The 224,233-nt window shown below is 72.0% G+C and carries 201 protein-coding genes, 1 tRNA gene and 8 pseudogenes; 126 read left to right on the forward strand and 84 right to left on the reverse strand.

The annotated features are described in order from the left end of the window. Window positions 1-522 precede the first annotated feature (522 nt). The 7 genes from ACIQVL_RS29590 to ACIQVL_RS29620 all read left to right on the forward strand — a co-directional run bounded on the left by ACIQVL_RS29590 (window position 523) and on the right by ACIQVL_RS29620 (window position 7,535). Entirely contained in the window at window positions 523-672 is a 150-nt protein-coding gene (locus tag ACIQVL_RS29590) for a hypothetical protein (RefSeq protein ID WP_403476836.1), read from the forward strand. A gap of 71 nt (window positions 673-743) precedes the next feature. Then, complete coding sequence (locus ACIQVL_RS29595) at window positions 744-1,010, forward strand: hypothetical protein (RefSeq protein WP_403476837.1); 267 nt, start codon at window positions 744-746, stop codon at window positions 1,008-1,010. Window positions 1,011-1,124: 114 nt separating this feature from the next. After that, window positions 1,125-2,681: a hypothetical protein gene (locus tag ACIQVL_RS29600; RefSeq protein ID WP_403476838.1), complete on the forward strand. Its 1,557-nt coding sequence runs from the start codon at window positions 1,125-1,127 to the stop codon at window positions 2,679-2,681. A 65-nt stretch (window positions 2,682-2,746) separates the two neighbouring features. Next, entirely contained in the window at window positions 2,747-5,014 is a 2,268-nt protein-coding gene (locus ACIQVL_RS29605) for a hypothetical protein (protein ID WP_403476839.1), read from the forward strand. 561 nt (window positions 5,015-5,575) lie between these two features. Beyond that, complete coding sequence (locus tag ACIQVL_RS29610; RefSeq protein ID WP_403476840.1) at window positions 5,576-6,100, forward strand: DUF6879 family protein; 525 nt, start codon at window positions 5,576-5,578, stop codon at window positions 6,098-6,100. Between the two features lie 13 nt (window positions 6,101-6,113). Then, window positions 6,114-6,965, forward strand: coding sequence for a helix-turn-helix domain-containing protein (locus tag ACIQVL_RS29615; protein WP_403476841.1), 852 nt, complete (start codon window positions 6,114-6,116; stop codon window positions 6,963-6,965). A gap of 306 nt (window positions 6,966-7,271) precedes the next feature. After that, the gene (locus ACIQVL_RS29620) at window positions 7,272-7,535 is read left to right on the forward strand and encodes a hypothetical protein (RefSeq protein ID WP_403476842.1); all 264 of its coding nucleotides are present in this window, start codon (window positions 7,272-7,274) and stop codon (window positions 7,533-7,535) included. Between the two features lie 473 nt (window positions 7,536-8,008). Here ACIQVL_RS29620 and ACIQVL_RS29625 read toward each other — a convergent pair whose 3' ends face one another. Both ACIQVL_RS29625 and ACIQVL_RS29630 read right to left on the reverse strand, forming a co-directional pair. Further along, complete coding sequence (locus ACIQVL_RS29625; RefSeq protein WP_403476843.1) at window positions 8,009-8,398, reverse strand: cupin domain-containing protein; 390 nt, start codon at window positions 8,396-8,398, stop codon at window positions 8,009-8,011. 5 nt (window positions 8,399-8,403) lie between these two features. Then, window positions 8,404-8,973, reverse strand: coding sequence for a TetR/AcrR family transcriptional regulator (locus ACIQVL_RS29630; protein WP_403476844.1), 570 nt, complete (start codon window positions 8,971-8,973; stop codon window positions 8,404-8,406). Window positions 8,974-9,132: 159 nt separating this feature from the next. Here ACIQVL_RS29630 and ACIQVL_RS29635 point away from each other — a divergent pair, with 159 nt between their 5' ends. Beyond that, the gene (locus tag ACIQVL_RS29635; RefSeq protein WP_403477054.1) at window positions 9,133-9,423 is read left to right on the forward strand and encodes an SHOCT domain-containing protein; all 291 of its coding nucleotides are present in this window, start codon (window positions 9,133-9,135) and stop codon (window positions 9,421-9,423) included. Window positions 9,424-9,472: 49 nt separating this feature from the next. On the opposite strand, the gene ACIQVL_RS29640 is transcribed toward ACIQVL_RS29635, so the two are convergent. Further along, window positions 9,473-10,078, reverse strand: a complete 606-nt coding sequence (locus ACIQVL_RS29640; RefSeq protein ID WP_403476845.1) for an ATP-binding protein — start codon at window positions 10,076-10,078, stop codon at window positions 9,473-9,475. A gap of 214 nt (window positions 10,079-10,292) precedes the next feature. Next, a complete protein-coding gene (locus ACIQVL_RS29645; RefSeq protein WP_301649398.1) occupies window positions 10,293-10,616 on the reverse strand; it encodes a hypothetical protein in 324 nt (107 codons plus the stop codon). 378 nt (window positions 10,617-10,994) lie between these two features. Between ACIQVL_RS29645 and ACIQVL_RS29650 the strand changes: the two genes are divergently transcribed. Next, window positions 10,995-12,119: a PLP-dependent cysteine synthase family protein gene (locus ACIQVL_RS29650; protein WP_403436394.1), complete on the forward strand. Its 1,125-nt coding sequence runs from the start codon at window positions 10,995-10,997 to the stop codon at window positions 12,117-12,119. A gap of 4 nt (window positions 12,120-12,123) precedes the next feature. On the opposite strand, the gene ACIQVL_RS29655 is transcribed toward ACIQVL_RS29650, so the two are convergent. Both ACIQVL_RS29655 and ACIQVL_RS29660 read right to left on the reverse strand, forming a co-directional pair. Further along, entirely contained in the window at window positions 12,124-12,594 is a 471-nt protein-coding gene (locus tag ACIQVL_RS29655; protein WP_403436397.1) for an SRPBCC family protein, read from the reverse strand. A gap of 88 nt (window positions 12,595-12,682) precedes the next feature. Then, window positions 12,683-13,501 carry a DeoR/GlpR family DNA-binding transcription regulator gene (locus ACIQVL_RS29660; protein ID WP_403436399.1) on the reverse strand — a complete coding sequence of 273 codons (819 nt, stop codon included), beginning with the start codon at window positions 13,499-13,501 and terminating at the stop codon, window positions 12,683-12,685. Between the two features lie 389 nt (window positions 13,502-13,890). On the opposite strand from ACIQVL_RS29660, the gene ACIQVL_RS29665 reads away from it, so the two are divergent. Continuing rightward, a complete protein-coding gene (locus ACIQVL_RS29665) occupies window positions 13,891-16,140 on the forward strand; it encodes a hypothetical protein (RefSeq protein ID WP_403477055.1) in 2,250 nt (749 codons plus the stop codon). Here ACIQVL_RS29665 and ACIQVL_RS29670 read toward each other — a convergent pair whose 3' ends face one another. The 4 genes from ACIQVL_RS29670 to ACIQVL_RS29685 all read right to left on the reverse strand — a co-directional run bounded on the left by ACIQVL_RS29670 (window position 16,141) and on the right by ACIQVL_RS29685 (window position 21,064). Continuing rightward, window positions 16,141-18,579, reverse strand: coding sequence for a right-handed parallel beta-helix repeat-containing protein (locus tag ACIQVL_RS29670; RefSeq protein ID WP_403476846.1), 2,439 nt, complete (start codon window positions 18,577-18,579; stop codon window positions 16,141-16,143). A gap of 175 nt (window positions 18,580-18,754) precedes the next feature. Further along, on the reverse strand, window positions 18,755-19,360 hold the full coding sequence (locus tag ACIQVL_RS29675; protein WP_403476847.1) for a hypothetical protein: 606 nt from the start codon (window positions 19,358-19,360) through the stop codon (window positions 18,755-18,757). 378 nt (window positions 19,361-19,738) lie between these two features. Further along, window positions 19,739-20,563 carry an MOSC domain-containing protein gene (locus ACIQVL_RS29680; protein ID WP_403436406.1) on the reverse strand — a complete coding sequence of 275 codons (825 nt, stop codon included), beginning with the start codon at window positions 20,561-20,563 and terminating at the stop codon, window positions 19,739-19,741. A 42-nt stretch (window positions 20,564-20,605) separates the two neighbouring features. Further along, window positions 20,606-21,064, reverse strand: a complete 459-nt coding sequence (locus tag ACIQVL_RS29685) for a DUF6643 family protein (RefSeq protein WP_352362959.1) — start codon at window positions 21,062-21,064, stop codon at window positions 20,606-20,608. A gap of 297 nt (window positions 21,065-21,361) precedes the next feature. Here ACIQVL_RS29685 and ACIQVL_RS29690 point away from each other — a divergent pair, with 297 nt between their 5' ends. Continuing rightward, entirely contained in the window at window positions 21,362-22,648 is a 1,287-nt protein-coding gene (locus tag ACIQVL_RS29690; RefSeq protein WP_403476848.1) for a TerD family protein, read from the forward strand. Between the two features lie 13 nt (window positions 22,649-22,661). On the opposite strand, the gene ACIQVL_RS29695 is transcribed toward ACIQVL_RS29690, so the two are convergent. Next, window positions 22,662-23,855, reverse strand: a complete 1,194-nt coding sequence (locus tag ACIQVL_RS29695) for a glycosyltransferase (protein ID WP_403476849.1) — start codon at window positions 23,853-23,855, stop codon at window positions 22,662-22,664. A 39-nt stretch (window positions 23,856-23,894) separates the two neighbouring features. Here ACIQVL_RS29695 and ACIQVL_RS29700 point away from each other — a divergent pair, with 39 nt between their 5' ends. Next, window positions 23,895-24,686 carry a glutamate racemase gene (locus ACIQVL_RS29700; protein ID WP_403436414.1) on the forward strand — a complete coding sequence of 264 codons (792 nt, stop codon included), beginning with the start codon at window positions 23,895-23,897 and terminating at the stop codon, window positions 24,684-24,686. Between the two features lie 89 nt (window positions 24,687-24,775). Then, window positions 24,776-25,333 carry a hypothetical protein gene (locus tag ACIQVL_RS29705; protein ID WP_403436417.1) on the forward strand — a complete coding sequence of 186 codons (558 nt, stop codon included), beginning with the start codon at window positions 24,776-24,778 and terminating at the stop codon, window positions 25,331-25,333. Between the two features lie 231 nt (window positions 25,334-25,564). Here ACIQVL_RS29705 and ACIQVL_RS29710 read toward each other — a convergent pair whose 3' ends face one another. After that, entirely contained in the window at window positions 25,565-26,575 is a 1,011-nt protein-coding gene (locus ACIQVL_RS29710; RefSeq protein WP_403436419.1) for an O-antigen ligase family protein, read from the reverse strand. A gap of 206 nt (window positions 26,576-26,781) precedes the next feature. Between ACIQVL_RS29710 and lnt the strand changes: the two genes are divergently transcribed. The 4 genes from lnt to ACIQVL_RS29730 all read left to right on the forward strand — a co-directional run bounded on the left by lnt (window position 26,782) and on the right by ACIQVL_RS29730 (window position 31,871). Then, a complete protein-coding gene (gene lnt / locus ACIQVL_RS29715) occupies window positions 26,782-28,395 on the forward strand; it encodes an apolipoprotein N-acyltransferase (protein WP_403476850.1) in 1,614 nt (537 codons plus the stop codon). Between the two features lie 67 nt (window positions 28,396-28,462). Continuing rightward, entirely contained in the window at window positions 28,463-28,942 is a 480-nt protein-coding gene (locus ACIQVL_RS29720; protein ID WP_403476851.1) for an NUDIX hydrolase, read from the forward strand. Between the two features lie 54 nt (window positions 28,943-28,996). Further along, window positions 28,997-29,821, forward strand: coding sequence for a 3-hydroxybutyrate dehydrogenase (locus ACIQVL_RS29725; protein WP_403476852.1), 825 nt, complete (start codon window positions 28,997-28,999; stop codon window positions 29,819-29,821). A gap of 76 nt (window positions 29,822-29,897) precedes the next feature. Further along, on the forward strand, window positions 29,898-31,871 hold the full coding sequence (locus tag ACIQVL_RS29730; protein ID WP_403476853.1) for a helix-turn-helix domain-containing protein: 1,974 nt from the start codon (window positions 29,898-29,900) through the stop codon (window positions 31,869-31,871). A 10-nt stretch (window positions 31,872-31,881) separates the two neighbouring features. On the opposite strand, the gene ACIQVL_RS29735 is transcribed toward ACIQVL_RS29730, so the two are convergent. The 5 genes from ACIQVL_RS29735 to ACIQVL_RS29755 are packed head-to-tail and all read right to left on the reverse strand — an operon-like array spanning window position 31,882 to window position 36,731. Further along, entirely contained in the window at window positions 31,882-32,889 is a 1,008-nt protein-coding gene (locus ACIQVL_RS29735) for a sugar phosphate isomerase/epimerase family protein (RefSeq protein ID WP_403436428.1), read from the reverse strand. 39 nt (window positions 32,890-32,928) lie between these two features. Further along, on the reverse strand, window positions 32,929-34,071 hold the full coding sequence (locus tag ACIQVL_RS29740) for a Gfo/Idh/MocA family protein (protein ID WP_403476854.1): 1,143 nt from the start codon (window positions 34,069-34,071) through the stop codon (window positions 32,929-32,931). A gap of 4 nt (window positions 34,072-34,075) precedes the next feature. Continuing rightward, entirely contained in the window at window positions 34,076-35,197 is a 1,122-nt protein-coding gene (locus ACIQVL_RS29745; RefSeq protein ID WP_403476855.1) for a Gfo/Idh/MocA family protein, read from the reverse strand. Next, the gene (locus ACIQVL_RS29750; RefSeq protein ID WP_403436434.1) at window positions 35,182-35,859 is read right to left on the reverse strand and encodes a ThuA domain-containing protein; all 678 of its coding nucleotides are present in this window, start codon (window positions 35,857-35,859) and stop codon (window positions 35,182-35,184) included. The genes ACIQVL_RS29745 and ACIQVL_RS29750 overlap by 16 nt, the downstream gene beginning before the upstream one ends. After that, window positions 35,856-36,731 (reverse strand): NAD-dependent epimerase/dehydratase family protein, encoded by an 876-nt coding sequence (locus ACIQVL_RS29755; RefSeq protein WP_403436435.1) that lies wholly within the window; start codon window positions 36,729-36,731, stop codon window positions 35,856-35,858. The genes ACIQVL_RS29750 and ACIQVL_RS29755 overlap by 4 nt, the downstream gene beginning before the upstream one ends. Before the next feature lie 199 nt (window positions 36,732-36,930). On the opposite strand from ACIQVL_RS29755, the gene ACIQVL_RS29760 reads away from it, so the two are divergent. Further along, a complete protein-coding gene (locus ACIQVL_RS29760) occupies window positions 36,931-38,106 on the forward strand; it encodes a LacI family DNA-binding transcriptional regulator (RefSeq protein WP_403476856.1) in 1,176 nt (391 codons plus the stop codon). A 57-nt stretch (window positions 38,107-38,163) separates the two neighbouring features. Beyond that, complete coding sequence (locus ACIQVL_RS29765) at window positions 38,164-39,579, forward strand: enolase C-terminal domain-like protein (protein ID WP_403476857.1); 1,416 nt, start codon at window positions 38,164-38,166, stop codon at window positions 39,577-39,579. Between the two features lie 93 nt (window positions 39,580-39,672). Here the strand turns inward: ACIQVL_RS29765 and ACIQVL_RS29770 are convergent, their stop codons facing one another. The 3 genes from ACIQVL_RS29770 to ACIQVL_RS29780 are packed head-to-tail and all read right to left on the reverse strand — an operon-like array spanning window position 39,673 to window position 42,896. Continuing rightward, window positions 39,673-40,620: a carbohydrate ABC transporter permease gene (locus tag ACIQVL_RS29770; RefSeq protein WP_403436441.1), complete on the reverse strand. Its 948-nt coding sequence runs from the start codon at window positions 40,618-40,620 to the stop codon at window positions 39,673-39,675. Beyond that, complete coding sequence (locus ACIQVL_RS29775; RefSeq protein WP_403436442.1) at window positions 40,617-41,516, reverse strand: carbohydrate ABC transporter permease; 900 nt, start codon at window positions 41,514-41,516, stop codon at window positions 40,617-40,619. The genes ACIQVL_RS29770 and ACIQVL_RS29775 overlap by 4 nt, the downstream gene beginning before the upstream one ends. A 9-nt stretch (window positions 41,517-41,525) precedes the next feature. Beyond that, on the reverse strand, window positions 41,526-42,896 hold the full coding sequence (locus ACIQVL_RS29780; protein WP_403476858.1) for an ABC transporter substrate-binding protein: 1,371 nt from the start codon (window positions 42,894-42,896) through the stop codon (window positions 41,526-41,528). A gap of 348 nt (window positions 42,897-43,244) precedes the next feature. Between ACIQVL_RS29780 and ACIQVL_RS29785 the strand changes: the two genes are divergently transcribed. Together ACIQVL_RS29785 and ACIQVL_RS29790 are read left to right on the forward strand one after the other, a co-directional pair. Continuing rightward, window positions 43,245-45,536 carry a beta-galactosidase gene (locus ACIQVL_RS29785; protein ID WP_403476859.1) on the forward strand — a complete coding sequence of 764 codons (2,292 nt, stop codon included), beginning with the start codon at window positions 43,245-43,247 and terminating at the stop codon, window positions 45,534-45,536. A 307-nt stretch (window positions 45,537-45,843) separates the two neighbouring features. Beyond that, the gene (locus tag ACIQVL_RS29790) at window positions 45,844-48,042 is read left to right on the forward strand and encodes an ROK family protein (RefSeq protein ID WP_403476860.1); all 2,199 of its coding nucleotides are present in this window, start codon (window positions 45,844-45,846) and stop codon (window positions 48,040-48,042) included. Window positions 48,043-48,075: 33 nt separating this feature from the next. On the opposite strand, the gene ACIQVL_RS29795 is transcribed toward ACIQVL_RS29790, so the two are convergent. Next, complete coding sequence (locus ACIQVL_RS29795) at window positions 48,076-51,741, reverse strand: glycoside hydrolase family 3 C-terminal domain-containing protein (protein ID WP_403476861.1); 3,666 nt, start codon at window positions 51,739-51,741, stop codon at window positions 48,076-48,078. A 270-nt stretch (window positions 51,742-52,011) separates the two neighbouring features. Between ACIQVL_RS29795 and ACIQVL_RS29800 the strand changes: the two genes are divergently transcribed. The 3 genes from ACIQVL_RS29800 to ACIQVL_RS29810 all read left to right on the forward strand — a co-directional run bounded on the left by ACIQVL_RS29800 (window position 52,012) and on the right by ACIQVL_RS29810 (window position 55,491). Continuing rightward, a complete protein-coding gene (locus tag ACIQVL_RS29800) occupies window positions 52,012-53,277 on the forward strand; it encodes an ROK family protein (RefSeq protein ID WP_403436450.1) in 1,266 nt (421 codons plus the stop codon). 52 nt (window positions 53,278-53,329) lie between these two features. Further along, window positions 53,330-54,085 (forward strand): IclR family transcriptional regulator, encoded by a 756-nt coding sequence (locus ACIQVL_RS29805; RefSeq protein WP_403436452.1) that lies wholly within the window; start codon window positions 53,330-53,332, stop codon window positions 54,083-54,085. A 98-nt stretch (window positions 54,086-54,183) separates the two neighbouring features. Beyond that, window positions 54,184-55,491 (forward strand): PP2C family protein-serine/threonine phosphatase, encoded by a 1,308-nt coding sequence (locus tag ACIQVL_RS29810; RefSeq protein WP_403436455.1) that lies wholly within the window; start codon window positions 54,184-54,186, stop codon window positions 55,489-55,491. Between the two features lie 126 nt (window positions 55,492-55,617). On the opposite strand, the gene ACIQVL_RS29815 is transcribed toward ACIQVL_RS29810, so the two are convergent. Beyond that, window positions 55,618-56,043, reverse strand: coding sequence for an ATP-binding protein (locus ACIQVL_RS29815; protein ID WP_403436458.1), 426 nt, complete (start codon window positions 56,041-56,043; stop codon window positions 55,618-55,620). A 200-nt stretch (window positions 56,044-56,243) separates the two neighbouring features. On the opposite strand from ACIQVL_RS29815, the gene ACIQVL_RS29820 reads away from it, so the two are divergent. From ACIQVL_RS29820 to ACIQVL_RS29855, 8 genes are all read left to right on the forward strand, one after another. Continuing rightward, the gene (locus ACIQVL_RS29820) at window positions 56,244-57,011 is read left to right on the forward strand and encodes an IclR family transcriptional regulator (protein WP_403436461.1); all 768 of its coding nucleotides are present in this window, start codon (window positions 56,244-56,246) and stop codon (window positions 57,009-57,011) included. Between the two features lie 54 nt (window positions 57,012-57,065). After that, the gene (gene glpK / locus ACIQVL_RS29825; protein WP_403436464.1) at window positions 57,066-58,586 is read left to right on the forward strand and encodes a glycerol kinase GlpK; all 1,521 of its coding nucleotides are present in this window, start codon (window positions 57,066-57,068) and stop codon (window positions 58,584-58,586) included. A 176-nt stretch (window positions 58,587-58,762) separates the two neighbouring features. Further along, window positions 58,763-59,158 carry a hypothetical protein gene (locus ACIQVL_RS29830; RefSeq protein WP_403436465.1) on the forward strand — a complete coding sequence of 132 codons (396 nt, stop codon included), beginning with the start codon at window positions 58,763-58,765 and terminating at the stop codon, window positions 59,156-59,158. A 59-nt stretch (window positions 59,159-59,217) separates the two neighbouring features. Beyond that, window positions 59,218-60,447, forward strand: a complete 1,230-nt coding sequence (locus ACIQVL_RS29835; RefSeq protein WP_403436467.1) for an acyl-CoA dehydrogenase family protein — start codon at window positions 59,218-59,220, stop codon at window positions 60,445-60,447. After that, window positions 60,444-61,436 (forward strand): hypothetical protein, encoded by a 993-nt coding sequence (locus ACIQVL_RS29840; protein WP_403476862.1) that lies wholly within the window; start codon window positions 60,444-60,446, stop codon window positions 61,434-61,436. Before ACIQVL_RS29835 ends, ACIQVL_RS29840 begins: the two co-directional genes overlap by 4 nt. Then, the gene (locus ACIQVL_RS29845; protein WP_403436470.1) at window positions 61,433-62,398 is read left to right on the forward strand and encodes a HesA/MoeB/ThiF family protein; all 966 of its coding nucleotides are present in this window, start codon (window positions 61,433-61,435) and stop codon (window positions 62,396-62,398) included. The genes ACIQVL_RS29840 and ACIQVL_RS29845 overlap by 4 nt, the downstream gene beginning before the upstream one ends. A gap of 136 nt (window positions 62,399-62,534) precedes the next feature. After that, the gene (locus ACIQVL_RS29850) at window positions 62,535-63,962 is read left to right on the forward strand and encodes an MFS transporter (RefSeq protein ID WP_403476863.1); all 1,428 of its coding nucleotides are present in this window, start codon (window positions 62,535-62,537) and stop codon (window positions 63,960-63,962) included. Window positions 63,963-64,011: 49 nt separating this feature from the next. Beyond that, window positions 64,012-64,749 carry a LuxR C-terminal-related transcriptional regulator gene (locus ACIQVL_RS29855; protein WP_403436474.1) on the forward strand — a complete coding sequence of 246 codons (738 nt, stop codon included), beginning with the start codon at window positions 64,012-64,014 and terminating at the stop codon, window positions 64,747-64,749. 75 nt (window positions 64,750-64,824) lie between these two features. Here ACIQVL_RS29855 and ACIQVL_RS29860 read toward each other — a convergent pair whose 3' ends face one another. After that, window positions 64,825-65,349 carry a helix-turn-helix domain-containing protein gene (locus tag ACIQVL_RS29860; RefSeq protein WP_403476864.1) on the reverse strand — a complete coding sequence of 175 codons (525 nt, stop codon included), beginning with the start codon at window positions 65,347-65,349 and terminating at the stop codon, window positions 64,825-64,827. A 476-nt stretch (window positions 65,350-65,825) separates the two neighbouring features. Between ACIQVL_RS29860 and ACIQVL_RS29865 the strand changes: the two genes are divergently transcribed. After that, complete coding sequence (locus ACIQVL_RS29865) at window positions 65,826-67,088, forward strand: beta-ketoacyl-[acyl-carrier-protein] synthase family protein (protein ID WP_403476865.1); 1,263 nt, start codon at window positions 65,826-65,828, stop codon at window positions 67,086-67,088. A 29-nt stretch (window positions 67,089-67,117) separates the two neighbouring features. Here ACIQVL_RS29865 and ACIQVL_RS29870 read toward each other — a convergent pair whose 3' ends face one another. The 3 genes from ACIQVL_RS29870 to ACIQVL_RS29880 all read right to left on the reverse strand — a co-directional run bounded on the left by ACIQVL_RS29870 (window position 67,118) and on the right by ACIQVL_RS29880 (window position 70,808). Next, entirely contained in the window at window positions 67,118-68,851 is a 1,734-nt protein-coding gene (locus tag ACIQVL_RS29870; protein ID WP_403436480.1) for an alpha/beta fold hydrolase, read from the reverse strand. Between the two features lie 189 nt (window positions 68,852-69,040). Further along, window positions 69,041-69,772: an NADPH-dependent F420 reductase gene (locus ACIQVL_RS29875; protein WP_403476866.1), complete on the reverse strand. Its 732-nt coding sequence runs from the start codon at window positions 69,770-69,772 to the stop codon at window positions 69,041-69,043. Between the two features lie 4 nt (window positions 69,773-69,776). Then, window positions 69,777-70,808 carry an LLM class flavin-dependent oxidoreductase gene (locus tag ACIQVL_RS29880; protein WP_403477056.1) on the reverse strand — a complete coding sequence of 344 codons (1,032 nt, stop codon included), beginning with the start codon at window positions 70,806-70,808 and terminating at the stop codon, window positions 69,777-69,779. 98 nt (window positions 70,809-70,906) lie between these two features. Between ACIQVL_RS29880 and ACIQVL_RS29885 the strand changes: the two genes are divergently transcribed. Then, window positions 70,907-71,377: a MarR family winged helix-turn-helix transcriptional regulator gene (locus ACIQVL_RS29885; RefSeq protein ID WP_403436485.1), complete on the forward strand. Its 471-nt coding sequence runs from the start codon at window positions 70,907-70,909 to the stop codon at window positions 71,375-71,377. Between the two features lie 148 nt (window positions 71,378-71,525). Here ACIQVL_RS29885 and ACIQVL_RS29890 read toward each other — a convergent pair whose 3' ends face one another. Then, complete coding sequence (locus ACIQVL_RS29890; RefSeq protein WP_403477057.1) at window positions 71,526-72,437, reverse strand: LysR family transcriptional regulator; 912 nt, start codon at window positions 72,435-72,437, stop codon at window positions 71,526-71,528. 143 nt (window positions 72,438-72,580) lie between these two features. Here ACIQVL_RS29890 and ACIQVL_RS29895 point away from each other — a divergent pair, with 143 nt between their 5' ends. The 10 genes and pseudogenes from ACIQVL_RS29895 to ACIQVL_RS29940 all read left to right on the forward strand — a co-directional run bounded on the left by ACIQVL_RS29895 (window position 72,581) and on the right by ACIQVL_RS29940 (window position 80,978). Beyond that, window positions 72,581-72,658, forward strand: coding sequence for a putative leader peptide (locus ACIQVL_RS29895; RefSeq protein ID WP_350786652.1), 78 nt, complete (start codon window positions 72,581-72,583; stop codon window positions 72,656-72,658). A gap of 151 nt (window positions 72,659-72,809) precedes the next feature. Further along, window positions 72,810-73,969: pseudogene (gene sfnG / locus ACIQVL_RS29900) on the forward strand (dimethylsulfone monooxygenase SfnG). A 57-nt stretch (window positions 73,970-74,026) separates the two neighbouring features. Then, a complete protein-coding gene (gene ssuE, locus ACIQVL_RS29905; protein ID WP_403476867.1) occupies window positions 74,027-74,584 on the forward strand; it encodes an NADPH-dependent FMN reductase in 558 nt (185 codons plus the stop codon). A gap of 4 nt (window positions 74,585-74,588) precedes the next feature. Then, window positions 74,589-75,773 (forward strand): SfnB family sulfur acquisition oxidoreductase, encoded by a 1,185-nt coding sequence (locus ACIQVL_RS29910; protein ID WP_403476868.1) that lies wholly within the window; start codon window positions 74,589-74,591, stop codon window positions 75,771-75,773. 29 nt (window positions 75,774-75,802) lie between these two features. After that, window positions 75,803-76,946: pseudogene (locus ACIQVL_RS29915) on the forward strand (LLM class flavin-dependent oxidoreductase). Between the two features lie 175 nt (window positions 76,947-77,121). Continuing rightward, window positions 77,122-77,745 carry a DUF6230 family protein gene (locus ACIQVL_RS29920; RefSeq protein WP_403436499.1) on the forward strand — a complete coding sequence of 208 codons (624 nt, stop codon included), beginning with the start codon at window positions 77,122-77,124 and terminating at the stop codon, window positions 77,743-77,745. 72 nt (window positions 77,746-77,817) lie between these two features. Continuing rightward, on the forward strand, window positions 77,818-78,309 hold the full coding sequence (locus ACIQVL_RS29925) for a DUF6114 domain-containing protein (RefSeq protein WP_403476869.1): 492 nt from the start codon (window positions 77,818-77,820) through the stop codon (window positions 78,307-78,309). Window positions 78,310-78,334: 25 nt separating this feature from the next. Continuing rightward, entirely contained in the window at window positions 78,335-78,952 is a 618-nt protein-coding gene (locus ACIQVL_RS29930) for a hypothetical protein (protein ID WP_403476870.1), read from the forward strand. A 247-nt stretch (window positions 78,953-79,199) separates the two neighbouring features. Beyond that, window positions 79,200-79,637, forward strand: a complete 438-nt coding sequence (locus ACIQVL_RS29935) for a hypothetical protein (RefSeq protein ID WP_403476871.1) — start codon at window positions 79,200-79,202, stop codon at window positions 79,635-79,637. 105 nt (window positions 79,638-79,742) lie between these two features. Further along, on the forward strand, window positions 79,743-80,978 hold the full coding sequence (locus tag ACIQVL_RS29940) for an IS701 family transposase (RefSeq protein ID WP_403477058.1): 1,236 nt from the start codon (window positions 79,743-79,745) through the stop codon (window positions 80,976-80,978). Window positions 80,979-81,076: 98 nt separating this feature from the next. Here the strand turns inward: ACIQVL_RS29940 and ACIQVL_RS29945 are convergent, their stop codons facing one another. Continuing rightward, a complete protein-coding gene (locus ACIQVL_RS29945; protein ID WP_403476872.1) occupies window positions 81,077-81,637 on the reverse strand; it encodes a TetR/AcrR family transcriptional regulator in 561 nt (186 codons plus the stop codon). Window positions 81,638-81,740: 103 nt separating this feature from the next. Here ACIQVL_RS29945 and ACIQVL_RS29950 point away from each other — a divergent pair, with 103 nt between their 5' ends. Together ACIQVL_RS29950 and ACIQVL_RS29955 are read left to right on the forward strand one after the other, a co-directional pair. Continuing rightward, window positions 81,741-82,025 carry a hypothetical protein gene (locus ACIQVL_RS29950; protein WP_403436509.1) on the forward strand — a complete coding sequence of 95 codons (285 nt, stop codon included), beginning with the start codon at window positions 81,741-81,743 and terminating at the stop codon, window positions 82,023-82,025. Window positions 82,026-82,122: 97 nt separating this feature from the next. Further along, window positions 82,123-82,554, forward strand: a pseudogene (locus tag ACIQVL_RS29955) (transposase family protein); the annotation flags it as partial. Between the two features lie 4 nt (window positions 82,555-82,558). On the opposite strand, the pseudogene ACIQVL_RS29960 reads toward ACIQVL_RS29955, so the two are convergent. Further along, window positions 82,559-82,645, reverse strand: a pseudogene (locus ACIQVL_RS29960) (IS5/IS1182 family transposase); the annotation flags it as partial. 77 nt (window positions 82,646-82,722) lie between these two features. Between ACIQVL_RS29960 and ACIQVL_RS29965 the strand changes: the two are divergent. The 3 genes and pseudogenes from ACIQVL_RS29965 (at window position 82,723) to ACIQVL_RS29975 (ending at window position 84,633) form a co-directional block, all read left to right on the forward strand. Next, entirely contained in the window at window positions 82,723-83,580 is an 858-nt protein-coding gene (locus ACIQVL_RS29965; RefSeq protein WP_403476873.1) for an inositol monophosphatase family protein, read from the forward strand. Further along, a pseudogene (locus ACIQVL_RS29970) lies at window positions 83,574-83,780 on the forward strand (IS5/IS1182 family transposase); the annotation flags it as partial. The gene ACIQVL_RS29965 and the pseudogene ACIQVL_RS29970, both read left to right, overlap by 7 nt. Before the next feature lie 145 nt (window positions 83,781-83,925). Further along, window positions 83,926-84,633: pseudogene (locus ACIQVL_RS29975) on the forward strand (transposase). Window positions 84,634-84,721: 88 nt separating this feature from the next. On the opposite strand, the gene ACIQVL_RS29980 reads toward ACIQVL_RS29975, so the two are convergent. Both ACIQVL_RS29980 and ACIQVL_RS29985 read right to left on the reverse strand, forming a co-directional pair. Continuing rightward, window positions 84,722-85,615, reverse strand: coding sequence for a YncE family protein (locus ACIQVL_RS29980; protein WP_403476874.1), 894 nt, complete (start codon window positions 85,613-85,615; stop codon window positions 84,722-84,724). Further along, a complete protein-coding gene (locus ACIQVL_RS29985; protein ID WP_403476875.1) occupies window positions 85,615-86,601 on the reverse strand; it encodes a 3-hydroxyacyl-CoA dehydrogenase NAD-binding domain-containing protein in 987 nt (328 codons plus the stop codon). The genes ACIQVL_RS29980 and ACIQVL_RS29985 overlap by 1 nt, the downstream gene beginning before the upstream one ends. Before the next feature lie 342 nt (window positions 86,602-86,943). Here ACIQVL_RS29985 and ACIQVL_RS29990 point away from each other — a divergent pair, with 342 nt between their 5' ends. The 3 genes from ACIQVL_RS29990 (at window position 86,944) to ACIQVL_RS30000 (ending at window position 90,366) form a co-directional block, all read left to right on the forward strand. Then, complete coding sequence (locus ACIQVL_RS29990) at window positions 86,944-88,221, forward strand: acyl-CoA dehydrogenase family protein (protein WP_403476876.1); 1,278 nt, start codon at window positions 86,944-86,946, stop codon at window positions 88,219-88,221. 57 nt (window positions 88,222-88,278) lie between these two features. Next, window positions 88,279-89,496, forward strand: a complete 1,218-nt coding sequence (locus ACIQVL_RS29995) for a CaiB/BaiF CoA transferase family protein (protein ID WP_403436521.1) — start codon at window positions 88,279-88,281, stop codon at window positions 89,494-89,496. A 90-nt stretch (window positions 89,497-89,586) separates the two neighbouring features. After that, entirely contained in the window at window positions 89,587-90,366 is a 780-nt protein-coding gene (locus ACIQVL_RS30000; RefSeq protein ID WP_403436523.1) for a crotonase/enoyl-CoA hydratase family protein, read from the forward strand. A gap of 15 nt (window positions 90,367-90,381) precedes the next feature. On the opposite strand, the gene ACIQVL_RS30005 is transcribed toward ACIQVL_RS30000, so the two are convergent. Further along, a complete protein-coding gene (locus ACIQVL_RS30005; protein ID WP_403476877.1) occupies window positions 90,382-91,644 on the reverse strand; it encodes a PucR family transcriptional regulator in 1,263 nt (420 codons plus the stop codon). A 153-nt stretch (window positions 91,645-91,797) separates the two neighbouring features. On the opposite strand from ACIQVL_RS30005, the gene ACIQVL_RS30010 reads away from it, so the two are divergent. From ACIQVL_RS30010 to ACIQVL_RS30020, 3 genes are all read left to right on the forward strand, one after another. Further along, complete coding sequence (locus ACIQVL_RS30010; RefSeq protein WP_403476878.1) at window positions 91,798-93,288, forward strand: long-chain fatty acid--CoA ligase; 1,491 nt, start codon at window positions 91,798-91,800, stop codon at window positions 93,286-93,288. A 142-nt stretch (window positions 93,289-93,430) separates the two neighbouring features. Then, window positions 93,431-93,928, forward strand: a complete 498-nt coding sequence (locus ACIQVL_RS30015; protein WP_403436531.1) for a MarR family winged helix-turn-helix transcriptional regulator — start codon at window positions 93,431-93,433, stop codon at window positions 93,926-93,928. A 131-nt stretch (window positions 93,929-94,059) separates the two neighbouring features. Beyond that, window positions 94,060-94,581: a hypothetical protein gene (locus ACIQVL_RS30020; RefSeq protein ID WP_403436707.1), complete on the forward strand. Its 522-nt coding sequence runs from the start codon at window positions 94,060-94,062 to the stop codon at window positions 94,579-94,581. A 4-nt stretch (window positions 94,582-94,585) separates the two neighbouring features. On the opposite strand, the gene ACIQVL_RS30025 is transcribed toward ACIQVL_RS30020, so the two are convergent. The 5 genes from ACIQVL_RS30025 to ACIQVL_RS30045 form a co-directional block, all read right to left on the reverse strand. Beyond that, window positions 94,586-95,560, reverse strand: a complete 975-nt coding sequence (locus ACIQVL_RS30025) for an RNA polymerase sigma factor (protein ID WP_403476879.1) — start codon at window positions 95,558-95,560, stop codon at window positions 94,586-94,588. A 35-nt stretch (window positions 95,561-95,595) separates the two neighbouring features. Beyond that, window positions 95,596-96,960 (reverse strand): carotenoid oxygenase family protein, encoded by a 1,365-nt coding sequence (locus ACIQVL_RS30030; protein WP_403476880.1) that lies wholly within the window; start codon window positions 96,958-96,960, stop codon window positions 95,596-95,598. 71 nt (window positions 96,961-97,031) lie between these two features. Next, window positions 97,032-97,619, reverse strand: coding sequence for a hypothetical protein (locus ACIQVL_RS30035; RefSeq protein WP_403436538.1), 588 nt, complete (start codon window positions 97,617-97,619; stop codon window positions 97,032-97,034). A 250-nt stretch (window positions 97,620-97,869) separates the two neighbouring features. Next, window positions 97,870-98,400 (reverse strand): DUF3291 domain-containing protein, encoded by a 531-nt coding sequence (locus ACIQVL_RS30040; RefSeq protein WP_403476881.1) that lies wholly within the window; start codon window positions 98,398-98,400, stop codon window positions 97,870-97,872. 172 nt (window positions 98,401-98,572) lie between these two features. After that, window positions 98,573-98,962, reverse strand: a complete 390-nt coding sequence (locus tag ACIQVL_RS30045; RefSeq protein ID WP_366360021.1) for a cold shock domain-containing protein — start codon at window positions 98,960-98,962, stop codon at window positions 98,573-98,575. Between the two features lie 206 nt (window positions 98,963-99,168). Between ACIQVL_RS30045 and ACIQVL_RS30050 the strand changes: the two genes are divergently transcribed. After that, window positions 99,169-99,966, forward strand: coding sequence for an SAM-dependent methyltransferase (locus ACIQVL_RS30050; protein ID WP_403476882.1), 798 nt, complete (start codon window positions 99,169-99,171; stop codon window positions 99,964-99,966). A gap of 7 nt (window positions 99,967-99,973) precedes the next feature. Here the strand turns inward: ACIQVL_RS30050 and ACIQVL_RS30055 are convergent, their stop codons facing one another. The 4 genes from ACIQVL_RS30055 to ACIQVL_RS30070 form a co-directional block, all read right to left on the reverse strand. After that, complete coding sequence (locus ACIQVL_RS30055; RefSeq protein WP_403436545.1) at window positions 99,974-101,230, reverse strand: hypothetical protein; 1,257 nt, start codon at window positions 101,228-101,230, stop codon at window positions 99,974-99,976. Continuing rightward, complete coding sequence (locus ACIQVL_RS30060) at window positions 101,227-102,369, reverse strand: dolichyl-phosphate beta-glucosyltransferase (protein WP_403476883.1); 1,143 nt, start codon at window positions 102,367-102,369, stop codon at window positions 101,227-101,229. The genes ACIQVL_RS30055 and ACIQVL_RS30060 overlap by 4 nt, the downstream gene beginning before the upstream one ends. A gap of 84 nt (window positions 102,370-102,453) precedes the next feature. Then, complete coding sequence (locus tag ACIQVL_RS30065) at window positions 102,454-102,993, reverse strand: hypothetical protein (protein WP_403476884.1); 540 nt, start codon at window positions 102,991-102,993, stop codon at window positions 102,454-102,456. A gap of 10 nt (window positions 102,994-103,003) precedes the next feature. Continuing rightward, the gene (locus ACIQVL_RS30070) at window positions 103,004-103,510 is read right to left on the reverse strand and encodes a SigE family RNA polymerase sigma factor (protein ID WP_093497479.1); all 507 of its coding nucleotides are present in this window, start codon (window positions 103,508-103,510) and stop codon (window positions 103,004-103,006) included. A gap of 210 nt (window positions 103,511-103,720) precedes the next feature. Between ACIQVL_RS30070 and ACIQVL_RS30075 the strand changes: the two genes are divergently transcribed. From ACIQVL_RS30075 to ACIQVL_RS30085, 3 genes are read left to right on the forward strand one after another with little or no spacing between them, the layout of a single operon-like run. Next, complete coding sequence (locus ACIQVL_RS30075) at window positions 103,721-105,097, forward strand: hypothetical protein (protein ID WP_403476885.1); 1,377 nt, start codon at window positions 103,721-103,723, stop codon at window positions 105,095-105,097. Window positions 105,098-105,139: 42 nt separating this feature from the next. Continuing rightward, window positions 105,140-106,357, forward strand: coding sequence for an AAA family ATPase (locus tag ACIQVL_RS30080; RefSeq protein WP_403436554.1), 1,218 nt, complete (start codon window positions 105,140-105,142; stop codon window positions 106,355-106,357). Then, on the forward strand, window positions 106,354-107,607 hold the full coding sequence (locus tag ACIQVL_RS30085; protein ID WP_403476886.1) for a VWA-like domain-containing protein: 1,254 nt from the start codon (window positions 106,354-106,356) through the stop codon (window positions 107,605-107,607). The genes ACIQVL_RS30080 and ACIQVL_RS30085 overlap by 4 nt, the downstream gene beginning before the upstream one ends. Before the next feature lie 83 nt (window positions 107,608-107,690). Here ACIQVL_RS30085 and ACIQVL_RS30090 read toward each other — a convergent pair whose 3' ends face one another. Then, window positions 107,691-108,371 carry a transcriptional regulator gene (locus ACIQVL_RS30090; RefSeq protein WP_403436557.1) on the reverse strand — a complete coding sequence of 227 codons (681 nt, stop codon included), beginning with the start codon at window positions 108,369-108,371 and terminating at the stop codon, window positions 107,691-107,693. A 110-nt stretch (window positions 108,372-108,481) separates the two neighbouring features. Between ACIQVL_RS30090 and ACIQVL_RS30095 the strand changes: the two genes are divergently transcribed. Next, window positions 108,482-109,450, forward strand: coding sequence for a threo-3-hydroxy-L-aspartate ammonia-lyase (locus ACIQVL_RS30095; protein WP_403476887.1), 969 nt, complete (start codon window positions 108,482-108,484; stop codon window positions 109,448-109,450). A 179-nt stretch (window positions 109,451-109,629) separates the two neighbouring features. Here the strand turns inward: ACIQVL_RS30095 and ACIQVL_RS30100 are convergent, their stop codons facing one another. Then, on the reverse strand, window positions 109,630-110,031 hold the full coding sequence (locus tag ACIQVL_RS30100) for a DUF3291 domain-containing protein (RefSeq protein ID WP_403476888.1): 402 nt from the start codon (window positions 110,029-110,031) through the stop codon (window positions 109,630-109,632). Window positions 110,032-110,168: 137 nt separating this feature from the next. Here ACIQVL_RS30100 and ACIQVL_RS30105 point away from each other — a divergent pair, with 137 nt between their 5' ends. Next, window positions 110,169-110,786: a MerR family transcriptional regulator gene (locus ACIQVL_RS30105; protein WP_403476889.1), complete on the forward strand. Its 618-nt coding sequence runs from the start codon at window positions 110,169-110,171 to the stop codon at window positions 110,784-110,786. A gap of 26 nt (window positions 110,787-110,812) precedes the next feature. On the opposite strand, the gene ACIQVL_RS30110 is transcribed toward ACIQVL_RS30105, so the two are convergent. From ACIQVL_RS30110 to ACIQVL_RS30120, 3 genes are all read right to left on the reverse strand, one after another. After that, complete coding sequence (locus tag ACIQVL_RS30110; protein WP_403476890.1) at window positions 110,813-111,205, reverse strand: SCO5389 family protein; 393 nt, start codon at window positions 111,203-111,205, stop codon at window positions 110,813-110,815. A gap of 84 nt (window positions 111,206-111,289) precedes the next feature. Further along, entirely contained in the window at window positions 111,290-112,249 is a 960-nt protein-coding gene (locus tag ACIQVL_RS30115) for an ATP-binding protein (protein ID WP_403436567.1), read from the reverse strand. A 311-nt stretch (window positions 112,250-112,560) separates the two neighbouring features. Beyond that, on the reverse strand, window positions 112,561-113,976 hold the full coding sequence (locus ACIQVL_RS30120; RefSeq protein ID WP_403476891.1) for a family 2B encapsulin nanocompartment shell protein: 1,416 nt from the start codon (window positions 113,974-113,976) through the stop codon (window positions 112,561-112,563). A gap of 324 nt (window positions 113,977-114,300) precedes the next feature. On the opposite strand from ACIQVL_RS30120, the gene ACIQVL_RS30125 reads away from it, so the two are divergent. The 4 genes from ACIQVL_RS30125 (at window position 114,301) to ACIQVL_RS30140 (ending at window position 117,047) form a co-directional block, all read left to right on the forward strand. Next, complete coding sequence (locus tag ACIQVL_RS30125) at window positions 114,301-114,702, forward strand: SseB family protein (RefSeq protein WP_351492943.1); 402 nt, start codon at window positions 114,301-114,303, stop codon at window positions 114,700-114,702. A gap of 50 nt (window positions 114,703-114,752) precedes the next feature. Next, complete coding sequence (locus ACIQVL_RS30130; protein WP_403436575.1) at window positions 114,753-115,865, forward strand: hypothetical protein; 1,113 nt, start codon at window positions 114,753-114,755, stop codon at window positions 115,863-115,865. 62 nt (window positions 115,866-115,927) lie between these two features. Further along, the gene (gene pqqB / locus ACIQVL_RS30135) at window positions 115,928-116,818 is read left to right on the forward strand and encodes a pyrroloquinoline quinone biosynthesis protein PqqB (RefSeq protein WP_403436577.1); all 891 of its coding nucleotides are present in this window, start codon (window positions 115,928-115,930) and stop codon (window positions 116,816-116,818) included. A 143-nt stretch (window positions 116,819-116,961) separates the two neighbouring features. Next, a tRNA-Arg gene (locus ACIQVL_RS30140) sits at window positions 116,962-117,047 on the forward strand. Between the two features lie 9 nt (window positions 117,048-117,056). Here the strand turns inward: ACIQVL_RS30140 and ACIQVL_RS30145 are convergent. From ACIQVL_RS30145 to ACIQVL_RS30170, 6 genes are all read right to left on the reverse strand, one after another. Then, window positions 117,057-117,467 (reverse strand): MarR family winged helix-turn-helix transcriptional regulator, encoded by a 411-nt coding sequence (locus tag ACIQVL_RS30145; protein ID WP_403436578.1) that lies wholly within the window; start codon window positions 117,465-117,467, stop codon window positions 117,057-117,059. Between the two features lie 70 nt (window positions 117,468-117,537). Then, window positions 117,538-117,888, reverse strand: a complete 351-nt coding sequence (locus tag ACIQVL_RS30150; RefSeq protein WP_351492934.1) for a VOC family protein — start codon at window positions 117,886-117,888, stop codon at window positions 117,538-117,540. 213 nt (window positions 117,889-118,101) lie between these two features. After that, window positions 118,102-119,136 (reverse strand): LacI family DNA-binding transcriptional regulator, encoded by a 1,035-nt coding sequence (locus ACIQVL_RS30155; protein ID WP_403476892.1) that lies wholly within the window; start codon window positions 119,134-119,136, stop codon window positions 118,102-118,104. Continuing rightward, complete coding sequence (locus ACIQVL_RS30160; RefSeq protein WP_403436583.1) at window positions 119,133-120,038, reverse strand: carbohydrate ABC transporter permease; 906 nt, start codon at window positions 120,036-120,038, stop codon at window positions 119,133-119,135. Before ACIQVL_RS30160 ends, ACIQVL_RS30155 begins: the two co-directional genes overlap by 4 nt. Further along, window positions 120,035-120,961 (reverse strand): carbohydrate ABC transporter permease, encoded by a 927-nt coding sequence (locus tag ACIQVL_RS30165; RefSeq protein WP_403436585.1) that lies wholly within the window; start codon window positions 120,959-120,961, stop codon window positions 120,035-120,037. Before ACIQVL_RS30165 ends, ACIQVL_RS30160 begins: the two co-directional genes overlap by 4 nt. After that, complete coding sequence (locus ACIQVL_RS30170; RefSeq protein WP_403436589.1) at window positions 120,958-122,274, reverse strand: ABC transporter substrate-binding protein; 1,317 nt, start codon at window positions 122,272-122,274, stop codon at window positions 120,958-120,960. Before ACIQVL_RS30170 ends, ACIQVL_RS30165 begins: the two co-directional genes overlap by 4 nt. 236 nt (window positions 122,275-122,510) lie before the next feature. Between ACIQVL_RS30170 and ACIQVL_RS30175 the strand changes: the two genes are divergently transcribed. From ACIQVL_RS30175 to ACIQVL_RS30245, 15 genes are all read left to right on the forward strand, one after another. Continuing rightward, the gene (locus ACIQVL_RS30175) at window positions 122,511-124,532 is read left to right on the forward strand and encodes a beta-galactosidase (protein WP_403476893.1); all 2,022 of its coding nucleotides are present in this window, start codon (window positions 122,511-122,513) and stop codon (window positions 124,530-124,532) included. A gap of 184 nt (window positions 124,533-124,716) precedes the next feature. Further along, a complete protein-coding gene (locus ACIQVL_RS30180; RefSeq protein WP_403477059.1) occupies window positions 124,717-126,276 on the forward strand; it encodes a glycosyl hydrolase 53 family protein in 1,560 nt (519 codons plus the stop codon). Window positions 126,277-126,481: 205 nt separating this feature from the next. After that, entirely contained in the window at window positions 126,482-126,769 is a 288-nt protein-coding gene (locus ACIQVL_RS30185) for an ArsR family transcriptional regulator (RefSeq protein ID WP_403436593.1), read from the forward strand. 29 nt (window positions 126,770-126,798) lie between these two features. Continuing rightward, a complete protein-coding gene (locus tag ACIQVL_RS30190) occupies window positions 126,799-127,752 on the forward strand; it encodes an SMP-30/gluconolactonase/LRE family protein (protein WP_403436595.1) in 954 nt (317 codons plus the stop codon). Between the two features lie 69 nt (window positions 127,753-127,821). After that, the gene (gene crcB / locus ACIQVL_RS30195) at window positions 127,822-128,271 is read left to right on the forward strand and encodes a fluoride efflux transporter CrcB (RefSeq protein ID WP_403436596.1); all 450 of its coding nucleotides are present in this window, start codon (window positions 127,822-127,824) and stop codon (window positions 128,269-128,271) included. Continuing rightward, window positions 128,268-128,648: a DUF190 domain-containing protein gene (locus ACIQVL_RS30200; RefSeq protein ID WP_403436598.1), complete on the forward strand. Its 381-nt coding sequence runs from the start codon at window positions 128,268-128,270 to the stop codon at window positions 128,646-128,648. The genes crcB (ACIQVL_RS30195) and ACIQVL_RS30200 overlap by 4 nt, the downstream gene beginning before the upstream one ends. Further along, window positions 128,645-129,019: a fluoride efflux transporter CrcB gene (gene crcB, locus ACIQVL_RS30205; RefSeq protein ID WP_403476894.1), complete on the forward strand. Its 375-nt coding sequence runs from the start codon at window positions 128,645-128,647 to the stop codon at window positions 129,017-129,019. Before ACIQVL_RS30200 ends, crcB (ACIQVL_RS30205) begins: the two co-directional genes overlap by 4 nt. A gap of 71 nt (window positions 129,020-129,090) precedes the next feature. Continuing rightward, entirely contained in the window at window positions 129,091-129,927 is an 837-nt protein-coding gene (locus ACIQVL_RS30210) for an undecaprenyl-diphosphate phosphatase (RefSeq protein WP_403436602.1), read from the forward strand. Between the two features lie 183 nt (window positions 129,928-130,110). Then, entirely contained in the window at window positions 130,111-130,788 is a 678-nt protein-coding gene (locus ACIQVL_RS30215; protein ID WP_403436709.1) for a FadR/GntR family transcriptional regulator, read from the forward strand. Then, window positions 130,785-132,224 (forward strand): amino acid permease, encoded by a 1,440-nt coding sequence (locus tag ACIQVL_RS30220; protein WP_403436604.1) that lies wholly within the window; start codon window positions 130,785-130,787, stop codon window positions 132,222-132,224. The genes ACIQVL_RS30215 and ACIQVL_RS30220 overlap by 4 nt, the downstream gene beginning before the upstream one ends. Window positions 132,225-132,267: 43 nt before the next feature. After that, window positions 132,268-133,284, forward strand: coding sequence for an asparaginase (locus tag ACIQVL_RS30225; RefSeq protein WP_403436606.1), 1,017 nt, complete (start codon window positions 132,268-132,270; stop codon window positions 133,282-133,284). Between the two features lie 135 nt (window positions 133,285-133,419). After that, on the forward strand, window positions 133,420-134,823 hold the full coding sequence (aspA, locus tag ACIQVL_RS30230) for an aspartate ammonia-lyase (RefSeq protein WP_403476895.1): 1,404 nt from the start codon (window positions 133,420-133,422) through the stop codon (window positions 134,821-134,823). 45 nt (window positions 134,824-134,868) lie between these two features. Then, complete coding sequence (locus ACIQVL_RS30235) at window positions 134,869-135,798, forward strand: glutaminase (RefSeq protein ID WP_403436614.1); 930 nt, start codon at window positions 134,869-134,871, stop codon at window positions 135,796-135,798. A gap of 196 nt (window positions 135,799-135,994) precedes the next feature. Further along, window positions 135,995-137,389 carry a polyprenol phosphomannose-dependent alpha 1,6 mannosyltransferase MptB gene (gene mptB, locus ACIQVL_RS30240; protein WP_403436616.1) on the forward strand — a complete coding sequence of 465 codons (1,395 nt, stop codon included), beginning with the start codon at window positions 135,995-135,997 and terminating at the stop codon, window positions 137,387-137,389. After that, window positions 137,386-138,738 (forward strand): glycosyltransferase 87 family protein, encoded by a 1,353-nt coding sequence (locus ACIQVL_RS30245; protein WP_403436618.1) that lies wholly within the window; start codon window positions 137,386-137,388, stop codon window positions 138,736-138,738. The genes mptB and ACIQVL_RS30245 overlap by 4 nt, the downstream gene beginning before the upstream one ends. An 89-nt stretch (window positions 138,739-138,827) precedes the next feature. Here ACIQVL_RS30245 and ACIQVL_RS30250 read toward each other — a convergent pair. Together ACIQVL_RS30250 and rho are read right to left on the reverse strand one after the other, a co-directional pair. Further along, window positions 138,828-139,673: pseudogene (locus ACIQVL_RS30250) on the reverse strand (D-alanyl-D-alanine carboxypeptidase family protein); the annotation flags it as partial. Between the two features lie 122 nt (window positions 139,674-139,795). Next, on the reverse strand, window positions 139,796-140,944 hold the full coding sequence (rho, locus tag ACIQVL_RS30255) for a transcription termination factor Rho (protein WP_403436621.1): 1,149 nt from the start codon (window positions 140,942-140,944) through the stop codon (window positions 139,796-139,798). Window positions 140,945-141,455: 511 nt separating this feature from the next. Between rho and ACIQVL_RS30260 the strand changes: the two genes are divergently transcribed. The 5 genes from ACIQVL_RS30260 (at window position 141,456) to ACIQVL_RS30280 (ending at window position 146,707) form a co-directional block, all read left to right on the forward strand. After that, window positions 141,456-142,712 carry a cytochrome P450 gene (locus ACIQVL_RS30260; RefSeq protein ID WP_403476896.1) on the forward strand — a complete coding sequence of 419 codons (1,257 nt, stop codon included), beginning with the start codon at window positions 141,456-141,458 and terminating at the stop codon, window positions 142,710-142,712. A gap of 123 nt (window positions 142,713-142,835) precedes the next feature. Beyond that, window positions 142,836-143,606, forward strand: coding sequence for an SDR family NAD(P)-dependent oxidoreductase (locus tag ACIQVL_RS30265; protein ID WP_403436626.1), 771 nt, complete (start codon window positions 142,836-142,838; stop codon window positions 143,604-143,606). A 7-nt stretch (window positions 143,607-143,613) separates the two neighbouring features. Next, on the forward strand, window positions 143,614-144,081 hold the full coding sequence (locus ACIQVL_RS30270; protein WP_403476897.1) for a VOC family protein: 468 nt from the start codon (window positions 143,614-143,616) through the stop codon (window positions 144,079-144,081). A 13-nt stretch (window positions 144,082-144,094) separates the two neighbouring features. Beyond that, the gene (locus ACIQVL_RS30275; protein WP_403436631.1) at window positions 144,095-145,612 is read left to right on the forward strand and encodes an MFS transporter; all 1,518 of its coding nucleotides are present in this window, start codon (window positions 144,095-144,097) and stop codon (window positions 145,610-145,612) included. A 165-nt stretch (window positions 145,613-145,777) separates the two neighbouring features. Then, window positions 145,778-146,707: a hypothetical protein gene (locus ACIQVL_RS30280; protein ID WP_403436634.1), complete on the forward strand. Its 930-nt coding sequence runs from the start codon at window positions 145,778-145,780 to the stop codon at window positions 146,705-146,707. A gap of 3 nt (window positions 146,708-146,710) precedes the next feature. Here ACIQVL_RS30280 and ACIQVL_RS30285 read toward each other — a convergent pair whose 3' ends face one another. From ACIQVL_RS30285 to ACIQVL_RS30320, 8 genes are all read right to left on the reverse strand, one after another. Next, window positions 146,711-147,481 (reverse strand): SDR family NAD(P)-dependent oxidoreductase, encoded by a 771-nt coding sequence (locus ACIQVL_RS30285; protein WP_403436635.1) that lies wholly within the window; start codon window positions 147,479-147,481, stop codon window positions 146,711-146,713. A gap of 54 nt (window positions 147,482-147,535) precedes the next feature. Beyond that, the gene (locus tag ACIQVL_RS30290) at window positions 147,536-148,486 is read right to left on the reverse strand and encodes a LysR family transcriptional regulator (RefSeq protein ID WP_403476898.1); all 951 of its coding nucleotides are present in this window, start codon (window positions 148,484-148,486) and stop codon (window positions 147,536-147,538) included. Between the two features lie 217 nt (window positions 148,487-148,703). After that, window positions 148,704-149,660: a fumarylacetoacetate hydrolase family protein gene (locus ACIQVL_RS30295; RefSeq protein WP_403476899.1), complete on the reverse strand. Its 957-nt coding sequence runs from the start codon at window positions 149,658-149,660 to the stop codon at window positions 148,704-148,706. 6 nt (window positions 149,661-149,666) lie between these two features. Next, on the reverse strand, window positions 149,667-151,037 hold the full coding sequence (locus ACIQVL_RS30300) for an FAD-binding oxidoreductase (RefSeq protein ID WP_403476900.1): 1,371 nt from the start codon (window positions 151,035-151,037) through the stop codon (window positions 149,667-149,669). Window positions 151,038-151,044: 7 nt separating this feature from the next. After that, a complete protein-coding gene (locus ACIQVL_RS30305; protein ID WP_403476901.1) occupies window positions 151,045-151,821 on the reverse strand; it encodes a cyclase family protein in 777 nt (258 codons plus the stop codon). Beyond that, a complete protein-coding gene (locus ACIQVL_RS30310; RefSeq protein WP_403476902.1) occupies window positions 151,818-152,822 on the reverse strand; it encodes an amidohydrolase family protein in 1,005 nt (334 codons plus the stop codon). Before ACIQVL_RS30310 ends, ACIQVL_RS30305 begins: the two co-directional genes overlap by 4 nt. Further along, on the reverse strand, window positions 152,819-153,943 hold the full coding sequence (locus tag ACIQVL_RS30315; RefSeq protein ID WP_403476903.1) for an FAD-dependent monooxygenase: 1,125 nt from the start codon (window positions 153,941-153,943) through the stop codon (window positions 152,819-152,821). Before ACIQVL_RS30315 ends, ACIQVL_RS30310 begins: the two co-directional genes overlap by 4 nt. Before the next feature lie 49 nt (window positions 153,944-153,992). Beyond that, entirely contained in the window at window positions 153,993-154,298 is a 306-nt protein-coding gene (locus ACIQVL_RS30320) for an antibiotic biosynthesis monooxygenase family protein (protein WP_403476904.1), read from the reverse strand. Between the two features lie 277 nt (window positions 154,299-154,575). Between ACIQVL_RS30320 and ACIQVL_RS30325 the strand changes: the two genes are divergently transcribed. The 6 genes from ACIQVL_RS30325 to ACIQVL_RS30350 all read left to right on the forward strand — a co-directional run bounded on the left by ACIQVL_RS30325 (window position 154,576) and on the right by ACIQVL_RS30350 (window position 161,613). Then, entirely contained in the window at window positions 154,576-155,541 is a 966-nt protein-coding gene (locus ACIQVL_RS30325; protein WP_403476905.1) for a fumarylacetoacetate hydrolase family protein, read from the forward strand. Next, the gene (locus tag ACIQVL_RS30330) at window positions 155,538-156,473 is read left to right on the forward strand and encodes a VOC family protein (RefSeq protein WP_403436647.1); all 936 of its coding nucleotides are present in this window, start codon (window positions 155,538-155,540) and stop codon (window positions 156,471-156,473) included. The genes ACIQVL_RS30325 and ACIQVL_RS30330 overlap by 4 nt, the downstream gene beginning before the upstream one ends. Window positions 156,474-156,502: 29 nt before the next feature. After that, entirely contained in the window at window positions 156,503-157,855 is a 1,353-nt protein-coding gene (gene hisD / locus ACIQVL_RS30335) for a histidinol dehydrogenase (RefSeq protein ID WP_403476906.1), read from the forward strand. Then, window positions 157,852-158,613, forward strand: a complete 762-nt coding sequence (locus ACIQVL_RS30340; protein ID WP_403436649.1) for an SDR family NAD(P)-dependent oxidoreductase — start codon at window positions 157,852-157,854, stop codon at window positions 158,611-158,613. Before hisD ends, ACIQVL_RS30340 begins: the two co-directional genes overlap by 4 nt. Window positions 158,614-158,894: 281 nt before the next feature. Next, window positions 158,895-160,796 (forward strand): hypothetical protein, encoded by a 1,902-nt coding sequence (locus ACIQVL_RS30345; RefSeq protein ID WP_403476907.1) that lies wholly within the window; start codon window positions 158,895-158,897, stop codon window positions 160,794-160,796. Window positions 160,797-160,863: 67 nt separating this feature from the next. Then, window positions 160,864-161,613, forward strand: a complete 750-nt coding sequence (locus tag ACIQVL_RS30350; protein WP_403476908.1) for a class I SAM-dependent methyltransferase — start codon at window positions 160,864-160,866, stop codon at window positions 161,611-161,613. On the opposite strand, the gene ACIQVL_RS30355 is transcribed toward ACIQVL_RS30350, so the two are convergent. From ACIQVL_RS30355 to ACIQVL_RS30385, 7 genes are all read right to left on the reverse strand, one after another. Then, window positions 161,583-162,326 carry a GntR family transcriptional regulator gene (locus ACIQVL_RS30355; protein WP_403436653.1) on the reverse strand — a complete coding sequence of 248 codons (744 nt, stop codon included), beginning with the start codon at window positions 162,324-162,326 and terminating at the stop codon, window positions 161,583-161,585. The genes ACIQVL_RS30350 and ACIQVL_RS30355 overlap by 31 nt on opposite strands. Before the next feature lie 182 nt (window positions 162,327-162,508). Beyond that, window positions 162,509-163,705 carry a serine hydrolase domain-containing protein gene (locus ACIQVL_RS30360; protein WP_403476909.1) on the reverse strand — a complete coding sequence of 399 codons (1,197 nt, stop codon included), beginning with the start codon at window positions 163,703-163,705 and terminating at the stop codon, window positions 162,509-162,511. An 88-nt stretch (window positions 163,706-163,793) separates the two neighbouring features. After that, window positions 163,794-164,198 (reverse strand): nuclear transport factor 2 family protein, encoded by a 405-nt coding sequence (locus tag ACIQVL_RS30365; protein ID WP_403436656.1) that lies wholly within the window; start codon window positions 164,196-164,198, stop codon window positions 163,794-163,796. Window positions 164,199-164,211: 13 nt separating this feature from the next. After that, window positions 164,212-165,180, reverse strand: a complete 969-nt coding sequence (locus ACIQVL_RS30370; RefSeq protein ID WP_403436658.1) for an acetylxylan esterase — start codon at window positions 165,178-165,180, stop codon at window positions 164,212-164,214. Window positions 165,181-165,514: 334 nt separating this feature from the next. Next, window positions 165,515-166,102 carry a hypothetical protein gene (locus tag ACIQVL_RS30375; RefSeq protein ID WP_403476910.1) on the reverse strand — a complete coding sequence of 196 codons (588 nt, stop codon included), beginning with the start codon at window positions 166,100-166,102 and terminating at the stop codon, window positions 165,515-165,517. 279 nt (window positions 166,103-166,381) lie between these two features. After that, entirely contained in the window at window positions 166,382-167,158 is a 777-nt protein-coding gene (locus ACIQVL_RS30380) for a ferredoxin reductase (RefSeq protein WP_403476911.1), read from the reverse strand. Next, complete coding sequence (locus ACIQVL_RS30385; protein ID WP_403476912.1) at window positions 167,151-167,756, reverse strand: sulfite oxidase-like oxidoreductase; 606 nt, start codon at window positions 167,754-167,756, stop codon at window positions 167,151-167,153. The genes ACIQVL_RS30380 and ACIQVL_RS30385 overlap by 8 nt, the downstream gene beginning before the upstream one ends. A gap of 169 nt (window positions 167,757-167,925) precedes the next feature. Between ACIQVL_RS30385 and ACIQVL_RS30390 the strand changes: the two genes are divergently transcribed. Then, a complete protein-coding gene (locus ACIQVL_RS30390) occupies window positions 167,926-168,849 on the forward strand; it encodes an NADP-dependent oxidoreductase (RefSeq protein WP_403476913.1) in 924 nt (307 codons plus the stop codon). Then, the gene (locus tag ACIQVL_RS30395) at window positions 168,846-169,595 is read left to right on the forward strand and encodes a GNAT family N-acetyltransferase (protein WP_403476914.1); all 750 of its coding nucleotides are present in this window, start codon (window positions 168,846-168,848) and stop codon (window positions 169,593-169,595) included. Before ACIQVL_RS30390 ends, ACIQVL_RS30395 begins: the two co-directional genes overlap by 4 nt. On the opposite strand, the gene ACIQVL_RS30400 is transcribed toward ACIQVL_RS30395, so the two are convergent. Next, window positions 169,556-169,999, reverse strand: a complete 444-nt coding sequence (locus ACIQVL_RS30400) for a MarR family winged helix-turn-helix transcriptional regulator (RefSeq protein ID WP_403436668.1) — start codon at window positions 169,997-169,999, stop codon at window positions 169,556-169,558. The genes ACIQVL_RS30395 and ACIQVL_RS30400 overlap by 40 nt on opposite strands. A 98-nt stretch (window positions 170,000-170,097) precedes the next feature. On the opposite strand from ACIQVL_RS30400, the gene ACIQVL_RS30405 reads away from it, so the two are divergent. Together ACIQVL_RS30405 and ACIQVL_RS30410 are read left to right on the forward strand one after the other, a co-directional pair. After that, window positions 170,098-171,147, forward strand: a complete 1,050-nt coding sequence (locus ACIQVL_RS30405; RefSeq protein WP_403436670.1) for a hypothetical protein — start codon at window positions 170,098-170,100, stop codon at window positions 171,145-171,147. 137 nt (window positions 171,148-171,284) lie between these two features. After that, window positions 171,285-172,073: a putative protein N(5)-glutamine methyltransferase gene (locus tag ACIQVL_RS30410; protein ID WP_403476915.1), complete on the forward strand. Its 789-nt coding sequence runs from the start codon at window positions 171,285-171,287 to the stop codon at window positions 172,071-172,073. A gap of 134 nt (window positions 172,074-172,207) precedes the next feature. Here ACIQVL_RS30410 and ACIQVL_RS30415 read toward each other — a convergent pair whose 3' ends face one another. Beyond that, a complete protein-coding gene (locus ACIQVL_RS30415; RefSeq protein ID WP_403436673.1) occupies window positions 172,208-172,951 on the reverse strand; it encodes a hypothetical protein in 744 nt (247 codons plus the stop codon). 163 nt (window positions 172,952-173,114) lie between these two features. After that, window positions 173,115-175,193 carry a SpoIIE family protein phosphatase gene (locus ACIQVL_RS30420; protein WP_403476916.1) on the reverse strand — a complete coding sequence of 693 codons (2,079 nt, stop codon included), beginning with the start codon at window positions 175,191-175,193 and terminating at the stop codon, window positions 173,115-173,117. Between the two features lie 275 nt (window positions 175,194-175,468). Between ACIQVL_RS30420 and ACIQVL_RS30425 the strand changes: the two genes are divergently transcribed. From ACIQVL_RS30425 to ACIQVL_RS30440, 4 genes are all read left to right on the forward strand, one after another. Further along, window positions 175,469-176,341: a hypothetical protein gene (locus ACIQVL_RS30425; protein ID WP_403476917.1), complete on the forward strand. Its 873-nt coding sequence runs from the start codon at window positions 175,469-175,471 to the stop codon at window positions 176,339-176,341. 120 nt (window positions 176,342-176,461) lie between these two features. Further along, complete coding sequence (locus ACIQVL_RS30430) at window positions 176,462-176,830, forward strand: hypothetical protein (protein ID WP_403436677.1); 369 nt, start codon at window positions 176,462-176,464, stop codon at window positions 176,828-176,830. 105 nt (window positions 176,831-176,935) lie between these two features. Further along, window positions 176,936-178,951 (forward strand): FAD-dependent oxidoreductase, encoded by a 2,016-nt coding sequence (locus ACIQVL_RS30435; RefSeq protein WP_403436679.1) that lies wholly within the window; start codon window positions 176,936-176,938, stop codon window positions 178,949-178,951. 21 nt (window positions 178,952-178,972) lie between these two features. After that, on the forward strand, window positions 178,973-179,524 hold the full coding sequence (locus ACIQVL_RS30440) for a PadR family transcriptional regulator (RefSeq protein ID WP_403436680.1): 552 nt from the start codon (window positions 178,973-178,975) through the stop codon (window positions 179,522-179,524). On the opposite strand, the gene ACIQVL_RS30445 is transcribed toward ACIQVL_RS30440, so the two are convergent. Beyond that, a complete protein-coding gene (locus tag ACIQVL_RS30445; RefSeq protein ID WP_403436681.1) occupies window positions 179,521-180,075 on the reverse strand; it encodes a hypothetical protein in 555 nt (184 codons plus the stop codon). The two genes, ACIQVL_RS30440 and ACIQVL_RS30445, sit on opposite strands and share 4 nt — an antisense overlap. A gap of 179 nt (window positions 180,076-180,254) precedes the next feature. Beyond that, window positions 180,255-181,217 (reverse strand): fibronectin type III domain-containing protein, encoded by a 963-nt coding sequence (locus ACIQVL_RS30450; RefSeq protein WP_403476918.1) that lies wholly within the window; start codon window positions 181,215-181,217, stop codon window positions 180,255-180,257. Window positions 181,218-181,600: 383 nt separating this feature from the next. Between ACIQVL_RS30450 and ACIQVL_RS30455 the strand changes: the two genes are divergently transcribed. Further along, the gene (locus tag ACIQVL_RS30455; RefSeq protein WP_403436684.1) at window positions 181,601-182,287 is read left to right on the forward strand and encodes a glycoside hydrolase family 75 protein; all 687 of its coding nucleotides are present in this window, start codon (window positions 181,601-181,603) and stop codon (window positions 182,285-182,287) included. 31 nt (window positions 182,288-182,318) lie between these two features. On the opposite strand, the gene ACIQVL_RS30460 is transcribed toward ACIQVL_RS30455, so the two are convergent. After that, complete coding sequence (locus ACIQVL_RS30460) at window positions 182,319-183,080, reverse strand: SDR family NAD(P)-dependent oxidoreductase (RefSeq protein WP_403436686.1); 762 nt, start codon at window positions 183,078-183,080, stop codon at window positions 182,319-182,321. 163 nt (window positions 183,081-183,243) lie between these two features. Here ACIQVL_RS30460 and ACIQVL_RS30465 point away from each other — a divergent pair, with 163 nt between their 5' ends. After that, window positions 183,244-183,879: a TetR family transcriptional regulator gene (locus ACIQVL_RS30465; RefSeq protein ID WP_403436688.1), complete on the forward strand. Its 636-nt coding sequence runs from the start codon at window positions 183,244-183,246 to the stop codon at window positions 183,877-183,879. On the opposite strand, the gene ACIQVL_RS30470 is transcribed toward ACIQVL_RS30465, so the two are convergent. The 4 genes from ACIQVL_RS30470 to dhaK form a co-directional block, all read right to left on the reverse strand. Continuing rightward, window positions 183,876-187,940 (reverse strand): discoidin domain-containing protein, encoded by a 4,065-nt coding sequence (locus ACIQVL_RS30470; RefSeq protein ID WP_403476919.1) that lies wholly within the window; start codon window positions 187,938-187,940, stop codon window positions 183,876-183,878. The genes ACIQVL_RS30465 and ACIQVL_RS30470 overlap by 4 nt on opposite strands. A 582-nt stretch (window positions 187,941-188,522) precedes the next feature. After that, window positions 188,523-188,933 (reverse strand): PTS-dependent dihydroxyacetone kinase phosphotransferase subunit DhaM, encoded by a 411-nt coding sequence (locus tag ACIQVL_RS30475; RefSeq protein ID WP_403436691.1) that lies wholly within the window; start codon window positions 188,931-188,933, stop codon window positions 188,523-188,525. Next, window positions 188,926-189,525 (reverse strand): dihydroxyacetone kinase subunit DhaL, encoded by a 600-nt coding sequence (dhaL, locus tag ACIQVL_RS30480; RefSeq protein ID WP_403436692.1) that lies wholly within the window; start codon window positions 189,523-189,525, stop codon window positions 188,926-188,928. The genes ACIQVL_RS30475 and dhaL overlap by 8 nt, the downstream gene beginning before the upstream one ends. Window positions 189,526-189,584: 59 nt before the next feature. Then, window positions 189,585-190,577: a dihydroxyacetone kinase subunit DhaK gene (gene dhaK / locus ACIQVL_RS30485; protein WP_403436694.1), complete on the reverse strand. Its 993-nt coding sequence runs from the start codon at window positions 190,575-190,577 to the stop codon at window positions 189,585-189,587. Between the two features lie 1,369 nt (window positions 190,578-191,946). Here dhaK and ACIQVL_RS30490 point away from each other — a divergent pair. The 12 genes from ACIQVL_RS30490 (at window position 191,947) to ACIQVL_RS30545 (ending at window position 200,920) form a co-directional block, all read left to right on the forward strand. Then, window positions 191,947-192,444, forward strand: a complete 498-nt coding sequence (locus tag ACIQVL_RS30490; RefSeq protein WP_403445371.1) for a hypothetical protein — start codon at window positions 191,947-191,949, stop codon at window positions 192,442-192,444. Next, window positions 192,441-192,734: an MrpF/PhaF family protein gene (locus tag ACIQVL_RS30495; RefSeq protein ID WP_403445368.1), complete on the forward strand. Its 294-nt coding sequence runs from the start codon at window positions 192,441-192,443 to the stop codon at window positions 192,732-192,734. The genes ACIQVL_RS30490 and ACIQVL_RS30495 overlap by 4 nt, the downstream gene beginning before the upstream one ends. 1 nt (window position 192,735) lies before the next feature. Continuing rightward, window positions 192,736-193,044 (forward strand): cation:proton antiporter, encoded by a 309-nt coding sequence (locus ACIQVL_RS30500; RefSeq protein ID WP_403445366.1) that lies wholly within the window; start codon window positions 192,736-192,738, stop codon window positions 193,042-193,044. Continuing rightward, window positions 193,041-193,346: a Na(+)/H(+) antiporter subunit B gene (locus ACIQVL_RS30505; protein ID WP_403445363.1), complete on the forward strand. Its 306-nt coding sequence runs from the start codon at window positions 193,041-193,043 to the stop codon at window positions 193,344-193,346. The genes ACIQVL_RS30500 and ACIQVL_RS30505 overlap by 4 nt, the downstream gene beginning before the upstream one ends. After that, entirely contained in the window at window positions 193,336-194,091 is a 756-nt protein-coding gene (locus ACIQVL_RS30510; protein WP_403445360.1) for an MnhB domain-containing protein, read from the forward strand. Before ACIQVL_RS30505 ends, ACIQVL_RS30510 begins: the two co-directional genes overlap by 11 nt. Then, the gene (locus tag ACIQVL_RS30515; RefSeq protein ID WP_403445358.1) at window positions 194,088-194,432 is read left to right on the forward strand and encodes a sodium:proton antiporter; all 345 of its coding nucleotides are present in this window, start codon (window positions 194,088-194,090) and stop codon (window positions 194,430-194,432) included. Before ACIQVL_RS30510 ends, ACIQVL_RS30515 begins: the two co-directional genes overlap by 4 nt. A gap of 10 nt (window positions 194,433-194,442) precedes the next feature. Beyond that, window positions 194,443-196,293, forward strand: coding sequence for a complex I subunit 5 family protein (locus ACIQVL_RS30520; protein ID WP_403476920.1), 1,851 nt, complete (start codon window positions 194,443-194,445; stop codon window positions 196,291-196,293). Window positions 196,294-197,096: 803 nt separating this feature from the next. Next, entirely contained in the window at window positions 197,097-197,654 is a 558-nt protein-coding gene (locus tag ACIQVL_RS30525) for a hypothetical protein (protein WP_403445352.1), read from the forward strand. A 32-nt stretch (window positions 197,655-197,686) separates the two neighbouring features. Beyond that, on the forward strand, window positions 197,687-198,166 hold the full coding sequence (locus ACIQVL_RS30530) for a hypothetical protein (RefSeq protein ID WP_403476921.1): 480 nt from the start codon (window positions 197,687-197,689) through the stop codon (window positions 198,164-198,166). Between the two features lie 125 nt (window positions 198,167-198,291). Then, window positions 198,292-198,447: a DUF6131 family protein gene (locus tag ACIQVL_RS30535; RefSeq protein ID WP_403476922.1), complete on the forward strand. Its 156-nt coding sequence runs from the start codon at window positions 198,292-198,294 to the stop codon at window positions 198,445-198,447. A gap of 240 nt (window positions 198,448-198,687) precedes the next feature. Further along, a complete protein-coding gene (locus ACIQVL_RS30540) occupies window positions 198,688-200,226 on the forward strand; it encodes a CHAD domain-containing protein (protein ID WP_403476923.1) in 1,539 nt (512 codons plus the stop codon). 325 nt (window positions 200,227-200,551) lie between these two features. Then, on the forward strand, window positions 200,552-200,920 hold the full coding sequence (locus ACIQVL_RS30545) for a DUF6479 family protein (RefSeq protein WP_403445341.1): 369 nt from the start codon (window positions 200,552-200,554) through the stop codon (window positions 200,918-200,920). 712 nt (window positions 200,921-201,632) lie between these two features. Here the strand turns inward: ACIQVL_RS30545 and ACIQVL_RS30550 are convergent. The 3 genes and pseudogenes from ACIQVL_RS30550 to ACIQVL_RS30560 form a co-directional block, all read right to left on the reverse strand. Beyond that, window positions 201,633-202,060 (reverse strand): annotated as a pseudogene (locus ACIQVL_RS30550) (mandelate racemase); the annotation flags it as partial. After that, window positions 202,057-203,889, reverse strand: coding sequence for a thiamine pyrophosphate-requiring protein (locus ACIQVL_RS30555; RefSeq protein WP_403476924.1), 1,833 nt, complete (start codon window positions 203,887-203,889; stop codon window positions 202,057-202,059). The gene ACIQVL_RS30555 and the pseudogene ACIQVL_RS30550, both read right to left, overlap by 4 nt. A 39-nt stretch (window positions 203,890-203,928) precedes the next feature. Then, window positions 203,929-207,006: an FAD-binding and (Fe-S)-binding domain-containing protein gene (locus ACIQVL_RS30560; protein ID WP_403476925.1), complete on the reverse strand. Its 3,078-nt coding sequence runs from the start codon at window positions 207,004-207,006 to the stop codon at window positions 203,929-203,931. 322 nt (window positions 207,007-207,328) lie between these two features. Here ACIQVL_RS30560 and ACIQVL_RS30565 point away from each other — a divergent pair, with 322 nt between their 5' ends. Further along, complete coding sequence (locus tag ACIQVL_RS30565) at window positions 207,329-207,487, forward strand: hypothetical protein (protein ID WP_403476926.1); 159 nt, start codon at window positions 207,329-207,331, stop codon at window positions 207,485-207,487. 42 nt (window positions 207,488-207,529) lie between these two features. Here ACIQVL_RS30565 and ACIQVL_RS30570 read toward each other — a convergent pair whose 3' ends face one another. Next, the gene (locus ACIQVL_RS30570; RefSeq protein ID WP_403445332.1) at window positions 207,530-207,775 is read right to left on the reverse strand and encodes a hypothetical protein; all 246 of its coding nucleotides are present in this window, start codon (window positions 207,773-207,775) and stop codon (window positions 207,530-207,532) included. A gap of 256 nt (window positions 207,776-208,031) precedes the next feature. Between ACIQVL_RS30570 and ACIQVL_RS30575 the strand changes: the two genes are divergently transcribed. The 11 genes from ACIQVL_RS30575 to ACIQVL_RS30625 all read left to right on the forward strand — a co-directional run bounded on the left by ACIQVL_RS30575 (window position 208,032) and on the right by ACIQVL_RS30625 (window position 221,562). Then, on the forward strand, window positions 208,032-208,289 hold the full coding sequence (locus tag ACIQVL_RS30575; protein ID WP_403445329.1) for an ANTAR domain-containing protein: 258 nt from the start codon (window positions 208,032-208,034) through the stop codon (window positions 208,287-208,289). A gap of 279 nt (window positions 208,290-208,568) precedes the next feature. Beyond that, on the forward strand, window positions 208,569-209,429 hold the full coding sequence (locus ACIQVL_RS30580) for a PaaX family transcriptional regulator C-terminal domain-containing protein (RefSeq protein WP_403445379.1): 861 nt from the start codon (window positions 208,569-208,571) through the stop codon (window positions 209,427-209,429). A 150-nt stretch (window positions 209,430-209,579) separates the two neighbouring features. Continuing rightward, window positions 209,580-210,932: an alpha/beta hydrolase gene (locus ACIQVL_RS30585; protein WP_403476927.1), complete on the forward strand. Its 1,353-nt coding sequence runs from the start codon at window positions 209,580-209,582 to the stop codon at window positions 210,930-210,932. A 55-nt stretch (window positions 210,933-210,987) separates the two neighbouring features. Further along, window positions 210,988-212,556, forward strand: coding sequence for an MFS transporter (locus ACIQVL_RS30590; RefSeq protein ID WP_403445325.1), 1,569 nt, complete (start codon window positions 210,988-210,990; stop codon window positions 212,554-212,556). A 438-nt stretch (window positions 212,557-212,994) separates the two neighbouring features. After that, a complete protein-coding gene (fdh, locus tag ACIQVL_RS30595) occupies window positions 212,995-216,240 on the forward strand; it encodes a formate dehydrogenase (protein WP_403445322.1) in 3,246 nt (1,081 codons plus the stop codon). After that, window positions 216,237-217,148 carry a 4Fe-4S dicluster domain-containing protein gene (locus ACIQVL_RS30600; protein ID WP_403445319.1) on the forward strand — a complete coding sequence of 304 codons (912 nt, stop codon included), beginning with the start codon at window positions 216,237-216,239 and terminating at the stop codon, window positions 217,146-217,148. The genes fdh and ACIQVL_RS30600 overlap by 4 nt, the downstream gene beginning before the upstream one ends. A 68-nt stretch (window positions 217,149-217,216) precedes the next feature. Next, window positions 217,217-218,125: an NrfD/PsrC family molybdoenzyme membrane anchor subunit gene (nrfD, locus tag ACIQVL_RS30605; protein WP_403476928.1), complete on the forward strand. Its 909-nt coding sequence runs from the start codon at window positions 217,217-217,219 to the stop codon at window positions 218,123-218,125. 52 nt (window positions 218,126-218,177) lie between these two features. Beyond that, window positions 218,178-219,293 carry an AI-2E family transporter gene (locus ACIQVL_RS30610; RefSeq protein WP_403476929.1) on the forward strand — a complete coding sequence of 372 codons (1,116 nt, stop codon included), beginning with the start codon at window positions 218,178-218,180 and terminating at the stop codon, window positions 219,291-219,293. A 209-nt stretch (window positions 219,294-219,502) separates the two neighbouring features. Continuing rightward, window positions 219,503-219,847: a hypothetical protein gene (locus tag ACIQVL_RS30615; protein ID WP_403445311.1), complete on the forward strand. Its 345-nt coding sequence runs from the start codon at window positions 219,503-219,505 to the stop codon at window positions 219,845-219,847. 49 nt (window positions 219,848-219,896) lie between these two features. Then, on the forward strand, window positions 219,897-220,862 hold the full coding sequence (locus tag ACIQVL_RS30620; RefSeq protein ID WP_403476930.1) for an LLM class F420-dependent oxidoreductase: 966 nt from the start codon (window positions 219,897-219,899) through the stop codon (window positions 220,860-220,862). 19 nt (window positions 220,863-220,881) lie between these two features. Further along, on the forward strand, window positions 220,882-221,562 hold the full coding sequence (locus tag ACIQVL_RS30625; RefSeq protein WP_403476931.1) for an HAD family hydrolase: 681 nt from the start codon (window positions 220,882-220,884) through the stop codon (window positions 221,560-221,562). Between the two features lie 577 nt (window positions 221,563-222,139). On the opposite strand, the gene ACIQVL_RS30630 is transcribed toward ACIQVL_RS30625, so the two are convergent. Continuing rightward, window positions 222,140-222,370, reverse strand: a complete 231-nt coding sequence (locus tag ACIQVL_RS30630) for a DUF5133 domain-containing protein (RefSeq protein WP_403445303.1) — start codon at window positions 222,368-222,370, stop codon at window positions 222,140-222,142. A 1,142-nt stretch (window positions 222,371-223,512) separates the two neighbouring features. Here ACIQVL_RS30630 and ACIQVL_RS30635 point away from each other — a divergent pair. Beyond that, on the forward strand, window positions 223,513-224,073 hold the full coding sequence (locus ACIQVL_RS30635) for a hemerythrin domain-containing protein (protein WP_403445291.1): 561 nt from the start codon (window positions 223,513-223,515) through the stop codon (window positions 224,071-224,073). Window positions 224,074-224,233: the final 160 nt, after the last annotated feature.

Genomic DNA, 224,233 nt, shown 5'->3' on the forward strand with positions numbered 1-224,233 from the left:
GCACACGGCAGGGCAGACAAGAAGCACCTCGGCGCACGCCACGACATTTACCACGCCCCCGGCGCGCACCGAAGGTGCGCTGGGTCGCTGACCTGCGGAGACGTAGGGGGGTGACTCTCCCCGGCACGCCACGCTGCCCGTACAGGTGCTGATAACCGCTGGGTGTACGGGTCTGGGGATCTGAGATGTAACGCCTACAGGGGTCCCTGAAACGGCCCCTGACGGCCTCTGGCGGCCCCTGAGGGACTCCTCGCGGTGCGCCTACGCGATGGATCGCGCCGACGGAACGATCAAGCCGCACGCACAAGATCCAATCCGTCAACAAGAAGTCGCTGATCAGCGCACATGTAACCGTAACGTTGTCAATAAGGGCCCCGGGGCCCTGCTGCGTTCCCTGGAGGAGCTATGCACAACATCCCGCCACCCCCTTGTAAGCGACCCGGCTGCAACTTCCCGCGTGCGGTAACCCTCGGCCAGGACGGCCGGTATCGACGTCGGCAGCACTGTTCGACGGAATGCCGGGTGTGGCTGGCCCGTGCCAAGCGGGCCGACGACGAGGCGGACGGGAGCGCAGCCGAGGAACTGCTTCTCCTGTACGCGCGCCTCAACGCCCGACGGTCGCCGTCGAGCACGGTGGAGGAGGTGTTCAGCACCCCGGCACCGAAGCGCTGAGCGCCACATGCCCCGTAGACCAACCATCAGCCCCGACGCGTCGGGGCTCTCATATTTCCAGGGAGATAAATATGACCACTGAAGAGGCCGTTTGCTTCCGCCCCGGATGTCGTTTCTCGCCAAAGCTGCGAATGACGACATCCGGCACTCTAGAAATCGATTCATGGTGCAGCGAAGTGTGCCGAGAACACGCCGGCATGTCGGCCGCAATCGCCCGTTGTGAAGCGACGCCCGACGTCGAACGCCAGGCGCGCCGACTCTATCTCATAGGCCAACTCCTCGACCTCCGTGACAACGCCGACGATGTGGTGTTCTCCGTGACCGTTGTGGAGACGTGATGGCTGGAGATCTCGATATTGTGGGCAGTGCCGGGGTAAACGCCTACGACGTCACGTTCTCCGCGTCGACAACACCCGTTGTGACCCCACCAACGCAGGAAACGGGGGCGTTTGATGAGCGACCTTGACATAGTCGGTGGGGCAGCGGTCGACGTTGTCCCCATCGTCCCCAACTTCCACACGAAGCTGAAGGCACTCGTCCTCCCCATTGCCGACCGGGTGGGGGAGGACGCCGGCCGACGCATGGGCGAGGCGATCTCCAAGAACATCGTCATCGCCATCCCAGACGCCGTAACCCAAGGTGGGGCGCGTGCCCGGGTCCTTGCGACCCGTGAGGGTGGGAAGATCGGTGGTGCCTTCGGGCGCTCGATAAAGGCGAAGTTGGAGGAGGCATTCCGAAGCCTCCCGCGGGCTGACGTCAGGCTCGGCGAAACCGGAATCAACGCAGACATCGACCGTTTGCGTGCCCGGATCCAGACGTTGAGCGGCAAAACGATCGGCCTCGATATTGACGCCGGCGCAGCGCTCGCGGAAATCACGGACATCAATGCGCGGCTGGAGCGTTTGGGAGCGCAACACCCGAGCGTTCAGGTGAGAACGGACACCGCAGCAGCGCGCGCAGCGTTGGCGGAAGTGCAACGCCAGATAAACGACGTTGACCGGGACGACGTCAATATCAAGGTACGCGCCGATACTTCCAGCGCGATAAGCGAACTCAAGTTCCTCGGTATCGCCCTTGCTGCCGTCGCGGCGCTCCCCGTAGTTCCCGTCGCTGCTGCCGGTATCGGCTCCATTGCCGCTACAGCACTTGCAGCCGGCGCAGGAGTCGGAGCACTCGCCCTCGTAGCCGTCCCCGCGATCAAGTCCGTGACAAGCGCAATGCAGGCTCGTACGGCCGCGGAGAACGAGTCGAGCCGTGCGACGGACAACGGCGCCGCGTCAAATGTGCGAGCCGCGCAGAACGCGCTACAGATGGCGTCTGCGGAAGCCTCCCTGACGAGCGCGCACCGTCAGGCCGCAAGCGCCGTGGCGCAGGCCAACGCGCAGGTTGCCACGGCGGAGCGCTCCCTTGCCGACGCGCAGAAGTCGGCACGTCAGGCAGAGGAAGACCTGACGCAGGCCCGCAAGGACGCCACGGCGCAGCTCAAAGCGCAGAATGACGAACTCCTCGACGGCATCCTGAGTCAGCGTGACGCGGAGCTCCGGGTCAAGGAAGCCAAGGCCGATCTAGACAAGACGCTTGCCGACCCGACAGCCGACGACCTCCAGCGTCAGCGCGCGCAGCTCACGTACGACCAGGCCGCGCAGGCTCTGAAGGAGCAGCAGGAGAAGAACGCTGACCTGAAGAAGTCGACGGAGGCAGCGTCGAAGGCCGGCGTCGAGGGCTCCGATCAGGTCAAGGCCGCGAAGGATCGTGTGGCGGAGGCCAACGCCAAAGTCGAGGATCAGGAGCGCGCCCTTGCCGACGCCCGCACGAAGGTGCGCGAGGCGGAAGTGAGCGGGGCGGAGCAGTCGCCTCCGCGGAACGCGCGCTTCAGGCCGCACAGCTCTCGTCGGTCGACGCCACGTCGAAGACGACGACGGCCGCGGATACGTACCGCGAGGCACTCGCCAAGCTCACCCCGGAACAGCGTGACTTGTACGACTCCATTGCCGGGTCTCACGGGTTGAAGAGCGCATTCACCGACTGGTCGACGTCGCTTCAGCCGGAGGTGCTTCCGCTATTCACTCGCGGAGTGAACGCAGCGAAGAACGCGCTGCCCGGTCTGACGCCGCTTGTACACGGCGCTGCCGACGCCGTGGGCGTTCTGTGGAACAAGGCCAGTCGTGAGCTGAAAACGCCGTTCTGGCGTGGCTTCAAGCGCGATCTCGACGGAGCCGTCAAGCCTGCAATCATCGGTCTCGGTACGGCTTTCGGGAATGTTTTCAAGGGTATCGCCGGCGTCCTCGACGGTTTCCTTCCCCACACTGACAAGATCTCCGATCGGCTCATCAAAACGACGGGCCGATTCTCGAAGTGGGGGCAGAACCTCAAAGCCAACCCGGAGTTCGAGAAGTTCCTGAAGTTCTCTTCCGACCGTGGCGCAGTTCTGGCCGACGTGTTCGGCAAGGTGGCCACGGCATTTCTCAACGTCGGCGAGAGCCTCACCCCAATCAGTGGACCTCTTCTGAAGGTGCTGGGCGGGGTGGCGGAGGCTATCGGCATCATCGCCGGCAATGCGCCATGGCTGCTCCAGGGCATATACGCAGCGATCGTCGCGACGAAGCTGTGGACGCTTTCTATGATCGCGTTCAACTTCGTGGTCGCTGCAAACCCGCTCGTGCTGATCGGTATCGCAATCGTCGCGGTCGTTGCCGCCGTGGTCTACGCATACAAGAAGTTCTCGTGGTTCCGCGACGGAGTGCAGGCAGCTTGGGCCGGCATCAAAACGGCGACGGTATGGCTCTGGGACAACTACCTGAAGCCGTCGTTCACTCAGCTGTGGCAGATCCTGGAATGGGTCGGCAAGAAGGTGGTGTGGCTCAACGACCACGCCTTCGCCCCGGTCGTCAGCGCAATCGGTGTTGCCGTGAAGTGGCTCTATCTGCATGGAGTAAAGCCGCACCTTGACGACCTCTGGAACGCAATTGCCTGGGTCGGAAAGAAGGCTAAGTGGCTGTGGGACAGTGCATTCTCTCCGGCCATCGACGACATTGCCGACGGTGCGTCGTGGTTGTACTCGAAGGGCGTGAAGCCTGCTTTCGACAACCTCAAGACCGCCATCGGCCTCGTCGGCGAAGCCTTCGGTGACGCGAAGGACGCGATCAAGAAGCATTGGGACGGGATCGCCTCCATCACGGCCAGACCCGTGAACTTCGTGATCTCCGCCGTGTACACCCACGGCATCAAGGCCGTGTGGGACTCGGTGGCGAAGTACGTGGGGCTGAAGTCCCTCCCGAAGGCTCCGAAGCTCCTCGACGAGACGCCGAAGTTCGCGCAGGGCGGGCGGACGAGCGGAGGGACTCCGGGCGTCGACAGCATCCCGATTCTGGCGATGGCCGACGAGTTCATCATCAAGCGCAGCAGTGCCCGGAAGATCGGGTTCGACAAGCTCGCGTACATGAACCGGACCGGAGAGCTCCCGCGGTTCGCTGACGGAGGCATCGTCGGTGCACTCGGCGGAGCCTTCGACTGGGCCAAGGGCGCCGTGTCGAAGGGAATCGACTGGGCTAAGACAGCCGCGGATCTCCTCGCGCACCCCTCGAAGGTGTGGGGCCGGCTCGTCAAGCCCGTGCTCGACTCTGTGTCCAAGGGCGTCGGCAGCACCCCCATGGGCGACGCTCTCGCCAAGCTCCCGGTGCGCATGGTCGACGGCCTGAAGGACGCCATCGTCGACGCCGTGAGCGGCGGGGGTTCGGCCGACGTCAGCGGTCTCGGTGACCTGGGCGCGCACGGCGCCTCCGCCCGCCAGGCGCAGAGCATCGCTCGCGCCATGCTGCCGGCGTTCGGGTGGGATCCGGCAACGCAGATGCCGCCGCTCATCAAGCTCTGGAACGGTGAGTCAGGGTGGCGCTGGAACGCCCTGAACGCATCCTCCGGGGCTTACGGGATCCCCCAGGCCCTCCCGGCGGGGAAGATGGCCAGTGCGGGCTCAGACTGGCGTACGAACGCCGCGACACAGATCAAGTGGGGTCTCGGCTACATCAAGGGCCGTGCCGACTACGGGTCTCCCGCGGCAGCATGGTCGAAGTGGCTCAGTCGTTCCCCGCACTGGTACGACCAGGGCGGCTACCTTCCCACGGGTCTGTCTCTTGTGGCCAATGGAACGGGCTCCCCTGAACCGGTGTTCACCGGCTCCCAGTGGTCCGACATCAGGGCGGCGAAGTCGACGGGCTCGACGACGGTTCAGGCGGACGTGCGGGTCTTCGTGGGTGACCGGGAGATCACGGACATCGTCCGGACCGAGATCACCACGTATGACGCGCAGTCCGCTGCCGCACTCAACAACGGTCGGAAGATCTGACGCACACCACACGCACACACCGGGCCGGTTCCGCCATGGGACCGGCCTTTCTCATGCCCGCGGATCCGTCATGGGTCCGCGGGCTCACTGACTTTAGGAGGAGCAAGAGATGGACTGCACGAAGACGATCAAGGCTCAGAGCGACAACGGGTGCCTTCACTGCGGAGCCCCGCTGACGCAGGCGGAGGGAGCGGGGCGGGTGCGCCGGTACTGCACAGCCGACCACGGCCGGCTGTGGCGACGTCGGATGCGGCACGCGGGTTGGCTGTAGGCACCCTTGACGCTGCCTCCCCGTGGGCGTGATGGTCGTAGAACATTGCGCAATCCGCGTGACAACGGAGGTCATCATGACGCTACGGTGCTTCGGTAAGGACCCTGAGACCAACGGCGACAACTGCCCCACGGTGTGGCTCGACGAGGGGAAGCAAGAGCTCGTCGTTCAGGGCTGGAAGGCTGATGAGGCACTTCGGGCAGAATGCCTTGTCGCGGGACCGATTCCCGAGACGGAGGCAGTCGTCAGGCTGCCTCTCCGTATGGCGCAGCAGATCAGGGAGGCGCTCGATGCCGCAGAACGTTCCCCCGTTCGCTGAGCTCCTCGCAGGGTGTCGCGCCTCCGCCGTCCACCTGGAGACCCGAGACGTCTACGGGGTCGTCGAGGAGGACGAGGATTTCGCGGCGTGGCGTGCGGGGCACCGATACGTCCTCGACGACCGGTCGACGTGGTGGAACTCCTTCCATGACGTCGTGTCGGACGCTGTGGGGCGCGGGGTTGTCGTACGCCGTGCGCGTGTCGTGTCGGAGCCGGTGAGCGAGTACATCCGGTACGAGCACTCATGCACGCCGCAGAACCTTGCGGCGGGCGAAGACGTCCGGTGGCTGCCGCGACGCCTGGCATGCGACTTGCTCCTACCCGGGGCCGACCTCTGGATCTTCGACGGCCGGCTGATCCGGTATGGCCTGTTCGCCGGCGATGGCGCGTTCGTTGGTCACGTCCTGGAGGACGCGCCCGACGTCGTAAAGCGCCACGCTGAAGCGTTCGAGACAGTGTGGGACCGGGCCATCCCTCACACGGACTTCAGGATCTGAGCGCCACCCGACCATGCAGTCTCCCTACCCGTCTGCCGCCCTCGACGAGGCGCGCCGTGCCATCGCGGAGAAGCTCCGTGAGATCCGGCGTGACGCTGGTCTGACGGGTAGGGAGGTTGCCGTCCTGGCGGGGTGGCAACCCTCGAAGGTTTCGCGGCTACAGAGTGCGACAACGCCCCCGTCGGACGACGACATCAGGGCGTGGTGCGCCGCCTGCGGAGCCGATGACAGGATCCCGGATCTCCTCGCGGCCAACCGCACGGCCGACTCGATGTACGTCGAGTGGAAGCGCGTCCAGCGGAGCGGCCTGCGTCGGCTCCAGGAGTCCCGGATCCCGCTGTACGAGCAGACGCGCACGTTCCGCGTCTACAGCTCCAGCGTCATCCCTGGCTTCGTCCAGACCTACGAGTACGCCGCCGCACTCCTCGGGAACATCGCGCGCGTCCACGGGACGCCGGAGGACGTCGACGAGGCTGCCGCCGCACGGGTCGACCGGTCCCACATCATCCGCGACGGACACAAGCGGTTCGCGCTCTTGCTGGAGGAGTCCGTACTCCGCCACGTCATCGGGGACTCCGTGGTCATGGCGGGGCAGTTGGGCTATCTCCTCTCCGTCATGGCTTTGCCGGCCGTCTCCATCGGCATCATTCCCGCGGGACGGGAGCGGCCCATGTGGACGCTGGAGACGTTCACGCTGTTCGACGACGAGCGCGTATCGGTCGAACTCCTGACGGCCGGAATCACCGTCACCGCCCCCGGAGAAGTCGCGATGTACGCACGCGCCTTCGAGGAGATGACGGCGCTCGCGGTTTATGGGGCTGCCGCCCGAGGGCTCATCTCGACCGCGATTGACTCGCTCGACTGAAGTTGCATAGAACTCCGTAGAACTCTGTGGAATCGCGCCCCCTTGCGCGCCTACCGTCGAACTAACGAAGTCCGGTGACGGAGGTGCAGGCGTGGCGATGGAAACGGTGTTGAGAAGCACCCCGATTCAGCTATCAGACCCGACGGTGTACCGACCTCCGGAACCGGATCAAGGATGCGAGCGGTGCGCCTGGATTCAGGAACGCATCGACATCGTCAGTAACCCGCACTCGGAGTCCTACGACCCGTCGAAGGCGGCCGATCTTCGCGTTGCCATGGCACGTCACAAGACGGGCAGGGGGACGGCGTGCTGATACGAACTGACGCGTTTCCGGTCGTCGGATCACAGAAGGAACTGACCGACCTCAAGCCGCGCAGGTGGGGCGACTGCGTGAGCTGCGTGGAGCTGAAACAGGAGCCCGGGGGAGAGGCCGAGAACCCCGTGGACTACGTCGCGTGGGCGAAGGAGCACCAGCGGCTGTACCCGACGCACACGCGGTTCCGCTTCAACACCGCCACCAACTTCCAGATCCTCCCGGCACGGGTGGAGCCCATCCCGCCCATCCCGTAGACCCGTGGCCGGCGCCTGTGCGTCGACCACGGAGGGCGCGGCGGGGGTCGGTGGGTCAATGAGGTTGGCAGTCACTGACCCCCGCTAGCGTCCGACCCTTGTCCGCGGTGCGCCGAGATCTACAAAAAGCCGCGGACGAGGTGCCGCGCAGTTGCTTGGTCATCGCACCTGCGCGACGTCCGGAGAGCCCTCCCCGCGTCGTCCCCCGTCGAGGCGGGGAGGGTGCCCGCAGATCTTCTCGTCCTCCCGTGTCGCCCGACGCCCCAGGGAGGACGAGGCGCCACCCGTCGTGAGGAGTCCACCCCCAGTGGACTGCCCGGGGTGGTAAGGCCCCGCTGTTCCTTGTCTGGAGGCAGGAACGGCGGGGCTTCTTTCGTTTCCGCAGCTCAGCGGCTCAGGTATGCTCTATTGCGGGGTGTCCATGCAGCTAGGGTGAACTCGTACTGCATGGCGTGCACGGAGCTGGTCCCTCCTCAGGCCGGGTAGTCGGTCACGTGCTCGTGCCACTCGGTGGTCGTGCCGTCCTCGGCGGCCTCCACGACCGCGAGATGCGTCATGAAGGTGCGCGGCCCGGCGCCGTGCCAGTGCCATTCGCCCGGCTCGATCCACACCGTGTCGCCCGCGCGGATCGCCTCCGGCTCGCCGCCCCTGCGCTGCACCAGCCCCTCGCCCTCCAGCACGTGCAGCACCTGGCCGTGCGGATGCCGGTGCCAGGCGGTGTGGGCGCCGGGCGCGAAGTGGACGCTGAACAGGCGCAGCCGGGACGGGGCGGCGGCCGCCGCGATCTCGTCCAGCCACACCGTGCCGGTGAAGTTCTCAGCCGGACCCCGTCGGGTGTCCGGGCGTTCTCTGGTGATGTGCACGTACGTCAACTCCTCAGCAGGGACAGCAGTCCGCCCACCCCGGCGTCGAAAGCGGCGGGGGAACCGGACGCCCGGGCGAGCACATAGCCGCCCTGTACGGTCGCGAGCACGGTCGCGGCGATCTCCTCACCGTCCACCCGGGGTCCGAACTGCCCTTGTTCCCTGCCCTCTTCGACGATCCCGGCGATCAGCTCCCGGATCCGGTCGAGCGTCTCGTCGACCGGCGCGCGCAGTTCGTCGCGCGCGATGATGTCCGGGTCCATGGTCAGCCGGCCGATCGGGCAGCCGCGCAGCACGTCGCGCTCGCGCCGCAGATACGCCTCGATCCGCTCGTACGGGGTGCCCGGTCCGGTGAGCACGGCCTCGGCGGTGGCCAGCAGTTCCTGGGCGGTCCGCCGGATCGCGGCCAGCGCCAGGTCCGGCTTGCCCTTGAAGTGGTGGTACATGCTGCCCTGGCCGGCGCCCGCACGCTCCAGGATCGCCTTGGGACTCGTGCCGACGTAGCCGCGCTCCCACAGCAGCTCGCGGGTGGACTCGATCAACCGCTCCGACGTGCTCACACGAGGACTGTACATACTAGTAGTTACAGAATGCCAGTCCTTTCGGGAGCAGGCGTCGCGCCGCCGCGTACTCCCCGGGAGGTATGGGCGGTGCCGTCGGCCGCACGACGACGCGGCCCCCTCCCGGCGGCCAGTCTCGGTACATCACACCGAAACCCTGGGGAGTTGACCGACATGGAGACCCTGGCGAACTGGAACGGCGGGCCCGGCCCGTGGATCCTGTTCTTCCCGCTGATCTGGGCGGCCGTCGCGATCGGCGTCGGCACGTTCCTGCGCCGCGCCGGGTGGCGTGGCCGCGGCGGACCCTGGCGCCCGATGGACGCCGGCCGTCCGGCGGGCGACTCGCCGCTCGCGGTCCTCGGCCGCCGCTTCGCCACCGGCGAGATCGACGAGGACGAGTACTGGCGCCGGCTGTCCGTCCTGGAGGAGCAGTTCGGCCGCGTCGGCAAGGGTGGCGCGGTATGACGAAGCGGTAATGCCGGGGTGAGACTCGGCGAGGAGACTCACCGCCCGCTCAACTGGCGACAGCCGAGCGGGCGGGAGCGTGTGCGGCGCCGGGGACCGCGGCGGTCGCGTGGGCGTGCGCGGGGGCCGGGGTGCCGGCCGGCGCGGGCTCGGCGGCGGGTGCGGCGGCGGTCGCGGGTTCCGGCTCGACGATCCGCCGGGGTGCCGGTTCGGCGGCGCGGCGCTGCGGGCGGGCGGCCGTCTTCGGGGTGGCCGTCGGTGCCGGCAGGGTGAACCACACGACCTTGCCGTCGTCGTGCGGCCGTACCCCCCAGCTCTCGCTGACCGCGGCCACCATCGCAAGGCCTCGGCCGCAGGTGGCCATCGGCGCGATCTCCGTGCCGTCCTCGACCACCGGGAGGCGTGGATCGTGGTCGCGGACCGACACCGTGAGGCGGTCGAGCTGGAGCTCGATCTCCACGGTGCAGTTCTTGTCGGTCCGGGCGTGCCGGTGGACGTTGGTGAGCAACTCCGTCACACCGAGCGCTGCCCGGTCGATCAACGGGTCGAGATGCCAGTAGCGCAACTGCGCAGATACGATTCTGCGGACCTGGCCGATCCGCGACGGCAAGGCTTGGAGCTCCACCGAGCAGTGTCTGCTTGGGTGTTTGATCACGACTGCGACTCCCCGACGTGAGGTCCGGAAGAACACGGAGAACGGATCCAGCAGGGCGCCGCCGTCCATGGGGCCGCCTGCTGTCGTGGCCGGCGGGCTGGTTCGCAGCGTTGTCGCCGGTAAACCCAGAGTGACGTGAGACAAGCGTGACCCAGTGTGTACGGTCCCGCAACTCGCCGTGGTCCGGCGGTCACGCCCCGCAGGTCCGCAGGGTTCAGCGGTCCCGCCCCGCGGCCCGTCGTACCGCCTCGATGAAGCGGCGCGCCGCGGGCGGACCGGGCTCGCCCGGCGCCGGGTCGTGGTCACCCAGGGTGAGTGAGTAGCGCTGGCCGTTGAGGTCGGCCAGGGCCCGGTCCTCCGACGCGAACCACGGCTTCGAGGCCCGTACCGCCTGGACGGGTGCGCTGTCGATCTCGCTGCCGTAGCTCGTGAGCAACTGCAGCCTGCCGTCCCTTATCCGGACCTGCCCGGCCCGGGTGAGCGAACGCAGCCGCTTGTCGATCCGCACGCCCGTCGCCGTGAACTCCGGCTCCGCCATCCTGCCCCGCCCCTTTTCGAGTACGTCGGCCGCCGTCCGGAAGCTTGTGGCCCCGGCCCGGCGCGCTCCGGCTCGTGTCGTGGTCCAGTGTGCGCCCCCGTTCGGGACGTTCGTCCCGTCCGGTGGCAGTCTGCCCGCCCCCGGCGTGGAGCACCAGTGCGCACGGGCCGCCGGGCGGGGAGCGCTCGGAGCACTCGCCGCCGTGCGCCCCCGAAGGGTTCGCGCCACTGCCCGGCGCTGTTCCCCAGGGGTGCCTTTGAGGCGCTCAAAGATGCGTTTATGCAGGTGAGGAGCGTGCGGAAGGTGTCTATGATCGGTGCGTCGGCCGCGTTCGGCCGCGTTCGGGCGCTGTCGGCGCGAAGCGTGAGGAGTCCTGTCGTGAGCACCACCCCGCAGATCCGGACCAGCGCCACCCTCGACGTCGACCGCAGTGACGCCGTCTACCGCGACTGGCTCAAAGAGGCCGTTCGCAAGGTCCAGGCGGACGCGAACCGCTCGGCGGACACGCACCTGCTGCGCTTCCCGCTGCCCGAGGCCTGGGGCATCGACCTCTACCTCAAGGACGAGTCGACGCACCCGACAGGAAGCCTCAAGCACCGGCTGGCCCGCTCGCTCTTCCTCTACGGCCTGTGCAATGGCTGGATCCGGCCGGACCGGCCGGTGATCGAGGCGTCCAGCGGCTCGACGGCCGTCTCCGAGGCGTACTTCGCCAAGCTCATCGGCGTGCCCTTCATCGCCGTCATGCCGCGCACCACCAGCGCCGAGAAGTGCCGGCTCATCGAATTCCACGCCGGGCAGTGCCACTTCGTGGACGACTCCCGGAAGATGTACGAGGAGTCCGCGCGCCTCGCGGTGGAGACCGGCGGCCACTACATGGACCAGTTCACCTACGCCGAACGGGCCACGGACTGGCGCGGCAACAACAACATCGCCGAATCCATCTTCCGGCAGCTGGAGTTGGAGCGGTTCCCGGAGCCGGCCTGGATCGTCGCCACGGCGGGGACCGGTGGCACCTCCGCGACGCTCGCGCGCTATGTCCACTACACCCAGCGCGATACCCGGATCTGTGTCGCCGACCCCGAGAACTCCTGCTTCTTCGAGGGCTGGACCACCGGCGATCCGGGCGTCACCTGCGACTGCGGGTCCCGCATCGAGGGCATCGGGCGGCCGCGGATGGAACCGAGCTTCGTACCGGGAGCCGTCGACCGCATGATGAAGGTGCCGGACGCGGCGAGCGTGGCGGCGGTGCGGGCGCTGGAGCGCGCGATCGGGCGGAAGGCCGGCGGATCGACCGGGACCGGGCTGTGGAGTGCGCTGAAGATCGTCGCCGAGATGGTGGCCGAGGGACGGCAGGGGAGCGTGGTGACCCTGCTGTGCGACCCGGGGGACCGGTACCTCGACAAGTACTACTCGGACACCTGGCTCGCCCAGCAGGGCCTGGACATCGCGCCGTACACGGCGGCGATCGAGTCGCTGCTGGAGACGGGGGTCTGGCCCGGCTGAGGCACTACCGTGACAGACGCCGGTCCAGTTCGACGACCGCGCCCCGGAAGGCCCGGCCGAGCCCGGCGCGTGCCGCCCTGACCACGAGACGGAACGGTGCCGTGCCGTCCACGGCGAAGGTCCACTGCACGCGGGTGCCGCCGCCGGACGGGACGAGCCGCCACTCCTCCGCGATGGCGTGCGCGCCGGGCGCGTTGGTCAGGTCCACCCGGTAGGCGTACACCTCGGCCTCCTTGGCCGCGATGATCGTCTCCCGGAACCGCCCGCCGCCCTTGAGCCGGATGTCGCGCCCGGCACCGTCGTCGACCGACTCGGCGCGGGTCACCGCGTCGAACCACTCCGCCCAGCCCGGTACGTCGTCGTTGAGCGCGTGGAAGACCCGCTCGGGCGGTGCGGACATCTCCTGCGCGAAGACCAGGCGTACGGGCGCGGTCTCGACGAAGTCGAGCCCCACGGGGCGCAGACGGCGTGCCATGGACGAGAACCCCCTTGGCCGGAACGGCGGTTGACCGGCTCCGCCAATCTAACTGGCGGCCCGTCAGATGTCTGCACCGCCGACGCGATCAGGCCTCCGTCTCGCCCGCCACCACCAGCCGGCGCAGATGCTCCGCAATCTCCGCACGCGCGTCCGAGGGCAGTCCCGCGTCCGTGACCAGGGTGTCGACCTGCTCCAGCTTGGCGAACGAACTCAGGCCCACCGTGCCCCACTTGGTGTGGTCGGCGACCACCACGACCCGCCGGGCCGACTGCACCAGACGGCGGTTGGTCTCCGCCTCCGCGAGGTTCGGTGTGGAGAGACCGGCCTCGGTCGATATGCCGTGCACGCCGAGGAAGAGCAGGTCGAAGTGGAGCGCCGCGATCGCCTGGTCGGCCACCGGCCCCACGAGGGAGTCGGACGGGGTACGCACCCCGCCGGTCAGGACCACCGTCGCCGCACCCTGGCGCTGCCCGGCGACGCGCTGGGCCGCGTGGAAGACATCCGCGACCCGCACCGAGTTCGTCACCACGGTCAGGTCGGGCACCTCCAGGAGGTGGTGCGCCAGCGCGTACGTCGTCGTACCGCCGGACAGGGCGATCGCCGTACCCGGCACCACCAGTTCGGCGGCGGTCCTGGCGATGTCCTCCTTGGCGGTCAGCTCCAGCCCCGACTTGGCCTCGAAGCCCGGCTCGTGCGTGCTCGCCTCGACCACCGGCACCGCACCGCCGTGCACCTTCTCCAGCACACCCTGCCGGGCCAGCGCGTCCAGGTCCCGGCGCACCGTCATGTCCGACACACCGAGCTTGCGGGTCAGTTCGTTGACCCGAACGCCGCCCCGGCGCCGGACCTCGTCCAGGATCAGGGCGCGGCGCTGCTCCGCGAGGAGGTTCTGGTTCTCACTCACGTACGCTCCGGTCCTCTCGCCTCAAGCCGTCCGACACGCCCCGCGTACCAGCTCCGACCAGGACATTCCGTCCGGCTCCGGTGCGCGGGCGCCCCATCCTTTCACGGCACCGTGCAGGTTGCGCCACTCCCTGTGTCGGCGCACACATGTCATTCGGTCACCACCTGTTGCACTGGGCGTCACACACAACGGGGAGATTCCGTGACGAGTGGTGTGCGTCACACCGGAATCGGCGATCCTGAGACCCGCACGGACACAGACCATCGGCGCGGCACGGGGGAAGTGCGAGAAGAGTGGAACGCGCGCAGGAAATCGCCGCCGGCGGCGACCCCGCCGAGCGGCCCACGACCGCGAAGCCCGGCCCGGCCCACCGGCCCGCCGCACCGGAGATCGACCTGGAGCTCCTGGTCCACGGAGTCGGCGGCACCACGCCCGGGAAGATGCTCGACGACCCGCGCACGGTGCGGATCACCGGCGACGACACCGCCGCCGTCTTCCGGCGCGCCGAGGACGTCGACGCCGAGTCCCGGCCCGGCGACTACCGCGGCCGCACGGTCCCCGAGGCGTACGTCTGGTGCAACCTCACCTCGGGCAACGCCTCCCGCGCACTGTGGCTGCTGCTTCTGCCGTTCATGGTGGTCAACCTCGCGCACTGGATGCGCCCCGCCGCCGAGGACCGGCCGCGCACCGTGCGCTGCTACGGCCTGGTGGTCCGGCTCGCCGGGCTCACCCTGACCGTGCTGCTGGTCGCCGCCGCCTGCGAGGTCGCCCTGGACCTCGCCGCCTGGCAGTGCGCGGGCGTCACGGCCTGCGCCCGCCGGCACACCTGGCTCGGTTTCCTGTCACCGGCCGGCGCCGGCAGCGGCTGGTGGAGCGCCCCCGGACGCCGGCTCGCCCTGGCCGCCCTGGTCCCCACCGCCCTGACCGGCCTGCTCTGGTACCTCTCGCACCGCACCTGGAGCGCCTACGAGTCCACCCGGCCGCCGGCCAACGACCCCGAGCCCGGCCACACCTCGCTCGGCAGCCCCGGCTTCTGGTACGGGCGCCGGCTGGTCGCCCGGCTGCGCGCCGCGCACACCGCGGCCGGCCTGCTCACCGTCGCCGCCGCGGTCCTCGCACCGACGGCCGCCTTCGACCGCAGGCCGGGCGGGGCCGCCGTACTGGACACCACCGGACGGCTGCTGACCGGTGCGCTGCTCGCCGGTGCCCTCGCCGTGGTGTGGGTGGTCTGCCGCCGGGGCCGCAGCGAGAACCTCCTCGACCAGGAGCTCGACCGGCACCTCGTACGACGCCTGCCGCTCGGCGCGCTCGCCCTGCTGGTGCTCGCGGCGCTGTACGCCTGCTGGTCCCGGCCGGGCTGGCACTCCGCGGGGCGGCTCGCCGGGGACACCGCCTTCGGCGGTCTGGCCCTCGCCCAGGGCGCGCTGGTGATCGTCCTCGCGGCCGTCGCCCACGACCTGCACCGCCGGCTGCCCGATCCGCGCGCCGCGATGCGCGGCCTCGGCGGGCCCGCGGTCGCGCTGCTCGCCTGCGCGCTCGGCGGGGTGATCTCGGGCGGGGTCGCCCAGCGGGTCTCCGACTGGCTGGACGGCACCGGCACCTCCATCGCCGGGCCTCCGGTCCTGCTGACCTGGCAGGCCTCGGTGATCCCGCCGGTGCTCGTGGTGCTGCTCGCCGCGGTCGCCTGGCTCTCCTGGCGCACCTCGCGGCTCGGCCGTACGGAACGCGCCGCCGCCGGCCCCGGCCACCACGGGGAGCCGGAGGACACGGCCCGCAGCCGCCGTATCGCCAGGGTGCGGGCCGTGGCCGCGCTCACCGACCGGACGCCGTTCGTGGTCACCGTGCTGTGCGCCGCCACCCTGGTACTGGGCGCCGGGGCGCTGGCGGGCGCGCTGGCCACCGGAAAGACCCCGGAAGCGGCGGCCGACCGGACGTACGCCCTGGTGCACGGCGCGGCCCAGACCTCGCAGGCGCTCGGCTCCTGGCTGGTCGGGCTCGGCTTCATACTCTTCGTCACCTGGGGCCGGCGCGCCTACAAGGACGCCTCCGCGCGGCGCACCATCGGCATCCTCTGGGACGTCGGCACCTTCTGGCCGCGCGCCGCCCACCCCTTCGCCCCGCCCTGCTACGCCGAGCGCGCCGTCCCCGACCTGACCTGGCGGATGGCCACCTGGACCCGCCGCACCGGCGGCCGGCTGGTCATCTCCGGCCACTCACAGGGCAGCGTCCTCGCCGCCGCGGCCGCCTGGCAGCTGACCCCGTCGGTCCGCAGCCGGGTCGCCCTGCTGACCTACGGCTCGCCGCTGGAGCGGCTCTACGGCCGCTGGTTCCCCGCCCACTTCGGCCCCGCCGAACTCGGCTCCCTGCACCGCGAGGTCGCCTGCTGGCGCAACCTCTACCGCCTCACCGACCCGATCGGCGGCCCCGTGCGGATCCCCGACGGCGACGGCCCCGAGGTCGACCGCGCGCCCCTGAAGGACCCGCTCGCCCACGGCCGCACCCTCGGCCACCCGCTCCCGGCGCCGATCCTGGGCCACTCCGACTACCAGGCGGACCCGGCCTTCGCCGAGGAACGGCAGCGGCTGCTGGCCCGGCTGCGCCCGGAACTGCCCGGACAGCGGCCGCAACCGGGCGGCTGATCAGCCCAGTTCGGGGAGGTCCTCCGGGTACAGCAGGGTGAGGTCGTCGGTGGTCGGGTCGGCGAGCTGGGCGACCCGGCTCGCGTGCCGCTCCACCATGGCCTCGAAGGTCTGCCGGGCGGTACGGCCGTTGCCGAACGCGGGGCCCTTCGGCAGCACCGTGAAGTACTGCAGCAGCGCGTCGGAGGCACCCGGCGCCAGCCGGTACTCGTGCTCGTCGGCCTGCTGCTCCACGATCCGCAGCAGTTCCTCCGGGCCGTAGTCGCTGAAGGTGATGGTCCGGGAGAAACGCGACGCCACACCGGGGTTGACCGAAAGGAAGCGCTCCATCTCCTCGGTGTAGCCCGCGACGATCACCACCACGGCGTCCCGCTGGTCCTCCATCAGCTTCACCAGCGTGTCGATGGCCTCCTTGCCGAAGTCCCGCCCGGCGTCCTCCGGAGACAGCGCGTACGCCTCGTCGATGAACAGCACCCCGCCGTGCGCCCGCTGGAACGCCTCCTGGGTGCGGATCGCCGTGGAACCGATGTGCTCGCCGACCAGGTCGACCCGGGACACCTCGACCAGATGGCCCTTCTCCAGCACCCCGAGGGAGGCGAGGATCTCGCCGTAGAGCCTGGCGACGGTCGTCTTGCCGGTGCCGGGGGAGCCCGTGAACACCAGGTGCCGCTTCACCGAGGCGGCCTTCAGCCCCGCCTGCTGGCGGCGCCGACCCACCTCGATCATGTCGGTCAGCGCACGGACCTCGCGCTTGACGCTGTCCAGGCCCACCAGCGCGTCGAGTTCACCGAGCACGGCCTTCGAGGTCCGGGCCGGCTCCTCGGGCGCCGCCGGGGCCAGAAGCGGCTCCTGCTCGGTGCTGCGCTGGCCGGGGATCGCGCCCAGCAGACCGGCGGACTGCTGCGAGGTCTGTACGACCGTCTCGCGCGCCGCGGGCGGGCGCAGGCTGCCGCTCTCGTCGCTGGTGCAGTCCTCCACCACCGGGCCGGTGCCCGACCCCGCGTCCGGACCGCCGTCCGCGAACTCGTAGCCCCCGCGCGCGCACCGCTCCGTGCGGCACTTGCGCAGCGTCGTACGGCAGCCGTCGATCACGTGGAAGCCGTAGCCGCCGCTGCCGGTGACCCGGCAGTTCTGGAAGGTGCCGCGGCCGCCCGCCGACACGTAGAACCCCGCCTCTGCCGGGGAGTCGACCGTGCAGCGCTCGATGGTGGGGTCGGCGCCCTTGGTGACGATCACGCCCGTCTGGGTGCCGTCCACCGTGCAGTTGCTGAGGGTGCCGCCGCTGCCGTGGTCGCGGAACCAGGCGCCGGTGGCCGCGTCCCGGATCCGGCAGTCGTCGAGCTGCGCGGTGGCGCCGTCGCTCACCGACACCGCCGTGTTGCGCACCTGGGAGAGGTCGCTGTCGACGACGTCCGCGCGGGAGCCGCGGTCCAGCACGAACAGCGCGTCCGGCACGTCGTGCACCCGGCAGGAGTCCAGGACCACGGTGGCGCCGTCGCTGACCCACACCGCCGGATAGTCGCCCGTGCTGTCGAAGATCTCGCACTGGTTCGCGTCCACGCGGGTGCCCGGGTCCCACACCGACAGCCCGTTGCGCCCGAACTGACGCACGGTCGTCCGGGTCAGTGTCAGCACCGACCGCGAACGCAGGTCGACCGCGTTCTCCGGGATGTCGTGGATACGGCAGTCGGCGAGGGTGAGCACCGCGTCGGTGTCGAGGGTGACCCCGTCGGCGGTGGTGCGGTGCACATCGCAGTCGGTGAGGTGCGCCGTCGCCCGCGCGGTGACCTGCACACCGGAGCCGCGCACCTCGTAGATCTCGCAACCCACCGCTTCCAGCGCGGAGTTCTCCCCGGTCGCCGTCATGCCCGTGCCCGAGGCGTGGTGCACCCGGCAGCGCTCCAGGCGGGGGCGGCCGCCGCCGCGCACCGCCACGCCCGCCTGGCCGGCCGCCACCACCTCGCACTCCTCGAACACCCCGCCGCCGCCGTCGAGTACGGCGATGCCGATGCCCGCCGGGTTGTCCACGGTGCAGCGCCGCACGGTTGGCCGGGCTCCGCCGCGCACCTCGATCCCGGCGGCGGACCGGGTGACGATCCGCACGTCCAGCAGCTCGGGGGTGCCCTCCTCGACCAGCAGCGCGGGGGCGGCGGCGTCCTGCCCCTCGACATGCAGGTCCTGTACGACCGCCGAGGCGCGCACGGTCAGCGGGACCCCGTCCGCGGGGGCGATGCGCACCGAGCCCGGCGAGCCTTCGGGCCCGCGCAGCGTCACCGCGCGCTGGACGACGAGGTTCTCCCGGTAGGTGCCGGGCGCGACCGTGAGGACGTCGCCGTCGGCGGCGGCCTCCAGGGCGGCGGCGAGCGAGGCGTACTCACCTGTGCGGCGCCGCCACCTCGATGTGCCGGTGTGCGTCACCTGGACCGTGCCCTGTGCCATGGCGTTGCCGTGCCCCCACCTCGTCGTACAGATCGCTCGCTCGCCTTGCGGGCGGCACCGCGGACGGTGCCCGGCCGCTGCGGTTCGCTCGCGCGCGGGTCGATGTCGAATGCCCTTCGGCCGGTCCACCGTAGCGTGCGCCGGGGTGGTGGGTTGACCAGAGACGGAAAGGCCGTCAGCTGCCCGTCCCGGCCTTGCCCCAGTCCGGGCCCGCCCGGTCCCAGGCCTGGTCCCACCGTGCGTACCTGCGCCGGACCATACGCCAGACGATCATCCGTCTGACGCCGTCGACCAGCCCCGCCGTCAGCAGGGCCGCGCCGAACCCGGCCAGCACGGCGTGCGTCGTCGCCGTCGCGGCGTCCAGCGGGCGGGCGGTGATGACCCCCTGCCGGTCGGTCCAGACGTCGAAGCGGTCGCCCTTGTGCGGGGATTTGAGGGTGGTCAGGACCGGGCCGTGCTGCCGGGTGCCGTCCGGTGCGGTCCAGTCGGCGAGGACGCGGCTGCGGGGGTCGTGGACGCTGGTGGCGTCGGGGTCGGGTTCCACCGGGGCGCCGCCCAGCTTGCGTACCACCGTGGCCGGGACGAGATGCCGGTCGTGCTGCTGCTCCCGGACCGACCGCTGGAGGCTGTCCTCGGCGGCTGCCCCGACGAACGAGCCGAGCACCGGCGCGGCCACCACGATCAGCACCAGTGCCGCCAGGGCCACCCATGCCTCGGCCAGGTCGGTCGCGCGGCGCAGCGGATTGCGCCGCCAGCGCCACAGCCCGCGGATCGCTCGCACCGACCACCACCCCCTTCCCGCTCCGTGATAACCCCCGCCCGGTCCGTTCACCCGGGCCCCTGGCCGAAGAGAGAGCGAAATCACCCCCGGCAGGGACTCTCATGAACTTCTCACGACCCCAACGACCGGGCCGCGGGCCCGGGTTCCCGCACGGGGGTGGAGATCACCCGGAGGACCGGACCCGGACGGCGCTCGGTCCGGGACGGACGGACGGCCGGTGCGCGGGCGGCGTGCGGCGGGCGGGCGGCGCGGGCCGGGGACGTGCGCCCGCCGGACCGCTCGGCTGCGGGACCGCTCGGTCGCGGGACCGCTCGGTCGCGGGACCGCTCGGCCGCGGGACCGCCGGGCCACCGGCACCGCTCGGGCAGCAGCGGAGGCTCAGCCGAGGATCCGGACCGGGTCACCCACCCGGATCGTGCCGGGGGAGCGTGGTACCAGGTTCTGGCCGAAGACCAGCCGGCTGCCGAACCGGCGGTGCCGCGCCAGGGTCCGCAGCGGCTCCCGGCCGCGCTCGGCGGTGACCTGGTCGGTGGTGGTCACGACGCACCGCCCGCACATCTTGGCGACCCGGAACTCGACCTCGCCGATGGCGATGCGTTCCCAGTCGTCCTCCGCCCAGGCCGGGGTGGACCGCACGACCACGTTCGGCCGGAACCGGTTCATGGGCAGCGGACCCTCGTCGGGGTGCCCGCCCCGCGCGATCAGGGAGTTGAGGGCGTCCAGCGAGGACTGCGTGGTGACGAGCAGGGGATAGCCGTCCGCGAAGCTCACGGTCTCGCCCGGCAGCGCGTGGTCCGGGTCGATCGGGCGGCGGCTCGCGGGGTCGTCCATGTGGGCGAGGCGGACGTCGGCCTCCAGATATGCGCCGCACCACGTGTGGGCTGCCTCCGCCGCGAGGACCGCCTCCACCTTGGTGCCGAAGATGTCCACCGGTACGGTGCTCCCCGGATCGGGGACCGGCACCGTCAGGGGTGGGAGTCCGGGCGCGGACAGGCGTACGCCGCCGCCGGGCAGCGGCTCGGCAGCGGCGAGCGCGAGGCGCGGCTGCACGCGCTGGGTGACGACCTTTCCCCCGTCGTCGATCAGAACCCAGCGTCGGTCACCGGCCAGCCCCCAGGGCTCCACGACGGCCTCCCGGGGCGAGAAGCCCCGGAGCGACTTGACCGGGTGAACGTGGATCGACTGCAGTTCGGCCATCCCCATGACGCCATCGTGCCAGGTGGCACCGACATCGGGGGCTGCCGGTCAGTAGCCGCGGTACTGCTGCTGTTGCTGGTTGTTGTACGGGTCCTGGTACGGAGCCGCCTGCGCGGGGCGCGGAGCCGCTGGGCGCATCGCCTCGTAACCCGTGCCGCCCATCATCGGACGGGGCGGCTGCGGCTGCTGCGCGGGGTAGCCGCGCGGTCCCGTCGCCTGCTGGGGGATGTACGCCGTGGGCGCCTGCTGCAGCGGAGCGGGCTGCTGCATCTGCTGCGGGTAGCCGTAGCCCGGGGCCGGCTGGGAGGGACCGGCCGGGAGGGCGGGCAGTGCCGACGGCAGCGCGGGCAGGTTGCTGAAGCTGCTGGGCGCGTCGTAGGCGGGAGGAACCCGGATCGGGGCGATCTGAGGGGTGCCCCGTTCGGCCACGAGCGAGTCGTAGATCGGAGTGTCCGGGAAGGAGGCGGAGTAGTAGCCGCCGCCATAGGTGGAGCGGGGGGAGGTCATGGCACATAAGTTAAGCCCACGATGTGCTGGTTGGGGAGACCGATAAGAGGGTTGTTTTCCGTGTCGGCAGTGACGCTGGATCCCCAATCCGAGCGAACTCGGCAAAAAAGGACGGCAATCAACGTTTGGATCGCGTAAAGGCCGAGTTCCGAGCCGGTTACCGGCAGTTGGCCAGGGATCTTCCTGTGCCGCTCATGGGAGATCCCTGTCCCCGGGAATAGGTTGTGAGGGTAGGGATGACCTGGGGCGGCCGGGGTGTGTCCGGCGTGCCGACACATGATGGGGGCGGACATGTCAATGCCGAAAGGATCGAATACGCCGGTGCCGACCACGGCGCTGCGTGTCGAATTGGGCTGGCGCTCCGGCCCGGGTGCCCCCGACGCGGACGCCTCGGCGCTGCTGCTGGTCGCCGGGAAAGTGCGCTCCGACGGTGACTTCGTCTTCTACAACCAGCCCGTGCACGCCTCGGGCGCGGTCCGGCACGAGGGCAAGCGGCGCTCCGGCGACCTGGTCACCGACACTCTTTTCGTCGACCTCGCGCGGGTGGAGGCGCCGATCGAGCGGATCGTCCTCGCGGCCTCGGCCGACGGCGGAACGTTCGGGCAGGTCCAGGACCTCTACGTCGAGGTCCGGAACGCCGCCGACGGAGGCGTGGCCGCCCGGTTCGACAGCACGGGCGCCACGGTGGAAACCGCCTTCGTGCTCGGTGAGCTGTACCGCCGCCAGGGCGGCTGGAAGTTCCGCGCGGTGGGGCAGGGGTACGGCAGCGGGCTGGAAGGGCTCGCCACCGACTTCGGGATCACGGTGGACGAACCACAGCACCCGGCACAGCCGCCCATGCCGCAGGGAGCCCCGCCGTCCTCGTATCCGCTCGCCCCGTCAGTCCCTGCGCCGGCCCCGGCCCCTGCTCCGTCCCCGGTTCCAGCCCCTGCTCCGGTCGCCCCGCCGACCGCACCGGTGCGGCTGTCCAAGGTGACGCTCACCAAGGCGGCCCCCTCCGTCTCGCTGGCCAAACAGGGCGGCACCTCGGGCGCGCTGCGGGTCAACCTCAACTGGCAGATCCGTAAACAGCTCCCGGGCTGGGGCGGCCGGCACGGCGGGGCGGGCGACCTCGACCTCGACCTGTGCGCCCTGTACGAGCTCGCCGACGGCCGCAAGGGCGTCGTCCAGGCGCTGGGCAACGCCTTCGGCTCCGTGAACCGGCCCCCGTACATCCACCTCGACGGGGACGACCGCACCGGCGCCGTGTCCAGCGGCGAGAACCTCACCGTCAACCTCGATCACAAACAGGACTTCCGCCGCATCCTGGTCTTCGTCACGATCTACCAGGGCGCCACGTCCTTCGCCGACCTGCACGCCACGGTCACCCTCCAGCCCCAGCACGGCGCCCCGGTCGACTTCTCCCTGGACGAGTGCACGGTGCCCTCGACCGTGTGCGCGCTGGCGCTGCTCACCAACACCGGCGGCGACATCGTCGTACAGCGCGAGGCCCGCTACCTGGTCCCGGAGCGCGGGGTGAGCCCGCAGCGGACCGTCGACCGCGCCTACGGCTGGGGCATGAACTGGACGCCCGGCCGCAAGTGACCGGCGCGGCCGGTCAGCCCTCGTCGGTGACGGCGTCGGGGCGCGCGTACGTGCGGCCCTTCCAGGCCGCCCCGCGCCCCCGGTAGTGCTGCACCGCCGAGTCGACCGTCATGAGGAGGTAGAGGAACGCGGTGAACGGCAGCAGCGGGGCGAGCCACGGCGGCTGCCGGTAGTAGCGGAGCATCGGCAGGTACGTCGCGGCCATCACCAGCCAGGCCGCGGCGCCGGCGAGCAACGTAGGCGTGCTGCCGGTGACCGCCCCCGCCAGTACCGCCGCCGGCGGCACCAGGTAGACCAGCGCGAGACCGGCGACCGTACCGAGGAGCAGCAGCGGGTTGTGCCGCAGCTGCGCGTACGCGCTGCGGGAGACCATCCGCCACAGGTCGTGCAGGCGCGGATAGGGGCGCACGCTGTCCACCCGGTCGGCGAGCCCCAGCCAGACGTGCCCTCCGGTGCCCTTCACCGCGCGGGCGAGCGCCACGTCGTCGATCACGGCGTGCCGGATGGCGTCCGGGATGCGCGCCCGCTCCGCCGTGTCGGCACGCAGCAGGACGCAGCCGCCCGCCGCGGCCGCCGTGCGCGACCCCTTCCGGCCGATCCGGCGGAACGGGTAGAGCTGCGCGAAGAAGTAGACGAAGGCGGGCACCACGAGCCGTTCCCACACACTCGCCACCCGCAGCCGGGCCATCTGCGAGACGACGGCGAAGCCGCCGGTGCGGGCGGCCGCCACCAGCAGCCGCAGGCTGTCCTGCTCGTGCGCGATGTCGGCGTCCGTCAGCAGCAGGTACTCGGGGCCACGCGCGCGTGCCAGCGCGATGCCGTGCCGTACCGCCCACAGCTTGCCGGTCCAGCCCGTCGGCGGCTCACCCGGTGAGGTCACGGTCAGCGGCAGCCCACCGTGGCGCGCGGCCAGCTCCCGGGCCAGCTCACCGGTGCCGTCCGTACTGCCGTCGTCGACCAGGAACACCTCCGCCCGCCCCGGATAGTCCTGCGCCAGCAACGACGGCAGACTCAGGGGCAGTACGGCGGCCTCGTCCCGGGCCGGGACGACCACGCACACGTCCGGCCACTCGGCGGGCTCCCGCCGGGGCGGCAGCCGGACGTCGGTGCGCCAGAAGAAGCCCTGGCAGAGCAGCAGCCACAGCCAGGCGGCGAGGGACACGGCGGCGGTCCACGTGAAGACGCTCACGCGCGCAGTCTGCCCCATCGGGCCTGCTCCCAACGGCCCATCGTCTATCGTGGCCGGGTGAAGATCGCGCTCATCGACTCCGGAATCGGCCTGCTGGCGGCCACCGCAGCGGTACGGCGGCTGCGCCCCGACGCCGATCTCGTCCTCTCCTTCGACCCCGAGGGCATGCCCTGGGGGCCGCGCACCCCCGAAGGTGTCACCGAGCGCGCCCTGGCCGTCGCCGAGGCCGCCGCCGCCCGCAGGCCCGACGCGCTGATCATCGGCTGCAACACCGCGACCGTGCACTCCCTGCCCGCGCTGCGCGCGCGTCTGGAACCCGGCATCCCGGTCATCGGCACGGTCCCGGCGATCAAGCCGGCCGCCGCCGGCGGTGGTCACGTCGCGATCTGGGCGACCCCCGCGACCACGGGCAGCGCGTACCAGCGGGGCCTGATCGAGGACTTCGCCGGTGGCGTACCGGTCACGGAGGTGCCCTGCTGGGGACTGGCCGAGGCCGTCGAGCACGCCGACCAGGCCGCCATCGACGCCGCGGTGACCGCGGCGGCCCGGCTCACCCCCGGTGACGTGACGACCGTCGTCCTGGGCTGCACCCATTACGAACTCCTGGCGGAACGTATCCGCGCCGCCGTCCAGCGCCCCGGCGCCGCCCCCCTCGTCCTGCACGGCTCCGCCGGGGCCGTGGCCGCCCAGGCGCTGCGCCGGATCGGTGCGCAGCCCGCCCCCGACGCACCGGCCACCGGCACGGTGACGGTGCTGCTCAACGGCCGGGAGGGCGACCTGCCCGAGGCCGCGCTCGGCTATGCCGAGGCCCGCCTGCTGCGCACCGCCAGTCCTGCCGCGTCCCAGTGAACCGTCCGGGGCCGGCCGTACCCCCGATGTGAGCAGTCACCCTCCGCAACGCGGTACCCGCGCAGCGAAACCTGAGTAATCTCGTAGACATGAGGGACCACCCCCGCGACCACTCCCCGGACGAGGACGCCCCGCATCCGGATGTCTGGACCGGGCGCGCCACGAACCGGGTCCAGTGGCTGCTGGCGCTGGTCGGCGCGGCCTGCATGGCGCTCGGTATCGAACTGGCCGTGGACTCCGCCTGGAACTCGGGCGTCACCGCGCTCGTGATGGCCGTCGTGGGCTGTATCGCCGCCGGACTGCTGGTCCTCTTCGGCACCCTCGCCTTCGTCCACGTCGACCTGAGGCTCGACAGGGAGTGTCTCGAAGTCCGCTGCGGTCATATAGGAGTACCGCGCCGTCGCATTCCACTCTCCCATGTGGCCGGCGCCGACTTCTCCCCGCAGATCAACCCGCGCCACTGGGGCGGCTGGGGCTACCGCTGGCGCCCCGAGAAGGGCACGGCCGTGGTCGTCCGCCGTGGCGAGGGCATCGTGCTGCGTCTGTGGGACGGCCACACCTTCACGATCACCGTGGACAACGCCGAGTCCGCGGTGCGTGTCATCAGGGAGCGGCTGCGGACGATCACCCCGGGCACGGCGCACTGAGGCAGCAGGCCGTCCACAGGGCCGGACCACATGTGGCTGGGCCATGTGTGGTTGGACCATGTGTGGCGTGGCCGCATGCGGCTGGGTCGCACACCCCTACGGTCGCACCTGGTGCCGGGCGACACCGCAGGCCGGCGCAGTCGCACGGCTCCTCCCCGGTCGCACGGCTCACCCGCACGGTCGTACGGCTCACCCGCACGGTCGTACGGCTCACCCGCGCAGTCGTACGGCTCAACTTCCCTGCGCACCCGCCACCCAGGGCCGTGCCGTCGCCAGACCCGCCAGCAGGCCCGCGCCCACCGACACCGTGGTGAAGCTCAGCGCGTTGCCGACCGCGGCGATCACGGCCAGCGCGGTGAGTGCCGCGCCCGCCGTGAGGGCGACCGGGGTCGAGCGGGGGGACCGCCACAGGGCGTAGAGGATCCAGCAGAACGCGGTGGCCAGCAGCAGGACGCCGACCAGGCCCTGCTCGGCGGCCAACTGCAGCGGCGCGGAGTGCGGCTTGCCGTCCGGCGGCAGGGACCCGCCCGCGGTGCCGCTCAGCTCACCGAAACGCCCGGGGCCGACGCCCATGGCGCTGTTCCGGTGCGCGAGCCCCAGGGCGTCCCGCCAGAGCTGCACGCGGTGCTCCGTGAGCGGACCCTCCAGAGCGGAGGCGAGGCCCGTCGGCAGGACGTCCGCGGCGAGCGCCCAGACCATGCCCGTCACCAGCGCGGCCGCCAGTGCCAGCCCGGCGACGGCCGGACCCCGTCGCCGCATCCGGCCGGCGGCGAGGGAGCACAGCAGGACGACGGCACTGGCCGCGCAGCCGGCCGCCGAGCCCACGGCCGCCCCGGTCACCGCGATCCCGGCGGCCAGCGCCCGCAGCCCGAACCGCAGGGCCGGAACCGGCGTCGCCCACGCGGCGCAGCACGCGCCGCCGGACGCGAGTGCCAGCAGCGCCGCGACGGCGCCGGCCTGGCCGAGCGGGGCCGTGAGCTGGGGCCCCTGCGCCATCCGGGGCATCGCCACCGCGAACGCCAGCCCGGCCAGCGCGCCCGCACCCGGCGCGGCCACCGGCAGCAGCGCCCCGGACATCCGGCCCGCGGCATAACCGGCGGCCACCGCGAGCACCGCCAGCAGTACGCCCTCGGGCCGTCCGTCCCGGCCGGCCGCCGAGATCAGCGGCCATGCGGCGCACGCCCCGAGCACCACGACGCCCACCGCGTCAGAAACGTTTCGTCTGTCGTTGTCCGCATCCATGCCGACAGCGGACGTCGTCCCGGTCGACCCCACCGTCGCCCCCCCCCGTACCCCGGTCCCCCGACCTGCGGCGGGCCCCGCCGCCCGCCTCGGCACACCGTAACCGGTGATGCCCGCTTTGTGGATGACTTGCGCGGGAACGGTGTGATTCCTGCCCGCCAGGACCGTGCTGTCGACCGCAAGGTCAACCGCCGTACACTCCCGGAGTGACCGTCACCGCAACTTCCGTGGACCAGTCGGACCAGCTCACGCCGCGTCCCGCGCCCCGCGCCCGCGCGCTCCGGCTGCTCCGCCGCCTGGCCCCGGCCGCCGCCTCCGCGCTCAGCGGAGTGCTGCTGTACGTCAGCTTCCCGCCGCGCACCCTGTGGTGGCTGGCCCTGCCCGCGTTCGCCGGATTCGCGTGGGTGCTGCGCGGCCGCTCCTGGAAGGCGGCTCTCGGCCTCGGCTATGTCTTCGGGCTCGGCTTCCTGCTGCCCCTGCTGGTGTGGACCGGTGTCGAGGTCGGCCCCGGGCCGTGGCTCGCGCTGGTGGCCATCGAGGCGATCTTCATCGCGCTGGTGGGGGTGGGGGTGGCCGCGGTCTCCAAGCTGCCGGCCTGGCCCGTGTGGGCGGCCGCCATATGGATCGCGGGCGAGGCGGCACGCGCGCGTGTCCCCTTCCGCGGCTTCCCCTGGGGCAAGATCGCCTTCGGTCAGGCGGACGGGGTCTTCCTGCCGCTGGCCGCGGTGGGAGGCACCCCGGTGCTGGGTTTCGCGGTCGTCCTGTGCGGGTTCGGTCTGTACGAGGCGGGGCGGCTGGCCGTCGAGGGCCGGCGCACCCGTGAGGTCCGGCGCGGGGCGGCGGCCGTGGCCCTGCTGAGCGTGGCCGTGCCCGTGGTGGGCGCGGTCGCGGCGCGGGGCCTGGTGAGCGACAAGGCCGAGGACGGTTCGGTCACCGTTGCCGTCATCCAGGGCAACGTGCCGCGGGCCGGCCTGGACTTCGCGTCGCAGCGGCAGGCCGTGCTGGACTACCACGTGAAGGAGACGCTCAAGCTGGCCGCCGACGTCAAGGCTGGCAAGGCCGCCAAGCCGGACTTCGTGCTGTGGCCGGAGAACTCCTCCGACGTCGACCCGTTCTCCGACGCCGACGCGGCCGCCGTGATCGACGGGGCCGCCAAGGCGATGGGCGTGCCCATCTCGGTCGGCGGGGTCGTCGAGCGGGGCGGCAAACTGCTCAACGAGCAGATCCTGTGGGACCCGGTCAAGGGCCCGACCTCGACGTACGACAAGCGGCAGATCCAGCCCTTCGGCGAGTACCTCCCGCTGCGCGGACTGGTCGGCGCGATCAACAAGGACTGGACCAGCATGGTCCGCCAGGACTTCAGCCGGGGCACCAAGCCCGGTGTGTTCGACATCGACGGCACCAAGGTCGGCCTCGCCACCTGCTACGAGGCCGCCTTCGACTGGGACGTGCGGGACACCGTCACGCACGGCGCGGAGATGATCTCCGTGCCCAGCAACAACGCCACCTTCGACCGCAGCGAGATGACCTACCAGCAGCTCGCCATGTCCCGGATCCGCGCGGTCGAGCACAGCCGGACCGTCACCGTGCCGGTGACCAGCGGCGTCAGCGCGGTCATCATGCCGGACGGGAAGATCACCCAGAAGACCGGCATGTTCGTGCCCGCCTACCTGGTGCAGAAGGTGCCGCTGCGCACCTCCGAGACGCCCGCGACCAGGCTGGGCATCCTCCCCGAGATCGCGTTGGTGCTGGTCGCGGCGGGCGGAGTCGGCTGGGCGATCGGGGCCGGGATGCGCGGCCGGCGCGCCGGTGACGCGTAGCCGTACACCCGCTGTACGCCCCGTGGCTTCGGCCGGGTGCGCGGAACCGGGCCGTTAGGGTCGGCTCATGGCTACTCCTGACTTCATCCGCACGATCCGGGCCGCCGCCGGGCAGCAGCTCCTCTGGCTGCCCGGGATCACCGCCATCGTCTTCGACGACGCGGGCAGAGTGCTGCTCGGCCGCCGTACCGACACCCGCAAGTGGTCGGTCATCGGCGGTATTCCGGAGCCGGGGGAGCAGCCTGCGGCCTGTGCCGTGCGGGAGGTCTTCGAGGAGACGGCGGTGCGCTGTGTCGCCGAGCGGGTGGTCCTCGTCCAGGCGCTGAACCCCGTCACCTACCCGAACGGCGACGTCTGCCAGTACATGGACATCACCTTCCGCTGCCGGGCCGTCGGCGGCGAGGTGCGCGTGAACGACGACGAGTCGCTGGAGGTGGCCTGGTTCGACGTGGACGCCCTGCCGGAGCTGAACGAGTTCGGGGTGTTCCGGATCAAGCAGGCCATGTCGGATGCACCGACATGGTTCGACGCTACGGCTTTCAGCTGAAGTATGTGTGTTGACGCCATGTGGGAGCGGGGGGCCGCCACCTAGGGTCGACCCATGAGTTCGCCCACCCCCCGCTCCACCGCCGTCCCCGGCCCCGTACCCGTCCCGGACCTGCGCGGTCGCACCGCTCTCGTCACGGGTGCCGCCGGGGGCATCGGCCGCGCCTGCGCCCTGCGTCTCGCGGCCGCCGGCGCCCGGGTCAGAGCCGTCGACCGGGACGAGCCGGGACTGGCCGCGCTGGCGGACTCGGCCGGGCGCGACCTGGACCCGGCGGGCGGCGGGGCCGTCGAACCGTACGTCCTCGACCTCACCGACCTGGATGCGGCCGAACGCGCGGCGGCCGGCACCGACGTCCTCGTCAACAACGCGGGCATCCAGCTGGTCCGCCCCATCGAGGAGTTCCCGCCGGACGTCTTCCACACCGTACTGACCGTGATGCTGGAGGCGCCGTTCCGGCTCATCAGGGGCGCGCTGCCGCACATGTACGGGCAGGGCTGGGGGCGGATCGTGAACGTGTCCTCCGTCCACGGGCTGCGCGCCTCCCCCTACAAGTCCGCCTATGTGGCCGCCAAACACGGTCTGGAGGGTCTGTCGAAGACGGCCGCCCTGGAGGGCGGGCCCCATGGGGTGACCTCCAACTGTGTGAACCCGGGCTATGTGCGCACCCCGCTGGTCGAGAAGCAGCTCGCCGACCAGGCACGGGCGCACGGCATCCCCGAGGAGCGGGTGCTGTCCGAGGTCCTCCTGACCGACAGCGCCGTCAAGCGGCTCGCCGAACCGGAGGAGGTCGCCGAGGCCGTGGCCTATCTCTGCGGCCCCCAGGCATCCTTCGTCACCGGCACCTCGCTGGTGCTCGACGGCGGCTGGACGGCCCACTGAGGGAGCGGAACGCATCGGCCGGGCGAGTTTTCCACAGGCCCGACGGCCCGGAGCGACGATGCGGAATCCTGGGAGCATGTCTCGCGATCACGTGCAGTCCGCCCGGCGGCCGGCCCCGGCCCCGGCCCAGGCGGCCGGTGTCCTCGACCCGGGCGGCGAAGCGCCCCGGGATGCCGAACCGGCGTACCTCGAACTACTGGCCAGGGGCGCCTCGGCGGAGGCGTACGAGCAGCCGGTGCTGCTCGCCCGCGCCGAGAACCGGCCGCCGGAGCGGATCGCCGCCCTGGAGCGGGCCAAGCTCCTCGCGCTGCGGGTGCGCACCGAGCTGGAGGGCAGACGCCGACGCGAGGCCGAGCTGTCCGCCCTGTTCGAGACCGCGCACGACCTGGCGGGACTGCGGGACGTGGACGCCGTGCTCCAGGCCATCGTCCAGCGCGCCCGCGCCCTGCTCGGCACCGACGTCGCCTACCTGAGCCTGAACGACCCGGCCCGCGGCGACACCTACATGCGGGTGACCGAGGGCTCGGTCGCCGCCCGCTTCCAGCAGCTGCGGCTGGGCCTGGGGGAGGGGCTCGGCGGACTCGTCGCACAGACCGCGCGGCCGTACGTCACCGACGACTACTTCAAGGACGACCGCTTCCAGCACACGCTCCCCATCGACGCCGGAGTGCGCGACGAGGGGCTGGTCGCCATCCTCGGCGTACCGCTCATGCTCGGGCCGCAGGTCATCGGGGTGCTGTTCGCGGCGGACCGGCGGGCCCGCGTCTTCGAACGGGAGCAGATCGCGCTGCTCGGCTCCTTCGCCGCGCTCGCCGCGGCCGCCATCGACACGGCGAACCTGCTCACCGAGACCCGGTCGGCCATGGCCGGACTGGAACGGGCCAACGAGATCATCAAGGACCACAGCGCGGTCATCGAGCGTGCCTCGGACATCCACGACCGGCTCGCCGAACTCGTGCTGCGCGGCGGCCAGGTCCAGGACCTGGCCGCCGCCGTCTCCCAGGTCCTCGGCGGCACGGTCGAGTTCACCGGCACCGCCGACCCCCGGTCGCTGGAGACGTCGCGCACGGAGGGGCACGCGGTACGGCACGGCGGCGACTGGATCGCCGCAGTCGCCGCGGGCGGTGAACTCCTCGGCGCGCTGGTGCTGCGCGGCCGTCCCGGCCTCGACCCCGTCGACCAGCGCACCCTGGAGCGCGCCGCGATGGTCACCTCACTGCTCCTGCTGGCCCGCCGCTCCGCCGCCGAGGCCGAACAGCGGGTGCGCGGCGAGCTGCTTGACGACCTCCTCGACGCCCGCGACCGCGAACCGCGCCAACTGCGGGACCGCGCAGCCCGGTTGCACGCCGACCTCGACGCCACCCACGTCGTGCTCGCCGCCCGCCCGGAAAGCCCGGTGGCGGACGCCGAGGAGGCGGCGGCCGCGCGCCGCCGGCTGTGGTCGGCCGCCTCCCACCTCGCCGGCACCCGGCACGGCCTGGCCGCCGCCCGCGACGGCGGCACCGTCCTGCTGCTGCCCCTCGACCCCGGCGACACCGCCGCCGACGTGGCCCGCCGCACCGCCCGGCACCTCGGCACCGCCGTCCGCCGGCCGGTGACCGTCGGCGCCTCCGCCCCCGTCACCGACCTCGCCACCCGCCCCGACACCGTGGCCGCCGCCTACGCCGAGGGCCGCCGCTGCCTGGACGCGCTGAACCTCCTCGGCCGGGGCGGCGACGGCGCCGCCGCCGAGGACTTCGGCTTCCTCGGCCTGCTGCTCGCCGGGGAACGGGACGTCGCCGCTTTCGTCACCCGCACCATCGGCCCGGTCGTCGCCTACGACAGGCGGCGCGGCACGGAACTGCTGCGCACCCTCGACGCCTACTTCGCCTGCGGGATGAGCCCGGCCCGCACGAAGGACGAGCTCCACGTCCACGTGAACACGGTGGCCCAGCGGCTGGAGCGGGTGGCCCGCCTCCTCGGCGACGACTGGCAGAGTCCGGCCCGCGCCCTGGAGATCCAGCTCGCGCTCCGGCTGCACCGGCTGGGGGCACCGCCGGAGCGCGGCTGACCGCGGTGCGTCAGGAGTTCCGGCTGAACGCCGAGTCGAAGGAGCCGGCGGCCGGTTCGATCCGGGTGAGCTCCCGGACCCGGGCCAGCGCGTCGGGCGCGCCGGCGAGCCGGTCCATGCCGGCGTCCTCCCACTCCACGGAGATCGGTCCCGGGTATCCGATCGAGTTGAGCATCCGGAAGCAGGCCTCCCAGGGCACGTCACCGTGGCCGGTGGAGACGAAGTCCCAGCCGCGCCGCGGGTCGCCCCAGGGCAGCTGGGAGCCCAGGCGGCCGTTGCGGCCGTCCAGTCGGCGTACCGCGTCCTTGCAGTCGACGTGGTAGATCCGCTCCCGGAAGTCGTACAGGAAGCCGACCGGGTCCAGATCCTGCCAGACGAAGTGCGAGGGGTCGAAGTTCAGGCCGAACGCCGGGCGGTGGCCGATGGCCTCCAGGGTGCGCACGGTGGTCCAGTAGTCGTAGGCGATCTCCGAGGGGTGCACCTCGTGCGCGAAGCGGACCCCCTCGGCGTCGAAGACGTCCAGGATCGGGTTCCAGCGCTCGGCGAAGTCGGTGTAGCCGCGCTCGATCATCTCCGCGGGGACGGGCGGGAACATGGCGACGGTGTGCCAGATCGAGGAACCGGTGAAGCCGACCACGGTCTTCACGCCGAAGGCGGCCGCGGCCCGCGCGGTGTCCTTGATCTCCGCGGCGGCCCGCCGGCGTACTCCCTCCGCCTCGCCGTCGCCCCAGATCCGGTCCGGCAGGATCGCCTGATGGCGCTCGTCGATGGGGTGGTCGCAGACGGCCTGCCCGGTGAGGTGGCAGGAGACGGTCCAGACCTGCAGGCCGTACTTGTCCAGCAGGGCGCGCAGCCCCGGCAGGTAGCCGGCCTCTCGCAGCGCGCGGTCGACCTCGAAGTGACCGCCCCAGGTGGCGAGTTCGAGACCGTCGTAGCCCCAGTCGGCGGCCAGCCGGCAGATCTCCTCCAGCGGCAGGTCGGCGAACTGGCCGGTGAACAGGGTGACGGGTCGTGGCATGGTGGCTCCTGTTCCGCAGTGGTCGGGTGGTGGTGTGCCTCAGTCGGTCACGGCCGTCCAGACGCTGGCGGTGCGGGCGCTGGCGGCGACGGCGTCCAGGACGCGCTGGACGCGCAGGCCCTCGGCGAACGACGGGGTCGGGTCGGCCCCGGCCGCGATCGCCTCCACCAGGTCCTTGACCTGGTGCGTGAAGGTGTGTTCATAGCCGAGCACGTGGCCGGCCGGCCACCAGGCGGCGGCGTACGGATGCTCGGGCTCGGTGGCCAGGACGCGGCGGAAGCCCGCCGTGCGGCTGCTCTCGGTGCGGTCGTGGAAGCCGAGTTCGTTGAGCGATTCGAGGTCGAACACGAGCGCCCCGAGCTCGCCGTCCACCTCGATCCGCAGGGCGTTCTTGCGGCCGGTGGCGAAGCGGGTGGCCTCGAAGACGCCGAGCGCGCCGCCGCCGAAGCGGGCGGTGAAGGCGGCGGCGTCGTCGACGGTGACCGGCCGGCGGCCACCCGCCGGGTCCGGGCGTTCGGCGACGAAGGTCTCCAGCACCGCGCTCACGCCCGTGATCGGCTCACCGGTGAGGAACTGGGCCAGGTCGACGGCGTGCGCGCCCAGGTCGCCCAGCGAGCCGCTGCCCGCCCGCTCGGCGCGCAACCGCCAGGTCAGCGGCGCCTCGGGGTCCACCAGCCAGTCCTGGAGGTACTGCGCGCGCACATGCCGGATCCGGCCCAGCCGGCCCTCGGCCACGAGCTGCCGGGCCAGCGAGATCGCCGGAACGCGGCGGTAGTTGAAGCCGACCGCCGCCCGCGCCCCGTGCGCGGCGCGGGCCTGCCGTGCCGCCGCGGTCATCGCCTCCGCCTCGGCGAGTGTGTTCGCCAGCGGCTTCTCGCACAGGACGTGCTTCCCGGCGGCCAGCGCGGCCAGGGCGATCTCGGCGTGGCTGTCGCCGGGGGTGCAGATGTCGATCAGGTCGATGTCGTCCCGCGCGACCAGCCGTTTCCAGTCCGTCTCGGTGCCCGCCCAGCCCTGGCGGTCGGCGGCGGCCCGCAACTCCGCGGGGGAGCGCCCGCACACGGCGGTCAGCTCGGGCCGCAGCGGCAGCTCGAAGAAGCACGGCGCGGTACGCCAGGCATGGGCGTGCGCGGCACCCATGAAGGCGTAGCCGACCATCCCGACCCGCAGTGTCCCGGCCATGCGGTCAGGCCTCCTCGGGCCGGGCGCCCGCGGGGACGGCCGCCGGGCGCTCGCAGTCGCTGGTGATCCGTACCGCGTGGCCGCTCTGGCCGGCGGCGAGGAGCGACTCCATCACGTCCAGGACGTGCTGGGCGAGTTGCCCGGACGCGCGGTGCGGGGTGCCTGCGGACAGGGCGCGGGCCAGGTCGGAGACGCCGTAGCCGCGGGAGGCGCCGGTGTATCCGCCGCGGACGGGAAGGTCCTCCCAGCCGTCGCCCTCGGCGCGGAAGAGCCGTACCTGGCCGTCGAAGCCGTTGGGATCGGGCACGGACAGCGAGCCCGCGGTGCCGTAGACCTCGATCCGGGGCAGCTGGGCGGCCCACACCTCGAAGCTCATCACCAGCGTGGACAGCGTGCCGTTCGCGTGCTCCAGCACGCCGGTGACATGGGTGGCAACCTCGACGGGGAAGTCCGTTCCGGCGCGCGGGCCGCTGCCGATGGTCCGGGTGGAGCGGACGGTGGAGGAGAAGCCGGTGACCCGGCGTACCGGGCCGAGGAGGGTGACCAGGGCGGTGAGGTAGTAGGGGCCCATGTCGAGCAGCGGGCCGCCGCCCGGCCGGTAGTAGAACTCCGGCGCCGGGTGCCAGCGTTCGTGGCCGGGCGTGGTCATGAACGCGGTGGCCGCGACCGGCGCGCCGATGTCCCCGGCGTCCAGGGCGGCCCGGGCGGTCTGGACGCCCGTGCCGAGGACGGTGTCCGGGGCGCAGCCGACCCGCACCCCCGCCCGTTCGGCCGCGTCCAGCACGGCGCGTGCCTCGGCCGTGGTGGCGGCCAGCGGCTTCTCCCCGTAGACGTGCTTGCCGGCGGCGATCGCCGCGTGGGCGACCTCGGCATGGGCGGCCGGGACGGTGAGGTTGAGGACCAGGTCGACGTCGTCGGCCGCGCAGAGCTCGGGCAGTGCCAGCGCCCGGGCGCCGGGGACGTCGGCCGCGGCCGCCTTGGCGCGCTCCAGGTCGAGGTCGGCGACGGCGGTGAGCCGCAGGTTCTCCAGCCGGGGAAAGGTCCTGAGGTACGCGCCGCTGATCTGGCCGGCGCCCACCAGACCGATCCGCAGCGGGTTGTCACGGTTGTTCAGCGGGTCGCCCATCGCATGCCCCTCTTCAGCATGGTGTCGACCTCGGGAACGTCGAGGTCGGCGAGGTTGTGTCCGATCGTGATGACGAAGACCCGGCCCGCGCCCCAGCGGCGGGTCCAGACGACCGGGACCACGGTTGCGTCGAGTTCGGGGTGGTCCGGGTCCGGCTCGTACACGGAGTCGGCGAGGACCTCCGCGGCCGGGTCCATGTGGAGGTAGTACTGCTCGGTGGTGACGGTGAACGGCTCGATCCCGGCCAGGACCGGGTGCCCGGCGTGCTCCGGCCGCGGCCGGACCTCGTACGTGCTGAACCGGCGCGGATGGTGGACGAACTGGCCGCCCGTCATGAGCTGGTACCGGGTGTCCGAGCGGAAGGCGTCCACGATGCCGCCGTGCCATCCGGCAAGCCCGGTGCCCGCCCGGACGGCGGCCGCGAGGCCGGCCGACTGCTCGCCGGTGATCGAGCCCATCGTCCAGCACTGCACGATCAGATCGGTGCCGGCCAGCAGCCCGGCGTCGAGGTAGCTGTCCAGGGTGTCGGAGACGGTGACGGCGTATCCGTCCTCCTTGAGTGCGGCGGCACAGCGGTCGCCGGCCGGGACCGGCACATGGCCGTCCCAGCCGCCGCGTACCACCAGGGCGTGTTTGGGTGTCGTCCCGGGTTGCTCGGTCATGGCGTGCTGGTCCCTTCTGAGTCGGGCAGTTGCCGCCACCGCTCCTCGGCCGTGAAGCCGAGCAACTCGCGACTGCGGCTCAGGGAGTAGGGGGTGCCGAAGCCCTCGGGGACCTCGGTCACGGGGGTGTCGGGGTGGTAGCGGTGCAGGAGGTCGCGGGTGGGCCGGAGCGAGGTGGTGTCGGGGGCGGTGACGTTGACGAGGTGGTGGCCGGCCGGGGCGCGGTCGAGGGCGGCGAGGACCGCCCGGGCCGCGTCCGCCGTGTGCAGCCAGGCCCACAGACCGAGGCGGTCGTGGCCGGGATCCCGGTGCACCCGGTCGAGGTGCCGACGCAGCCGTGCACCGCTGCCGATGAACGGGAAACGCAGGCTGAGCACGCTCATCCCGTCGCCCGCGTACTTCCGGGCCGTCGTCTCGGCGATCAACTCGCCGATACGCTTGGAGAGTCCGTAGACGTCCTCGGCGAGACAGGGGTGCTCCTCGGTGACCGGGATCGCGGCGGGCGACCGGTCCGTCCGGGACCAGGCGAGGCCCAGCGCGGAGAGGCTGGAGACGTACACCAGCCGGCGCACTCCCGCCCGGGCCGCCGCGTCGAGCACCCGCCAGGTGCCCTCCACGTTGATGGTGAACACCTCGTCCGGGGTGCCCATGGTGGGCGCGGGCAGGGCCGCGGCGTGCACCACCGCGTCCACGCCGTCGACCAGCGGCCCGATCGACGCGGGCTCGCGCAGATCACCCAGCAGGGTCTCGTCGGCCACGAGCCCGTCCGGCCGGACGCGGTCGTGTGCGCGCACCTGCGCGCCGCTGTCGGCGAGTTGCCGGACGACTTCACGCCCGAGCATCCCTGCCGCACCGGTGACCAGGACTTTCACGTCGGATGTGCCCTTTCCGATGGCAGGCGAGCGTGACGCCGGACGATCGAGACCTTAGGAACCGGCCAATTAGCATGTCAATACTCGTGAATGAGCTGTCATGAACGGCTACTAGTCGGTCGGGGCGCGAGATTGACATGCTAAATTGGCGCGCACCGAGATCCCCACCGAGATCCCAGCCAGCCTCAGGAGGCCGATCGTGGACGGCGGCAGACCCGGAGGCGGCGCGGCCGACGACACACCTCGCCCCCCGCTCTACGCGCAGGTCAAGCGCACGCTCCTGGAGGCCATCGCCTCCGGTGAGTACTCGCCGGGCGTGCCCTTCGTGACCCAGCGGGAGATCTGCGAGCGGTTCGGTGTCAGCCATGCCACCGCGGTGCGCGCGCTGAACGAACTCGCCGCCGAGGGCTGGGTGGTGCGCCGTCGCGGTCTCGGCACCTTCGTCGCCGAGCAGCCCGGCCGGGGAGTGCGCCGCGGCGGCGGGAGCGCCGACCGCGCCATCGCCTGCATCCTGCAGTTCCAGGGCCCGCACGTCTCCCAGCTCCTGGCCGGCGTCGAGGCAGCCTGTGCCGAACTCGGCTACCGGCTCTACCTGCGGCACTGCGAGGGTGACCCGGAGCGCGAGAGCCGCGCCCTCCTGGACGCCGTCCGGGACGGGGTGAGCGGCATCGTCGTCTACCCTGCGGAGGGCACGGGCGGCCACGAGGGCTGGACGGAGGTCGAGCGCGCCGGCGTGCCGCTGGTGATGGCGGACCGCTACCGTCCCGACCTGGCCCACGACGCCGTCGTCGCCGACAACACGGCCGTCGGACGGGAGCTGACGAAGGCTCTGATCGCCGCCGGGCACCGCACCATCGCCACCCTGTGGGACGAGACCGACACCAGCAGCGTCCGCGACCGGCTCGCCGGCCATGTCGGGGCGCTGCGGCAGGCCGGGCTGCCGATCCGGCCCGACCTCACGGTGCTGCGCCGCTACCGCGACCTCCCGCCCGATCAGCGCCGCGCCCGGCTGGCCGCGCTGCTCGGCGGGGACAGCCCGCCGGACGTCCTGCTCTGCTCCAACGGCTATGTGCTGGCCGCCGCCGCGCACGACCTGGCCGCGCTCGGCTACGAGGTCCCGGAAGACGTCGAGCTGGCCGGCATGGACGACGCGGGCCCCTTCGACGTACTCCCGCTCACCGTGGCCGCGGTCTCGCTGCCCTCCCGGGAGATCGGCGACACCGCGATGCGCCTGCTGCACCGCCGGGTCACCGAGCGGGCGGCCGGCCGGTCGACGGCCCCCGCCCCAGAGGTGACGGTGCTCCCGGTCACCGTGACCACCCGCCCCCCGACCGCCGCCCACCTGCGGATCGTCGGTGGCACCGCCCTCACGTAGCCGTCCGCCGGATCCCGCTCCGCCGGATGAATCCCACTGCCCGACGGAAGGACGAGAGTGCCCAGCATCCCGCCGCACTCCGGCATGTCCGAACGCACCGACGCCGACCGCCCCCTCGACCCCGAGCGCCCCCTCGGTCCCGACCGCCCCCTCGACCCCGGCCGTTCCTTCGATCCCGACCGAGGCTGCGACCCCGACCGCCTCCTCGGCCCGGACGGCGGACTGCCCGAGGCCCGGCCGCCCTGGACCCACCGCGACGGCCTGCGGATCACCCGGGTCCGTGCCGTCGTAACCGCCCCCGAGGGCACCCCGCTGATCGTCGTCCGCGTCGACACCAGCGACGACGGCCTGTACGGACTGGGGTGCGCCACCTTCACCCAGCGCTACGCCGCCGTGGCCGCCGCCGTGGACGAGCACGTCGGGCCGCTCGCCGTGGGCCGCCACCCGGCCGACATCGAGGACATCACGCGGCTCGTCCACTACTCCTCGTACTGGCGCAACGGCCCGGTCCTCAACAACGCGCTGTCGGGGCTCGACCAGGCCCTGTGGGACATCGCGGGCAAGCGCGCCGGGCTGCCCGTGCACGAACTCCTCGGCGGACGCTGCCGGGCCGCCGTCGAGGTCTACTCGCACGCGGCCGGCCCCACCATAGGGGAGACCCTCGACCGCGCCGAGCAGCTGATCGAGGCCGGCTACCGCAACGTCCGGCTGCAGACCGGCCAGCCCGGCCTCGGCGCGTACGGCGCCCCCGGCACCGGCGGCGGCTACCCGCGCTCACCGCACCCCGACGGCTGGGACCCCGAGCGCTACCTGCGCTCCACCCCGGCCCTGTTCGCCGCCGCCCGCGGCCGGCTGGGCGACGGCGTCAACCTCATGCACGACGTGCACAGCCGGCTGACGCCCAAGCAGGCCGTGGTGCTGGCGCGGGCGCTGGAACCGTACGGGCTGTCCTTCCTGGAGGACGTCGTCGCCCCCGAGTTCTACGACCACCTGCCCGCGGTCCGCGCCGCCTCCCCGGTACCCGTCGCGGTCGGCGAACAGCTCGGCTCGGTGCCGGACGCGGTCCGGCTGGTCCGGGACGGCGCAGTGGACCTGCTGCGGCTGCACACCTCCTCGGTGGGCGGGCTGACTCCGACCCGTAAGCTCGTCGCCCTCTGCGAACTCCTGGGCGTGCGCACGGCCTTCCACTCCCCGGGCGACATCTCGCCGGTCGGGGTGGCGGCCAACCTGGCGGTCGACATCTCCTCGCCGGCCTTCGGCTTCCAGGAGTCGCACGAGTACAACGAGGCCACCCACGAGGTCTTCCCGGGCACGCCGGTGGTGGCCGACGGCCATCTGCGCCCCTCCGAGGAGCCCGGCTGGGGCATCACCCTCGACGAGAAGGCCGCCGGGCGGTTCCCTCCGGTGAAGTTCCTCCACGAGCGCTGGTCCGCCCAGGTGCGGCGGCCGGACGGGGCGCTGGAAGCCCCGTAGCCCGCAACCGCGACGCAAGAGCCCCAGCAACGGAAACGGAAGAGGGGGGCCGCCGGAACCGGCGGCCCCCCTCGCCATGCCGCCCGCGTCTTCCTACTCCTCCGCGGCGACCGCGGCCGTCGCCGTCGTGCCGACGCCCGCCGAGCCGGTCGCCGCGCCGCCCGCCACGCCCTCCACCAGATGGCGCTGGAGCAGGGCGAAGACGACCAGGATCGGGGCCGCCACGATCACGGTGGCCGCCGCGATGAGCGGCCACTGCGAGGTGTGCTCACCGAAGAACCCGTACAGCCCGCGGGTCACCGGCCACAGTCCCGGATCGTTCAGCATGATCAGCGGCAGGATCAGGTTGTTCCAGGACGCCACGAAGCCGAAGACCCCGAAGGTCGCCAGGGCCGGTTTCATCTGCGGCATGACGATCTGGAAGATGAACCGGACATACCCGCAGCCGTCCAGCGCCGCCGCCTCGTCCAGCTCCCGCGGGATGGACTTGATGTAGCCCACGAAGAAGAAGAATCCGGCGCCGGCGAGCGAGGTGAGGACCAGGAACCCCAGCCGGCTGTCGTACAGCCCGAGCGCCTTGGCCTCCACGAACAGCGGGATCAGGCCGACGGGCAGGAAGCCGGAGAAGACGAAGAAGCCGTACAGCGCGTTGGAGCGCCGGAACCAGCCGCGCGAGATCGGGAAGGCCAGGAACACCCCCAGGACCAGGGTGATGACGTCCGGGACCACCGCGTAGACCAGCGAGTTGACCATCTCGGTGCCGAAGTTGCCCTGCGTCCACGCGTCGCTGAAGTTGCTCAGCGTCCAGGTGTCCGGCATCCCCGTCGGGTCCTTCAGGAACGACTGGTACGGCTTGAACGCCTGCAGCAGCAGATAGACCAGCGGCAGGGCGAACAACCCGGCGGAGACCACGAAGCAGAACAGCTGCGTCCCGGTCAGTCGCAGTCCGCGCAGGGCCAGGCGGCGACGGTCGGACGGGGCGGGCCTGGCGGGCGCCGGGGGATCGGAGCGCCGTTGGAGGCGCGCGGTCAGCAGGCTCACAGCGACACCTCCCGCCTGCGCAGTCCCCACAGCAGGCCGCCGCCGACGACCAGGGTGAAGGCGAACTGGAGCATGGCCAGCATCGAGCCGCGGCCGAGGTCGGAGTTCTGCCCGAAGGCCGTGTCGAACATGTACATCCCCAGGGTCCTGGTGCCGTAGTTGCCGTCGGTGAGCACCAGGACCAGCGCGTACTCGCCGATGCTGCCCATGGCGGTGAGGAAGACGTTCACGGTGGTCGCCGGGGCCAGCATCGGCCAGGTGATCTTCCAGAACGTCTTCCACCGCCCGGCTCCGTCCAGCGAAGCCGCCTCGTAGAGCTCGGGCGGGATACGGCGCAGCCCGGCGATGTAGACGAGCATGGTGTAGCCGGAGAACATCCAGACGTTGATCAGCACGATCAGCCAGATCGCCCAGTCGGGGTTGCCGAGGAAGGCGTTGGCGCCGCCGAACAGCGAGTGGTACGCCTTCTCCGTCGGACCGTTGTTGGGATCCAGCAGCAGCGAGAAGAGCACCGCCACGATGGTCACGGAGAAGATCTGCGGCATGAAGATCAGGGCCCGGTACAGGCCGTAGCCCGTCCGCCGGCGCTGGAGCACCAGTGCCAGTCCCAGGCCGACCACGATCTGAAGGATCGTTACTCCGGCGACGTACTTCACGGTCACCACGAGGCTGTCCGACAGGTCGGGCCAGGAACCGGTGAACTCGTTGCGGTAGTTGCACAGGCCGCAGAAGTTGATGGGGGTGCCGGGCAGCCCCGAGTACTGGGTGAGCGAGTAGTAGACGGTGGCCAGCGACGGGTACAGGCCGAACACCAGCCAGCCGAGGGTGGGCACCGAGATGGACAGCCAGGGGATCCAGCGCCTGGTCCGCCGGGTGCCGAAGGGGCAGGTGGACACGGTGCGCTCCTAGTGCTTGACGCTGGCGGAGTACGCCTTGGCCGACTCGGAGAGCGCCGTGGTCATGGACTTGTTCCCGAAGGGCTGCACGTCCTGGAGCTTCGGCCCGCCCGCGTAGGTCGAGGACCCGGTGGTCGGAATCCACGGCTGGGTGGAGTTCGGGTAGCCCTTCGCGGCGTTGGCGGTCAGCCAGTCGGTCCAGGACAGCGACGGGGTCGGCACGTCGGGCTCGGTGGAGATCGAGCCGGTGGCCTTCACCCAGGCCGCGTAGTTGGTCTGCTGGGTGAAGAAGTCCAGGTACTCCAGGGCCAGCTTCTTGTGCTTCGCCCACACCGGCACGGACCACGACAGGTCGGGGGCGAGCGCCGGCCGGTTCCAGGCGGCGTTGTCGGTACCGGGGACGGCGAAGAAGCCGAAGTCCAGGTCCGGGTTGGCCTGCGCGATGGTGTTGCCGTCGTAGGAGCCGTCCACGAAGAAGGGGTAGTCGTCGGTGTTGGACGCCCACACCCCCGGCGCGGTCTGCGCGGGCACGCCCGCCGCGTTGGGCTCGATGTACGACATGATCTCCTCGTAGCGCCGGGCGGCGTCCTGGTACAGCGGGTCGTCCCAGTTGGCCTTTCCGTCCCAGAAGTCCTGGGCGCGCTGCTGGTAGACGGACTGCGCTTCGGTGGCCGGCTTGTCCTGCATCATCAGCTGGTTGATGATCCCGGCCCAGATGATGTTCTGGTAGCCGTCCTTGCCGGCCACGTAGACGGGGCTCAGGCCCTTGGACTTCAGCAGCTTGAGGTCGGAGACGAACTCGCCGTACGTGGTCGGCACCTGGAGGCCGTACTTGTCGAGCAGGTCCTTCTTGTACCAGAGGCCGGTGTTGTTGACGTACTCGGCGGTCATCACGCCGTAGACGCCGTCCTTGTAGCCCATCGCGTACTTCTGCGCGGTGAGGTCGAAGCGCTTCATGAACGGCTGCTTGCTCAGGTCCATGAACTGGTTGTTGGCGATCAGCGCGGCGGTGCCGTTGACCTTGATGTCCGTCTGCTCCGGCGGGAACGCCGCCGGGGTGGGCGGGAACTGGGCCAGGACGTCGACGTTCTTCGAGGCCAGCAGCGAGTTCTGCAGCGTCGGCCAGGCGTTGGCGGCGGTCGGTGCGGTCTGCAGCTTGACCTTGACGCCCGGGTGCGCCTTCTCGAAGGCGGCGTTGATCTTCTCGGTCTGCGCCACCGCGGCGGCGTTGGTCCACTCGGCGACGACCAGGGTGTTCTCGGACGAGCCGCCGCTGTCGCTGCTGCACGCGGAGAGCCCGGCGGCGGCCAGCGCACCGGCGGCGGCAGCGGTCAGGACGCGGGGCCAGGGGGTGGTGAGGTAACGGCTTCTGTCGGCCATGTCGCTCCTCGGTAGGAGGTACGGGAAACGGCCGACGGGAGTCCCGGAGATTGATCCGAAGCATGTGGCTGAGCGCGCGGTGCGTCAAGGCGATGCGCAGGGAGAATTCTGACGGATGACAAGAGATTTCTCTTACAAAAGACTGGTGGAAACATCGGTATTCGCGCATCGGTGGTGACATATGCGCAGGTGAATGCCGCTGAATTGAAATCTTGGGCAGGTTCTTCGGCCGAGCTGTTGTCTTGGTAACACTCATGGTTTTCCATAATGCTGCCGCGCCGACGGGAGGCCCTGGAGAAGCACCGCCGGTCCGTATCCCCGCTCAACTCACCCGGAAGGGTTCAGCCGATGCTGCGCACGTCGAAGTCCGCGAGACGCAGAACGGTTCCACTCCTCGCCGCCGCGGCGGCGGTCGTCGCCACCGCCGGCCCGGTCGTACCGGCCGGTGCGGCGACCCCGGCCGCGGCCACCACCGCGCGGAGCGGGCCGTCCACCCTGTGGGCGACCCAGCTGCAGTTCGACGACCACGGCACCCCCTGGTCCACGGCCCAGTTCGAGGCCGTCAAGGCCAAGGGGATGAACAGCGTCGAGATCAACATGCCCTGGAACCAGATCGAACCCGCCGAGGGCACCTTCGACTTCACCGAGCTCGACACCGAACTCGCCAACGCCGAGGCCGCCGGCATCCGCATCGTGCCGATCTTCTGGCAGGCCGGCTGGGGCGGCAGTCCCGCCTCGTGGATCACCAGCAGGGAGGTCACCGGCAGCGGTGGCACCGGCATCGCCCCCGCCTGGTGGGACACCGGCGAACAGCAGGCCTACTTCGACTACGTCACCACCACCGTCGAGCACCTCACCGGCACCCCCGGCTACGGCGGCTCGATCCTCGACTACGGCCGCCTGGACGCCCAGTGGAGCAACGACGGCAACGGCGGCTGGGCACCGGCCGACATCGCGTACTTCCACGACCACTGGCTGCCGCACACCTACGGCACCGTCGCCCGCTTCAACGCGGCCAACGGCACCGCCTACGGCTCCTTCGCCGAGGTGCCCGCGGCCACCCCCGGTCAGCCGCTGGCCGGCGTGTACCAGAACTTCCGGCAGTGGAGCGTCCAGGACACCTACGACCGGCTGACCGCCGCCGTCCGCAAGGTCTCCCGCGGCCCGCTCTACTACTACTTCGGCGGGCACATCTCGAACGCCCCGGACATCGGCAACCTGCCCGACGTCTTCTTCCGACTGGCCCGGAAGTACGGCCTCACGGTCATCGAGGACGCCGCCCAGTCACCCGGCCTCACCCTCACCTTCGGCAGCCTGGCCCGCGGCTACCACGTCCGGCTCGCCCAGGAGTGGACGGCGCCCACCGAGGCCGAGATGCCGGCCCAGGCCGTCCAGTGGATCTCCAACTACGGCATGGGCTTCCCCTACGGCGGCGGCGAGGACTTCTTCATCCACGACGGCACCTCCAAGGACGTCATCGCCTACCCGATCTACACCGGCGCGCTGCCCACCCTGCAGGGCCTGTCCGGCACCTACCCGCAAGCCCCGGTCGCGGTCTACTTCGACTACTCCAAGGCCTGGGGGAACGCCGGCGGCGGCAGTCTCAACGCCGTCGAGAACCAGCTCACCGCCCTGTGGTCGCGCCACCAGAGCGGGTTCACCGTGGTCACCAGCGACGAGGTGAAGAACCACGCGGCGCACCTGTCCACGTTCCGCGCGGTGCTGCCGCTGAACGGCACCGACGCCAACGTGACGGCCTATCAGAAGGCCGGTGGGACCGTGCTGAGCAGTGGCGACCAGCTCGCCCGGTACGCTCCGGCGTACGCCGAGCTGAGCAGCGCGCACGCCCTGCAGGTGGTGCCCACCACCACCGCCGCCGACCACCGCAGCTCCCAGCTGGTACTGGCCGAGATCAGCCCCTACTTCTCGTACGACGGCGCCGTCGTCCTGCGGCCCGCCGGGCTGAATCTGAAGGCCGGCCGCTACCACGCGGTGGACGCGGCGACCGGCAGGGCACTGCCGCAGGTGGCGCAGAGCGACGGCGGCGCATGCGTCCCGCTCGGCCTGGGCACGGCCTCGCTCACCGAATGGAAACTGGTCCCCGGCCCGGCACCGGCCGGCACCCCCGTACCCGGCTCCTGCTCCACCACCTCCGGCGGCGCCACGACCGTGGGCGCCACCGCGGGCAGCAACGACGGGTCGTCGGGCGCCGTCTTCCAGAACGTCGGCGCCACCGGCCAGGGCGCGGACGGCAACCTGGACACCGTCACCCTCGGCGGACAGAGCGCCTACGAGACCTGGGCCACCGACCGCACCGGAGTCGGCAGCGCCAACGCCTACCTCCAGCTCGACCCGGGCAGCGCGGTGGCCCGCGCGGCCACCCTCACCGTCCAGGTCACCTACTGGTCCGAGGCCGGGCAGGGCTTCACCGTCCAGTACGACACCCCGGCCGACGCCTACCACAACGGGCCGACGGTCACCGGCGACGGAACCGGCAGCTGGCAGACCGCCACGCTCACCCTCACCGGCGCGCAGTTCGACGAGGCCCAGAACCTCCAGGCCGACCTCCGGCTCGCGGCCACCGACCCGGCGAGGCCGCTGTACATCCACAGCGTCTCGCTCACCACTGCCGGGAACTGAGGCCGGCCCACCGGCCTGCCTCCCCGAAGGAGAACCACCGTGCACGACGCCACCGGCCCCTCTCCGGAAATCCCCGGCGCATGGGCGCTGACCAGCGATTCCATCCACGGATACGATGCCTCCCTCCGGACCGGCCCGGAGCATCCGGAATCACCGGAATCACCGGAATCACCAGAGAGGCCGGAAAGGCCGGAAAGGCCACAAGGAAGGGGGGCCGTCACGGTGCGACCCAGCCCGCTGCCGGTCCCCGGCAGGCTCCGTGTCCCGGTCCCGCTCGGCATACCCCGCCGCACCCGGGGCGGCGCCGGTGCCTGACGCGCCATCCCGGCCACCGGCGGAAGCCGAACTCGACGTCCTCCGCCGGTGGGCGGCCGGCCCCGGGCCACGTGCCCTGCGCGCCTCGATCGTCCTGCAGGCCGCCCTCGGCCGGCACAACTCCGAGATCGCCCGCAGCCTCGGCGTCTCCCGGCAGACCGTGGCCACCTGGCGGCAGCGCTACGCCGCCGAGGGGACCGCCGGGCTCGCGGGCCGCCCGCAGTCGGGCCGCCCCGGGGTCGTCGACGAGGGCGACGTGGTCACCGAGACCCTGCTGGCCCCACCGGACCGGCGCTCCTCCCGCAGCGTGGGACGGCTGCTCGGCTGCTCGCACACCGCGGTCGCCGCCGCCCGCCGCCGCTGGCACCTGGGCCAGGCGGACCGGGCCCCGCTGCCCCCGCTGACCCCCGCCCTCGCCGACGGCGAGGTGTGGGTGGCCGGCGTCCACCACGACACCGGCCGCACCCTGGTACTGCTCGCCCTGCGCCAGCCCGTCCCCGGCCGTCCCGCCGCCGGCCCCGTGGTCAGGCCCCCCACCGACGCGCTGGCAGCCGTGACCGCGGCGTTCACCCACGCCCTGGACCCGCACGACCACGCAGCTCCCGACGACTCCCGCGGTCCGGCCCCCGCCGCTGCGGCCGGTCCCTCCCGCCCGCAGGGCCGCCCGGCCGCCGAACCCGACCAGGCGGTGAGCGTCTTCCTCGCCGCCGCCCGCCGCTCCCACCCCCGCGCCGACCTCCACCTGGTCGTCCTGCGCGGCCCGGCCGCGGCCGGGCTCGACGAGCTCTGCCGGCGGGCCCGGGTGACCCTCCACCAGCCACCCGAGCGGACGGGCCCGGTCTCCTTCCTGCGCGCCGTACTCGCCCTGGACGCCTCCCGGCACCCTTCCTCCTCGGCCCGTGTCCTGCTGGACCTGGCGGCGGACCTGGACGGCCCCGCACCGGTGCGCTGGATCCGCGAGCCGCTGCCGGCCGCGCCCGGGGAGAGCCCGCCCGGTGCGGCCGGGCCGCTGCGCGCGGCCGCACCGGCCGGCAGCGGTGGCGCCAACCAGATCGACCTCGGCTCGTTCAACGAGTGCGTGGTGATCGAGACGGTGCGGCTGGCCGGGTCGATCACCCGCGGCGAGATAGCCGACCGCACCCGGCTGACCCAGCAGTCCGTCTCGCGCATCGCCCGCTCGCTGCTGGACCGCGGCCTGCTCGTCGAGGAACGCCGGCAGCACTCGACCGTCGGCAAGCCGCGCGGCCTGGTCCGGCTGCGCGACGACGCCGCGCACGCCCTCGGCATCCACATCGACCCCGAGGTGCTCACCGCGGTCCTCGTCGACCTCTCCGGCCGCATCGTGGCCCGCCGGGTCGAGAAGATCACCCCCGAACCGCGCCCCGGTGCGGTCGTCGCGCAGATCGCCGCCCTCGGCGAGGCCGTCCTCGCCAACACCGGGCAGGCGGTGCGCGAGAACAGCTTCCTCGGGCTCGGGGTGGTGGTGCCCGGCCCGGTCGACACCGTCTCCGGAACGGTCCTGGACCCGCCGCTGATGGGCGTCCTCAAGGACGTCCCGCTGCGCAGCCTCCTCGAACAGCGCTTCTCCTGCCCGATCCTGGTGGAGAAGGACTCCACCGCGGCCGCCGTCGGCGAGCGCTGGATCGGCCGCGAGAGCCGCGCCCGCGACTTCGTCTACCTCTATCTCGGCACGGGTGTGGGCGCGGGCCTGATCCTCAACGGCGACATCTACCGCGGACTCACCGCCAACGCGGGGGAGTTCGGGCAGCTGTGCGCGGTCACGCTGGGCCGCGTCGAGCCCTCGGGCCGGCCCGAGGTGCTGCCCGAGTGCAACCCGGCACGCCATGTGCTCACCCGCGCCGACGGTCCTCGCGCGGGCGCGGCCGGCCAGGTGCCGAAGGACCCGCCGACGGTCCGCGAGGCGGCCCGGGCGATCGGCAGGGGCGCCCTGGCCCTGATCGACCTGCTCGACGTCGGCCTCGTCGTGGTCGGCGGACCGTTCTGCACCGGCCCCGCGGCCGACATCTACCTCACCGAGATCGAACGGGCCGTCAACGACTTCCCGACCGCCCGCCGGCTGCGCCGGGTCCATGTCGAACGTTCCGTGAGCATCCACGAGGCGGCCGCCGTCGGCGCCGCCTCGACGCTCTTCCACGCCGCCTTCACCCCGCGGCTGCGCCGGCACCCGTGAACCCCGCGGGCGCCGGCGCCGGCCTCGGGCGGCTCAGCCCACGGCCACCGCGAAGACGTGCAGGGACACCTGGTTCACGGCGACCGGCGCGCCCATGTCCGGCAGGGTGAGATACGCCGGGGTCTTCCCGGCCGCCAGCGCCACCGTCTGCGCGTAGACGCTCACCCGCTGGTCCTTCCTGCCGTCCGCCGTGTCGAGGTACGGGGTGGAGGCGAGGATGTCGCCGCCCGGCGGGGCGGTGTTGGACCACCAGTCGGGGAAGGTCAGCGAGAACGCCTGGGTACTGCCGTCGGTGTAGGTGACCAGCCCGGATCCGGATCCGTCGCCGTACGCGCTGGTGCCGAGCAGCCCCAGCTTCGTGGCCCCGGCCGGGACCCCGGTGAGCGGGACGGTCTGGCCGAGCGCGGCGATGTTGTCGTAGGCGCCGGTGCCGGTGGTGGGCCAGTCGTAGCTGAGCCCGCCGTGGCTCACCGCGCTCCCGGAGGCGACGCCCGCCGCGGCGAGGGCCTGCTGGGAGAGGCCGATGTGCTCGCCGTCGATGTCGGCGCCGCCCGGGTCGGCGTCGTCGGCGACCCCGGTGTTGTTCCGGGCCGCGGCGAAGTCGGCGTACGGCACCAGCACCCTGGTCGCCGCCTGGTCGTCGCTGCGGGCGCCCTGATAGGTGGCGGAGGCGGAGACGGCGTAGTTCCCCGGTGCCGGGGTGCCTCCGTCGGGCGCCAGCTTCCAGGTGGTGACGGCCTTGGCGCCCGGTGCCAGTGAGCCGAAGACGGCCGGGGTGACGGCGTCGGCACGCCAGCCGGCGGGCGCGGTCAGGGCGACCTGGACGTCGTTCAGCGTGCCGGGGCCGGTGTTGGTGTAGGTGGTGGTCAGGGTGGCCGTCGTACCGGAGGAGAGGACACCGCCGCCGCTGATGCCGAGCGGGTGGCCGACGCGGATCACCGCGCCGCCGGTCACGCCGCCGACGGTGGCCCTGATCGTCGCCACGCCGTTGCCGACCGCGGTGACGACACCCTTGGCCGAGACGGTCGCGACCGAGGCGTCGCTGCTCGAGTACCGGACCCGGGTCCTGGTCAGATCCACGAACGACCCGTCGGTGTCGACGGCTTCGACCACATGGTCCGCCGTGACCGACATGGTGCGGCCGGGCTGCTGTGCGGGGTCGGTGTCGTCCTCGATCCACCGGTTGGTGCCGGTCAGGTCGATGGTGTCGCCGGCCTGGTGGACCACCGCCTCGGGCTGCACGGTGACGTACTGCACGTGCGGGGTGAGACGACCGTGCACCCGCACGTTCGCCGCTCCGGCGACGGTCGCCGAGTCCGGGCCGACCTGCAAGCGGTAGGTTCCGGCGTACACCACGGACCTGGCGGCCTTGCTGTCCCGGAAGGCCAGGTCGGGGATGTTCACCTTCAGGGTGATGTGCTGCTTCTGCCCGGGCTGCAGGACCCGCGTCTTCTGGAAGCCCGCCAGGCGCTCCTTGGGGAGTTCGGCTCCCGGCACGGTGAAGGGGGTCGCCGCGTAGAGCTGGGCGACGGTCGCGCCCGCGGTGCTGCCGGTGTTGGTGACGTCGAAGGAGACCTTCACACTGCCGTCGGCGCTCACGGACGTCCGGTCGACCCGGGTGTGCGAGTAGCGGAAGGAGGTGTAGCTCAGCCCGTAGCCGAAGGGATAACTGGGCGTGCCCGTGAAGTACTGGTAGGTGCGGCCCAGTCCGCCGGTGGCGCCCGCCGTCAGGCCGTAGTCGGACATCGCCGGGAGCTGCGAGTCGTCCTTGTACCAGGTGAAGTCCAGGTGCCCGCTCGGGTTCTGCCGCCCGAACAGCACGTCGGCCAGTGCGGTGCCCTGGGACTGCCCGTTGTACCCGGCGAAGACGATCGCCGGGACCTTGTCCTTCAGCCCCTCGACGTCGACGGGGCCGGCCGACTGGATGTCCAGCACCGTACGCGGGTTGCCCAGTGCGGCGACCTGGTCCACCAGGTCGGCGTAGTTGCCGGGCAGTGCGAGGGTGGTGCGGTCCTTGGCCTCGGTGGCCACGCTGGTGTCCGTGCCGACCGCGACCACGACCAGGTCCGCGTCCTCGACGTCCGCCCGGGTCCGGGCGGAGAGCTGGGCGGGGCCGGTGGCGGTGGTGGAGGTGCCGGCCGCGTCGAAGACCACCTGGGCGTCCGGGTGCGCGGCCTTCACCGCGGCGGTGATGCCGTCGGCGGCGTCCGTCTGGTGGGTGGGTTCGCCGGAGTAGCCGCCCAGGGTGGTCCTCCCGGCCTGGTCGCCGAGGACGACCACCTTGTCCAGCGCGGCGGCGTCGGCGGGCAGCAGCGGCTGGCCCGTCGCCGCCAGTGCGTCGTTCTTGAGCAGGACGACAGCGTTGTCAGCGACCTTGGTGGCGAGGGCCTGGTGGTCGGCGGACTCGATGACACTCCTGGTGATCTTCGTGTACGGGTTGCCCGCGGCCGGGTCGAACTCGCCGGTCTCCATCCGCACGGTGAACAGGTGGACCAGCGAGGTGTCCACCACTCCTTCGCTGAGGATGCCGGCCTGGATGGCCTGCTCCACGTTCTGCGGGGTGGCCTCGGCGCCGGTGCAGTTGACGTCCGTCCCCGCGCGCAGCGCGTACGCCTGACCGCCGGCCGCGCCGGAGATCCTCCTTCCGTCGGCGGTGCTGGTCCAGGTGGCGTCGGTGTCCTTGCCGTCCGTGGTCCAGCCGGGCGGGGCCCAGTCGTGGCCGCCGGGGAAGGAGCGGTAGGTGGTGCTGACGGCGCCGCAGTCCGAGGTGATGTAGCCCTGGAAGCCGTAGGTGCGCCGGGCGATCTGGTCGGTGGTGTACGTGTTCGCCACCGAGGGTGTGCCGTTGACGGCGTTGTAGGAGGTCATGAGGCCGGAGACATGGGCCTTCTCGATGAGGCTCCTGAACTGGGCCGTGTAGTAGTCGTAGAGATCGGTGTCGTTCACCTGCGAGCTGATGCCGGTGCGGTCCTTCTCCACGTTGTTGAGCGCGTAGTGCTTCGCGGTGGCGGCCACCTTCAGGTACTTCGTCTGCCTGCTGCCGTCCGGGTTCTGGCCCTGGTAGCCGTTCACGAACGCCCCGGCCATCTGCGAGACCAGGTACGGATCCTCGCCGAAGGCCTCGTCGGTACGGCCCCAGCGCGGATCGCGGTCCATGTTCACGTTGGGCGCCCAGTACGTCAGCGAACCGTAGTTGTCCGCCGAGTTGCCGAGGTTGTTCTGGCCCGTGCCCCACAGCGACTTGTCCAGGAAGCCGCGTGCCTCGTCCGAGACCGCCTGCGTCTCCTGGTACATGAGCTGCCTGTCCCAGGTCATCGCGGCGGCGAAGTTCGTGGGGAAGCTGGTGGCGTGCACTCCACCGCTCGCTGAGCCCGAGCGGTTGTCCGCGCCGAGGGTGTTGATGCCGTGCTGGCCCTCGCTCCAGTACGTGTACTGCTGCACGCCGAGCCGGGGGACCGCGGGTGCGTTGTTGGTGTGCAGCTGCTGGACCTTCTCGTCCAGCGTCATCCGGGAGACCAGGTCGGCCGCCCGCTCCTGGAAGGAGTACGAGGTGTCGAGATAGATCGGCACGGTACTGCTCGCCGTGGCCCTCGCCGGCACCGCCGAGGCGGTGGGGGCGGCGAGGGCCGTGCTGAGCAGGCCCAGGGAGCAGAGGACCGCGACGGCGGTGGACCGTAAACAGGTGGATCTCGAGCTCATGTTGCCTCCTCGGGCGGAATGCTGGAGGGCAACGCCGCAGACATGGATCGGCGGCGTCGGATGAGCGGGCCGCGCCAGGGCGTGGAATGGTGGCCGGAGTGGTCGGTCCGGCGATGAACTTCCTTGTGGAACAGGCGAGTTGTGCGGACGGGCGCGGCAACCTGTTCTATGTTTTGGTACGAACCAAAACATAGACTGGTGCGTGTCCCTGTCAAGTCCGCGCGTATGCCCCGAGCCACTCGGACCCCTCGGAGCCCCAGGAGGACACCCTTGCTCTCCGCGCGTTCAGCCGGCGTCCCGACGCGCGCCGGGCACACCGACATCAGGCGCAACAACCAGGAGCTGGTGCTGCGCCACCTGTGGGCGGTCGGCTCCGCTTCGCGCGCCGGGATCGCCGCCAGCGCCGGGCTGACCAGGGCCACGGTCTCCCGCCTGGTCGGCTCGCTGATCGAGCTGGGCCTGGTGGAGGAGGCCGGGGTCGCGACCGGCGGCGGGCAGGGCAGGCCGGGCACCGGACTGCGGCTGGCCGGACGGCACGTGCTGGCGGTCGGCGCCGAGGTCAACGTCGACTACCTGGCCCTGCTGGTGGTCGACCTGGCGAACCGTCAGGTGCACCACTGGCAGCGCCCCTTCGACGCCCACCGCGCCGGTGCGGAGGCGAGCCTCGCCGCCCTCGCCCAGGCGTGCGCCGGCTGGCTCGACTCGCTCCCGGCGCGTCCGGCCGCCGAACGCGGCCCGTTCGTCGCGGGCCTCGGTGTGGCCGTCCCCGGTCTGGTGGACGAGCGCCGCGGGGTGGTGGGCCGCGCCCCCAACCTCGGCTGGCACGACGTGCCGGTGGCCGAACTGCTGACCGCCGAGCTCGGCGACCGGGTCGGCCCGGTGACGGTCGGCAACGAGGCGAACCGGGCCGCCCTGGCCGAGTACCGGGTGGGCAGCCACGCCGGCACCGAGCACCTGGTGTACGTCACCGGCGACGTGGGCATCGGCGGCGGCCTGATCGTGCAGGGCCGGCCGCTGCTGGGCGCCCGGGGGTACGGCGGCGAGGTGGGCCACATGCTGCTGGACCCGGCCGGACCGCTCTGCGGCTGCGGGCGGCGCGGCTGCTGGGAGGCGTTCGTGGGGCTGGAGGCACTGCTCGCCGAGGTCGCCGAGCCGTCCGCCGGGCCCGGCGCGGGGGAGTCCTCCGAGGAACGCATCGCCCGCGTGGTCCGGCGCGCCGAGCGCGGCGACGAGACGGTGCTCGGCGCACTGGCCCGGCTCGCGGAGCACGTCGGGACCGGCTGCGCCAACATCGCGGCCCTGTTCGACCCCGACGTGATCGTCCTCGGCGGCTACTTCACCGCGGTGGCCCGCTGGATCATGGCCCCCGCCCGCACCGCGCTCGCCGCCCGGCTGCTCGCGCCCCCGACCCCGGGAACGGGCGAGCTCGCCGTCTCCGACCTGGGTTTCGCCGCCGCGGCACGAGGCGCCGCCACGCACATCGTCGACCGTGTGATCAGCGATCCCCACGTCCTGCTCGGCACCCCCGGGCGCTGACCCGCAAGCCCCGTGTCTTGCCCGCCCGGGGTGTCGGGGGCACGCTGGTGACATGAGCGTTCACGAGCCCACGCTCATCATGTCGGTGCAGCGTGCCTTCCGGCTGCTGGAGGCGGTGAGCGCGCACGAGAACGGCGCGCCCGCGAAGCAGCTGGCCCGGGAGACGGGCCTGCCGCTGGCCACCGCCTACCACCTGCTGCGCACGATGGTCCACGACGGGTACCTGCGCAAGCTCGCCGACGGCGGCTTCGTCCTCGGCGACAAGCTGGGCACGCTCCAGACCACGGGACAGAGCCAGGCGCTGCTCAGCCGGGTCCGGCCGACGCTGGCCGCGCTCCGTGACGAACTGGGCACCGCCACCTACCTCACGTTCTACGAGGGGGGCGAGATCAGCGTCGCCGAGATCGTCGACGGCCCCCGCACACCCCGCGTCGACCTCTGGGTGGGGTTCGAGGACGCCGGGCACGCCACCGCGCTGGGCAAGTCCGTGCTGCGCGAACTGGACGTGGAGGCCCGCCGCGAGTACCTCTCCCGGCACGACCTCGCCGACCTGACGCCACGGACCATCACCACCCTCCCCGAGCTGATCCGCAACCTCGACGCCTCTCCCATGGCCCCGGCCGTCACGGACCTGGAGGAGTACGCGCTGGGCACGGTGTGCGTCGCCGTGCCGATCTACCGCGGCGACGTCCTCGGCTCGCTCGGCGTCTCCCTCCCGGCGGAACGGCTCTCCCGCCTCCCGGAGGTCCGGGCCCGGCTGCTCCCGACCGCGGACCGCGTCACGCGGGGCCTCTCGCTCACTATCTGAAATCCCACTCCTTGTGGCTGGCCGACCAAACCTCTTTCCTGGATGAAACGGACAAGTCGGGCTCGGAGCCCCACTGGGTGAGGATTGCGGACACAGACATGAGGCAGGCGCGAGACCATGGTGGCAACCACTGGCCATTGCGGCCGCTCAGGAAACCGGGATCCGGTCCTGGGACGCCGGGGCCCAGGCGGGCCGTCTCCCAGCTGGCCGCCGGAATGCCGGTGGCACCGGTTCTGATCGTCTCGGGCATCGCGCTCGTCGACGTCATCGGCGGGCCGGGGATGTTCTGGCTGCCGCTGCTGGCTGCCGGACCGGCGCTGGCGGCCAGCACCAACGGACCCCGGGGCGTCCTGTGCGTGGGGTTCCTCGCCGTGGCGCTGGGCGCCACCCTGGGGGCCCGGGAGGCGGGTCCGGGGCGCGAGCCGGCGGCCGTGCTCTCGGCGCTCGTGGCCGTCACCCTGGCGAGCGCCCTGGCCAGCGCGCTGCGCGGCCGCAGGGAACGGGTGCTCGCCGCCGTCCGCTCGGTCGCGGAGGCCGCCCAGCACGCGGTTCTCAAGCCCATCCCGGAGACCGTCGGCCCGTTCCGGGTGGCGGTCCGCTACAGCGCGGCGGCGGCGGAGGCCCGGATAGGCGGCGACCTGTACGCCCTGGTGCCCACCCCGCACGGCATCCGGCTGATCGTCGGCGACGTACGTGGCAAGGGCCTCCCGGCCGTGGAGATCGCCGCCCTGGTCCTCGGCGTCTTCCGCGAGGCCGCCTACGACGAGCCCGATCTCCTCGCCGTCGTCGCGAGGATCGAGCGGAGCCTGGCGCGCAACCTCGGCCCCGACGACTTCGTCACCGCGATCGTCGTGGGACACCCGTGCGCCGGGCAGCTCGAAGTGGTCAACTGCGGGCACGCGTCTCCCCTGCTGATCACCGCTTCGGGGAGCGTCACCGCGGTCGAGGCCACCCGCCCGGCCCCGCCGCTCGGCCTGCGCGTCCTCGTCGACGAGCCGCCCTGCCTGGAGATCCTGCCCTTCGCCGAAGGCGACCAGCTGCTGCTGTACACCGACGGGGTCATCGAGGCCCGCGACCGCGCCCGCGAGTTCTACCCGCTGGCCGAGCGGGTGGCCCGCCATGCGTCCGGCGACCCGGAGCACATCCTCTCCGCGGTCCATGACGAACTGCTGGCGCACGTGGGCGGGCGGTTGCACGACGACGCGGCGCTGCTCCTGCTGCGCATGCAGGACACGGCGGAACCGGTTCCGCCCGCGTCCCAGGAAGAGGGAACGGCCGTCCGGGAACCGGAGGGCCGTGGTGGCCACGAGTCCGTCCCGGTGGTGTCGCGCACCCGGCCCGTCGCCTTCAACGCGGACGGCGGAAGGCGGTTCGCCGGCGTGTTCTCGCCGGGCGCGGGCCGCTGAGCGCTCCGCCGGAAGTTCCGTTACGTGCCGTTACGGCGCCGTCGTGACTGGTCGCGCGTCTTCTCCCGCAGCCTTCGGCCGGTACCCCCGACGCCCCTTCGGGACGCCGCCGAACCGGAGCGGTTCTCACACCGCCACGAGGTCGGCCCAGCGGGTGACCGCGCCCGGGTGCGTGTGGATGCCGTACCGGGTCGCCAGGGCGTGGACGATCTCCTCGCCCCGGCCGTGCTCGTCCGGGTCTATCCCCGCGGGCGGCTCTCCCGCCGAACGCGCGGGACCGGAGTCGGTGACCTCGATGCGCAGCGTGCCGAGACCGGCGTCGCGTGTCCAGGACAGCCGCAGCACCGCCGGGGGCAGTGCGTGGACCATCGCGTTGGTCAGCAGTTCCGACACCACCAGCAGCGCGTCCTCGATGACGTCCGGGGACACCTTCCAGGCGGCCAGAACCGCGCCGGCCCGTCGACGCACGTCCGGCACGGCACCGGCGACGGGCGGCATCGGGAAGACGTATTCGCTTGCCCCCCGCACCCGCGTGTTGAGCTGTACCGCCATCTCGTGTCTCCAGAGGTCAGTGCCACCGGCCCCGCGTCACGCACCTCGGTGCGTTGCCAGGCCTCTCAGCACGCTAAGGAGCCGCGCCGGGTCGGTCAATGAACGTGGGTCGGCATTACCGAACGACACCGCCCGCTCCCGTGCCACGGCGGCCCTGCGTACGCACGGCAGACGGTCCGAGACGGTAATAAGCTCGCCTCATGACCGGTCCGGTCCAGTCGATCGAACGGGCGGCCGCGATCCTGCGCCTGCTCGCCGGCGGGCCCCGCCGACTCGGGCTCGGAGAGGTGGCGGCCTCCCTCGGGCTGGCCAAGGGCACCGCCCACGGGATTCTGCGCACGCTCCAGCACGTGGACTTCGTGGAGCAGGACGCGACGACGGGCAAGTACCAGCTCGGGGCCGCCCTGCTGCACCTCGGCACGAGCTATCTCGACGTCAACGAGCTGCGGTCCCGGTCCATCAACTGGGCCGACGCCCTCGCCGCCCGCAGCGGTGAGGCGGTGCGCCTGGGCACCCCCCTGGAGGGCATGGTCCTGGTCGTCCACCACGTGTTCCGGCCGGACGACACCCTCCAGACCCTGGACGTGGGCGCGCTGCTGCCCCTGCACGCCTCCTCGCTCGGCAAGGTACTGCTGGCCTACGGCACCGCGACCGTCGGCTCCGCCGTGGAGTCGGGGCTGGACGCGTACACCCGGCACACCCTGGTCACCCAGGAGCAGCTCACCCGGGCGCTCGCCGAGGTCCGGGAGACGGGCTGGGCCGCCGAGGTACAGGAGATGAGCATGGGCGAGGCGGGACTCGCCGTGCCGATCCGGGGGCACGGCGGCCTCGTCGTGGGCGCGATCGGGCTGTCCGGCCCCGTCGAGCGGATCTGCGACAGCCAGGGCCACCCCCGCCCCAGCCTGATCACGCTGATCCGGGAGGCCGCGAGAGCCATCTCCCGGGACCTGGGAGCCGCCCGCTGGTAAGCCCCCTCCGCGCCCCGCGCCCATTCCGCGACCCATCGGAAGGCGGACCCGATCATGGTGGAACGTTATGTGATGTCCATCGATCAGGGCACCAATTCCACGCGGTGCATCCTGTTCGACCGGGGCGGGCGGCTGGTGTCGGTCGCGCAGCGGGAGCACCAGCAGCACTTCCCCCGGCCCGGCTGGGTCGAGCACGACGCCGTCGAGATCTGGCACAACCTGAGACGGGTGATGACCGAGGTCCTCACCGGCGCCGGTACGGCCGTCGACCCGAGCCAGGTCGCCGCCATCGGCCTGGCCAACCAGCGCGAGACGACCGTGCTCTGGGACCGGCGCACCGGCACCCCGCTGGGCCGGGCGCTCGTCTGGCAGGACACCCGCACCGCGCCACTGGTCGAGGAACTCAGGATCCGGCCCGGAGAGGAGTTCTTCCTCGACCGGTGCGGCCTGCCGCCCTCCACCTACTTCTCGGCGCTGCGCATCCGCTGGCTGTTCGACCACGTCAAGGGCCTGGAACAGCGTGCGAAGGACGGCGAGGTGCTGTTCGGCACCATGGAGAGCTGGCTGATCTGGAACCTCACCGGCGGTGCCGACGGCGGTCTGCACATCACCGACGCGACCAACGCCAGCCGCACCATGCTGATGAACATCCGCACGCTCGCCTGGGACGAGGAGCTCCTGGCGTTCTTCGGCGTCCCCCGCCCGATGCTGCCCGAGATCCGGTCCTCCGCGGAGACCTACGGCGAGGCCTGCGCGCAGCTCCCCGGCGTTCCCATCACGGCCGCGCTCGGCGACCAGCAGGCTGCGCTCTTCGGCCAGACCTGCTTCTCCCCGGGCGAGGCCAAGTGCACCTACGGAACGGGCAGCTTTCTGCTGCTCAACACCGGTACCGACGTCGTGCGGTCCCGGCACGGACTGCTCACGACGGTCGCCTACAAGATCGGGGACCGGCAGCCCGTCTACGCCCTGGAGGGGTCGATCGCCGTCACCGGCGCACTGGTCCAGTGGTTCCGGGACCGGCTGGGGCTGATCAACAGCGCGCCGGAGATCGAGACCCTCGCCCGGACCGTCGAGGACAACGGCGGCTGCTACATCGTCCCCGCCTTCTCCGGTCTCTTCGCGCCCCGCTGGCGCAGCGACGCGCGCGGCGTCATCGTCGGCCTCACCTCCTACATCACCAGCGGGCACCTGGCGCGGGCCGTCCTGGAGGCCACCGGCTGGCAGACGCGTGAGGTCGTCGACGCCATGAACGCCGACTCCTCGGTGGCCCTGAAGGAGCTGAAGGTGGACGGGGGCATGACGGCGGACAACCTGCTCATGCAGTTCGTCGCCGACGTGCTCGACGTGCCCGTCGTACGGCCCATGGTCTCCGAGACGGTCTCCCTGGGCGCGGGTTACGCCGCCGGGCTCGCCGCGGGCTACTGGCCGGACCTCGAGGTCCTGCGCCGCAACTGGCACCCGGCCGCCCGGTGGCTGCCGGGAATGGACCCCGGCCACCGGGCGGCGGAGTACGACAACTGGCAGCGGGCCGTCGAACGGTCGCTGGGCTGGATCAGATCGCCCGGGTCCCGCTGAGCGTTCTCCTTTCCGGGATCTGTTTTCCGGCCCCCGGTTTCCGCGCCTTCTTTCCGGGTCCTTTCCGCTTCCCTTCGGTCTTGTGTTGGCGTGCTGGAAGCCGGTCGGTACGGCCCCTAACGTTCTTTCACGGGCGCTTTCGTGCAGGCGAGGCAAGCGAAGAGCGAAGGGGGAACATGTCCGTTTTTCCGTCCAGTGAAATGGCCGTGAAGGTCTTCGGCAGTCTGTTCACCGTATTGCTGGAGGACGACGATTTCGTGGCGCGGGCCCGGCGGGAGGGACTGTCCGTCCGGCTCGTCCACACGAAGCCCGACTGCGAGATCTTCGTGTCACCGCAGAACGGCGTCCGCGTCGGTGAGGAGCAGGCGGGGCCCGCTGCGATCACCCTCCGGATGTCCTGCGACACGGCGCACGCGCTGTGGATGGGGCGGCTCCTGGTGCCCGTCGCCATCGCCACGGGCCGGCTCCGGATCCGCGGCAGGGTCGCCAAGGTACTGGAACTGGTGCCCATGCTGCGGCCCGCGTTCGACCGGTACCCCGACATCGCGGCCGCCGCCGGTATCGGCGCGTGAACCGACGCGCGGCGACCCGTCCCGAACACCGAACCGACGCACAAGGAGTGACACCGCACGTGAACACCGCTCTCTCCGAATCCGTGTCCGAGACGGCGCTGAACTTCGACGTGCTGCCGAACGACGTCGAACAGTTCCGGGAGGCCGTAAGGGAATTCGCCCGGAACGTCGTCCAGCCCCGTGTACAGGAACTCGACCAGAAACCGGCGGCGCATTTCGACTGGGACGTCGTCGGCCACGGCCACCGGATCGGCCTCACCCGCGCGGCGGTCCCGAAGGAGTACGGCGGCCTGGGGGTGGGGATGCTGGGCGTCGCCACCGCGCTGGAGGAGGTGGCCGCGGTCTGCCCCGGCACGGCACTGGTCTTCGGCGCCACCCTGCTCGGCCAGGCGCCGGTCCTGCTCTCCGGCGACCCGCGGCTGCAGGCCCGCTTCCTGCCGCTGTTCTCGGGCGACGAACCGGTCCTCGCCTGCAACGCGGTCACCGAGGAGGACGCCGGCTGCGACCTCATCATCCCCTCCCAGGCCGGACACGCGCGCAACGTGACGACCGCACGCCGGGACGGCGACCACTACGTGCTGACTGGCCGCAAGCGGTTCATCACCAACGCGAAGGTCGCCGCGTTCGCCTCCGTGTTCGCCAACATGGCGGGCAGTCCGGGCGCGACCGGGCTCACCTCCTTCATCGTCCCCCTCGACCTGCCCGGAGTGGTCCGCGGACCCGTGGCGGACAAGATGGGATACCGCGCCTGCCTCGGCAGCGAGCTGGAGTTCCACGAGGTCCGGGTGCCCGCCGAGTACATGATCGGCGCGGAGGGCGAGGGCATGGCGATCAACATGGCGCAGAGCAACATGGCGCGCGCCGCGGTGGCCGGCATCTCCACGGGCGTGGCCCGCAGCGCCCTGGAACAGGCGATCGCCTGGTGCGGCGAGCGCGTCCAGGGCGGGCGCCCCCTCAAGGACCAGCAGTTCACGGCGGCGAAGCTGGCCGGTATGGCGGCCAGGGTCGACGCCGCCCGCATGCTGTACCTGCGGGCGGCGGACAAGGTCGACAACGAACTGCCGCCGCCGGTCTACGAACCGGCCGCGGCCAAGCTGTTCGCGGACCGGACCGCGATCGACGTGGCGGAGACCGCCCTGTCCCTGCTCGGCGCACGCGGCTACCTGCGCTCCTACGGCCTGGAGAAGACGATGCGGGACGCGCTCGGCACCCGGATCTACGAGGGCACCCCCGAGGTCCTGGCCCTCGCCGTCACCGAGAGCCTCTACGCCGAGAAGGACGAGTGGTGAGCGCCGCCGGCCGGGCCGCCGGCCCCGGCTTACGCGACGCCCCGGCACCGGAGCCCGCCGCCACCCGGGACGATCCCCGCGCCCGCCGCTACGCCCGGGACATCATCAGCCTCCACGACCGGCTCAGCTACCGCCGGCTGCCCCTGGAGATGCGGGGCGCCCCGCTCTCCCTCGTCGAGGATCCCGACGGGGCACTGGTCACCGTCACCGGCCGCGACAGCCAGTTCCCGGCCCGCTACCTCAAGGGGATGCTGGGGTTCCGCCTCGCCCAGTACCTCCGGCTGAACTGGATCTCCGAGGCCGCGGTCCACCGCACCGCGGCCTTCCACGAACCGCTGCCGCACTCGCCCGTGGAGAACATCCACACGGTCACGCTGTGCGCGCGCTCCGGGAAGATCCGCGGCTACGTGGGACTGGCCTGCTCGGCGGACCCCGAGAGCCTGCCCCTGGACTCCGCGTGCCGCACCCCGTTCCCGACCGAGGCCGCGCACCGCATCGACCTGCTCGGGAGGTACGCACGGCCCGGCCTGGGCACACACCAGGCCTTCGAGTTCAAGAGGTTCCTGCGGGACCAGACGATGCCACGGGACGAGCAGCACACCCGCGTCCCCTGGCACCTCATGCTGGGCATCGGCGAGGCGCTGCTCGCACTGGGCGACGGCGTGCGCGTCGTACTCGGCGACGCCAAGGAGCACGTCGCCCTGCGCCATCTGCGGCTGGTCGGCTTCGACCTGCACGTCGTCGAGGGCACCTCGCCCTCCCTCTGCCCGTCGGATCCCATGGCGCCGATCTACCGGCAGACGGTCGTGGCCAAGCCGTTCGCGGCCCCGGTGCCCACCGACATCGCCTGGTACCGGGACGTGGTCCGCTCCTACCTCGACGGGACGAGCGACCTGGCCTCGTGGCAGGCCGTGATCACCACCCTGGCCGCACGCAGGACGCGTACGGGACACCGTCCCGATCCCGCACGAGGAGGGGCTCACAGGTGACGAACGGCGACAGGGAACCGATGCCCGAGACGGCCGGAGGGCCCGCGGCGAAGGCCCGGTTCTACACGGAACTGACCGCCCGGAACGCCGGTGTGGTGCCCGAAGCCGACCAGTGGGCGCTGCGTACGGCCACCGTCCTGGTGGCGGGCTGCGGATCGATCGGCGGCGCCGCCGTCGAACCACTCACCCGGCTCGGGCTGCAGAAGTTCGTCCTCGCCGACCCGGGGACCTACGAACTCAACAACCTCAACCGGCAGTCGGCGACCGTCGCCGACCTCGACCGGAACAAGGCCGCGCTGGCCGGGGACCGGGTACGGGCGATCAACCCGCACGCCTCGGTCGAGGTGTTCACCGAAGGAGTCACCGGGCAGACCGTCGAGAAACTGACGGCCGCCTGCCAGGTGATCATCGACGGGGTGGACGTGACGACCCCCGAAGGGTGGCGGGCCAAACTCCTGCTGCACCGCCACGCCGTGCAGCGGCGACTGCCCCTGATCACCGGCTGGGACATGGCCGGCACCCAGTACGTCCGCTGCTACGACTACCGGCACGTCCGCGAACCGTTCGCGGGCGCCGTCGGCCCGCACGACGCCGACCGCTACGACATGTGGGACCTGCTGCGCCGGGCCGTGCCGCTGCGGCACGTGCCGACCGACATGCTGGCCGAGATCCGGGCCAACCACGCCCGGAGCGACTACAGCTTTCCGCAGGTCGCCTACACGGCCATGGCGTTCGGCGTGATCAGCTCCCACATGGTGGTGCGGCTGCTGACCGGGCAGCGGGTGCGGCCCGAGGTCCGTCTCGACGTGCACCAGAAGGCCAGGCCGCTCGCGGAGCGGTGGCGCAGCCGGGCGCGGTGGCCGGTGGAACTGGGGGCACTGCTGCCGGAGTTGCTGCGGCTGGCCCGACGGTCCGGCGCGGACCGGGCGCCGCTGGCCGCGGTGGACCGCGACGCTTCCTGACCCCGGCCCGAAGTACCAACCCCAGGCCGCGCGTTCACCGGTGACGCACCGGGTGCGAACGCGCGGCCTCCTGACGCAGACCGGGCGAGGCCGTGCCGCCGGCGCCCGCGCAGCCATTGCGACCACGGAGGTGGACATGAGTGTTCGGCAACAGAACGTGCTGTGGACGTTCTTCTGCTGTGGCCTGGGCGTGGCCATGGTGTCGCTCGACAACCTCGTCGTCATCACGGCCCTGCCGTCGATCCGCGAGGACCTCGGCGGGAGCATCCAGCAACTGGAGTGGACCGTCAACGCCTACACGCTCACCTACTCGGTGCTCATGCTGACCGGCGCGGCACTCGGGGACCGGTTCGGCCGGCGGCGGATGTTCGGCATCGGGCTGGGCGTCTTCGTCGTCGCGTCGGCCGGGGCGGCGCTGGCCCCCGGCATCGGCGCCCTGATCGCCGCCCGCGCCGTACAGGGCCTGGGCGCCGCGCTGTTGATGCCGCTGAACCTGACGATCCTCACGGAGGCGGCGCCCGAGCGGCGGCGCGGTGCCCTGCTGGGCGCGATGAGCGCCGTGGAGGGCGTCGCGATCGCCATGGGCCCGCTCCTCGGCGGCGCGGTGGTGGAACACCTGAGCTGGCAGTGGATCTTCTGGATCAACGTGCCGATCGGCGCGCTGGTGCTGCCCGTCGCCCGGTGGAAGCTCACCGAGAGCCACGGCCCCAGCCCGCGCCTGGACCTGGTGGGCACGGTCCTGGCCAGTGCCGGGCTCTTCGGCATCGTCTTCGGCATCATCAACGGTCACGCCGACCACTGGACCAGCGCGCGCGTCCTGCTCTCGCTGGCCGGCGGCGCGGCCGTCCTGATCGCCTTCGTCCGCTGGGAACTGCGGGTCGAACACCCCGTGTTCCCGATGAAGCTGTTCCGCCACCGGACCTTCAGCGCCATGAACGCCGCCGGGCTGCTGATGTTCGCCGGCATGTTCGGCTCGGTCTTCCTGCTCACCCAGTTCCTCCAGGGACCGCGCGGCTACACACCCCTGGAGGCGGGCCTGCGGATCCTGCCGTGGACCGCGGTGCCCATCTTCGTGGCGCCGCTGGTCGGCCTGGTCTCCGATCGCGTCGGCGGCCGGACCATCGTCGCGCTCGGCCTGGCCCTGCAGGCCCTCGGACTGGGCTGGATCGCCGCCCGGGTCTCGCCCGGGGTCCCCTATCCGTCGCTGGTTCCCGCCCTGGTCCTGTGCGGCCTCGGCATGACCTGCTACTTCACCCCCACCGCGCACATGGTGATGAGCGCGGTCGACGCCGGGGAGCGCGGCATGGCCTCCGGGTCGATCAGCGCGCTGCGTGAGCTGGGCGGTGTGCTCGGCATCGCCGTCCTCGCCTCGGTCTTCTCCGCGCACGGGGACCTCACCACCGCGGACCGGTTCACCGACGGCATGGTCCCGGCGGTGTGGACCGGCGTCGCCCTGATCGCCTGCGGAGCGCTGGCGGTCCTGCTGGTACCGCGGCGTCCCCGCAACGTCCGCCCCGCCGACCCCGAACCGGCGGTGCCGGGGTGCGTGGGCGACCTGGTGTGACGGCATGCCCGCCAACGGCATGTCCGGTCGGCGGGGACGGGAGGGGACAGTGACGAGCTCACCGATCCGGGTCCTGCTGGCGGACGAACGGTCCATAGCCCGCACCGGAATCCGGTCCGTCCTCGACGAGGACGTCGGTATCGAGGTGGTCGGCGAGGTGTCCGACGTCGCGGGTGCGGTGGCGAAGGCCCGTGAACTCCGACCGCGTCTGCTGCTCGCCGGCGCTCTCCCGGGCCCCGCCGGCGCCGTGGAACTGGTCGACGGGCTGGCCGCGTGCTGCGGCGGCGAAGGGCCCGGCGTGCTGCTCATGGCCCACGAGGGCGGCCCGGGTGCGGGGACCGCCCTCCGGGCCGGAGTGCAGGGAGTCGTGCTGCACCGGGTCACCCCGGATCAGTTGCTGTCCGCGATCCACGTCGTGGCGGCCGGCTACCGGATCTTCCTCGGGGAGCGGGGTCCCTCGGGGGGCGGCGACGGCCGGTTTCCCGAGACCGTGGATTTCCCCGGTGTTCCGGCCGCCGGGGCGGCGGGATTGCAGTTGCTGACCCGGCGGGAGCGGGAGGTGTTCCGGCTGCTCGCCCAGGGACTGAGCAATACGGAGATCTCCGCGGTGCTGGTGCTGAGCGAGAACACCGTGAAATCCCATGTGCAACGGCTGCTGGAAAAGCTGAACCTGCGCAACCGGGTACATGCGGTCATCCACGCCTATCGGACGGGCCTGGTGGCGCCGTCCTGCCCGGAGCCCGTCCGCCCGCGGACCGGTTCCCGCGCTCCGCGGGCGCTCCAGTGAGCCTGCGGTGCTCCGCGCGAGCCCTGTTGAGCGCATGGCGCTCAACAGGGCTCGTTTCGTTGGCTGTTGTGAAGATCAGTCGGTCGATTCGAGGAGATATCCGCGTCCGTTGGCGGTCCGGACACGCAGCCCGAGGGCGACCACCTTGCGCCGGATTCTCATGATGTGCAGGTCCAGGGCGTTCTGGCTGGCCGTGCCGCGCCGGTCGCGGAGCAGGGCGATCAGTTCGTGCCGGGCCACGAGGGTGCCGTATCGCTCGACCAGTGGTTGCAGCAGGTTCATCTGGGTCGGTGACACGGGCACCATCCGGGTGCCGTACCGGAGCAGCCCGTCCTGGTCGAGGACGGGGACCCGGTGGCTGCCGGCCCTGGCCCGGAGCGCCGCGACCCGGGCGGCGAAGTCGGCCCTGCTGACCGGCGCCCGGATCCAGTCCTCCCGCGAGTCGCTCGGAACCGGAGGCGTCGCGCCGTTCTCCACCACGAGGAGGCGGAGGATTCCGCGGCGCCGCAGCTGTTCCAGTTCGTGCACCTCGACCGGCCAGCGCAGGACACGGACGTCCTGGGTGGCCGAGAATAACTGCCCCTCACCGTATTGAGGCACGAATAGAGTTCTCCTTTCGCGTGGGCGGAATAATGCAAGGTCCTGTTGGTTTCGTTCCCCCTGCGGCATTACTACCTCACTATGCAGGGTGTTCAAGCGTCGCTGCAACAAGTGCAATAGAGAGGCGCCGTCGGGTTATCTGCATAAAATAGGACAGGTTGCGGACTGTTAATAGTTCTAATGGTCCTTTGTGCGGTCTCCCCGACCTGCCGCGATCTCGTGAAAAGGAGTGAGGCGCAGGGTCGTTCCGGGCGAGTAGATTTCTCCGGGCAGGCGTGCCGAAGAGAAGGCCGATGTCCGAAGAATTCAGGAAGGCATGGAAAGGGCTGAAGAAATTCTCACCTCCGGGGAATTGTTCATCGCCATCATGGCGCTGGTGACGGCCGGGCTCCCCCCGGCGTCCGGGGAGACGCCCGGGAACATCCCGCCGACGACGCAAGGCGACAGACCGGATCATCGCGCGGAAGGAACCCGCCATGCTGCCCGCGACCACTGAGACGAACCGGCCCCACGCCGGCCGGCGTACACCCCCGCGTGCCGAGGTGCTCGTGACGGGCCTCGGCGCGACCACCCCGCTCGGCGGAGACGCGCCGTCCAGCTGGGCGGCGCTGCTGTCCGGCCGGTCCGGCGTGACCCGGCTGGACACCCCCTGGGCCGAGCAGCTGCCCGTCCGCATCGCAGGGGGCATGTGCGAGGACCCCGCCTTCCGGCTGGACCGGGTCCGGCGGCGCCGCCTCGACCGCAGTCAGGCGGCCGCGGTCGTGGCGGCCGGGGAGGCGTGGACGGACGCCGGCGCGCCGGAGGTCGACGCCGAGCGGCTCGCGGTGGTCGTGGGGACCGGCATCGGCGGCGGGCTCACCCTCCTCGAACAGGACGACCGGCTGGAGCAACGGGGCCCACGCGCCATCTCACCGCACACGGTGCCCATGCTGATGCCCAACGGCAGCGCCGCGGCGGTCGGCCTGCTGCTGGGGGCCCGGGCGGGCACGCACGCTCCGACCAGCGCCTGTGCGTCCGGCGCGGAGGCGCTGGCGGTCGGCATGCTGCTGATCCGGTCCGGCCGGGCGGACGTGGTGGTCGCGGGCGGCACGGACGCCTGCCTGCACCCGCTGGCGCTCGGCGCGTTCGCCCGGATGCGCGCCCTGTCCCTGCGCAACGACGCCCCGGACCTGGCGTCCCGGCCCTTCGACCGGGACCGCGACGGGTTCGTCATGTCCGAGGGCGCGGGCATGGTCGTACTGGAGCGCGCCGACTTCGCGCGGGCGCGCGGCGCGCACGTGCACGCGACCCTGTCGGGCGCGGGGGTCACGTCCGACGCGTACGACGTGACGCTCCCCGCCGCGGAGGGCCAGGTGCGGGCCATCGGGGCGGCGCTGCGGGACGCGGATCTCGGCGGAGCCGACATCGGCCATGTGAACGCGCACGCCACCGGTACGCCCCTGGGCGACGCCACCGAGGCCCGCGCCGTACAGGAGGCCGTGGGTCCGCATCCGGCGGTCACCGCCTGCAAGTCCGCCACCGGCCACCTCCTGGGCGCCTCCGGTGCGGTCGAGGCCGTCTTCACCGTCCTCACCCTGGTGCACGGCCTGATCCCGCCGGTCCGCAACCTGGACGAGGCGTCGGACGGGATCGAGCTGGACCTGGTGTCCGGCGGCCCGCGACGGGCATCCGTCCGGGCGGCCCTGTCCACGTCCTTCGGATTCGGCGGACACAACGTGGTTCTCGCCTTCACCGGGTAGCGGCCGGCGGAACCGGTCCGGGGCCGCCGTCACCGGCTGCGGGCCCGGTCCCGGCAGGACGTCAGGAGGCCTGCCACGGCCGCCGGACGGGTGAGCTGGGGACAGTGCCCCGCGGCCTCGATCACCGTGACCGGCGTGTCCACGGGCTCGGTGAGCGGATCCGCCGACCCGACGACGATGTCCACGGGCAGCCGCAACTCCCGTAGTGCACGGCGGAGTTCGGCGCGCTGCCGGTGGGCGTCGCGCAGGGCGGCGACCACCCGGCGGGACGTCCCGGCACGCCGCAGGTCCAGCGCGAGCGCGTCGAGGCCCGGTTCCTCGGACAGGCCGAGTGAACGAGCCAGGCGGGAGGCGGGAGCCGTGCGCAGCAGCGGTACGGCCAGGGGCGAACGCAGCACCGCGGCGGACGGCCGCTGGAGGAAGGCCGGGGCGACCAGCACGAGCGCCGCGAGCCGCTCGGGCCGGGCCGCGGCGTAGCGCAGGGCGGGGCCGCAGGCGAGCGAGTGCGCCACCAGCACCGGCCGGGTCCGCACCGGGCGCAGCAGGTCCGCGAGCCAGTCGTCGAGCGTTCCCGCGCCCGCGCCCGACCTGCCGAAGCCGGGCAGGTCGGGAGCGAGGGCGGGCGCGTCCAGGCGGTCCGCCGTTTCCGCCCAGGCGTCGGCGCTCAGCAGGAGTCCGTGCAGCAGCACGTATCCGGGGCGCCGCCGTTCCCCGGTCACCCAGGTGCGGGTGCCCGCCACACCGTGGAAGCCGCAGGGGCGGCGGGACGGGCCGGAGCGGCCGAAGCGGGTGGCGACCAGGTCGTCGGCCCACCGGCGCAGCGCCGGCCGCACGGGCGCCATGGACAGTCCGTGTGCCGCGGACAGGGCGCGGGCGGACGCCGTGTCGTAGCGGTCGGTCGACAGGAACGACAGGGTCTCGGGATCCGCCCGGGTGATCGCACGGGGCAGCCTGCGCAGCACGCCCACCGGGATCGAGCGGCCGGGAGCGCGCACCCCCATGTGCTCGGCCAGCAGGCCGACCAGTGCGGGCAGTTCGGGAGTGGAGTCGTCCAGCACCCAGTAGGTGCGGCCCGCGCTCCCGGGGTCCTGCGGAAGGGCGGCCAGGAACCGGACGAAGTGGTCCAGGGTCACGACCGGGAGGAAGACGCCGGGACCGCCGGGCAGGGCCCGCAGCCGGCCCTGCCAGAGCCCGGAGACCACCTCGGCCAGGCCGAGGTACTGGCCCGGCCCGATCACCGTACTGGGATTGGCGACGCTCAGCGGCACCCCCAGCTCGCCGGCGCGGGCCCGCACCGCGGCGTCGCCCTCCTGCTTCGACGCCTCGTAGGCGCCCAGCCGGCGGTAGTCCGGCGGCCGGCCGTCCGCGGCGGCCATGCGGTAGCCGCTGATGTGCACCACCCGGCGCAGCTCGGGCAGGCCCGCCGCCCAGGCGACCACCTGCACGGCCCCCGTCACGTTGACCGCTCGGGCCTGCGCCGCCGTGATGCCGAACGCGAAGCGCGCGGCGGTGTTGTAGACGTCGCGGACCCCGGACAGCCCGTCCGCCGGCAGCCCCAGACCGGGAACGGTGAGGTCGGCCCGGACCACCGTCAGAGCGGCACGGTCCACGCCCTGCCCGTCGAGCCACGACGTCAGCCCGTCACCGGAGCCGCGCACGGCGGCCGCCACCCGGTGGCCCCGGCGCAGGAGTTCCGCCACCAGGGAGCGGCCGATGAAGCCCCCGGCGCCGAAGACGATCGAGTCGATCGAGTCCGAGAGCATGCTGTCTCCTTGCCCGGTCCGTGACGCCGTGTCAGCGCTCGCGGAACCGCACCGGGGCCCTTCCGCGGAGCGGCTCCCACCGTACCGAAACGCCGGGGGCGAAGCGGACGAACCATGCCCGCACCGCACGATCGGGACGATGTGCCCAGACGTGCCCGGACGTGCAGACCGTCCTGGCCGTACGTGTGTTCAGGCGGCGGGTCCGGTCCGCGCCGCGGCGGCCGCCCGTGCGGCGATCACGGCGCGTCCGCGGTCGGACTCCGGGAACCGGGCGAGCATCGCACGCAGTTCGTCCGCGTCGACGTCCGCGCCGAAGGGCTCGGTGCCCGGCTCCAGCCGGACCCCCTCGGCGAGCGGGCCCGCCACCACGGGGTCGAAACCGAGCGCGTCGACGAGGGAGGCGACCGTGGCGAGGCCGTCCGGATCGTCGCCGGCGATCGCGATCGCCTTGCGGCCCGGGGTTCCCGCGGGCCGCGCGTCGTCCTCGAGGTCGTGGTAGCCCATGTGGTTGAACGCCTTGATCACCCGCGAATCCGGCAGGTACGCCTGCACGGTCTGGCTGGAGGAGGTCAGCGGGTCGGTGAGGTCCGCGCGGACGCCGTCCACCTCCCACCAGTAGTTCATCGCGTCGACGACGACCTTGCCGCGCAGTTCTCCGACGGGAATGCCGCGGTACTTGCCGAGCGGCAGGGCCAGGACGGCCACGTCCGCCTCCGCGGCGGCCTGCGCGGCGCCGACCGGTACGGCACCGGGGGTGAGCACCTCGACGGTGAGGGCGATCGCGGCGGGGGCGCCGGATCCGGCGATCAGCACGCGGTAGCCGGCCGCCAGCGCCAGCCGTGCCAGTACGGTGCCGACCTTGCCGGCCCCCAGGATGCCGACCGTACGCACGCCGGCGGCCTTCGGCTCTGCTCCGTTCACGGCGTCAGCCGGCGAGAAGGCCGCGGACCATGGGGATCACCTTCGTGCCGTACAGCTCGACGGCGCGCAGGCGGGCGCTGACCGGTTGCGCCCCACTGGTGTAGATCAGGTCGAACCGGCCCACGCCGAGCGCCTTGACCGCACCGGCCATCTTGCGCGCGACCGTCTCCGGGGAGCCGATGTACAGGGAGCCGTGCTCGATCTCGGCCTCGTACTCCTCCCTGCGGATCGGCGGCCAGCCCCGCAGCGCGCCGATGCGGTCACGGATGACCCGGTAGGACGGCCAGTGCTGCTCCCGGGCCGCCTCGTCGGTGTCGGCGACGAACCCCGGCGAGTGCATCCCGACCGGGTGCGCGGTGGTACCGAACTGGTCGGCGGCGCGCCGGTACAGGTCGATGTACGGTGCGAAGCGCTCCGGGGAGCCGCCGATGATGGCGATCATGAGCGGGAATCCGTAGCGGGCGGTGCGGATGACCGACTGCGGGGTGCCCCCGACCCCGACCCAGGTGCTCAAGTGGCCCGACTCGGTCTTGGGGAAGACGTCGGCGGCTTCGAGGGGCGCCCGCTTGGTGCCGCTCCAGGTGACGGGCTTCTCCTCCAGGAGCTTGGCGAACAGCTCGATCTTCTCCTCGAACAGCACGTCGTAGTCGCTCAGGTCGTATCCGAAGAGGGGGAACGACTCGGTGAAGGAGCCGCGTCCCAGGATGACCTCGGCCCGGCCGTCGGAGAGCGCGTCCACGGTGGCGAAGCGCTGGAAGACGCGGACCGGGTCGTCCGAGCTCAGCACGGTCACGCCGGAGGCCAGCCGGATCCGCCGGGTGCGCGTGGCGATGCCGGCGAGGACGGTCTCCGGGGACGAGACCGCGTACTCGGGGCGGTGGTGTTCGCCGAGCGCTATGACGTCCACGCCGGTCTCCTCCGCGAGTACGGCCTCGTCGACGACCTGCCGGATGGCCCGTGCGTAGGACACCGGGGCTCCCGAGTCGTCCTGCGGCACGTCGCCGAAGGTGTCGAGACCGAAGACGAGGTCGGACACGGGGACTGGGTCGGACATGACGGGACTCCTTCGATTAGTTGACGCATCAATCATCGCTCGCATATGATTGACATGTCAACAAGAGGAGTGGCGGCACGATGACAGCGCGACGGAAGGAACTCCCCACCGCCGAGGAGCTGCGGGTCTGGCGGGACTTCATCGAGACGACGGAGGCGCTGCGCTCCGCGCTCGCGTCCCGGCTGCAGCGCGAGAGCTCCCTGTCGCCGGGCGACTACGCCGTGCTGCTCGCCCTGCGCGAGGCGGACGGGCGGCGGCTGCGCTCCTCCGACCTCGCGGACCGTGTCGGCTGGGAGCGCAGCCGCCTCTCGCACCAGATCGGCCGCATGGAGCGGCGCGGACTGATCCGGCGCGAGGAGTGCGTCACCGACAGCCGGGGCGCCGAGGTGGTGCTCACGCCCCAGGGCGCGGAGGCGTTCCGCAACGCGTCCCTGCCCCATCTGCGTGCCGTGCGCGAGCTGTTCGTGGCCGCCCTCACGCCGGACCAGCTCGCCGCGGCGGAAGAGATCAGCGCGGCGCTGCGGAACCACCTGACCGCGACCGACACCTGAGGCCCGGTACGGTTCGGCAACGCCCCGAGGGGGAGCTCTGGGGATACCTTTGGCCACCCCCGGCCAAGGCCGGCGGAGGAACCGCGCGACCGGCCACGACTGCGCCGCAGCCGATCGAAGGCATGTCGCGGCACGTCCGGCGGAGCGCTCAGGCGGCGTCCGTGCCCAGCTCGGCCGCCCGGCGCACGAACGTCTCGTGCAGGTCCCGCGCGGCCTGCGGCACCGACTCGGCCCGCCGCCGCTGGAGCATCAGCACCACCTCGGTGGCGTCCCCGGCCAGCGGCCGGCACACGATCGTCCCGTCGCGCTCCAGCGGGTCCCCGACCACACTGAAGTCCGGCAGCACCGTCGCGCCCAGCCCCTCCGCGACCGTCAGCTTGCCCGTCTCGGCCCCGTCCGTCGAGTACGAGAAGACGGGGGTGCGGTCCGCCGGCAGCCGGTGCACATAGCGGTGCATCACGTACCCGGTGCGCATGGCGATCAACGGCACCGTGAGCAGGTCGTCGGCCGACACCTCGGCCCGGCCGGCCAGCGGACTGTCCGGCCGTACGCACACCACCGGCCGCCCGCGCAGCAGTTCGGTGGCCTCGAAACCCGCGGGCGCGTCGTCGCCGTCGAGATGGTTCACCAGCCCCAGGTCGAAACCGCCCTCGGCGAGCCCCCGGTGGATCTCCGTCTGCTGGGTGCCCACCACCTCGACCTGGGTGACCGGATGGGTGGCCCGGAAGTCCCGCAGCACCGGGACGAGCAGCGGCACGGTCGCCGCGTTGACCGTACCCACGCGCACCATCCGGCTGATCCGGTGCTGCTCACCCGCCGCCACCCGCAGCCGGTCCACCGCCTCCAGCACCTGGACGATGTGCGGCATCAGCTCCTGCCCCGCCGCGCTCATCGTCGCCCCGGTCCGCTTGCGCTCCAGCAGGTCGATGCCCAGCTCCCGCTCCAGGTTCCGCACGGTCTCGCTCAACGCGGGCTGCGACAGGCGCAGTTCGTCGGCCGCCCGGCGCAGTGAAACGAGCCGGGTCACGGCCGCTATGTATTCCGGCTGTTCGGTCCGCACCCCGGCGGAATGCGCCGCAGCCGGGGGCGTGTTCAAGGGTTTCCCTGTCACACGTTCGTGAAATTCAATGGTCCGCGATACGAGACCGGTCGGGTTTTCCTTGACGGCCCTCGGCACGGACTGCGACCATCGACGGCATGAAGATGCGACTGGACCTCACGCGGCGACGCCACGTCGACCTCGCGCGCGTCTCCAGCGCCTCCTGTTGCGCCGCGGCCTGATCACCCCACCAAGATCCGCCGCGTTGTCTCCCTCTTCTTCCGCCTGAATTCTCCCCCGAATTCTCCCGCCTGAATTCAACGTGCCCACCCGCGCGCCGCGCGGTCGGCGCTGAATTCCGGCGTGCCCGAAAACTCGCAACAGGAGTTCCGCATGCCCGCCGCGCCCGTGAAATTCGCCTACTGGGTCCCCAACGTCAGCGGTGGACTCGTCACCAGCAAGATCGAGCAGCGCACCGACTGGGGATACGACTACAACCGCGAACTCGCCGTCCTCGCCGAGAACAACGGCTTCGAGTACGCCCTCAGCCAGGTCCGCTACATGGCCGGCTACGGCGCCGAGTTCCAGCACGAGTCGACCAGCTTCAGCCTCGCCGTGCCGCTCGCCACCGAGCGCCTGAAGGTCATCGCCGCCGTCCACCCCGGTCTGTGGCACCCCGGTGTCCTCGCCAAGCTGGGCGCCACCGCCGACCACCTCTCGAACGGCCGGTTCGCCGTGAACGTGGTCTCCGGCTGGTTCAAGGGGGAGTTCACCGCGCTAGGCGAGCCCTGGCTGGAGCACGACGAACTCCCCCAGTTCTCGGCTTCGCTCGAACCGGGGGGACCCCCATCCGCCGCGCCGAGGAGTTCATCCGCGTGCTGCGCCGGATCTGGACCGAGGACCACACCGAACTCGCCGGTGACTTCTACCGGTTGCGGGACTTCTCCCTCAAGCCCAAGCCGCTCAACACCCCCGAGCGCCCGCACCCCGAGATCTTCCAGGGCGGCAACTCCACCGCCGCCCGCGCCATGGCGGGCCGCGTCTACGACTGGTACTTCTCCAACGGCAAGGACTTCGACGGCGTCGTCGAGCAACTGAACGACGTCCGCAAGTCCGCCGCCGAAGCGGGGCGTACGGCACCGAAGTTCGTCCTCAACGGCTTCCTCGTCGCCCGCGACACCGAGACCGAGGCCCGCGACACCCTCCGCGAGATCATCGCCAAGGCCGACAGCGAGGCCGTCGAGGGCTTCGGCGCCGCAGTCAGGCAGGCCGGGCAGTCCGCCGCCGACGGCAAGGGCATGTGGCAGGACTCCACCTTCGAGGACCTCGTCCAGTACAACGACGGCTTCCGCACCGGCCTCATCGGCACCCCCGAACAGGTCGCCGAACGCATCGTCGCCTACAGGAAGCTCGGCGTCGACCTCCTCCTGCTCGGCTTCCTGCACTACCACGAGGAGGTCGAGTACTTCGGCAGGCGTGTGCTGCCCCTGGTCCGCGAACCGGGGGCCCAGCTCCCGGCCACCGAGCCCGGGTCCGCCCGGGCGCATGCCTGACCCTCCCCCTCGGCGAGGCGTTCCGCGCCGCCCCGGCCACCAGAAAGAGGCAGCTCCATGGCCACCGTCCTGTCCGTCTCCGGCAGTCCCTCCGCCTCCTCCCGCACCGGCCGCCTGCTGCGCCACCTGGACCAGCGGCTGACCGCCCAGGGCCACGAGGTCGTCCCGCTCGACGTGCGCACCGTCCCCGCCGAGGCCCTGCTCGGCGCCGACTTCCGGCACCCGGCGATCGTCGAGGCGACCGAGCTGTTCGCCCGCGCCGACGGGGTCGTGGTCGGCACCCCGGTCTACAAGGCCTCGTACTCCGGCGTCCTCAAGGCGCTGCTCGACCTGCTCCCGCAGTACGCGCTCACCGGCAAGACCGTGCTGCCGCTGGCCACCGGCGGTTCCGTCGCGCACGTCCTCGCCATCGACTACGCGCTGCGCCCGGTCCTCAACTCCATGGGCGCCGCGCACATAGTCCAGGGCTGGTTCACCCTCGACAAGGACATCACCGTGGGGGAGGACGGCACCCTGGCCCTCGCACCGGCCGCCGCCGAGGCCCTCGTCCCGGTCGTCGACCGGTTCTCGGCCGCGCTCCTCGGCCGCACGCCCGTCCTGGCCGCGGCGAGCTGACCCGATGACCGCCCACGTCATCGCCGACGCCGCCGAGGCCCTCGCCGTGGCGACGGCCCTGGCCGAGGAGTTCCGGGCCGGGGCCGCCGAACGGGACGCCGAACGCCGCCTGCCCCGGGCCGAGCTGGACCGGCTGTCGGCCTCGGGCCTGCTCGGCGTCACCGTGCCCGCCGAGCACGGTGGCGCCGACGTCGGCGCCCTGACCCTCGCGGAGATCTTCCGGCTCCTCGGCTCGGCCGACGGCAGCCTCGCGCAGATCCCGCAGAGCCACTTCGTGTACGTCAACGTGATCCGCCGTCAGGGCACCGAGGAACAGCGGAAGTTCTTCTTCGCGGAGCTGCTCGCCGGCAGCCGCTTCGGCAACGCCCAGTCCGAGGCGGGGACGAAACACGTCCAGGACATCCGCACCCGCCTGGCACGCCAGGGCGACGGCAGCTGTCGGCTGACGGGAGTCAAGCACTACTCCACCGGCGCGCTCTTCGCCGACTGGATCCCGGTCCTGGCCCGTACCGAGGACGACAACCTGCACGTGGCGTACGTCCCCAGGGACGCGCCCGGCCTCACCGTCGTCGACGACTGGGACGGCATGGGGCAGCGCACCACCGCCAGCGGCACCGTCCGGCTGGACGGTGTGGCGGTGCCCGCCGACCGCGTGCTGCCGCACCACCTGACCTTCCAGGGACCTCAACTCCACGGTGCGGTCGCCCAGTTGCTGCACGCCGCCATCGACGTGGGGATCGCCGGGGGTGCGCTGGCCGAGGCGGCGGAGTTCGTGCGGACCAGCAGCCGGCCCTGGTTCGAGAGCGGGGTGGAGTCCGCCGCTGAGGACCCGCTTCTGATCCAGCGGTTCGGTGAACTCGCCGTGCAGGTACGGGCGTCCGAGGCCCTGCTGCGGGAGGCCGCCCGCGCGGTCGACGCGGCCGGCGCCGGCCTCACCGACGCGTCGGCCGCCGAGGCGTCCGTCGCCGTGGCCGCCGCGAAGGTACAGGCGGCCGGGGCGGCCGTGACCGTCGCCGGGGCGCTCTTCGAGGTGTCCGGGACCCGCTCCGCCCTCAACTCCCTCAATCTGCACCGGCATTGGCGGGACGCCCGGACCCACACCCTGCACGATCCGACCCGCTGGAAGATCCAGCACATCGGCCGCTACGTCCTCAACGGCACCCTGCCGCCCCGCCACGGCCTGCTGTGACCCCTCGCCCCTTTCGATCGGAGACCCCCGTGTCCCTCACCTTCCACTGGTTCCTGCCCACCAACGGGGACAGCCGGCACGTCGTCGGCGGCGGTCACGGCACCCCGGCGACGGCCTCGGGACGGGACCGGCCGCCGACGGTCGCCTATCTGAGCCAGATCGCCAGGGCCGCGGAGGACCTCGGCTTCGTGGGTGCGCTCACCCCGACCGGTGCCTGGTGCGAGGACGCGTGGCTGACCACGGCGATGGTCAGCCAGCACACCGAGCGGCTGAAGTTCCTGGTGGCCTTCCGGCCGGGGTTCGTCTCGCCGACGCTCGCCGCGCAGATGGCGTCCACCTTCCAGCGGCAGACCGGCGGGCGGCTGCTGCTCAACGTGGTGACCGGGGGAGAGAGCCACGAGCAGCGGGCCTACGGGGACTTCCTCGACAAGGACGCCCGCTACCGCCGTACCGGTGAGTTCCTGGAGGTCGTACGGGGTTTGTGGGAGGGCAAGGCGGTCGATCTGGACGGGGAGCACCTGCGGGTCGAGGACGCCAGGCTGGCCCGGGTGCCGGAGCCGGTGCCCGAGGTGTACTTCGGGGGGTCCTCGCCGGTCGCGGGTGAGGTCGCGGGCCCGCTTCGTCGACGTGTACCTGACCTGGGGGGAGCCGCCGGCCCAGGTCGCCGGGAAGATCGCCTGGATCCGGGGGCTCGCGGCGGAGCAGGGGCGCACCCTGCGGTTCGGGATCCGGCTGCACGTCATCACCCGGGACACCTCCGAGCAGGCGTGGGCCGAGGCCGGCCGGCTGCTGGACGGGTTCGACCCGGAAACCGTGTGGTCGGTGCAGTCGGGACTCGCCCGCAGCGAGTCCGAGGGGCAGCAGCGGATGCTGGCGCTGCACGGCGGCCGCCGGGACGCGCTGGAGATCCACCCCAACCTCTGGGCGGGCATCGGCCTGGTCCGGGGCGGTGCCGGGACCGCGCTGGTCGGCTCCCACGACGAGGTCGCCGAGCGGATCAAGGAGTACGCGGCGCTGGGCATCGAGGAGTTCGTGCTGTCCGGGTATCCGCATCTGGAGGAGGCGTACTGGTTCGGGGAGGGGGTTCTGCCCCGGCTGGCCGCGCAGGGCGTGTGGCGGCACCCGGCCGGGAGGAGCGAAGCGCCGTCGGCGCAGGTGCCGTTCGCCTCCTGAGGGCCGCACCGGCCCGGTCGCCCGAAGGGAGCAGCAGAACTTGCGTCACTCGTCCGGCGGGCCTGGCGTGCGGTCGGTCGGCGCAGCCGGGAGCCTAGGATCCATCACCGGACGTATGGGGCATCTGCGGCCTTGTCGGCATGGGCGGGTCCACCTCACGACCGAAGGAGACGGGATGTCGCACCGCGCCGGAGGGACCCGCTGGAGACGCTTCGCGATGGTTCTGGTGCCCGGCGTCGCCGCCTGCTCGGCCGTCGGTGTCGCCATGGGACAGGGAGTGCTCGCCGCCTCGTTCTTCATCTCCGGCCAGAAGTTCCAGCTCTCCGCCGACACGCTGACCGCCCGTGGGTTCAGCCTCTACGGCATGATCGACGTGACGAGGAAACACGAACTCGTCCCCGTCGTGGTCACCGGCTTCCGGCATGCCACGATCAGCACGCTGTGCCAGTCCGTCGTCGTCGACGTACCGGTGCTGGGCACGCAGACCCTGCGGCTCACCGGCGGTTCCGGCCGGCCGGTCGAGACCTCGAACTTCTTCATCGACGCGACGACCGAGTCGGTCGCCGAGGCGAACTTCACCGGTCTCGACATCGGCGTCGCCCAAGGAGCCCTCACCAAGGGCCCGGTCAGGTCCGGAGACCGGAACTCGCAGTTCTTCGATCCCGACGGCGTCGGCCAGCAGGCGTCGTCGACCACCCTGAACGACGTGCGGGTGACCGCCGTCGCGGTCTCCGCGGGCACGTTCAGCGTCCCGGGCCTGCGCGTGCGGCTCCAGCAGGGCGACCATGCCTGCTTCTGACCCCGGCGGCCGCAGACCCGGAACCCGACTCCTCCGCCCGGGACCAGCACCCCATCCACCAGGACAGGACGCGTGATCACCAACCCATTCCGAAACGGGCGTGAACTGCTCGCCAGGGCGTCGGAGTTCCGGCCGTGGTTCCGCACCTGGCGTGGCGGACGTCCCTTCTGGGCCGGGCTGTTCACCTTCGCCGCCGGTCTGCCCATCCTCTACTGGCCGTACGCGAACCTGAACCTGGGCGGGATCCCGCTCGCCCTGTCGACCACCTCCGGCGCCGGCTCCCTGCTGATCGGAACGCTGCTCCTGGCCCTGGGCGTCGCGCTCTGCTGCCGCCCCCATCTCCGGGTGTTCGCCGGGATCGCCACCCTCCTGCTCGCCGTCGTCTCCTTCCCCGTCGCGAACTTCGGCGGCCTCTTCCTCGGCGTCGCCCTCGGCCTGGTCGGCGGCTCCCTGGCCTGTGCCTGGCTGCCGCCCCCGGCCGACGAACCGCACACGGCACCGGACGACCGGCCCGCGCCGACGGCCGCGCCGACCGTGACGGGGGAGGGGCGCAGTGGCACCTGACCCGCACCCCCGCCCGGTAGGCCGCGTGCTCGGTCGTACGGCGCGGCCCCTGGCGGCTGCGCTGGCCGTGGTCGCCGTCGCCGTGCTCCCGCGCCTCGACGTGCCGCACGTGCCCGGCGGCGCTCTCGGCGCACGGGCCGGTGCGCCGCCTCCGGTCCGTTCCGCGAAGGGCCCCTGCGTGCTCCGCGCCGACCGGCTCGTACTCCGCGGCGCCCGGTTCCGCGGGGTGGTCTCGCTGCGCACCGGGACCGGCAGCGTCCGGGCCCTGAAGTTCACCGTACGGTCGATGGACGCGCTCAACCTCGATCTGACCGCGGGCCGGGGCCGCGCGGCGATGCGCCTGCGGGCGAGACCGGCGACCACCTCCACGCTCAAGGGGCCGGGCACCGGCGGGGTGACGACCTTCTACGTCCGCAGACTGACCGGCAGGGTCACGGGCCTCGGCGGCAGCCCGCTCCCGGCGGACCGCACCGTCTCCGTCACCCCCGACGCCGTACCCCGCTGGCTGTCGCATCCGGCCACCCGCACCCGCACCATCACGCTCGCCGCGGCGACCGCCTCCCAGCTCACCCAGTTCGGCGGCCGGCTGTCCATCAGGGGCCCGCAGCTGCGCACGACGGCGCGCGTCCCGCGCGACACGTGACGCCGGTCGGGGGCCGGTCGGGTTCAGGTGTCCCGGCCGGCCCCCGTCGGCCGGCCTCCGGACCCCCTCACGGCCGAGTCACTGGCCGACGACGCCCTGCCCGAGGCGGGGCCCCGCCACGCCGCACTCGACATGCCGTTCCGTTCGCCGTTCTGGCCGGCCAGATCTCCGCGGCCCACGGGGCCCAGTACTCCAGCTGTAGACCCTGATCATGGAGGTGAAGGTCGCCCGTCGGTAGCCTGCGCGTGTGGCTGAGACCTGGGACGAAGCGCAGTTGACCGCGGGCGGCTTCGAGCGTGTGATCGTCGAGTTGGAGTGGTACGACGGTCCGCGCGTCGGCCTCGTTGACATCGACGGGAAGCCGCACTACTTCGATGGCTACGGCCAGTACTCCGGCGACGAGGCTGACGAGTACCGCGTCTGGCCCGCGAGCCCGGACGCAGTGGAGTTGGAACGCGAGCAATGGGCCATCTACGTCGACTGGAACAAGCGCCAGAGCGCTGGTGCTGCCTATCTGAGCCAGGGTGGGATCAACGCGCGCTACGACGAACTGGACGCGCTGCTGGCGCAGTACCGCCAGGCGCCGGACGATGCGCGTCGGCTTGTGGGTGAGCTGCGGTACACCGGCGCTGGCCACCAGGTGGAAGGGACGGGGTTCTGGTTCCGGTGGCGTCCGGGCGGGTGAGGCCGCCGTTGATCATCAGGTGTTGTGTGGACAACCGATGAGCACGCGGCGACCTCGGGCCCCAGCGTGGTGCCGGCCCGCCGGCAGGAGGCATTCGAGGCGCTGATGAGCCGGATCGCGTCCCGGTTCGCCCGAGTTGAACCCCGCCGCCGAATAGGGCTGTTGGTCACCGGCCTCCTGTCGGACCTGCCGCGGAAGAACTGCTGGACCCTGGCCGAGCACGCGGGTGACGCCACTCCGCACTGCACGCAACACCTGCTCCACCGCGCGAAATGGGACGCTGACCGGGTCCGAGACGACATACCCGCCTACGTGGTCCAGCACCTGCACGACGACGCAGTACTCGTGGTGGACGAGACAGGGGGCCTGGGAAAGGGCACGTCGACCGTCGGCGTCCAGCGCCAGTACACCGGCACGGCCGGCCGCGTCGAGAACGCCCAGGTCGGCGTCTGCCTCGTCTACTCCGCCGCCCGTGGACACGCCGCCATCGACCGAGCCCTGTACATACCCCGCTCATGGACCGACGACCCGGACCGCTGCCGGAGTGCGGGCATCCCCGACGGCCTGGCATTCGCGACCAAGCCCCAATCCGCGGCGCAAATGGTCGAGCGAGCCCTGGACGCGGGAACACCCGCGCGCCGGGTCACAGGAGATGAAGTCCACGGCGACACCCCACACCTACGGGCCGCTCTGGAACAGCGTCGGACCGGCCACGTCCTGGCCGTCTCCAGCACCCACGTCGTCACGCAGGCGGGGAGGTTCCAGGCAAGGGCTCTGGCCGCGCGCGTCCCGAAGAGAGCCTGGCAGCGACTGTCGGCCGGAGCGGGCGCGAAGGGCGAGCGGTACTACGACTGGGCACAGGTCGACATCCAGGGCACCTCTGGTCAGCCTGACCTGTGGTCCCTGATGGTCCGCCGCAACCGGCGGACCGGCGAACTCGCCTTCCACCGCTGCTTCTCGCCCCACCCGGTGCCCATGTCCGAACTGGTGCGGGTGGCCGGACGACGCTGGACGGTCGAAGAGACGTTCCAGGCCAGCACGGGCCTGACCTGCCTGGACGAGCACCAGTTCCGCCGCTGGACCTCCTGGCACCGCTGGGTCACCCTTGCGATGCTCGCCCACGCCTTCCCTGCCGTCACCGCAGCCACCGAGCGCCACGACCGGCCCGCGCGCGACGACCTGATCCCCCTGACCGGCAACGAAATCCACCACCTGTTCGCAGCCCTCATCGGCCCCGTCCACGGCCTCGCACACCGACTGCGCTGGTCACACTGGCGCCGACGCCACCAGGCCCGGACACGCCAGTGCCACTACTGGCGGCAAGCCGCACTCCAACCATGAAGTTCATGATCTTGCTGGTAGTAGGGCAGTCGTACGTTGAGATCTTCGGCTCTGTGACTTCCCGTGCCGGACGGCCCGGCAGCAGATCTGCGGGGGCGCTACTGGGTGCTCGGAACGCGCAGGCCATCGAGAATGACGACCAGCGGCCGGTCGTCGGCAGCGTAGCGGCAGGCTTGAGAGGCGCCGGCGAGCAGCGCGATGACCTCGCTGACTCCGATGTCCATGCGTACCGCCGCTGCCCGCTGCGCCTGTTGCAGTAGAGCGGCCACGGCTTCGGTCAGCTCCTCGGCGACCGGCGCGACGGCCTCGTCCGGATGAATGCCCAATGCGGCCAGTGCGTCCACGAGTTCGAGTTTGGTGGCCGAGCCGCGGACGACGGTGGTGAAGAAGTCGAAGAAGGCCGCCCCTGCATCCGGCGATGCGGCGTGTTCGCGGGCGTCGGCGGCGACCCGTGCGAGGCGCTCCACGACAAGTGCCTGCAGCAACGCCTCCTTGCTCGGGAAATGCCGGAAGACGGTACCGACACCGACCCCGGCCGCGCGGGCGACCTCCTCGGTCGAGGCGGCCGTACCTCGATCGGCGAAGACTCGCTCTGCCGCGGCCAGCACCCGTGCGCGGTTGCGCTGCGCGTCGGCGCGCTGGGGCCGGATGGTGGTCATCGGCCACTCCTTGCAACCGGAGTGGTCAGTCCGTATTCTCTAATCGGAGTCACGAGTCCGATTCTAGGTCAACAGATTCCACGGCAACGGGATGGAGACTGGCATGTGGCAGGCGGTACTGCTTGCTTTCCTGGCCGGCATACTGGGCGCCAACGCGTATCCTCACTTCGCCAAGGGCATCGCGGCCGAACGGTTCCCGACCGTGTTCGGCTCCTCCCCGGTGGTCAATGTGCTCGCCGGCTGGTCGGGCCTGGCGCTTGCCGGGCTGAGTCTTTGGGGCGCGCATCCAGGCCGGCATCCCGGCTGGGCGCTGCTCGGCATGGCCATCGGTGCGCTGCCGATGGGTCTGTTCCACGCCACCGGCCATACGATTGGCGCTCGCGACTGAACTCACCCCACCCACCAGGTCGGAACGAACTCTTCGACGAAACCGCTGCCGGGTAAGCGATCGGGCGGCGTGTCGCGGCCGGGCACGGCGCGGGCACCGGGTCGGCGACAGTCGGGCCGACTTCTCCCACAAGCACCGCCGACACGGTGTGAACGTGCAGGTGGTGACCGACCCGGCCGGCCAGCTCCTGCGGATCTTGCCGACGATGCCCGGCCGCACGCACGATCTCACTGCAGCCCGCGCCCACCGGATCATCCGGATCTGCGAACGCCAGGGCATCCCCATCCTCGCCGACCGCGCCTGCACGGGAGCCGGCCCGTGGGTGACAACAGCCCTCAGACGCCCGCCGGGCCGCGAGCTCACGCCGACCCAGCAAACCGTCAACCGTGCGCTGTCCGCGGCTCGGGCACCGGTCGAGCGCGGCGTCGCACGCTTGAAGTCCTGGCACGTCTTCCGTGGATCCCGGTGCAGCCCGAATCGAATGACGTCAATCGCCGCGGCCGTCCTCACCCTGGAGCGACAACGCTGAAAGAGCTCACTGTCTTGTGGAACCGGCGCGGATGCACGCCTGTGAACGGGGATATCCAGGACGGCTCAGACGCCGTGATCACACCTGCCATGCCGTGATCGTCTCACCGCGGTGGCGGACCTGGACCAGGACTTGATCACGAGGGTGGCAGCGGGAAAAGTGGACGGTATGACGGACTCGGCAGACCTGGCGCTGGCGCTGCGCCTGGCCGATCAGGCGGACGAGATCGCCCGGCGCTACTTCCGTGCACCCGACCTGGGCGCCGAGCGCAAGGGCGACGGAAGTCCGGTCAGCGAGGCCGATCGGGAGATCGAACGTGTTCTGCGCGCGTCGATCCGCGCCGAACATCCCGGCGACGCTTTCGTCGGTGAGGAGTTCGGCGCCCAGGGGCACAGCCGCCGCCGATGGATCATCGATGCCATTGACGGGACGGCGAGCTTCATCGTGGGCGATCCGGAATGGAGCACCCTCATCGCCCTCGAAGATCACGGTGACGTGACGCTCGGTATGGTCTCCGCCCCGGCACTCGGGCGCCGCTGGTGGGCAACGCCAGGCACTGGGGCCTGGATGGGGCCATGCCCTTCCGGTCCGTCAGCCCCTCCGACCCGTCTGACCCTCACGCCACAAGGAAACGCCCAGGATGCCGCCATCGGCATCTGGCCTCCACCGTCCCGCCTGAGCGCAACCGAACGCGACGCCGCCGCAAGGCTGGCGGCAGGCACTGCGACTGTGCTCCCCGTGCTCGACTGGTCGACGGCAGACCACACCACGCCGCCACCGAGTAAACCGTCCACCGGCTCCGGCACTTGTCACGGAGCCCTCCTGGTCGCGACAGGAAAACTCGATGCCTTCCTCCTGCTGGGTGCCGGCCCTTGGGACATCGCCGCAGTGATCCCCATCGTCGAGGAGGCCGGCGGTACCTTCAGCGACCTCTCAGGCCAACGGCGAACCGACACAGGCGCTGCCCTGTTCGCCAGACCCGACATCCACCAGCAGCTCCTGAACATGGCCAAAGCCCCCAACTGAACTGCGGGATGGCGGTACCTCACCGCAGCGGCCCAGGAAGGGCTCTGCTGAAGGCCGAAGAGGACGACAACGCCGAGCGCCGCAAGGTCCGTGCCCGGGTGGAACACGTCAGCGGCCGGATGAAGAACTACAAGATCCTCCGCGACTGCCGCCAGCGGGGCAACGGTCTCCATCACGCGGTCCGGGCCGTCGCCCACATGCAAACCTCGCCCTCACGCCATGAGCAGACCACCCCGCTCACGGGCTCTGAGCTGCCCGAACACAGGCTTGTGCAACACCCCTTAGGGCGCGTCAATCTGTGGGATTCGCCTTCCTGGTGGGGTCTGGACCGGTAGACCTTCTTGCGTGACGCGAGTGCAACTGACGGACGAGAAATGGGAGTTCATCGAGCCGTACCTGCCGATCGCCGAGTACGGCCCGTATCCCGGGCGGCTGTGACAGCGGTTCGAGGGCGTGATCTGGCGGTTCAGGACCGGCGGGCAGTGGCGGGAGATGCCGCAGGAGTTCGGTGCCCGGTCGACCGTCCACAACCGCTTCCGGCAGCGGCGTGACGCCGGTGTCTTCGAGGCCCTGCTGGAGGGCCTGATCGCGGAAGCCGCGAAGCGGGGTGAGATCGATCTGTCTCTGGTCAGCATCGACTCCACCACCGCGCGCGCTCACCACGACGCAGCCGGGATGCACCTGGGCGAGGACGTCCTCACCGACCGCAAGTGCCGTCCTCGCACCCGGCCGGACCCGGTCGCCGCCGACAAGGCCTACTCCTCCTACGGCAACCGGGCCCACCTGCGCCAACGCGGCATCAAGGCAGTGATCCCGGAGAAGAAGGACCAGGCCTCCAACAGGAAGAAGAAGGACTCTGGGGGCGGTCGGCCCGTCAGCCATGACACCGGCCTCTACAACGAGGGGAACACCGTCGAGCGCCTGATCAACAAGCCCAAGGCCTGGCGAGCCATCGCCACCCGATACGACAAGACCCCGGACAGCCACCTCGCCGGACTGCACCTACACGCCCCGACGATCTGGATCAAAGACCTCACCCGGACCGCCAAATGATCACGACTCGATACGCGCCCTGGTCCGGCGGCGTCCGGCGACGGCGGACGCACGTGCTCCGGTGCGCTGCAACCTTTTCGGACTCCTGTCACGCTGCCTGCAGCACGGCGTGGGCGATGCCCGTGAGGTTGCCCTGTGCGACCAGGATCTCCCGGCGGTCCGATCCGTCGAGGCCGGCCGTGTAGACGGATCCGCCCAGGTCGGTGACGTACATGCGGCCACCGTCCGGGTCGAGGGCGATGCCGATGCCCTCCATGAGGTGGGTCACGAGGATCTCGGACGTCCACCGGCCGTCCGGTGGGTCCAGCGGGGCCCGGCTGACGCTGTTGCCCCGCGGCGGGTCCCCGCGGTCCGTCCAGTACAACGCTCTTGCCTTGAGGTCGAGTTCGAGGTCGATCGGTTCCGGCAGTCCCTCGAAGAGCACCTCGACGTCGCCCCGCCGGTCCGGTGTCTGCCCGGCGGGCAGGGCGATGCCGGCCCGCAGGATCCTGCCGAGTCCCGCGTCGCTCGGACCCTTCTGGGACCAGTACAGGTGTCCGCCGACGGGATCGACGGCGACACCGACGCACCATCTGGTCTCGTCCCGGCCGTCGTCCCCGCCCTCGCCGGTCTGCACGAGCGTCTCGACATGGGAGCCGTCGAGGTCGCAGCGCATCACGCGCATGCCCTCGCGGTCACCCCAGTACAGCTTCCGGTCGGCAGTTTCGAGATGGAGCTGCTTCGGCGTGTGCGTGGTGCCCTCGGGGACGATCGTCGTCCGGTCGCCGCCGGCCAGGTCCACGCGTTCGACGGAGCCGTCGTTCTCCGTCGGGACGCCCATGTTCGTCCAGTAGACGTGCCCGGCGCCGACGTCGACGGCGACGCCGTCGGGGATCCGGCACCCGGTGACCAGGACCGTCTTGTCCGAGCCGTCGGGGTGCACCGAGAACAGGCGGCCACCGCCGCTCGCCTCCAGCACGAACAGTCGCTCTCGGCCTCCCATCACGGTCCCTCCTTCGCGTCCGGCCCGGCCCCGGCGGCCGGCCCGGACGGGTCGTGCTGCGCGCGCACGGCCAGCAGGGCCGCGAGCATGGCGTCACGGCGGGCGGACAGTTCGTCGATCGAGCGGCCGTCCGCCTCCTTCAGGACACCGTTCACGATCGTGTCCCGGAGCTCGGGCGTGAACTCGGGGGTGTGCAACTGGTCCCAGGACGCGACCATGCGCGGCATCAGGGTGTCCATGAAGTGCTGGATGCCGCCTTCGCCGCCGCCGAGATGCCACAGCAGGGACGGGCCCATGACACCCCAGCGCAGCCCCGGCCCCCAGGACACCGCGTCGTCGGCGTCGGCCACGTCGAGCACGCCCTCCTGGATCAGGTACGCCACCTCGCGGTACAGCGCGGCCTGGATGCGGTTGGCGACGTGCCCCGGGAGCTCCTTCTTCAGGTGGATCGGCTTCTTGCCGATCGCGGCGTAGAACGACATGGTGTCCCGGACCGTCTCCGGGGCGGTCCTCGTGCCGCCGACGACCTCCACCAGGGGGACGACATGCGGCGGGTTGAAGGGGTGGCCGATGACCGTCCGCTCCGGACGCCGGCAGCCGGCCTGGATGGCGCTCATCGTGATGCCCGACGAACTCGACGCGATGATCGAGTCCGGTGGTGCGGCGTCGTCGATGTCGGCGAACAGCCCGACCTTGAGCTCCGGCCGTTCGGGCGCGTTCTCCTGGACGAAGTCGGCGTCCGCGACGGCCTGCCGCAGGTCCGGGGTGAAACCGAGGCGGTCGGGTGAGGCCCCGGGGGCCAGCCCGATCGCGGCGGCCGCGTCCCAGGCGCCTGCCACGTAGGACCGCAGGGCCGTTTCCGCGGTGGGCGCGGGGTCGGTCGCCGTGACGTCGAAGCCACGGACGAGATAGTGCGTCGCCCAACTGGCACCGATGGTGCCGGTCCCGACGATCGCCACGCGGTGGACGGGCCTGTGCGATGTCATGGCTGATCACTGCTCCCGGTCGTTGGCCACGGGTGGGCGGAGGTGCCGTGCGGCGGCCACGGGACCACCCTCGGACCGGGGACGGGCCGGCGCATCGGGCTGCGCGCCCAGGAATCGGGCGGGTTCTTGGTCCCGCGGTACAGGGCCCCAGGCGCCACTCAGGACCGCCGGCCGGGGCGGCGGTCCCCGGCACCACTCGGGACCACCGGCCGTGACGAATTGGTATAAGAGCACCAAATCGGTCGGCGATCTGGTGTCCTGCGCCCAGTGGCTGTGTCCCCGCCGCCTCCTAGCGTCGTTCGCACCGACCCCATCGGGAGTCCCGACCGGAAGGAACGGCAGATGAAGACGGCACACGGCGCGGCAGCGGATCAGGGCCACGCTCCCGCGAACCCCGACGGGAACTCGTCCGGGGTGGAGCCGCCCGTGCTGGGCGGCCCGGAGTTCTCCGACTACTTCCTGCTGGACAACCTGCTCACCGACGAACAGCGGGCCCTCAAGCAGAAGGTCCGGGCGTTCATGGACCAGGAGGTCATCCCGGTCATCAATCCGTACTGGGAGCGGGCCGAGTTCCCCTTCGAGCTGGTGCCCAAGCTGGCGCGACTGGACATCGCGGGCTTCCAGATCGCCGGGAACGGCTGCCCGGGGATGAGCAACGTGACGGCCGGCCTCGTGATCCTCGAACTGGCCCGCGGCGACCTGAGCATCTCGACCATGATGGGGGTCCACTCGGCCCTCGCCATGACGTCGATCGCGCTGCTGGGCTCCGAAGAGCAGAAGCAGCGCTTCCTGCCGGCGATGGCGCGGATGGAGAAGCTCGGCGCCTTCGGCCTGACCGAGCCCACGCACGGCTCCGACGTGGTCAAGCTGGAGACGACCGCGCACCGCGACGGCGACTCGTACGTCATCAACGGCCACAAGCGGTGGATCGGCAACGCGACCTTCGCCGACTACTCGGTCATCTGGGCCCGGGGCGACGACGGGCACGTCGGCGGCTACGTGGTCGAGAAGGGCACGCCCGGGTTCGACGCCCAGGTCATCAAGGGCAAGACGGCACTGCGCTGCGTGCAGAACGCGCAGATATCCCTCACCGACGTCCGGGTGCCGGCCGCGAACCGGCTGGCCAACGTCAACACCTTCCGCGACACCGAGAAGGTCCTGCTGGCCTCCCGCTTCTGTGTCGCCTGGGAGTCGATCGGGGCGGCCGTCGCGGGCTACGAGACGGCCCTGGCCTACGCGAAGCAGCGCAGGCAGTTCGGGATGCCGCTGGCCGCCTTCCAGCTCATCCAGTACCGGCTCTCGCGGATGCTCGCGGACATCACCGACATGCTGTGCATGCAGTACCGGCTGAGCCAGCTCCTGGACGAGGGCGAGTACTCGATGCCCAGGGTCGCGCTGGCCAAGATGCACTACACCGAACGGGCCCGCGCCATCCTCGCCGACGCCCGGGACATGCTCGGCGGCAACGGGATCCTGCTCGACTACCACGTGGCCCGGCACCTGTGCGACATCGAGGCGATCGACACCTACGAGGGCACCGACACCGTGCAGGCGCTGATCGTCGGCCGCGACATCACCGGCTACAACGCCTTCGTGCCCGTCGCGCCGAGCCACCACTGACCCGGCGCGTGCCGCGGCGAGGACGAACCAGGTACAGAGCGAGGACAGGGAGCCGTCATGAGCACCACGCCCCTCCTGGAGGGACTGCACGTCGTCGATCTCGCGAGCTTCATCGCCGGGCCCGCCGCGGCCACCATCCTCGGCGACTTCGGCGCCGACGTCGTCAAGGTCGAGCCCCCGGGCGCCGGCGACGCCTACCGTTCGCTCAGCCGGATGCCACCGAACCCCCGCGTCGAGGGGGTCAACTACCCCTGGCAGCTGGACAACCGCAACAAGCGCAGCATCGCGCTCGACCTGAAGGCACCCGGCGCCCGGGCCGTGGTCGAACGGCTCGTCGCCTGGGCGGACGTCCTGGTGACCAACTTCCCGCCGCACACCCGCGCGAAGCTCGGCCTTGACTACGACGACCTCGCCCCCCTCAACGCCCGGCTGGTCTACGCCGACGTCACCGGCTTCGGCGAGGAGGGCCCGGACGCGCACCTGCCCGGGTTCGACGTGACCGCGTTCTGGGCCCGCAGCGGTCTCATGGACATCACCCGCCAGCACGACGCACCCCCGGCGATGAACGCGTTCGGATCAGGCGACCACCCCACGGCGATCAGCCTGTTCGCCGGGATCATGACCGCCCTGTACCGGCGGGAGCGGACCGGCGAGGGCGCCCGCGTCACCGCGTCGCTGGTCGCCGAGGGCGCCTGGGCGGCCGGCATGTGGCTGCAGGCCGTACTGGTCGGCGGGAAGGCCCCCCGCCCGATCGACAGGTCCGACCCGCCGAACGCGCTCGCCAACGCCTACCGCACCGCGGACGACCGCTGGCTGCTGCTGGCCTTCGCCAACGAGGACAAGCAGGTCCCCCTCTTCCTCCAGGCGATCGGCCACCCCGAGGCCGCCGAGAACCCGCACTACGCCGACTCGCAGAGCCGCCGCGCCCACGCCGCCGAGGTCGCCGGCGTGCTGGACAGGACGTTCGCGGCCCGGCCGCTGGCCGAGTGGCGGCAGGTGCTCGACGCCGCGGGTCTCACCTACGGGGTCGCGCAGACGATCGAGGAGTTCGCCCACGACCCCCAGCTCGTGGCCAACGGGATCCTGGTGCCGATCGACGACGGCAGCGCGGAGCCGCATCTGACGGTCGACAGCCCCGTGCGACTGGACCAGGAGCCCAAGGTCCGCCCGCGCCCGGCCCCCGACCTGGGCGAACACACCGAGTCCGTGCTGCACGACCTCGGCTACGGCGACGCGGGGATCGAGGAACTGCGCAGGTCCCGGGCAGTCGCCTGAAGCCGTACGAGTTGCAGACCGCGTGGCAGACCGGATGGAGGACCAGGGGCAGACCGGATCGAGGACCGGGGGAAAGAAGGGAAACACGTCATGACCACGGGCACGAACGCACGGACCGTACGCACCGAGGAGATCGACGGCATCTTCGTGATCACGATCGACCGGCCCGAGGCCCGCAACGCCGTCGACGGCGCCACCGCACGCGCCCTCGCCGCGGCCCTCGACGAGTTGGAGGCCCGCGACGACCTCAGGGTCGGCATCCTCACCGGAGCCGGCGGCGTCTTCAGCGCGGGCATGGATCTCAAGGCCTTCGCCGCCGGCGACAAGCCCATCGTGAGCGGACGGGGTTTCGCGGGGATCACCCGCGCCCGGATCAACACCCCGCTCATCGCCGCCGTCGAGGGCTACGCGCTGGGCGGCGGCACCGAGATGGCGCTCGCCTGCGACATGATCGTGGCCGCCCGGAACGCGACCTTCGGCCAGACCGAGGTCCGCTTCGGCATCGTGCCGCCCGAGGGCGGCATGGTGCGCCTGCCCGAGCGCATCCCGCACAACATCGCGCTCGAACTCCTGCTCACGGGCGAGACCCTGCCGGCCGAGCGTGCCGAGCGCTTCGGCCTCGTCAACGAACTCACCGAACCGGGCCGGGCGTTGCAGCGGGCCCTCGAACTGGCCAGCAGTATCGCGCTCAACGCGCCGCTGGCGGTGGCGGCCGTGAAACGTGTCGTCAACGAGCGGCGCGCCTTCAGCGACGAGGACGCCTTCACCGAGCAGGATCGCATCGCCGATCCGGTGCTGGCCTCCCACGACGCCCAGGAGGGGGCGCACGCCTTCGCGGAGCGGCGGCAGCCCCACTGGGAAGGCCGCTGACAGGAGCCGCGACCCTCAGCCGGTACGCGTGCGCAGCAGCGTGGAGCCGAGGTACCGGACGGCACGCAGCGCGATCTCCAGATCGGTGTGCTCCTTCTGGACCGGGTGCCCCATGATCTCCTCGGCCTTGCGGATGCGGTACTGCACGGTGTTCTTGTGCAGGATCTGGGCGCTCGCCGTCGCGGTGTAGCTGCAGCCGTTGTCCAGGAATATCTGGGCGGTCTCCCGCAGCCGTGCGCTGTTCTCGTCGTCGACCGCGAGCGGACCGAGGACGCCCCACACCCAGGAGCGGATGTCGTCGACGTTCGTGGCCATCAGGGCGATGGGTGCCACGGTGGCGAACTGTGTGAACCGGGGGACCGGATCGGCCACCGCCGCGAGTTCCTGCGCGCGCAGTGCCTGCCGGTGGGTGGCGCGGAACCCCTCGACGCCGCTTCCGACACACCCCGCGCACAGGTGGACGGAGGGATCGCCGTGCTCCAGCACGGCCGACACGCTCTTCCAGGAGACGTCGGTGTCCGGACCCAGCGGCAGCCAGGACCAGGACACGATCGCGTCCCGGGGGACGAACAGCGGCCGGGCCGTGCAGCCGAGCCGGTGGGCGATCTCGTCGACGGCCCGGTGCAGCCGGGAGAGCCCCTCACCCCCGTCGGTGGGCGTGGGCAGCCAGCCCACCAGCCCGAGATGATGCTGCCGGAGCCGGTAACCGAGCGCCGGTTCGACCCGGTCGAGGTCGATGTCGCCCGCGGCGAGGATGTCACGCACCCGGGCGGCGCGCGCCGCGGTCTGGCTCAGCAGCCAGTTGTCGCGTTCGTGCTGGTAGACAGCGATGACATGCTCGGTGACCCGGTCGATGTAGCCGAAGCTCGTCTGCAGCATGCGCCGGTTGGTCGCGACGGCCAGGTCCTCGGCGGCGTTCTGCCGGTTGAGTTCGTCCAGACACCATTGCAGGAAACGCCAGTGACCGATCCGGTAGGCCCGGATCAGGGCGCTGAGCGGAATTCCCCGCTGCGCGAGTCTTCTGGCGTATTCGAGGGCGGCTGCGGGCCCCTCGACCTTCTCCAGGGGAATGTCGTTCTCGAAGACGTGCAGCAATGTGCCGGCGTTCTCCGTGATACTCGCCCGCAGGATCTTGACTATGGTCGCGTCGCCCCTGAGCTCCGGAATCTCGGCAATGACGTAGTCCCCGATGTCGCGGCCGACCTCCGGAAGATGTGACCCTACGTTCTCCGCGACCACGGACAGTTGTTTCGCGGCCTCTGGATGCTCCGCAGCCATGCCTCAAAGCTAGCCGCAGAATGGTCCGACGGCACCAATTCGGGCTCCGGGGTCGTATCGCGAGCCCAGTGATTTCCGTGCGTTCCGAGCTTAGCCTCGGCTCGTTCGAGCCCTCGGGAAATGCCCGGAAGCGCTCGTCGAGAAGGATGCGACATGAACCTCGCCCACCACGTGCCCGACGGCGCCGGGACGCATCCGGACCGCCCCGCGCTCCGCCTGGGGGACACCGTCGTCTCCTGTCGCGCGCTCGACCGGGACAGCGCCCGGACGGCCGGACTGCTCCGGGACCGTGGCGTGCGGCCCGGCGACCGGGTCGCGCTCATGCTGCCCAACGTTCCCGAGTTCGCCGTCGTGTACTACGGCGTGCTCCGGGCCGGCGGCGTCGTCGTGCCGATGAACCCCCTGCTCAAGTCCCGTGAGATTCGGTACTACCTCGGCGACTCCGGGGCCCGGACCCTGTTCGCCTGGCACGACTTCGCCGACGAGGCGATCACCGGTGCGCGGCAGGCGGACGCGGAGGCGGTCGTCGTCGGTCCCGGCGCCCTCGACGAACTGCTGGAAGGCGTCCGGCCCCGCGCCGGGTTGACGGACCGTCAGGACGACGACACCGCGGTGATCCTCTACACCTCGGGGACGACCGGCCGGCCGAAGGGCGCCGAACTGACCCACGCGAACCTGGACCGCAACTGCGCCGTCGCGGCCGGCGGGCTGTTCCGGCTCACCCCCGACGACGTGATCTTCGGCGGACTGCCCCTGTTCCACGCCTTCGGGCAGACCTGCACCCTCAACGCCGCCGTGGCCTCCGGCGCGTGCCTCACCCTGCTCCCGCGCTTCGACGCCGCGCAGGCCCTCGAAATCCTCGACGCACACGGGGTGACCGTCTTCGCCGGGGTACCGACGGTGTACAGCAGGCTCGTACGGCAGCCCGGCAAGGAGGGCTACGACACCTCCCGGCTGCGCGTGTGCCTCGCGGGCGGCGCCGAGCTGCCCCTCCAGGTGCTGTACGACTTCCAGGCCGCGTTCGGCTGCGTCGTCCTCGAAGGCTACGGACTCTCGGAGACCTCGCCCGTCGTCTCGGTCAACACCGAGCAGGCCGGACCCAGGCCCGGCTCGGTCGGCACCCCGATCCCGGGGGTGCGGGTGCGGGTGGTCGACAACGGCAGGGAGGTGCCGCGGGGGGAGACGGGGGAGATAGCGGTCCGCGGGCACAACGTCATGAAGGGGTACTGGCAGCGCCCCGAGGAGACGGCTGCCACGATCCGGGACGGCTGGCTGTACACCGGGGACCTCGGCCGGGTGGACCGGGACGGGTACCTCTGGATCGTCGGCCGGAAGAAGGACGTGATCATCAGGGGCGGCTACAACGTGTACCCCCGGGAGGTCGAGGACGTGCTCTACGAGCACCCGGCCGTCGCCGACGCCGCGGTCGTCGGCATTCCCGACCCGGACCTGGGCGAGGAGGTCGGAGCGGCGGTCGTGCTCCGGGCGGGCGCCCGCGCGACGGCCGAGGAACTGCGCGCGTACGTCAAGGCCCAGGTCGCCGCCTACAAGTACCCGCGGAAGGTGTGGATCGCGGACGCCCTGCCCAAGGGACCCACCGGCAAGATCGTCAAGAGGGAGATCGTGCCGCCGGCCGGGCGATGAGACGCGGGGGACCTGGCGCCCGATCCGGGTGCGCGGCTGCCGGTTCGCGGTGTCTCGGCCGGGCAGGTCATGGCGGCCCCCCGGCCCCCCGGCGCCCAGTCGGCATGACGTGAAGGCTCAAGTGGGCTGATACGCTCCCGGAGTGACCACCCCCGACCGGCCGCGGCAGGACGACGAGCACGCCGACCTGTGGCTCACGCCCGCCGAGCTGGCCTCGTGGATGTCGGTGGTACGGCTCATCACCCGGCTGCCCTGGGCCCTCGACGCCCAGTTGCAGCGGGACGCCGACCTCAGCATGGTCGAGTACATGGCCATGGCGATGCTCTCCGAGGCTCCCGACCGGACCCTGCGGATGAGCACCCTGGCCGAGGTCGTCAACTCCTCGCTGTCCCGCCTGTCGCACCTCGTGAAGCGGCTGGAGAAGCGCGGCTACGTCCGGCGCGAACCGGACCCCGAGGACGGGCGTTTCGCCAACGCGGTCCTCCTCCCCGACGGCATGGCCAAGCTGGAGTCGGCCGCCCCCGGCCACGCGGCGAACGTCCGCCGCCTCGTCGTCGACAACCTCAGTGCCGAGCGCCTTCGCCGGCTCGGCCAGGACGCCGAGCGCATCCTCCAGCGCGTCGACTCGCCCGTGCGCTGAGTGCCGGTGCCGAGCCCGTCCGCCGGGCACGGCGCGAGGACCTGAGGGCCGCAGTCCGCCCGGCGCGGCGACGGGGCCTACTGCTCGCCGGACGGCCCGTCGACGACTCGCACGTCGCGCCCGCCGCCGGCATCTCCGCCGAGGTCGTCTCGGAACTCCGCAAGGCCGGGCTGCCCGTCACCACCGCCTGGCTGCCGCTGCGCGCCGCCTGCTTCTGGACCGTGATCACGGTCCCGTCCGACTGGCGCGACCTGCTGCCCGGCATGGACACCGCGCGCTTCGTGCACCGCATCGGCGAGGTGCTCAACGGCACCCGGGTCGGCCGGCTCTCCCCGGTCGTCCACGTCCTCGACGACGACATCGACCCGGCGAACGACTCGGACCTGCTGTGGGCACTGGCCACCCGGGTCCACCCGTCGCTGCGGCAGGAGCAGTGGCACGGGCCGATCATGCCCTGGTACCCGTGCTTCACCGAGGAGGAACTGCACAACGGCTGGGGAGCCGTCGTCGTCCATGACGCGCTGCTCCCGGCGCCGGGCCACGGACGCGCCCCGCAGGCGACCTTCGAGGGCGTCTTCCCGGCCGGCCTGCGCGCCAGGGTCCTCGCCGCCGAGGCCGGGACGCCGGAGGCGGAGGCCGCCTCCGGCGCCTGACGGGTCACAGCACCGCGAGCCGTTCCATCGCCTGGAGCGGCCGCGGATGGACGAGGCGCAGCCGGTGCACCCGGCCGGCCTCGTCCAGCGTCATGAGCCAGGCCACGGCGGGCGGGCAGTGCCCGGGGGCGTCGGCCGGGTTGACGATGTCCATCTCCCAGACGGCCAGCGACCGCCCGGCGACCGCATGGACGAGCCGCTGCCGTACCCCGGCCGCGATGTCGCCGTCCATGGCGCGCACCAGCAGGTCCCCGCCCCCCACCCGGTCGCCGCCCCTGAGCAGCGCGACCTCCGGCGACCAGCGTTCCGTGAGCAGCGCTGCGAAGTGCCCGCTCTCGGCGGCGGCGAGGGTCTCCCGGGCCTGGGTACGGCTGTCCCGGGTGCGCCGCCCGGTGTCGCCGTGCGCGGCGTCCGCCGTACCGGCCAGGGCCGCCGCGAGCTTGGCCCGGCCCTGGCTGAGCCGGCTGCGGACGGTGCCGACGGGGATCCCGCAGACGTCGGCTATCCGCTCGTACGAGGTGACGCTCGTGGTGAAGTGGCGCAGCACCAACGGCAGCCGCAGCGCAGGGGAGAGTTCCTCCAGCGCCTCCCAGACCCAGTCCCGCAGCGCGCTCCGTTCCAGCCACTGCTCCGGACCGGCCTCCGTGGACGGCAGGTGCAGGCCCTCGTCCACCGGCCGGACCGGGACCGCGTCCCGCAGCAGGGAGCGGGCGGCGTTGCGCACGATCATCCGCAGCCACGGGCCCACCGCCCCCGGGTCGCGGACGTCGCCGATCCGGCGCAGCGCGGTCAGGGCCGCGTCCTGCATGACGTCCTCGGTGTCCGGGCCCGGCCCGAGCAGGCTGAGCGCCACCGCGCGCATACCCGCGCGGTGGCGTTCGAGCAGCAGCCCGAGCGCGGCGACCTCGCCGGCCTGCGCGGCCCGGGTGAGCACCGCGTCCTCGACGCGCACGGCTTCGGCCGTCCTCCGGCTCGTCATCTCGGCCTCTCTGCTCTCACGGGCCCCGGGCGGTCCTAGTCCCGGCCGTCGCCGAGTTCCGGCAGCCAGCTGCCGTGGAAGCCCGCCGGGACAGCGTAGGGGAGTTCCACCACCGCCTGCTCGGAGAGGTCCGTGGCGTCGAGGACGAGCAGTTCCCCGGCCTTGCCGTCGTCGTCGGAGACGAGCGAGAGCAGCCAGCCCTCGTCCTCGCTCCGGCCGTCCGCCGCCGGGACGAACACCGCCTCGCCCGCGTAGCGGGCACCGGGCGTCGCATGGACCCGGGTGGTCCCGCCCGTGAGGTCGTGCTTGGCGATGCCGTCTCCCGCTACGGTGTACAGGTAGCGGTTCTCGCGCCCCGTCAGGGTCTCGTTGTGGGTGGGGAACTCGGCGTCCCGGTCGTCCAGTTGGCGCTCGGTGGCCCGCCCGGTGACCGGGTCCAGGGTCCAGCGGTACAGCACCGCGGGCGTCTGGACGAGGCCCGGCTCCGGCACCACGGCCATGCCGGTGGGCCCGCCGATGTCGCCCCAGGCGTGCTCGAACCTGTCGTGGTCGTAGCGCACCGCGTCGAGCACGATCCGCCCCTCGACGTCCTCGTAGGCGTTGCCGACGTGGAAGACGTAGCAGGGGTCGACGTCGAACCAGCGCACCGCGGTGCTGCCGGGGGTGCGGGACATGATGCCGAGCCGGGCGCCGTAGCCGTCGTCCCACTGGTAGGGCATGCCGCCCCGGCCGGCGAGTTCGGGCCGGAAGACGACGGGCAGGTCCATCCAGACGATGTGGTGCTCGGTGATGGCGAAGTCGTGCATCATCGTCGGGCCCGGCACCTCGACGGGGCGGCTGTCGACCAGCTCCCCGTCCGCGGTGACCCGGTGGTAGGTGAGGTACGGCGGGGCGAACCCGGTGCCGAACAGGTGGAGTTCGCCGGTGACCGGGTCCTCCTTGGGGTGCGCGGTCATCGCGGTGGTCAGCCTGCCGCCGAAGTCGTACGGGCCGACGGTCTCCAGGGCCGGGGTGACCCAGTACGGGAAGCCGACCTCGCACAGCGCCAGCACCGTGTCCGCGTGCCGGATGACATGGGTGTTGCCGGGTGTCGCGGTCAGGTCGAAGGTGCCGTCCGCGCGGACGAAGGGGTGGCCCTCCCGCTCCCTGGTGCGGATCCACCGGTTGCGGTACCACTCGGCGCGGCCGTCGCGCAGCCGGACGCCGTGCAGCATGCCGGGGCCGGTGAACCAGTGCCCGTCGTCCTCGCCGGGCAGCGGGTTGGGGCCGTTGCGCAGGTAGCGGCCGTCCAGTTCGGGCGGAAGGGTGCCGCGCACGGTGAGGTCGAAGGCGTTGTGCTCCTCGGGGACCGGCGCGAAGCGGCCCCGGAGATAGAGGGCGAGGGGGGTCTCTTCGGTCATGGTGCTTTCCTTGTCCGGGCCGGCGGGGCGGCGCCGGCCGCGTGCTGGGTCGGGTCCGGGGCGGCCGCGGGTCACTCGGGTACGGACAGCAGCCCCTGCGACTCCAGCAGGCGCCGCTGCGCCCGCTCGGGGTAGACCTTGGTGAAGACGATCGGGGCGGCGAGGCCGAGGACGTGGGCGGTGATGCCGACCCATGCCGGGGCGTCCACCGCGCCGCCGACGGCGAGGACGACGGCGATGAAGGTGAAGCCGGCTCCCCAGGCGCTGGTGATGCGGTTGTTGACCTGGAGGAACTCCGGCATGTCCCAGTACTCGCGCGGGGTCTGGCGCTTGGCGATGCCGAGGGTGAAGGGGCGGCGGATCGCCATGGATCCCCAGGCGGTGGCGGCCAGCCAGGCGAACGAGAGGACGTCGCTGTGGTCCTTCAGCGCCGAGTCGGGGTCCGCCAGGGAGACGGCGCCGATCACCACGAAGTACAGGATGGTGCTGACCTCCAGGATCAGCGCGTCGAGGTCGACGCCCCGCCGCACGTCCTGGAGCAGGAGCAGCACGCCCGAGACGACGCCGCCCAGCGCACCCCACCGCCAGTCGACGAAGCCCGAGACGACACCGGCGACGATCCAGGGGACGAAGCCGCGCAGGTAAGCCACAAAACCCATTGAGTGATCCTTGCTGGATGAAGACCAAGATGAACGGAACGGCCGTGGAGGGGGGTTGCTCCACGGCCGTTCGTGAACCGACGCGAACTAGATGCGCGACAAACGCCAAAGTTCGACCGCCGGATTGTGACCCTCGTCACGACGGCCGACCGCCATGCCGACCGGCCGACGCGTGCGGCGGCAGGGCGGGACACCCGGCACGGGCCGTAGGCAACTCACCCTGGTTCTGGGGCTGTTGTGCTCGGCGGTACTAGCGTCGCAGCGTGGCCGGAGTTCCGTCCGGGGTGAACGCGTGGTGGAAGGTGAAGGCGTGCGGTGCGGAGCCGTGGTCGTGGAGATGCTCCAGCCTGGAGACGCCGTCCTGCCAGGTGGGTGTCACGCCGTCGGAGACCCACCAGAACACGTGGCTCGGGTGCCCGGTCCTCTCGAACCAGTCGTGCCGCCGGTTCAGTGCCGCACGGTGCGGGCCGGCGTAGACGGCGTCGAAGGCGGGGCGCAGGCCGGTCCAGAGCGAGAGGGTCGCGGCGAGGGCGGTGGTTTCCACCGTACGGCCCTTGTCGTACCAGGCCGGTACGGCGAACTCTCCCCACGCACCCCAGTCCGCGCCGAAGAGCATGCCCCGCTCGCCGTCCGCCGCTTCGGCACGGGCGAGGTGTCCGGGGTGCCTGCTGATCTTCCGGTAGACGGCCTCACCGTGTTCGTAGAACTCGCGCGTGAGGGGTCCGGGGTCGGCGAGGGGTGACTTCAGGACACCGAACGTGTACAGCGCAAGACGAGGCACGCGTCTCTCCCTGGTCGGGGGGCCCGGTACGGACCCGGATGCCGCGGACCGGGTGAAGGTAGCTGCCTCTGCGGACCATGTCGAAGTTGCGTTTTCCCTGCCCGCGTGGCTTCCCGCGCCGGTCGGCGGCCGGTGCCACGGGTCGTCGTCGGCATCGGCCGCCGCGGGCGGGTCAGCCCTCGATCCAGCCGTGGTTCTTCGCGAACTGGGCGAGCGCGCCCCGGACCCGCACGATCTCCTCGGCGGTGAGCGTGGGCGCCGACGCCAGCAGCGTCTCGGTGACCTCGCGGGTGAACTCGTCCGCGCTGAGCAGATCGCACAGCGAGTCGTCGTCGGGACCGAGCGTGCGGACGTCGGCGCCGCGGGCGAGGCGGACACCGGACGCCTTCGGGCCGCGCTCGCCGGCCTCGATCTCGAACTCCACCGCCACACCCGGGCGGACGTACGCCTCCGACATCTGCATGTCGTTCACGTGCAGGAAGACGTCCTCGCCGCCGCCGTCCGGAGCGATGAACCCGTACCCGCGCGAGCTGTCGAAGCGCACCACACGACCACTGACCATGAGAAACCCCCAACCAAACCGGGCCACCTGCCCGGACACCTGGGGCCGATGTTAGTCAAGTCCGGCCCGGCCGGTCGACCTGGTCCACCCGGCGTGGCCGCGGAGGGCGGAACTCGGTGCGCCGATAAAGAAGTTGATATGGAAAGCTGTCGCCAGCCGTCGGCGAGCCAAGGGGGGCCGGGACGGTCGTTGAGAGGAGCACACACGTGACGCAGGACGGCATCGGGTCCGTGGAGATCGACACCAGCAAGCCGCATCCCGCGCGGATCTACGACTACCTGCTGGGCGGCAAGGACAACTACGAGGTGGACCGCAAGGCCGGTGACCAGCTCGCCTCCGTCGCGCCCGAGGTGTGGATGGCCGTCCGGGCCAACCGCGGCTTCCTGCAGCGCGCGGTCCGGCACGTCATCGACAGCGGCGTCCGCCAGATCCTGGACATCGGCACCGGACTGCCCACCTCGCCGAACGTGCACGAGGTGGCCCAGGCGCTGGCGCCGGACGTCCGGGTCGCCTACGTCGACAACGACCCGATCGTGAAGGCCCACGGCGACGCGCTGCTCAGCCGGGCCGGCACCACCAGCATCGTCCTCGCCGACCTGCGCGACCCGCAGGCCGTCGTCGAGCACCCCGAGGTCCGCCGGGTCATCGACTTCGGCGAGCCCGTCGCCCTGTTCCTCGTCGCCATCCTCCACTTCGTCCGCGACGAGGAGGAGCCCGAGCGGATCGTGGCCACCCTGCGCGACGCGCTCCCGGCCGGCAGCTTCCTGGTCCTCTCGCACGCCACCGACGACTTCGCCGAGCGCAGCGAGGCCCAGGCCGTCTACAACAACGCGACCGCCTCCATGAACCTGCGCCCCCGGGCCCGGATCGAGCGCTTCTTCGACGGGTTCGAGCTGGTCGAACCCGGCGTCACCCAGGTCCCGTTCTGGCGCCCGGACACCACCCCGCCGGCCGGCTCGGAGGAGATCGGCTTCTACGGCGGAGTGGCCCTCAAGAAGGCCTGAGCCGGCGTCAGGGCACTCCGAGCTCGAACAGGGCGTAGCCCGCGTACGAGCCGGAGGCCAGCGCCGCGATGCCCAGCACCAGGCACAGGCAGGGCAGGCTGACGCGGCGCAGTGCGACCGCCAACGGGACGAACAGGGGGAAGGCGGGCAGCAGATAGCGCGAGACGTTCGCGAAGTACTGCTGGCTGCCCAGCACCAGGGCGAGGGTGAGCACCGTGTGGACGACCAGCACCACCGGTGGCCGCAGCCGGAACAGCAGCGGCAGCAGGGCCAGGTCCAGCAGGACCACCCCGACCCCGATGACGTCGGCGAAGGGGAGCGCGAAGAGATAGCCGAAGTGGCCCACGGGGACGGAGGTCAGGACGTCCAGGGTCTGGCTGCCGTAGTCGAACTCGTGCCCCCACGCGCCCGACTGGAGCGCGAAGTAGCCGCCGTAGTCGCCCATCCGGTGGCCCACCCAGCCCAGATAGCCGAGCAGACCCAGCGGGGCCACGAGCATCGCGGTCAGCGGCCGGGCGACGCCGTCCTCGCGGCGGCGCAGGGCGAGGACCGCGGCCAGGGCGAGCGCGGCGACCAGGGCGGCGGCGGTGGGCCGGTTGAGGCCGGCCGCGAAGGTCAGCACCCCGGCCGTGAGCCAGCGCCGGGTCAGCACGGCGTACAGGGCCCAGGCGGCCAGGGCCACGTACAGCGAGTCCGAGTAGACCGCCCACTCCACGCCGGAGCCCGGCCACACCGCCCACAGCCCGGCCGCCGCCAGCCCGGCCCGCCGGCCGCCGAACCGGGTGGCGACGGCGAAGATCCCCAGCGCCGCGGCGAACGACGCCACCACCGACACCAGCAGCCCGGCACCGAACGGACCGAGACCGGTCACCTCCATCGCCACCCGCATCAGCGCCGGGTAGAGCGGGAAGAACGCGGCCGAGTTGCCCTGGAGGGTGATCAGCCCGGTGGCGCCGGGGACCGGGACCAGCGCGGGACGGTACCCGTGCAGGGCGATCTGCTGGTACCACCAGCCGTCCCAGGTGCCCAGCACGTCCCAGGTGTGCGCACCGCCGCCGAACCGCGGGTGCTTCTTGCGGAAGTCGCCCGCCGAGTCCAGCAGATACATGAACGAGACGAAGCCGACGAGCTTGAGGACGCCGTACATCGCGAGGACCGGGCCGTAGCGGCGGGCGGTGTCGCGCAGGCGCCGTCCGGGGCCCGGCGCGGCGGCCCCGGGGTCGGCGGGCGGGAGCGGGGCCGTGCTTCTCAGGGGCGTGGTCATGAGGCCGCGGACTCCGTCCGGCGCCGCCGACCGCCGCAGGCCGACCGGGCGGCGGCGCCGGACAGGGCGAGCGACAGGTGGGCGGCGGCCAGTACGGCGAGCTCCGTGCGGAGCCCGGCGCCGGAGAGCGCGTGCCGCAGGACGGCGAGCGAGCCGGCGGTGACGGCCAGCCGCGCGGCCAGCGCGGGCGGCGGCAGCGGGGGCCGGCCGAGGACCGGCCGGGCGAGGGCCCAACAGACCAGCAGGGACAGTGCGTTGGTCACCTGCGCGGCGGCGGTCGGCCGCAGGGCCGCGTACAGGAGTAGATGGGCGAGGGCCATGACGGTGGCGGCGACCGCGTACGGCCGTGACGGCCGCACTGACGGCAGCGCGCCCCGGGCCAGCGCCAGGCCGACCCGCGCGATGCCGCGCAGATCGGCGAGGGCCGTGGGCAGCAGCTCGACCCGGCTGTCCGGGTCGTCCACCCAGTCGACCGGCACCTCGTGGATCCGCAGCCCGGCCCGCTCCGCGATCACCAGCAGCTCGGTGTCGAAGAACCATCCGGGGTCCCGCACCAGCGGCAGCAGCCGGGCCGCGGCGTCCCGCCGTACCGCCTTGAACCCGCACTGCGCGTCCGAGAACCCCACCGACAGGGTGCAGCGCAGCAGGATGTTGTAGCAGCGGGAGACGGCCTCCCGCTTCGGGCCGCGCACCACCCGGGCGCCGGGCGCCAGCCGGGTACCGATGGCCAGGTCGGAGTGGCCCGAGAGCAGCGGGGCGACGAGCGGCAGCAGCGCCGTGAGCCCGGTCGACAGGTCCACGTCGAGGTAGCCGACGACCGGCGCGGACGACGCCGACCAGGCGGCCCGCAGTGCGCGGCCGCGGCCCTTCTCGGCCAGCCGTATCCACTCCACCTCGGGCAGTTCGGCAGCGAGCCGGGCCGCGATCAGCGGGGTGGCGTCGGTGCTGGCGTTGTCGGCGACGGTGATCCGGAAGGGGTAGGGGAACGTCTCCCGCAGGTGGGCGTGGAGCCGGCGCACGCTCGGCTCCAGGTCCGTCTCCTCGTTGAACACCGGTACGGCCAGGTCGAGGACCGGCTCGGTGCGGTGCGCCGGAGGCGACGGCGACGGTACCGGCAAGGTGACTGGCAGGTGATTCATGGCGTTTTTTCGCATTCGTACTCGATTTCGGGGCGTGCCGAGGACACACCCGGTGGGGGAGGGAGGCGGCTGACCGGTCTCGGCCTACGAGCCGTTCGACGGGGAGGGGCTGTGGGTCACGGGTACCGGCGGCGGGGACGTGGTGGCGGTGGAACCACCGGACGAACTGTCCGTGGCGCTCCGGGTCGTGCCCGCGTCCGGGGTGGAGGTCGCCGTCGAGGACGAGGTGGGGGTCGACGAGGGGGTGCCCCCGCTCGTCGGCGACGGGGTGTCCGCGGGCGCGGTCGTGGTGTCGGGTGGCGGTGCCGAGGACGTGGCGCCGGAGGCCGACGAACTGGGCGACGGACTCGGTGCCGGTGTCGGTGACGGACCGGTGGCGGGGCTGGTCGCGGGCCAGGGGTGCGGTGCGCTCGGTTCGTCACGGACGTCGGAGTGGGGCCACAGGAACAGGCACAGGCCGAACCCGGCGGCCGTGAGGACGGCGCCCGCCGCCCGCTGGGCCGCCCGGACCCGCCGCCGCGCCTGCACACCGGCCCGCAGCCGCTCCCGGTGCCGGGGCTCGAACGCCGCCGGCTCCCGCTCGTCGTGCATCAACTGCGTCAACTGCCGCTCGAAGTGATCCATGGCCTCTCCCTCACCCCACCGGCTCGATCGCGTCCGCCAGCAGCTCCCGCAGCCGGGCCACCCCGCGCGCCGCGTGCGACCGGGCGGTGCCCACCGGGCAGCCCAGCACCTCGGCGACCTGCCGGTCGGGCAGATCCTGGTAGTAGCGCAGGACGACCGCGGCCCGCTGGCGCGGCGTCAGCAGCGCCAGCGCGGCCTCCAGCCGGGAACGCTCGGCGACGACCGCCGACATGTCACCGGCCGCCGCGACCTCGGGCAGCTCCTCGACGGGGCGCTCGCCCCACCACCGGCGCCGCGCCGAGCGGGCCGCGGCGCGCGCCAGGACCTTCCGGACGTACGCCTCCGGCGCCTCGTCGGCGACCTTCGGCCAGACGAACCACAGCCGGACCAAGGACTCCTGCAACAGATCCTCGGCCCGATGCCGATCGCCACCGGTGAGCAGACGGGCCAGGTGGCACAGCCCCGACCAGCGGGCCGCCACGAACTCGTCGTACTCACCGGCCCGAGCCTGCTCCATTCCCACGGTCCCCGCTCTCGCCGACTGCCTACACCTGGGAAAAGGCCCTGGGGGCTGCGGAACGCTGCACCCGGCCGGGGTGATCCGCGTCACGTGCGGTCCGGGTCCGAAAACGCCTGGCCGATCGGGGCGGGGCCGTCGTATGCTCCCCGCGATGACCACTCACTCTGCTGTCAGATTGGGGGTCCCGTCCACGTCAGGTGAGTGCTGATGGCCACTCACCTCACGGACGGGGACACCCGCCTCTCCCTGTGGCGGCGCGTGCGCGAGTTCGCCGTGCCGCCCGCCATGATCGAGACCGCGACCGCCCGCCGCACCGCCGGGGACTGGGCGGGGGCCTGCGCGGCCGCCGGTTTCGACGTCGACCTCGACCTGCGCGAACTGGCCCGCTCGCGGGGCCGGGACGTCCGGGAACGGATCCGTGCCGACCTGCGTCGGCTGGCGCCCGACCTGCTGCGCTGGCACCTGCCGAGGATCGCGCCCGACGGGCTGCTGCGGCCGGGCCTGACGATGCCGCTCGCCCGCTACGACACCGGGGCGGGCTCCCTGTGCCTCGTGGTCCGGACACCGCCCGCCTGGGCGGACGCCGGACAGCGGATCGGCCTCGCGCTGTGGGACGGCACACCGGCCGGGCACGCCGCCCGGCGCCATCCGCATCCGCACCCCAGCCGGCGGTTCCGCTTCGACCTGCACCGCCATCTGTGGGACGCGGATGCCGCCGGCGAGCTGCGCACCCGGTCGGGCGCCGACCGGCAGGCGAGCGGCGAACGGTGCACGTTCTCCAGCCAACTCCCTTTCTTCGAACAGTCGTTGTGCGCCACGGACCGGTGGGCGGACGAGGCGCGGATCGTGCTGGGCGCCGCAGGACGGGACAGCGGCACCGTCGTCGTACGCCTGGGCGGCCGGCAACGGTTCGCCGTGCACCTCGCGGCCGACGGGACCGTGACCGCCGGCCCGGACACCGACGCCCGGACCGCCGGCCACGGCGCGCACCCCGTCCTGCCCGACGCGGCGACCTGGATCCTCCCCGACCTGGAACTGCTGCGCGCCGGGCTGGTCGACGCCGGCCGGCTGCATCCGCTGGTCGCCGCGGCGCTCGCCCCCGGGCACCCGCCGGCCGTCCGGGATCCCTACGCCGACCCGGCCCGGCAGCCGGGCCTCGTGGAGTGCCGGGGCGCCCGGCACCGGATCGGCCTGGTCGACGGCGTGCTGTCCCCGCTGGACCACTCCCCGGACGAACTGCGGCGCGAGGAACTCCTGGTGGCGCTCGGCGGGCCACCACTGCCCTGCCTGCGCGTCATCGACGAGGCGCACCGCCGCCCCGACTGCCTCACCGGCGTCCGCGAACGCCTCGACCACGGGGACACCGCAGGCGCGCTGGCCGTCGTCGAAGGACTGCTGGGGCCCGAAGCCGTGCTGCGCGACGGGCCGTTGAAGGACGAACTGGAGGCGGCCGCGCAACGCCGGATCGCGTACGGCCTCTTCCGGGCGGGCCTCACCGGGTCCCGCACCGGGCCCGTCCGCGGGCGCCGCCGCCGGTCCGGCCGCGACCCGCGCCTGGGCCCACGCCCCGCCAACCGGCGCTGACACCCACCCACTTGCCTTCTCACAACCCCCAGGTGATTCCTCGTGACCACACATGCCCCCGACCAACTCGCCGTCGCGGACGCCCTGTCGGCGCTGCTCGGCGACTCCACCACCGAACCCCGACCCGACCTGCAGCTGGAGGCGCTCACCCTGGCCGTCGCCGCCGACCTGCCCGTCCTGCTGTGGGGCGAGCCCGGGATCGGCAAGACCGCCGCCCTCCACCGGCTGGCCGAGGCGCTCGACCTGCCGCTGACCACGGTGATCGCCAGCGTCCACGAGCCGTCCGACTTCTCCGGTCTGCCCGTCGTGGGCGACGACCCCGCCGTCCAGGGCGTCCCGATGGCCCCGCCGGACTGGGCGGTACGGCTGGTGCGGGCCGGCCGGGGCCTGCTGTTCCTCGACGAACTGTCCACCGCGCCCCCCGCCGTGCAGGCCGCCCTGCTCCGGCTGGTCCTGGAGCGCCGCGTGGGCGCGCTCCGGCTCCCGCCCGGCGTACGGATCGTCGCCGCCGCCAACCCGCGGTCCTCGGCCGCCGACGGCTGGGAGCTGAGCCCGCCGCTGGCCAACCGGTTCGTGCACCTCCAGTGGGCCCACGACCACGAGGTCGTCGTCCGCGGCCTCGGCGGCACCTGGCCCCGGGCCACCCTGCCCCGGCTCGACCCGGAACGGCTGCCCGCCGCCGTGGACTTCGCGCGCCGCGCGGTGTGCGGCCTGCTCGCCACCCGCCCCACGCTCGTCCACCGGCTGCCGAACGGCGAGATGCGGCGGGGCGGCGCCTGGCCGTCACCCCGCAGCTGGGACATGACCCTGCGCCTGGTCGCCTTCGCACACGCCGCCGGCTCCTCCCGGGACGTGCTCTCCCTCCTGGTCAGGGGAACGGTCGGGGACGGTCCTGGGCTCGAACTGCTGGCGAGCGTCGACCGGATGGAACTCCCGGACCCCGAGACGCTGCTTGCCGACCCGGCCGCGGCCGACCTGCCCGAGCGCGGTGACCTGCGCCAGGCCGTGCTCGACGGCGTGGTCGCCGCGGTCCGCGAACGGCCGGACCGGGCCCGCTGGGACGCGGCCTGGGCGCTGCTGGTGCGGGCCCTGGACACCGGAGCCCCCGACCTCGTCGTCGTCCCCGCCACCACGCTGGCCTCGCTGCGCCGTGACGACTGGGACGTCCCGGCGGCCATCGAACGGCTCGCGGGCGCCGTGTCCGTGTCCAGGCGCGCCGACCGCGCCGCCGACCGCGTCGCGGCCAAGGTGCGCCGATGAACGCCGAGCCGGTCATCGACGCGGCCGGGGCACTGGACCTGGACAAGCTCTACGCCGCCCGGCTCCAGGCCGCCCGAGCCCGGCCCTACCTCGCCACGGCCCTGTTCGCCCTGCACGTCGTGGCGGACCGGCAGGTGCCCACCATGGCCGTCGACAAGCACTGGCGGTGCTACGTCTCGCCCGCCTTCGTGGACCGGATGCCGGAGGAGGACCTGGCCGGGGTGTGGGTGCACGAGGTGTCGCACCTGCTCCGCGACCACCACGCGCGCAGCGACCGGGTCGCGAGGGAACGCGGGCTGACCGGGGCCGGTGAGCGGCTGCGGATGAACATCGCGGCGGACCTGGAGATCAACGACGACGCGTACGGCGACGGGCTGGCGCAGCCCCGCGGCGCCGTCCGGCCGTACATGCTGCGCCTGGACGAAGGCCAGTTGATGGAGGACTACCTGCGGCAGTTCCGGCTCGGGCCGCTGACGCAGGACCTCACCTGGCTGGACTGCGGCAGCGGGGCCGACGGCCGGGACCGGGAGTGGGACCTGGGGCCGGACGGCGCGCACGGCCTGAGCGAGCAGGAGCGGGACGGCGTCCGGTTCCGGGTGGCGCAGGCCATCACCGGCCGCCCCGGCAGCACCCCGGACGGCTGGCGGCGCTGGGCCGAGGACGCCTTCCATCCGCCGCAGCCCTGGCGCGAGCTGCTGGGCGCGGCGGTCCGCTCGGCGGCCTCCGCCGCGGGCGCCGGCGACGACTACAGCTACGGCCGCCCGTCGCGCCGCTCGGCCGGGCTGCCCGGCGTCGTCCTCCCGAGCCTGCGCCGCCGCCCGCCCCGGGTCTCGGTCGTCATCGACACCTCCGGCTCGGTCAGCGACGCCGAACTGGGCAGTGCCCTGCTGGAGGTGGCCGCGATCGCCCGCGCCGTCGGCGGCCGCCGGGACCTGGTCTCCGTGCTGTCCTGCGACGCGGCCGCCCGGACCGTGCAGCCGCTGTGCCGGGCGGAGGGCATCGCGCTCGTCGGCGGCGGCGGTACCGACCTGCGCGCGGGCTTCACCCGGGCGCTGCGGGCGCGGCCGGCCCCCGACGTCGTGGTGGCCCTCACCGACGGGCAGACACCCTGGCCGCAGACCCCGCCGCCCTGCCGGACGGTGGTGGGCCTGTTCCCCCGGCAGCACGGCGGCACGGGGTGGCGGGAGGACGACTCCGACTACGTACCGGAGGCACCGCCCGCCTGGGCGCGGGTCGTCGAGATCGGGTGAGTGCTCGGTCGGAAGGGCCGCGGTGTGCCGTCAGCCGTCAGCCGTCAGCCGGGGATACCCCCAGCGCTCTTCGGGGCGCTGCCTCAGCCGGTTCGTGCCGCGGACAGGTAGTTGTATGCGGAGGCGCGGGAGATGCCGAGGCGTCCGGCGATCTGCTGGACCGCGCCGCGCACCGCGAAGACGCCCTGCCGGTCGAGGTCCCGGAACAGCTCCAGCCGTTCCTCGCGGGTGAGTTGGGGCCACGGCTCGGGCCTGCGGAGCCTGCGGGTGTCGACGATCGAGTCCAGGACGGCGGTGATGTCGTCGCCGAACGTGGTGGTCGGCGGTGCCCCCGGATCGGCGTCGACCCCGGCGAGGCCGCCGACCAGCGCGTGCACCTGGTGCACGGCCGTGACGTCCAGGTTCACGCACAGCGCCCCGAACGCCGTACCGCCCGAGTCGCGCAGCACCATCGTGGACGACTTGACCAGCTTCCCGTCCCGGGTGCGGGTCAGGTAGTTCAGCTCGTCGCGTGCCTCGTCGCCGGCCGCCAGCAGTTTCATGCCGATCTCGCTCATCGCCCCGCCGACACCGCGGCCGGTGACCGAACCGGCGAGGGCCACGACGGAGCGTTCCGGGCGGCGGAAGTCGTGGACGACGACCTCGCAGAAGGCGCCGAAGGTCGCCACGATCCCGTCGACGACCGGGGACAGCGCCGCGATGATCGCGTCCTGTTCGGCCCGCGCCGCGTCCGCGCCGCTCGCCGCTGCCGGTCCGTCTGTCATGGGTGCCCCCGCCGGGATCAGGTCTGGACTTCCAGTCCAGATGATAGACAATAATTCCAGACCGTCGACGCTCATCCGGCGTCCGGCGGCGCCCGGAACGGAGGACGAACATGCCCGACACCCCGCCCGTCACCCTTCAGGACGTGCACGACGCGGCGGCACGGATCAAGGGAGTGGCCCACCGCACCCCCGTGCTGCGCTCGCGCACCCTGGACGAGCTGGTCGGCGCCGAGGTCTTCCTGAAGTGCGAGAACCTCCAGCGCATCGGCGCGTTCAAGTTCCGGGGCGCCTACAACGCCGCGTCCCGGCTGTCGCCCGCGCAGCTCGCCCAGGGCGTCGCCGCGTACTCCTCCGGCAATCACGCCCAGGCCGTCGCCCTCGCCGCCCGCGAACTCGGCACCACCGCCGTCATCGTGATGCCCGAGGACACCCCGCGCGCCAAGCTGGAGGCGACCGCCGGATACGGCGCGGAGATCGTGACGTACGACCGCTACACAGGCGACCGGGTCGCGATCGGCGAGGCCCTCGCCATCGAACGCGGGCTCGCGCTCATCCCGCCGTACGAGCACCCGCACGTCATCGCGGGGCAGGGCACGGCCGCTCTCGAACTCATCGAGGAGGTGGGGGAGTTGGACGCCCTGGTGGTGCCCGTCGGGGGCGGCGGGCTGATCGCGGGCAGTGCCACCGCGGCCAAGGGGCTGCTGCCCGGGATCCGGGTCGTCGGGGTCGAGCCCGAGGCCGGCGACGACACCCGGCGGTCCCTGGCGGCCGGGCACCGGGTGTCGATCCCGGTACCCCGCACCATCGCCGACGGCCAGGCGGCCGACATCCCCGGCGAGCTGACCTTCTCCGTCAACCGGCGTCTGGTGGACGACATCTCGCTGGTCTCCGACGACCAGATCCGGGATGCGATGCGGTTCGCCTTCGAACGGCTGAAGACCGTTCTGGAGCCGAGCGGCGCCAGCGGCCTGGCCGCGCTGCTCGCCCACCGGGTCGCGCCGCTGCCGCGCCGGATCGGGGTCGTGCTGTCCGGGGGCAACGTCGGCGCGGATCGGTTCGCGGAGATCGTCGTCGGCTGAGCGGGAAAGAGGGGGCGGAGGCACCCCGACGGGCGCCTCCGCCTGGAGCGGTTGGTGCCGTACGTCACGAACACCGTGCTCAGGGCGGCGAGGGTGCGCACACCGGCCTGCGGCGGGGAGCGCGGCGGCACGATCCGGAGGTACCGGGCGAGCAGGAACAGCGAGCCGAAGGACGGGAATCAGGAGTCGGCGTGTTCCTGCTCGGCGAGCCGGCGCCGGGCGTCCGTCCAGTCGATGGGCAGTTCGGCGGCCGGGACCTGCCAGAACGTGAAGACCGAGCCCTTCGTCGTGGGGCGCAGGCCGGTCATCACCGACTTGTGCGGTTCGGTGCGCGCGTACCGGTACAGGGCGTCCTTGTCCTCCCAGGCGGACAGCGTCCAGAAGGTGCGCTTCAGGGGCTCGGCGATCAGCGAGGCGCCGTACGCGCCGGGCGCCCCGGTGACCTGCTTCCACGCGGCCAGCGACCTGGCGAAGAAGCGGGGCACGTCCTTGAGGGATCGGACCTCCAGGCGGGACGCCATGACGAACGCCTCGGCCTCGGGTGCGGGGGTGTTGACGGTGGTCCAGCGCAGCGTGGGCATGGCGCGGCCTTCTCCCGTGGAAGAGAATTGGATACCTCTGCTATCCATGCTAGACAGTGGAGGTATCCAATTTCCAGTGCCGAGGTGTCGTCCGGTGGGAGGGAGCCGATACCGACGCGAGAGCGGAGCCGAACCCGATGCGCATGTCCGAGCTGAGCCGCCGCAGCGGCGCCTCCGTCACGACGATCAAGTACTACCTCCGCGAGGGGCTGCTCCCGACGGGCCGTCAGACTTCCGCGACCCAGGCCGAGTACGACGAGCAGCACCTGCGACGGCTTCGGCTGATCCGTGCCCTGACCGGCGTGCGCGGCCTCTCGGTCAGCGCCACCCGCGAGGTCCTGGACGCGCTCGGCGAGCACGACGGCGACACCCACCGGCTCCTCGGCCTCGCCCTGGGCGCGATCCGGCTGCCCGCCGACACGGCCGGGACCGCCCCCGAGACCGCCGAAGTGGACGCACTGGTCAAGGAGCTGGGCTGGCAGGTGCACCAGGACGCACCCGCCCGCACCACCCTCGCCGAGACCGTCACCGCGCTCCGCTCGCTCGGCGTCCCGCTGGACTGGCACACCCTCCTGCCCTACGCCCGCCTCGCCGAACGCACCGCGGCCCTCGACCTCGACCAACTGGAGGGCATCGACGACCCGTTGGAGGCCGCCGAACGCGCCCTGCTGCTGACCGTCCTTCTGGAGCCCGCGCTGATGGCGCTGCGGCGCATGGCCCAGGAGAACGAGTCGGCACACCGGCACGCGGGCTAGCCGGTTGCTGCGGGCCGGTCCGGAACTCAGCAGTCGCGGAACTCCGGCGACTGGTTGAGGATCTGTGCGCGCGTCGAGGTGAAGCGGGTGTGCGTCTCACCACCCCGCGCCTCCGGCGGGAACACCGCCACCCGGTGGCAGTTCTGGAAGGCGAGGGCAACCCCGAAGTGCCGTTCCAGGCTGCCCCGGATCGCGTCGGAGGACAGCGCCCGCAGCAACTGCCCGCGCTCCTTCTCCGAGGGTGGCGGGGTCTGGTTGTCGGCGAACTCAGCGGTACCGCAGCGCAGTTCGGCGGCGAGGCGGGCGACGAGGTCGTACGCGTACGGCAGCGAGGCGCGGACGGTTTCCACGAAGTCCTCCTCCCGCACCGCGCCGTTCTCGGCTTCGGCGAGCAGCTGCGGGGAGACGTCGAGCGACATGTGACGGTGTCCTGTTCTTCTCGAAGCGGTTACGGAAAAGGGGTGTTCGACAGCGGGGCGGGCCCGCAGGGGGATCGGGGGCTCTCAGGCGAAGGCGGGCAGTGCCGCCGGCCCGTGCCGGAAGTCCGGGTCGACCTGGGCGGCCAGGTCCTGGCCGGTCGCCGCGTCGGCCCAGGCCGCGGCATTGCGCAGATGGAACTCCACGGCGTGCCGCTGGAAGGCCTCCCAGTCCTTGCCCCGCGCGTCCACCGCGGCCCGCAGCCGCTCCAGGGCCCGGGAGTTGTGCCGCTCCAGCGCACCGCCGCCGCGCCCCTGTTCCTGGGCGCGGACGTACGGGGAGAGCTCGCAGTGGGCCAGCAGGTCGTCGCCCACCCGCTCGCGCAGGAAGGCGAGGTCGTCCGCGCCGGTCACCTTGTTGCCGACCACGGCGACCGGGACCCCGAACTCGGCGGCGTGGTCCCGGTACTGGTGGTAGACGGACAGGCTCTTGCGGGTCGGCTCGACCACCAGGAAGGTCATGTCGAAACGGGTGAACAGGCCGGAGGCGAAGGCGTCCGCGCCCGCCGTCATGTCGACGACCACGTACTCGCCGGGACCGTCCACCAGATGGTTGAGGTAGAGCTCCACCGCACCGAGCTTGGAGTGGTAGCAGGACACTCCGAGGTCGCTCTCGGCGAAGGCCCCGGTGACCATCAGCGGTACCCCGCCGACCTCCTGGACGTGCCGGGAGTGCACCTCGTCGTCGCCCAGCAGTCGCAGCAGCCGCGAGCCGTGTCCCGGCGGGGTCGTCTTGACCATGGCTTCCCGGGACGCGATCCGGGGGTTGGTGCCGCGCAGGTAGTCCTTGATCTCACCGGTCCGCGCGCTCAGCGGGGGCGCCGCGAAGAGCGCGTCCTCGTCGAGGCCGAGGGCGTGGGCCAGGTGCTGGTTGATGTCACCGTCGATCGCGACGACCGGCGCGCCGGACCGTGCCAGGTGACGGGTGAAGAGGGCCGACAGCGTGGTCTTGCCGCTGCCGCCCTTGCCGACGAAAGCCACACGCATCGCTAGCCCTCGCCCCTCTTGTTGAAAATGGATTTCATGAGCACAGATTGGAGGGGTCCGGCCGCGGTGTCAAATCGAGGTGGCCCAACCGGGTTGCGGACCCACGCCGTTGACGGAACCGCAGGTCCGGACGGTGCTTGCCCCTGTCGCCGGGCCGACCTGGCCTCCGGCCGGCACGCCCGGAGGGGCGGGCGGACGATGCACCGCTTCCGGCGTGCCGATCGCCGCCCCGCCGGCCGCCCTGGCGTTCGGCACCCTCGCCCTGCGCCGCACCCCGGTCCGGTCCGGTCGAACCCGTCCGCGAGCGCCTCCTAGTCCCGGCGCGACACCTCCACGTTCTCCAGGATGCCGAGGGCGTCCGGGACCAGGACGGCGGCCGAGTAGTAGGCGGTGACCAGGTAGGAGGCGACCGCCTGTTCGTTGACGCCCATGAAGCGGACGGTCAGGCCCGGCTCCTTCTCGTCCGGCAGGCCGGTCTGCAGGAGGCCGATCACGCCCTGGTCCTGCTCCCCGGCGCGCAGCGCGATCACGGCGGACGTACGGGCCCCGGTGACCGGGATCTTGCCGCACGGGAGCAGCGGGACGCCCCGCCACGCGGGGAGGTGGTGGCCGTCGACCTCGACGCCGCCGAAGTACAGGCCGCGCTTGTTGCACTCCCGGCCGAACGCGGCGATCGTCCGGGGATGGGCGAACAGGTGCGTGGTGTCGCGCCGCATGGCGAGGAGCTCGTCCAGGTCGTCGGGGGTCGGCGGGCCCGAACGGGTGGAGATCCGCTGGCCGTGGTCGGCGTTGTGCAGCAGGCCGAAGTCCCGGTTGTTGACCAGTTCGTGCTCCTGCCGCTCCCGCAACACCTCCACGACGAGCCTCAGCTGATGCTCGGTCTGGTCCATCGGTCGGCTGTAGAGGTCGGCCACCCGGGTGTGCACGCGCAACACGGTCTGGGCGACGCTCAGTTCGTACTCGCGGGGCGCCGGCTCGTAGTCCACGAAGGTGTGCGGGACGTCCGGCTCGCCGGTATGGCCCGCGCTGAGTGCGATCTCCGCCTCGCCGAAGGTGTTCGTCTCCCGGTGCCCGTCCAGCCCGGCCAGTTCCACGTGCGCCCGCAGGGCGGCGTGCCGGTCCGCCACCTCCCGGTACGCCGCGTGCGGCAGCGCCAGCACGGTGGTGGCCGTCGCCGCGCGGGCCGTGAACTCCCAGGCGCCGTCGAGTCCGGCGAGCACCCGGCCGCCGAAGGTGTCACCGTCCGCGAGGAGGCCGACGACCGCCTCGTCGCCGTAGGGCCCCTCCCCGACCTGCTCCACCTTGCCGTGCGCGACCAGGTAGACATGGTCGGCCGGGCGCCCCGCCGCCACGATCACCTGCCCCGCCGCGTACTCCCGCTGCTCGAACCGCGCCGCCAGCGCCCCCAGCGCGGTGCCGTCCGCGAAGCCGCGCAGCAACGGCAGCTCGGCCAGTTCGGCGGGGATCACCGCCACCTGCGCGCCGGTCTGCACGAAGCTCACCCGGCCGTCGCCGACCCGGTACGAGAGTCTGCGGTTGACGCGGTAGGTGCCGCCGGGCACGTCCACCCACGGCAGCGTCCGGGTCAGCCACCGTGAGCTGATCTCCTGCATCTGCGGGGCGGACTTGGTCGTCGTGGTGAGGTTCCGTGCCGCGGCGGTGCCGAGGCTCTGCTGCTCCCGCTCCTCGGCGTCCGCCGCGGGCGTCGTACCGGTCTCGACCGACATCGCATACCTTCTCTCGCGTCGCAGAGGTGACGCCATGCGCACGGACCGTCACCTTCCGCGGCTACCCCTACCCCCCGGCCCGCGCCACGAGTGATGCCGGGGGACGGAGCGCGAGGCACGTGCCAACGGGAACTGCCACCACACCACCCCGCACACCACCCGCACTCCGCACGGACACCCCCGGCCGCCGGTCTCCCGGGGCGGGAAGAAAAGCCCTCGTGGTCGCGGGCGCATGCCCCGGCCCCGACCGGGTACGCGAGCCGTGGCCGCCCGGCGCCCTGCCGGACCAGCGGCCCATACCACACCGCTACCTGGGGATCTGTGATGGAGACACCCGCACACGACGACTTCCCGACGCCGGCCCAGCGGGCGCTCGACACGCTGGCCGTGAACGCCGAGGACACCACCGCCCTGGACACGCTCGCACACAGCGACGTGCTGGTCCCGGTGCCGGACGACGCCGCGGAGGCGGCCGACCCCGCGATGATCGCCCTGCCCGTCCTGGAACGCCCCGACGGCGACCCCGTCGTCCCCGTGTTCACCTCCGAGGGGGAGCTGACCGGCCTGCTGCCGACGGTCTCCCGCTACCGCGTGGTGCCGCTCGGCGCGCTCGCCTCGCAGTGGCCCGAGGACAACCTCTCGCTCGCCATAGACGGCAGCTCCGCCCACGCCCTGACCCTCACCTCCGAGGGCGTGCGCACCCTGCTGGCCCGGCCGGCGGGCTGAACGGAGCCCTCCGGTCACCGGGAGGCCGCCGTGCGCGCCAGAATGGCGCCATGGAATGGATCTCCGGGGTGGCCGGAGGACTGGTGCTGATCCTGGTCCTGCGCAGCATCCTGCGCACGCTCGTGGTCCCCCGGGGCCTGTACTCCGTCCTGGTGTACCGGCTGTGGTGGGGCCTGCGCCGCGTCCTCTGCCTCACCGCGCACCGCGGCGGCTACCGGGCCATCGACCGCGCCCAGACCTGGCTCGCCCCGCTCATGCTGGTCGGCATGCTCGCCGCCTGGCTCGGCGGGGCGTTCCTCGGCTTCGGGATGCTGCTGTACGCGTTCTCCCCGCTGTCCTGGAGCACCGCGTTCCGGGAGGCGGGCTCCAGCCTGTTCACCCTCGGATTCGCCAGCGGCGCCCGGCTGCGGCTGTCCGCGCTGGACTTCGCCGCCGCCGCCACCGGCCCGGTCGTCATCGCGCTGCAGATCGCCTACCTGCCCACGCTGTACGCCGCCTACAACCGCCGCGAACTGGAGGTCACCCTCCTCCAGTCCCGGGCCGGCGAGCCCGCCTGGGGACCGGAGATCCTCGCCCGGCAGTGGCTGGTCGACACCGAGACCGCGCTGCCCGAGCTGTACCGCTCCTGGGAGCGGCTGGCCGCGGACATGGGGGAGAGCCACGCCACCTACCCGGTGCTGCTGGCGTTCCGCTCGCCGCGCCCCTACCGCAGCTGGCTGGTCGGCCTGATCGCCGTCATGGACGCGGCGGCCATGCAGCTCGCGCTCGCCCCGCGCTCCGCCCCGCCGGAGGCCCGGCTGATGCTGCGCGCCGGGTTCACCGCGCTGCGCGACATCGCCGCCTCCGTGCGGGCGAGCTTCGACACCGACCCGGACCCGGACGCCCCCATCGAGCTGACCTACGGCGAGTTCGAGCAGGCCGTGACCATGCTGGAGACGACCGGTTTCCGGGCCGAACGCGGAACCGCGGAGGCCTGGCCGCACTTCCACGGCTGGCGGGTCAACTACGAGGCGGTCGCCTACGAGCTGTGCCGCCGCTGCGACGCCGTACCCGCGCTGTGGACCGGTGGCCGCGACTTCGCGTCGGAGCCGATCCCGCCGTTCCGCCCGGTGGACCGGCGGCCGCCCGAAGGACGGCCGGAAGTTCCCCCCGTGCGCGGGTAACGCGGCGCATCCTGAGGGAAGATCCCAGCAGGGGCCGGGGAGACCGAGAGGGGCGGATCGTCGTGAGGGTCGTCCTGCTGGGCACCGCCGCCGGGGGCGGGTTCCCGCAGTGGAACTGCGCCTGCGCGCTGTGCGCCGCCGCCCGGGACGGCAAGCTGCCCTCCCGCACCCAGGAGTGCGTCGCGCTGACCGGCAACGGCCGGGACTGGTGGCTGCTCAACGCCTCCCCGGACATCCGCGCCCAGCTGACCGCCACGGCCGCGCTGTGGCCGGGACCGGGCCCCCGGGACACCCCGGTGCGCGGCGTGCTGCTCACCGACGCGGAGGCCGACCACGTCACCGGCCTGACCGTGCTGCGCGGCGCGCCGGACCTCAAGGTGTACGCGGCCCCGCCGGTACGGACGGTACTGACCCCGGCCCGCAGCGCCCTGGACCGCTACGCGCCCTGGGAGTGGGCCGACAGCCTCGCCGACGGCGGCTTCGTGCTGGCCGGCGGCCTGGTGGTCACCGCCCACCCGGTCGGCGCCAAGGTCCCGGCCTACGTCCCGGCCCCGCTCGCCGAGGCCGACGGCCGCTGGGTCACGGCGTACCGCGTGGAGGACCTGTCGACCGGGGGAGTGCTGCTCTACGCCCCGTGCGTCGGCGCCTGGAGCGACGTCCTGGACGACCTGTGCGCGGACGCCGACTGCGTGCTGCTGGACGGCACCTTCTTCACCGCCCGCGAGATGGGCACCACGGTCCGCTCGGGTCCCCGGCAGGCGGCGATGGGCCATCTCCCGGTCTCCGGTGCCCACGGCAGCCTCGCCGCCCTGGCCCGCCACCCCCGCACCCGCCGGATCTACACCCACCTCAACAACACCAACCCGCTGCTCGACCCGTCCTCCAGGGCCCGCGCCCAGGTGGCCGCGGAGGGCGTCGAGGTCCTCCCGGACGGCATCGAGTTCGCGCTCTGAGCGGGCGGGCAGCGCCCCTTCGGGGGGCGCCGCGGACCGACCGGCCCACCGCGGCGGTCTCGGCGGAGCGCCCCGCGTCGCGCGGGGCGACGTAATGCGCTCTGCCGGGTGTGCGGGCCGCCGCCAGGCTGTGGCCTGCCGCCGCGGGCAAAGGCGTGCTGGGAAAGCCGCTTCCATCTCCGAGATGGTGACCGCGAGGTCTGAGCCGGTTCGAGTCCGGTAGCCCGCGGCGGCTCGCCTACGTACCGCTCGGGCCCTCCGCCCCTTCGAGCATCCGCCCCAGCACCGCCCGCTGCAGCGGCCGTACCTCGGTGTGCAGGGCGCGGCCCTTCGCGGTGAGCGCGACCCAGACGCCGCGCCGGTCCTCGACGCAGACCGAACGCTCCACCAGGCCGTCCTTCTCCAGCCGTCCGATCAGCCGGGAGAGTGCGCTCTGGCTCAGGTGAACCCGGCCCACCAGGTTCTGCACCCGGCAGTGGTCACCCTCGGCCGGCGTCTCGGCGGCGAGCAGGTCGAGCACCTCGAAGTCGCTCGCGCCCAGCCCGTGCGGATGCAGTACCCGGTCGATCTCGCACATGGTGCGCGCGTGCACCGACAGGATGTCCCGCCACTGTTCCTCGAGCCGGGCCTCGGCCGTCTTCACTGCCATACCCGCACCGTAACACCGATCAAGCCGATTGTTGAGTGCGCAACTAGTGCGGGTGCAAGCAGTCGACGGCTCAGGCAACCGGGTCCTGGAGCAGCCCCACCATGTTGCCGTCGGCGTCCTTCACCGAGGCGACCAGCCGCCCGTTGCCGACGTCCCGCGCGTCCTGGACCAGCTCGGCACCCGCGGCCAGCAGTGCCGCGAGCCGTTCCCGCAGATCGGTGACGTGCCAGAACGGCGTCGGCCCGGTCAGGCCCTGCGCGTGCCCGTTCGGGTCGAGGCCGACGTCCTGCCCGGCGGCCTTGAACCCGATGTAGTACGGCTCGTCGGCATACGGCTCGACGCCCAGCAGCGCGCCGAACAGTGCCTTGGCCCGCGCCGCGTCCTTGACGGGGTAGATGATCGTCTGCACGCCTTCGCTCATGGCGCTCTCACTCCTTGCGACAGGGGAACCGGCGCTTTTCGGCCGGTGATCCCACGCTAGGACGCAGGAGCCCACCCCGGCTTCTCCGATCCTGACCGCTTGCGGCTCTCGCCGAAAGCGCCGTCGTGGCCGGTCGCGCCGTTCCTCCCCCGGCGCCCCTTCGGGGGCGCCGCGGACGACCGACGGCACGGTGCGGCTCTGCCGGCGGAGCGGTCACGTCGACTCGCGTCGCACCAGCTCCGTCGGCAGGATCACCGCCGCCGGGTCCTCGCCGCCTATCTGGGCGAGCAGCACCCGGACCATCTCGTTGCTGATCCGGTCCCAGGGCTGCCGGATGGTGGTGAGCCGCGGGGTCGCCGCGGTGGCCGCCGGGGAGTCGTCGAACCCGCCGACAGCGATGTCATCCGGCACCTGCCGGCCGGCCCGCTGCAGCACCGCCAGCACGCCCTGCGCCATCAGGTCGGAGGCCACGAACACGGCGTCCAGGTCCGGCGCCTGCGCGAGCAGCCGCTCTGCCCCCGCCTCACCGCTCGCCCTGCTGTAGTCCCCGGACACGACGAGCGCCTCGTCGATCGCGATGCCCGCCTCGGCGAGGACCTCCTGGTACCCGGCGAGCCGCTCCACCCCGCCCGGGGTGTCCAGCGGTCCGGTGATCATGCCGATCCGGCGGCGCCCCACGTCCAGCAGGTGCCGGACCATGTCCCGGGCGCCGTCGCGGTCGTCGGCGGCCACGTAGCTCACCTTCGAGCCGAGCCCGATCGGCTTGCCGCAGGCCACCAGCGGCACGCCCGCCTCGCGCAGTTCCTCGGCGACCGGGTCACCGGAGTGACTCGACACCAGCAGCACCCCGTCGACGTGTCCCGCGGTGATGTACCGGGTGATCCGCCGCCGCTCGTCCTTCGTGCCCGCCAGCATCAGCAGCACCGGGATGTCGTGGCCGGCCAGCGCCTGGGTGCAACCGCTCAGCAGGACGTTGAAGTTGGGGTCCTCGAAGAACCGCTCCTGCGGCTCGGTCAGCAGGAAGCCGACCGAGTCCGAACGCCCGGTGATCAGCGAGCGGGCGTGCCGGTTCACGACGTATCCCGTCCTGCGGATGGCGTCGTTGACCGCCTCCGCGGCGGCGGGGCTGACGTAGTGCCCGCCGTTGAGCACCCGCGAGACGGTGCCCCGTGAGACACCGGCCTCGCGTGCCACGTCATGGATCGTCGGCGGTTTGCGCCGGCCCCCCGTACCACTGCTCATGGTCATGACTTTACGGCTCCGGACAGCAGGTCAAGGCTCCAGAAGCGCTGGACGACCAGGAAGAGCGCGATCAGCGGCAGCACGGCCAGGAACGCGCCGGTGATCACCAGGGTGTACAGGGCCGGCGTGTTGGCACCCTGTTCGAGGAGCGTGTACAGACCCAGCGTGAGCGGGAACCGCTCGTCGTCGCTGAGCATGATGTACGGCAGCAGGAAGTTGTTCCAGACGGCCACGAACTGGAACAGGAACACCGTGACCATGCCCGGGACCATCATCGGCAGCGCGATCCGGGTGAAGATCCGCCACTCGCTCGCCCCGTCCATCCGCCCGGCCTCCACCACGTCGGAGGGCACGGCCGCGGCCGCGTAGATCCGCGAGAGGTAGACGCCGTACGGGGAGAGGATCTGCGGCAGCAGCACGGACAGGTAGGAGTCCGTGAGGTTCGCCTTGGCGAGCAGCAGGTACTGCGGGATGGCGAGGATGACCGGGGGCATCAGCACGCCGGCGAGCAGCACGTTGAAGACCGTCTCGCGGCCGCGGAAGCGGTAGGTGGCGAGCGCGTAGCCGCTGAACGCGGACACGGCCGTCGAGAGCAGGGCGCCCAGACCGGCGTAGAGGGCGGAGTTGCCCATCCAGTGCCAGTAGATGCCCTCGCGGTACGCGTTGAGGTCCCTGAGGTTGTCCAGGAAACCGGTGCCGGGCAGGAAGGTGAACGTGGAGAACAGCTCGCTGCCGGACTTGGTGGAGGCGATCACCACCCAGGCCACCGGCAGCAGCGTGTAGATCGCGCCCAGGAGCAGGACGGCCGTGGGGACCAGGGCCATGCGGCGGCGCAGCGGCGGCCCCTGGGCGGTGCCGGGCGTCGTGCCGGCGGCGGGGGCGGCCTTGCGGACGGCAAGGGAACTCATGCCGGTGCCTCCTGCTTGTTGCGGCGGTTCGCGGCCCGCAGGAAGCCGAAGGACAGCACCAGCGTGGCGAGGGCGATGAGCGTCGCCTCGGCCGCCGCCGAGTAGATGTCCCCCTTGCGGAAGGCGTCCTCGTACACCTTCATCAGCGGGCTCCAGGTCGTGTTGACCGAGTTGGTGAGGGGCTTGAGGGTGGTCGGCTCGTTGAAGACCTGGAGCGTCGCGATGATCGAGAAGAAGAAGGTCAGCACCAGCGAGGGCGCCACCATCGGGATCTTGATCCGCAGGGCGGTCTGCAGCGGCGTGGCGCCGTCCAGCTTCGCCGCCTCGTGGACCTCGGCCGGGATGGCCCGGAGCGAGGTGTAGATGACGATCATGTTGAAGCCGGTGCCGCCCCAGACCGCGATGTTGGACAGGGCCAGGTACAGCGGCCCGCCGTCCAGCAGGTTCGGCTGCGGCAGGTGCAGCTTGTCGAGCACGTAGTAGAAGGGGCTGACGTCCGGCAGGTACAGGAAGCCCCACAGCAGCGCGGCGACCACGCCGGGGATGGCGTACGGCAGGAAGATCGCGAGCCGGGTGAACGGGGCGAGCCGGACCCGCTCGGAGTCGAGCATCAGGGCGAACAGGAGGGCGAGGCCCAGCATCACCGGGACGACGATGCAGCCGTAGCCGAGGACGCGCAGCGCACCGTCGTAGAACTCGTTGTCGGTGAGGGCGTCCCGGTAGTTCTCCAGGCCGGCCCAGACCTCGCTGCGGGCGCCGGCGCCCAGGCCGAGCCCGGTGACGTGCACCTTGCGGAAGCTGAGCCAGACCGCGTACCCGATGGGCAGCGCGAAGAACAGCGCGAAGAGGAGCGTGGCGGGAAGGAGGAAGGCGTACGGGGCCCCCTTGACCCCGTACGACCTCCGGCTGGTGGGGCTGGTCACTGAGAGACCTCGAAGCCCTGCTTCTTCATGTCGGCGACCGTGTCGTCCTGCATCTTCTGCAGGGCGGCGGTGAAGTCCGACTTGTTCTTCGCGGCGGCGCCGAACGCGTCGTTGAAGGACGTGTAGGCGACGTTCACGTTCGGGCCCCAGGCGGAGGGTGCCGTGGTCTTCGCGATCTCGGCGGCCTTGGTGTAGAAGTCCGGCTGGTTCGAGAAGTAGTCCGGCGGGGTGGCGAAGGCGCCGCTGGTCTGGGCGTTCGTGGCGGCCGGGTAGATGCCGCTCTCCTTGGCCAGCGCGTTGAGCGCCTCGCCGTCGGTGTTCAGCCAGGCCGCGAACTTGGCGGCGGCCGCCTGGTGCTTGGAGTCGGTGGTGACGGCGGTGGAGGAGCCGCCCCAGCTGCCGGTCACGTTCCCGGACGCGGACCACTGGGGGAGCGGGGCCATCGCCCACTTGCCCTTGGTGTCGGGCGCGGCCGTGGTCAGCGTGCCCGGCGCCCACACCGCGGAGACCCAGGCGATCTGCTTGCCGGTGTCCAGCGCCTTGTTCCAGGCCGGCGTGTACATCGGCTGGTTGTCGATGACACCCTCCTTGACCAGGCCGCCCCAGAACGAGGCGACCTTCTGGGTGGCCGCGTCGTCGATGGCGACCTTCCACTTGTCGCCGGAGGTGGTCCACCACTTGGCGCCGGCCTGCTGGGCGAGGCCCGCGAAGAGGCCGGAGTCGTTGGCGGAGAACGTGGTCAGGTCGAGGCCGGGTGCCTTCTTCTTCAGCTGACGGGCGTCCTGGGCGAACTCGTCCCAGGTGGTGGGCACCTTGAGGCCGTACTTCTTGAAGAGGTCCGCGCGGTAGTAGAACATCATCGGGCCGATGTCCTGCGGCACCGCGTACACCGCGTCCGTGCCCAGCGTGACCTGCTGCCAGACCCCGTCGGCGAACCCGGACTTGGCGTCGCCGACGCTCTTCGATATGTCGGCGACCGCGTCGTTGCTGACCAGCGTCGGCAGCGCCTGGTACTCGGCCTGCACCAGGTCGGGCCCGTTCTTCGCCTTGTGCGCGGTGAGGATCTTGGTGACCAGCGTGTCGCCGGACGCCTGCTTCTTCACCGTGACGGTGATCTGCTCCTTCTTGCCCTCGCCCTTGTTCCACAGGTCCACGACCTTGTCCATACCGGGCGCCCAGGCCCAGTACGTCAGCGAGACCGGACCGGAGTCGGCCTTGCTGTCGTCGGACGAGCCGCAGGCGGCGAGGGCGGTGGCGCCGAGCGAAACGGCGACGGCGGTTGTCACGAGGCGGCGGCGCTTCGTGTGCGGCATGGATCTCTCCCCTGACCTGGGCCCCCGCCCTCGCGGGGACCTGCCATGCAGATGTGTGAGCGTTCTCAGACCCGGATCATCGTCCGTGCCGAGTCCGTGTCATGCTCTGTGAGCGTTCACAGTAGAGAAACATCCCGGACACTTGTCAATGGTTGTTGCTGTGCGGTTATGTTGGGCCGACGCCACGATCGATGTGTGTGAACGTTCCCAAATGATCGATTAAACGGGAGAGATCCATGCCGGACACCACCCCCAGGGGCCTGACCAGGCTCGCCTTCGGCGGGGACTACAACCCCGAGCAGTGGCCGGAAAGCGTCTGGCACGAGGACGTCCGGCTGATGCGCGAGGCCGGGGTCACGATGGTGAGCGTCGGGATCTTCTCCTGGGCCCTGCTGGAGCCCGCGCCGGGGGAGTACGACTTCGGCTGGCTCGACCGGGTCCTCGACCTGCTCCACGAGAACGGCATCCGCGTCGACCTGGGCACCCCCACCGTCGCACCGCCCGCCTGGTTCTACCGCGCCCACCCCGAGGCCCTTCCCGTCACCGCGGAGGGCGTGCGCCACGAGTTCGGCTCCCGAGGCGCCATCTGCCACTCCAACGCCGACTACCGCGCGGCGGCGGCGAACATCACCACGCGCCTCGCGGAGCGCTACGGCGAGCACCCGGCCCTCGCGCTGTGGCACGTCCACAACGAGTACGGCGTCCCCGTCTCGGCCTGCTACTGCGACTCCTGCGCCGTCCACTTCCGCCGCTGGCTCGGCGGCGCCCACGGCACCGTCGAGGCCGTCAACGAGGCCTGGGGCACGGCCTTCTGGGGCCAGCACTACACCGACCTGGCGCAGATCAACCCGCCGCGCGCCACCCCGACCGTCGGCAACCCGGGCCAGGCCCTGGACTACCGGCGGTTCACCGACGCCACCATCCGCGAGAACTTCCGCGCCGAGCGGGACATCCTGCACCGCATCTCGCCCGGCGTCCCGGTGACCACCAACTTCATGACCGCCCTCAGCCAGTGCGACTCCATCGACTACTGGGCCTGGGGACGCGAGGTCGACCTGGTCACCAACGACCACTACCTGATCACCGACGGCCGCCGTACCCACGTCAACCTGGCGATGGCCGCCGACCTCACCCGCTCGGTCGCCGGTGGCGCTCCCTGGCTGCTCCTGGAACACTCCACCTCGGGTGTCAACTGGCAGCCGCGTAATCCGGCCAAGGCGCCCGGCCAGATGGCCCGCAACTCCCTCGCACACGTGGCCCGCGGCTCCGAGGGCGCCATGTTCTTCCAGTGGCGGCAGTCCCGGCGCGGCGCCGAGAAGTTCCACTCCGCGATGCTCCCGCACGGCGGCACCGGGACCCGCGTCTGGCGCGAGGTCGTCGAACTCGGCGCCTCCCTCGACTCGTTGAGCCAGATCCGGGGCACCCGCACCCGGGCCGACGTCGCCGTCCTGTGGGACTGGCAGTCCTGGTGGGCGCAGAACCTCCAGTGGCGCCCCAGCGAGGACCACGACCCGCGCGAACGCGCCGACGCCTTCTACGAGGCCCTCTACGACCGCCACCTCACCGTCGACTTCGCCCACCCCGAAAGCGACTTGTCGGCCTATCCCCTTGTCGTCGTACCGGCCCTGTACCTGATGACCGAGGCGGCCGGGAACAACCTCCGCGAGTACGTCGAGAACGGCGGCACGCTCGTCGTCTCGTACTTCTCCGGGATCGTCGACGAGCACGACGCGGTGCACGAGGGCGCCTACCCGGGCCCCCTGCGCGAGACCCTCGGCCTCACGATCGAGGAGTTCTCCCCCCTCCTGGAGGACCAGCGGGTGCGGCTGACCGGCCCGGACGGCTCCGAGCTGACCGGCGACGTGTGGACCGAGTTCGTCGTCCCGGGCGCCGCCGAGACCGTCTGGACGTACGCCGACGGCCTCACCGCCGGCCGGCCTGCCGTCACCCGTCACCAGCTGGGGGAGGGCACCGCCTGGTACGTGTCGACGCGCCTGGACGCGCACGGCCTCGACGCCCTGCTCGGCTGGGCCGCCGAGGACGCCCGGATCGCACCCCGCGCCGAACTGCCCCGCGACGTCGAGGTGGTCCGCCGCACCGGCGAGTCCGGGAGCTTTCTCTTCGCGGTCAACCACACCGCCACCGACGCCAAGGTGCCCCTGGAGGCGCACGGCACCGAACTGCTGACGGGCGAACGCGCCGCGGGCCGGCTCGCGGTCCCCGCGGGCACCGTCCGGGTCGTACGACTCGACGGCTGAACCGGGGCGCGGGTCCAGGGGCCGCCGCGCCCGCGCCCACCGAGACTCCCCTCCGTCCGCGAGTGCCACGAGAGCCGCGGGCGGAGGGGCACTCCTCCGGCCGCCGGAGTCCGGCCGTACCGGAGTCCGGCCGGACCGGAGGACATCCCCACCGCCAGTCACGTCGAAGGGACGACGGACGATGATGTTCCATCCCAGACGCACGCTCAGAGCCCTGCTGCTGCCGCTCCTGGCCGGGCTCGCCCTCACCGCCCTCCCCGCGCAGACCGCCCAGGCGGCGAGCACGCTCACCAACGGCGGCTTCGAATCGGACGGTGCGGGCGTGGCCACGCCCACCGGCTGGTCGGAGTACGGCGACACGGGCGCCTCGTACACCGAGTCCGGCGGCCACGGCGGCAGTTACCGCCTGAGCCACTACTCGGCCTCCGCCTACAAGGTGGAGACCTACCAGTACCTGTCGGGTCTGACCAACGGGAACTACACGCTCACCGCCTGGGTCCGCTCCAGCGGCGGGCAGAACTCCGCCTACATATCGCTGAAGAACTGCGGGAGTTCGGAGCAGCGGACCGACCTGCCGGTCTCCACCAGCAGCTGGGTGCGGATCGTCACCTCGGTCGCGGTCACCGGCAACCAGTGCACGATCAGCGTCTACTCGGACGCCAACGCGGGAAACTGGATCAACGTCGACGACCTGACCTTCGCCTCCGGGTCGACAGGCCTGTCGGTCAAGGGTGCTGACATCTCGTCACTGGCCAAGAGCGAGGCCAAGGGCGGCGTCTACAAGACCAGTTCCGGTACCACCGGGGACGCGGTCACCATCCTCAAGAACGCCGGGATGAACTACGCGCGACTGAAGGTCTGGGTCAACCCGGCCGACGGCTACAACGACAAGGCCCATGTGCTGGCCATGGCCAAGCGGATCAAGGCCGCCGGCATGAAGCTGCTGGTCGACTTCCACTACTCGGACACCTGGGCCGACCCGGGCAAGCAGACCAAGCCCGCCGCCTGGGCCAACGACTCCTACAGCCGGCTGAAGACCGACGTGTACAACCACACGTACGACGTCCTGGGCGCGCTGAAGGCCCAGGGCACCACCGCCGACATGGTCCAGATCGGCAACGAGATCAACGGCGGCATGCTCTGGTCCGAGGGCTCCACCGACAACTGGTCCCAGCTCGCCGGCCTGATCAACTCCGGCTACAGCGCGGCGAAGGCCGTCTCCTCCACCACCCAGGTCGCCCTGCACCTGGCCAACGCGGGCGACGACGCCACGGTCCGCTGGTGGTTCGACAACGCCAGGACCTACGGCATCAACTACGACGTGATCGGGCTGTCGTACTACGGCTACTGGCACGGCTCCCTGGCCGCCGCCCAGACCACCCTGGACGACGTGGCCTCCCGCTACTCCAAGCCTGTCTTCGTCGCCGAGACCGCCTACCCGTTCACCCTCGCCCAGGACGACTCGCTGGAGAACCAGATCGACACCAGCAGCGAACTGGTCACCGGCTACCCGGCCACCGCGGCCGGCCAGCTGGCCTGGATGAACGCGGTCGCGAGCATCGTCGAGGCGGTCCCGAACGGCCGCGGCCTCGGCGTCTTCTACTGGGAGGCGACCTGGACCGCCGTCACCGGCAACGGCTGGGACCCGACCGACGCCACGTCCGGCAACGGCTGGGAGAACCAGGCCCTGTTCGGCTACGACGACAAGGCGCTGTCCTCCATGGCGTGGTTCAGCCACCGCTGAACCACCACTGACGGGGGCCCGGCCGTAAGGGGACGGCCGGGCCCCTCCGCCTTGTCCGGTCCGGGGCGGGGCAAGCCCACGACCGGCCGAACTCGTACGGCCGTTCGATCTCGGACATCGCGCTCCGACTCCCGCACGTGGGGGCTTCGGCTGCGCGACAGTGGGAACAGACACTGCGAGGAGGCAGGGGACGGAGGCCGGTGGGATGCTGAGGAACGCCACGAGCGCAAGCCGCCTGGAGATTCTGGACTGGCTCAAGGATCCGGCGGCCCACTTCCCGCCCCAGCGCCACGCCGACCTCGCCGAGGACGGCGTCACCGTCCGGGCCGTCGCCGCCAAGCTCGGGGTCTCCCGCAAGGTCGCCGGCACCCATCTGGGCCTGCTGGCCGGTCTCGGCCTGCTCCGCACCAAGCGCATCCGGCACCGGGTCTACTACCGGCGCGACGAGATCCGGATCGCCGAAGTGGCCCGGATGTTCGAGAAGGGCTGGTGAGAGCGGTTACTCCTGCCACCATGGGTCTCATGGACCGACCCACGCGCCTCGTCCCCCTCCACTACGTCGCCGTCGGCGGCCGGGGCCCGGAGGACGTGGTGACGGATGCCGACGGCCGGGTTCTGACGGGCGTCGAGGACGGCCGCATCCTGAGCCTGGACGGACTCGGCGACCCGGACACCGCCCGGGTCCGGACGCTGGCCAGGACCGGCGGCCGCCCGCTCGGGCTCGACCTCCTCCCCGACGGCGACCTGCTGGTCTGCGACGCGGAGCGCGGCCTGCTGCGCGTCGGGCTCGCCGACGGCACCGTCCGCGTCCTCGCCGACACGGTCGAGGGGGAGCCGCTGCGCTTCGCGAGCAACGTGGTCGCCCTGCCCGACGGCACCGTGTACTTCACCGCCTCCAGTCGCCGCTTCCCCCTCGGCCAGTGGATCGGCGACATCGTCGAGCACAGCGGCACCGGCCGCCTGCTGCGCCTCGCACCCGGGGCGCGCACGGCCGAAGTGGCCTGGGAGGGCTTCCAGTTCGCCAACGGGCTGACCGTGAGCGGCGACGGCACCTTCCTGATCGTCGCCGAGACCGGCGGCTACCGCCTCACCCGCTACTGGCTCACCGGCCCGCGCACCGGCCGTGCCGAGTTCTTCGCCGAGCTGCCCGGCATGCCCGACAACATCTGGCGTGACGGCGACCTCGTCTGGGTCGCCCTGGCCGGCCCGCGCAACCCCCCGCTCGACGTCTTCCACCACAGCCCCCTCGCCGTCCGCCGTGCGGCCGCCCGTGCCGCCGTGCACGCCCCCTACCGCCCGGTGGGCACCATCGCCGTCCTCGCCCTCGACGACCACGGCCGGGTCGTCCACCACCTCGCCCGCCGCAATTCCGGCTTCCGGATGGTCACCAGCGTCTGCCGGACCGGCCGCCACCTCGTCCTCGGCAGCGTCTGGGAGCCCGGTGTCGCGGTCTGCGCGGCCCCCACCGCGAAGTGACCGCCGGGTACGCCCGGCGGTACCCTGAGGCACCCGTCAGGGGCGGTGCCGAACAGGAGACGTACGACCATGACAGCCCCGGAGGCCGAGAGCCTCCGAGTCCAGCCGAGCCCCGAGTGGCGTGCCCAGGCCCCGGTCGTCGCGGTGGTCGCCGCCGGCGGCGCGCTCGGCGCCGTGGCCCGCTACGGCCTCGCCCTGGCCCTGCCCACGGCCGCCGGGGGATTCCCCTGGGCGACCTTCTGGACGAACGTCATCGGCTGCGCGGTGATCGGTGCCTTCCTCGTGCTGGTCACCGAGGGACTCCCCGCGCACCGTCTCGTCCGCCCCTTCTTCGGCACCGGCGTCCTCGGCGGCTTCACCACCTTCTCCACGTACGCCGTCGACATCCAGAAACTGGTCGACCACGGTCACCCCGCCACCGGCCTCGGCTACCTCGCCGCGACCCTGTGCGCGGCCCTCGCGGCGGTGTGGTGTGCGGCCACCGTGACCCGCCGTGTCCTCACCAGGAGGCAGAGATGACGAGACTGACCGGCCGCGCCCTGCGCCTGACCGTCTACATCGGCGAGGACGACATCTGGCACCACAAGCCCCTCTACACGGAGATCGTGCACCGCGCCCACGCGGCCGGGCTCGCGGGTGCCAGCGTCTTCCGGGGGATCGAGGGCTTCGGCGCCTGGTCCCGCATCCACACCTCCCGGCTGCTGTCGCTGAGCGAGGACCTGCCGGTGGCGGTCGTCGCCGTGGACACGGAGGAGCGGATCCGGGCGTTCCTGCCGCAGCTCGACGAACTGGTGACCGAGGGGCTCGTGACCCTGGACGACTGCGAGGTCATCCGGTATGCCGGGCGGTCCGAAGAACGCGGCGAACCGGACGTGAAGGGTAAGAACTCGTTGTGAACTGGCTGTTGGTGGTCCTCGGCGCCATGGTCGGTGCTCCACTCCGTTACCTCACCGACCGCGCCGTCCAGGCCCGGCACGACTCCGTCTTCCCCTGGGGCACCTTCGTGGTGAACGTCACCGGCTGCCTGATTCTGGGCCTGCTGACCGGCGCGGCCACGGCGGGCGCCGCGAGTCCGCACCTCCAGCTGCTGGTGGGCACCGGGCTGTGCGGGGCGCTGACGACGTACTCGACGTTCTCCTACGAGACCCTCCGGCTGACCGAGACCGGCGCCGGGCTCTACGCTGCCGCCAACGTCGTCGCGAGCCTCGTGGCGGGGCTCGGGGCGGCCTTCGCCGGGGTGGCGATCGCCCGAGCCGTCTGGGCCTAGGACTTGCTTCTCACCCGCCCCTGTAAGACTGTCTACAGCACTGTCGACCAAACTCTGCAGAACTGGATCCCATGAGCGCCATCTCTGTCGGCCAGGCCGCCATCCTCGGGGTAGTCGAGGGGGTGACCGAGTTCCTCCCGGTGTCCTCCACCGGCCACCTCAAGATCACCGAGGGGCTCATGAACATCCCCGTCGACGACCAGTCCGTCGTCGGGTTCTCCGCCGTCATCCAGGTCGGCGCCATCGCCGCCGTACTGGTGTACTTCTTCAAGGACATCAAGCGGATCGTCTCCGCCTGGGGCCGGGGGCTGGCCAACAAGAACGAGCGCTACCACCACGACTACAAGTTCGCCTGGTGGGTCATCTACGCGACCATCCCGATCGTGCTGGTGGGTCTCGCCGCCAAGCCGCTGATCGACGGCCCGCTCGCCTCCCTCTGGGTGGTGGCCGGCTCGCTGATCGTGGGCTCCGGTGTGATGTGGTGCGCGGACCAGATGGGCCGCCACAAGCGCGGTGAGGACGACACCTCCTTCAAGGACGCGATGCTGGTCGGCTGCTCGCAGATCCTCGCCCTGCTCTTCCCCGGCTTCTCCCGCTCCGGTGCCACCATGTCCACCGCGCTCATCCTGGACCTGGACCGGGTCGCCGCCACCCGCCTCTCCTTCTTCCTCGGCATCCCGGCCCTGACCGGCGCCGGCCTCTACGAGCTCAAGGACGCCCTCGGCGCGGGCGTGGGCGCCGCCCCGCTGGCGGTCGGCACGATCGTCTCCTTCGTGGTCGCCTACGCCTCCATCGCCTGGCTCCTGAAGTTCGTCGCCAAGCACTCCTTCAACGCCTTCGTGATCTACCGGATCGTGATCGGCCTGGCGGTCTTCGGCCTCCTCGCCACGGGCACCATCAACGCCTGACCGGCCGCCGTCCCACGCCTCACCGCTCCGCCACGGGGTGCGACGCCTGCATTCAGGCGTCGCACCCCGTGAATGTTTCCTTTCGCGACACCTTGACAGCCTCGGCCCGCAACCCGGAACATCTCACCCGTGAACCTGTCAGACAGCCCGACAGCCGGACAGCCCCCGCGCCGCGTGAGCGCCATGGAGGCGGTGCTGGCGCACCTGCGCGGCGCCATCGAGCGCGGCGAGTACGCCGTGGGCGACAAGCTCCCCTCCGAGGCGGAGCTCTGCCGCACCCTGGAGATCAGCAGGCCCGTCCTGCGCGAGGCCCTGCGGGCCCTGCAGACCATGGGCCTGACCGTCTCCAAGACCGGCAAGGGCACCTTCGTGGTCGCCAGCGCCGTCGAGGACCCCACCTTCGGCGACTACGCGGCCAGCGACCTGCTGGAGGTCCGCCGGCACATCGAGATCCCGGTCGCCGGCTACGCGGCGCTGCGCCGCACCCCGGAGAACCTGGACCACCTGGCCCACCTCCTCGACCGCATGGAGCGGGAGACGGACACCACCGCATGGGTCGCGATGGACACCCTCTTCCACCTCGCCGTGGCCGAGGCCGCCCAGAACCCGGTGTTCCGCCGGGTCATCGAGGAGATCCGGGACGCACTGGCGCGTCAGTCGGCCTTCCTCAACGAGCTGGGCGGCCGCCGGGAGCAGTCCAACCGGGAGCACCGGGCCATCGTCGAGGCCCTGGTCGACGGTTCCGAACCCGACGCGGTGGACGCCATGAGCCACCACCTCGACCGCGTCGAGACCACCCTCACCCACATCGTGCGCCCCGCGCGCACGGACCAGCACCAGGAAGGCGGAACCGAGGCGTGAGCGAACAGCACCTCAAAGACGAGACGCGCCCCTCGTCCCGTCACGTCGACGCCGGGGACCACGGCTACAGCAAGTCGCTGAAGCACCGGCACGTCAACATGATCGCCATCGGCGGCGCCATCGGCACCGGCCTCTTCCTCGGCGCCGGCGGCCGCCTCGCCGACGCCGGCCCCTCCCTCTTCGTCGCCTACGCGGTCTGCGGCATTTTCGCGTTCCTCGTCGTGCGCGCCCTCGGCGAACTCGTCCTGTACCGCCCGTCCTCCGGTGCCTTCGTCTCCTACGCCCGGGAGTTCCTGGGCGAGAAGGGCGCCTACACCGCGGGCTGGATGTACTTCCTGAACTGGGCGACCACCGGCATCGCCGACATCACCGCGGTCGCCACCTACACCCACTACTGGGGCATGTTCTCCGACATCCCGCAGTGGGTGATCGCGCTCATAGCCCTGGCGGTCGTCCTGACCGTGAACCTGATCTCGGTCAAGGTATTCGGCGAACTGGAGTTCTGGTTCGCGATCGTCAAGGTCAGCGCCCTGGTGATCTTCATGGTCATCGGCATCTTCCTGCTGGTCACCCAGCACCCCGTCGACGGCGCGACCCCCGGCCCGTCCCTGATCACCGACAACGGCGGCGTCTTCCCGAACGGCCTGCTGCCGATGCTGCTGATCATCCAGGGCGTGGTCTTCGCCTACGCCTCGGTCGAGCTGGTCGGTGTCGCCGCGGGCGAGACCGAGAACCCCGAGAAGATCATGCCGAAGGCGATCAACTCGATCATGTGGCGCGTGGGCATCTTCTACGTCGGCTCCGTCGTCCTCCTCTCGATGCTGCTGCCCTGGAACAGGTACACGGCCGGACAGAGCCCCTTCGTCACCGTGCTCTCCCACATCGGCGTCCCGGCCGCCGGCGGCGTGATGAACCTCGTCGTCCTCACCGCGGCGATGTCCTCGCTCAACTCCGGCCTCTACTCCACCGGCCGCATCCTGCGCTCCATGGCCGTCAACGGCTCCGCCCCGAAGTTCACCGCGAGGATGAGCCGCAGCCAGGTCCCGTACGGCGGCATCCTGCTCACCAGCGGTATCTGTGTCCTCGGCGTCGGCCTCAACTTCGTGGTCCCCGCCGACGCGTTCGAGATCGTCCTGAACTTCGCGGCGATCGGCATCCTCGCCACCTGGGGCATGATCATGCTCTGTCACCTGCTGTTCTGGCGGAAGACCCGGAACGGCGAACTCACCCGCCCCGGCTACCGACTGCCGGGCTCCCCCTGGACCGAGATCGTGACGCTGGCGTTCCTCGCCTCCGTCCTGGTCCTCATGTACGCCGACGGCGGCGCCGGACGCACCACCGTGCTGTGCCTGCCGCTGATCGTCGCCGCGCTGGTCGCCGGCTGGTACGCCATCCGCGGCCGCCTCGCGCGCCCGTCCACCGGAACCGACGCGTGACCCGCGAACCGGTCCGTCCCACCTCACCCGAGACCAGGCAGTGATGTACAGCAGTTCCCCCGCGGCCGCACCCGTCGTCCGTGAACCCCTCCACGCCCCCGTCGCCCACCTCATCCGCGGCGGGGTCGTCGAGGGCATCCACTACGGCTCCGTCGTCGTCCTCGGCGCCGACGGGCAGGTCCAGTTCCAGCTCGGCGACATCGAGGCCGCGTGCTACCCGCGCTCGGCTCTCAAACCCGTCCAGGCCGTCGCCATGCTCAGGGCCGGCCTGCCCCTCGACGGCGACCTGCTCTCGCTGGCCGCCGCCAGCCACTCCGGCGAGGAGCGGCACCTCGCCGGGACCCGGCGCATCCTCGACCTCGCCGGACTGACCGAGGCCGACCTGCGCAACGTGCCCGACATGCCGTACGGCTCCGCCGTGCGGGACGAGTGGATCCGGGCCGGCCGGCAGCCGTCGCGTCTCGCCCAGAACTGCTCCGGCAAGCATGCGGCGATGCTGTGGACGGCGAAGCTCAACGGCTGGTCGCTGGAGGACTACCTCGATCCGGCGCACCCGCTGCAGCAGGCGATCGCCGAGATCGTCGAGGACCTGACCGGGCAGCGGGTCGCGGCGACGACCGTGGACGGTTGCGGGGCGCCGCTGTTCTCCGTGTCCCTGCACGGGCTGGCGCGCGCGGTGTCGCGGATCGTCACCGCCGCGCCGGGCACGCCCGAGGCCCGGGTCGCCGACGCGATGCGGGAGCACGCCGAGATGGCGTCCGGCGCGGGGCGTGACGTGGCCGCGCTGATGGCGGCCGTGCCGGGGCTGCTGGCCAAGGACGGCTTCGAGGGCGTCGAGGTGGCTGCGCTGCCGGACGGCCGGGCTGTCGCCGTGAAGATCTCCGACGGTGCGGACCGGGCGCGGGTTCCGGTGGCCGCGGCGGCGTTGGCGCGGGCCGGGGTCGATCCGTCACTGCTCACCGAGTTCGCCGGAGAGGCGCTGCTCGGTGGGGGGCGGGAGGTCGGGCGTGTGCGGCCCGTCCGCTCGCTGGAGCCGGTTTCGGTTTCGGCCTGCGCCTAGTCGTCTGCGTGGACCTGTCGTTCGGCGACTGCGGGCCGGTTGTGGCCGGTCGCGCCCGCGCGGCGGAGCCGCATGTCAACAACGCCCCGCGCCCCTTTCGGGGCGCTTCACCCTCACTCTTTTGAAACAGGACCCATGACTGTTCGTAGCGAACACGATCTGCTCGGCGACCGGGACGTGCCCGTCGATGCGTACTGGGGTGTGCACACTCTGCGCGCGGTCGAGAACTTCCCGATCACCGGTACGCCGATCTCCGCCTACCCGCATCTGATCGACGCCCTCGCCGCCGTCAAGGAGGCCGCCGCGCTCGCCAACGAGGAACTGGGGCTGCTGGCGCCGGAGAAGGCCGCTGCCATCGTGGCCGCCTGCCGGGAGATACGGGCCGGGAAGCTGCACGACCAGTTCGTGGTCGACGTCATCCAGGGCGGTGCCGGGACGTCGACGAACATGAACGCCAACGAGGTCGTGGCGAACCGGGCGCTGGAGTTGATGGGGCACGAGAAGGGGGAGTACCGGTACCTGCATCCCAACGAGGACGTCAACCTGGGGCAGTCGACCAACGACGTCTACCCGACCGCCGTCAAGGTCGCGACCGTGTTCGCGGTGCGCGGGCTGCTCAGGGCGATGGCGGTGCTGCAGGACTCCTTCGGGCGCAAGGCCGTCGAGTTCCGTGACGTGCTCAAGATGGGCCGTACGCAGCTGCAGGACGCGGTGCCCATGACGCTCGGGCAGGAGTTCTCGACCTTCGCCGTGATGCTGGACGAGGACCGCAGCCGGCTCGCCGAGGCCGTCGAGCTGATCCACGAGATCAACCTGGGGGCGACGGCCATCGGGACCGGGCTCAACGCGCCCGCCGGATACGCCGAGTCGGCCCGCCGGCACCTCGCCGGGATCACCGGGCTGCCCCTGGTCACCGCCGCCAACCTGGTGGAGGCGACCCAGGACTGCGGGGCGTTCGTCCAGATGTCCGGCGTGCTCAAGCGGATCGCGGTCAAGCTCTCCAAGAGCTGCAACGACCTGCGGCTGCTGTCGTCCGGGCCGCGGGCCGGGCTCGGCGAGATCAACCTGCCGCCCGTGCAGGCCGGTTCGTCGATCATGCCGGGCAAGGTCAACCCGGTGATCCCCGAGGTCGTCAACCAGGTCGCCTTCGAGGTCATCGGCAACGACGTCGCCATCACCATGGCCGCCGAGGCCGGGCAGCTCCAGCTGAACGCCTTCGAGCCGATCATCCTGCACTCCCTGTCGGAGAGCATCACCCACCTGCGCAACGCCTGCCTCACCCTGGCGGAGCGGTGCGTCGACGGCATCACCGCCAACACCGAGGTCCTGCGCGCCACCGTCGAGAACTCCATCGGCCTGGTCACCGCCCTCAACCCGCACATCGGCTACACGGCGGCCACCGACATCGCCAAGGAGGCCCTCGCCACCGGCCGGGGCGTGGCCGAACTGGTCCTGGAGAAGGGCCTGTTGCCCGCCGAGCAGCTCGCCGACCTGCTGCGTCCCGAGGTCGTCGCCGGCAGCGGCGCACCCCTCGCCTGACCTGCGGCTGCGCGCCAGGACCGGTCCGGAGGCACAATAGTGATCATGACAATGACGTCGTCCCAAGCCTTCCTGCCGGTCCTGGAGCGCATCGCCGAGGAGATGGAGCGGACACCCGGCCGCGGCCGCCCCGCCGACTACATCCCGGCGCTCGCCGCCTGCGACCCCCGCAGCTTCGGCATGGCCGTGGCCGAACTGGACGGCACGGTCTACGGCGTCGGCGACTGGCGGCAGCCGTTCTCCACGCAGTCCATCACCAAGGTCTTCACCCTCGCCCTCGACCTCGCCCGCGAGGGCGACGAACTCTGGGAACACGTCGGCCGCGAACCCTCCGGCAACCCGTTCAACTCCCTGGTCCAGCTGGAGTACGAGAACGGCATCCCGCGCAACCCGTTCGTCAACGCGGGCGCGCTCGTCGTCACCGACCGCCTGCAGACCCGTACCGCGGACGCGGCCGGCGAGCTCCTGGCCTTCCTGCGCGCCGAGAGCGGCAACCCGTCCCTGGACTTCGACAAGGAAGTGGCCGCCTCCGAGTCCCAGCACGGCGACCGCAACGCCGCGCTGGCGCACTTCATGGCCTCCTACGGCAACATCGACAACGACGTCCCGGTCCTCCTCGACCAGTACTTCCGCCAGTGCTCCGTCGCCGCCTCCTGCGCCGACCTGGCCCTCGCCACCACGTTCCTGGCCCGCCACGGCATCCGGGCCGACGGCACCCGCCTGCTGACCAGAAGCCAGGCGAAACAGGTCAACGCCGTCATGCTGACCTGCGGGACCTACGACGCGGCGGGCGAGTTCGCCTACCGGGTCGGCCTGCCGGGGAAGAGCGGAGTCGGCGGTGGCATCATCGCCGTGGTACCCGGGCGTTGCGCGCTCTGCGTGTGGAGCCCGGGTCTGGACGAACGGGGCAACTCGGTGGCGGGAGTCGCGGCGCTGGACCGCTTCACGACCCTGACGGGCCTGTCAGTGTTCTAGAAGCGGGACCGCAACACCCCTGAAAGGGACGCGGGGCTGTATCGATGTGCGGCTACCGCCGCGGGGGCGCGACCAGCCCCCACCGGACCCGCACCCACCCCCCAACCCACTGGCCGGTCACAGCCAGGTCTCTCGCAGGAAAACACCCCGTCGTTTCCTGGCCACCCGCAATTGACACGCTGACCCAGTGTTGGCCATGGCTTTCCCCGTCGATCTACGCCGCTGCCAGGTTCTGGGCCTGGCCGGCACCGCCTTCCTAGCCCTGGGAGGTGAGACAGCCGGCGCCCTGCCCGTGGAGGACCTGCTCGCACCCAGCTCCGCGCAGGCGGCGTTCGGCCTGGTCGGCGTCTACTTCGGCGTCGTGCTGCTGATAGCGGCATGGCTGCTGCTGGGCCGCCTCGTGCGCGGTTCCGAACCGCCCACCCCGCGACAGCTGCTGCTGGTCCTCGCCGTCTGGGCGGCCCCGCTGCTGCTGGCGCCCCCGCTGTTCAGCCGGGACGTATACAGCTACCTCGCGCAGGGCGCGATGGTCGACGCGCACATGGACGTCTACACGTCGGGGCCCGCCCAGCTCGGCGGCCCGCTGGCCGACGAGGTCGCCCCGGTGTGGCAGAACACCGCCGCGCCCTACGGCCCCGCCTTCATGGGCGTGGCCTCGCTGCTGTCCGGGCTGACCCGCGGTGAACTCCCGGCCGGGCTCTTCGGGATGCGGCTGGTCGCCCTGCTCGGCGTCGGCCTGATGGCGGCCGCGCTGCCCCGGCTCGCCCGGCACAGCGGCGCCGACCCGGCCGCCGCGCTCTGGCTCGGCGCCCTCAACCCGCTGGTGCTGCTGCACCTGGTCGCCGGCGCCCACAACGACGCCATCATGCTCGGCCTGCTCGGCCTCGGCCTGGTCGCGGCGCTGGGCCGCTGGCCGGTCCTGGGAGCCGTACTGGTCACGCTCGCCGCGCTGGTCAAGGCGCCCGCCGCCCTCGGGTTGCTCGCGGTGATCGTCGTACAGGCCCGCAAGGGCCGCAGTCCCGTGCGGGCCACCCTGACGACGGCGCTCGCGTCCGGGGCGACGACGGTGGTGGCGACCGCCGTCGCCGGGACCGGGTACGGGTGGATAAGGGCGCTCGACACCCCCGTCTCCCCGCACAACTGGGCGCTCAGCAGCCTGCTCGGCCGCGCCACGGGCCGGATCCTCGAACACTTCGGCAGCGATCTGGCGCCGTTCGCCGTCCCGGCCTGGCACCTGCTCGGGCTCGCGCTCACCGCGGTCACCGTGCTGCTGATATGGGTCCGGCTGCGGCCCCGCCCGGTCTACGCCCTCGGCCTGAGCCTGGCCGCCGTCGCCGCCTTCGGGCCGGCGATCCGCCCCTGGTACGCCATCTGGGGCCTGTTCCTGATAGCGGCCGCGGCGCCCAGCACCTCGGTACGGCACCGGGTGGCCGCCGTCACCGGCGTGCTCGCCCTCGCCGTGCTGCCCAGCGGCGGCCCCGCCGACATCGGCCAGCTGGTCCTCGCCGTCTCCGGCGGGGTGCTCGGCGTGGTCGTGCTCTGGCAGGCCCACCAGGCCGCGCAGGCCCCGGCCGTGGGGCGTACCGCATGAGGCGCCCGACGAGACCGCGCACCGGCCGGGGGCGGCTGCTGCTCGTCCTGCTCCTCGTCGCCGCCGTGACCGTGTTCACGGCCACCGTGCCGCTGCTGCGCGACTGGTTCGACCTGCGCGTGTACTACGGCACCGTGCACACCTGGGTGCACCACGGCGGGCGGATCTACGACTACCGGGTGCCCGGCACGGAGTACGGCTTCACGTACCCGCCGTTCGCCGCCGTCGGCATGCTGCCCATGGCCCTGGTGGGGCTGCACCTGGCCATCGCGGCCTCGCTGCTGCTGAACCTGGCCGCGCTGGCGTTCGTGCTGCGCATCCTGGCCGGGCCCGGCTGGCGGCGCTGGGGCTGGTACCGGTGGGCGCTCGCGCTGTGCGGGCTGGCGCTGTTCGAGCCGTTGCGGGACACCTTCAGCTTCGGCCAGGTGAACGTGATACTGCTCGCCCTGGTGCTCGCCGACTGCTGTCTGCTGCGCAGCGGGCGGGGCCGCTGGGCCGGGATCGGGATCGGGCTCGCCGCCGCGATCAAACTCACTCCGGCCCTGTTCATCCTCATGCTGCTGATCGGCCGCAAGTGGCGGGCGGCCGGTGTCGCCACGGCCGTGGCGCTCGCCGCGACCGGGCTCGCGGCCTGGGCCGACCCGAGGGCGTCCCGCTTCTACTGGACCCAGGCGCTCTGGGACACCAGCAGGGTCGGCCGGCTCGACTACGTCTCGAACCAGTCGCTGCAGGGCGTGCTGGCCCGGCTCGGCCATCCGGACAAGCCGCTGTGGGCGATCGTGGTGCTGCTCACGCTGGCCGTGTGGGCGTGGCGGACCCGCAAGGCCGTCGCGGCCGGCGACTGGACGGCCGCCTTCGCGCTCACCGGCCTCGCCGCCTGCCTGGTCAGCCCGATCACCTGGGTGCACCACCTGGTGTGGGTGCTGCCGTCGTTCGTGCTGCTGGCGCGCGCCGGGCACCCGCGGATCGCGGGCGCCCTCTACGCGGTGATGTGCACCAGCGTGGTGTGGCTGTGGTTCGACGACGCGTCCGGCATCGACGGGTTCCTCGGCAGCAACATCTACACCTGGATCACGCTGGGCCTGCTGCTCGGCCTGCCGGTCGGTCAGTCCCGGCCGGCGCGTTCGCCCCTGAGCCGCACCGCCAGGGTGACGGCGCCCGCGCCGAGCACCGCGAACCCGGCGACGACGGCGGTCTCCCACCAGTCGGAGTCGTCCCCGGGCGCCGTGGCCACCGCCATCGGTACGGTGCTCGGGCCCGGCCGGGGCCGCGGCCTGGCCCGCAGACCGTCCAGCGAGCCCACCGGGTCGACCCGTCCGGCCGCCTCGAAACCCCAGTCGAGCAGCTGACGGGCCTCGTCGTACACGCCGCCGTCCTGAGGGTTCATCACCGTCACCAGGAGGGTGCGCCCGTCCCGCCGGGCGGCGGCGACGAGGGTGTTGCCGGCGTTGGTGGTGTAGCCGTTCTTGACCCCGATCAGGCCGGGGTACCGCCCCACACCGTCCGCGCCGGTCAGCAGCCGGTTGGTGTTCTCGATGCCGAACGACCAGCCGGCGCCGTCGGGGAAGCGGGCCTCCGCGGTGGAGCAGTAGCGCGCGAAGTCGGGGTTGTGCAGCCCCTCCCGGCCGAACACCGCGAGGTCGAAGGCGGAGGAGACCTGTCCCGGTGCGTCGTAGCCGTCGGGGGACCTGACCTGGGTGTCGAGGGCGCCCAGGGTGCGGGCGTTGGCCTGCATCCGGGCGGTGGTGCGCTGCCAGCCGCCGTCGAGTGCGGCCAGCACGTGCACGGCGTCGTTTCCGGAGCTGAGGAAGACCCCGCGCCACAGGTCGGACACCTGGTAGGTGTGGCCCGCCTCGACGCCGACCACGCTGCTGTCCTCGGGGACGTCCGCCAGTTCCCGGGACGTCACGCGGTGCGGGAGGTCGGCGGGCAGGACGGGCAGCACGGTGAGCGCGAACAGGGTCTTGAGGGTGCTGGCCGGTGGCAGCTGGCGGTGTGCGTGGCTGGCCGCGAGCACCTGGCCGGTGTCCGCGTCGGCGACCAGCCAGGAGAGCGCGGAGAGGTCCGGGAGGGCCGGGGCCCCGGGGTGCGGGCGCACCTGCGTGCCGGAGCGGTAGAGCAGCGACGGTCCGGGCACCACCGCCCTCGGGGGCGGGGCCGGGTCGAGCGCCGCGGTGCCGGCGGCGGCCGTGCCGGGTGCCAGCGCCAGCAGGCCCGCCAGGCAGACGGAACAGGTGGTCACCGCCGCTCGCCGCGGGAATCGGTCAGGGAATCCGATCGTCATATGATCAACGTAGGAATGGGGGTGGTGTCCGGCGCGCTGCCAGGGCCGGTCGGGGGCCGTGAGCAACCCGGATGCCGCACGCCCGGTCCCGTCGTGCGCCTCCTGGCGGGGGCGCCCGGGTGTCAGCCCGCCGGCAGGGTCGGCTGCACGCGCCGCAGGAAGGCCGCGTTGTCCGGGGTCTCCCGCAGCCGCTCCAGGAGCGTCTCCAGGCCGCCCGGGGTGCCCTCCCGGCTCTGCAGGGCCCGGCGCAGTCCGCGGACCGCGGTCAACTCGGCCGGGGTGAGCAGGAGTTCCTCGCGGCGGGTGCCGGAGGGGGCGATGTCCAGGGCCGGGAAGACCCGCCGGGCGGCCAGTTCGCGGTCCAGGCGCAGCTCCATGTTGCCGGTGCTCTTCAGCTCCTCGAAGAAGTAGCCGTCGGCTCGGGAGCCGGTGTCCACCAGGACGGTGGCGAGGATGGTGAGCGAGCCGCCCTCCTCGGCCGTGCGGGCGGCGCCGAAGAACCGCTTCGGGCCGAGCAGCGCTCCGGCGTCGACACCGCCGCTGAGGGTGCGGCCGTTGGAGGCGGCCGCGTTGTTGTGGGCCCGGCACAGCCGGGTCAGGGAGTCAAGGAGGATGACGACGTCCTTGCCCTCTTCGACGAGCCGCTTGGCGCGCTCGACGACGAGTTCGGCGAGGGCGATGTGCTCCTTGGCGGGCCGGTCGAAGGTGGAGGCGTACACCTCGCCGCGCACCGAGCGCCGCATGTCGGTGACTTCCTCCGGGCGCTCGTCGAGCAGCAGCACCATCAGGTGGCACTCCGGGTGGTTGCCGGCGACGGCGGCCGCGAACTGCTGGAGCAGCACGGTCTTGCCGGTCTTCGGCGGGGCCACGATCAGCCCGCGCTGCCCCTTGCCGACCGGCGCGAACAGGTCGGTGACGCGTCCGGCGAGCCCGGCGGCGGGGTGTTCGAGGCGGATCCGCTCGTGCGGGTGGAGCGGGGTGAGGTCGCGGAAGTGGCGGCGGCCGCGCAGTTCCTCGGGCGTACGGCCGTTGACGCGCGTGATCCCGGTCAGTGTGCGCCGGTCGCCGCGGACGCCCTCGACGAGGTCGCCCTTGCGCAGGCCGTGACGGCGGATCAGTGCCGGGGAGACCTGCGGGTCGGTGGGGGAGGGCAGGCAGCTCGGGGCCCGCAGTTGCCCCTTCCCGCCCGCGTCGATGTCGAGGACACCGGTGACGGGCCGGGTGGCCGGCCCGTCCTGCTGCTGTACGGGGGGTTCGAGTGTGGTGGTCATGAGAGGTGGTCCTTTCGCGGACTGAAGACAGGGGTGAAGAGGGGGAGTGGGCCGCGAGCGGGAGGGCTGTGTGCAGGCCTCCGTGCGGCGGGGAACGACACCTCGGAAACGGCGGAGAAGCCCTGGTCACGAGGTGGTGCTGAGAAGCCGGCGGGCCGGTCGGGAAGCGACGGGCGATGCGGCTGGAGGGGTGGAACCGGCACTCGGCGCCCGACGGAGGGGCGCTCACACGTGCTGCTCGCACTATACCCGGGGTTCCGGCATCGTCAACATGGCACCGGGCGCCGATATTCCTGCCGCCTGCCGCCTGCCGCCTGCCGCCTGCCGCCTGCCGCCTGCCGCCTGCCGCCTGCCGCCTGCCGCCTGCCGTCTGTCGCTCGGTGCTCGGTGCTCGGTGCTCGGTGCTCGGTGCTCGGTGCTCGGCGCCGGGCTGGCCGGGAAAAGCTTCTTCCCGCAGGCTCGCGGGCGCCTACGATCGGCGGTGTCCGTGTCGTGCCGCTGTCAGGAGCCCTTGGTGGAGACCCCGTCCCTGCCGTATCGCCCGGACCCCGCCGGCGGCTGCCCGCACGCCGACAACGCCCGGCTGCTGGCGCGCGGTGCCGTCGCCCCGGTCGTGCTGCCCGGCGGCGTCGAGGGCATGGCCGTGCTCGGGCACGAGGCGCTCAGGGAGTTCCTCCAGCATCCCGAAGTCGCCAAGGACGCCCGGCACTTCACGCGGCTGCAGGAGGGCCGCATCCCGGCGGGCTGGCCGCTGCTGACCTTCGCCACGGTGCGGGGCATGACCACCGCCGACGGCGCCGACCACCGCAGGCTGCGCGGACTCGTCAGCCAGGCCTTCACCCCACGCCGGGTCGAGGAACTCCGCCCCTGGATCGAGGAGTTGACCGGCAGCCTCCTCGACGACCTGGAGCGGGCCGCGGCCGACGGCGACGGCGTCGCCGATCTGCGCCGGCACTTCGCGCTGCCGCTGCCTATGGGCGTGATCGGCGAACTCCTCGGTGTGGAGCTGGAGTTCCGCGACAGGCTGCACCACCTGACCAACCAGGTGGTGGCCACCGACATCGGACCGGCCGAGGCCGTCGCCGCCAACCGGGAACTGGTCGGCGTCCTCGCCGCCGTCGCCGCCGCCCGCGCCGAACACCCCGGCGCCGACCTCACCAGCGCCCTGATCGCCGCCCGCGACGAGGACGGCGACCGGCTCGGCCAGGAGGAGCTGATCGGCACCCTGGTCCTGATGATCATCGCCGGGCACGAGACCACCCTCAACCTGATCACCAACGCGGTGCGTGCCCTGTGCGGCCACCGGGACCAGCTCGAACTCGTCCGCAAGGGCGAGGCGAGCTGGGCGGACGTGGTGGAGGAGACGCTGCGCTGGGACGCGCCGGTGAGTTACTTCCCGTTCCGCTACCCGGTGCGGGACCTCACCGTCGACGGGACGGTGATCCCCGCGGGCACGCCGGTGCTGGCCGGCTACTCCGCCGCCGGACGGGACCCGGCCGCGCACGGCCCGGACGCCGACCGGTTCGACGTCACCCGGCCCAGCCGCCCCGACGCCGTCCGTCACCTCTCCCTCGGCCACGGCGCCCACTACTGCCTGGGCGCCCCGCTGGCCCGCCTGGAGGCCACGGTCGCCCTGCAGCGGCTCTTCGACCGCTTCCCGGCCCTGGACCTCGCCGTCCCCGAGGACCGCCTCGCCCGGCAGGCCAGCTTCGTCGGCAACAGCGTGCGCGCCCTCCCGGTACGGCCGCGCCCCCGGTCCGGCGGCTGAGGCGCATACCAGCCATACGAACCCCCGATGGCGTTTCGCTGACGCATTTCTTGTTCTCGTCATAGGCCCTACCTACGCTGCCACCACCGCACTTCGGCGGCATGGACAAGGGACTTCGCAATCATGGGTCGACTGGCCGGGAAAATCGCTTTCATCAGTGGAACGGGGGCTGGAATCGGCCGGGCCGCGGCACAGGTGTTCGCGGCGGAGGGCGCCACCGTATTCGGCTGCGACATCGACGAGAAGAGCGCCGCGGAAACCGTGGAACTCGTCGAGAAGACCGGTGGTGTCATGCGTTCCCTGGCACCGGTCGACCTTTCCACCGAGGCCGGCGCGCGGGAGTGGATCGAGGCCGGTATCGCGGAATTCGGCGGGATCGACATCCTCTACAACAACGCCTCGGCGCTGCGGAACGGCCCCTTCGAGACGCTGCCCGCCGAGGACTGGTACTTCACCCTCAGGAACGAGCTGGACATCCCCTACTTCTGCACGCAGGCGGCCTGGCCGCACCTCGTCGCCCGCGGCGGCGGGGCCGTCCTGAACGTCGCCTCGGTGGCCGCGGTGCGCGGCGCGCCGTTCATGCCGATGGTGCCGCACGGCGCCGCCAAGGGCGGGGTCCTCGCGATGAGCAAGCACCTGTGCGCGGCCGGCGCCCCGCACCGCATCCGCGTCAACACCATCGCCCCCGGCATGACCCGCACGGCGGCCACCGCACCCTTCCTCGACGACCCGAACGGCCCGAAGGCACAGCTGGAGGCGCGGATCCCGGTCGGCCGGGTCGGACAGCCCGAGGACATCGCCCGCGCGGCGGCCTTCCTCTGCTCCGACGAGGCGGCCTTCGTCAACGGCGCCAACCTCATGGTCGACGGCGGCGACAGCGCGATGGCGGGCTGAGGCGCGCATGCACGCACGACTCGACCACGTGGGCGTCAACGTACGCGACCTGCCCGCCCAGCTCGCCTGGTACAAAACGGCCTTCGGCCTGAAGACCGTCTTCGAGTTCCGGCTCGACGGCCCCGGTCTGACCGGTGTCGTCCTGGAACACCCGCACGGCTGGCGGCTCGAACTGCTCGCCAGGCCCGGATCCGCGCCCGGCCTCAGGGCGCCGGACCCGATGACCGCCGTCCTCACCGAGGGGTACGGGCACTTCGCGGTCACCACCCCCGAACTCGACCCCGTGTACGCCGCGTTGACGGCCCACGGGGCGGGCGAGGTCCTCGCCCCCGGCCCGTCCCCCGAACCCGGGGTGCGGATGGCCTGGGTCAAGGACCCCGAGGGAAATCTCATCGAACTCATAGAACGCGGCGAACTCGGCGAGGACGGCGAACTCGCCGAAGCCGAAGAGCGCGGCACCACCGTTAACCCGTGAGATGGAGCAGGGAATGACCAACGCTGTGAAGAAACTGGACGTGGGCACGCTCATAGCCTGTTGTCTGGCAGTTGCCGCCGCGCAGCTGTGCATTACCGTCCCCTCGCCCATCAACGGGGAAATCCAGAGCGCATTCGGCGCCTCGGGATCACAGGTCGCCTGGGTCACCTCCGCATTCATTCTGCCCACCGCGATCCTGGAACTGAATTTCGGTGTGGTGGGCGACCTGTTCGGCCGTAAGCGGCTGCTGGTCCTCGGCGGATTCGTGCTGGCGGTCGGTGAACTCCTCAACGCCACCTCCCAGAACATCACCATGCTCTGGATCGGCCAGGCCCTCGCCGGCATCGGCGCCGCCGCGCTCTTCCCCAGCTCCCTCGCCGTGATCGCGGCCGCGACCCCCGGGGAGAAGGACCGCGCCAAGGCGGTCTCCACCTGGGCGCTGAGCATCTCCCTCGCCTCCGCCGTGGGCCCGCTCTCCTCCGGCATCCTGGCCACGGTCGCCGACTTCCGCTGGGCGTTCGTGCCGCCGGTCGTCCTCGGCGTCGTCGTCGGCATCGCCTGCTGGGCCCTGGTCACCGACTCCAAGGCACCCGAGGGCCGCGCCCTGGACTGGCCCGGCCAGATCAGCATCGCCGTCGGCCTCACCGCCCTGCTGTGGGGCATCATCGAGGGCGGCGACCGCGGCTGGAGCAGCCCGTCCATCGTCTTCGCGCTGGTCCTCGCCGCCGTGGCCCTGGTCGGCTTCGTGATGGCGGAGCGGCGCGCCACCTCCCCGATGTTCAACCTGGAACTGCTGAGGATCCCGTCGTTCGCGGCGGCCGCGGTGGTCGCGCTGACCGGCATGTTCGGCTTCATCGGCACCGCCTACTGCGTCTCCATCCGGCTCGGCGCGGTGATGCACCTCAGCGCCCTGCGGGCCGGCATGCCGTTCGTCGTCCTCCAGCTGATCCCGCTGCTCCTCGCACCGGTGCTCAGCAAGATGCTCACCCGCGTCGAGCCGCGCTGGCTGCTGATGGGCGGCCTGCTGCCGATGGCCGCCGGCCAGTTCTGGATCGCCGCACTGCCCATCACCACCACCTCCCTCGCGGCCTTCATCGGCCCGGTGCTGCTGCTCGGCATCGGCTTCATCTGCGTGGTCTCCTCGCTGACCTCGGCCGCCGTGAACGCCGTACCGATCGAGATGACCGGCATGGCGAGCGGCGCGACCAGCCTGGTCCGCGAGTTCGGCCAGGGCCTCGGCCCGGCCGTGATCAGCACCATCGCGATGAGCGCGGCCTCCTCCGCACTGGTCGGCAAGCTGTCCGGCGCCGACGCCGGCATGGAGGCCGCGGCCGGACCGCTCGCGGTCGTCAACGCGGGCAGCGACAGCGCCCGGGCCGCCGCGCAGGACGCCCTCGCGCACGGCATGGCCCTCGGCGTGGTGATCTGCGGCTGCGCCTCGCTGCTCGGCGCGCTGGTCACCCTGCTGCTGGTCCGCAAGAACACCGCGCGGGCGGCGGCCCAGCTGCCGGTGCAGCCGGCATCCGCCTGACCGCCGACGAACCGAGAAGGCCGGGGCCGCGGCCCCGGCCTTCTCGCCTTGCCCGACCAACTCGCCTACAGCCAAGGGTTATTGGCCGGTAACGGATGTCCCCGGACCATAACGATCCCGGTCCTGACGGGGACTTGACGTCCGGTTATGCCGTATCTTCACGACATGTCCACGCCACCGCAGCAGCCGCCGTCCTCCCCGCAGCAGCCGCCGTCGCCGTCGGCCCCGCAGCAGTCCTCGCCGCCCCCGCAGCAGCCGGACCGGCCCCCGGCGGCACCGCCGCAGCCCCAGCAGCCCCAGCCGACCGCGTACCCGTACCCGAACCCGCAGTCGCCGCCCCCGCAGAACCCCTACGCGCAGCCCACCGTCGTCGGCCAGGCCGTCCCGCCGCCGCAGGCCAACCCCTATGCCGTGCAGCCCGGTTACGGCTACCCGCCGCCGGCCGCAGCGCCGGCGGCCGGCGGCAACGCGGCGGGGAGAGCCGTGCTGTGGGCCGTCGTGGGAGCGGTCGTCGCCTCCGCGGGCTGGGCGGCCGGACTCTTCCTGACCGGGGGCTTCGGGCACGGCGCGGACCTGCGCGGCTACCGGGCGCCCGCGAACCTCTGCTCCAGCGCGGACTACTCGTCGTTCAAGGACGAGTACCCCGTGGACGACTCGTCCCCGACGAAGAACGTGATGAAGGACCCCGCGCTGGACCAGAGTTACTGCAGCCTCAGCCTCAAGAAGACCAGCACCAGCTACGGGGACGCCTACCTCTCCCTGGAGGTCGACCTGCACAAGAAGACCGACCCCGCACCGGAGTTCACGGCCACCTGGAAGAACTACGGCGACAGCCACAGCGACTACGACGTGACGCCGGTCCAGGGCATCGGCGACGAGGCCTACCTGGTCACCCAGGACACCAGCAACGGCTCCACCACCAGCGGCTCGCGGTACGCCACGCTCGCGGTACGGGACGGCTGGATGACGTTCACCATGTACTACAGCGCGTACTTCTCCACGTACGACAGCGACACCGACCCGCCGACCCTCGACGACGTGACCGGCTGGCTGAAGACCGACACCAAGTCCACGCTGGAGCAGCTCAAGGACTGAGGCTCAGGCCCGGTCGAGGGCGTCGGTGATCGCCTTGACCGGGCCGTGCGACGCATAGCCGCCGTCGACGGTGATCTCCGCGCCGTTGACGTACGAGGCCTCGTCGGAGAGGAGATAGACGACCAGCGGCGCCACCTCGTCGACCGTGCCCGGACGGCCCTGGGGCGTCATGGCGAGGTGGGCGGCGACGAACACCGGGTTGGCGGTGGCCATCAGCGGGGTCTCGATGAACCCGGGGTGGACGATGTTCGTCCGGATGCCGCGCGGGGCCAGCTCCAGCGCCGCCACCCGGGACAGGCCGCGCAGCGCCCACTTGCTGGTCGTGTACGCCACCGCGTGGTGCGCGGTGAGCCCGGCGACCGAACCGACGTTCACGATCGAGGAACCGGCCGGCATCAGCGGGGCGAGGGCCTGGATGCCGAGCAGGGCGCCGGTCGTGTTCACGGCGAAGGCCCGGTTCCAGTCGGCGAGTTCGACGTGCCCGAGCCGGGCCCGCATCGGGATGCCCGCGTTGTTCACGAGGCCGTGCACGGTGTCCAGGGAGGCCGCCAGGGCCGCCCAGTCGTCCGGCGAGGTCACGTCCAGGTGGACGTACCGGACGTCGAGGCCGTCGGCGCGCAGGGCCGCGGCCAGCTTCCCACCGGCCTCGTCGAGCACGTCGGTCGCGACCACCGTCGCGCCCTCCCGGGCGGCCGCGGCCGCCTCCGCGGCCCCCTGGCCCTGTGCGGCTCCGGTGACGACGACGGTACGGCCCGCCAGGCGCGTGCGGCTCACGGCTTCCACGGTGATTCCTCCCAGGGGGCGTGCGGAGATGTCCTCCCGTCCACGCTAGGAAGCCGCGGACAGCTCCGGAAACGCGCTCTCGGGATGGGTGGCATCCGCCTCGGCGATCACCGGCGGCGCCTCCTCGCCCAGCGCCGCCCCCACCCGGCGGACCGTGTCCCGCAGCCACCGGTGCGCCGGATCGGCGTGCCGGTTGTGGTGCCAGTACATGGCCTCCACCAGCGGCACGTCCGGGAACGGCGCCGGGACGACCGCACAGCGCGCGAAGCCCTCGTAGCGGCGGGCCAGCCGCTCCGGGACCATCGCCACCAGGTCCGTACCGCTCACCAGGAACGGCAGCACGCTGAAACCGGGCGTGGAGACCTGCACCTTCGGGGTGATCCCGAGGGTCTCCAGCTGCCGCTCGGCGGGCGTGTGGCTCTTGCCGATGGCGCAGGACGCGTGCGGCATCTGCGCGAGGTCGCGGAGGGTGAGCCGGCCGTCCACCAGGCGCGGGTTGCCCGGGTCGACGATGCACACGAACCGGTCGTGCATCACGGCCTCGCTGACCCCGGGCAGCTGGTAGCCGAGCGGCACGATCATCAGGTCGTGGCAGCGCAGGTGCGTCTCCGTCTCCAGCTGCCCGTCGACGATCGGGTGGAAGTCGATCCGCACGCCCGGCGCCTCGGCCGCGATGACCCGCAGCAGCGGCTCCACGAACACCGTCATCACGTAGTCCGACATGACCACGGAGAACCGCTGGCGGCTGCGGGCCGGGTCGAAGTGCCGGGTCAGCGACAGCGCCTCCTCGGCCTTCTGCAGCGAGCCCTGCACGACCGGCAGCAGCCGCTCCGCGAGCGGCGTCAGCTCGTACTCGCGGCCCACCCGGATCAGCAGCTCGTCGTTGAAGTGCCGGCGCAGCCGGGCCAGCGAGCCGCTCATCGCGGACTGGCTGGTGGACAGCCGTACCCCGGCGTGGGTGACGTTCTTCTCCTCCAGGAGCGCTTCCAGTGCCACCAGAAGATTGAGATCGATCGCTCCGAGACCCACGAGTGTCCCCTTCCGGCCGGCCACGTCCTTGAAGCTTCGGTGAAACGCGAGGTTAACCAGCTCACGGCCGTCGAGGAAGGGGGTCGGGGCGACTGACAGGAAGATGCGATGCCAGCCATCCCGGCACCGGATACCCGCAGGTGGGGAGCCTGCGCGCACCACAGGCCCCCCACAGCTTCGGGTGCTAGGGCCGCGGCGTGCGGCCCCTCTTGCGGGCCCGCGGAAGGTACGCGTCCGCCCGTCCGGCCACGATCCGGTTGGACACCGTGCCCAGTCCCTCGACGGTCAGCGTCACCTCGTCGCCGGGTTTCAGCGGGGGCGGGGTGCGTTCCCCGACCCGCCCCCAGAACTCCGCCAGCGCGCCCCAGCCGCAGGTGCCCGAGCCGAGGATGTCACCGGGGCGCACCCAGGCGTCCCGGCTGGCGTAGGCGATCATCTCCTCGAAGGTCCAGGAGACGTTGGCGAGGGTGTCCCGGCCGATCAGCTCACCGTTCAGGGCGACCGTCATCTCCAGGTCCAGGAAGCCGTCCGGATCCCGCCGGTCCTCGACCTCGTCGGCGGTGACCAGGTAGGGGCCGAGGGTGTTGGCGAAGTCCTTGCCCTTGGAGAAGCCCAGGCCGAGGTTCTTCTCCGGCTTCTGCAGGTCACGGGCCGACCAGTCGTTGAAGACCAGGTAGCCGATGATGTGGTCGCGCGCCTGCCCGGGGGTGAGGTCCCGGCCGCTGCTGCCGATGACCGCGCCGACCTCCAGCTCGAAGTCCAGCACCGAGCAGCCCGCCGGAACCGGCACGTCGTCGTGGGCGCCGTAGGCCGCGTGCGGATTGGTGAAGTAGAAGTTCGGCGCCCGGTACCACTCCTCCGGGACGTGCTCCAGCCCGTCCAGCGACTTCGACACGCCCTCGATGTGCGCCTCGAACCCGACGAAGTCCCGGATGGACGGCGGCTTCAGCGGCGGCAGCAACCGCACCTGATCCACCGTCAGCTCACCCGGCCCGTCCAGGGCTTCGATGCCGGCCGCATACAGCACCCCTGCCTCGACCAGCGTCAGCACGCTCACGCCGTCGGGCAGCGGGTGGATCACCCCGTCCCGCACCACCCCGGCGCGCTCCTCGCCCTCGTGCTCGTATGTCGCGAAACGCATCGCTGCTCAACTCTCCCAGTGGTTGGTGTTGGTGACGGTCCCGGCGCTCAGATGGCCGGCGAACACGCCCTTGGGGTCCCGGGCGGCCCGGATCCCGTTCAGCCGCCGCCACTGCTCGTCCCCCATGAACCGCAGCTGCCGTACCGTGAAGTCGGAGTCGCCGAGGTACTGGCCCGCGGTCACCGGCTGCATCGCCGCCATCGCCTCGTCCAGCCAGCCGCGCAGCTCCGCGTCCCGCCCGGGGTCGTCGTACACGACATAGCTCGCGCAGTAGATCTCCGACTGCAGCGAGAAGGCCATGTCCGGGAGTTGCCGCAGCGGCGCCATGGAGAACCAGATGGTGAAGGTCTGCCGGGTCGGGTGTTCGGTGAACACCTTGCGGATCGCCGGGACGACCTCCTCGGCGGGGCCGGTCAGCCAGGCGTTGTCCACGAAGTAGCGGTGGCCCTCGGGGTTGGCCGTGCGCTGGCCGGTCAACTGCTCGGCGAGGGTGGTGGGTTGTGCCTCGATGCGGAGCAGGGCCCGGTCCGCGTACGGACTGGCGTGCAGGGGCGCGAGCGCCTCGGCGGCCTCCTGAGGGCTGTCCGTCATCGAGACGCCCGTGACCAGCAGCACCGGTCCGTCCAGGTCGGGCGGGGTCTGGGTGAGGGCGACGATCTCGACCAGGTCGGAGACGGTGTGGTGGGTGTCGTGCAGCCAGATCATGACCTCGTCGAAGAGATCCAGAGGGTAGGCGTGCACGGTGTGCGCGAGATGCCGCGGAAGGGGCCGGGTGCGCAGGTGGAAGCGGGTGACGACGCCGAAGAAACCGGGGCCCGCCCCGCGCGCCGCCCAGAACAGGTCGCTGTGCTCGCTCTCGTCGGCCCGGACCAGCTCGCCGTCGGCCGTGACGACGTCGATCGCCACGACGTTCTCGGCCGCCCAGCCCCAGCCGCGCGCGTTCCAGCCCTGCCCGCCCTGCAGCAGGAAGCCGCCGATGCCGACGGACGGACAGTGCCCGCCGTTGAAGAACCGCCCGAACTCACCGAGATACGGGTTGAGTTCGTCGCCGCCCTTGACGCTGGGGGTGGCCGTCACGATCCCGGTCGTCTCGTCGTACGCCATCTCGCGGAAGCCGCCGAGGTCGATCAGCAGCGCGTCCCGGCGTACCGACCAGGCGGCCCAGCTGTGCCCGCCGGAGCGGACCGCGACCTGCCAGCCGCGCTCCAGGGCGAGCCGTACGCCCTCGACGACATCCTGCTCGGAGACCGCCCTGAGGACGGCGGCGGGGACGCGGTCGGCCGGGCGGCGGGCGTTGAAGACCCTGCCGAAGACGGCCTCCTCGAAGTCCTCGTCACCGGGGAGGTGGAGGGTGCCGGAGAATCGGTTCGTGTTCACGCGCGGCTCACTTGACTGCGATGGGGTTGACAGGGAAACCGGCCGCGCCGGTCACCGGCAAGGGTGCCGCGACCAGCAGGAACTCGTAGACACCGTCGGCCGCGCAGTCCGCCGAGAGGGTCTCCAGGTCCCACATCTCGCCCAGTGGCAGGCCCATGTGGGGGACGGCGACACGGTGCAGTGGCGACGACACCGGCCCGGTGAACCCGGACGGCCGTACTTCGAGGCCGCACGTGTCGGTGGCGACGGCCGCGATCTCCGTCCGGTGCAGCCAGCCGAGGGTGGTGAAGGACAGACCGGGCGCGTCCCCGGCCGCGTACCGGTCCCACGTGCCCTGCCGCCGCACCCGGCCCAGCTGTCCGGTGCGGACGAGAACGAGGTCGCCCCGGCGCACACTGGAGGTGGCACCCTGGGCCTCGACGGTCTCCCGCAGGTGCTCCTCCAGGACGGGGAAGCCGTCGGGGAGTTCACCCCGCGGGTCGCCGACCGCCCGGCCGACGTCGAGCAGCACCCCGCGGCCGGTGCAGGCGCCGCGCAGGCCCTGCCCGGTGTCGTCGCCCCGGCCCAGCCCCTGCCACCGTGTGACGACCTGGGCGCCGGCCCGGTCGGTCCCCTGGGCCAGCGAGAACGCGCGGCCGCGCCGGACCAGACTCGCGGCGTGCGCGCGGATCGCGTCGTCCACGAAGTTGAGCGTGCCCAGCGCGTCGTCCTCGCCCCAGCGCCCCCGGTTGCGGTAGGCGGCACCAGCCTTGGCCAGCTCTTCCTCGACGGGCCCCAGGATCATCGGACGTGTCCTTTCAGCAGCAGGTCCAGCGCGTTGCCCCCGGCGATCGCGTCCCGCTCGGCCGGACCGAGCCCGGCGGCGTCCAGGCGGGCCACCGGGTCGGTCACGCCCATGTCGAAGGGGTGGTCGGTGCCGAGCACCACCCGGTCCGCGCCCACCTCCTCGACCAGATGGCGCAGCGCGCGAGGCGTGTAGACGAGGGCGTCGAACCACATCCGCCGCAGATAGGCGCTGGGCGGCTCGGCGCAGCCGCGTGCGTCCGGCCGTACCCGCCAGGCGTGGTCGGAGCGGCCGACGTACGTCGGCAGGTAGCCGCCGCCGTGCGCGGCCACCAGCTTCAGGTGCGGGAAGCGGTCCAGGACCCCGGTGAAGATCAGGTGGGAGAGCGCGACCGTGGTCTCGGTGGGCTGGCCGACCGTGTTGCCGAGGTAGTTCGAGGCGAGCCGTTCGCCGAGCGAGCAGCCCCAGGGATGGACGAAGACGACCGCGCCCACCTCCTCGGCCTTCAGCCAGACGTCGTCGTGCGCGGGGTCGGCCAGCTCGCGGCCCTCGACGGTGGTGGAGACGCTGACGCCGTACAGGCCGAGCTCGGTGACCGCCTCGTCCAGCAAGGCGACCGCGAGGTCCGGGTGCTGCAGCGGGACCGTACCGAGGCCGTACAGCCGGCCGGGCGCGGCGGCGCAGTGCGCGGCCACCGCCTCGTTGACGGTACGGGCCAGCTGCACCGCGAGGCCGGGGCCGGCCCAGTAGTGGTGCATGGGCATCGGGCCGACCACCTGAAGGTCGACGCCCATCGCGTCGAGGTCGCTGAGCCGGGTCTCGACGTCCGTCAACCTACCGGCGAGACGCTGCAGTTGGGCCCGGTTGGCGGCCAGTGACTCGGGGGAGTGGGCGCGCTGCTCGGCGGCCAGCCCGGCCGCGAAGCCTTCGGTGCCGGCCACCAGGGCGTCGGCTTCGGGGACCGCGAGATGGCCGTGGAAGTCGACGACGGGCGTGCTCATGCGGCCACCGTCAGGGAGGCGAGGGTCTCCGACATGATCCGGGCCGGGTCGGCGCCCGGGGTGTCCGGGTGGATCTCCCACTCGGCGAGCCGGAGGGAGTTGTCCAGCACCATGCGGACGCGCGGCAGCCGCCGGGCCATGAACCGTTCGAGAGCCCTGTCCACCGGCTCGTCCGCGGTGACCAGCTCGGCCAGCAGCACGGCGTCCTCCATGCACATCGCGGCGCCCTGCGCGATCAGCGGGGGGCAGGCGTGCGCCGCGTCGCCGATCACCATGGCCCGGCCCCGGTGCCAGTCCTCGTCGACCAGCACCGCCTCGATCCAGCGGTAGTCCACCGCCGTGTCGTCCGGAAGCGCGGCGAGGATCCTCCCCCAGGTGCCGCCGTACCCGGCGCCGCGCTCGCGCAGCAGGCCCAGTGGGGCACGTGGGCCGACCAGGGAGGCGTGCAGGTTCTCGTCGAGGAGGTAGGCGTAGCACTGGTCGGCGGAGATCGGACTGTAACCGGCCTTGTAGCGCGGACCGCCGTAGTACACCTCGGCACAGTCCATCTCGGCGGGACGCCGGGCCACCACCCGGAAGATCGACATACCCACGGGGCTCGGCTTCGCGGAGATACCGATGAGCGTGCGCATGGCCGAGTTGATGCCGTCCGCACCGACCACCAGGTCGTAGCGGCCGGTGGAGCCGTCGGTGAAGGCCACGTCCACGGGGCCGCCGGACTGGTCGAGGCCGCGCACGCTCAGGCCCAGGCGGACCGTGACGCCGTGCGCGTACACCGCGTCGCACAGCGCGTTCTGCAGGTCCGAGCGGAGCGCGCCCGCGGTGGACGGCAGGTCGGCGCCGCCGGTGTGCGGGGTCTCCAGCTCGGTGATCAGACCGCCGTCCGCCCGGCGCAGCCGCATCAGGTCGAACGGCACCGCACGCGCCAGCACCCGGTCCAGCACGCCGACCGAACGCAGCGCCTTGAGCGCGTTGCCCTGGATGGTGATGCCGTGGCCCACCCCGAACCACTGGGGCGAGACCTCGACGAGCTCCACCTCGACCCCGCGCTGGGCGAGGGCGAGACACAGCACGCTTCCGGTGATGCCGCCGCCGACGACGAGCACCTTGTTCACGGGCATGGGCGATCCTTGCGAAAGTAGAAAGACAGACGGTGGGGGTCAGCAGCTGTCAGCCGGTGAAGCGGGGGCCCAGCTCGCGGTAGTGCTCGACGGCCGGCGGCGCGGCGAGGAACGGGCCGACCAGGGCCCGCCAGCGCCCGAACCGCTCCGACTCCCGGAAGCCGGCCGTGTGCGCCTCGACCGACTCCCAGCCGACCAGCAGCAGGAACGTCCGCGACCGCTCCTCGCCGCGCAGCAGTTCGGCCCAGCGGAACCCGTCCGCCTCGGCGAGCACCTCGCGGGCCCTGCCGAAGACCTCTTCGAACTCCGCTTCCCGGCCTTCCTCGACGGTCAGCTCGGCGTGCTCGACTACCACGGTGTGCTCCTCGGTTCGGGGTGGCATCGAGCCTGATCGGCGGTAGGTGCAGGGTCAACGGATCGAGGCATCGGCAAGGGGGACGTCATCCATCCCCGACGGCGATGGCGGCCCCACGCAGCGCGGCCGCCCATCGACGCAGGCCGCAGCCGCACAACGGGGGAGGCGGGGCACCGGTGCGCCGGCGATGGCAGGCATCGCGAACGGCCATTTCCGCCGACCGGACGCGATGCCTAGCGTCGAGGGCGAGCCCCCACCCGTACGAGGAGAGCCGCCCGTGCCCGAACCTTCCCCCTCCCACGCCGGACCCTTCGCGCTCGGCACCTTCAGCGACGGCCGAGCCGCCTTCCCCGGCCTGGTCGCCGGCACCCGGGTCCGCGACCTCTCCGGCCCGGTGGCGTCGGTACGCGCGCTGGTCGAGGACTGGGACACCTGGCTGCCCCGGCTGCACGAGCTGGCCGCCGCCACCGACGGCGACTGGCACGACCTGGCGGACCTGCGGGTCCGGACGCCGCTGGAACCCGGCCAGATCCTGCAGAGCGGCGCCAACTACCGCAAGCACGTGGTCGATCTGGTCGCCGCCGAGAAGGAGAGCGTGCACGGCGCCACCCCGCAGGAGGCCCGCGCCGACGCGGAGAAGATGATGGACGAGCGGAGCCGGAGCGGCGTCCCGTACATCTTCCTCGGCTCACCGCGCGCGCTGTGCGGTCCGTACGACGACGTCGTGCTTCCCGCCCTCGGCGAACAGCACGACTGGGAGCTCGAACTCGCCCTGGTCATCGGGAAGCCGGGCAGGAACATCCCGGCCGCGGAGGCCATGTCGTACGTCGCCGGCTACACGATCAGCAACGACCTCACCACCCGTGACCGGCTCTACCGGCCCGACCTGAAGGCCATCGGCACCGACTGGTTCACCGCCAAGAACGCCGACACCTTCCTGCCGACCGGACCCTTCCTGGTCCCCGCCGACTTCGTCGGCGACCCGGGCGACCTGCGGATCACACTCCGGCACAACGGGGTGGTCCGGCAGGACGAGTCGACCAAGGACATGATCTTCGACATTCCCCGGCTGATCGCCTACGCCTCCACGACCACCACCCTGCGCCCCGGCGACCTCATGCTCACCGGCTCCCCGGCCGGCAACGGCGCGCACTGGGGGGTCTTCCTCGGGCCCGGCGACGTGATCGACGCGGAGATCACCGGCCTCGGCCACCAGCGCAACACCGTCAGGAGCCACGCATGAGCTTCCAGCCCATCACCCACCTGCGCCATGTCGACCTGGCCGTACCGGACTTCGCCGGCCAGCGCGCCTTCTACGGCACCACCTGGGGCCTGACCGAGGTCGCGAACGACGGCGGCATCGCGTTCTTCGCCGCCGAGGGCAGTCCCGAGCAGTACATCGTCCGCATCCGCGAGGACGAGCGGAAGCGGATGGACCTCGTCGCCTTCGGCGCGGTGTCACCGGCGGCCGTCGACGAACTCGCCGTGCGACTGGGACGGGCCGGGGTGCAGATCGTCCACGAGCCCCGGACACTGGACACCCCTGGCGGCGGCTACGGGCTGCGCTTCTTCGACCCGGACGGGCGAGTCGTCGAGGTCTCCGCGGACGTGGCGACCCGCACCCATCGCAGGATCGAGGAGCGGGAGGCCGTCCCGGTGCGGCTCTCGCACTGTGTGGTCAACTCCCAGGACCCGGCAGGACTGCGGGACTTCTACATCCGGCACCTGGGCTTCCGGCTCACCGACACCCTGTACTCCACGCACATGGGTGACCTCATGTACTTCCTGCGGTGCAGCCCGCTGCACCACTCCTTCGCCATCGCGCGCGGCCCCCATGTGTCGCTGCACCACGCCTCGTTCGAGATGCGGGGGGTGGAGGAGTACATGCGCGGCACCGGGCGTGCCCTGCGTGCCGGGACCCGGCTCACCTGGGGCCCGGGACGGCACCTGGCGGGCGACAACACCTTCTCCTACTTCCACGACCCGCACGGCAACACCGTCGAGTACACGACCGAGCTCGCCGTCCTCGAAGAGGACCTGTGGCACCCCGGCCGGCACGACGTGGACGACCCGGTCACCCAGGACCAGTGGGGCACCGCCGACCCGATGAGCGAGTCGGTCGCCAAGGAGCAGTTCAACGACCCCGACGTGCTCTTCGAAGCGCCCCCGGTGTAACCCCGATCCTTGCGAGAAAGGCCGCAGCTGTGGCAGAGATCCTGAAGCACGCCATACCCGGGTCCGAGGTGGCCGCCTCCCTCGACCAGGTGCGCGAGACCGTCTCCGGTGTCATCGCGGACATCCGCGAGCGCGGTGACGCAGCCGTCCGTGCGTACTCGGAGAAGTTCGACAAGTGGAGCCCCGACTCCTTCCGGCTGAGCACGGAGGAGGTCGAGAAGATCGTCGCCTCGGTGCCCCGGCAGGTCATCGACGACATCACCTTCGTACAGGAGCAGGTCCGTACCTTCGCCCGCCACCAGCTGGACTCCCTGGGCGAGTTCGAGGTGGAGACGCTGCCGGGCGTGAAGCTCGGCCAGAAGCACATCCCCGTGCAGGCGGCCGGTGCCTACATCCCCGGCGGCCGCTACCCGCTCACCGCCTCCGCCCACATGACCGTCGTCACCGCCAAGGTGGCCGGCGTGCCGCGGGTGGTCGCCTGCACCCCTCCCACCCGTCGCCCGACCGCCGCCCCTCAAGGACGCGCTACGCGCGGCTGGTTGGATTCCGGCGAGATACCCGCCGCCACCGTCGCCGCCATGCACCTCGCGGGCGCCGACGAGATCTGGCTGCTCGGCGGTGTCCAGGCGGTCGCCGCGATGGCCGTGGGCACCGGCACCATGGAGCCCGTCAACCTGATCGCAGGTCCCGGCAACGCCTACGTCGCCGAGGCCAAGCGCCAGCTGTTCGGCGAGATCGGCATCGACCTGTTCGCCGGACCGACCGAGATCCTGGTTCTCGCCGACGACCGGGCCGACCCGTTCGTCTGCGCGGTCGACCTGCTCTCCCAGGCCGAGCACGGCCCGGACTCCCCGGCGGTCCTGATCACCACCTCCCGCGAGGTCGCCGAGCAGACCATCGCCGAGGTCGAGCGGATCCTGCCCGGCATGCCCACCCGCGACTACGCCGAACCCGCCTGGCGCAACCACGGCCAGGTGCACGTCGTCGGCTCGATCGACGAACTGTACGAACTCGCCGACGCGTTCGCCTTCGAACACGTCGAGGTGCTGACCGCCGAGCCGCGCCTCGCGCTGGAGCGGATGACCCAGTACGGCGCCCTGTTCCTCGGCGAGGGCACCTGTGTGTCGTTCGGCGACAAGGTCATCGGCACGAACCATGTGCTGCCCACCCGTGGTGCCGCCCGCTACACCGGCGGCCTGTGGGTGGGGAAGTACCTCAAGACGGTCACCTACCAGGAGGTCACCGACACCGCCTCGCAGGCCCTGCTCGGGCGGCTGTGCGGGCGTGCCTCCCGGGTCGAGCTCTTCGAGGGCCACGCCCGCTCGGGCGACGTACGGGCCGCGAAGGCCGCCGGCGACGCGCTGCCGTGGAACGAGGCGTGAGCCTGGACGGCCGCACGGCCCTGGTCACCGGCGGCGGAGGACCGCTCGGCCGGGCCTTCGCGCGGGCGCTCGCCGACGCCGGTGCCCGGGTGGTCCTGGCCGGCCGGAACGAGCAGGCCCTCGCGGAGGCGGCGGCCCAGGTCGGCGCATCGGCCCGCACGGCCGTGTGCGACGTCTCCGACCCCGGCTCCGTGCACGCGCTGGCCGCCGGACTCGCCGACGAGGACGTGTCGTTGCTCGTCAACAACGCCGGCGTCGCGGGACCGGTGCGGCCGCTCGTCGACATCGAACCCGACGAGTGGGACGACGTGTTCGCCGCCAACGTACGCGGCGTCTACCTCATGTGCCGGGCGTTCCTGCCACCCATGCTCGCCGCCGGCCGGGGCGACATCGTCAACGTCGCCTCGGTCAGCGGCAAACGCCCGCTGCTCAACCGGACGCCGTACACCGCCTCCAAGATGGCGCTGATCGGCCTCACCCGGACGCTGGCGGGCGAGGTGGGCCCGCACGGCGTCGCGGTCAACTCCCTCTCCCCGGGCCCGGTCCGGGGACCCCGCATGGACCGCAACTTCCGGCTCACCGCCGAACTCACCGGCTGCACCGTCCAGGAGGCGGAACGGGACTTCGCCTCCCGGGCGGCGCTCGGCCGGCTGGTGGAGGAGGACGAGGTCGCGCGGGCGCTCGTCGCCATGCTGGCGATGCCCGGACTGTGCGGGGCGGACATCGACCTGTCGGCGGGGATGATCGCCCCGGCCTAGGCGGACGGAGCACCAGGCGAGGCGGACGGCGCGCGGGCCGTCCGCCTCGTCGGCGTGCGCACCCGCCGCCGGGGACTGTGGCCACTCTGTGTGAGCGCCATGAAGTGGGCCGCACGATCCGAGGCATCGGGTTCCGGGATGCGTGTGTGCAAGGCCTGTCCCGCGTTTACCGAGGCTGATTCACTCCCACCTGCGCACCTCCGGTGCCTTCGTCGCCCTGGTTCCGACCGGCGACTCGTGACTCTGCGCGACGGCGCACTCCACCCGTGGAAAGGCCTGCAATGACGCTGACATCCCGACGCTCGTTCCTGATCGCCGGTTCCGCCGCGACCGCGGCCGTGCTCGTTCCGGTCGCCTCCGCCACCGCCGCCCCGAAGGCGCCGGGCAGGACGATCTCCGTCGCCGCGGGGGAGACCTACGAGCTCGCCGCGACCACCCAGGTGAGCCAGTTGACGATCGGGGACGGCGGGAAGATCGTCGCCCCGGACGGGTACGACATCAGCCTCACCGTCGACGGCGTGGAGACCGGCCAGCTGCTCACCGCGACCGGCGCCACCGGCACCCTCGTCCAGGCCGGCACCTACCGCGGTGACGTCGTCCTCACGGTCGCCGAGTCCAACGACGTCACCTACCAGACGCTGACCTTCCCGTTCCGGCAGGCCCTGTACGTCGGTTCGGACGGGGTCGACTCCGCGAGGTCCGTGCTCTCCGCCGTACGCGGCGGCAAGATCACCGACACGGCCGCGCGCAACGTGTCGATCGCCTCCACCGGCGAGTGCTTCAACGGCGTGTACGTCGAGAGCGGCAGCTACACCCTGCAGAGCCCGACCATCACCTTCGACGGCAACGGCCGCTCGGACTTCGCCGGGTACGGCGCGGCCGTGGTCGGCGACGGGTCCGCGACCAAGCTCGTCGTGGACGGCGCCCGGATCAGCAACAAGGGCGTGGTCCGCACCACCGTCATCGCCAACGGCGGCGCCAACGTCCTCGTCAAGGACTCCTTCCTGCGCGCCCGCAACGGCGTCCTGCCCACCGACTACCAGGCCACCGTCGAGACCCCGTACATGGAGTCGGTGCCCTGGATGCTCGGCCTGGACGGCAACGTCCGCGCCACCAACCTGATCGGCGCGGGCAGCGTCGCCACCTACCTCAACTCGACCGTGTTCTCCGAGACCTGGGGCGCCCTGTCGGTCGAGGGCGGCAGCGGCCTGAAGCTGACCGCGATCAACAGCCACGTCGGCAACACCGGCGACTACGGCTACGGCACCTACGCCATCGGCGACGCCACCGTCCGCGTCCTCGGCTCCCGCTTCGACGTCGGCTCCTACGCGACGATCATCGCCGGGCCGGCCGCCGTCGTGCACTACGGCGACAGCACCCGCGACGCCGTCGCCGCCCTCAACACCGAACTGGAACTCGGCCTGTCCAACAGTGAGTTGCGGAGCATCCCGGAGCGCAGCACGGTGGTGAACTCCGGCCACTTCGGCTACATGTTCTTCGGTGCCGGCCAACTCACCCTGGACGGCGGCACCGTCGTCAACTCCGAGCGGGCCACCTTCCTCAACAAGGGCCAGCAGACGACGATCTCGGTGGACGGCTCGCAGGGCGCCCGGCTCAACCCGCGCGACGGGATCATCCTGCAGATGATCGAGCTGGACGACCCGGGCCCGGTCCCCGTCAACGGCAAGATGATGAACATCGGCGTCTACACCGAGCCCACCACCGACCCGGTGAAGGACTCCACGTTCGACGTCACCGCCGTCCACGCCACCGACGGTGCCGCCACCTTCAGCTCCATCAAGGTGAAGGGCGACTTCTACAACGGCATGCGGGGCGGCAAGAACATGGTCCTCACCTTCGAGGGCTCCAGCGTCGAGGGCGTCATCTCGGCGACCAAGGCCAAGCACCGGGTCTCCTCGATCGACTCGTCCACCTTCTACGAGCTGGGCATCGTCACCAACACCGTGCAGGCCGCCGTCAACAACGGCGTGGTCGTCGAGCTGAACAGCGGCTCGGCCTGGACGGTCACCGGGACGTCGTACCTGACCAGCCTCACCCTCGCGGCCGACGCCGCCGTGCGGGCGCCGCGCGGCAGGTCCGTGAAGCTGACGGTCGACGGCACCGAGACGGCGATCACCGCGGGCTCCGCCTACACGGGTGCCCTCACGCTGACGGTGGCGTGACACCGGACGGTGCAGGCGTGGGCCGGCAGGGCCACACCCGCACCGTCCGCTCCCGTAAGCTGGCCGGATGTTCAGCCCCGAAGGCCCGAGCCTCCGAGAACTCACCGTCCAGGCGCTGTCCTCGGTCGAGCGCGGCTACGACCTGCTGGCCCCGAAGTTCGACCACACCCCGTTCCGGACGCCCGACTCGGTCCTCGACGCGGTCGCGAAGGCGCTCACCCCGCTCGGCCCCTTCGAGAACGGCCTCGACCTGTGCTGCGGCACGGGAGCCGGTACCGCTGTGCTGGCCCAGGTGTGCCGGCACAGCGTCACCGGGGTCGACTTCAGCGCCGGCATGCTGGAGACCGCCCGCCGGCAGCCCCCGCCCGAGGGCCCGGACGTCACCTATGTGCGCGGCGACGCCCGAGCCCTGCCGTTCGGGCCCGCCTTCGACCTGGTCGTCAGCTTCGGGGCGTTCGGCCACTTCCTGCCCCGGGAGCTGCCCGGCCTCTTCGACCAGGTCCACGCGGTGCTGCGACCGGGCGGCACCTTCGCCTTCCCGGTGCTCGCGCCGCCGCGGCCCAGCAGCCTCGGATTCTGGATGCTGCTGGGCTTCGACGCCGTGATGCGGGTCCGCAACGCCGTGTGGCGGCCCCCGTTCGTCATGTACTACCGGGCCTTCCGGCTCGGCGCCGTGCTGGCGGAGCTGGCGCGGGCGGGGTTCGCCGTGGAACTGTCCGCACTGCCCGAGTTCGGTGAGCGCGGCGACGGCAGCCCGCGCGCCCGGCTGGTCGTGGCCCGGCGCGGTCAGCCCGCGGCGGGCACCGTGAACTCGTAGACCAGCGCGTCCTGCTGGGCGTCCACCACCAGGTCGGTGATCTCCAGCGGGCGGGCGTACTGGTCGTGCACCCGGCGGGTCACCCGCACCGAGGACGCGTCCGCGACCTGCGTGATGGAGTCCCGGTGGTGCAGGGTGAGGCCTGCCTGGCGCATCCAGTCGTAGGCCCGGCGCAGCTGCGCGGCGGCACAGCCGTCGGCCCGGTCCCGGTAGCGGCCCAGTTCCTCGACCTCGGTCAGGGCCACCACCGAGAACGAGGTCACGGCGGTGCGCAGGGCGTGACCGTCGGGGGAGGCTGACTCGTAGCGGTGCACCAGGGTCGGCCGGTGCGGGGCCAGCCCCAGCGCCGCCGCGTGCTCGGGCGGCGGCTCCTCCCAGGCCACGGTGGCCCGGTCGACCGCACCGTGCTCCGTGGGCCCGGCGCCCACCGGGAAGGCCAGGGAGACCGGGCTCTCCACCGGACGGCCGTGCAGCGTGGCGTGGCTGCCCCGCCGGTCGGTGGCCACCAGCCCGCTGTGCCGCAGCACCTCCAGCGCCTGCCGGACGGTCTCCCGGCTGACCCCGAAGTGCCGTGCCAACTGCCGTTCCGCCGGCAGCCGTTCCCCGGGCGGCAGGGTGCCGTCGCGCAGTTCGCCGAGTAGTTGTGTCGCGATCCGCCAGTACAGGGGCTGTCCTTCGCTCTCGGAGTGGTCGTGGGGGGTGGTGCGGGCCATGCCGCGCCTCCTGAGGGTGACAGGGCTTGGTCACCGGGGCCCGGCGGCGAGCAGGCTGGGGCTCGCCGCCGGGCCGTGATGACAAGACGTAGCCGTGCGGGTTCGTACCGCGACCACATCTAGCATTGGTCTAAACCATCAGGGAAGAGCGGCCGACGGGTTCGGCCGAAACCGTGCGGGCCTCACAGACTCGCGTAAACGGCGTTGACCAGGGCCGTCTTCCTGGGGTCGTCCGCGATCCGCGGGCCCATGCGGTTCATGACATAGCCGAGGGAGACCCCCGCTTCCGGGTCGGCCAACCCGCAGGAGCCGCCGAAGCCGTCGTGCCCGAAGGCCCGCGGGTTCGGCCCGTACGAGCCGTTCGCCCCGCTCAGCCAGAGTCCAAGACCGATCTCGGTCTCGTGCTCGAAACCCGCCCCCAGCACCAGGTCACGGCAGCTGCCCTGGCCCTCCCGCACCCGCTCGGCCGCCTCCGGCGACAGCACGCGCAGGCCGCCGTACTCGCCCCGGCCCGCGAACACCCCGTACAGCGCCGCGACCGCCCGTGCCGTGCCGTGCCCGTTGGCCGCCGGGATCTCCGCCGCCCGCCACCCGGGGGTGTTCGCCGCGCTCGCGCCCACCCCCGGGTTGGCCAGGGCGGCGACCGCGGCGGGCGCCAGCTGGCTGAAGATCGCGGCCTGTTCGCTGTCCGACACCACCCGGGGATGGACCAGCTCGGCCGCCCGGTCCGCCTCCTTCTCCGGCAGTCCGACGGTGAAGTCGATCCCCAGCGGCCCGGTGACCTCGCGCTCCAGGAACGCCCCCGGCAGCAGCCCCGACAGCCGCCGCACCACCTCGCCGACCAGGAAACCGAAGGTCAGCGCGTGGTACCCGGAGCTGGTTCCCGGCTCCCACCACGGTTCCGTCGCCGCCAGCCGCGCGGTCGTCAGCTCCCAGTCGTACAGGTCCTGGAGCGAGTGCGGCTCGCGCAGCCCGGACAGCCCGGCCCGGTGCGAGAGCAGGTGGCGGACCAGGACCCCGGCCTTCCCGGCCGCCGCGAACCCGGGCCAGTACTCCGCCACCGGCGCGTCGAGGTCGAGCAGCCCCCGGTCGGCCAGGATGTGCGCGCACAGGGCCACCGGGCCCTTGGTGGTGGACCAGACGTTGACCACGGTGTCCCGCTGCCACGGCCGGCTGTGCGCCGGATCGGCCCAGCCGCCCCACAGGTCCACCACCGTCTCGCCGCCGACCGTCACCGCGACGGCGGCGCCCAGTTCCTCCCGGTCCCGGAAGTTCTCCTCGAACGCCTCCCGCACCGCCGCGAAACGCGGATCGCAGTGGCCGTGGACCTGCATCTGGACCCGGGGCTGTGACTGCGGCTGTGGCTCGTGCTGGGACATGCGGCCTCCGTCGTACGCCGGAAAACCCGGACCGCGACGCTGCGGCCCGGCACCCCGAACGTACCGACTGGTCGGACTGGAGGAAAGGTCAGAGCAGGAAGAGCCGCCCGGCCGGCTCCTGGTGCCCGTCCGCGGTGTGCCAGTAGTCCCGGGACTCCACCGCGAGCCCGCGCCCGTCGAAGCGCACGAACACGCACCCCGCCAGCGTGACCGCCGCACCCTCCTCCTCGGACCGCACCCGGAACTCCGCCGCCGCCACCCCGTCCGGGCCCACCAGCGGCGCCGAGAACCTGACCTCCGTCACCCGCTCCGCCTCGAACGACCAGCGCAGATAGGCGGCGAGTTCGTCCCGCCCCCGGTGCGGGGCGCGGAACGGCATCGAGCGGTGCACACAGTCCTCGGCGTACAGGGCGAGCAGCGCGTCCACGTCGTGCGCGGCCCAGCCCCGCTCCCAGACCCGGACGAACCGCTCCGCGGCCTCCCGCGTGTCCAACTCCGCCTCCCGCTCAGACGTACGAGCGCAGCCAGCGCGCCTTGGCCGCCTCGTGGTACGGGCCGCCGCCCTCGTGGTCGTTGAAGTCGTACACCTCGATGGCCTTGTCCTCGTGCGCCCAGGAGTTGAAGGCCGCGAAGACCGTGGAGGGCGGACAGGTCTGGTCCTCCAGGGCCGCCGAGAACAGTGCCGGAGCCCGGCCGCGCGCCGCGAAGTGCACCCCGTCGAAGTAGGAGAGGGTGCGCTGCACGTCCGCCGAACGGCCGCGGTGCGTCTTCAGGAACAGGGCGATCTCCCGGTAGGGGTGACGGTCGGTCAGCGTGGTCGCGCGCGGGAAGTCGCACAGGAAGGGCACGTCCGGTGCGACCGCCACCAGGTCCGGCACCAGACCGCCGACCGCGATGGTGATCCCGCCGCCCTGGCTGATGCCGAGCGCCACGGTCCGCGCGGCGTCTGTCAGCGGATGCGAGCGGGCCGCCTCCACCGCCCGGACCGCGTCCGTGTACACCCGGCGGTAGTAGTAGTTCTCGGGCGCGTCGATGCCCCGGGTCATGAACCCGGGATACGCCGGCCCGCCGCCCACCGGGTCGTCGGTGCCGCCCCCACCGCCCCAGACGCTGCCCTGCCCGCGGGTGTCCATCGTGAAGTGCGCCCGTCCCGTCGACGCCCACAGCAGGTTCTCGTGCGCCAGCCCGCGTCCGCCGCCGTACCCGACGAACTCCACGACCAGCGGCAGCGGTTCGGTGGTACCGGCCGGCAGCCGCAGCCAGCCCTTGACCGGGTGTCCGCCGAACCCGGCGAAGGTCACGTCGTAGACGTCGACCGTGGACAGCCCGGCGTCGACCGGCTCGAAACGGGCGTCGAGATCGTGTTCGCGGGCTTCCTGGAGCGTCTTGGACCAGAAGGCGTCGAAGTCGTCGGGCGCCACCGACGTGCTGCGGTGCTCCCGGAGCTCGTCGGGAGACAGGTCGAACAGGGCCATCAACAACCGCCTTGGAGAAGGGGAGGTGCGGATGATCACACCGTACGTGGGTGATCCGATGAATCGCCAGGCCTCTGCGCCGTCCGAAAACTGCGAAAAGATTCCGCCGCCGGTTGTGGAGCTGCTGGTCAGGCCGTCGGGTCGACGATCGTGGACGGCGGGCGGACGAGCCCCGGGCTGCAGGGTGGGCAGGGCTGGTGGTCGGGTCACCTCGGTGGCAGCGCCGGGCGCCGAACCCGAGGCCCGGGTGCGGACGGGGGCGAGGGCGGGACGGGGCGAGGGTGGTGGCGGGGCGGGGGTGGGACGGGGGCCGGCCGATGCGGGCGGGGGCGTGTCAGGCGCGGCCGCGGGTCCAGTCCGGTCCGGTGCGCGCCCACTCCTGCTCCCATTCGGCGAGCCGGTGGCGCAGCGCCACCCGGCGCACGATGCCGTGCCCGAGCAGCACCGCGGCCGCCGCGCCGCTCGCCCCGCACAGGCCCACGGTGACCGTGTGCTGCCAGACGGCGATGTCGTCGGGCGGCGGGGCGACCCCGTGCCCCTGCCGGTCGAACCACACGTCCACCGTGTCACCGGTCCGCGTGCCCGCCGGCACCCGGGCCAGGGCGGTCTGCGTCCCCTTGCCGGGCACGGTCCAGCGGACATTGGTCTGGTAGGCATGCGCCTGGTCGCCGCCCTGCACCGACGGCAGCTGCTCCGGGGCGCCGCCGACGACCAGGGCCCGGACCATGTGCCGCTCGGAGCGCTCCACCGCCGCCACCGACTGCGCCTGCTCATGGGCCCAGAGCCCCGCCACCGCACCCACCAGGGGGGCACCGACGCACAGCAGAACCGCGACGGCCAGCGCGATCCACGCTTCCACCACGTCTGACCTGCGCCGCAGCGGATTGTGCCGCCAGCGCCAGCCACGCACCCGGGTACGCATGTCGACCTCCTCGCCGCCACAAGAGCCGGAGGGCCGGACAGCCGGTCCGCAGCTCCCAGCGTGCCCCCGCTCGCATGCGAGCGTCCACACGGGACTGGTACCCCGTACGGAGCGGCACGCCCACCGTCCGGGGCGAGGCACGCGGCACCGGCTGAAGCACGGCTTCCGGCGCGCGCCGGAAGCCGGCCCCGGCGCCCCGGAAACCCGTCGACCGCACGCCCCCGTGCCGCACGTTCCGGAGCCGGACGCACCCGCTCCGCACGCCCGGGGCGCGGTGGGTCAGCCGAACCGCTCGATGCGGATCCGGTCCACCGGCTGTCCGGCCGCCACGAGCAGACGTGAGGCATGCTCCGCGAACCCGTTGGAGCCGCACACATAGGCCTCCCACCCACCCTCCGGCTGGTCGGCCAGGAGCGGGGCCACATGTGCGGCGGACATACGTCCCACCGGGACACCCCGGGGTGCGGCGCGGGTGAACACGGTGGTGGTCTCCGCGCCCAGCTCCCGCGCGTAGATCAGCTCCTCGGGGGAGCGTGCCGACACCACCATGCGCAGCGGCACGTCCAGGGCCCGGTTCCGGTGGTGCCGGACCATGGACATCAGCGGTACGACCCCGGAGCCGGCGCCGACCAGCAGTGCGGGCCGGTCGCCGGGCCAGGCGAAGAAACCGCTCAGCGGACCGCGTACCTCGACCGTGTCGCCGGGCCGGGCCACCGTGTGGAACCAGCCGGAGACCTCGCCGCCCGGTACGTGGTCCAGCGTCAGCTCGATGTGCCCGGAGCCGTCCGGTGCGGAGGCGAGGGAGTAGTGGCGCTGGGCCGTGTAGCCGTCCGCGGCGGTCAGCCGCAGCATCAGGTGCTGTCCCGGCAGGTGCCCCGCCCAGGCCGGCACCGCGAACCGGAACGTCGCCGCGTGCGGGGTCTCGCGCCGTATCCCGGTGACCGTGGCCGTCTGCCACACCCCCGCGGCCTGGCCGCCGACCTCGATGCGGCCGGGGACAGCGAAGCGCGTCGGGGGAGCGAAGGCGGTGGTCCCGGCGGTCCTCGTCTCAGTCACCGGCGTACCTCTGCTCCTGCCACGGGTTGCCCCGCGCGTGGTAGCCGTTGCGCTCCCAGAAACCTGGTTCGTCGTGGTCGAGGAGGGTGAGTCCGGCGATCCACTTGGCGCTCTTCCAGAAGTACAGGTGGGGCACCAGCAGCCGTGCCGGGCCGCCGTGCTCGGCGGGCAGCGGCTCGCCCCCGTACTCGAAGGCGATCCAGGCGCGCCCGCCGGTGAGGTCCGCGAGCGGCAGGTTGGCGGTGTAGCCCGTGTGCGAGTAGGCGACGACATGTGTGGCGGACCCATGGGGGCGCACCATATCGAAGAACGCGTCCAGCGAGACACCGCCGAACCGCACCCCGAACTTCGACCAGCTGGTCACGCAGTGGATGTCACCCTCGTAGGCCGACGCGGGCAGCGCGTGCGCCGTGCCCCAGTCCCAGGTGCGGGGCTCGGCCACCAGGCCGTCGATCCGGAACGACCAGTCGGCCGGCGCCAGCTCAGGCGTCACCTCGGCGGACAGCACCGGCCAGTCCTCGCCCGCGTCGTACTGGCCCGGCGGCAGTCCGGCATTGTGGACGCGGGGGCGGCCGGCGAAGCCTCGGGTGACGTTCATGCTTCAACCGTACGGCGTCCGATCGGGTGCTCCCGCCCAGGTCAGGCCGCCGATCATTGCGGCCGTGTGAACGATCCGCGGAGGCGGGAATAGCCGCCACCTGCCGATGCTTGCCGCTGAGTGCCGCTGCCGGGACACCGGTGACAGCACCAGAGAGCGAGGAAACACGATGCCCAAGGCGTACGTCTACACCAGGCACGGCGGGCCCGAGACCGAGGCCTTCGCCGAGCTGGACCGGCCCGTGCCCGGCCCCGGTGAACTGCTGATCGCGGTCCGCGCGGCGGGGGTCAACCCCGTCGACTGGAAGCTGCGGGGCGGCTTCCGCCGCCCCGGCGAGGGAGCGGCACGCTTCCCGGTCGTCCTCGGCAGCGAGGCCGCCGGTGTGGTCGAGGAGACCGGTGCGGGTGTCACCGGCTTCGCGGCCGGCGACGAGGTCTTCGGCAACACGTCCGGCGGCGCGTTCGCCGAGTACGCCCTGCTGACGGCGTCCGTGACCGCGCACAAGCCCGCCGCGCTGTCCTTCGCCGACGCCGCCACCCTGCCGGTCGCCGGAGCCACCGCCTACGACGGCGTACGCCAGCTCGACCTGCCCGAGGGCGCGACCCTGCTGGTCACCGGCGCGGGCGGCGGAGTCGGCGCGGCCGCCCTGCAGATCGCCCACGCGTGGGGCCTGCGGGTGATCGGGGTGGCGAGCGAGGCCAAGAAGGACCTCGTCGAGTCGCTGGGCGCCGTGCACGTGGCCTCCGGCCCGGACCTGGCCGACCGGGTGCGGGCCGTCGCACCCGACGGCGTGGACGGCGTCTACGACCTGGTCGGCGGCGAGGTGCTCGCCGAGGCGGCCGGCCTGCTCGCCGACCGCACCAGGCTGATCACCGCGGGCGCCGCGCCCGAGACGGTGGCCGCACTGGGCGGGGCCCGGGTGGCACGCGCCCGGACCGCCGCCGTCCTGGACGAGGTGGCCGAGCTCGTCGTGGCCGGTGAACTCGACCCGCACGTCTCGCGGACCTTCCCGCTGGACAGGGCCGACGAGGCGCTGCGCGCCGTCGAGGAGGGGCACGCCCTCGGCAAGATCGTGATCGAGGTCGGCATATGAGCGTCCCGCAGGCCCGCGAGGGCGCTCGGCACGTTCTGGACAACCCGGCCCGCGCCTCGCTCACCGGCCCGCACGCCCTCTTCGCCGAGCGGCGCGGCCGGATCCTGCGCTATCCGGTCGACGTCTCGCCGTGGCTGGCGCTGCCCGACGATCCCGGCGCCGACGACTGGGCGGACCTCGCCGCCCTGGCCGGCCCCGGCGCGGAGGTCCCGCTGCCCGGCTACCGCGGTGAACTCCCGGCGGGCTGGGAGCTCACGATGAACATCGCGGGCGTACAGCTGGTGGACGAGGGCATGGACGCCGTGCCGGAGCCGGCCGCGGTCCGGCTCGGGCCGGCCGACGTACCCGAGATCCTCGACCTGATCGAGCGCACCCGCCCCGGCCCGTTCCTGCCCCGCACCATCGAACTCGGCACCTACCTGGGCATTCGCCGGGACGGCAGGCTGATCGCGATGGCGGGGGAGCGGCTGCACCCGCCGGGCTGGACCGAGGTCAGCGCGGTCTGCACCGATCCGGCGTTCCGCGGCGAGGGCCTCGCGACCCGGCTGATCCGCGCGGTCGCGTACGGCATCCGGGAACGCGGCGAGACGCCCTTCCTGCACACCGGCGCCGAGAACAGCACCGCGATCCGGCTGTACGAGTCGCTCGGCTTCCGCCTGCGCCGCCGTACCGCCTTCGTCGCGGCGAGGGTGCCGGAGCCGCTCGGTCAGTCGTCGGCGGAGCCGGCCGGGGTCCCGGCGTTGTAGCGCTCCAGGTATCCGGCGAACCTGACCAGGTCCGCCTCCGGCCAGTCCGCCAGCCGCTCCCGGAACGCGGCCCGGCGGCGCCGCGTGACCTGCGCCAGGATGTCCTTGCCCGCCTCCGTCAGATGCAGCACCTGGACCCGGTGGTCCTCCGGGTCCAGGCGCCGCTCGATCAGCCCCGCCCGCTCCAGCGCCGCGACCTGCCGGCTGACCGTCGACTTGTCCAGCGCGTAGTGCGCGGCCAGGTCGGTGGCCCGGCAGCCGTCGCTCTCCTCCAGATGCCCGAGCAGGGTGTACGACACCAGCGACAGCTCGGGGTGCATGCGCCCGGCCGACGCCCTGGCCCGGCGCGCGAACGTCGTCATCTCGCGCTGGATGGTCTCCACTGCCGTCTCCGCCGCTGTCACGGGAATACCTCCTCCGACGATCTAGTTGTATAGTACAACTTGAAAGTGAGTTGTATAAGCCAATCAGTTTGGCCCGAAGGTTCTGGAGGTCGTACCCGATGAGGTCGCCGGCGCTGCGCCATGTACTCACGCACCTGATCACCCCGCTACTGATGTGCCTGGGCATGGGGCTCGCCTATATGGGCGCGTTCGTCCACCCGGAGCCGAACCACATGCCGGTGGCCGTGGTCGGTGCCGGACCGGAAGCGAAGGTGTTGGCGCAGACCATCAAGGACACCGCCGGCGACAAGCTCGACGTCCGTACCGTCCCCACCCGCGCCGCCGCCGTCGACCTGCTCAGGTCCCGAACCGTGACCGGTGCCTACGTGCCGAGCGGCAAGGCCCCGGAACTGATCGTCGCCGTCGCCGCCTCCGACACGGGCGCCACGGCCGCCGAGCAGGTCTTCACCCAGGTCGCCGACAAGGAGGGCGTCGCCCTCAAGGTCACCGATGTCGCCGAGCCGGTCGCCGACGACCCCACGGGACAGGGCCTCTTCTTCCTGCTCATCGCCGTCAGCATCGGCTCCTACGCCTCCGTCGCCGCCCTCGGCGCGGCCGGCGCGGCGCTCCCCATGCGAGTACGCGCCCTGCTCGCGCTCGGCGTCTCGGCCGTCGTCAGCGGCATCGGCGCGTTCCTCGCCGGACCCGTGTTCCACCTCGCCCACCACGACCTGGCCGGGGTCTGGGGCATGGCCTGGCTCTACTCCGCCGGCATCCTCCTCATCGGCGTCGGCCTGCACACCTTCCTCAAGCGGTGGACCACGCTGACCATGATGGTGCTGTTCGTGATGCTCAACTTCACCAGCTCCGGCGGGTTGTTCCGCCCCGAACTGCAGAACGGCTTCTTCGGCACCCTGCACGCCTTCTGGAACGGCGCCGGCTTCGTCGAGGGCGTCCGCAGCCTGCTCTACTTCGGCAGCGACGGCCTCAGCCGCAACGTGTGGACCCTCGCGGTCTGGCTGCTGGCCGGCCTCGCGGTCACGGCCATCGCGGCGGCCTACGAGCGGGCCAAGGCGGCGCCCGCCGCGGTCGTACCGGAATCCCCTGCCGGTCTGATCGAGGAGGCCGCGGAAGCGGAGGAGGAGACCGAGGAGACGGTCGGCGTCTGACCGCCTGCCTGTCACCCCGGCTGTCTGACTCCCCGGCTCCCGGCCTCCCCGGCCGCCCGGCGGACCGTCTGCGTGGCGGTCCGGCGGGCGGAAAACCATGCGACCGGCGCACCGGCGTCCGGCTAGGCTGCCCGGTGATGACCTCACTCTCCGAAACCACCGCCTCCACCGTCGTCTCCGCGCTGCGCGCCGCCGGCTGCGTCTTCGCCGAGGACGAGGCGGAGCTGATCCTCGCCGCCGCCCGCACCCCGGACGAGCTGGCCGCCATGGTGGACCGCCGGGCCGCCGGTCAGCCCCTCGAACACGTCCTCGGCTGGGCGGAGTTCCACGGGCTGCGCATCCTGGTGGAACCCGGCGTGTTCGTGCCCCGCCGCCGTACCGAGTTCCTCGTCGGCCAGGCCCTGGCCCAGGCCCCCGGCGCTTCCGTCGTCGTGGACCTGTGCTGCGGCTCCGGCGCGGTCGGCGCGGCCCTCGCCGCCGCCCTCGGCGACGTCGAACTGCACGCCGCCGACATCGACCCGGCCGCCGTCGCCTGCGCCCGCCGCAACATCGCCCCCTACGGCGGCCACGCCCACACCGGCGACCTGTTCGACGCGCTGCCCGCCGCCCTGCGCGGCCGGACCGGCATCCTCGCCGCCAACGTGCCCTACGTCCCCAGCGGCGAGGTCGGGCTGCTGCCCGCCGAGGCCCGCGAGCACGAGCCGCTGGTCGCCCTCGACGGCGGCGGCGACGGACTCGACGTACTGCGCAGGGTCGCCGCGGGGGCCCGTGAGTGGCTCGCGCCCGGCGGCTGCCTCCTGGTGGAGACGAGCGAGCACCAGGCCGAGGACGCCGTACGCGCCGTCCGGCACGCCGGACTGACCACCCGGCTCGCCGTCTCCGAGGAGCTGTACGCGAACGTCGTGATCGGGGTGCGCGCCGCCTAGGCCCTGCGCTTCACGTGCCGCGATCCACCGGCTGCGGCGCCGTCGTGGCCGGTGGCGCGGTTCCGCCCCCGGCCCTCGGCCGGGGGCGCCCCCAGCGCCCCTTCGGGTCCGCCGCCCGACAGCGGCGGACCCGCTCAGGTGGTGGCCCCGCTCCCCGACGGGCTCGGTGACGGCGACCGGTCGCCGAAGCGGTGCCACGGGCCGCCGCGGTCGTGCATGCCGCCGCGGCCCATGCCGGTGAAGTCGCCCGAGAACGCGCCGGACGCGGTCCGCTTGCCGTCGTCGCCGCGGGTGCCGATCAGGAAGGCCTTCGCGCCCTTCTTCAGCGTGTCGGAGTCACCCCGCACCTTGACGCCCGAGCCCACGGTCCACGTCCACGTCGCGCCGTCGTCGCTCTGCACCGTGACCTGGTCGCCGTCCACGTTCTCGACCGTGCCCCGCTGCCAGACCCGCACCACGTACTTGCCGGTGTCCGGGTCCTTGACGGTCGCCTCGCCGTGCACGCCCATGCCGCCCATCCCGAACCAGCCGTGGCCGGGGCCGCGCCCGTCCGGTGCGGAGGGCGCGGGCGACGCACCGGCGGCGGCCGGGGACGCGGCGGAGCCGCCGGAGCCGGCGGCGAACGCCACCGTGCCGCCCAGGGCGAGCGCCCCGGCGACGAAGGCCACGGTCACCGCGCGCACGCGGAAGGACTGGCGGCGCCACCGGTCGCGCAGCGGCGCGCCCGGCTCCCGGTCGGGTCCCGGCCCGGCCAGGACTTCCGGCGGGGCTCCCCACTCCGGGGCGGCGGCCTGCGGGGGACGGTCGGGCATCGGCGGGATCGACGGTTCGGTTCCGTCGACGTCACGGCGGTTCTCATGCTCCGGTTCGTGCGTCACGGCTCGCTCCCATCGGCGAACGGCGGCACGCGGCATCGCGCGACGCATGCCTCTCTGTGAATTGTGGGAGGGCGCCGATAAGAACCCGGTAATCAGTTCCTGTGAATTCGATGAATCCGCACCTGGGCAGGGGCACGTCCGGCGCCCCGGCAGCTCCCCTCGGCTACGGCAGTTCCCGGGCCCGCGCGATGAGCAGGGCCACGTCGTCGTGGTTGTCGGGGTGGTGCAGCTCCCGCAGCAGCAGGTCGCAGACCTCCTCCAGCGGGCGCGGCGGGCCGTCGAGCAGGGCCAGCAGTTCGTCCAGGCGTTCGTCCAGGGAGTGCCTGCGCGTCTCCACCAGGCCGTCGGTGTAGAACACCAGCTCGTCGCCGGGCTCGAAGTCGACGGTCGTGGTGGCGAAGGCGACCCCGCCGACGCCCAGCGGGACCCCGGTGGGCAGGTCGAGGAGTTCCGGCGGACGGCCGGGGCGGACCCGGGCCGGGGGCAGATGGCCGGCGTTGGCGATCCGGCACCGGCGCAGCCGCGGGTCGTACACGGCGTACACGCAGGTCGCGATCGAGTGGTCGAGGCCCGACGTGGTCTTGTCCAGGTGTTCGAGGAGGACCGCCGGATCGAGGCCCAGCGCGGCCAGGGTGGTGGTCGCGGTGCGCAGCCGGCCCATCGTCGCGGCAGCGTTGATGCCGCTGCCCATCACGTCGCCCACCACGAGGGCCGTCCGCCCGCCGTCCAGCGGAATGACGTCGAACCAGTCGCCGCCCACCTCGACCGTGGCGCCCGCCGGCTGGTAACGGGAGGAGACCTCCAGACCGGGGGTGACCCGGGGGTGCGTCGGCAGCAGGCTGCGCTGGAGGGTCAGGGCGGTGGTGCGGGCGTTCTCGTACCAGCGGGCGTTGTCGATCTGCACGGCCGCCCGCGCCGCCAGTTCCCGGGCCAGCAGCAGATCGTCGTCGTCGAAGGGCGCCGGATTGCGGGTGCGCTTGAGGTCGAGGGCGCCCAGCACCTCGCCGCGCGCGATCAGCGGCACGGCCAGATACGAGTGCACCCCGGCCCGGCCCAGCAGCACCGCGGCCTCGGGGGAGGGGGCGATCCGCGCCAGGTCCTCGTCCTTGGCCTGCGGGACGACGACGGCCTCCCCGGTCCGTACGCACTCGGTGATCAGCCGGTCCGGCGCGTACCGGGCGACCGTCCCCGGCTCGTCGGCGGCCTGGGCGGCGTCCGCCGTCTGCTCCGCGCGCACGGCGAGGGCCCGGAGCACGGCCGGCTCGGCCGGGCCCAGAGCGCCGCTGCGGCCCTCGACCACCGTGTCCAGCAGCTGGACGGCCGCCACGTCGGCCAGCTCCGGCACGGCGACGCCGGCCAGCTCCCGGGCGGTGCGCTCCAGGTCCAGGGTGGTGCCGATACGCGCCGAGGCGTCGGCGATCACGGCCAGCCGGCGGCGCGCGTTCTCGGCCTCGACACCGGCCCGGTACGGCTCGGTGATGTCCACCACCGAGGTGGCCACGCCCAGCACGTTGTCCAGCGCGTCGTCCAGCCGGTAGACCGACACCGACCAGATGTGCTCCACGTCCGGATCGGCCGGCGTACGGCCCACCGCGGACTCGTCGACGACCGGCTCACCGGTGCGCAGCACCCGCAGGTAGGCCGCCTCCAGGGCGTCGGCGTCCAGCGAGGGCAGTACCTCGCGGATCGTCCGCCCCACGTGCTCCTCGGCCGGGACGCCGTTCATCCGCTCCATCGCCGGGTTGACCGACACGAAGCGCAGGTCCGTGTCGAAGACGGCCAGTCCGATCGGCGACTGCTGCACGATCCGTTCGGACAGCGCCACGTCCTGCTCCAGCCGGCGCACCGTCGACTGGTCGGCCGCCAGACCCAGCGCGAACACGTCGCCGTTGTCGTCCATGAGCCGCATGTTGCGGAACTCGACCACATGGGTGGAGCCGTCCTTGTGCCGGATCGGGAAGCCGCCGGCCCAGCTCCGCCCGGTGCTCATCACGTCCGCGAACAGCTTGCCGACCAGTCCGATGTGGCGCTCGTGCACCATCAGCCGCGCCGCGTACTGGCCGAGCGCCTCCGGTGCCGAATAGCCGAACAGCTCCTCGGCCTGCGGGCTCCACAGCACGATCCGGCCCTTGGCGTCCAGCACGACCGAGGCCACGTTCAGGACGTCCAGCAGCCCGCCCGGCCGCACGGGTCCGCGCACGGGCTCCCGGCCCTCCGGCACCGAGGCCTCGGCTGGACTCATCGCACGCACCGCCTTCGGACTTCCGCACGGCACGCCGTCCCCCGTGCGGACTCCCCTTGTTCTATCGCGCTCACACCCGACTCTCCGATGCCACGGCCGACTTTTCCACCATCTCTCAACACGACGGCATCCGTACCGCGAAGCGACCACAGAGACGGCAGGGGCGTGAGTTCACCTTCCGGACCCGTCATTGGTCTGTACATGTCCATCGGGCCCGCGCCAGACTGACCGGCGCACGCGCGTCCCACCCCCCCGATACCGAGGAGTAGGCTTCCATGCCCGCGTCCCCCCGGCAACGTTGTCGCGCAGGCCTGACCGCCCTGGTCGCCCTCGCCGCCACCCTGGTCCTCGCGACCGCCGCCCCGGCCTCCGCGGCCGACAACTGGACCGAGACCGGCTCCGACCACGCCGATGCGCTCACCGAGAGCCAGGGCCTGACCTCGGTCGAGGTCCCGGCCAACAGCCCCAACCGGTACACCGGCGTCGGCACCATCCCGCTCGACGTCTACGCCCGCGGCTGGAACCACGTCGGCGACCCCGACGAGTCCTACGACGGCTACTACGTCGAGCCGTACCAGGCGGACTCCAGCACCTACAAGATGTACCGGGTGCAGGCCCCCGACGGCACCTGGTCCGAGTACGTCCACACGCTCGTCTCCGGCGAGGCCCTCAACAACTCCTGGTCCGCCATCACGCCCGACAGCCAGTACATGCTCTCCGGCGAGTACGGCACGATGACCCGCTTCCTGGTCTTCCCGACGCCGGGCGCCAACAAGAGCACCTCGCCGTCCGCGAACCTCCCGCTGGCGTCCGTCGTCAACCTCGACCACGCCGTGCGGGACGTCCAGGGCTGCGACTTCTCCAGCGCCACCACGCTGCTGTGCTCCTCGGACGACCCGGACGGCAGCCTCTTCGGCTACACCAAGCCGCTGCTGCAGATCGACCTGTCCGCGCAGCCCGGTTCCGCGAACGTCACCGGGCACGTCACGGCGCTGCGCCAGCTGCCGCTGCGCAGCTCCTGCTCGGGCACCTTCGAGGCCGAGGGCATCGACTACGACCGGCGCACCGGCGTCCTGCGGGTCGTCGTGATGTCGCCCGGCTTCTGCGTCCTCACGGACAGCGTGACCTACAAGTTCACCCGGAGCTGAGCCCGCGCCCGCCCGCGGCGGGTGGTGCAGGGTCCGGGGATCGGTGCTTATCTGTTGGCATGGCGCGGTTCGCGGGGGAACCCGTGGCACCGCGCCATCGCCATGAGAGGAGCGATCACCATGGACCGTGTGCCCATGCACGAGGAACCCGTCTCCCTCGAGATCAGTGGATGCAACAAGGAGGACGCCCGGATCGTGTTCGACGCGCTGTGCCAGTGCTTCGAGTCCGACCGGGCCGCCGAGGACGTGCCGCAGCAGCTCCACGAGACCCGCCCGATGGTGTGGCTCGGCACGTTCGAGGTCACCGACGCCCACGAGTGCACCCCGCCGCCCCGGCTCTCGGCCACGGTCGAGGCCGACGCGCAGGGCGGCTACTGGGCGATCAGCCGGCTGCACAGGACCCTCGACTCCCTGTTCGCCGTGCGGAACCTGTCGTCGGCGTCCGGGGACCAGGAGAGGGAACTGCACGTCCTGCTCGAAAGCCGGTGACCGGTGATCTGAGACACGTCATCCCGAGGGTGTTGTGCAACTAGTTGCATAATCCGTGCGCGGTCCTCTACAACTACGGTGACGACACCGCGCACGGAGGCCCCCATGAGCCGTTACCCGAACCTGCTGAAACCCCTCGACCTCGGCTTCACCACACTCCCCAACCGCGTGCTCATGGGCTCCATGCACGTGGGCCTGGAGGAGGCCGAGCGCGGCTTCGAGCGGATGGCGGAGTTCTACGCGGCCCGGGCCCGCGGCGGAGTGGGCCTCATCGTCACCGGCGGCATCGCGCCCAACGACGAGGGCCGGCCCTACGAGGGCGGCGCCAGGCTCACCACCGACGAGGAGGCCGCGCAGCACCGGGCCGTCACCGAGGCCGTACACCGCGAGGGCGGCCGGATCGCGATGCAGATCCTGCACTTCGGCCGGTACGCCTACCACCGCGACCTGGTCGCCCCGAGCCCGCTGCAGGCCCCGATCAGCCCCTTCGCGCCCCGCGAGCTGACCGACGCCGACGTCGAGCGCACCATCGGCGACTACGTCCGCGCCGCCCGCCTCGCCCGGCAGGCCGGCTACGACGGCGTCGAGATCATGGGCTCCGAGGGCTACCTGATCAACGAGTTCATCGCCGCGCAGACCAACCACCGCACCGACCGCTGGGGCGGCTCGTACGAGAACCGGATGCGCTTCCCCGTCGAGATCGTCCGCCGGGTGCGCGAGGCCGTCGGCGACGACTTCGTCATCGTCTACCGGCTGTCCATGCTGGACCTGGTCCCCGGCGGCTCCTCCCTCGACGAGGTGATCACCCTCGCCCGGGCCGTCGAGGCCGCCGGGGCGACCATCATCAACACCGGCATCGGCTGGCACGAGGCCCGCATCCCCACCATCGCCACCTCGGTCCCGCGCGGCGCCTACACCTGGGTCACCAAGAAGCTGATGGGCGCGGTGTCCGTGCCGCTGGTCACCACCAACCGCATCAACACCCCCGAGGTCGCCGAGGAACTGCTCGCCGGGGGCTTCGCCGACATGGTCTCCATGGCCCGCCCGATGCTCGCCGACCCGGACTTCGTCAACAAGGCCGCAGCCGGTACGCCGGAGGCCATCAACACCTGCATCGGCTGCAACCAGGCCTGCCTCGACCACACCTTCAGCGGGCAGATCACCTCCTGCCTGGTCAACCCGCGCGCCTGCCACGAGACCGAACTGGTCCTCGCCCCGACCCGGCTGAAGAAGCGTGTCGCGGTCGTCGGCGCCGGACCGGCGGGCCTCGCCTGCGCGGTGTCCGCCGCCGAACGCGGCCACCAGGTCACCCTGTTCGACGCGGCGAGCGAGATCGGCGGCCAGCTGAACGTGGCCCGCAAGGTCCCCGGCAAGCAGGAGTTCGACGAGACCCTGCGCTACTTCCGCCACCAGCTCGACGCGCACGGCGTGGAGGTGCGCCTGAACACGGCCGTCGAGCCCGCGGACGTCACCGGCTACGACGAGGTCGTGGTCGCCACCGGCGTCACCCCGCGCACCCCCGACATCCCCGGCGTCGACCACCCCCGCGTCCTCGGCTACCTCGACGTGCTGCGCGACGACGCCCCCGTCGGCGACCGCGTCGCGATCCTCGGCGCCGGCGGCATCGGCTTCGACGTCGCCGAGTACCTCACCGACGGCGGCCACAAGGCGAGCGAGGACCCGGAGACGTACTTCAGGCAGTGGGGCGTCGACACGGAGTACCAGGGACCCGGGGGCCTGGCCGCCCCGGAGCGCCCGGCGCCGCCGCGGACCGTGCACCTCCTGCAGCGCAAGGCGAGCAAGGTCGGCGCGGGCCTCGGCAAGACCACCGGCTGGATCCACCGCACCGAACTCAAGCACCGGGGCGTCACCATGGTCCCCGGTGTGCGCTACGACCTGATCGACGACGCCGGACTGCACGTCACCGTCGACGGCGAGAGCACCGTCCTGGAGGTCGACACCGTCGTGCTGTGCACCGGACAGGAACCGCGCCGGGGCCTGTACGACGAACTGGTCGCGGCCGGCCGCAGCGCGCACCTCATCGGCGGTGCCGACGTCGCCGCCGAACTGGACGCCAAGCGGGCGATCAAGCAGGGCACCGAGCTGGCCGCAGCCCTGTAGCGCCGTCCCTAGGATGAGCCCATGTCACTCCCGCACGCGATCCTCACCGCCCTGCTCGAACGGCCGTCGTCGGGGCTTGAGCTGACCCGCAGGTTCGACAGGTCGATCGGGTACTTCTGGTCGGCCACGCACCAGCAGATCTATCGCGAGCTCGGACGGCTGGAGGCCGAGGGCTACATCCGCACCCTGCCGGCCGAGCAGCCGGCCCGCGGGCAGAAGAAGAGCTACGAGGTCCTGCCCGCGGGCCGCGCCGAGCTGGCCCGCTGGACCGCCGCCGCCCAGGACCCCAAGCCGCAGCGGGACGTGCTGCTGCTGCGGCTGCGTGCCGCCGCGGTCGTCGGCACCGCCGGCATCGAGGCCGACCTGCGCCGCCATCTGGAGCTGCACCGGCGGCAGTTGGCCGAGTACGAGGAGATCCAGCGCCGCGACTTCCCGCCGGGCAAGGACGCGCCCGAGGACCGGCTGCGGCACCTGGTCCTGCGGGCCGGCATCGACCTGGAGACGTTCTGGACGCAGTGGCTCGGCCATGCCCTGGAGGAGTTCGGCGAACTGCCCGGACCGTCCCGGTCCTAGAGCCGGTAGGGCTTCGAGCGCTTGCGCAGGTACCAGCCGGTGGCGATGACGCCCGAGCCGACCAGCGCGGCGCCGATGCCCAGGGTGAGCGGTCCGTAGTCGCGGGCGGCGCCGCCCAGGCCGCCCATCACGCCCCGGGCGGGGGCGGCAGGCGCGGCCGTCCTGGTGGTGGAGGAGGTCGTCGGCGCGGCGGGGGCGGACGAGACGATCACCGACTGGGTGCCCGCCGTACCGCCGTTGGAGCAGACGACGACCACCGTGTAGGTGCCCGGCGACACCCCCGACCAGGCGGCGGACTGGCTCACCGTGGTGCCCGCCAGGGCCGCCTGCCGTCCCTGGGCGAAGGCGGTCTGGCCGCTGTTGAGCAGCGAGGCGTTGCCCCAGCTGCCGTTGGACTGGGTACAGGCGCTGGTGACCACCGAGACCGTGGTGCCGATGGTGCTCACCGAGATGCCCGAGAGCGCGGCGGACGGGCCGGCGAGCCAGGTCGGGAAAGCGGCGGCGGCCGCCAGGGTCAGGCCGGAGCGGAGGAGAAGTCGGGTAGTGCGCATGGTCTGCCCTCCGGCGGCACGGTTGGCGGAACGTCCCGTGCGCCGCCGAGGGTGGGGAAACGCCCGTGCTGCCTCAGGTTCAGCGAAAGGGGCTCCGGCGCGTCCCGCACCCGGAGGGCGACCGGCCAGGTGACTTCTTCCTCCGCCCGGCCCAGGCCGGGATGCGGGTCCGGCTCCCGTCAGGCCCCGGTCGTCACGGTCCGCTCCGCCGACCAGCCGCCCCAGGTGCCGTCCGGCAGCCGCGCCCGGAGCCGCACCTGGTGCCGGACCCCATGGTCCCGGCCCACATAGAAGCTGTAGGTCGCCCGTCCCTTCGGTGGAGTGCCGCCCCACACCAGGGAGGTGGTCGTCCCGGCGTCCAGCCGGATCTGGTATTCGGTGACCACACCGTCCACCTGCGGCGGGTCCCAGGCCAGATCGAGGTAGCAGGCCCCGCTCTCCTCGTGGGTACGCGCCGTGAACGCGGTCGGCGCGGTGTCCCGGCCGTCGCCGCTGCCGGGGGTGGTGAGGCGTACCGCCGTGCTCGCGGGCGAGAGGTTGTCGGCCGCGTCCCGGGCCCGGACGGTGAAGACGTAGCGGGTGCCCGGCCGCAGCCCCATGACCACGGCCGCGGTCTGGTTCCCGCCCACACTGTGGATCTTGGCGCCGCCCTGCCAGATGTCGTACGACACCACGGCCCGGTCGTCCGTCGACGCGCCCCAGGACAGCTGTACGGCACGGCTGCCCACGGCCCGGCCGCCCGGCCGCGCGGGCCGGGTGGGGGCGGAGCGGTCGGCCGCGACCATCGCGGGGGTGGTCGCCCGCACCGCACGGCTGCGCGGCCCGAGGCTGCCGTCCCCGCCGCGGGCCCGCACGGTGAACACATACGCCGTGGACGACCTGAGCCTGGTGACGTCCACCATGTGCTGGGAGCCGGGCACTTCCTCGACCTTCGTGGTGCCGCGATACACCTCGTAGGCACGGATCCCGGAGCCCTCCGGCAGCTCGTTCCACATGACGTGCACGCTGGTGGCGCTCCCGGCGGCCGCGGTCACCCCCGTCGGGGCGCCGGGCAGCCGGCCGCTGTCGCCGTCGGCGGCCCGGCCCCAGCCGCAGGACGTCACGAACAGCAGGGTGCAGACCACGACGGCAACTCGGCGCACGGTTCCGCCTCCCCGGGGACGGCAGCACGGCAATGGTCCGGACCAATATGACTGCCCGGGATGCGGACATCAAGAGGGCCGTATTGCAGACGCCGGGGGAGAGTTACGTATGCTGAGGGTCCTGCGGTCGAACTTCCCGGAAGAACAGGGGAGTTCGCGCCTGTGGCGCGGAACGCTGTCGTCGCTGATCCCGCGCCGGCACGGGCGGCCGGGGCGCCGGGCCGACACCGGCTCGGCCCCCGGCCCCTCGGCGGCCGCTCACGAAGTGTCAGTTTCGTTGCGCCGAACGGCCCTGTACAGCCTCCATGTGCTGGCCCGGCCGCCGGACCCGCACCATCTTGTTCCGGGTGATTCCATGTCCCCCACGAAAAGGGTCCCTCATCGTGCGTGTCCAGTCGCTGACGCTGGCCGCGGCCGGCGCCGCCCTGCTCGCCCCGGCCACGCTGCCCGCCCCGGCCGCCTCGTACGCGGCCTCCGGCCACCGGCACCGGATCACCGCCACCGACCTGCTGGCCCGGCTCCGGGAGTGCAACCAGGTATCCAGGGGCCGCTACCGTTCCGATGCCAACAAGGCCGCCACCGTCCCCGTGTGCGGCACCCGGCAGGCCGTCTTCTGGAAGGCCGACCTCGACATCGACTGCGACGGCCAGCGAACCGCCCACTGCAACCGGTCCGCCGACCCGGCGTTCACCGCCGCCACCGCCTACCAGCAGTCCAACGGCCGTCAGCTCAACGCCGAGAAACTGCCCTACGTCGTCGTACCCGGCCCCAGCCGCCGCTGGAACCACCGGAAGTCCGGCGTCCGGGGCGGCGCGGTCGCCGCGGTGATCTACAAGGGCCGGGTGCAGTACGCGGTCGTCGGCGACACCGGACCGCGCGACATCATCGGCGAGGCCTCCTACGCCACGGCGAAGGCGCTCGGTGTGAACCCCGACCCGAGGGTCGGCGGGGCGCCGTCCGGCGTCACCTACATCGTCTTCAGGCATTCGGCGGTCAAGCCCATCGAGAACCGTGCGGAGGCGGAGGCCGAGGGGGAGCGGCTGGCGGAGGAGTTCGCCGGGGGCGGCTGACCGGCGGGCCGGCCGCCCCCGGCGGTGCGGGTCAGACGGCCGCCCAGCCGTTGTCCACCGGCAGGATCGCGCCGTTGATGTTGCTCGCCGCGTCCGAGGCCAGGAACACGATCGCCGCCGCCTGCTCCTCGGGCTCGGAGACCTGGCCGACGTTGCCGAAGTACGGGCCGAGCGCGGCCGGCCCGTGCGCGCCGTCCTCCAGGTCGATCTGGATGCCGGTCCTGGTGCCGCCCGGGGCGATGGCGTTGGCCCGGATGCCCTGGTTGCGGTACATCACCGCCAGGTTCTTGGTCAGGCCGACGACACCGTGCTTCGAGGCCGTGTAGGCGGCGCCCGCCGCGCTGCCGCGCAGGCCGGCCTCGGAGGCGGTGTTGACGATCGCGCCCCGGCCGGCCGCCAGCATGTGCGGCAGCACGGCCCGGGTGAGCAGGAAGGGTGCGGTGAGGTTGACCCGTATCACCCGCTCCCACTCCGCGTCGCTGACGTCCGCCAGCGCCGACATCCGGTCCATGATCCCGGCGTTGTTCACCAGGACGTCCACCCCGCCGAACCGTTCCACCGCGGTCGCCACCACCTGGTCCACCACGGACTGCTCGCCGAGGTCGCCGGTGACGGCCACGGCCGTACCGCCCGCCTTCTCGATCTCCGTCACCGTCGCGCCCGCGGTCCCGGCGTTCAGGTCGGCGACCAGGACCCGCGCCCCCTCCCTGGCGAAGGCCAGGGCGGCGGCGCGCCCGATCCCCGATCCCGCGCCGGTGACGATGACGCCGCGCCCGTCGAGTCCGCTGGCCATGTGGTGCTCCCATCAGGTGGTTCGAGGGCGCTCGGCGCCCGGTGCGGCTCACACCATACGACTTAATGTCGGTGAGTGACATAAAGTCGTGGCCTGAATTTTCCGTCACCCCGCCGCCTCGGGGACAATCGCGGAGCAGCAGCCACCGGCACCGGAGGGACAGATGACCGCAGGGGGACGCACGGGACGCCCGCCCCTGACCGAGGAGCGCAAGGCCGAGACCAGACTGGAGATCGCCCGCGCCGCGGTGGACCTGTTCGTCGCCCAGGGGGTGTCCGCGACCACCGGCGAGCAGATCGGGCAGGCGGTCGGCGTCTCGGCGCGCACGGTGTGGCGCTACTTCCCGAGCAAGGAGGCCTGCGTGCGGCCGCTGTTCGCGGCCGGCATCGAGGCCGTCGCCGACTGCCTGCGCGCCTGGCGCCCCGGCCAGCCGCTGGAGGAGGCCTTCGAGCACGCCGTACCCACGGACAGCCGGCTGGTGCGCAGCCCGGACCGCGCCACCATGGGCGCCCTGGTCCGGCTCACGCGTGTCGAACCGGGCCTGCGCGCGGAGTGGCTGCAGTCCTACGACGAGGCCGAACCGGCGTTCGCCCGCGCCCTCGCCGAACGCTCCGGGCTGCCCGCCGACGGGCTGCGGCCCACCATCCAGGCGGCCATGTTCAACGCGGCCCTGCGCGCGGCCGTCGAGCACTACGCCTGGCGGGTCGCCGACGAGACCACCGACCCCGCCACGGCGGAGGCCGAGCTCACGGCGACCATGCGCTCGGCCCTCGCGGTGGCGGCGGAGGGGCTCGCCTAGGGACGGCTGTTGTACGCCTCCGCCCGCAGCTCCGGCCGGCCCGCGGAAAGGGCCCGCGACGGCCAGGAGACGCTGACGGTCTGCGACTCGCCGGGCAGCAGCCACAGGTAGTTGTGGCTGTAGAGCGTCGGCAGCACACGCCGGCCGCTCGCCTCGTCCACCAGGGACAGCCTGGTCATGGCGGCGACGGCCGAGCCGCGGTTGCGGACGGTGGCCGTCAGGGAGTGCCGGTCCCCGGAACGGGACACCTGCCCGGCCGAGACGGACACGTTCACCCGCGGGGCCTTGCCGAGTGCCTGGAGGGCGGCGGGGTCGCGGTGGCGCCAGTACGTGTTCCGGGACAGCTCCCTGCCGCCCGCGTCCGCCAGGGTCAGCCGGAGCAGGTGCAGGTCGGGCAGGTCGTCGCTCCAGCCGGCGGTGAACGCCTCCGCGGTGGCGGCCCGTGCCACGTCCACCTGCGCGGTCCGGCCGCTGCCGAGCTGCCGGCCGGACAGGTCGTACAGCCGGGCGGTGACGGTGGCGCCGTGCAGGTCCGCGCGGGTGTGGTTGACCGCGAGGACCCGCCAGTGCACCGGATCGGCCTGGACGTGCAGCGGTTCGCAGGCCGAACGGGCGCCGTAGTATGTGCCGTTGACGTCGAAGTCGTAGTCGTAGGTCTGCCAGACCGTGCTGTGCCAGGCCGGGTGGGACATCCACAGCATCAGGCCGGTGGCGTTGTCCCAGAGGTTGGCGTTCCAGGCCTCGAACATGGCGCGGGTGTTCTCGAAGTTGACGAACTGCGCCTTGCGGGCGAAGTCGTCCAGGCCGGTGGCCGCGCCGAGGCGGGTCTCGACGGCCGCCTTGTAGTTCTGCGGCGCCTGGTTCCCGTGCTCGCTCCAGTCGTGGTGGTACCAGGCACCGCCGATGGGCCACTCCGGCTCGTCGCCCGCCAGGTTGCGCAGGCTCGCCGCGGTGGAGACGACCGGCATACCGATCTCGGTGTGGAAGCCGAAGTCCTTGCTGCCGTAGGTGGCGGGGTCGAAGTACTTCTCCGGCTCCACCCAGCCGTAGGGACCGCCGCCGGTGACGATGCCGCCCGCCGAGTTGTCCTGGTACAGCAGCCCCGGCACCTGCTGCTCGACGGCGGCGCGCATGGCCTGGTCGACCGCGGCCGGCGGGTTGCCCTCGTTCGCCCCGCACCAGAGAGCGACACAGGGGTGGATGCGGTACCGCAGCACCGTGTCCCGGGCGATCGATCCGAAGGCGTCGTGGTCCGGCGGGTCCATGCCCCAGGCGTTCGGGAAGTCGTTCCAGACGAGGATGCCGTACCGGTCGCAGGCGGCGAAGAACTCCTCCCGGTCGCTGCTGCCGACCCAGTTGCGGATCATCGTGAAGTTCATGTCGCGGTGCATCCGCACCGCCGCGTCCATCCGCTCCGGGGGCATCCGGCGCAGCAGTTCGTCCCAGCCCCAGTTGCCGCCGCGGGCCAGCACCGGCACGCCGTTGACCGTGATCCGCAGCGGATCGGGCGCGTTCGACACGGACTTGACGTCGGTCCACCGCTCGCCGTCGGAGGACACCTGGATGACGTACGTCTTCGGGTACGCCGTCTCCCAGACGATCGCCACCCGGTCGAAGTCCCGCGCGGAGCCCAGGTCCACCTGGATCCACTGGTGGTCCTCGTACTGCGAGGACCAGCGGGTGCCCGGGTCGCCGTCGGTGGCGTTCGAGGCGGGGTGGTCGGACTCCTCGGTGGAGGCCGTCGCCGTCCGGTGCAGGGCGAGGTCGGTGCCGGGACTGCTGCTGTCGATGACGCCCAGCGACCACAGCGAGTTGCCCCAACTGGTGTTGCGCAGGCCGCAGTCGATACGGACGTAGCGGGCGCTCTGCCGGTCGAGGTCCTCGACCTGGAGGCTGGCGTTGCCGTCGCTGAACGGCAGTGGCACGGCCGAGTTGTCCACCGCCTGCACGTCGGTCCACTCGGCGCCGTCGGCGGAGACCTGCACCACGAAGGTCCGCGCGTACGCCCGCTCCCAGGTGAGGTCGACCCGGTCGAAGGACTGCGCCGAGCCCAGGTCGACGCTGATCCACTGGTCGTCCTCGTACGCCGAGGACCAGCGGGTGCCCGGGTCGCCGTCCGTCACGTTGGCCGGGCCGTGGTCGTCGCCGTCCGTGCTGGAGGCGCCGGCGGGCCCGTGCAGGGCGAGGTCGGTGGCCTGCCGGGTGCTGTCCCGCACCGCCAGGGTCCACAGCGAACTGCCCCAGGAGGTGGCCCGGGTACGGCAGTCGACGCGGACGTGCCGGGCCTGCTGCCGGTCGAAGGTGACGGTCTGGGTGTACGCGTCGCCGGACGCGGTGAACGGCAGCGGCACCCGGTACTCGTAGCCGAACCGGCGGATGCCGAAGCGGGTGGTGCGCCGGTCGCTCTCGGTGCCGTCGACCGAGGCGGTGAGCGTGAGGCCGTGCAGGTCCGGCTCGCCCAGGCCGTTCGGCCACCACAGCCTGGGGTTGTGCAGCCGCAACTGCCGGAAGGCGTCCGGGGCGAAGACGACCTCCACGCTGTCACCGGCCGGCACGGCGACCGTCCGGGACACCCGGACGTCGCCGAACGCCGCGGTCACCGTCGCGCTGTGGTCCGCGGAGTCGGCGTTGCGGACGGGGACGACGACGGTCAGCTCGGCGACGGAGACGTCCGGCAGGTTCGGCAGGTTCGTGTCCACGCGCGGGTCGCCGATGACGACCTGCCCGGTGGATCTGAGCCGGACGTGGTTCCAGATGCCCGCCGCGCGGTCGCGGACGGCCGGCATCCAGTCCCAGCCCGAAGAGGCCAGATAGGTAGGGGAGTTGAGATTCATCTGCCCGGCGCCCGCGTCCACCCACGACTCGCCCAGCGGGCCCTTGTCGCCGGGGCTGCCGGGCACGGGCATCGGGGTGATCCGGACGGCCAGCGCGTTCGCGCCGGCCGTGGCGAGCAGCCGGGTCACGTCGTGCGAGGAGCGGGCGAACGGGTAGGTCAGGTCGCCGACGTGCGCGCCGTTCAGCCAGATGTCCGCCGTGTGGTTGACGCCGTCGAACTCCAGCCAGATCCGGCGGCCGGACCCCGTGCGCAGGCCCCGCGGCAGTTCGAAGTCCCGCCTGTACCACCAGGAGTGCCGGGACAGCGCCTCGGGGATGCGCAGGTTGTTCAGTCCGGACACCGGGTCGGGCAGCCTGCCCTGGTCCACGAGGGAGCCGAGAACCGTGCCGGGGACGGTGGCGGGCAGCCAGCCGCTCGTGTCGACGCCGGTCCTCGACAGACCGGGACCGTCCGCGCCCGCCCAGTCGTCCAGGGTGAGCCGCCAGCCGGACTCCACCGGCACGGTGCCGTCGTCGGCCACGGTCAGTCCGGGCGCCGCGCCGTGCCGGGTGCCCCAGTCGGTCCAGCCCGTCGCCGCGGGACGGTGCCCCCGAGGGGTGCCGTACACCTCGAAGCCGTTGAGGCCCAGCGGCAGGGGGCTGGAGCGCCTGCGGCACGTCATCCGCACCCAGCGTGCCGTGACCGGGCGGGGCAGCGGGACGTCCACCACGCCGCCGGTGCCGGCGGTCGTGCGGTGGACGCTCGTCCAGGACTTCTCGTCGGGGGACGTCTCGACCAGGAAGTCGAGCGCGTAGCTCGACAGGATCTCCTTGCCGGTGGTGCCGTCGGCCGGGTTCCCGGTGGCCGGCGGGGTGAACACCGGGTCGGCGGCGTCGGCTTCGAAGGTCAGGCGGATCCGGGTGACCTCGCAGGCCGCCTGCAGGTCCACGGCGACCCATTGCGGGTCGCCGTCCCCGGCCCGCCAGCCGCTGCCCCGCACGCCGGGTACGGTGAGGCTGTCGACGGCGAAGGAGCCCGGGGTGGCGGCGTAGGCGGTCGAGGAGACCGAAACGGGCCGGTGGAGGGCGAGTTCACGCGGCGCGGCGGGCTCGGCCGGAGTGCCGGCGGAGGCGGCGGCCGGCACCGGGAGCACCGAGCCGAGTCCGAACCCGGCCAGCAGGGTGGAGCCCGTGGCGACTATGGAACGCCGCGACGGACTGCGCGACGGAACCGGCTGATCGGTCATGATTCTGACGTCCCATCAGAAAGCGGCGGGGTGATCCGAATCGGCTCCGGGTACCCCGCGGCGAGCACAATGACAACGTTGCCAAAGGCTGTGTCGCCGGGAGCTTCCTGTCAAGACCTGATGCGTGGATCGACAGCCGTCCGGCAGGCGTGCGGTCGGCATGCGGTCGGGACGATGCCGATGACGGGGGTGGCTCGATCATTCGCGTACGCGAAGTGCGTATCGGGCGGAGAGATGCGAGCGAGCTTCCGGCGGGCCCTCGCGGCCCGGCGCGGCTTGGCGCGGCGCGGGCCCGGTCGCGGGATCGGGTCCGTCCGACGGGGTGCTGGTCAGCGATGTGACGGCGCGACAGCGCGCGAAGCGGGTGCGGCGAGCCGAAGCGACGGACCTCCTGCAACCCGGCGGTGGTCCAGGCGGCGACGGTCGCAGGCGTGAATGAGCGCGACCGCAGGAAGCCCGCCGCTTCGTGCCCGCCGGAACGGGACGGCTCCGGCCGGCACCGCAGCCGGTCGGGGCGGGCCCGCCGTCCCGCGCTGCCAGCACCCGGCGGCCGGGCCGGAGCCCCTCACGTGGGGGGAGTTCTCAGACCTTCCGGTAGGTGTACGCCTCGGCGGCCGCCGCCTCCACCGCGTCGAGGCCGGCCCCGGTGCTCGCCGTGACGACCGCGGCGACCGCGCCCTCGACGAACGGGGCGTCCACCAGGCGGGTGCCGTCCGGGAGTTCGTCGCCCTCGGCGAGCAGCGCCTTCACGGTGAGCACCGCGCTGCCCAGGTCGGTGAGGACGGCGACCCCCGCGCCCCGGTCCACGGACGCGGCAGCGGCGGCGATCAGCTCGGCGCTGGTGCCGAACCCGCCGCCCTCGGTACCGCCCGCCGGGGCGACCCGCACCGCCGTGGCACCGCCCGCCAGCCCCTTGGCCAGCTCCGCGACGGACGCCGCGACCTCCGCGCTGTGCGACACCAGTACGATCCCGACCAGCTCGCCGTCACTCACCGGCCGCCTCCGCGAGTCCCGCGACGAGCAGCGCCGACGAGGTGGCCCCCGGGTCCTGGTGGCCGATGCTGCGCTCGCCGAGATAGCTGGCCCGGCCCTTGCGGGCCTGCAGCGGGATCGTCGCCTCGGCGCCCTGCTCGGCGGCGGCCCGTGCCGCGCCGAAGCCGTCGCCGAGCGCGTCGACCGCAGGCACCAGGGCGTCGATCATCGTCTTGTCCCCGGGCGCGGCCCCGCCGAGCGCCATGACCTTGTCCACCCCGGCCCGCAGCGCCTCGGCCAGCTGGGCCTCGCCGACCTCGGCCGCGTCGCCGAGCGCCTTCCCGGTGCTGCGCAGCAGCGTCCCGTACAGCGGCCCGGAGGCGCCGCCGACCGTGGAGATCAGCTGCCGTCCGGCGAGCGTCAGGACGGCCCCCGGGGTGGCGGGCGCGTCCTTCTCCAGCACGGCGACCACCGCCTTGAACCCGCGCTGGAGGTTGCTGCCGTGGTCGGCGTCCCCGATGGGCGAGTCGAGGGCGGTGAGCCGCTCCGCCTCGCGGTCGACGGAGGCGGCGGTCGCCGCCATCCAGCGGCGGAAGAAGTCGGCGTCGAGCACTGGATCTCCTTGCGTAGCGGTACGGGTGCGGGTCGGTGCCGGTCGGTGTCGTCCCTTCCTCACATGCCCCAGCGCAGCGCCGGTGTCCGCACCGGCGCGTCCCACAGCCGCAGCAGTTCCTCGTCGACCTGGCAGAGCGTGACCGAGGCGCCGGCCATGTCCAGGGAGGTGACGTAGTTGCCGACCAGTGTGCGGGCCACGCTCACCCCGCGCTCGGCGAGCACCCGCTGGACCTCGGCGTTGAACCCGTACAGCTCCAGGAGCGGGGTCGCGCCCATGCCGTTGACCAGGACGAGGACCGGGTTTCGCGGGGGCATGTCCTCCAGTACGGCGTTGACCGCGAAGTCGGCGATCTCGCCGGACGTCATCATGGCCCGCCGCTCGCGGCCCGGCTCGCCGTGGATGCCGATGCCCAACTCCAGCTCGCCCGGCGGCAGATCGAAGGTCGGGGTGCCCTTGGCCGGGGTGGTGACGGCGCTCAGCGCGACACCGAAGCTGCGGGAGTTCTGGTTCACCTTGCGCCCGACGGCCTCCACCCGCTCCAGCGGAAGTCCCTCGGCGGCGGCCGCGCCGGCGATCTTCTCGACGAACAGGGTGGCGCCGGTGCCGCGCCGGCCCGCGGTGTAGAGGCTGTCGGTGACGGCCACGTCGTCGTTGACGAGCACCTTCGCCACCTGGATGCCCTCGTCCTCGGCGAGCTCGGCGGCCATGTCGAAGTTGAGGACGTCACCGGTGTAGTTCTTCACGATGAACAGCACGCCGGCGCCGCTGTCCACGGCCGCGGCGGCCCGCGCCATCTGGTCGGGTACGGGGGACGTGAACACCTCGCCCGGACACGCTGCCGACAGCATCCCGGGCCCCACGAATCCGCCGTGCAACGGCTCGTGCCCGGAACCGCCGCCCGAGACCAGCGCGACCTGCCCCGCGACGGGTGCGTCCCGCCGGACGATCACCCGGTTCTCCACGTCCACGGTCAGGTCGGGATGCGCCGCCGCCATGCCCCGCAGCGCGTCCGCCACCACGGTCTCCGGGACGTTGATCAGCATCTTCATGTGATACTCCCAACAAGATTAGCAGACTGGTCTCTGACCTGCTGATTCCCAGGTCAGAGTAGCTTTCGTCAGTTCTTGATCTTGGCGCTTCGCCGCGGTGCGTGACGGGTTGTGGCGGGACTCATGCTGACTCACTGCTGACTTTGATGATGGTTCGTCAGGTTCGGGCGGGACGTGTGACCGCGAGCGGCGTGGTTCTCCTGATGGCAGTATCGACCTTGCGGGCGCGAAGGTCACGTTCGTGGGCTCGTTGAGGGTGCCTGAGGGCGGGGGCGGCTTGTTCATTGCTGGTGGTGTGAGGCAATCGGCGTGAGGGAAGCTTCGCCGGAAGGTTCTTCGTCTGCTGGTGGTGCACGCCCGCCATCACCTCTGACCTGTGGCAAAGGGTGGCCGTCCATCCAGCCCTATGCGGACGTGACCCTCCTCGATCGGATCTCTGTCGCCCCGTCCATGCACTCCCGGTTTCTCCGGTGTCGGACAGAGTGCCTGGCTCTGGTGACGTGGTGTGGGAACAGGAAAAGGGAAGAAGCTTCGGGTTCGTCAGTGGGCGGTTGCACCCTCGGTCCCAGAGCTGCCCGTAGCGCTTGAAGCCTCAGTGGGGGAGGAAGCAGGCGACGCGTGACGCCGAGGGTGAGGGGATGACCGAAGTGCCAGTGGAGTGCGGACATATGGCCGTAGTCCATGCCGGTGACCATGATGGTACGGCGAAGATCGCTGCCCAGACGGTGCTCGACCGCGGGTCCAGGCGAATCGTGACAGGTGGCCCGCAGTCGCGGCGGTCGGCGGGAACCGTAGCTGGACCGACCGGATCGTGCAGGCGATGGCCGTGATCGTGAGGGAGCCGTCCAGCAAACGGGTGGCCGGCTTCATGAAAGAGGCAGGCTGCTTTCCGGGCAGATGCGGTGATCATCCGGTGCTGTTTCCCTCTGGTCTTGCGGACTGCGGCCCCGTCAAATGCCCGGTGGGCTTCGCTGAGCGCGGCCCAGAGACAGGAGTCGCTCCACCGCGCCGAGCCGTTCCTGTGCGAAGCGGTGCGAAGTCCGGGCGGCGAGCGCGAGCCGCCGCAGTCTGGTGATCACCCGTGCCCGCCGCACCAGCGCGCTTGCCGCCGTGGCGAACCTGCGCCGCCATTGGTCCCCATCCCCGCATGGCCCTCGGCTTCGGCATGTCCCTCGGCACCGCGCACGCCTACGTCACCGGTGCGCTCGCCGACCGGAGAAGTGCCGTGCCCGCACGTCCGCACATGATGCGCCATCGCGGTGATGCTCGGCCCGCCAGATCGTGTTCTCCGGTGTGCGTGAGGCATGGCGTGGGCCGTACGCGGTACACGTTGCTGGTCCGCGACGACGCGCGTGGGTGAGGAGTGGCGATGCGCAGGGCGCTGACCGCGATCGGTGAGGTACTGGCCTGGTGGGTGGTGCTGGTGGTCCTCAACATCCTGTTCATCAGTGCTGTGTCCGCCCTCGAACTCGCCGTGGCCGCTGCGGGAGCGGTGATCGCGGCTGCCGCAGCGCGGGCCATCCACACGGCGTCGGGTGCCCGGCTCGGCGGTACCCGACGATGGGGAGTCGCCGCGCTCGCGTGGCCCGGCGCGGTTGTCACCGACCTCGCCAGGCTGTGGTGGATCACCGCGCGTGCACTCGGCGGCCGTTCCCCCGAGGGGAGCCTGAAGACGATGACGCTGGTCTCCGGTGCAGGTCCTGCCTGGGCCTGCGCACTGCTGTCCTCGACCCCCGGTGCGTACGTCGTCGACGTACGCACCGGGGGTCGAGGGGAGGCACAAGAGCCGCGGACAGTCGTCGCCCACTTCCTTACCGATGACGGTACGCGTCTGGAGGACGTACTCACCGAAGGTGCGCGCCGGTGAACGCCTGGCTCCTTGCGACGGCGGCCCTGCTGACGCTGGGCATGCCACCGTGTGTGTGGGCCGCAGGCAGGGGAACCGCGGTCGGGCGGCTGGCGGGACTCAGCCTGGCCACCACCGTCGTCACCGCCGTCCTGCTGCTGACGGCACAGGGGTTCGGACGCACTTCCTTCACCGATCTCGGTCTTGTTCTGGCGGTCCTGGGGCCAGCTGGGACCTTGGTCTTCACCCGTTTCCTCGGTGGCCGGTCGATCGAGACTCCCGGAGCACGAAAGACCCATGGAGACAGCTGAAGTGACGATACGTCATGTATGCGCCCTCGTCCTGCTTGCTGCCGGCACCGGTGTCCTGCTGCTCTCGGCCGTGGGCCTGGTGGTGCTGCCCGGGCCGTTCCAGCGGCTTCACGCCCTCACTCCCGCCTCCACCGTCGGGGTGCCGCTCGTCGCGCTCGCGATGGCCGTCGAGACCGGCCCGGGGCGCGCCGCCGTCAAGCTGCTCGTGACCGCGGTGATCGTTGCGGTCGGCGGGGCGGCCACCGCCATGGCGATCGGCAGGGCGACCGCCCAGCACGAGCGTCTGTTGCGAGAGGACTCCCCCGAATGAGCACTGCGACCGCGCAGGAGTATTTGATCGCCGTCGCGCTGGTGCTGGTGGCGACGAGTGCCACCGCCGCGGCGCTGGCCCGCGACCCGGTGCGGCAGGCCGTGCTGCTGGCCGTTCTCGGTCTGTGTCTCACCGTGCTGTTCACGCTGCTCCAGGCGCCGGACGTGGCGCTGTCCCAACTGGCCGTCGGTACGGCGGTCACTCCGTTGCTGATCCTGCTGACGGTCCGGAAGGTGCGCCGCGCCACGGCGTCGCACCGCGACCTGGACGACCGCGGGCCCGAGGGCACCGATGAGTCGTAGCGCGCGAATCCGGCTGTTCTGGGCCGCGGCTGTCGTCTTCGCCGTGGTGTACACGCTCGCCTGCACCGGACTGCCGCGCTTCGGTACGGCGCTGCACCCCTACGGCAGCCGCGCGGTGGCCGCGTCCCTGCGGCAGCGCACCGCCAACGTGGTCTCCTCGGTCAACTTCGACCAGCGCGCCCTGGACACCCTCGGGGAGGAGTCGATCCTGTTCGCCTCGGTTCTCGGCACGATCGTGCTGTTGCGTCACGCCCGTGACGAGCACGGCGGTCGGCCGCGCGCGGGCCGGGTCCTGCCCAGCACCCGGCTGCTGGGCCTGGTGATGGTGCCGCTCACGCTCCTGACCGGCGTGTACATCGTGGCGCACGGCCAGTTGTCACCGGGCGGCGGTTTCCAGGGCGGAGTCATCCTGGCCACCGGGCTGCACATGGCGTACGTGGCCGCCGACTACCGCGTGCTGAAGCGGATCCGTCCGCTGGCCGTGCTCGACGTGGCCGACGCCTGTGGCGCGGGCGCGTTCGTGGCACTGGGTCTCGCCGGGCTGATCGCCGGCGCCGCCTTTCTCCAGAACGTGCTGCCGCTCGGCACCTTCGGCACGCTCTCGTCCGGTGGCCTCGTGCCGCTGCTGAACGCGGCGGTCGGCATCGAGGTGGGCTCCGGCGTCGTCGTCCTGCTCGCCTCCTTCCTGGATCAGGCCGTGGAGGTCAGGACGGAGCCCAACTCTGATGATGGAGGCGGCACATGACCGTCCTTCCCTTCCTGACCGCCGGCTGGATCCTCCTCGTCGGCGTCTACGGCATGGTCACCAGCCGGGACATCATCCACGCCATCGGCTGTCTCGCCGTGGCGCAGTCCTCGACGTACGTGCTGCTGCTCACCGTCGGCTACCGGCGCGGCGGCGTCGCGCCGTACTTCACCGACACCCCGCTGCGCACGCACACCGTCGACCCGGTCGTACAGGCGCTCGCGCTCACCGACGTCGTCGTGGGCGCCACGGTCACGGCGCTGCTGCTGGCGCTCGCCATCCAGGTCCGCAAGCGCCACGGCACGGTCGACCCGGACGCGCTGACCGGGCTGAAGGGCTAGCGGGCCGGGCATGCTGCGTACCGCCGATCTGCTGCCGCTCGCCGTCGCCGTCCCGCTGCTGGGCGCCGTCGTCCTCGTGATCGCCGGGCGCCGGCTGCCGCGCCTCGCCATCGACGTGCTGGTCACCGGCTGGGCGGCGCTGGAGGTCGCCGGCCTCGCCCTGCTGTGGCTGCGCACCGGCGACGGGCACAGTGTCTCGTGGCTGGGCGGCTGGACACCGGTGCATGGGGAGAGTGTCGGCATCGTGCTCGTCGGCGACCGGATCGGCGTCGGTCTCGCGCTGCTGACCGGCCTGCTCGTCCTCGCGGTCGTCGTCTATTCCTGGCGCTACTTCGACGAGCCGCCGGTGACGCACGCGGGTGCCTTTCCCGCGCTCATCCTCCTGTTCGAGGCGGGCATGGTCGGGTTCGCGCTGACCGGCGACCTGTTCGACGCGTTCGTCTTCTTCGAGCTGATGGGGGCGGTCGCCTACGCGCTCACGGGCTATCGCATCGAGGACCCACGGCCGGTACAGGGCGCCCTGGTCTTCGGTGTCGTCAACTCCCTGGGCGCGTACTGCTCGTTGCTCGGCATCGGGCTGGTGTACGCGCGCACCGGTGAGCTCGGTTTCGCGCAGATCGGCGTGCAGCTGACGAGGCACCGCCCCGACGCGCTGCTCGCCGTCGCCTTCGTGCTGGTCGTCACCGGCCTGCTGGTCAAGGCGGCGGTGGTGCCGCTGCACTTCTGGCTGCCCGACGCGCATTCGGTCGCGCCGACCCCGGTGTGCATGCTGCTCTCCGGGGTCATGGTGGAACTCGGCGTCTACGGCGTCGCGCGCGTCTACTGGATCGTGTTCTCCGGACCGCACGGCATCGCGGAGGCGCACCTGCGGGACGTCTTCGTGGCCGCCGGGGTGCTGACGGCGCTGGTGGGTGCCGTGATGTGCTGGCAGCAACGGCATCTCAAGCGTCTGCTCGCCTTCTCCACCGTCGGCCATGTCGGCCTCTTCCTCGCCGGGGCCGCACTGCTCACCCCCGCCGGGACGGCCGGGGTGGCCCTCTACATCGCCGCCCACGCCGGGGTGAAGGCGGCCCTGTTCGCCACGACGGGCGTGCTGCTCGACCGGTTCGGCTCCGTCGACGAGCACGGGCTGTACCGGCGCGGCCGGGATCTGCCGTTCGTCGGGGCGCTGTTCGCCGCCGGTGGTCTCGCGCTCGCCGGTCTGCCCCCGTTCGGCACGGGCCTCGGCAAGGCCGTCACCGAACACGCCGGCGAGGAACGGTTCCCCTGGCTGCCCGCGGTGTTCGTCCTCGTGTCGGCCCTCACGGGCGGGGCCGTGCTGCGCGCCGGCGCCCGGATCTTCGCCGGTGCCGGGCCCCGGCCTCGTGAGCGGTATGCCGGCCCGGAGACCACCGGCGGCGGCGAGGAACCGGAGATCCGCGACCCACGGCGACGGATTCCCGTTCCGATGCTGGCCGTACCCGCCGTCCTGCTGGCCGCCGCGCTCGCCGTCGGGCTCCTCCCCGGCCTCAGTGTCGCCCTCGACCATGCAGCCAGGCAGTTCACCGATCGCACCGCCTACAGCGCCGCCGCGTTCGGCCATCCGGTGGCGCCGTCCGCGCCGGTGCCCGCCGTCGGCTGGAACACCGAGGGCGTGCTCCTCGGGCTCGTCTCGACTCTTGTGGCGGCACTCCTCGCCGCGGCCGCCGTATGGGATCCAGCTCGGCGGTCGCCGTTCGCCGGCCGGGTCACGGCTGTCTGCGAGACGGTGGGACGGCGGGTGATCGTGCCGCTGCGGCGGCTGCACTCGGGACACCTGGGTGACTACGTCGCCTGGCTCGCCGTCGGGGTCGCGGTGCTGCTGGTCGCCATGACCGCGTAGTGCGCCGTCACCGAGCCACCGCCAACTTGAATCAGCAGGTCAAAGCTCTTGAGAGGCGTCCACGGAGACCGGGTACCTGGTGGCAGGCGGTGCGGTGACTTCGAGACGGCGGCCGCCCTCGCGGCACGGCACCGCCTGCAGCGGCAACAGGAAAACCCGTCGGCGTACGACGGGTCTCCTTCTCCCGGAATTCACGAAGGTGGTCAGGTCCTGTCTTCGGTCGGGAGTTCGGGCTCGTCATCACGCTCGGCCCTTTCCCGTACATCTCGCGGTGTGGGTGCGGTGACATTCCGCTGCTCCGCGGACCGTTGCCGCGTCTCGTCGTCCAGTGGCGGTGTGTCGTTGTCGTCGGATGTCTTCACGGGATTCCCCTCTCTCGGATTTCGGAGCGCGGGCTGTGTCGCTCGGCGTGGCCGCTGCTGAAGCGTCCTATGCCTTGCGCTGCACGGCACGGCGCGCGGGACTGCCCTGTGCCATCTGCTCGATCAGAAGGCGTCCTGCAGGAGGATCGGCCCCCCTGGTCCCAGGGGCAGTGAGTGTCCGTCGCTCTCCACTGGAGCGCCCGAGTCGGTCGTGGTGGTGTTGTGGATCTCCGTCATGGCAGGAAATCCGGCGTCTGTTTCGGCGGCCTCTCGGGACCCGTAGGACGCGTGATCCCGAGCAGCCGCGCCAAACATCCTCCGGACAACGGATCCCCGACGCGCCGGGTCTCTCCTGGTCCAGATTCTTTCCGCGTCTTGGGATATCCGAAGCGGAAGGGGTACCCGGCAGGACATCGACCCATCCGAAAGGAGGCCGGTCCGATGCCTACCAGCACGCTTCTGGAGATCGTCATTCCCGTCGCGGTGGTCGTCGTGCTGATCGTCCTGGCTCTGGCTCTCGTCCGGCGGCGCAGGGCTCTGCGCGAGCGGTTCGGCCCGGAGTACGAACGGACGGTCGACGGCGCGGACAGCCGGATGGCCGCGGAGCGCGAGCTCAGCACGCGCGAGAAGCGACATGACAAGCTCGACATCAGGCCGCTGCCCGACGGCGCCCGGGAACGCTATACCCGGGACTGGGACGAGGTGCAGCACGAGTTCGTGGACCGGCCCGAGGACGCCGTGCACGACGCGGACCGGCTGGTGACGTCACTGATGCAGGCACGCGGTTATCCGACGGGGAGCTACGACCAGCAGCTGAAGGACCTCTCCGTGGAGCACGGCCGCACCCTTGACCACTACCGGGCCGCCCACGACATCGACATGCTCAGCACGGGCCACAAGGCCACCACCGAACAGCTGCGCGGCGCCATGGTGCACTACCGGGCACTGTTCGACGAACTTCTCACCGACGGCGGCCAGACCCGCCATGCAACGGCCTGACTCCCCAGCGGGCACAAGCCGACGGAGACGACATGGAACGCAACGACACACCGCACACGGCTGACACCAGGCTGTCCACCCAGGACCTCGCACAGCCTCACGAGATCGACCGTGCACCGGACAGCACGTCGCCGCCCCCCGCCTACCCCGGCGAGAGCGATGCGCGAGCCGACGTGAGGGACATCGGGGCCCACGACGCAGACACCCCTGCGGCGGAGGCTCGGACCAGCGACGCGGACGAGATGCCGCGACTGCTGGCGGCCCACGACGAGGAGGAATTCCGTACCCGCTGGGAGAAGATCCAGACCACGTTCGTCGACGACCCCCGCAACGCCGTGCAGGACGCGGACAGCATGGTCGCCAACGTCATGCAGACACTCGCCGCGACGTTCGACGAGCACAAGAAGCAGCTCGAAGGCCAGTGGAACCAGGGCGGGGACGCCGACACCGAAGCCCTGCGTACGGCCCTTCGCCACTACCGCTCGTTCTTCAACCGCCTGCTGACCAACTGAAACCCCGGTCCGATGGCCGAAGCACGGCCGAAGGCATACGGCCGGCGGCGGGAAGACCAAGGGGCCGACTCCCGTCCCACATCCATCAGAGGCCGGCACTCCGGCCGGATGGAGAGGAGAAGGCCGTGATCGCCATCGGCGTCATCCTGATCATCCTCGGATTCATCCTCCACATCGGCATCCTGTGGACAATCGGGATGGTCCTGCTCGTGAACGGGCTCGTCCTGTTCCTTCCCGGCTCCCTGGGGCGTGCCGTCGCCGGACGACGCCACTACTGGTAGCGCCCCAGCCGGTGCGTCCAGTACGCCCGACAGGCTCCAACGGAAGGCGTTGCTGTCCGGAACAGGCCGCCTTCGGCCCCACGGCGACGGCGGCGGGGCGCCATCGCGGAAGTGACTGGGGGAGAGGGAACGCGGTCATCACCGATCATGGAAATACCGACCCGGGGACAAGCGACCTGATGGGGCGCCGGATCCGGGTCGGCGATGTTTGTACGGGGCGCATGTGTGTACGCGAAGGATATGACCGACACGAAGCAGGAAATCGAGCGAAAGTATGAAGCCCCTTGGGCTGACGACACGACATGGCTGCCCGACCTCACCGGTGTGGGCCCGATTGCGACCGTCGTGGATCAGGGCACCGAGGATTTGGATGCGGTGTACTACGACACGGACGACCTGCGCCTGGCTGCTGCCTCGGCCGTGCTCAGGCGGAGGACGGGCGGGACCGATGCGGGCTGGCATCTCAAACTGCCCCTGTCTCCGGACAGCCGGGAAGAGGTACAGGCCCCGCTGTCCGACGCCCTTCCGGACACGCTGCGCGACCTGGCCCTTTCCCGTACCCGGGGAGCGCAGGTGCGGCCGGTCGTCCGGATCCGTACCACCCGTGGCGTACGGCAGCTCGTCGGTTCCGGGAGCACCGTCCTCGCCGAGCTGAGCATCGACTCGGTACGCGCCGAGTCCCTGCTCGGCTCCAACGCGCGGGCTTCCTGGACCGAGATGGAGGTCGAACTCGCACGGGAGACCGACCCGGCACTTTTGGACGCCGTGGACGAGAAACTGCGCGAGAGCGGCGTGGACCGTGCGCACGCTGCGTCCAAGCTGACCCGGGCGCTGGAGGAGACGATGGTGGGAGCGCCCCTTCTGCCGGACGAGCATGCTGCCGAGACCGTGGTGCCGGGATCCGCCGGTGAAGCGGTCCTGGGCTATGTGGAAGACCGGGTCCACACTCTGGTGAGCCTGGATCCCGCGGTCCGGAGCGATGTGCCCGACTCGGTGCACAAAATGCGCGTCACATGCCGGCGGCTGCGCAGCGTCCTGCGCTCCTTCCGGTCCGTCCTGGACCGGAAGGTCACCGATCCCGTCCGCGAGGAACTCAAGTGGCTGGGAAACGAGCTCGCCGCCGAACGCGACCAGGAGGTACTCCTGGAGCGACTTACTTCGAGGATCGACGCCCTGCCTCCGGAACTGGTCTTCGGCCCCGTCGCCGCCCGGCTGCAGGTGTGGGACCTCAGCAACAGCTCCGAGGCCCGCCAAGGCACCCTCGACGCCCTGAACTCCCCCCGTTACCTGGCGCTACTGGACTCCCTGGCGACGCTTACGGAACAGCCCCCACTACGTGTCAAGGCCGACCGGGGAGCGGAGAACGTCATGGCCAAGGCCATCCGCAAGGAATACGACCGTCTCGCCGGCCGCGTCTCCTACGCGCTGGAACTCTCGCCGGGGTCAGCACGTGACACGGCCCTTCACGAAGCCCGTAAGGCGGCGAAGAAGACGAGGTACGCCACGGAGCCGGCGCGCGACGCACTCGGCAAGGCTGCCAAGCGCCTGGGCAAGAGCGTCAAAGCCGCCCAGAAGGTGCTCGGGGACCATCAGGACAGCGTTGCGGCACGGGGCGCCCTGCGTGAGCTGGCCGTGGCAGCCCACATGGCCGACGAACCCTCCTTCGTCTGGGGCCTGTTGTACGGGCAGGAGCAAGCCGAGGCCGACAGGCGCGAACGGGAGTTGCCGATGGTGTGGGCCGACGCTTCGCGGCGCGATCCGCGCAAGACGCTCAGCTAGATCCGCGAGCGGTCCGGGTGATTGTCCGAGACGAACCTCTGGGACCGGGAGGGCCCGGCCGGCCCCATCGAGTCAGCGCCCAAACGACGTGAGGCGAGAGCATCCTGGCCATGGCCAGGAGCTGGTCGCCTTCGGGTCCAGCACGATCGCGGCCGTCCCGGGCATGCCTGCAGCCACACCAACCAGCTCGATAAACCAGCTGCTTTCGCCGTCTCGCTCTCTGGGGTGTACGGCGGGGCGACGCTACTGCCGACCCGGCGAATGTCACGTCCGCTACGCCGTGGCTTCCGGGCATTCGATGCGGCGCCCCGGGTACCCGGCGCCGATGTACAGAACCCTTGAGCAACTGGCCGCCGCCGGCTCGATGGCGGGACCGATCGTGATCGTCGTCTGTGGTCTGCTCGTCACGGCCGCGCTGGTGGGAGCCGTCCGGCTCGGCATCGGGGTGCGACGGCGGGAGTCCGCGCCGCCTCGGCGCTCGGATCACCCGGTGCTGCCCCGTACCGGACCGGTACGGGAGGAGCGCCAGATGCGCGAGCCCAACGAGGTGCCACGGGCTGCCGACGAGGGCGACCGTCTCACTCCGTACCAGCTCGGCAACGCACCCACCAGGCCCGGCGGAAACCACACTCGCCCGCGCCGGCAACCCGGCTCCGGCGGATCCTCCGGCAGCGGAGGCGGCGGCGCGACGTGACCCGACCATCAGCCGACCTGCGTACGACCGGTCGCTGAGGCCACCTCGTCGTGCCGACGGGCATGAAGTTCGCCGTTGACGTCCACCTGCTGGTCACCGCCCTTGCGGTGCAGGTCGGCTGTGTGCTCCCCCGCGACCGTTACCGGGTCTCGCGCCGCCTGAAAGGGCATGAGACGGGTACGCGTATCAGGGTCGGTGACCGGCCGTCTGCTGATGCGTGACTGGAGCCCCCGGCGATACGCGGCGTTGACCTACAGTCCGTGCGCCCTCGGTCGCTCGATGCAGCGTGCCGGCATCGCTGACCGGATCGCTCCGTCGCCCTGCTGACGGCCCGAGGCTCCGGGCACGGAATCCGAGTCCCGCCAGGGCCGTCACCGTCCGGCCCCGCGTGCGGTCGAACCAGCCGTACCTGGAATGGGCCGGGCACAGTTGCTGCCGGCGCTCCGCGAACTGTGAGAGGGCGACGACTTGTGGTCACGTGATGGGAGGCGTTTCGGCAGGCGGGCCACCACCTTCCCGAGCGGGAGATCCCCGTGCCGTGGGGCTGATGCCGCCGGACAGCACCGCCACCGTCGGCCAGGTGGGGCGGGTGCACCCTGGCTCGCGGTCGGTCCTACGACGGAGTGCGGGCGCGCCTCTTCCACACGGCCGGCCGTCGCCGTTGCTGCCACAGCGGCCGTGAACGCCGAGGCTGCGGTGGGGTGGCGGGCAAGTGCGGCTTCGTGAAGCCGCCGCTGCCGTAGACGGGCACCTCGTCGCGGGCCGCGCCCAGCAGGCGCACGAGCGGCAGTCGAGCAGGCGGGCCTTGCAGTCCCACAGCGCGATGTCGACGGCCGAGATCGCCTGGGCGGCCACACCGGGCAGCCCGGCATTGCGCACTGCCCGGCGCATGGCCTCGTTCATCCGTGGCACGTCGAGGGCGGGAGAGCCGGTGATCACGCCGGCGAGCAGGTCGTCGGCGATGCGTGCCGTCGCGGCGGGCGCGTAGGTGTGGCCGAGGCCCGTGACGCTCCCGCATCCGACGGTCGCCACGACCAGGGTCGTGCTGTCCCAGGCGAGGGCGCCGTCGGCCTCGGGGGCGTCGGTGGGCACGGTGTAGACGGCCGTGCCCACCTGCTCCACGACCGGGCTCTCGCTCATGTGCCGTCCTTCTCGTCCTGCGCCCCGGGCCGGTCCGCGCGGTGGCGGTGCCCGGGCAGCAGGTCCTGGACCTTGGCCTTGAAGCCCTGGCGGACCATGGCCGCCCGGTCGCTGTCGCCCTTGAGGACCGAGGCCGCCGCTGCCTCGATCTGGTCGAGGGACGCGTGCGGCGGGATCGGCGGGACGGCGGGGTCGGTCACGAAGTCCAGGACGCAGGGCCGGTCGGCGGCCAGCGCGGCCTGCCAGGCGTCCACGACGTCGTCCGGCTTCTCGACCCGTATGCCCTTGAGGCCCACCATGCGGGCGAAGTCGGCGTAGGCGATGTCCGGGATCGACTGGGAGGGCAGGAACTGCGGGGCGCCTGCCATGGCCCGCATCTCCCAGGTGACCTGGTTGAGGTCCTGGTTGTTCAGCACCGCCACGATCAGCCGGGGGTCCTCCCATTCCCGGTAGTACTTAGCGACGGTGATCAGCTCGGCCATGCCGTTCATCTGCATCGCCCCGTCGCCGACGAGCGCGATCGCGGGCCGGTCGCCGTGCGCGAACTTGGCGCCGATCGCGTACGGCACCCCGGGCCCCATCGTGGCGAGCGTGCCGGACAGCGAACCGCGCATGGCACCGCGCAGCCGCAGATGACGGGCGTACCAGTTGGCGGCCGAGCCGGAGTCGGATGACAGGATCACGTTCTCCGGCAGCAGGCCGTCCAGCGCGTGGACGACGTACTCGGGGTTGACCGGGTCGGCGTCGACCGCGGCGCGCCGCTGCATGACCTCCGACCAGCGGGCGGTGTTCTTCTCGATCTGCTTGCGCCAGCTGACGTGCTTGTTCGTGTCGAGCAAGGGCAGCAGCCGGGCCAGTGTCCTTCGGGCGTCGCCGACGAGATTGACCTCGAACGGGTAGCGCATTCCGACCATGTGCGGGTCGATGTCGATCTGCACGGCCCGTGCCTGCCCGAACTCCGGCAGGAACTGCGTGTAGGGGAAGGAGGAGCCGATGACGAGGAGGGTGTCGCAGCGCATCATCAGCTCGTACGAGGGCCGGGTGCCCAACAACCCGATGGATCCGGTGACATACGGCAGGTCGTCGTCGAGGGCGTCCTTGCCGAGCAGCGCCTTGGCCACGCCGGCGCCGAGCCGGTCGGCGACCGCCATGACCTCCTGCCGGGCCCCGCGGGCACCCTGCCCGACCAGCAGCGCGACCTTATCGCCCGCGTTGAGCACCTCGGCGGCACGGGCGAGGTCCTTGTCGTCCGGCACCGGAGCGTACTGCGACATACCGAGGCTGGAGGGCACCATCTTGAAGGCGTGTCCGGGCGGTGAGTAGTCCAGCTCCTGGACGTCGGCCGGGATGATCAGAGCCGTCGGAGAGCGGCGTGCCAGGGCGGTACGGATCGCCCGGTCCAGGACGCCTGGCAGCTGCTCGGGGACGGTGACCATCTCGCAGAAGTCCGAGGCGACGTCCTTGTACAGGCTGACCAGGTCGACCTCCTGCTGGTAGGAGCCGCCCATGGCACTGCGGTTGGTCTGGCCGACGATCGCGACGACCGGCACGTGGTCGAGCTTGGCGTCGTACAGCCCGTTGAGCAGATGGATGGCGCCGGGCCCGGAGGTGGCGGCGCACACCCCGACCCTGCCGGAGAACTTGGCGTAGCCGACGGCTTCGAAGGCCGACATCTCCTCGTGCCGGGACTGGATGAAGCGGGGGTTGTCGTCGGCACGGCCCCAGGCCGCGAGCAGACCGTTGATGCCGTCGCCGGGATAGGCGAAGACATGCTCCACTCCCCATTCGCGCAGGCGCTCGAGGAGATGGTCGGAAACCTTCTGCGACATGTTCGACAACCTTTCCGGTAGTGCCGGTGTGAAGGGGGATCAGCGGCGACGCAGCGAGCGCACTGCCGCTCGGCCGGTGACCGTCGCGGTGGCCGCAGTCAGGGCGGTCGCGCCCGCGCTGGCCGCCCAACGGGAGGCGAGGGAGGGCGGTGCAGGGCGTACGGCCAGGCGTTCGGGGAGCTCGGTCGGGAGCGTGCCTTCCAGGCCGAGGGCCAGGACCTCCGCCAGGTGCAGGGCCCGCCGTCCGGTGCCGCCCTGTTCGATCTGGGTACGGCAGCTGAAGCCGTCGGCGAGGACGAGGCTGTCCGGGGCGGCGGCGCGGACCGCGGGCAGGACGCCCTGTTCCGCGACGGCCATGGAGACCTCGTGGTGGCCGCGTTCGAAACCGAAGTTGCCGGCCAGGCCGCAACAGCCCTCGTCGAGGACGTCGGTCTCGAGGTGGGCGCGGCGCATCAGTTCCCGGTCCGCGTCGAACTTCATGATGGCGTGCTGGTGGCAGTGGGTCTGCACGGTCGCCCGCCGGCTGAGCCGCGGGGGCCGCCAGCCGTCGGGCGCGTGGTGGACGAGGTGTTCGGCGAAGGTGCGGACCTGTCCGGCCAGCCGCTGCACGTCCTGGTCGGCGGGCATCAGCTCGGGGGCGTCGGAGCGGAAGACGGCGGTGCAGGACGGTTCGAGGCCGATGACCGGGGTGCCCGCCTCCAGATAGGGGCGCAGCACACCGAGGGTGCGGCGCAGCACCTTCTGCGCGAGGGGCAACTGCCCGGTGGAGATCCAGGTCAGCCCGCAGCACACCGGCCGGGTGGGCACGGCGACGCGGAAACCGGCGTCCTCAAGAACGCGTACGGCCGAGACGGCGATCGAGGGATGGAAGGAGTTGCTGAACGTGTCCGGCCACAGGACGACGGTGCGCGGGTCGGCCGGGTCGGGTTCCTCGCCCCCTCGGGCCTGCCACCACTGCTGGAAGGACTGCTCGGCGAACACCGGTGACGACCGGGCATGGTCCACGCCCGCCAGGCGCTTGCCCGCCCGCGCCAGACCGGGCGCGTGCAGGACACTGTTGAGCAGCCCGGGCGCGATACGGGACAGCCGGGCCCACACGGGAAGCCAGCCCATGGAGTAGTGGGCGGCGGGGCGCAGTCGCCCCTCGTAGTGGTGGGAGAGGAACTCCGCCTTGAGGGTGGCCATGTCGACGCCGGTCGGGCAGTCCGACTTGCAGCCCTTGCAGGCCAGACACAGGTCCAGTGCGTCGCGCACCTCGGTGGAGCGCCAGCCGTCCGTGACGGCCGAGTCGGGGTGGCCGTCGAGCATCTCGAAGAGCAGCCTGGCGCGGCCGCGGGTGGAGTGTTCCTCTTCCCTGGTGGCCCGGTAGGAGGGGCACATGACGCCGCCGGAGTGGCCGCGGCAGTTGCCGATGCCCACACAGCGCATCACCGCCCGGTTGAAGGAATGGTCGTCCTCGGGAAAGCCGAAGTGCGTCACCGGGGTCCTCGGGCGCCAGCCGGAGCCGAGACGCAGCTGGCCGTCGACGGGGTTGGGGTGGACGATCTTGCCGGGGTTCATCCGGTTGCCCGGGTCGAACAGCGCCTTCAGCTCGCCGAACGCGCCCACCAGCCGCTCGCCTAACATACGGGTGAGCAGCTCGCCCCGGGACTGGCCGTCGCCGTGCTCGCCGGAGAGGGAACCGCCGTAGGAGACGACGAGGTCGGTGGCCCGCTCCAGGAAGCGGCGGAAGTCGGCCACGCCCTCAGCGGTCCTGAGCTCGAAGGGGATACGGGTGTGGACGCAGCCCTGCCCGAAGTGTCCGTACAGGGACGGGTGGTCGTAGCCGAACTCCCCGAAGAGTTCCTTCAGGTCCCGCAGATAGTCCCCGAGCCGTTCGGGCGGTACGGCCGAGTCCTCCCAGCCCTCCCACGTCTCCCGGTCGTCGGGTGGGCGTGCGGTGACGCCGAGCCCGGCCTCGCGCGCTCGGAGCATCCGCTGCTCGCGTTCGGGGTCGTCGGAGAACGCGACCTCGGCGGCTTTCTCGGTGCGGCCGACGGCGCGCAGCAGGGCGTGCGCCTGCTCGTCGACCTCCTCCTGGCTGTCGCCGCCGAACTGCAGCATCAGCCAGCTGTCGCCCTGCGGCAGGGTGTTCAGGGACGCCAGGTAGGCGCCTTCCTCGCGCATCAGCTGGGCCATCCGGCCGTCCAGCGCCTCCAACTGCCCGGGCGAACAGTGCTCAAGGAGCCGTGGCACGTCGTCTGCGGCCGTGCAGATGCCGTCGTAGCCGAGGACCAGCAACGACTGGTACGCGGGCACCGGCACCAGGTCCAGCTCGGCATGCAGCACGGTCACCAGGGTTCCCTCGCTGCCCACCAGGGCCCGTGCCACGTCGAAGCCGTTCTCCGGCAGCAGCGAGTCGAGGTTGTAGCCGGAGACCCGGCGCGGGATCTTCGGGTAGCCGCGCCGGATGTCGGCGAGGTACTCGGTGACGATGCGGTCCAGGCCCGCGTGGAGCTCGGCGCGGCGGCCGCCGTCCGCGGCGATCCGCGCCTGCTCGGCCTTCGACGTCGGCCCGACCCACATCCGGAGGCCGTCGTAGGTGAGTACCTCCAGGCGGCGCACGTTGTCGACGGTCTTGCCGTATGCCTGTGCGGATGCGCCGCACGAGTTGTTGCCGATCATGCCGCCCAGGGCGCAGTGGCTGTGTGTCGACGGCTTCGGGCCGAACTGCAGCCGATGGCCGGCCAGCCGCCGGTTCAGCGCGTCCAGCACGATTCCCGGTTCGACCACACAGGTCCGGGAGTCGGGATCGACGGCGACGAGCCGATGGCAGTACTTGCTCCAGTCGATCACCACGGCCGTGTTCGTCGTCTGCCCGGCGAGGCTGGTGCCGCCGCCCCGCGACAGGACCGGGGCGCCGAACCGGGCGCACACCCGCACCGCCGCCGCCCCGGCTTCGACCGTGCGCGGCACCACGACACCGATCGGCACCTGCCGGTAGTTGGAGCCGTCCGTGGCGTAGGCGCCACGGCTGCCCGCGTCGAACCTGACCTCGGCGTCCACCTCCTCGACCAGGGCCGCCGTCAGCCCGGCCACGTCCACGCCCGCGGGTGTACCGAAGAGGGTGCGAGTCATCAGGGGGAACCGCCTTCCTCAGCCGTGAACCGTGCGGGAGGCGTCGCGCCGTCCCCGGGACCTCCGCGATGCCGCAGCTCCCGGGTACCCACCCCCGAAGTCGCGATGGCACCCACTTCGGGCCGTCAGGATTCGGTGCGGCCGGAACCGGCCCGTAGCCGTACGGGGTATTCCGGCCGCCTGGAATGCGGTCGGCCTTCGGTCGGGAGAAGCTGAGCTCGTGGTCGAGCGGTCCGCGGTCGTGGAGGCGCCTGGCGGGTCTGGCGGCCGTCGCGTGTGCGTGGACGGCCAGCTTCTGGGCACGGCCAATTCATTGCACGAGTTGACACTGTTCCTGCGGCACGTCGGCTTCGTACGCGGCGACGAGTTGGACGTGGCCGAGTCGGACCTCATCGAGTGGCACGGCGGTGGCCCGGAGGTCTGGCCGCGTCAGGGGGTGGACCGAACTGCTGGGCGGCACCGGCACCCGCCCCGTTGGTGAGGGACACGTGAGGTGAGGGACACGTGAGTCCCGCGTACCGGGCTATGGCGAAAGGGCTGCCGCGCGCAGTAGCTCCGGCATCACGGTGGAGAGGTCTCCGCTGGCCACCCAACGGAAGCGGGCCACCATCATCAGGTCATCGAGACTTTCGCGTACGAACCCGTCCACGATGACCGGTCTGTCGACGCGTTCGAACACCACGACCTTGCCCGGTTCGGCTTCACCGGCGATTCGGTGACGGCACCCTGCCTCGGGGCATCCCGAGAGTTCGTAGATCCAGTGACTCATGCCTCACCTCCTGCCGGGAGCAACGAGTGTTCCGCCCATTCCTCCGCCACAAGGACCGGGCAATCACTCACATGCATCTACAGGCGAACCAAACCCGGACGCGTGGTAGACCGGAACGGAATCTGGGACGTGCATACGATGGTTTGCTCGCAGAAGGGCATGCATGCGCCTAGGTGAGCGCATTTCCGGGCCGCGCGGCTCTCCAAAACGAGATCAGCGCCTTGCGGCGGGCGCTCGGTCAGCTGCAGGATCCGTCGTGTCGCAGGCCGTGATCGACCAGGCGATCGGCGTGGTCCTGGTCCTCGGAGGGCTGCGTCCCCACCAGGGCATCGAAGTCCTCATGGCCGTGTCCGAGCGCACCGGCCTCGACGTTCCTGTGGTCGCCGAACGGCTCATCGACTGGGCTGTGACCGGTCAACCGCCTGAAGACATTCGCCAGGCACCGGAGACCGCGATGGCGCAGACCCGGTCCGCCGGTGCGGGGTACCTCCCGGACCTCGATTCCCTGGCCTGATCGCTCGACGTCACAGGCGGAGGCTTCCTTGTCGAGCTGGAGCTCTCGCCTCTCCGGGTGCGGTGGCGGCAGGTCCCTGCGACCGTTGCGAACTCGGTGATGGACTCCGCCACGCGGGCCAGCCCGAAATCGTGGCCTTTGTCCGCGTGGAGTTTTGCCGGTCGGCGTCGCCGAGGCTCGCGGCGGGAGCGGACGGGAGGCGGCTGACCGATTGCCGTCAGGAATGTGACACGGTTTTTCCGTGGTGGGAGCGCTGTCCACGTGCCCCAGGCCTACGCTGTGCCGGTGACCAGTGCCAGTGCCGCCGTCCGACCAGCCGCCGAGGGCGGTCCCGAGCCGCGTACCCAGTCCTTGATGCTGACCTTCTTCGGCGCCCATGTGCTGGGGCGGCCCATCGCCGTGTCGTCCGGCAGCGTGATCGCTGCTCTCGGGAGGCTGGGCAGTACGGAGGAGGCGGTGCGGACCACCTTGAACCGGATGGTCAAACGCGGCCTGCTGGAGCGTCACCGTCAGGGCCGGAAGACCTACTTCGGGCTGACGCCGCACGCTGTCCAAGTGCTGACGGACGGCAGGGACCGCATCTGGCACACCGGCGCGGTGAACCGGGACTGGGACGGCCGCTGGACGATGGTGGGCTTCTCGCTGCCCGAGGCGTGGAGTCGCGAACGGCACGACCTGCGTTCCCGGCTGATCTGGGCGGGCTTCGGCCCCCTGCAGAACGGCCTGTGGGTGGCCCCGGCGCGCGTCGACGTCCGCGAGATGGTGGCGGATCTCGGTCTCGAGCCGTACCTGCGGGTGTTCCGGGCGGAAGTCGAGTCGCCGACCGGCGTCCGTGAGGTACTGGAACAGGCCTTCGACGTGCCGGCCATCGGTGCCCGGTACCGGGCGTTCCTGGAGCGCTGGGACCGCACCGACCCGCTTCCCGAGGCGCTCGCGGGCGACGAACTCGCAGGCCAGCTCCTGCTTCACGCCGACTGGCTGGACCTGGTGCGACGGGATCCGCATCTGCCCGCCGGCCACCTTCCAGGGGACTGGCCCGCCGCGGAAGCGGAGACCGTCTTCCGCGGTCTGGCGGGCCGCTGGGAAGGGCCGGCCGCGCGCGTTGCCGCACGACTGCTCGACACCCTGACGCTGGGCTGATCCGCGCCCGACCCGTGCGTCCGGAACACGGCACCGCCTGACCCAATATTGGGCAGTCCATTGACGGCAATGAAAAAACAGCCATACATTCGCAGCACTCTTCCGCTCGCGCCCCCACTCGATCCCCCCTCGATCCGCGGAGCCGCCGCCATGCCCCGACCTCGTTTCTCGACCTTTGCCGCCGCCTGCGCAACCGCCCTCGCGACCACTCTGATCGGCCCGGCGACCGGCGCCCATGCCGCGACCGCCGATCACTACTCCGGGACCCTGTCCGACGGCGCCACCTGGATCGCGGACAAACCCGCGCAGTGGAACGGCAGCCTGCTGCTGTTCAGCCACGGCTTCGGACCGACCGTCGCTGCCGACGCCCCGTCGGCTGCGGCGCGCCAGGCCCTGCTGGACGCCGGCTACGCCCTCGTCGGCTCCTCCTACGACCCGAACGGCTCGATGTGGGCGCTCGACTCGGCCGAGCGGGATCAGTTCGCGGCGCTCACCGCCTTCCGCCGACAGGTCGGCACGCCGACCCGGGTCATCTCGGTGGGCCAGTCCATGGGCGGCCTCATCAACGCCCAGATCGCCCGCGACGGCGCAGGACGTGTCGACGGCTCACTCGGCCTGTGCGGCCTGGTCGCGGGCGGCGTGGACCTGGACAACTACCAGCTGGACGCCGAGTACACCCTGGCCACGTTCTTCGACCCCACCGACGCCGACAGGCTCGTGAACCTGGACAGCCAGGCCGACGGCGTGGCCCTCGCCGGCCGTCTCACGAAGGCTGTGGAAACGGCACAGCAGACCCCCACGGGACGCGCCCGGATCGCCCTGGCCGCCGCCTACCTCAACCTGACCGACTGGGCTCCGGGTCAACAGCCGCCCGCCCGCGACGACTTCGCGGGCCAGGAGGAGCAGCAGTACGCGTGGCTGGCCCAGGGCCTGCTCGCGTTCATCGTCCCGGCGCGCTGGTCGGTGGAGCAGTCCGCCGGGGGCAACACGTCCTGGAACAGGGCTGTCGACTACGCCGGCCTGCTGCACAAGTCCAGGCATGCCGAGCAGGTCAAGGCGCTCTACCGCGACGCCGGGCTCGACCTGCGCACGGACCTGAACCGGCTCACCCGCGGTGCGGACATCTCGGCCGACCCGGCCGCGGTGGCTCATCTGGAGCGGACCTCCACGGCCGGCCAGTCACTGGCCGTACCGCTGCTCGACATCCACACCACCGCCGACCAACTCGTGCCCGTCGAACAGGAATCGGCCTTTGCCGGGCGAGTGCGCAGGGCCGGCGACTCCGCGCTGCTGCGACAGGCCTACGTGGCACGCCAGAGCCACTGCAACTTCACCACCGCCGAAGTCGTCGCCGGGCTGCACGCCGTGGAACACCGGCTGGACACCGGGCACTGGGACAACTCCACCGCCACCGCCGAACTCCAGCACAGCGCCGACGAACTGGACCTCGGCGGCGCCGCCTTCACCGATTACCGGCCGAGCCGGCTGTCCGGTACCCGCTGATCCCGAAACGTCCTCCCTCATCCCAAGCTCGCGCGCCTCAGGAGCCCCCGTGTCCATGACGACCGAACCCTCCGCCAGAACCGCCGCCGGCCGCGGTCTGACCACCGGCACCCTGGTCGCCGGTCTCCTCGCCGTCTGCCTCGCCCAGATCGGGCTGGCCATACCGGCCACCCTCAACGGACTGTTCCAGTCCGACCTGAACCCGGTCGGCTCCCAGCTCACCTGGATCTCCGACGCCTTCCTGCTGCCGGTCGCCGTACTGGAGCTGACCTTCGGCCTGCTCGGCGACCTCTTCGGCCGCAAGCGGCTGCTGATCGGCGGCGCCGCGCTGCTGGCCGTGGGCGAGCTGGTCAGCGCCAGCGCCTCCGGTGTCCACCAGCTCTGGGCCGGACAGGCTCTGGCAGGTCTGGGTGCCGCGTGCCTGTTCCCGACCTCGCTGGCCATCCTGGCCGCCGGCACCACCTCGCCCGCGCAACGGGCCCGGGTCATCGCGATGTGGGCGGCCCTGCTCTCCACCGGCGGGTTCCTCGCCCCCCTGCTCGGGGGCGTCACCGCCACCTACGGCTCGTGGCGATGGTCCTTCGTCGTGGTCACCGCCGTCGCCGCGGCCAGTGCCGCCGTCAGCGCCCTGTTCGCCGTCGACTCCAGTGCCCCCGAGGGACGTTCACTGGACGTGGCGGGCCAACTGACCATCGGGCTCGGCTTGTTCTCGCTGCTCTACGCCATCATCCAGGGCCCCACGGACGGATGGACCTCACCCTCGATCGTCGTCGCCCTCGCCCTGGCGGCCGTCTTCCTCGCTGCCTTCGTCCTCGCCGAGAGGCGCGCGAAGTCCCCGCTCCTCCGCCTGGACCTGTTCCGCAACCGCGCCTTCGCGGTGGCCTCGGTCGTGGCCGTGGTGGGGATGTTCGCCTTTCTGGGCACCGCCTACTCCGTGAGCATCCGGCTCGGCCCGGTGCAGGACCAGGCCCCGATGCGGACGGCCATGGCCTTCGTCCTGCTCAACGGCATCACCCTGGTGATGTTGCCGCTGACGGAACGGCTGCTGAGAACGGTGGCGCCGGGGCTGCTGCTGGGCGCGGGGCTGCTGCTGATCGCGGCGGGCGACTACTGGGCGGCCACGCTGCCGATCACCGACAGCGCCTTCACCTCGCTGCTCCTGCCGCTCGGTCTGGTCGGCCTCGGCTTCGCGATCACCGTCACGTCGATCACGGCGACGGCCGTCACCACCGTGCCGGTGCACCTGGCCGGCATGGCGAGCGCCACCACCAACCTGCTGCGGGACTTCGGTTTCACCCTCGGCCCGGCCGTCATCGGTGCCGTGGCCCTGAGCCGGGCGGCAAGCAGCTTCTCCGACTCCCTGCACGACTCCGCGCTGCCACAAGCACTCAAAGGCGCAGGCACGGCCGTACTGGAAGAGGGCGGCCCACTCGCGGTGAACGGTGCCTCTGCGGCGTCACCGAAGCTGGCCGACCTGCACCCTCTCGCCCTGGAAGCCCTCGGCCACGGCTACTCGATCGGCTTCGTCGTCTGCGGCTCGGCCGCACTGTTCTCAGCACTGCTGGCCCTCGCGACGCTCCGCGGCCGCACCGCTCCACGTGACGATTCCCCAGAGCAGCAGTGAACGGCTGGTACAGCCACTGACCGCAGCACATCCGCCGGTGGAACGGCTGACCGGACCAGACCTGGACCCTGTCACGGATCAGACCCTCATCGGCTGCCGCTTCCACAAGAGCGACACCGTGCAGGGCGTCGCCGCGCCGCTCAAGCGGCACGGCTGGAGCTGCCAGACAGACCGCCGGGCAGCCGCTGGATGCAGGGTCTGGTCACGCCCGCAGCCCGTCCACCGCCGTGTCGATCGCAGCCAGCCGCAGACGTCCGCTCACGTCCGGACCCTGCGGCGAAGGCCGTGCTGTCCGCGCGCAGGTGGCTCGTCCGGGCGAGCTGCGCGGCCGACTCCACCACCCGGCGTAGCAGCGGCTGCCATGGGTACCCGAGGCTTCCTGGCCACATCAGGCCGCGAGAGTGATGCACCGGCGACGCTCGGAAGGCAGGACACACCATGGGTGTGCGTACGTGGATCAGCGGCTGGCCTGCCTATCGTCAGCTCACCGGCGCGGACCCGCTCGGCCGCGGTCGGGCTGCGATGTCGGCGCGGACGGAGCGTCTGCGATCGCGGACGGACACCGCGGACCGGGTGGTGCGCTCCGTGTGCCCCTACTGCGCGGTGGGCTGCGGACAGCAGGTCTACGTCAAGGACGACGAGGTCGTCCAGATCGAGGGCGATCCGGACTCGCCCATCAGCCGGGGGCGCCTGTGCCCCAAGGGCTCGGCCACGCTCCAGCTCACCACCGGCCCGGCCCGTCGCCACGAGGTGCTCCACCGGCGGCCGTACGCCGCCGACTGGGAAGCCCTCGACCTGGAGACCGCCATGGACATGGTGGCCGACCGGGTCATCGAGACCCGGCGCCGGACCTGGGAGTGGGAATCCGAGGGACTGCGCACGGCGCGCACCCTCGGCATCGCCAGCCTGGGCGGCGCGACCCTCGACAACGAGGAGAACTACCTCATCAAGAAGCTGCTGACCGGTCTCGGCGTGGTCCAGGTGGAGAACCAGGCCCGGGTCTGCCACAGCTCCACGGTCGCCGGGCTCGGCACCTCCTTCGGGCGGGGCGGTGCCACCACCTTCATGCAAGACCTCCAGCACGCCGACTGCATCGTCATCCAGGGCTCCAACTTCGCCGAGGCGCACCCCGTCGGCTTCCAGTGGGTGATGGAGGCGAAGGCACGCGGTGCCCGGATCATCCACGTCGACCCGCGGTTCACCCGCACCAGCGCCCTCGCGGACCTGCACGTCCCGATCCGGGCCGGTACCGACATCGCGTTCCTCGGCGCGATCATCAACCACGTCCTGACCGGGGAGAAGGACTTCCGCGAGTACGTTCTCGCCTACACCAACGCCGCCACCCTGGTCAGCGAGGACTTCCGCGACACCGAGGACCTCGACGGTGTCTTCTCCGGGCTCGACGAGGACAGGCACCACTACGATCCGTCGAGCTGGCAGTACGAGGACGTCGAGGTGCAGCAGCCCACCGGCGAGGTCGACGAGCAGTACGAGGAACGCGTCCGCGGCTCCGGTGGCCCCGAGGCCCACGGTTCGGGCGGCGCGCAGACCACGAGCCGGCCGCCCCGGGACGAGACGCTGCGGCATCCGCGCTGCGTCTACCAGATCCTCAGGCGGCACTACGCCCGCTACACCCCGGAGCTGGTGGAGGAGGTCTGCGGAGTGCCGCGCGCCAAGTTCCTCCAGGTGTGCGACGCCCTGACCGCCAACTCGGGCCGGGAGCGCACCAGCGCGTTCGTGTACGCGGTCGGCTGGACCCAGCACTCGGTCGGCGCCCAGTACATCCGCGCCGCCAGCGTGCTCCAACTGCTGCTCGGCAACATCGGCCGGCCCGGCGGCGGCATCCAGGCCCTGCGCGGACACGCCTCCATCCAGGGCTCCAGCGACATCCCGACCCTGTTCAACCTGCTCCCCGGCTACCTCCCCATGCCGCACGCCCACGCGCACGAGAACCTGGACGCCTTCATCGAGGCCAGCCGCACCGAGAAGGGCTTCTGGGGCAACATGCGGGCCTATTTCGTCAGCCTCCTCAAGGCCTACTACGGCGACGCGGCCACCGCCGCCAACGACTTCTGCTTCGACCACCTGCCGCGCCTGACCGGCTCGCACTCCACCTACGACACGGTGATGGCCCAGTTGGACGGGACATGCAAGGGCTACTTCCTGATGGGCGAGAACCCGGCGGTGGGCTCCGCCAACACCCGGCTCCAACGGCTCGGCATGGCCAACCTGGAGTGGCTCGTCGTGCGCGACTTCTCCCTCATCGAGTCGGCGACCTGGTGGCAGGACGGCCCGGAGATCGAGACCGGAGAGCTGCGCACCGGGGAGATCGGCACCGAGGTGTTCTTCTTCCCCGCCGCCGCGCACACCGAGAAGAGCGGCTCCTTCACCAACACCAACCGCTGGCTGCAGTGGCACCACACCGCCGTCGAACCCGCCGGCGACGCCCGCAGCGACCTGTGGTTCATGTACCACCTGGGCCGCCGCATCAAGGAACGGCTGGCCGTCTCGACCGACCCGATGGACCGGCCCGTGCAGGATCTGACCTGGGACTACCCCGTCGACGGCCCACTGGCCGAACCGGACGCCGAAGCGGTGCTCGCCGAGATCAACGGCCATGGCCCGGACGGGTCACACCTCTCGGCGTACACCGAACTCAAGGACGACGGCTCCACGCGGTGCGGATGCTGGATCTACTGCGGGGTGTACGCGGACGGCGTCAACCAGGCCGCCCGCCGCAGGCCGGGAAGCGAGCAGGACTGGGTGGCCGCCGAATGGGCCTGGGCCTGGCCCGCCAACCGCCGCGTCCTCTACAACCGGGCCTCGGCCGCCCCGGACGGCACACCGTGGAGCGACCGTAAGGCCTATGTGTGGTGGGACGAGGCGGCGGGGGAGTGGACCGGGTACGACGTCCCCGACTTCGTGCCCGACCGCGCCCCTGGCTTCGTACCGGACGAGGACGCGACCGGCCCCGACGCGCTGCGCGGCGACGACCCGTTCATCATGCAGGCCGACGGCAAGGGCTGGCTGTACGCGCCCGCGGGTCTGGAGGACGGCCCACTGCCGACCCACTACGAACCGCAGGACTCGCCGTTCGCCAACGCCCTCCACCCTTCGGTGTCCCGCTCTCCCGTACGGCAGCTGCTGCCCCGCGAGGGCAACCGCTACCACCCGAGCGGCAACGAGAAGGGGGCGGAGGTCTTCCCGTACGTCATCACCACGCACCGCCTCACCGAGCACTTCACGGCCGGCGGCATGAGCCGCTGGTCGTCCTATCTCTCCGAGCTGCAGCCGGAGTTCTTCTGCGAGGTCTCCCCGCAGCTGGCCGCCGAACGCGGTCTCGAGCACCTGGGATGGGCCACGATCGTCACGGCCCGCAACGCCGTCGAGGCCCGCGTCATGGTCACCGCCAGGATCACCCCTCTCACGGTGCACGGCCGGACGGTCCACCAGATCGGACTGCCCTTCCACTGGGGACCCAACGGCGTGGCAACCGGTGACGCCGCCAACGAACTCGTCGCGATCGCCCTCGATCCCAACGCCCACATCCAGGAGGACAAGGCGCTGACCGCCGACATCCGCCCGGGCCGCCGGCCCCGCGGCCCCGACCTGCCCAAGCTGGTCGCCGCATACCGCGAGCGTGCGGGCATCACCGCCGACACCGGAACGGAGACCGTGAAATGACAGATCGCCATCTGCTGAGCGGTCCGGAACCGGAACCCGCCCGCGATGCCGGACACCCCGAACCCCCGCCCCGTGTCGGCTTCTTCACCGACACCTCGGTCTGCATCGGCTGCAAGGCGTGCGAGGTCGCGTGCAAGGAGTGGAACGCCGTCCCGGAGGACGGCCTCTCCCTCACCGGCATGAGCTACGACAACACTCAGGGCCTCGGCGCCTCCACCTGGCGCCATGTCGCCTTCATCGAACAACAGGTCCCGGCGCCCGAAGGACGCACACGGCTCCCCCTCGCCGAGGCGACCCCCGAGCCCTCCGCCGAGCCCGGTGAAATGCGCTGGCTGATGTCCTCCGACGTGTGCAAGCACTGCACCCACGCCGCCTGCCTCGACGTCTGCCCCACCGGTTCCCTGTTCCGGACCGAGTACGGCACCGTGGTCGTCCAGGAGGACATCTGCAACGGCTGCGGCTACTGCGTACCCGCCTGCCCGTACGGCGTCATCGAGCAACGCCCGGACGACGGCAGGGCGTTCAAGTGCACGATGTGCTACGACCGACTCGGCGCCGGACAGGAACCGGCCTGCGCCAAGGCCTGCCCGACCGAGTCCATCCAGTTCGGGCCGCTGGACGAGCTTCGCGAACGAGCCGCGCTGCGCGTGGACCAGTTGCAGGCGGAGGGCGTCGACGGCGCGCGCCTGTACGGTCACGAGCCCGACGACGGGGTCGGCGGCGACGGCGCGTTCTTCCTGCTGCTCGACGAACCCGAGGTCTACGGACTGCCACCCGCACCGGTGGTCACCACCCGCGACCTCCCCACGATGTGGAAGCACGCCGGCGTGGCGGCCCTCTCCGTGGCCGGTGCCTTCGCCGTCTCGTTCGCGCTGCCCGGTGTGCTGCGCGGGAAGGCCTCACGATGAGCGACCCCACGAGCAGCGCGGGACAGGACACACGTCGGAGGCGCCGCAACCGTCGTGGCGAGCAACTCATGGTTCCCGAAGCCGAGTTCGAGTCCTACTACGGTCGCCCGGTCATCAAGGCACCGTCCTGGGCCGCCCGGGACATCGCCGGGTACTTCTTCCTGGGCGGACTCGCCGGCGCGGGCTCCGTGCTCGCGGCGGGCGCCCAGCTCACCGGCCGTACGACGACCGCCATCGCGATGAAGGTGTCCTCCCTCGCCGCGGTCTCCCTCTCCGCCGCCGCCCTCGTGCACGACCTCGGGGTGCCGAGCCGGTTCCCGAACATGCTCCGGGTGCTCAAACCCACCTCGCCGATGAGTGTCGGCTCGTGGCTCCTCGCCGGTTACGGACCCGCCGCCGGCGCGTCGGCCGTCACCGCGGTCACCGGGCGGCTGCCCAGAACGGGGGCCACGGCGACCGCGGCCGCGGCTCTGCTCGGACCGGCGATCGCCTCGTACACGGCGGTCCTGGCAGCGGACACCGCCGTCCCCGCCTGGCACGGCGCGCACCGCGAACTCCCCTACCTGTTCGCCGCCTCCGCGACGGCCGCCGCCTCCGGCATGGCCCTGCTCCTCGGCCCGGTGCACGAGTCGGCACCCGCACGCTGCGCCGCGGTGCTCGCAGCCGGTGCCGAGGAGATCGCGACCAGGGCGGCCGAGCGACGCCTCGGCATGGTCGCGGAGACCTACCGTGAGGGCCGCGCCGGAACCCTGCTGCGCACCGCCCGCCTGCTCACCGCGACCGGCGCCGCCACCGGCCTGGTGCTCGGTCGTCGCAGCCGCCCGGCAGCCGCCCTCGCGGGCCTCGCGCTCCTGGCGGGCTCGGTCTGCACCCGGTTCGGCGTCTTCGCGGCAGGCGTCGCCTCGGCCGAGGAACCGAGGTACACGGTCGTACCTCAACGTGCGGCCCTGAACGCGTCCGACCCAGCCCGGAGCTGACGCATTCCGGGGGAGTCCATCGAGGTCCCTCGGGGAGAGGAGAGGCGGGGCGATGTCGTCTGCGCAGTCCGGTCCCGCGGAAGGCGTACCGGCGCCCCGGGCCGAGCTCCGGGACCCCTCCCGCCGGGACACGCGTGAGCGGCGCCGGCGGTCCTGGGTGACCGTGGGCTTCGCGCTGGGCCTCGGAGCGAGCCTGGCGTGGCTGGCAGTCCAGGCGGTCGTGCGGGTCAGTTCGATGCTGACCTTGCTGTTGCTGGCCGTGTTCATCGCGATCAGCCTGGAACCGTTCGTCGTGTGGCTGACGCGCCGGGGGCTCAGGCGCGGCTGGGCCGTCGCGATCGTCCTGACGGGGTTCCTCATGGTGCTCGGCGGATTCCTTGCCCTGGTCATCCCGCCGGTGACCAAGGAGATCTCCGCGCTGGTCGATGCCGTACCGGGCTGGCTGCAGCAGGTCCACGACCACCAGTCGACGATCGGGCGCCTGGAGGACCGCTACCACCTGGTCGAGAGGGCCAAGCAGCAGATCGGCTCCGGGGGCGGGGCGACCGGTCTGGCGGGCGGCGTTCTGGGCGCCGGCCAGCTGGTCCTCAGCACCCTCACTTCCACGGCCATCGTGATCACGGTGACTCTGTACTGCATGGCCGCACTGCCGGCCATCAAGGAGTTCTGTCTCCGCTTCGTCGCGGCCAGCCACCGCGAGCGGGTCGCGGGCGTGACCGAGGAGATCATGAACCGGATCGGCAAGTTCATGCTCGGCAATCTTGTCACCTCGGGGATCGCCGGAGTGGCGACCTTCGGCTGGTGCACCGCCACCGGGGTTCCGTACGCTGCCGCGCTCGGCGTCTTCACGGCCCTGATGGACATGATCCCGATCGTCGGCTCCACCCTGGCCGGCATCGTCGTCAGCCTCGTCGCCCTCTCGGTCTCCCTCCCCGTCGCGATCGCCACAGCCGTCTTCTACATCGTCTTCCGGGTCGCCGAGGACTACCTCATCGTGCCGCGGGCCATGAAGTTCGCGGTCGACGTCCATCCTCTGGTCACCGTCCTCGCCGTGCTGGTCGGCGGTGCGCTCCTCGGCATCATCGGCGCCCTTGTCGCCATCCCGGCGGCCGTGGCCGTGGGCCTCGTCCTGGACGAGTACGTCTTTCCCGAGAAGGAACGCAGGTGACGCCACCCGATCCGAGGTTCTGCTGTCTGAAGGAGCACGAGAGGGGTACGCGTACCGGGCCGGCAAAAGGCCCGTCCGCTGACGGGCGCTCCTGCCCCGACAGTGTGCGGCCGTGCCGCACAGCGCATGGGCCCGCGGTGGCTCGGTGCCGTGCGCCGAGGCCGCAGACAGGGGCGGGATTGCGCCGCCGAACGCCAGGAGATCGCCCTATGGCCACTGTGTCCCTCACCGAGACGTCCGCGCAGGACGCCGCCATCGTCTTCGACGTCCTGCGAACCGCGTTTCCCACCGACCGTCCCGCCTCCGACCTGCCCCACGAACGGCCGGGCGGTCACCCGGCCGTGTGGAGCGCGGAGTTCGAACCGACCCAGGAGTGGAGCCGTCCCGGTCCGGTCTCCTTGAACGGCTCGGTCTCCGCCACCCTCCAAGGCGACTACGTGGCTGTCGGCCGACTGCTCGAAGCCCTCGGCGCGGTGTTCGACGTCCGCCGACGGGGAGCGGCGTCCGGAGACCAGGAACAGGAGGTCGACCTACGGCTCGGCACCAAGGAATAGGGGACGAGAGACCGTACGCGCGCGGTCGAACCACGAGGAGTTGAACGGCATGGTGCGGATCGGGTACACGATGATGACCGAGCAGGCCGGTCCACGGAAGCTCGTGGAGCACGTCGTGGGCGCCGAACGGGCGGGCTTCGACTTCTCGGTCACGTCCGACCACTACTTTCCCTGGCTGGAGTCCCAGGGCCACGCACCCTACGCGTGGAGTGTGCTCGGTGCCGCCGCCCAGGCCACCGAACGGATCCCGCTGATGACGTACGTGACCTGCCCGACGACCCGCTACCACCCGGCGGTCGTCGCCCAGAAGGCCGCCACCGTGCAGCTGCTCTCCCAGGGCCGGTTCCGGCTGGGGCTGGGTTCCGGGGAGAACCTCAACGAGCACGTCACCGGGGAAGGCTGGCCCGCGGCCCACGTCCGGCTGGAAAAGCTGGAGGAGGCCGTGGAGATCATCCGCTCGCTCCTGGCGGGGGAGAACGTCAACCACCACGGCGTGCACTTCGACGTGGAGAACGCCAGGTTGTGGGACCTGCCCGACGTGCCCTTGCCGATCGGCATCGCCGTCTCGGGTGACCACTCGTGCGAAGTAGCGGGGCACCTGGCCGATCTGCTGATCGCCACGGAACCCCGGCCCGAACTGATCACCGCCTTCGAACGTCACGGCGGCACCGGCAAACCCAAGGTCGGCCAACTGCCCATCTGTTACGACACCGACCGCGACGCGGCCGTCACCCGTGCCCATGAGCAGTTCCGCTGGTTCGGCGGCGGCTGGCCGGTCAACTCCGAGCTGCCCGGACCCACGGCCTTCGCATCCGCCACCCGGTTCGTGCGGCCCGAGGACGTGGCCGAGTCCGTTCCCTGCGGCGACGACGTGCAGGCGGTCGTGGAGGCCGTACGCCCGTATGCCGACGCGGGGTTCACCGAGGTCGCGCTCGTCCAGGTCGGCGGCGACCACCAGGAGACGTACCTGGAATGGGCCCAGCACAAGCTCCTGCCCGCACTTCGTGAACTGTGAGAGGGCGAGGCTGTCCGGAATGAGTGCGAAACGTGCCGCGATCTTCGACATCGACGGGACACTGGTCGACACCAACCACCTTCACGTGGTGACGTGGTGGGAGGCGTTCCGGCAGGCGGGCCACCACGTTCCCATGCGGGCGATCCACCGTGCCGTGGGTCTCAGCGGCGGGGACCTGCTGGACCACCTGCTCGGTGACGGCCGCGACACATCCGGCGACGAACAGCTCAGCGCGGCCCACCACACCCTGTACGCCACCTGCTTCGAGCGGCTCCCGGCGCTGGACGCTGCGGGTGACCTGTTGCGCGCGCTGGCCGGACGGGGCTGGGAGATCGTCCTGGCGACCTCGGCCGGCGGCGCGGAGCTCGCCGCTCTGCGCGGCGCCGTCGACGCGGACGACGTCATCCTCGGGGCCACCAGCGCGGACGACGTCGCCGACGGCAAACCCGCCCCCGACCCCGTCCAGCAGGCCCGGGAACTCGCCGGTGTCCCGAGCGAGCGCGCCGTGTTCGTCGGCGACAGCGTCTGGGACATGGAGGCGGCCGTGCGGGACGGAGTGACGCCGGTGGCGGTTCTGTCCGGCGGGAGTCCGCGCGCGGACCTGGAGGACGCCGGTGCCCACGCCGTGTACCAGGACCCCGCAGACCTCCTCGCCCACCTCGATGACGGCGTCTTCGCCGACATCGAGGGAGCGGGCTGAGAGGGCGCGCGATCAGCTCGTGCCGCGGCTGAACGGGGCGCTCGGACCACGCGGCCGTTGTCAGTAGCCGCTCAGAAGGGCCCGTACCCGGCGCGGGGCGTCCGGGCCGGCGGAACTGTACCAGCGCGAGGGCCGGCCGCTGCCCTCGGTGGCTCATGACGGCCGGTGCCTGCGACGGCCCGGCCGCACGGCCGGCAGGAAGGAAGGATCACGACGCGCAAGCGCGGACTCACCACGAACTCCTGTCGTCCCGGCAACGGGACACCGGTAATCAGCGCCTCGCGACATCCGTTGCACAGGTCACAGCAATCGGCCGCCACCGCGAACGAGTGACAGCAAATCGCACTGACATTGATTATGGAAAACCGTTGGTAGTGACTCCCGAAAACATGTCGGAACGACATCCCTGGATTCGCCATGGGTAGCCTCACGGGGCGTTTGCCGAACCGAGCCTCGGACGCGACGCCCGTGCCGGTACCCGGACGCGAGCGCATCGCCGACGAGAGGCTCGGCCCTCGGCACGAGAGGTTGCAGGGGGCATCGGCGGGCAAGTGAAGCGGCGTTGCTGTGTGAGGGTTCAGCCGGTGGTGAGTACGGAGTCGTCCTGCGGGCGGGCGCCGGGCAACTGGTGGCGGGCGGCGATGAGGGCGACGTCGACGTCCTGCGTTCCGGTCGAGACGCACAGGGTATAGGCGATGTCGTTCATCCGCTGCTGTGCGGCCGGGTTGCCGTTCTCGGCGTGCAGGGCGCGCAACGTCTCGTACTGCACGACCAAGTCCTTCAAGACCGCGGGGTGAGCCATCAGCACCTGAGACCTCCATTTGCTTGAACCTGCCGTGCGCGATCCGATTACCCCTGGCGGATGAGGCCATGCAGTGGCTTGCGAGGTCCTGACACCATCGAGTGTCCGTCCTTTCGCGGCAAGTCGTTGGCCGCTTCCACGCGCGAGGACCGTTCCGGAGAGTGGCGCCACGGTGTCGTGGCGGTTCGTCGTCCCTCGGCAGCCGTGGGCGATCACGACCTGATGCGGCTCTCGGTGTCGGCCGGACGCCGTGGCAGCCGGAAGGCCAACAGCAGGGCGAGCGGCCACAGGGTGGCGAAGCATCCCAGGACGGCGAGATCGGAGGTGAGGAGTCTCCTGTGGGTGCGTCGATGGCTGACGGGTTCCCCTCAAGTACCGACAGAGGCTCCAGACGCGCGTGTTTCCGCACTCCGCGGAGCAGGCGGAGCAATGGGGGAGGCCACGGCCGAGCCGCCGTGAAGACCGTCCAGGTCCGTGCGAGGCGCCGTCGAGACCTGCGGGAACCGTCGCGGGCTCGGTGATCAGTACGTCGACTTCATCGTCCGCCACGACGCCGACCGTCAGATGCTCGACGAGGCCCTGCGCCAGCTGATGCACGAGGTCGTGGAACACGATGCGGGACCCTCGACGACGCCACCTCTCTCCTTGCTGAGCGGCGGGCGGCCACCAAGACCGGCTCACGCCCTGAACCGCGACAGGACCCGCCCAGGGCGAATCAGGTTTCCCGCCCTGCCCGTTGGACACCCGCGACGAGACGAACAGCGAGGACGGGCCGGATGAACCGAGCCCCGACCAGACCGACTCAGAAGGAAGTTGAGCCGCCGTGACCGCGGAAACCGCCGATACGACCGTTGCTTGCCGACCCGAGACGGGCTGGGCGAGGGTACGTCGTCCGCGCCGGCGAGGAGGCGTACGCACCTGCCTGCCCGCGACGCTCGACCGCGACGCGGGGCGGACGCGGCAGGGGGACGACTGGAACGTCGTACGGGGCGAGGACTGACCGTCGCCGCACGCGTGCCGGAGTGCCGGTGACAGCCGACCGGGTGGACCTCTCGCGGGACCGTGCCGGTGGGGGCCACACGGGGAACCAGTCAGAGCCGGGCGGGACCGACCCGCCCGACGTTGGACCAGCGAGAGGCGGAGAGACGATGGGGCACGGCGGAGACGCGATCGCGGAGCTGATGACCGACCACCGCGAGGTCGAGGAGATGTTCGCCCGGATCCAGGCGATGCCGGGCGGCGGGCAGGAACTTCGCGATGTCGTGGACGAGGTCACCATCGAACTGGTCCGGCACTCGATCGCCGAGGAGGAGTACCTGTACCCGGCGGTGCGCGAGCACATCGAGGGCGGTGACCGGATCGCGGACAAGGAGATCGCTGACCACGGCCGGGTCGAGAAGCTCCTCAAGGAGCTGGAGAAGACGGACACCGACGACCCCCGCATGGGCCCGTTGCTGCAGCAGCTCATGGAGGAGGTTTCCGCCCACGTCCAGGACGAGGAGGAGAACCTCTTTCCGATGCTGCGCCAGGCCTGCACCGTCGAGGCGCTGAACGACCTCGGCGACAAGATCCGCCGGGCCAAGTCCATGGCCCCGACCCGCCCGCACCCGTCCGCCCCGAGCACCCCGCCGGCGAACAAGATCCTCTCTCCCGGCGTCGGGCTGGTGGACCGGGCCCGCGACCTCATCTCCGGTCGCGGGAAGTCCTGAGCCGCGGCCGCTGGCGCGTGCTCCGTCACAGGCGGGGGGGGGGGGGGGCCCCCCCCCCCCCCGGGGGGGGCCCCCCCCCCCCCGGGGGGCCGCCCCCCCCCCCCGGGCCGCCCCCCCCCCCCCGCGGGGGGGCGCGGGGGGCGCCCCGCCCCCCCCCCCC

The sequence above is a fragment of the Streptomyces sp. NPDC090499 genome (assembly GCF_044769305.1).
Taxonomy (GTDB): domain Bacteria; phylum Actinomycetota; class Actinomycetes; order Streptomycetales; family Streptomycetaceae; genus Streptomyces.

Excerpts from the sequence above, each read along its gene's own strand:
- ACIQVL_RS30010 (WP_403476878.1), top strand. The coding sequence starts at position 91,798 with ATGAACCTCGCCCACCACGTGCCCGACGGCGCCGGGACGCATCCGGAC.
- ACIQVL_RS29815 (WP_403436458.1), bottom strand. The coding sequence starts at position 56,043 with ATGGCGGTACAGCTCAACACGCGGGTGCGGGGGGCAAGCGAATACGTC.
- rho (WP_403436621.1), bottom strand. The coding sequence starts at position 140,944 with ATGACCACCACACTCGAACCCCCCGTACAGCAGCAGGACGGGCCGGCC.
- mptB (WP_403436616.1), top strand. The coding sequence starts at position 135,995 with ATGGCTTTCCCCGTCGATCTACGCCGCTGCCAGGTTCTGGGCCTGGCC.
- ACIQVL_RS30305 (WP_403476901.1), bottom strand. The coding sequence starts at position 151,821 with ATGATCCTGGGGCCCGTCGAGGAAGAGCTGGCCAAGGCTGGTGCCGCC.
- ACIQVL_RS29695 (WP_403476849.1), bottom strand. The coding sequence starts at position 23,855 with ATGGGGCAGACTGCGCGCGTGAGCGTCTTCACGTGGACCGCCGCCGTG.
- ACIQVL_RS30375 (WP_403476910.1), bottom strand. The coding sequence starts at position 166,102 with ATGCGTACCCGGGTGCGTGGCTGGCGCTGGCGGCACAATCCGCTGCGG.
- ACIQVL_RS30570 (WP_403445332.1), bottom strand. The coding sequence starts at position 207,775 with ATGAGTCACTGGATCTACGAACTCTCGGGATGCCCCGAGGCAGGGTGC.
- ACIQVL_RS30435 (WP_403436679.1), top strand. The coding sequence starts at position 176,936 with ATGAGCCGTTACCCGAACCTGCTGAAACCCCTCGACCTCGGCTTCACC.
- ACIQVL_RS30440 (WP_403436680.1), top strand. The coding sequence starts at position 178,973 with ATGTCACTCCCGCACGCGATCCTCACCGCCCTGCTCGAACGGCCGTCG.
- ACIQVL_RS30350 (WP_403476908.1), top strand. The coding sequence starts at position 160,864 with ATGTTCAGCCCCGAAGGCCCGAGCCTCCGAGAACTCACCGTCCAGGCG.
- ACIQVL_RS29865 (WP_403476865.1), top strand. The coding sequence starts at position 65,826 with ATGCTGCCCGCGACCACTGAGACGAACCGGCCCCACGCCGGCCGGCGT.
- ACIQVL_RS29710 (WP_403436419.1), bottom strand. The coding sequence starts at position 26,575 with ATGGATGCGGACAACGACAGACGAAACGTTTCTGACGCGGTGGGCGTC.
- ACIQVL_RS29655 (WP_403436397.1), bottom strand. The coding sequence starts at position 12,594 with ATGGCACGCCGTCTGCGCCCCGTGGGGCTCGACTTCGTCGAGACCGCG.
- ACIQVL_RS30095 (WP_403476887.1), top strand. The coding sequence starts at position 108,482 with ATGCCCGACACCCCGCCCGTCACCCTTCAGGACGTGCACGACGCGGCG.
- ACIQVL_RS29595 (WP_403476837.1), top strand. The coding sequence starts at position 744 with ATGACCACTGAAGAGGCCGTTTGCTTCCGCCCCGGATGTCGTTTCTCG.
- crcB (WP_403436596.1), top strand. The coding sequence starts at position 127,822 with ATGACAGCCCCGGAGGCCGAGAGCCTCCGAGTCCAGCCGAGCCCCGAG.
- ACIQVL_RS29645 (WP_301649398.1), bottom strand. The coding sequence starts at position 10,616 with ATGGCGGAGCCGGAGTTCACGGCGACGGGCGTGCGGATCGACAAGCGG.
- ACIQVL_RS30310 (WP_403476902.1), bottom strand. The coding sequence starts at position 152,822 with ATGAGCACGCCCGTCGTCGACTTCCACGGCCATCTCGCGGTCCCCGAA.
- ACIQVL_RS30060 (WP_403476883.1), bottom strand. The coding sequence starts at position 102,369 with ATGAATCACCTGCCAGTCACCTTGCCGGTACCGTCGCCGTCGCCTCCG.
- ACIQVL_RS30540 (WP_403476923.1), top strand. The coding sequence starts at position 198,688 with ATGACCGACACGAAGCAGGAAATCGAGCGAAAGTATGAAGCCCCTTGG.
- ACIQVL_RS30145 (WP_403436578.1), bottom strand. The coding sequence starts at position 117,467 with ATGGCAGTGAAGACGGCCGAGGCCCGGCTCGAGGAACAGTGGCGGGAC.
- ACIQVL_RS30025 (WP_403476879.1), bottom strand. The coding sequence starts at position 95,560 with ATGACGAGCCGGAGGACGGCCGAAGCCGTGCGCGTCGAGGACGCGGTG.
- ACIQVL_RS29965 (WP_403476873.1), top strand. The coding sequence starts at position 82,723 with ATGACGGACTCGGCAGACCTGGCGCTGGCGCTGCGCCTGGCCGATCAG.
- ACIQVL_RS30395 (WP_403476914.1), top strand. The coding sequence starts at position 168,846 with ATGAGCGTCCCGCAGGCCCGCGAGGGCGCTCGGCACGTTCTGGACAAC.
- ACIQVL_RS30070 (WP_093497479.1), bottom strand. The coding sequence starts at position 103,510 with ATGGAGCAGGCTCGGGCCGGTGAGTACGACGAGTTCGTGGCGGCCCGC.
- ACIQVL_RS30560 (WP_403476925.1), bottom strand. The coding sequence starts at position 207,006 with ATGACTCGCACCCTCTTCGGTACACCCGCGGGCGTGGACGTGGCCGGG.
- ACIQVL_RS30355 (WP_403436653.1), bottom strand. The coding sequence starts at position 162,326 with ATGGCCCGCACCACCCCCCACGACCACTCCGAGAGCGAAGGACAGCCC.
- ACIQVL_RS29745 (WP_403476855.1), bottom strand. The coding sequence starts at position 35,197 with ATGGGCGACCCGCTGAACAACCGTGACAACCCGCTGCGGATCGGTCTG.
- ACIQVL_RS30545 (WP_403445341.1), top strand. The coding sequence starts at position 200,552 with ATGTACAGAACCCTTGAGCAACTGGCCGCCGCCGGCTCGATGGCGGGA.
- ACIQVL_RS30065 (WP_403476884.1), bottom strand. The coding sequence starts at position 102,993 with ATGGATCACTTCGAGCGGCAGTTGACGCAGTTGATGCACGACGAGCGG.
- ACIQVL_RS30505 (WP_403445363.1), top strand. The coding sequence starts at position 193,041 with ATGAGCACTGCGACCGCGCAGGAGTATTTGATCGCCGTCGCGCTGGTG.
- ACIQVL_RS30330 (WP_403436647.1), top strand. The coding sequence starts at position 155,538 with ATGAGCTTCCAGCCCATCACCCACCTGCGCCATGTCGACCTGGCCGTA.
- ACIQVL_RS30160 (WP_403436583.1), bottom strand. The coding sequence starts at position 120,038 with ATGAGTTCCCTTGCCGTCCGCAAGGCCGCCCCCGCCGCCGGCACGACG.
- ACIQVL_RS30370 (WP_403436658.1), bottom strand. The coding sequence starts at position 165,180 with ATGGCCCTGTTCGACCTGTCTCCCGACGAGCTCCGGGAGCACCGCAGC.
- ACIQVL_RS29610 (WP_403476840.1), top strand. The coding sequence starts at position 5,576 with ATGCCGCAGAACGTTCCCCCGTTCGCTGAGCTCCTCGCAGGGTGTCGC.
- ACIQVL_RS30410 (WP_403476915.1), top strand. The coding sequence starts at position 171,285 with ATGACCTCACTCTCCGAAACCACCGCCTCCACCGTCGTCTCCGCGCTG.
- ACIQVL_RS30405 (WP_403436670.1), top strand. The coding sequence starts at position 170,098 with ATGAGGTCGCCGGCGCTGCGCCATGTACTCACGCACCTGATCACCCCG.
- ACIQVL_RS30460 (WP_403436686.1), bottom strand. The coding sequence starts at position 183,080 with ATGGCCAGCGGACTCGACGGGCGCGGCGTCATCGTCACCGGCGCGGGA.
- ACIQVL_RS30175 (WP_403476893.1), top strand. The coding sequence starts at position 122,511 with ATGCCGGACACCACCCCCAGGGGCCTGACCAGGCTCGCCTTCGGCGGG.
- ACIQVL_RS30005 (WP_403476877.1), bottom strand. The coding sequence starts at position 91,644 with ATGGCTGCGGAGCATCCAGAGGCCGCGAAACAACTGTCCGTGGTCGCG.
- ACIQVL_RS29690 (WP_403476848.1), top strand. The coding sequence starts at position 21,362 with ATGCCGAAAGGATCGAATACGCCGGTGCCGACCACGGCGCTGCGTGTC.
- ACIQVL_RS29805 (WP_403436452.1), top strand. The coding sequence starts at position 53,330 with ATGAGCGTTCACGAGCCCACGCTCATCATGTCGGTGCAGCGTGCCTTC.
- ACIQVL_RS29680 (WP_403436406.1), bottom strand. The coding sequence starts at position 20,563 with ATGGGGATGGCCGAACTGCAGTCGATCCACGTTCACCCGGTCAAGTCG.
- ACIQVL_RS29850 (WP_403476863.1), top strand. The coding sequence starts at position 62,535 with ATGAGTGTTCGGCAACAGAACGTGCTGTGGACGTTCTTCTGCTGTGGC.
- ACIQVL_RS30265 (WP_403436626.1), top strand. The coding sequence starts at position 142,836 with ATGGGTCGACTGGCCGGGAAAATCGCTTTCATCAGTGGAACGGGGGCT.
- ACIQVL_RS30600 (WP_403445319.1), top strand. The coding sequence starts at position 216,237 with ATGACAGATCGCCATCTGCTGAGCGGTCCGGAACCGGAACCCGCCCGC.
- ACIQVL_RS30030 (WP_403476880.1), bottom strand. The coding sequence starts at position 96,960 with ATGACCGAAGAGACCCCCCTCGCCCTCTATCTCCGGGGCCGCTTCGCG.
- ACIQVL_RS30585 (WP_403476927.1), top strand. The coding sequence starts at position 209,580 with ATGCCCCGACCTCGTTTCTCGACCTTTGCCGCCGCCTGCGCAACCGCC.
- ACIQVL_RS30525 (WP_403445352.1), top strand. The coding sequence starts at position 197,097 with ATGCCTACCAGCACGCTTCTGGAGATCGTCATTCCCGTCGCGGTGGTC.
- ACIQVL_RS30245 (WP_403436618.1), top strand. The coding sequence starts at position 137,386 with ATGAGGCGCCCGACGAGACCGCGCACCGGCCGGGGGCGGCTGCTGCTC.
- ACIQVL_RS30620 (WP_403476930.1), top strand. The coding sequence starts at position 219,897 with ATGGTGCGGATCGGGTACACGATGATGACCGAGCAGGCCGGTCCACGG.
- ACIQVL_RS30520 (WP_403476920.1), top strand. The coding sequence starts at position 194,443 with ATGCTGCGTACCGCCGATCTGCTGCCGCTCGCCGTCGCCGTCCCGCTG.
- ACIQVL_RS30110 (WP_403476890.1), bottom strand. The coding sequence starts at position 111,205 with ATGTCGCTCGACGTCTCCCCGCAGCTGCTCGCCGAAGCCGAGAACGGC.
- ACIQVL_RS30490 (WP_403445371.1), top strand. The coding sequence starts at position 191,947 with ATGCGCAGGGCGCTGACCGCGATCGGTGAGGTACTGGCCTGGTGGGTG.
- ACIQVL_RS29720 (WP_403476851.1), top strand. The coding sequence starts at position 28,463 with ATGGCTACTCCTGACTTCATCCGCACGATCCGGGCCGCCGCCGGGCAG.
- ACIQVL_RS30625 (WP_403476931.1), top strand. The coding sequence starts at position 220,882 with ATGAGTGCGAAACGTGCCGCGATCTTCGACATCGACGGGACACTGGTC.
- ACIQVL_RS29630 (WP_403476844.1), bottom strand. The coding sequence starts at position 8,973 with ATGTACAGTCCTCGTGTGAGCACGTCGGAGCGGTTGATCGAGTCCACC.
- ACIQVL_RS29940 (WP_403477058.1), top strand. The coding sequence starts at position 79,743 with ATGAGCCGGATCGCGTCCCGGTTCGCCCGAGTTGAACCCCGCCGCCGA.
- ACIQVL_RS30470 (WP_403476919.1), bottom strand. The coding sequence starts at position 187,940 with ATGACCGATCAGCCGGTTCCGTCGCGCAGTCCGTCGCGGCGTTCCATA.
- ACIQVL_RS29945 (WP_403476872.1), bottom strand. The coding sequence starts at position 81,637 with ATGACCACCATCCGGCCCCAGCGCGCCGACGCGCAGCGCAACCGCGCA.
- ACIQVL_RS30155 (WP_403476892.1), bottom strand. The coding sequence starts at position 119,136 with ATGACCATGAGCAGTGGTACGGGGGGCCGGCGCAAACCGCCGACGATC.
- ACIQVL_RS29885 (WP_403436485.1), top strand. The coding sequence starts at position 70,907 with ATGACAGCGCGACGGAAGGAACTCCCCACCGCCGAGGAGCTGCGGGTC.
- dhaK (WP_403436694.1), bottom strand. The coding sequence starts at position 190,577 with ATGAAGATGCTGATCAACGTCCCGGAGACCGTGGTGGCGGACGCGCTG.
- ACIQVL_RS30465 (WP_403436688.1), top strand. The coding sequence starts at position 183,244 with ATGACCGCAGGGGGACGCACGGGACGCCCGCCCCTGACCGAGGAGCGC.
- ACIQVL_RS29920 (WP_403436499.1), top strand. The coding sequence starts at position 77,122 with ATGTCGCACCGCGCCGGAGGGACCCGCTGGAGACGCTTCGCGATGGTT.
- ACIQVL_RS29910 (WP_403476868.1), top strand. The coding sequence starts at position 74,589 with ATGACCGCCCACGTCATCGCCGACGCCGCCGAGGCCCTCGCCGTGGCG.
- ACIQVL_RS29780 (WP_403476858.1), bottom strand. The coding sequence starts at position 42,896 with ATGGCCGACAGAAGCCGTTACCTCACCACCCCCTGGCCCCGCGTCCTG.
- ACIQVL_RS30130 (WP_403436575.1), top strand. The coding sequence starts at position 114,753 with ATGGAATGGATCTCCGGGGTGGCCGGAGGACTGGTGCTGATCCTGGTC.
- ACIQVL_RS30385 (WP_403476912.1), bottom strand. The coding sequence starts at position 167,756 with ATGAACGTCACCCGAGGCTTCGCCGGCCGCCCCCGCGTCCACAATGCC.
- ACIQVL_RS30615 (WP_403445311.1), top strand. The coding sequence starts at position 219,503 with ATGGCCACTGTGTCCCTCACCGAGACGTCCGCGCAGGACGCCGCCATC.
- ACIQVL_RS29635 (WP_403477054.1), top strand. The coding sequence starts at position 9,133 with ATGGAGACCCTGGCGAACTGGAACGGCGGGCCCGGCCCGTGGATCCTG.
- ACIQVL_RS30075 (WP_403476885.1), top strand. The coding sequence starts at position 103,721 with ATGGCCACTCACCTCACGGACGGGGACACCCGCCTCTCCCTGTGGCGG.
- ACIQVL_RS29895 (WP_350786652.1), top strand. The coding sequence starts at position 72,581 with ATGCGACTGGACCTCACGCGGCGACGCCACGTCGACCTCGCGCGCGTC.
- ACIQVL_RS29810 (WP_403436455.1), top strand. The coding sequence starts at position 54,184 with ATGAGGCAGGCGCGAGACCATGGTGGCAACCACTGGCCATTGCGGCCG.
- ACIQVL_RS30390 (WP_403476913.1), top strand. The coding sequence starts at position 167,926 with ATGCCCAAGGCGTACGTCTACACCAGGCACGGCGGGCCCGAGACCGAG.
- ACIQVL_RS29985 (WP_403476875.1), bottom strand. The coding sequence starts at position 86,601 with ATGACATCGCACAGGCCCGTCCACCGCGTGGCGATCGTCGGGACCGGC.
- ACIQVL_RS29730 (WP_403476853.1), top strand. The coding sequence starts at position 29,898 with ATGTCTCGCGATCACGTGCAGTCCGCCCGGCGGCCGGCCCCGGCCCCG.
- ACIQVL_RS29735 (WP_403436428.1), bottom strand. The coding sequence starts at position 32,889 with ATGCCACGACCCGTCACCCTGTTCACCGGCCAGTTCGCCGACCTGCCG.
- ACIQVL_RS29785 (WP_403476859.1), top strand. The coding sequence starts at position 43,245 with ATGCTGCGCACGTCGAAGTCCGCGAGACGCAGAACGGTTCCACTCCTC.
- ACIQVL_RS30100 (WP_403476888.1), bottom strand. The coding sequence starts at position 110,031 with ATGCCCACGCTGCGCTGGACCACCGTCAACACCCCCGCACCCGAGGCC.
- ACIQVL_RS30510 (WP_403445360.1), top strand. The coding sequence starts at position 193,336 with ATGAGTCGTAGCGCGCGAATCCGGCTGTTCTGGGCCGCGGCTGTCGTC.
- ACIQVL_RS29740 (WP_403476854.1), bottom strand. The coding sequence starts at position 34,071 with ATGGCCGGGACACTGCGGGTCGGGATGGTCGGCTACGCCTTCATGGGT.
- ACIQVL_RS30000 (WP_403436523.1), top strand. The coding sequence starts at position 89,587 with ATGACCACGGGCACGAACGCACGGACCGTACGCACCGAGGAGATCGAC.
- ACIQVL_RS29820 (WP_403436461.1), top strand. The coding sequence starts at position 56,244 with ATGACCGGTCCGGTCCAGTCGATCGAACGGGCGGCCGCGATCCTGCGC.
- ACIQVL_RS29705 (WP_403436417.1), top strand. The coding sequence starts at position 24,776 with ATGAGGGACCACCCCCGCGACCACTCCCCGGACGAGGACGCCCCGCAT.
- ACIQVL_RS29830 (WP_403436465.1), top strand. The coding sequence starts at position 58,763 with ATGTCCGTTTTTCCGTCCAGTGAAATGGCCGTGAAGGTCTTCGGCAGT.
- glpK (WP_403436464.1), top strand. The coding sequence starts at position 57,066 with ATGGTGGAACGTTATGTGATGTCCATCGATCAGGGCACCAATTCCACG.
- ACIQVL_RS29685 (WP_352362959.1), bottom strand. The coding sequence starts at position 21,064 with ATGACCTCCCCCCGCTCCACCTATGGCGGCGGCTACTACTCCGCCTCC.
- ACIQVL_RS30200 (WP_403436598.1), top strand. The coding sequence starts at position 128,268 with ATGACGAGACTGACCGGCCGCGCCCTGCGCCTGACCGTCTACATCGGC.
- ACIQVL_RS30085 (WP_403476886.1), top strand. The coding sequence starts at position 106,354 with ATGAACGCCGAGCCGGTCATCGACGCGGCCGGGGCACTGGACCTGGAC.
- ACIQVL_RS30590 (WP_403445325.1), top strand. The coding sequence starts at position 210,988 with ATGACGACCGAACCCTCCGCCAGAACCGCCGCCGGCCGCGGTCTGACC.
- ACIQVL_RS30150 (WP_351492934.1), bottom strand. The coding sequence starts at position 117,888 with ATGAGCGAAGGCGTGCAGACGATCATCTACCCCGTCAAGGACGCGGCG.
- ACIQVL_RS30115 (WP_403436567.1), bottom strand. The coding sequence starts at position 112,249 with ATGCGTGTGGCTTTCGTCGGCAAGGGCGGCAGCGGCAAGACCACGCTG.
- ACIQVL_RS30555 (WP_403476924.1), bottom strand. The coding sequence starts at position 203,889 with ATGTCGCAGAAGGTTTCCGACCATCTCCTCGAGCGCCTGCGCGAATGG.
- ACIQVL_RS29995 (WP_403436521.1), top strand. The coding sequence starts at position 88,279 with ATGAGCACCACGCCCCTCCTGGAGGGACTGCACGTCGTCGATCTCGCG.
- ACIQVL_RS30190 (WP_403436595.1), top strand. The coding sequence starts at position 126,799 with ATGGACCGACCCACGCGCCTCGTCCCCCTCCACTACGTCGCCGTCGGC.
- ACIQVL_RS30215 (WP_403436709.1), top strand. The coding sequence starts at position 130,111 with ATGGAGGCGGTGCTGGCGCACCTGCGCGGCGCCATCGAGCGCGGCGAG.
- ACIQVL_RS30120 (WP_403476891.1), bottom strand. The coding sequence starts at position 113,976 with ATGTCGGTCGAGACCGGTACGACGCCCGCGGCGGACGCCGAGGAGCGG.
- ACIQVL_RS30610 (WP_403476929.1), top strand. The coding sequence starts at position 218,178 with ATGTCGTCTGCGCAGTCCGGTCCCGCGGAAGGCGTACCGGCGCCCCGG.
- nrfD (WP_403476928.1), top strand. The coding sequence starts at position 217,217 with ATGGTTCCCGAAGCCGAGTTCGAGTCCTACTACGGTCGCCCGGTCATC.
- ACIQVL_RS30180 (WP_403477059.1), top strand. The coding sequence starts at position 124,717 with ATGTTCCATCCCAGACGCACGCTCAGAGCCCTGCTGCTGCCGCTCCTG.
- ACIQVL_RS30515 (WP_403445358.1), top strand. The coding sequence starts at position 194,088 with ATGACCGTCCTTCCCTTCCTGACCGCCGGCTGGATCCTCCTCGTCGGC.
- ACIQVL_RS30425 (WP_403476917.1), top strand. The coding sequence starts at position 175,469 with ATGCCCGCGTCCCCCCGGCAACGTTGTCGCGCAGGCCTGACCGCCCTG.
- ACIQVL_RS30345 (WP_403476907.1), top strand. The coding sequence starts at position 158,895 with ATGACGCTGACATCCCGACGCTCGTTCCTGATCGCCGGTTCCGCCGCG.
- ACIQVL_RS30530 (WP_403476921.1), top strand. The coding sequence starts at position 197,687 with ATGGAACGCAACGACACACCGCACACGGCTGACACCAGGCTGTCCACC.
- ACIQVL_RS30125 (WP_351492943.1), top strand. The coding sequence starts at position 114,301 with ATGGAGACACCCGCACACGACGACTTCCCGACGCCGGCCCAGCGGGCG.
- ACIQVL_RS30270 (WP_403476897.1), top strand. The coding sequence starts at position 143,614 with ATGCACGCACGACTCGACCACGTGGGCGTCAACGTACGCGACCTGCCC.
- ACIQVL_RS29980 (WP_403476874.1), bottom strand. The coding sequence starts at position 85,615 with ATGGGAGGCCGAGAGCGACTGTTCGTGCTGGAGGCGAGCGGCGGTGGC.
- ACIQVL_RS30635 (WP_403445291.1), top strand. The coding sequence starts at position 223,513 with ATGGGGCACGGCGGAGACGCGATCGCGGAGCTGATGACCGACCACCGC.
- ACIQVL_RS30035 (WP_403436538.1), bottom strand. The coding sequence starts at position 97,619 with ATGGGTTTTGTGGCTTACCTGCGCGGCTTCGTCCCCTGGATCGTCGCC.
- ACIQVL_RS30170 (WP_403436589.1), bottom strand. The coding sequence starts at position 122,274 with ATGCCGCACACGAAGCGCCGCCGCCTCGTGACAACCGCCGTCGCCGTT.
- ACIQVL_RS30185 (WP_403436593.1), top strand. The coding sequence starts at position 126,482 with ATGCTGAGGAACGCCACGAGCGCAAGCCGCCTGGAGATTCTGGACTGG.
- ACIQVL_RS30090 (WP_403436557.1), bottom strand. The coding sequence starts at position 108,371 with ATGACAGACGGACCGGCAGCGGCGAGCGGCGCGGACGCGGCGCGGGCC.
- ACIQVL_RS30105 (WP_403476889.1), top strand. The coding sequence starts at position 110,169 with ATGCGCATGTCCGAGCTGAGCCGCCGCAGCGGCGCCTCCGTCACGACG.
- ACIQVL_RS30280 (WP_403436634.1), top strand. The coding sequence starts at position 145,778 with ATGTCCACGCCACCGCAGCAGCCGCCGTCCTCCCCGCAGCAGCCGCCG.
- ACIQVL_RS29950 (WP_403436509.1), top strand. The coding sequence starts at position 81,741 with ATGTGGCAGGCGGTACTGCTTGCTTTCCTGGCCGGCATACTGGGCGCC.
- ACIQVL_RS30420 (WP_403476916.1), bottom strand. The coding sequence starts at position 175,193 with ATGAGTCCAGCCGAGGCCTCGGTGCCGGAGGGCCGGGAGCCCGTGCGC.
- ACIQVL_RS29725 (WP_403476852.1), top strand. The coding sequence starts at position 28,997 with ATGAGTTCGCCCACCCCCCGCTCCACCGCCGTCCCCGGCCCCGTACCC.
- ACIQVL_RS30295 (WP_403476899.1), bottom strand. The coding sequence starts at position 149,660 with ATGCGTTTCGCGACATACGAGCACGAGGGCGAGGAGCGCGCCGGGGTG.
- ACIQVL_RS29870 (WP_403436480.1), bottom strand. The coding sequence starts at position 68,851 with ATGCTCTCGGACTCGATCGACTCGATCGTCTTCGGCGCCGGGGGCTTC.
- ACIQVL_RS29600 (WP_403476838.1), top strand. The coding sequence starts at position 1,125 with ATGAGCGACCTTGACATAGTCGGTGGGGCAGCGGTCGACGTTGTCCCC.
- ACIQVL_RS30430 (WP_403436677.1), top strand. The coding sequence starts at position 176,462 with ATGGACCGTGTGCCCATGCACGAGGAACCCGTCTCCCTCGAGATCAGT.
- ACIQVL_RS29750 (WP_403436434.1), bottom strand. The coding sequence starts at position 35,859 with ATGACCGAGCAACCCGGGACGACACCCAAACACGCCCTGGTGGTACGC.
- ACIQVL_RS29795 (WP_403476861.1), bottom strand. The coding sequence starts at position 51,741 with ATGAGCTCGAGATCCACCTGTTTACGGTCCACCGCCGTCGCGGTCCTC.
- ACIQVL_RS30360 (WP_403476909.1), bottom strand. The coding sequence starts at position 163,705 with ATGTCCCAGCACGAGCCACAGCCGCAGTCACAGCCCCGGGTCCAGATG.
- ACIQVL_RS30055 (WP_403436545.1), bottom strand. The coding sequence starts at position 101,230 with ATGACCACGCCCCTGAGAAGCACGGCCCCGCTCCCGCCCGCCGACCCC.
- ACIQVL_RS30275 (WP_403436631.1), top strand. The coding sequence starts at position 144,095 with ATGACCAACGCTGTGAAGAAACTGGACGTGGGCACGCTCATAGCCTGT.
- ssuE (WP_403476867.1), top strand. The coding sequence starts at position 74,027 with ATGGCCACCGTCCTGTCCGTCTCCGGCAGTCCCTCCGCCTCCTCCCGC.
- ACIQVL_RS29615 (WP_403476841.1), top strand. The coding sequence starts at position 6,114 with ATGCAGTCTCCCTACCCGTCTGCCGCCCTCGACGAGGCGCGCCGTGCC.
- ACIQVL_RS29990 (WP_403476876.1), top strand. The coding sequence starts at position 86,944 with ATGAAGACGGCACACGGCGCGGCAGCGGATCAGGGCCACGCTCCCGCG.
- ACIQVL_RS30315 (WP_403476903.1), bottom strand. The coding sequence starts at position 153,943 with ATGCCCGTGAACAAGGTGCTCGTCGTCGGCGGCGGCATCACCGGAAGC.
- ACIQVL_RS29670 (WP_403476846.1), bottom strand. The coding sequence starts at position 18,579 with ATGGCACAGGGCACGGTCCAGGTGACGCACACCGGCACATCGAGGTGG.
- fdh (WP_403445322.1), top strand. The coding sequence starts at position 212,995 with ATGGGTGTGCGTACGTGGATCAGCGGCTGGCCTGCCTATCGTCAGCTC.
- aspA (WP_403476895.1), top strand. The coding sequence starts at position 133,420 with ATGACTGTTCGTAGCGAACACGATCTGCTCGGCGACCGGGACGTGCCC.
- ACIQVL_RS30445 (WP_403436681.1), bottom strand. The coding sequence starts at position 180,075 with ATGCGCACTACCCGACTTCTCCTCCGCTCCGGCCTGACCCTGGCGGCC.
- ACIQVL_RS30235 (WP_403436614.1), top strand. The coding sequence starts at position 134,869 with ATGACAATGACGTCGTCCCAAGCCTTCCTGCCGGTCCTGGAGCGCATC.
- ACIQVL_RS30225 (WP_403436606.1), top strand. The coding sequence starts at position 132,268 with ATGTACAGCAGTTCCCCCGCGGCCGCACCCGTCGTCCGTGAACCCCTC.
- ACIQVL_RS30210 (WP_403436602.1), top strand. The coding sequence starts at position 129,091 with ATGAGCGCCATCTCTGTCGGCCAGGCCGCCATCCTCGGGGTAGTCGAG.
- ACIQVL_RS30045 (WP_366360021.1), bottom strand. The coding sequence starts at position 98,962 with ATGGTCAGTGGTCGTGTGGTGCGCTTCGACAGCTCGCGCGGGTACGGG.